The organism is Phyllobacterium sp. P30BS-XVII, assembly GCF_014138335.1.
Taxonomy (GTDB): domain Bacteria; phylum Pseudomonadota; class Alphaproteobacteria; order Rhizobiales; family Rhizobiaceae; genus Phyllobacterium; species Phyllobacterium meliloti.
This window is the reverse complement of the sequence record NZ_JACGXO010000003.1, coordinates 112,229-339,401: the sequence shown is the minus strand read 5'-3', so window position 1 is coordinate 339,401 and position 227,173 is coordinate 112,229. Positions and strand designations below refer to the sequence as shown.

Here is a 227,173-nt window from a genome sequence, read left to right as displayed (position 1 = left end):
GATATTGCCGATCTCTATGCTTATCTGAAAACCCTGCCGCCATCGGACAATGTGGCGGCGGATCACCGTTTGAGTTTCCCGTTCACGGTTCGCCGGGGTCTGGGATTATGGAAGCGGCTTTATCTGTCGCCAGAGCCGGTTCTCACCATTGCCGATGCGACGGATGCGATCAAACGCGGCCAATATCTGGTGGAAGGCCCCGGTCATTGCGGTGAATGCCATACACCGCGCAATGCCATTGGCGGGCTCGACAAGACACGCTGGCTTGCGGGTGCAAAAGCGCCCGAGGGCAAGGGTGTCGTTCCCAACATAACCGGCGGCGAGGGCGGTATCGACAACTGGTCGCAAAAAGACATCGCCTATGCACTGGAAAGCGGCTTTACGCCGGATTTCGACTCGCTTGGCGGTTCCATGACCGATGTCGTACTCAATATGGCACATCTGGACGCCGCTGACCGTGACGCGATTGCTGCCTATCTCAAGGCGATTCCTGCCCATCCCAATGGTTTTCCGAAACCCTGAACATCCAGGGCTGGGATAATGTCTTCGGCTAAATGATTTCATATTGCCCGGGTTGTCGGGGAATGATTTTCCCGGTGTGATCGATTGTTCAATATTTATGACGTCGATCCTGTCAGCCGTTTGCATCATCCTTTGATCAATGGTGTGACACGGAAAGGATGGCATCGATGTTGACCCGCAGACAGACACTCGCCCTGCTTGGCGCTGGTGCCGTAACAGTGCTCATACCGTTGACGAGCCGCGCAAATGCCGAGCCGCTGAAAACCCTGCGCATTGGCTGGCAGAAGGGCGGCGTTCTCGCACTGGCCAAAGGCACTGGCGCGCTGGAGAAACGTCTTGAAGCGCGCGGCATAGCTGTCAGCTGGGCCGAATTCTCGTCCGGGCCGCCGTTGCTGGAAGCTCTTGGCGCGGGTGCGGTTGATTTCGGGCCAACCGGTGATGTGCCGCCGCTCTTTGCGCAGGCCGCCGGTGGTAATCTTGTTTATGCGGGCACCTATAAGGGCTCACCCGACGGATCAGCCATTCTGGTGCAAAAAGATTCGCCGATTCAAAGTCTTGCTGATCTCAAGGGCAAACGGGTCGCTTTCAAGCGCGGATCAAGCGCCCATAATTTCACGGTCAAGGCTCTGCGCACGGTCGGCCTGTCGGTCAATGACATCAAGGCGTCAGACCTTTCACCATCAGATGCCGCCGCGGCCTTTTCGTCTGGCCAGATCGATGCGTGGTCAATCTGGGACCCCTATCTTGCCGTGGCTGAAAAGCGCCCGGAAACGCGGATTTTGGCGACAGGCAGGGGCATCGTTGACACCTGGTCCTATTTCCTCAGCAATGGTGATTTCACCGCCGCCCATGGCGATGTATTGACCGAAGTGCTGGACGAATTGGCAAAAGTAGGCCGCGCGGCGCAGGACAATCTTGACCAGACGGTTGCTGCTCTATCGAAAATCACCGGTGTGCCAGAGGATATCCAGAGGATCACCCTGACGCGCGAAGGCCTGCGGCTCGGCGATGTAACAGGTGTAACGCCAGAAGCGGTTGCCTATCAGCAGGCACTGGCAGACGAGTTCTATGATCTTAAAATCATTCCGAAGAAACTTGATATCAGTAGTATCGTCTGGAAGGGCCAGCCTTCCTGAGTGGTCTCAGACATCGCTGCGAAGATTGATCTGGATACGGTTGAGGAACGCCACGAATTGCGCTTCTTCATCAGGGGTAAAATCCGTCATGGCGAGAATATTGCCCTCGTTGAGAGCCGCATAGGCCTGCGGCAAGCGCTCGACAGCGAGCGCTGTTAACTCGATGATCTGGCTTCGCCTGTTGCTGGGATCGACCTTGCGCCGAATAAACCCATCGCGCTCCATCCGCCCCAGCAGCTGCGCCATGGACGGCTGCTCCACCCGCAAAAGCCGTGCAAGGTCGGCCTGCGTTGCCGCATCTCCATTTTTCACCGCCACCATAATCGGAAGATAGGCCGTTCCAAGCCCGAGAGGCCGTAGCCGTTCCTCGCCCCGGCGTATCAGTTCCCGCGCCACCTGTTTGATCAGGAAGGACGGGGCTTGTCTGGTATCCGGACTGGACATGGCGATTCTCCTTGCATAGGACCCTATGTTATATTAAATAGGACCCTATGCAATCTATCAAAGAGAATATGGAAATGTCAAAGAATTCAAATATTGCTATCATAGGTGGTGGCCCCGGCGGTCTGCTGCTCGCGCGCATGCTGCATCTGAAGGGCGTTGCCTTCACGGTTTTCGAGAGCGATGAATCGCCTGTGCATCGCGGGCAGGGCGGTATGCTCGACCTGCATGCGGAAACCGGCCAGTACGCGATGAAACGTGCAGGGCTTTTCACGGAGTTTCAAAGCTTTGCCCGTTACGAAGATCAGGGCATACGGCTTTATGACAAGTACGGGACACTGGTATTCAAGGACGACTCTGCCGATGGCGACAGGCCCGAAATTGATCGCAGCCAGCTTCGCACCCTGCTGTTGCGCTCGTTTCCGCAGGAATCTGTTCTCTGGGGATACCGGTTGAGCGAGGCCGTGCAGCTTGCCGATGGCGCTGTTGAGCTTCGTTTCTCCAATGGTGTCGTCAGGCAGTTTGATTTTGTCGTCGGGGCTGATGGCGCATGGTCAAAGGTCCGCCCGCTCGTATCAACGTCAAAACCTCAGCATACCGGCCTCAGCTATTTCGAATTGTCGATTGCTGATGTTGACAGGCGTTACCCTGACGTTGCGGCGCTTGTTGGCCAGGGTACGTCCATTGCCAAGGGCGATGGCAAATCGATTTTCGCCCAGCGCAATTCCAACGCGCTTATCCGTGTCTATGCCGCCCTGCCGCGCGCCGATGAGCTGGGCATCGTGGAGACAAAAGAGAGTATTCTCGCGCATTTCGCAGACTGGGATGCCAGCTTGCTCCAGCTGTTTCATGCGGCCAACGAGGATGTGCGGCCATGGCCGGTTTACACGCTGCCTGCCGGGCACCGCTGGGTACACCATGCCGGCATCACGCTCATCGGGGATGCAGCGCATCTCATGCCGCCAGCCGGGGAAGGCGCTAACCTCGCACTGCGGGATGCCGCTGATCTGGCCGATGCCTTGACACAAGGCGGCGACCGGAGCGTAGCGGTTCAGGCCTATGAGAACGTCATGTTCGCAAGCGCAAAAACAGCCGCCGATGATGCGATGCATGTCCTCGCCGCGGGCTCGTCAGAGGATGGCTTGGAATTGTTCAGAAAGCTGATGAGCGGTGAGGCGTGAACCGCCCCGCCTGTTCTAGCGCCTTTCGCAGCCGATCAGCACTGAGTTTCCATCCGTATACTTGCTGCGCATCGTATAGAGCCAGCCACGGCATTCTTCCATCGAACGGAAGCAGCGATAGTCTGATACGGGCACATTGTCGCCGCCCATGGAGATAATCGGATTGTCCGTCGTGCCTGAATAGCGCCCGACGACGACGCCCGAACCGCGCGGCGGCGTATCGCAGCGTTGGCCAGCATATTCGCTGACGTTCTTGCGAACTGCGGCCTGTACTTCAGCCATGTCCACGAGGGAGATTACCGGCTGGGCGGCGAAAGCAAGACCGAGCATCAGGGTAAGTGCGCTTCGTTTCATCATGACAACCTCCTGCAGTGAACCAGTCCAATGTTGCTTCCCCACGAGCGCCTCATGCCTTTATAGCGGAAACAGCGATCTCTGTAACTGCGACCCGGCGCAATATCTTACACATCTGCGCTACCACCATCCGCGGGTTTTCGCGGATGGTTTGATTACAGCCGTGGATGACTAAACCGCTGCCTTGCCAACCAGCTTGAGGGCATAGGCGTAGACATAGGCGACCTCTTCCAGCCGCGAGAACCGGCCAGACGCACCGGCATGGCCTGCATCCATGTTGATGCGGAAGAGCACGGGATTGTCGTCGGTCTTCAGCTCCCGCAGTTTCGCCACCCATTTTGCCGGTTCCCAATATGTCACGCGCGGATCGGTCAGCCCGGCCACCGCGAGAACAGGCGGATAGGCCTGCGCATGGACATTGTCATAGGGCGAGTAGGAAGCCATGTAGGCGTAATCTGTTGGCGAGGTGATCGGATTGCCCCATTCGGTCCATTCCGGCGGGGTAAGCGGTAGCGTATCGTCAAGCATCGTGTTGATGACGTCAACGAAGGGCACTTCGGCGATGATGCCGCCAAAAGCTTCCGGCGCCATATTGGCCACCGCGCCCATCAGCATACCGCCAGCCGAGCCGCCCTGTGCGACGATGCGATCATGGCTGGTAAAGCCTTCCGCAACCAGATGGCGGGCCGAGGCGATGAAATCCGTAAACGTGTTCTTCTTGTGCAGGCGTTTGCCATTGTCATACCAGGCATAGCCCTTATCCTTGCCACCGCGAATGTGGGCGATGGCATAAATGAAGCCGCGATCAACAAGGGAAAGAAGACTGGTGCTGAAACTGGGCGCCCTTGTGGCACCATAAGAACCATAGCCGTAGAGCAGGCAGGGCGCCGAGCCATCGAGCTTCGTATCGCGATGATAGACGATGGAAACCGGCACAGTTTCGCCGTCAGCAGCCGGAGCCAGCAAACGCCGGGTGATGTAATCATCCGGGTTGTGGCCGGAGGGCACTTCCTGTGTTTTCAGCAGCGTCCGCTCACGCGTGCGCATATTGTAATCATAAAGCTGCGAAGGCGTGGTCATCGATGAATAGGAAAAGCGGATGATCTCGCTGTCATATTCAGGACTGCCCTGCAGGCCGAGCGAGAAAGCCTCTTCGTCAAAGGCAATGGCATGTTCTTCACCCGAATGTCGATTGCGGATCATGATACGGGGCAGGCTGTTCTCACGCTCCAGCCAAACCAGATGATCCTTGTAAGCACCATGACCGAGCAGCAGGCGGCCCGCTTTGTGGGCAACCACTTCGGTCCAGTTTTCCGGCTCCGGCGCTGTGACCGGCGTGCTCATGATTTTGAAATCCTTGGCACCATCGGCATTGGTCAGGATGTAGAAAACATCGCCGCCTTCGGTCAGGCTGTATTCCACGCCGGTCTGACGTGCAGCAACAAGCTTTGGTTCCGAAGCGGCATTTCTGGCATCAAGCAGCCAGACCTCGGAAGTTTCATGATCATGGCAATCGATGAAGATAAAATCATCAAGCGAACTCCCGCCGACGCCCATGAAGAAACCGGGGTCTTTCTCTTCGTGGATCAGGCGGTCGGTGCTCTCGGGCTGGCCAAGTTCATGATAGAAAAGACGTGAAGGGCGATGATTGGCATCCACTCTTGTGTAGTAAAAGCCGTTGGAGTGGGCGTTCCATACACCGCCGCCAGATGTATCGCTGACAAGATCATCCGCATCGGCAAGCGTTGTCAGATCGCGCACTTTGAGCGTGTAGAATTCAGAACCCTTATCGTCAAAGCCCCAGATCATTTTTGAATGGTCAGGGGAATGGTCGGCGGAGCCGAGACTGAAATAGGCCTTGTCATCGCCTTCCAGATCGCCGTCCAGCAGCATGGTCTGCTCACCACCATCGCGTGGTGTGCGGAAAAAACGTGGATGCTGCCCGCCCGTTTTGTAGGAAGTGCCATAGGCATAAGGTCCGTCCTTTGACGGAACCGAGGAGTCATCCTCCTTGATGCGGCCTTTCATCTCTTCAAAAAGTTTGCTCTGCAATGCCTTGGTATCGGCCATCAATGCCGATTGATAGGCGTTCTCCGCTTCCAGATGACTGCGGATCGCAGGATCGAGCGTCGATGGGTCCTTGAAAACCTCCTGCCAGTTCTCAGCACGCATCCACGCATAGTCATCCACGCGCGTAATACCGTGGCGTGTATCGGAAACCGGGTGCTTGGCGGATTGGGGAGCGGGAAGGGTGACGAAACGGGATGTGTTGGTCATAAAATGCTTTCAGGTGCAGTGGATAGGACGGGCAGTGGATAGGACGGGCAGTGGATAGGACGGGCAGTGGATAGGATGGGCAGGATGGGCTGACGCCGATCGCGCCAGCATATCAGACTCTTGCCAAGGCATACGATGACCACATCTGCAAAGGATTCGTCAATCCTGCTTAAGAAGCAGAGCGGAGGCACAGAACTACAACCATTACGTGCAATACCGTACCTTTGCCTTTTTCTATTCCAGATTGTTTTACCAGTGGAGCGAACATCTTCATAAATAAAATGTTGCACATAATTTCTTGCAACAATACTGCCGTTATTTATGCAAATGCGTTGATATGGGCTGGTGAAAGGGCAGTTTCGGCTGATTTAGCGAGATATTTTGGCCGGTTGACGTGGTTTTGTGGTTTTTTTGTTCATGTTGCGCGTAAATTGTCTATTTGGTCAAAAACAGAACTCGAAGAATATTGTCATGAGTTATTCTATCGTAGGTTTCGCAACCGCACTCAGCAATATCCGTTATTATAGAATGCTTGTGAAATGAGGATTGGTTCCTCATTTTCGCCATTTTTGGTCTTAGTGGTGTTGTATGGATGTTCACGTGTGAACATTTATGTTATCACATGTTTAATCGGATTTTGGCTTTCTTGCCTTAATCACCGTGAAGGCCCAAGTAAATTCTATATCAAGGAAAAATTACAAATATTTCTTTTTTTGGTGAAGTATTGATTTGACAATTTGTGCTCTATCCTGAATACAGTGTGGCCATCAGTGTCAGGATTTCTGATATTTGCAGATTTATACTGCTTGCTTTCCCGAGTAATACCCACTTTTCAAATTAGATGAAGGATTTGGACTTTGATGACAACATTCGACAATTCAAACACAGCTGCCGGTGATGTTCTTCTGGAGCTGACCGCTGAATTGGTTGCTGCTTATGTAAGCAATAATTCAGTGCCATCTGGCGATCTTCCGGCGCTTATTGCTGATGTTCACGCTGCTCTTGGTCGGGTCGGTAGTGGTGCAGAAGCAGTCGTCACGATTCAGGAAAAGCCAAAGCCTGCAATCAACCCAAAGAAATCCGTAGCGGACGATTACATCGTATGCCTCGAAGACGGCAAGAAGTTCAAGTCTTTGAAGCGTCACCTGATGACCCATTATGGCCTTACCCCTGAACAGTACCGCGAAAAGTGGGATCTGGATGCATCCTATCCAATGGTTGCACCGAACTACGCCGCTGCTCGTTCGCGTCTGGCCAAGAACATGGGCCTCGGCCGCAAGCGCAAGAAGGCCGCTTAATAAGCTGCTCACGAATGATTTGCAAAGACGGCGCCCTTGGGCGCCGTTTTTGTTTGTGCCTCAATCCGCACGGACGGAAACCTGCATGGACTTCTGCAATGTATCCAGAGCCTGTTTGAGGCCGATATGGCGGTTAAGATCATAGCTCCAGTGTCCCTTGCCGCCCTTTATCCTTTCTCTCTCGATCAGTCGCTTTAATCGCCTGCAATAGTTCAACCTGTCTGCAGCGCTGAAGGTGATTATGGTGTCGAGGTCCTCGCCGCAGAAAATTTGCAATGCGAGGCGTTGCCGCGCGCTCGCACGCTCGGCTTCTCTGGTGGCCAGAAAAGCCTGCCGTTCTTTTATCCAGTCGATATGCGCCATGGTTCCATCCTTGATGTGGGATGGGGCATTATGGAGTGTTGCAACGAGCGTAGGACAAAAGTCCTATAAAATGACGCAGATGCAAGAAATATATATTACAAAACAATGCATTAACGCTTTTGTCAGGCAAAACTTATCCACGGTCTTGATGGGAATATTATAAGAAGATATTCCTATAAATGAAGTGGAGCGAGAATGTCCGAGAATTTCCCTCATTTGATCAGCTCTGTCACCGAAGCGCGGGCGATGATCGATATTCTTCGTCAGCGTCGCTCAAGGCAGCGGGCAATCAAGCCATTCATTCCCGATAATAATGAGCCGCTGGATGAGCGTCTTTTTCAGGTCTGCGACAGTGTTATCGATATTCTTTCGGGCTTTTTCAATGTCAGCGGCCGCGATCTTCGCTCGCACTCCCGGTGTGAGCGTTCGGTGGCGCGGGTCCGGCAGATCGGCATGTATGTGGCTCATGTCACATTGTCGCTGAGCATGTCAGAGGTCGGGCGCGCTTTTGGACGTGACCGCAGCACGGTCAATCATGCCTGCCATCTCATTGAGGATATGCGCGACGAGCCGGAGTTTGACCGCATCATCAATACCATCGAGAATATTCTGAGGGCCGCCTTCCTGCGCAGCGGCATGGTACGCCGATGAGTGAGGTCAGCAACGGGCGATTGGTGCGCAGATTATTGTGTTTCCTCCTCAAGGCACCGGCGGAGGTCGTTGCATCAGGCAATGCAAAGCGCACGCTCGAGAGTGCGGCAGGCGGTGCAATTTCCGTCGCGCGGTCGACGATTGATCATGCTGTTCGCGAAGAATTGGCCCATTCACGCGGCGGCAAGCTTATAATCACCGGCACGGGCAGGGCGTTCCTGCGCCGCTTGGACGGTGGAGCAGATGCTTATGCCGCCCAGCATCGCAGCGATGCAGTCATTGTGCTTGATGACAACAATGGTTCGGTGCATGTGCGCCGTAACGAAGCGGAATCTCCGCTTGGCCTGTTGCACAAGCGTAAGGATGCATCCGGCAAGCCTTTGATCAGCGACGCAGCATTTAAGGCTGGCGAGCGGCTGCGGAGTGACTACACGCTGGGCAATCTGATGCCGTCGCTCGGCGTCAACTGGAATGTTGCCGGTTCAGGCGTCAGCCATCGCAGTGGCAATGGTGTGCTTGAAATCACCGATGCCGCACTGGCGGCGCGGCTACGGGTGGAGCGGGCGCTGGAAGCAGTCGGGCCTGAACTGTCAGGCGTATTGATCGATGTCTGCTGCTTCCTGAAAGGGCTGGAGGTTATCGAGCGCGAACGTCAATGGCCCGTTCGTTCGGCGAAGCTGATCCTGAAAACAGCGCTGGCGGTACTGGATCGGCATTACTATCCGCCATCACCGGCACGGCGATCTCAGCGCATTATTCACTGGGGAACCGAGGATTATCGCCCTTCGATGCAGTAGGGTGTGGGGATTGTTCTACGAGCGCTCCGGCGTTGGGATGAGATATGCACCCCCCTCTGCCCTGTCGGGCATCTCCCCCACAAGGGGGGAGATCACATTCGCATGAACGCCTTTGCACAACCGGAACTGTTTCAGATTGTGCAAAGACGGTAACACAGCTGATCTCCCCCCTTGTGGGGGAGATGTCCGACAGGACAGAGGGGGGTGGAAACTTGCAGAAAAATCAGGCGTGGTGGTGCGCTCTCACGAACCATATCACCAGTCTTGTATCTTCAATGCTGTGTGGCGTGGGCTGACCCGAGGGAAGCCTGCGCCTCGCTGCGGATACGGCCAATCATGGAGCGTAATCCGTTGGAACGCTGGGGCGTGAGGTTTTCATTCAGGCCCAGTTTCTTCAGGATCGCTTCCGGATCGACGGCCAGGATTTCCGATGCCTTCTTGCCGGAATAGAGCACCATCATAATCGCCACGAGACCGCGCACGATATGCGCATCGGAATCACCGACAAATTCGATCACCGGGTCCGTGCCTTCGCTCAATGTGCTTTTCAGCCAGACCTGACTGACACAGCCATTGACCTTATGCTCCGCATCGCGGGCGGTGTCGGGATAAGGTTTCAGTTCGCGGCCAAGGTCAATGACATAGCGGTAGCGGTCTTCCCAATCGTCAAGAAAGTCAAAATCCGCGATAATGTCGTCAATTGTCTGTGCCATAAAACAAGTCTCTGCTGTGATTAGGCACATATAGTGACGGGAAGCCTCCACGTCACCGTTTTTCCTGTCGCAGGGCTTACTTCTTTACAATGGTGCCGGTGGTTTTGTTGTCGACGGCACCCGACTGTTCGCGCTGACGAATGGCGACGTCGAGAATTTCGCGCAGCGCCATCTCGCGCAGTTTTGCTTTGATCAGATCACTCTGGCTCGTCGAGGCTGCGATAGGTTTGGCTTCGGCGTCTCCATGTGCGGCAGCTACCGCCGCGTCAGCCTTGTTTGTCTTGCTGCCAAGCTGTGTGTCGAGATACTGATAGCCGACTTTGGCAACCTCGCCGGCACGAACGCCTGCATTGTTGAGCGCGGCCTTGCCCGTTTCGCAGGCATCTGGATTGCGTGTGCAGAACTGGCTGAGATCGCTGATCGTGGCGCGCGCAGCAAAGAAAGCCTCAAGCGGGCCGGGCTGTGGCGTCCCTTGCGGATTGTCTCTCGGCCCGCCGGGAATGAACAGCGAGATCAGCATCATCCAGAAGCAGAACTTGATCGCAAACCTGATCAGGAAGAACATTTCAAAATCCTCTGTCGATACCCAATTTGCTTTCGACATTGCCACACAGACGGCAAAAACCCGTTGCGACGCGGTTTTGCATTTGAGTGATCATAGAAACCAAGGATTAAGAAATCTTGGCGGCGAAATTGCCGCTTTCCCGATTCGACGGGCAAATGGGCGGCAACCCGAAACTCTTCATTTACCATGCATTGAAAAGCCCTCCCACATTCGCCCGAAACCGGTTGTGAGAGGCATCTGGTGCCCCGGTTTTATCCTTTCCTTAAAGCCTCGTCTGCGAAGGTTAACGGCGACATTGAAATGACCGTCAAGCATTTGGCCCCGGCTGGATCTTACGGATAGCAGGAAAAAACTGGTGCCGATTCATTCCGTCACACTGCCCAAGATTGCTGATGCCTTCAGGCGCCACTGCAAGCGCTGGGTGAGCACATCTGTTGCCGGCGCCGCCGAACGCGACAGGGACGCCCGCATGGCCGGTGCATTTCTGGTTATGCCTGTGTTGCTGGCGATTGCTCTTCTCACCAGCCATACATTGTTTAGTGAAGCCGGTGGCATGCTGAGCCTTGGCGTCGGGGTTTTTGCCCTGCCGATGATTTTCTGCGGCGCGCTTTCGCTTGTGCGCAACAGCACAATACTGGCTCTGGCTGCACTTGCATCCTATGGCGCTGCGATTGGTGTGATCGGTGGCACCGGACCATCAGCCAATCTTCTGCTCTGGATCATGGCTGCTGCTATCCCGCTTGAAGCCTGGTTTGTTTATCGCTCGCAGAAATCCCTTGTTACATCGGCAGCTATCGCCGCCACCGTGCTTGCGATCCTCTTCGGTGTGTCGATGTGGATGGGCGGCAATGTCACCCTGACAGCGTTTTCGCTGCTCGCTTCGCTTGGTTACGGCGCTTCATTGCTCGCCCGCACAGCCAGCGCGCTGGTTGCGCGTGGCCATGCAGCCCGCCGCGATGATCGGGTGGCCGATCTTGAAAATGCCATTGAAGGTGTAGTGATCGGCCTTGGCCGTGACGGCATGATCAATTCGCTTTCCTGCAAGGCGCAGGCGCATTTCGGCATGGCCCGCAGCCTTTTGATCGGCACGGCCTTGCTCGACCGTGTGCATATATCCGATCGCGTGCATTTCCTTTCCTTCCTGTCGGATTTGCGCGCCGGCGTGGCCGGAGCTTCCACGGAAGTAAAGTTGCGCTGTGTGGCTGCAAGCGCAGCGCATACGGTTCGCTTTGCCACTTACCGCCTGTCCGCCGTGCCGCACAGTCAGAGTGATGGTTTCGTGGTTGTGGCGTCGGATATTTCGAGCACCGTTGCTGACCGCTTCGCGCTGGAAGCAGCCCGCACGCAGGTAGAAACGGTCGAGATCACCAAGGGCCGCTTCCTTGCTTCTGTCAGCCATGAATTGCGCACGCCGCTGAATTCCATCATCGGTTTCTCCGACGTGCTGCTGCAGGAGATTTGCGGCAAGCTGCCGGATGCCCGCCAGCGCGAATATGTTGAGCTTGTACACCAATCAGGTACGCATCTGCTTTCCGTGGTCAATGCAATCCTCGACGTGTCGAAGATTGAGGCTGGAACCTATCCGATCATGGCCGAAAGCTTTGCCTTCAAGGATGCCGTGACCATGGTGCATGACATGATGGCGCATCAGGCCTCGCAGAAGAATGTCACCCTGTGTGATCGTGTGGGCAGGCATATCGGCGCCGTCGTTGCCGACCAGCGCGCCATTCAGCAGGTGCTGATCAATCTGGTGTCCAATGCGGTCAAGTTCACCGAAAGCGGTGGTGTAGTCACCATTGATGCGGGCATCCATGATGACATGCTGGCCTTTTCCGTCAGCGATACCGGTATCGGCATTGCCGAAGCCGATCTGCAGACGCTGGGCCAGCCATTCCGTCAGGTGCAGAATGACTATACCCGCAAGCACGAAGGCACCGGCCTCGGTCTTGCAACCGTCAAGGGCCTGATCGGCCTGCATGGCGGCCAGATGGATATTCGCAGCCGTCCCGGACAGGGCACGGTGGTCAATGTTCTCATTCCACTCGCCGGTCCGCGCATCGAGCCGGTTCCGTTTGAACCGGTCAATATTGTTGAGTTCAGAGCGGACAGCGACAGTGAGGGAGGTTCCCATGCGGAAGCCCGTAAATCGGCCTGACAGCAAAAAGCGCCGCGCCCCCAAGCGCGGCCGTATGGCCGCTATTGCCATTGGAATCGGCGGGCTGATTGCCCGCAATCCGACTATCACAGGGGGTGCAACAGCCTTTCTTGTAACCCTTGGTTTCATATCGGCCAATGCGCTGTGGTATCAGCCGCAGGGCCATGACGGAGTGTTCTTCCGCACCCGTCCGGAACTGGTGTTCAAGCCGATCAAGCATGACGGCACTGTATTCGGTACCCCGCAAAAGCAGAGTTCTGTTGACGCGCCCATACGAAAAGTCAATTCGGTGCCTGTGCCGCAGGCCAATCCTGATCCTGTAGCTGCGGCCATTAATGGCGACCCTGTTTTGGGACCCGGCGGTGATCCGGAAGTGGCGAAGATGCAGCAGAAATTGCTGGCGCTCGGCTTCTACAACGGTGCCGTGGACGGCCTTGCGGGCAAGGGAACCCGCGCCGCCATCGAGGCCTACCGCAAGGCATCGGCGGAAATGGGGATCGAGACCCAGCCCGCTGTCGGCAATGCCAGCGACACCACTGCCAGCATCGCCATACCGGCGGCCAAGCCTGATCATGGTCAGGAGAAGGCAACCGTTCAGACCGTCTCAGCCAGATCTGACGACAAGATGCCGGCAAATACGGCCGAGCAACCTGCAAGCAATCTTGCTCCGGCGGAGATCGTCCGTATTCAGGCTGGCCTGCGCGCCTTCGGCAATGACAAGGTGGAGATCAGCGGCAAGGTTGGTGCCAATACGAAGAACGCCATCAAGGAGTTCCAGACCCTGTTCAAGCTGCCGGTTACTGGCCAGCCGGATGCGAAACTATTTGCCAAAATGCAGGAAATCGGCCTGATCAACTGATCGGGGTGGTTACTGGAGAAGTGCAATGCGTCTGACATCGGAGTTCTGGGTTTCCGCACTGGTGCGCCGTATCAATGGCACGGGTGCTTTTGCCGCCCTCAGCAATAAAGGCGCGAGTGAAGCTGGCGCGATCTTCATCAAATTCCGAAATCCTGACGGCACCTATGACCTGTTCGGTCCGGCGCCGCAAATGGTCTATGACGAGGCAAAGCCGGATGAGCGACAGTTCACCCCGTTGAAATCATCCACTGCCGAAAGCGATGTCGACGCCGATCTGGAAAAGCAAAAGCGCTGGGATCGGGATTTGTGGATTATCGAGATTGAGGATTATCGCGGCGAGCGTAGCGAACTGTTTCCGCTCGCCAAGGACTGATTGCGATCAGGATACTTTGCGCGTTGATGACCCGGTGCCGCCACGCTCGAAATCCGCCGCCATTTCCCGCAATTTCTGCCGCAGCTTTTGCGAGTTTTCCTCGGTCTTCCAGCGATTGATGGTCGCCTGCGCCTTGTCCTGATCGATCTGCCGGTAGGATTGGACGAAGAGGCGCAGCGAGTGCAGATCCTTGTGTACGAGGCCGAAAAGCCCTGTCAGCACCAGATGCGCCGCTTCCGCTGATAGGCCCAGCGAGGCCAGCGCAATTGTCAGCTCCGCATTCAGGCTATGGCCGATGATACGCTCAGCCGTTTCATTGTCGAGATCGAGCGCCTTGGCGAATTCGCCACGGAAGAAGTGTGTTTGGTCGAGAAGTGCAGCATCAATCAAATGGTCCGCCAGCGCCTGATCCGTGGAAAGCCCGGCATCCGTATCGCGCATCAGGGCGCGCAGTGCCTCACGGGTTTCGCGCAGGCGCGGCGATTCTGTTTCCACACGGTCCAAAGGCTCTTCCTCTTGGCTGACGGGCAATCCGGTCTGCAGCGCCAGGGCGCGGTCAATGGCCGGGTCGTGAAAATGACGCAGGGTTTGCAGAAGCGCAGCATCCTCGATCTGCCGCCGCGCAATGGCGCGGGCATGGCCGATGCCTTTTTGCTGGATAAGGCCGATGAGATCAGCCGGTTTCAAAACCGGCGAGCGCAGCAGCAATGGCGCGGAAATATCCACATCATCCGCGGCAAGCGCGAGAATCAGACGTTTCGGCGCGTGGGGGATTTCGGAAAGGGCGGCGGCCGCATGACGGCGCACGCGCGGCGAGGCGAGGGCGAGAAGCGGAACGGCAAGATCCTCAAGCTGACGGGCATCGCTCTTTGCCGGTCTTGCGACGCAGCAGAAGGCGGTGATGGACGCGGTCAGGAGATCGTCAGCCTTGCTGCCGCCATTGCGGTCTTCAAGTGCCCGAAACTCAGGATACTTCACGAACACACTCCACTCGAACACTCAAGGACGCTATCAAACCATGGCTAAAATTAGCCACGAAGCGTTAGCAACCCGTTAACCATCGGGGTGTCTAATGAAATTATGCGCGAAATAAACGCGCGCGAGCTGATCGGGATTGATCAGCACCCCAAAGGGGTGGCGGGGCTGCCGCGTTATCAGCGCCCTGGCCAGATGGCAGCAGCATGAAGCGTTGCGTATCAAGGAGATCAACAGAGCAGACGGATGGATGAAATGGGTTTTGTCATCAGTTTTCCAAGCAGCGCCATGCGCCAGCGCATGGCAACCAAATCCGAACCGCGGACCGCACCCGCGCAGATCATGATTTTTCCGGGCGTGCGCTATGAGCGCGTTGCGAAGGACAATCGCACCCGTGACAAGGACAAGCCGGGCAGCCGGTTTTTTGATCCGACACCGCAACCAAGCTGAATGAGGTTCGCCCGCGCGATAGGGTTCGTCGGGGCGAAATTCCGACCAGATTTGCTTGCGCTATCCCGCCCGGTGATGACAGGCCCCGGTCATTTGATCTCGTTTGAATAGTACCGAGCGCTTTAAAAGCCCCGGTATTGCGCCAATCCTATACAGCGCATTGTCCCAATAATATTTCTAAGCATCTGTAAATAAACGAGAACCTCTCACAATCTTCTCGCGGCAACCATGACCGCAGGTTGTACTAGGTAGATTCACCGATTGCGCATTCACGGCAATTATCGTCTCTTTGAACTATAGTAGTACGCACGAATACCGATTGGCCTGTCGCCATCTTTTTTGAACAGCAACGAATATTAGGGACGATATTTCAATGTATTTTCACGCCAAAAGTGCGGGTGTATCCGCACGTCACAGCCTTACCGCAACCTTACGCAATCAGTTGTTGAAAAGCGCCTGCGCCGCATTGATCGTGACTGCGGGTTTCAGCGCCGCAAAGGCGCAGGAAATCCCATCATCGGATGCGGCAAATACGGGCAACGATGCGGAGCTGCAATCAATAGAAGTCGTTGAGCAAAATATGCTCATCGGGTCTCAACGTTCTGATGACACGGACGGCCCGGTGGCTCCCGGGGAAATGAAAATGTTTGAGAATGTCAGGTTCAGCGGCGGGCTCAAACTATTGGACGCCCCAAGTGGCAACATCACCGTGGAGGGCAACGGCCATGTGCTGGTAGACAATGGGGATATGCACGGTGATCTGACGCCGAACAATGGAGCTGCCTGGGTCGACGGGGAGACCGGCAATGTTGCGGTTGGGAAAGGCGCAATTTTGACTGTCGGCGAACAGGGCGAAACGCATGATCTGCTCGTGGATGGCGGCCATGCTTACATTTACGGTCTAAGCGGCGATACATTTGTCAACACTGGCGGGCTTTTGCATGTCAAGGATGAGGGCGAGATCGGCGCTCTGACCGTGAATAGCGGCGATGCCTTTGTCGATGGAAAGGCCGGGCACGTCTCAATCAGCGGCGGGCAGATGCGTGTTGGTGCCAAAGGGACGGTTGAAGATGTGGTGCTGCATCGCGGAAGCGCGCTCATTTATGGCACCAGCGGCGACATTCAGGTCCATGACGACACTCTATTGAGCGTTCATTCCAGCGGTGTGAGCGGCAATGTTACCGTTAATGGCGGCACAGCCTTCATTGGCGGAAACAGCCAGGATGTTACTGTCCACGCCGGCGGTTTGCTTCTGGGCAATGGCACGGTACACGATCTGACAGCGCATACCGGTGCCACGGTTGCTCCGGGAGATCCGGTCGGCACGCTGCATGTGACGGGTAATGCGACGTTTGACCGGGGCAGTCTTTTCGATGTCGAAATTGCTCCGGATAAAAGCCTTTCGGATCGTTTGGCCGTTGCGGGCGATGTCACACTTTCGGGCGGCCGCGTAAATCTGCGGTTTGCCGGTCAGGAAGCGCCCATGAGCGAGCAGCAGATGCAGGATTTGTTTCTCGGACACTATACGATTTTGACGTCGGACAAGCGCATCAACGGCGCTTTTGAAACCATCACCCCACAATATAATTATATCTCTCCATCCCTGACCTATGCCGCCGATGGCAGTGCCGTGGCTGTTGGCTTTGATTTGATTGATCCGGACACCGGCAAGCCATTGGAAGGGACGACGGATCAACAGCCGCAACCCGGCGGTCATCCGGATGGCGGCACAAAGCCTGAAACAGATCAGTCGAAAATGCAGCGTATTGAGGCAAAGGTTAAAAATATTGTTCTCGCAGATGCAACCTCACCCAACCAGAAGAGTGTAGGCGAAGCCATAAAGCAGCTTGACCTTGGCAATCCTCTGCTGGGCGCTGTGCTCTTTTCCAGCAAAAATGAGGTTTTGAACTATGATGCGCCGTCGGGTGATATTTATGCCTCGGTGCGCAGCGTTCTGGCCGAAGATGGCCGCTTTATCCGCGATGCGGCCAATAGCCGGATCAGGGCGGCATTCACCGATGCCTCAGGTTATCACGCCGCGCTGACGGAACGCACGGTCAAAGGCCCGGCGGTTGGGTTCAATTCGGCTGTTCCCACCACGGATATATGGGGCCATGCCTATGGTTCATGGGGCCATGCGCAGAGCGATGGCAATGCCGCTGCCTATAGCCGCAATATTGGTGGCATTGTCACCGGCGTGGATGGCAGGATTGGGGAAAAATGGCGGCTGGGTGTGCTGGCTGCCTATGGCAACACATCGCTGCATGGTGCCGGTTCGTCCGCCTCCGCCGATAGTTATCAGCTGGGTGTCTATGGCGGCACGAAAATGGACGCGCTGACCTTGAGCTTTGGCACCAGCTTTGCCCATCATGCCATCGATACCAACCGCAAACTCCGCTTTGGCCGCATGGCTGAAACCGACAGCGCATCCTACGCCGCCAATGCGCTGCAGGTCTTTGGCGAGGCCGCCTATCGCATTGATACACCTTATGTGATGTTCGAGCCTTTTGCTGGCGTGGCCTATACCCACCTGAAAGCCGATGATTTCAGGGAAACCGGTGGGGTTGCTGCCCTGTCAGGCGCGTCGGCCGCGACAGATCTGACCACGACCACCCTTGGGCTGCGCACCTCCTACAGCGTCGCTTTAAGCGAAAAGACCATGGTCACTGCCCGTGGCATGGCGGGCTGGAAACATGCTTTTGGCGATACGGCGCCCGATGCATCCATGGCCTTTGCAAGCGGCCGCGCCTTCTCGATCAAGGGGCTGGGCACGGCCCGCGATGCAGCGCTTATCGAAGCTGGCCTCGACTTTGACATCGGCAACGCCACCAGCATCGGTGTCAGCTATGCCGGCCAGTTTTCCGACCGGAACCACGACAATGCCCTCAAGGCTGATCTGACAGTCCGGTTCTAGGACCCATACTGAAATGCCGCCCGCCGGGGGAAACTCCGGCGGGTTTTTATGCGTGAAACAGGTTTTACCACCAGTTTACCGGGCAGTGTCCTCAGCCGGATATTCAGGGTCAAGAGGCGTTAGCCTTATGTCTTGTACGACTAAAATCCTATGCGGATATTCAATAAGTCATTGACGCATAACAATATATTTGATTTTAACGGTGGTATTAAAAATCATATTGATTCGTATTTCAACGGCCTTTGTTTTTCATCTGTCACCTATGTTGGGAACCATATTTTATGTCTTTTCACGCCAAAGCTGCGGCTGCTCCTGTGCGCCCAAATTCCCGTTGCCATTCCAGATTTCGCAACCATCTCCTGCGCGGCGTCTGTGTAGCGCTGCTGCTCACGGCTGCCTATTCCAGTGAGGGGGGAGAACCGGCGAAGGGCAAGATGTCGAGCTATCATGGGAATACATTCGCTAATATTAATGCAACCAAGCTAACCCCTAACAAGGTGGTACCGTCATTGATCGCTGACGACACAGCGAAAACCGCAAACGGAACCCACGACACTGGCAAAGTTAAGGGGGTTGCCGGAAGCGCGTTAATCGCCCGCAACAAGAAGGGCGTCATCACCAGTGCCGCGCCGCTGACAATCATCACTGGCGGTGACGACGCCACCGCGGTATGGGGTGAGAAGGGTGGAAAGATCACATTGTTCGAAGGCACCACGGTCAACACATCGGGAAAGGGTGCAAGGGCGCTTCTCTCATCGGGCGCCCTGTCGCACATTTCGGGGAAGAAGCTCACCATTTTAACCAAGGGAGACGAAGCAGCCGGGGCTACGGCGCAAGATGGAGGCTCGGTTGAGCTGACCGGCGGAAAGCTGACCACAAAAGGCAAGGGTGCTTTCGGTCTGATGTCCTTGGGTAAAGACAGCACGGTGACGGCTAATAATGTCGAGCTGTCAACAAGCGGTGCCGAAGCACATGGTGCAATAGTATCGGATGGCAGCAAGCTAACGATCACCGGCGGTTCAGTCACTGCGTTAGGCGACAAGGCTGCGGCGTTGCATGCGCTATCTTCTAGCAAGGTGATGAATACCAGCACTGCCACCATCACCAATGCGACGCTGCGATCAGACAAAGGCGTCGGCATTACTGTAACGGACGCTAGTGTAATCTTGAAGGCGGATCTCAGCGGATCAACGATCAGTGGGGCGAGCGGGCTGTTGAGTGTTAAAGATGGCGGCACTCTCAATCTGACGGCCGACGCTGCCTCCAAGCTAACAGGCACAGCGGTGGTGGATGCCAAATCCTTCGCCAATCTCACTCTGCAAAACAATGCGGTGTGGAACATAACAGGCGATTCCAGCCTGACGTCATTCACCTTGGATGGCGGAACGCTGCGATATGAGGCGGCCTCGGCATTGCAGACAGCCAAGCCGCTTGACCTCAAGGAGCGCGGTGCCACCATCGACACCCAAAATCTTGATGTCCTTCTCTCGACAAAACTCTCAGGCGCTGGCGGGCTGACCAAAACAGGAGACGGAAAACTGATCCTTGATGCGCAAAGCGGTGATTATAAAGGACAGACAAAAGTGGCGGCCGGAACATTGGCGGTCAATGGTCAGCTGGGTGGTGTTGTAACCGTTCAGGACAAAGCAAAACTCGGCGGCTCCGGCAGGGTTGGCAGTCTGATCGTCGAGAAGGGCGGTACAGCAGCGCCGGGCAATGCCGTTGGTACGCTGCAAGCAGGTGATGCAACTTTTAAACAGGGCAGTATCTTTGACGTGGAAATCACGAAAGATAAATCCCGTACGGACCAAATCGCCGTGGACGGAGAGGCGCATCTTTTGGGCGGTATCGTGAATGTCCGTCTGGAAGGCGACAAGGCACTCCTGACAAAGGAAACGGTCGAGAGCCTGTTCAAGAAGAACTATGTCATTCTGACAGCAGGCAAGATGACCGGGAAATTCGACGACGTTTTTCCTCACTATAACTATATCAGCCCGTCGCTTGCCTATACGGATAAGGCAGTGGTTCTGGGCTTTGATCTGACACCTGCTGCCAAGACCGAAGCAGAACAAAAATTGGTCAAAGAGCAGCAAGAATTGGCTGCTAAGCAAAAGCTGGACAGCGACAAAATCAAGGCTAGTGACAACCCTGTCAAGACCGGTGAGAACCCGATCAAAACCAGTGAGAATTCGGTGAAGACGGGCGAAGGCCAGCAGCCGCAACCGGCTAGCGATAAGCAGCCGAAACCGGTCGTGGATAAGGATCAGCAGCCGAAACCGGCTAGCGATAAGCAGCCGCCGTCGGTCGTGGATAAGGATCAGCAGCCGCAACCGGCTAGCGATAAGCAGCCGAAACCGGTCGTGGATAAGGATCAGCAGCCGAAACCGGCTAGCGATAAGCAGCCGCCGTCGATTGTGGCTAACGGTCAGCAGCCGCAACCGGCTAGCGATAAGTAGCCGAAACCGGTCGTGGATAAGGATCAGCAGCCGAAACCGGCTAGCGATAAGCAGCCACCATCGGTCGTGGATAAGGATCAGCAGCCGAAACCGGCTAGCGATAAGCAGCCGCCGTCGGTTGTGGCTAACGGTCAGCAGCCGCAACCGGCTAGCGATAAGCAGCCGAAACCGGTCGTGGATAAGGATCAGCAGCCGAAACCGGCTAGCGATAAGCAGCCACCATCGGTTGTGGCTAACGGTCAGCAGCCGCAACCGGCTAACGATAAGCAGCCGAAACCGGTCGTGGATAAGGTCCAACTCCCGTCAGTCAACGTGATTGCCGACGGCAAGACGCAAATCGCAAGCGGAACCTACAACACTGGCAAAACCGATGGGGGAGCGGGAAGCGCGTTGATTGCCAGCAACAAGGAGGGTGTCATCACCAGTGCCGCGCCGCTGAAGATCATCACTGGCGGCAACGACGCCACCGCGGTATGGGCTGCGAAGGGTGGAAGGATCACATTATCCGAAGGCACCACGGTCAATACATCGGGAAACAATGCAAGAGCGCTTCTTTCATGGGATCCCCGGTCGAGCATTTCGGGGGAAAATCTTACAATTTTAACCAAGGGAGAGACCGCAGATGGCGCTAAGGCCAGTGGTGAAGGGTTGGTTAAGCTGACCGGAGGAACTGTAACGACAACAGGCAGGCAAGCTGACGGTCTTGTTTCCTTTGAGAAAGGCAGCCAAATAACGGCCGAGGGTGCCGAGATTTTCACCAAGGGAGACGAAGCAGTCGGGGTTATGGCGGAGAAGGGTGGCTCGATTACACTGACAGGCGGAAAGGTCGTGACGTCAGGCAAGCAGGCTGACGGGGTGCTGGCTCTGGACGGTGGAACGATCAATTTACTCGAAGGCACCACGGTGGAAGCATCGGGACCTTACGCAAGAGCGCTTTCCTCATTTGGTTCCCAATCGCACATTTCGGGGAAGAATCTCAGCCTTTCAACCAAAGGAGACCAAGTAAACGGCGCTCAGGCGCAAGAGGGGGGGGTGGTTGAGCTGACTGGCGGAAAGGTCACGACAACAGGCCGTTATGCTCACGGTCTGCTTTCCTCTGGTAAAGACAGCCGGTTAACCGCCAATGGTGTCGAGACTTCAACCAGCGGTGTCGATACATATGGTGTGGCAGTGAGTGAATGCGGCGAGCTAACAATAATCGGCGGCTCAATCACTGTATCAGGCGACCGGTCTGCGGCATTGTTTTCGCAATCTTTTGCCGACATGAGCAATCCCAATATTGCCACGATCACCAATGCAAAGCTGCGGTCGGACAAAGGCGTCGGTATTGTCGTAAAGGACATTGGTACAACCCTGACGGCACATCTCACCGGATCAACGGTCAGCGGCGCGAGCGGGCTGTTGAGTGTTAAAGATGGCGGCATTCTCGATCTGACGGCCGACGCTGCCTCCAAGCTAACAGGCACAGCGGTGGTGGATGCCAAATCCTTCGCCAATCTCATTCTGAAAAACAATGCGGTGTGGAACATAACAGGCGATTCCAACCTGACGTCACTCACTTTTGATGGCGGAACGCTGCGATATGAGGCGGCCTCGGCATTGCAGATAACCGATCCGCTTGACCTCAAGGAGCGCGGTGCCACCATCGACACCCAAAATCTTGATGTCCTTCTCTCGACAAAACTCTCAGGCGCTGGCGGGCTGACCAAAACAGGAGACGGAAAACTGATCCTTGATGCGCAAAGCGGTGATTATAAAGGACAGACAAAAGTGGCGGCCGGAACACTGGCGGTCAATGGTCAGCTGGGCGGTGTCGTAACCGTTCAGGACAAAGCAAAACTGGGTGGCTCCGGCAGGGTTGGCAGTCTGATCGTCGAGAAGGGCGGTACAGCAGCGCCGGGCAATTCCGTTGGTACGCTGCAAGCAGGCGATGCAATTTTTAAACAGGGCAGTATCTTTGACGTGGAAATCACGAAAGATAAATCCCGTACGGACCAAATCGCCGTGGACGGAGAGGCGCATCTTTTGGGCGGTATCGTGAATGTCCGTCTGGAAGGCGACAAGGCACTCCTGACAAAGGAAACGGTCGAGAGCCTGTTCAAGAAGAACTATGTCATTCTGACAGCAGGCAAGATGACCGGGAAATTCGACGACGTTTTTCCTCACTATAACTATATCAGCCCGTCGCTTGCCTATACGGATAAGGCAGTGGTTCTGGGCTTTGATCTGGTGCCGCCAGTGTCAAAACCAGTTGATGAAGCAAAGCCACCCGTGGCCAACGTGCCTGCTCAGCCAGTACAAGCACCTGCCGAGCAACCAAAGCCAACGGTCGTGGTTACGCCAAAGCCAGTTGATGCACCAAAGCCACCCGTGGCAAACGTACCTGTTCAGCCAGTACCGGCATTTGCCGAGCAACCAAAGCCACCGGTCGTGGTTGCGCCAAAGCCAGTTGATGCACCAAAGCCACCCGTGGCCAACGTGCCTGCTCAGCCAGTACCGGCACCTGCCGAGCAGCCAAAGCCACCGGTGGTGGTTGCGTCAACGCCAGTTGATGCACCAAAGCCACCCGTGGCAAACGTACCTGCTCAGCCAGTACAAGCACCGGTCGAACAGCCGAAGGTTGTGGCACCGGTCGCAACCGCGGTGCAGCCAGTAGATCAGCGCAAAGCCGAGGAAGAGGCCGACCGCCTGAAAACAGCACTTTTGAAAGAACGGGTGAAAAATCTCGCTCTCGTCGATACCGTGACGAATAACCAGAAGAGTGTGGGGGCTGCAATCAAGACGTTTGATCTCGGCAACCCGCTTCTGAACACGGTTCTCTTCTCAAAAGTTGGCGAGAAGATAGATTATGATGCTCTGGGCGGCGATATTCACGCCTCGCTCAGAGGGGCTTTGGCCAAGGACAGCCAGTTTGTGCGTGATGCGGCAAGCGACCGTATCCGTGCCGCCTTTGGTGATGCCACAGGCAGCAAGGCAGCGCCAACTCTGCCATATGGTCCTGAAACAAAACGGGGCAATGCGGTCGCAGGTGAAGCCTTTGCCGCCGTTGAACCTGCCGCGTCAACCACTGCGCTCTGGGGCACAGCCTATGGTTCGCGGAACCATGCGGGCAGTGATGGCAATGCCGCTGGTTTCAGCCGCAACACTGGCGGGCTCATCACCGGTCTTGATGGCGTTCTTGCCGAAACATGGCGCTTTGGTCTGCTTGCGGGCTATGGCAATACATCGCTGAATGCAGATCGCAGTCACGCTTCTGTCGATACCTATCAGGTCGGTGTCTATGGCGGCACGAAAGTGGATGCGCTGACATTGAGCTTCGGTACCAGCTTTGCCCATCATGAGATCAGCACGCGGCGCAAGGTTGCTTTCGGTTCCATCGCCGAGACGGACAAAGCCGAGTACGCCGCCAACACGGTGCAGGTCTTTGGCGAGGCTGCCTATCGCATTGATACACCCTATGCGGCACTCGAACCCTTTGCCGCTGCCGCCTATACCCACCTCAAAGCCAATGATTTTGCCGAACTTGGCGGTATCACGGCTCTGTCTGGCCTATCCGGCACAACGGACCTCACAACAACGACCTTGGGTGTCAGGGCCTCGCACAGCTTCGTCTTGAGCGGGACGACTGTGCTCACCGCCCGGGGCATGGCGGGTTGGCGCCACGCCTATGGTGATCGGGCTCCCGATGTTTCGGTGGCACTTGCCGGTGCTGATGGCATGTTGGTTGCGGGTCTGCCATTGGCACAGGACACAGCGCTTGCCGAAGCTGGCCTTTCCTTTGATATCGGCAAAGCCACAACCATCGGTGTCACCTATACGGGTCAGTTCTCGCAACAAGCTCACGACAATGCCCTCAAGGCTGATCTGACAGTCCGGTTCTAAGGACAGGCACAAAACAAACCCGCCGGGGGAAACTCCGGCGGGTATCCTTCAAACAGTCAGGCATTTTTCCATGTTTGCGGAATTTATTGCTGCAGACCGGGATAGGCCCAAAGCCCCGAGACGCGCATCAGATCGCGATAGATCACCAGCCGCTCATCCGCTGAAACCTTTGCCGCTTCCTCCAGTGTCGGTGCATCAAGCGCCACGACAGGCGTAACATTGGCGCCAATATCATATTGCTTCAGCACATCTTCCAGCAGCGTGCGGGCGCGGCGCATATGGCTGGAACTCGTCACCAGAATAACGCTGTCAGCCGTATGACGCTTCAGGAGATTGGCGACATTGAGCACATTACCGACCGTATCCTTGGATTTGTCCTCAATGAGAATGCGATCGCGGTCAACACCCTTTTCCACCAGCCATTTGGTCATGAGATCGCCCTCGGTGACACCGGCCTGCGGCTGGCCGCCTGTGACCATGATGCGGGCCGTCGGGTTCGCCTGCGCGGCTTTCAGCGTTACATCCAAACGGTCAAGCAACGGCTTTTCCATTGTGCCGTCCTTGGCCAGTGCATAGCCAAGCGCCACGATCATAACCTTGCCCTTGAGTGCAGGAATATCCGCATTGGGTTTTTCCGCAATGATCTGTTCGGCGCGCACAAAACGCTGGCGGTAGGCTTCCGCCTTGTCACGGTCGAGCCCTGAAAGCGCCTGATGGGCGAGGGCCGCTCCCGTCTCGTCATTGCCAATACGGGCGAGTGCTTCGATCCACGCCTGCGCATCGAAGGAGGTGGGGTCCTTTGCCAGAATGTCCTCATAGGTGGCTCGGGCTTCGGTGACTTTCTTTTGCAGGATTTGCGAGGAGGCCACGGCAAAACGGAAATTCATCTGTTCGGGCGCAAGTTTCGAAGCTTCGGCGAAGGATTGCTCCACCACATCATAGCGGCCATGCAGGGTGATACCCTTGAAAATCTCCGCTTCCGCCTTTTTGACGTCGCCGCCACTCCAGTAATATTGCATGCCAGTATCGACCAAAGTCTTGATACGCTCGGCATTTTGCGGATCAAAGGCGAGGGCAGGCAGTGCGACCGTAAGGGCGAGAAGGACGGCAGTTCCGGCAATGATCAGACGTTTCATGAGAGCTTTCTTTGCAGCGTTGAATGTTTTTTCTACGGATAGGTTAACCGGCGAAATGGTTTTTGCAATCGGCGAAAATCGGATGTTTTTTGAAATTGTGCTGTTCTGTTCATCCTCTAGCACCCCTATATGAAATCCGTACTACAATCCCCCGGAGTCCTCCCCATGTACGTTGTCTCGCTGAATTACGTCGCCCCGCTTGAAGAGCTTGATGCGGTTATCGATGGGCATATCGCCTTTCTCGACCGTCACTATGCATCAGGGACATTTCTGGCATCGGGCCGCAAAGTGCCGCGCACCGGGGGCGTCATCCTCGCCAGAAGCGAGAGCGAAGAAGCCTTACGCGCGATTCTTGCCGAAGATCCGTTCTGGCAGAAGAAACTGGCGACCTATGATATCCAGCAATTCGTGGCGACCAAAGTGCAGAAGGGGCTGGAAGGTCTGCTCGACTGATCAGAGCAGCGGCGAACAGTTGGCGCTTTTCAGAAAAGCGTCAACCTGCGCTTTCCACGACTGATCAGGCACAAAGCCGCGCACCACGACAAAACCCTCATCCATATCCGCTTCGATCAGCACCGAATTGGCTGCTGAAACGGGCTTGGTTTTGTTAAGCTCGATCATCTGCAAGGGTCGTGCGACCACAAGATCGAGCTGATCGGCAATGGCGGTGCGGTCGTTGATTGAATAAATATTCTCGCCCTGCCGGTTATAAACCGAAATCGACCAGTAAGGCGCCGTGCCAACACCGGTGATATGGGCGGGAAGATCGGTGATGTCGAAGCGGCAGGCCACCGCCTCAAACAGCGGATCGAGCGCGAGCGGCACTGTTTCCTGCGTGGCTTGCCGCACCACCGGGTGAAATGCCCAGTCCTCGCCATAATCAGATATGCGTGACCACGCATTCCGATCGGAATAATAGGGCACGAGCAGCACCACGGCGACATGGACAAGACCGGCGCCAACGAGGCCAAACAGCAGGGCGCGGAGGAATTTACCCATCACAGCCTACCTTTTTGACCATTGGGAAGGTCATATCGACCAGACCGGAATTGCTGCCGACGGGGGTATCGTAAAGCGTCATAACCAGCACCATGCGGCCGTCGCCTGTGGTGGCAAGCCAATTGCCTGTTTGTGCCTTCGGCGAGACGTTGACGACGAACTTGCCGCTTTCACTGCGGAAAATCTGGCGCGAGTGCAGGGCTGGCAACCGGTCCGCACCCGGATCAAGCGGGATAAGCGCCAGATCGGCAGTATAGAGCGTCCAGAAACGAGAATTGGGGCTGTTGCCATCAATAATGTAGGTGCATCGGCGGTTGAGAGCCTGACCCTGATCATCACGATAGGCATAAAAGGCAAGCCCTTCCGCACTGCCCAGCGGAAATGCCCCCTCGCGCGCTGCCCGCGCCTTGGCGTAGGGGTCAGACTGCGGTGTACCCGCATCGGGATAGCCGGTCCATTGGCCAACGGTCAGCGTGCCGAAGCCGTCGAAGCGGTTGACGGCATACCACGCGCTCAGCGTTCCGCCGCCAACGGCAATCACAAGGGCAATGAGGACGAGGAGCACATTTCGAAGCATGGAGTCAGGACTACACGGGAGCGCTGGTCATAAGCAAGCACTGCGCGATCAAAGCGCAGAGACTTTCGCTGGCAGGACGGGCAGTTTCAGTTCGGGTGCTTCCTTCAGGGCCTGACCGATTTCACGTAAGGAGGTAACGGTCGCATTGGACAAAACCCGCGGACGCTCCTGCGCTTTGAGGGCATCAACATCGTCACCCGTTGCCGGTTTGGCTGCGGCCACCTTCTCCTGTTTCGGCATGGTGGGATCGATACCCGGAATGGCCTTCAGATCAATATTCTGATGTGCATAATTCATGAAGCGCTGCCATGTCATGGCGGGCAGGATGCCGCCGGTCAATTCCTTGGTCGGCGTGAAATTATCATTGCCGAACCAGACGGCGGCGGTGTAGTTGCCGGTAAAGCCGACGAACCAGGCATCGCGATAGCTCTGCGTGGTGCCGGTCTTGCCCGCCACGCGCGTCATTGGCAGGGCCGCGCGCCGTCCGGTGCCCCATTCGGGCACCTGCGACAGCATGATGTTCATATTGAATGCAGCCTTTTCCGTAAGGGCGCGATGCGGCGCATCACCATCAGTCTTCCAGTCCCAGAGAACCTTGCCGTTCTGGTCGCTCATCTGGGTGAAGGCATGGCGCATACCGGCAATGCCGCCGGTGGCAAACACATTATAGCCCGTTGCCTGATCCATGACGGTCATGCCTGACGTGCCGAGCACCATGGTCTTGTGCGAACTGATCACCGATTCCACGCCCATGGCCTTGGCCAGCGCTACGATCGGCGCGGTTGTCAGATAATCCTTGGCGAGACGTACTGGAACCGTGTTGATCGATTTGACCAGTGCGGTCGTCAGATCGATCTGCCCGAGATATTGACGGGAATAGTTTTGTGGCGACCAGTTGCCCCACGAAACAGCACCGCCTGAAATCATGGTCTTGGGCGTCATGCCCTTTTCCATGGCCGCAGCATAGACGTAGGGCTTGAATGAGGAACCCGCCTGACGCAACGCTGCCGTGGCGCGGTTGAACTGGCTTTCGCCATAGTCGCGGCCACCAACGATTGCCCGCACCGCGCCGTTGTTCTCCAGCACCACGACGGCCGCCTGCGTGACTTTATATTCCTTGCCGAACTGGCGCAGATGATATTCAGCCGATTCCTCGGCGGCTTTCTGGATGCCCGTATCAAGCGTCGTGCGCACCACCAGAGTATGGGAGGGCAGTTTCTGGCCAACGCGGCGCACTTCATCAAACGCCCAGTCGAGGAAATAATCGGGGCTTTCGGACCGGCCGCGATCCACAACCGTTGCGGGATTTCGCCGGGCACCGACAACCTGTCCTTCGGTCATCAGTCCGCCCTGCACAAGATTGCTCAGCACCACATTGGCGCGCGCGCGGGCAGCAGGCAGGTTGACGTGCGGTGCATATTTCGCCGGCGCCTTGAACAGGCCTGCGAGCATGGCGGCTTCAGCCAGATTCACATCCTTGATGCTCTTGCCGAAATAGAATTCCGAGGCCGCCGCAATGCCGAACGTTCCGCCGCCCATATAGGCGCGATCGAGATAGGTCTGCAGGATTTCCTTTTTGGAAAGGTTGGATTCCAGCCACAGCGCCAGAAAAGCTTCCTTGATCTTGCGATCAATGCTGCGCTCATTGGTCAGGAACAGGTTTTTCGCCAGCTGCTGCGTGATGGTGGAACCACCCTGAACCACGGAATTGGCACGCAGATTTTCCGTCATGGCGCGGGAAAGGCCAAGAAAATCAATGCCAAAATGGTCAAAGAAGCGGCGGTCTTCCGTCGCAAGAACAGCCTTGATGACATGATCAGGCAATTCATCGATGGGCACGGCGCTGCGATGCAGGATGCCGCGCTGGCCGATTTCGTTGCCGTAGCGATCAAGAAAGGTAATGGCAAAATCGTCGCGCGTGCGCCAGTTCTTTTCGGTGTCGTGGAAGGCAGGAATGGCAAGCGTCAGCATCACCACGGAACCGGCGGTGCCCCAGGTAAAACCTTCGCTGAGAACCTCCACGACCGCGCGCCGCCAGCCTGAGACGTGGAAGCGGCGGAAGAAGATGGTTGTATCTTCCCAGAATTCGGCAAGGCGGAAACGCAACTCGTAGAGCGACGAATCAATCCACGCATCAAGTCCAAGCAGTGGCGAGACCTTGAATCGCTTGCGTTTGTTCTTGGCCAGAGTGTCTTTGGCCTGAGGCTCGTTCATCATGCCAATCTCTTGTCTGCCTGTCGTCAGCCACGTCTTCCCGCGAAGATATGGTGTAGCCGATTACGCTTAACAGCTTCTTATGATGACCGTTATAACGCAGGGCAGTCCGTTTCATTCCTTCCCATCATCAGGAAAAATCTAACTCTTTTTATTGGCATGCCACAAGGGGTAGGGGGATTCGCACCAAGATTTGATGGGTTTCGGGCTTTCGAAAATTCCGCCGAAAATTCCACTTGCAATTGTTTCGCGGCGATGGATTGCTGTGTTTTTAGGTTGGGAGAAAACAAGCATGTCTATTGAACATTGGCTGGCATTCGTCGCGGCATCGGCAATCCTTCTGGCGATTCCCGGACCAACCATTCTGCTTGTTATTTCCTATGCGCTTGGCCATGGCCGTCGCTTTGCCGCTGCAACCGTTGCGGGTGTGGCGCTGGGCGATTTTACTGCTATGACCGCCTCCATGCTCGGCCTTGGTGCGCTGCTTGCTACCTCTGCGGCCATCTTCACTGTACTCAAATGGATCGGTGCAGCCTATTTGATTTATCTCGGTATCAAACTCTGGCGTGCTCCAGTTACCGATACCGCTACGAGTGATACTCCGGAGAGGAACGAAAGTGCGCTGCGTATTTTTCTGCATACCTATGTGGTGACAGCGCTGAACCCGAAAAGCATCATCTTCTTCGTGGCCTTCCTGCCGCAGTTTCTCGACACGACACGTCCGGTTTTTACCCAGATGGCGATCTTTGAAACGACATTCCTTGTGCTCGCTACACTCAATGCTGGTACCTACGCGCTGATGGCATCCATGGCGCGTCAGACGATCCGCAAGCCAAAGGTCCAGCGCATCGTCAATCGCACCGGCGGTTCACTGATGATTGGGGCGGGTCTGCTGGCACTGGGCTGGAAGAAAGCCGCCTGACCATTCAAAGTACAAAAGAAAATAATCATATTTAGGAAAATAGTCCTTGACTGCGTAACGGGACTCCTGTAGGTTCTGGTTATCGTCAGAAATGTGTCCGGAAAATTCAACCCGAGAACGAACTGACATCCTCAAGGATTATCCATGACAATGATGACGCGCGGGGAGCAATCGCTCTGTCGACGGCATGCCTATGATCTCTGCCGGCATTACGGAATATCAGCTGATGAAATGGCACCGGTCTTTGGGGTTAGTAAAACGGCGCTTGAGCAACTGGTCGTCGACGATGGGCTGACGCTGCAATATCTCGAAAGTCAAAATAGTGAATTTGCCCTTATTCGCGATCTCATGGAGCTTTTGCGCAAGGAGTTGGACCAGTTGCAACTGGGGGATGAAACGGCCTCAGCCAAAACGCGACTGGATGCCTTGGCGCAACTGGCACGGACCATGGACCGGCTCAGTGAAATGCAGCAGAAGCGGACCGAACAGCAACGCTCTATCGTAATGTTCGGTCCGGATGAACTGCGGGAAGCGCTGGTTCGCATTGATGGAAGAATCCATGAACTTGCCCTATGCCGAGCGGATGAACTGGTGTGCCAACAATCTCAGCCCCGTGCAGATACAGGCCTTGACCAATGAATGGATATTTCAGGGGCGGGCGAGCCAACAGCCACCATATCATGACTGGCGTACCTGGCTGATCCTTGGCGGGCGCGGTTCCGGCAAGACACGTGCCGGAGCCGAGTGGGTGAACAGCATTGTGCATGGATTTCCGCCGTTTAAACCGCCAGCCGCGCTCAACATCGCACTGGTTGGTGAAACCCTTGCGGATGTGCGCGAAGTCATGATTGACGGACCGTCCGGCATCATGGCGGTGTCTAGGACTGACCGCCCGCGCTTTGAGGCAACGCGCCGACGGCTTGTCTGGGCCAATGGCGCAACGGCGGCAATGTTTTCATCCGAAGATCCGGATAGTTTGCGCGGACCGCAATTTGGTGCGGCTTGGTGTGATGAGTTGGGCAAGTGGAAACATGCGCAGGAAACCTGGGACATGCTGCAATTTGGTTTGCGGCTGGGCGAAAATCCGAAGCAGATTGTAACAACAACACCAAAGCCGATCGCCTTGCTAAAGGCTTTGATGAACGACAGTGCTGTTTTGGTGAGCCGGATGCGCACCGCCGAGAATAATGCCAATCTGGCCCAGAGCTTTCTTGCACATATGGGCAAGCTCTATGGTGGAACGCGGCTGGGACGACAGGAGCTTGATGGCGAACTGATTGAGGAGCGCCGTGATGCCCTGTGGTCGCGGTCAATGATGGAAGAGATTTATCGTGCCGACGTCCCGGAAATGCAGAGGATTGTCGTCACTATCGATCCGCCAGCCAGCGCAACGCGAAAGTCCGACGCTTGCGGGATCGTTGCTGCAGGGGTTGATGCGGAAGGTATAGGCTGGATACTCGCCGATGAGAGTTTCGCTCCCGCCAAACCTATTCAATGGGCCAAACGTTCCATCCAGCTGTTCTACAGGCTGGAGGCCGATCTGATCGTGGCTGAGATAAACCAGGGCGGCGATATGGTTGCCGCTGTAATCGCTGCTGAGGATAACACTGTGCCAGTTCGCGGCGTGCGTGCTAATCGCGGCAAAGCGCTGCGGGCTGAACCCATCGCCGCATTGTATGAACAGGATAGGATCAGGCACGCTGGCCGCTTTCCGGCACTGGAGGATGAGATGTGCGATTTCACCCATGCAGGGTTATCAAACGGGCGTTCGCCGGATCGTGTGGATGCATTGGTCTGGGCTCTGAGCGAACTGATGCTGAAAAAAGACATCAGTCCGCGTATTCGCGTGATGGACTAAACCTCGGGTTGCTTGGAAAAGTGGAGAGATTATTGTATGGTCTTGGAGTGGGATGCGAGCTTTCGCCCGCACCCCTTTTCCTAGTGTATGAAATTGACCCGGATTACGAGGTACCAGCTCGTCCGGTCTTTTTCATTTCCAGGGTGATGCTAAGTGGTAGATACCACATCATTCACCTCCAAGTGTGAGAGCAAGGCCATTGCTGTGGTCGGGAGGCCTATCGTCCCGATACACCGGCTGGCTCGACGTGTACTGCTTTCGCTCTCAAAACTCGTTCTGGTTCACCATTTTGCCGGGTTTTTCGAACAGGACCACGAATGCAGAGTTGCAATTGCGTTCGTTCTGGCGGAACTGGGTTGTCTCGAGATCGGGGAATTCAACCCGTTGAATGGAGCGTCCACTCTGGGTTGCTTGGAAAGACCGGGAAATTATTGTAAGGTCTTGGAGTGGGACGCGAGCTTTCGCCCGCGCCCCGTTTCTTAGATGATGAATTGAACCCGGATTGACAGTGTCCAGCTGCTCCGGGTTCTTTTCATTTCTAAGGTAATGCTAAGTGGCAGATACCACATCATTTACCTCCAAGTTTGAGAGCAAGGCCATTGCTGTGGTCGGGAGGCCCATCGTCCCGATACACCGGCTGGCTCGGTGTGTACTGCTTCGCTCTCAAAACTCGTTCCGGTTCAACACATTGCCGGGTTTTGCGCGAAATTCCACGAATGCAGGGTTGAAACGACAGCGCGATTTTCCTCACGCGGTTGTCCTCGTGATCTGACCTATCTCAACAATCAGAGAGAATATTTTCCATGGCACTTCATTGGCCGTGGCGCTGGCGCGCCGCGAATGAACATCCGCGTCTTAACACCAAGGCAGCGCAAGGATTTGTAGCGCTGCAATTTGACCGGGAGGCACGCTGGTCGCAGAGTGGATATACGGGTCTGTCGCGGCAAGGATTTATGCGCAACCCGATTGTCTACCGGTGTGTGCGTCTTCTGGCGGAAGCCGCCGCCGCCACACCTTGGCTACTCTACGAAGGGCGGACGGAACATACGCAGCATCCATTGCTTGACCTGCTGTCAAATCCGCATCGCGGCGCCGACGGAGCAAGCCTGTTGGAAACGCTGTACGGTCATCTTCTGCTTTCCGGCAACGCCTACATAGAGCGGGTTAGCGCCGGGAATGGTGCAGCCGAATTGCATCTGCTGCGCCCGGATCGCGTGCGCATCATCACCGGTGATAATGGATGGCCGGTGGCTTTGGGCTACGGCGTTGGTGCCAGTAAGCGCACCATTGCACTTGATGACGGGCAGGCGCTGCATCTCAAACTGTTTCATCCGCTTGATGATCATTATGGCTTTGCGCCGCTTGAAGCGGCCCTGATGGCGCTCGACATTCACAACGCGTCTGGCGTCTGGAACAAGGCGCTGCTCGATAATTCCGCGCGTCCATCAGGCGCGCTGGTTTATGCGCCTGCGGACACGGCACGTTTGACCGAAGCTCAGTTCGACAGGCTGAAGACAGAACTGGAAGAGGGGTATACCGGCGCAGCCAAGGCGGGACGCCCTTTACTGCTCGAAGGCGGGCTTGACTGGAAATCCATGGGCCTGTCGCCGCGCGATATGGACTTCATTGCTGCTAAAAATGCTGCCAGCCGCGACATCGCTTTGGCCTTCGGTATTCCGCCGATGCTGCTCGGCATTCCCGGTGACAATACCTATGCCAATTATGCCGAAGCCAATCGCGCATTCTATCGTCTGGCGGTGATTCCGCTGATCACTCGAACGGCCAAGGCAATCGGAAACTGGCTCGGCCCTGTTTATGGCGAACGGTTGCGGCTGGAACCGGATTTCGATCGCATTGATGGGCTGTCCATGGAGCGGGATGCGCTGTGGCAGCGTATATCTGCAGCGCCATTCCTGAGCGATGACGAGAAGAGAGAGGCTGTGGGATATGCCCGTAAGCCTGACTGAATTTTCGGGAGAAAGAATATGACAAACTGGTCCGATGCCGCCTGGATTCTGGCGGCAAAGGCGGCTGGTGCCATTGCAGGTTCCGCCGTCTCACTTGCCTATATGCTGCCGAAGGACAAGAGCGAGGCAGCCATCCGCTTTATCGTTGGGATTGTCTGCGGGCTCGCCTTTGGCGGACTGGCCGGCGTGAAGATTGCATCCGAACTTGATATTGGCGGCCAGCTTGGCGATGGCGAATTGATGCTGATGGGCGCTGCCGCTGCCAGTCTGGCGGCGTGGACGGCACTTGGCATTTTTGCCCGTATCACAGCGCGCATGGGTGAATCAAAATCTCCGCTGGATGGCCCAAGCTCTTCAACAAAAAGGGATATCGCCAATGCTGGAAAATGAGCGAATTGAGAAGAAGTTTGCCGGACTGGCAATAGAACGGGTCGAACTGGACGGAAGCTTCTCCGGCTATGCCAGCCTGTTTGGCGAAGTCGATCTTGGCAAGGATGTGATTGCTCCGGGTGCGTTTGCAGCGTCCATTCGCAAGCGCGGCGTCTCCGGCATCCGGATGCTTTGGCAGCACGATGCCAATGAACCCATCGGCATCTGGACACGTATCAATGAGGACAGACGCGGCCTTTATGTCGAGGGGCGTTTGACAACAGGCGTTACGCGTGGCCGCGAGGTGCTGGAACTGATGCGGGCAGGGGCAATTGATGGGCTCTCCATTGGCTTTCGCACCGTAAAGGCAAGGGCTGACGGCGCTGGCGTCAGGCGCATTCTCGAGGCCGATCTGTGGGAGATCTCTGTCGTGACATTTCCGATGCTGCCTTCCGCGCGGGTGGGGCAGGTCAAGGCACTGCATCCGATTGATGCGGTGCTGGCGGTAAGCCTGCGGGCCGCCGCCCGGCGTATCCGCGCTTGAATCATTCTATTCACTTCACACACAAAGGATTTGAAATGACCGAACAATTTTCGACACCAACATCAACACTGGCACCCGAAACCAAGAGCGCAGGTACACAAAACGTCGCCGAGGCATTCGACGACTTCATGCATGCCTTTGAAGAGTTCCGCCACAGCAATGACGAGCGCATCAAACAGATCGAAAAAAGCGCCAGCGCCGATGTTCTGACGCATGACAAGGTCGAGCGTATCAATCACGCACTTGATGAGCAGAAACGTGTCATCGATCATATGCTGCTGAAGAAAGCCCGCCCGGCTCTGGAAACGGGGTTTAGTCCCTTGCTTTCACTGGAACACAAAAACGCCTTCGAGGGTTATATCAGGCGCGGCGACGAGCAGGGCGTCCGCTCGATTGAAGCCAAGGCCCTATCCATCGGCTCTTCGCCCGATGGTGGCTACCTTGTCCCGCCGGAGCTGGAACGCGATATTGGAACGCGGCTGGCAGTACTGTCGCCCATCCGCGCACTGGCAACTGTACGGCAGGTATCGGGCTCCGTGTTGAAGAAGCCATTTGCGGTCAAAGGCCCGGTGGTTGGCTGGGTTGGCGAAACCGATGCCCGGCCACAGACCGAAGCCTCAAAACTGGCGGAACTTCAGTTTCCCACCATGGAACTGTACGCTATGCCGGCCGCCTCGTCATCATTGCTGGATGATGCGGCAGTTGACGTGGAACAGTGGATTTCCGCCGAGGTAGAGACCGCGTTCGCCGAGCAGGAGGGACAGGCTTTCATCAATGGCAACGGCACCACCCAGCCCAAAGGTTTCCTGACTTATGAAAGCGTCGCCGACGCAAACTGGAGCTGGGGCAAGCTTGGCAATCTTTCAACCGGCATTGCCGGTGGCTTTTCTGCTTTGGGCGCATCGGACATTCTGTTTGATACGGTCTATACGCTGAAGGCCGGCTATCGGCAGAATGCCAGTTGGGTGATGAACCGCAAGACCCAGGCAGCTGTGCGCAAACTCAAGGACAATGATGGGCACTATCTCTGGTCCCCACCTGCCGCTCCGGGCCAACAGGCATCACTGCTCGGTTTCCGGCTGAGCGAGGCCGAAGGCATGCCCGCCATGACGACAGGCACGGCAGCCATTGCTTTTGGAGATTTTGCCCGTGGCTATCTGGTGGTCGATCGCACAGGTGTTCGGGTCCTGCGCGATCCCTATTCAGCCAAACCCTATGTGCTGTTCTACACAACCAAGCGCGTGGGTGGCGGTGTGCAGGACTTCGATGCGATCAAGCTGCTGAAATTCGCTGCTTGATCCTTAGCGCTGCATGAACATTGTGCGCCCTTCGACAAGCTCAGGATGAGGAAAATGGGTGACTGCAAAGCCAATTGCAAAGGTTGCAGAACTTGGCTCCCTTTCATCACCCATCTCCCTCATGGTGAGCCTGTCGAACCACGAGGGCGCATGTTGATTATGCAATCGCCTCATTAATTCAGGAAATTCCATGACCATAACTGTAGTGAAGCCACCGGCTGTGGAGCCGGTGGCGCTGGCGGATCTGCGCCAGTTTTTGCGATTGAGCGGGACAGGCGAAGATATGTTGCTCTCCGGTCTGCTAAAGGCGGCACGGGAAACGCTGGAAGCCCAGACCGGGCTTGCGTTGATCAAGCAGACCCAGAGGCTTTATGTCGATCAATGGCCAAAAGATGGTCTGGTCAAAATTGACCGCCATCCGGTGCGGTCAATTGTTTGCGTCACGGCTTACGAGCCGGATGGCGTGCCGGTCATTCTCCCCATCGCTCAGATGCATCTGGAAACAGCTACGCGTCCGGCCCGGCTTCACCTGCACCATGAGGCTGACGGGTTGGGCGGACTGGAGATTGATTTCATCGCAGGGTTCGGGGAAACGGCGCTTGACGTGCCGGATGCGCTCAAGCACGCGCTCATGACCCTGGTTGCCCATTGGTACGAGTTTCGTGGTGCCGTTGGCCCCGCCGATCATCCTGTCTCTCTGACACCGGCATTCGAGCGCGCTGTAAGCCTGTGGCGAAGGATATCCCTGTGATGCCGACGCTGTTTATCGATCCGGGTAAACTGGCGCATGAGCTGCAGCTGGAACGCGCCGTTCTCGTCGATGACGATGTGAATGGCAGCGTCGAAGAGTGGCGTGAAATCGCAACCCTTTGGGTCCATATCGAACCGGTAGGGGCGGCAACGGTTCTCTTTGGCGAACAAAGCCTGCCAGAAGTTACCCATCGCATCACCATGCGGTCACGCGATGACCTGCAAAGCGGCATGCGCTTGCGCAGGGGTAGCCGCTTCTTCCAGCTCATCACCATTCATGATCCCGATGAAACCGGCCGTTATCTCATCTGCCGCGCACGGGAGGAGGGACTATGAAACTCAGCATGCAGATGACGATCACGGATCTCATCCGGACATTGCGCTGGCGCAAAATTGAGCTGTGTGAAGAGGTAGCAGACGCGTCGCGACCGATCCGGGACGAGCCGAAAGCCGGCGGCAAGCGAAAGCCAGAACGATGACCAGCGCCGGGCTTCAATTGCAAAAAGCGCTGCTCAAGGTGCTGACAACCGATATTGCTCTGAATGAATGGGTACATAGACGCATCTATGACCATGTGCCGGAGCAGGCTGTGTTTCCTTATATCACCTTCGGGACGACGAGCACCTATGACTGGAGCACGTTTACCGAGCGCGGCAGCGAGCATTTTCTGACGCTGCATATCTGGAATCGTGGCACCGGCAGGAAAACAGTGTTTGAGATCATGGGCAGGCTGGACAGCTTGGCCCTATTGCTCGCCTTAAAGCTGGAAGGGCACAGACTTGTCAGTTTCACCCTCGAACAATCGCAGACTTTTTCCGCCGAAAGCCGCGGCGGTTATGCGGGTATCATGCGGTACCGTGCGATGACCGAAGAGCTTTAACCCTGATATATCGAGTGAAACAAGGCGCCCATTGAGGTGCCTTTTTGCATTGAAGGAGGTTCAAAAATGGGCGCTCAGAGAGGCAAGGATATCTTGCTCAAAGTGCAGGATTCGGGCGGTAAATTCGTCACCTGCGCGGGGCTACGGTCCAACCGTATCGCTTTCAACACGGAAACGGTTGACGTTACTGACGCGGATGCAGCGGGACGCTGGCGTGAGTTGCTGGGTGGCAGCGGTGTGCAACGCGCTTCGATCAGCGGTTCGGGGCTGTTCAAGGATGCGCAGTCCGATGCGGTGATCCGGCGAACATTCTTCGCGGGCAATATCCTGACATGGCAGATCATCCTGCCGGATTTCGGTTCCCTGCAGGGGTCGTTCCAGATCACGGCGCTTGAATATTCAGGCAAACACGATTCCGAAGTCACCTTTGACATCGCCCTGGAGTCAGCCGGTCTGATCGGTTTCACGGAGCTTGTCTGATGGCGAACCGGCATCGCGGTGAAATCAATGCGATCTTGGATGGTAGCGAATGGACACTGTGTCTGACGCTTGGCGCACTGGCGGAACTGGAAGACGCATTTGCCGCAAGTGATATGGGCGCTTTGCTCAAGCGTTTTTCAACTAGTCCGCTTTCCGCACGGGATGCAGCCAAAATCATTGCGGCAGGGCTGAAAGGTGGTGGCAATAACCTATCGCTGGAAGAGGTCGCGCAGATGCAGGTCGAGGGTGGTGCGGCAGGTTTTGCGCATATCGTCAGTCAATTGCTGGCGGCGACATTCGGTGAATCAAAACCGGAGCAATCCACCGCAAACCCTTGAATGCCGCAGCAGATTCCACCGCTGCTTTTCCATGGGCGACCATCATGGCAGCAGGATTCGGGCTGCTGCGGCTTTCCACACGCGATTTCTGGGCAATGACACCACGGGAAATCTGTTCGGCGTTCGGGCCGCCGCCAAGGGACGCCGGACCCTCGCGGCCCGTTCTCGAGCTGATGATGCAGCAATTTCCCGATGGGCCAACTATGAATAAGGAACAGGAATGACCGAGAAAACGATGGTGCAGATTGATGCCGATACATCAGGCTTCGAAAAGGCCTTGTCGGACTTGCAGGTCCATTCCGATCAGTTCGGTCGCGCTCTATCCGGATCTCTGAAAAGCGCTGCCCTCAGCGGCAAAGATCTCGGGGATGTACTGCGTCAGCTGGGCAAGAGCATGCTGGACATGGCTTTGACGGAAGGCATGAAACCTCTTCAGGGGTTGGGTTCATCCATGTTCTCAGACCTCATCGGGGCGCTGGGCGGCGCAAAGCCCTTTGCCAAGGGCGGCGTGGTTTCCGGACCAACCTATTTCGGTGGAGGCGGATCGCTCGGACTGATGGGCGAGGCCGGTGCAGAGGCTGTCATGCCATTGACTCGCGGTGCCGATGGCAGGCTGGGCGTTGCCGCACAAGGCGGTGCCTCGCCCATGCAGGTGGTCATGCATGTGAACACACCGGATGCCAATTCCTTCCGCAAATCCGAAGCGCAATTGACCGGCATGCTGGCGCGTGCCGTGCGTCGCGGCGCGCGCACTTTGTAGGAACAATGAGATGCAGGCTTTTCATGATATCCGGTTTCCGCTCGGCGTATCCTTTGGCGCAACGGGTGGTCCGGAATGGAAGAACGAAATCGTGTCACTGACCTCAGGGCACGAACAGCGCAATGCGCGCTGGGCCGCCTCGCGCCACCACTACGATGCGGGAACGGGCGTGCGGTCGCTGGCCGATCTGGAAACGGTACTCACATTCTTTGAAGCGCGGCGCGGTTCGCTGCATGCGTTCCGGTTTCGCGATCCGTTTGATCATCAATCCTCTACGGCAGGAAAGCCGATTGCCGCTACAGATCAGGCGCTGGGACAAGGCGATGGAAAACAGGCGATCTTCCAGCTGCGCAAGCATTATGGCGATCATATCCGCCCGATCACCAAGCCGCAGGTCGGCTCGGTACGGGTTGCGGTCGCAGGCGCGGAGAAGCGGGAGCCCACCGACTTTGTTGTTGATGTCTTGACGGGAAGGATCGTGTTTCAGCCGGGACGATTACCGCCTGCCGGGTCTGTTGTGACCGCAGGCTTCGCCTTTGATGTTCCCGTTCGCTTCGATGTGGACAGGCTGACCCTCAGTATCAAATCCTTTCAGGCGGGTGAAATCCCGACCATTCCCATCATCGAGGTAAAGGCATGAACCGCCTTCCTGCCGCGCTTGAATCACATCTTTCGGCAGATGTAACAACCCATTGTTTTTGCTGGGTCATTCGCCGGGCGGACGGCATTATCCATGGTTTCACCGATCATGATCAGGTGCTCACGATAGATGGCGTGGCATGTGAGCCGCAAACTGGCCTGACCGCCAGCGAAGCAACAAGTGCTCTGGGATTGGCTGTGGACAGCGCCGAGGTTGAAGGCGCCCTGTCGTCGCTCAGTATCACCGAACGAGATGTGGAGGCTGGCGCCTTCGACAATGCCAGCGTTGAAACATTTCTGGTCAATTGGACTGCTCCGGATCAGCGCATATTGTTGCGGCGATCAAGGATAGGCACAGTCACCCGGTCAGGCAGCCGTTTTGTTGCGGAACTGAAAAGCAGCGCTGTCGATCTGGACAAGGTGAAGGGGCGGCGGATAACGCGGCTCTGCGATGCGCAGCTTGGGGACGCACGCTGCACCTATCGGGGCGGTGCGCAGAAAGGAACCATTGTTCGCGTGATATCGGATAGAGCATTGGTTGTCAGCGGGTTGCAGGCGCATGATGCGAACTGGTTTCGCAACGGCTTGCTGACCTGGCAATCTGGCCGTTCCACGGTGGTGATCGGCCAGAAACAGTCAGCGGAAGGCATGCGCCTCGACCTGCGCGACGGTCCCATTCCTGATATGCAAGTTGGTGACGTATTCTCGCTTCTGCCGGGCTGCGACAAGAGCTTTGCCACCTGCAAGGCCAAGTTTGCCAATGCAACCAATTTCCGCGGCTTCCCGCATCTTCCCGGCAATGACGCCGCCTACAACTATGCTGACGGCACAGGCAATTTTGACGGTGGGGCACTGGTGTCATGACCATTGCTGATGAAGTGGTCGCCGAGGCACGGCGCTGGATAGGCACGCCATACCGGCATGGTGGCTCCACATGGCAGGTGGGCTGCGATTGTCTGGGGTTGGTGCGTGGCATCTGGCGCACGCTCTATAGCTGCGAGCCGGAATGCGTTCCTGTTTATTCCGCCGACTGGGCGGAGGCCGGGCAGGGTGATCCGCTCATTGAGGCGGCCAGCCGGCATATGCCCGCCAAGACTATTGGCGAGATGGCGGAGGGCGACCTTATCATCTTCCGCTGGCGCGATGGGATGGCCGCCAAACATCTTGGCATTGTCACCGGTGCGGATCGTTTCATCCATGCTTATGAGAGCCACCGGGTCATGGAATCCGCTCTCGTACCGCAATGGCGCAACCGCATTGCGGCAGTATTCGCCTTTCCCGATCACCAATAGGATTCATCCGAATGGCAACGCTTATTCTTCAGGGGATCGGTGCATATATTGGCGGGGCGCTGCTTTCGGCGGGCGGTTATCTGATCGACCGTGCTCTTTCCAGCACCAAGCATATCGAGGGCGCACGATTATCATCAATGCGGCCTATGACCGCCGAGGAAGGCGCTGCGCTGCCGAAAGTCTATGGCGCTGTGCGGCTGGCAGGCACTCTCATCTGGGCGACGCGGTTTGAAGAGGTGAAATCCAGCCATAGAAGCGGCGCCAAGGGCGGGCCGAAGGTGACGAACTATTCCTATGTAGCCAATTTTGCGATTGCCCTTGCGGAAGGGGAAATCAGCTTTGTCAGGCGTATCTGGGCCGATGGAAAGGAAGTGGACCAGAGCGCGATTAATATGCGTGTCTACAAGGGTACAGCATCGCAACTGCCCGATCCGCTCATCGAAGCCAAGCAGGGAACGGGCAATGCGCCCGCCTATCGCAACACAGCCTATGTGGTTTTTGAGCGCTTTCCGCTTGAAGTCCATGGCAATCGTGTTCCGCAGTTTCAGTTTGAAGTGGTGCGCGCCGTCGGAGCGCTGGCGCAGAACCTCAAAGCAGTCGCGCTCATTCCGGGAGCGACCGAGTTCGGTCTGTCGCCTTCACTCGTCACCTGCGAACCGTCACATGGTGAAACGCGCGGTCTGAACCGCAATTGCCTGCAGAGTGCGACTGACTGGCAGGCTTCATTGGATGAACTCCAATCGCTTTGCCCTCGTCTTGAGCATGTGGCCATTGTTGTGCCGTGGTTCGGCACGGACCTGCGCGCGGCGCACTGCGCCGTCCGGCCGGGTGTGATGGACAGAAAAGGCTATGGCGAGAGCGAGGAGTGGCGGGCTGGCGATATCAAGCGCCATGAGGCGCATCTGCTTTCACGTGTTAATGATTGCGCCGCCTATGGCGGTACGCCGTCGGACCGCAGCGTCGTCGAGGCGATCCGTTCGGCCAAGGCGAGGGGGCTGAAAGTCACGCTCTATCCCTTTGTCATGCTTGACATAAAGGCTGACAATAGCCTGCCAGATCCCTATGGCGGGGTAAGGCAGGCGGCCTATCCGTGGCGCGGTCGCATCACCTGTCATCCCGCACCCTATCATCAGGGTAGTGTAAACGGTACGGCTGCTGCTGCGCGGGAAGTGGCCGCATTTTTGGGTACAGTCGACGCCGGCGCGTTCCGGGTGAAGGGCGAGAATGTCGGCTATCACGGCAAGGCTGATGACTGGGGCTATCGCCGCTTCATCCTGCATCTGGCTCATCTTGCCGTTTGCGCCGGTGGTGTCGACGCGTTTTTGCTTGGTTCGGAGCTGTGCAGTCTGACGATTATCAGGGACGAGGATAACCGCTTTCCCTTTGTCGCGGGGCTTTGCGCTTTGGCTGGTGATGTACGCGCGGTACTCGGCAGCAGCTGCACCCTAACCTATGGCGCTGACTGGACCGAGTATTTCGGCCACCATCCGCAGGATCGTTCCGGAGATGTCTATTTCCATCTTGATCCGCTCTGGGCACATCCGGCCATCGGGGCTGTTGGCATCGACAATTACATGCCACTCAGCGACTGGCGCGACGAGGATTACAGTATTTCGGGGCCGGACGGTTTTGCCGCTCCCTGTGATCTCGATGCATTGCAGGGCCAGATTGCGGGCGGCGAGGGTTTTAACTGGTACTACGCGTCGGATGCGGATCGAACGTCGCGCCGCCGCACACCCATCACGGATGGTTCCGGCAAGCCATGGGTCTATCGCTATAAGGATATAGCGAGCTGGTGGAAGAACGCTCATTTCAACCGCAAGGCTGGAATCGAGAGCGCCAAGCCAACCGAATGGCGTCCAATGGGAAAACCATTATGGTTCACCGAGATTGGCTGTCCCGCAGTCGACAAAGGGCCAAACCAGCCCAATGTCTTTCCCGATGCCAAGTCGTCAGAGGGTGCGTTTCCCTATTTCTCCGATCGCGGGCGCAGTGATATTGCACAGAACCGCTTTTTGCGCGCGCATCTCGAATATTGGCGCAGCCATGGCGGCGCAATGCTGGATACAAGCCGTATTTACGTCTGGGCTTGGGATACCAGACCATTTCCCGCCTTTCCGCTCAACCGTAAACTCTGGTCTGACGGCGATCACTGGATGACAGGGCATTGGTTGAACGGCAGGCTGTCAGGTGTCGCACTCGATGAACTGATCGGTGCGGTTCTTGCCGATTTCGGCGTCACACGGGTGGATGCTGAAGGGGCCGATGGTTTTGTCAGCGGTTTCATCGTCGAAGAACCGACCAGCGCACGAGCCGTTCTTGAACCACTGCTGGCGGTTTTCGGTGTCAATGCCTTCGAAGAGGGAGCGACGCTGGTTTTCCAGAGCGCATCGCGGATGCATAAGCAAAAGCCGTTGATTGATGGATTTGTCGAACCTGAGGACGCGGGACCGGTCAGCCGGAAACTGCACGAAATAATGGAGCAGCCCGCGCGGGTCGAAATCAGCTATCGCGATCCGATGCTGGACTATCAGGCAGCAATGGTATCGGCGGAGCGGCTGGACGGCAAGGGAACGGAAAACATGGCTCTTCCCGGCATGCTCGATGCGGGGCAGGCAAAATCTCTTGCGGAAAACTGGATGCAGGGCCGCCGTGCGGCGCGGCGTACCGCAAATTTCGAACTGCCGTGGAAATATGCAGCGCTCAAAGCGGGTGACCGTATCCGGCTTGATACCACTGCGCCGGTAAAGGACTACATCATTACGTCAATCGAAGATGGGGCGACACGGCGGATCGAGGCGAAGGGGTTGCCCCGGCATGTCAGCTATCCGAACAATGCGCCATTGCCAGCTTCGACCGAAGCGGGAGCATCGGCGGTGTTCGGGCGCCCCAGCTTCCATCTGTGCGACCTGCCAATGTGGCCGGGCGCTGAAACGCCCGTCGCTCAGTTGCGTGTTGCCGCCTTTGCCCGGCCATGGACAGGCGCCAGTATCTACGCTTCTCCGGAGGACACCGGCTTTGAGCCACGGACGGTGGTGGCAGATCGTGCAGCGATTGGCAGGCTGGTGGACATTCTGCCCGGCGGTGTTAGTGGCCGCTTACTGAACAGCGCCAGCCTTGAGGTCGAACTCCACTTTGGCGAATTGCGATCCACCACATTGGCGCAACTGTTCAACGGAGCAAATTCGGCACTCCTCGCAGCGCCGGATGGCCACTGGGAAATCCTGCAATTCCTCAATGCGCAGGAAATTGCGCCCGATCACTGGCGGTTGACGGGGCTATTGCGCGGGCAATGCGGAACAGAGCGGGAGGCTCTTCAATCAAGAGAAAAAGGTGCGGTGTTCATTCTGCTGGATGGAGCGGTATTGCCAGCCGGATTGAAGGCGCGCGAAACCGGATTGGCTTTGCATTGGCGTGTCGGTGCATCGGGTCAGGATTTGTCAGACCGTTATTTCAGCACCGTAACAGCAACAGGCGGCGTCAGGGCACTTGAACCGCTCGAACCAGTCCATATCAGGAGCAGGCTGCACGATAATGGTGACTTGCATGTTTCATGGATTCGCCGTGGCCGAATTGATGCGGATAGCTGGCTGGCGGTGGATATCCCCTTGGGCGAAGACCGCGAAATTTATCGGATTGAAATACGCAACAGCGGCAAATTGATCCGGTCTGTCGAGGTCGCGCAGCCGGAGTGGACTTATCCGGTGGCAGAACGTTTGCCTGATTTCGCCAGTCTTTCGGCGCCTGTCGATTTTCGTGTGGCCATGATTTCCGGCACCATTGGTACGGGCAGATTCGCCCGGATGATTTTGAGTTGATAGATAAAAACCCTTTAGAATCAAACTGTTTCAGAAAGGAATTGATTATGACCAATGAAAAGCCCTGGTATTTGTCGAAGACCATCTGGGCCTCGATTGTCACTGTTGTTTTGTCCTGTTCGAGCTTCTTCAATGTCTCGCTCGACCATGACGTCGAGGCTCATCTTGCCGATACGATTATGCAGTTTCTGACCGCGCTCAGCGGAATCGCCGCATTTTTTGGTCGATTGAGTGCAACGACGCTCATTTCACGTAAAGAAATATGATGTTAAAAGACGTGACCTGTGGCACCAATGGTTCGTGCCACGTCCAACTGTTCATGCATCGTTCAGACAGCAATTGATAATAATGACGCCATGATGAAAAACACACGTTTCTCTTTGCCCCTAGCGGCCCTGATTTCAGCATCCGGCGTGTTTCATGCCGGGGCGGTTCCGATTGCGCCTGATGCGTCGCAGAACAGTGCGTTGCTTCAGCTGGCGGCGGCTGACTGTTCTGCAGTCGGCCAGCAGGTGGCGGAGTCACAGGGTGGAACCCTTGCCCGCGCCACGTCCCAGACGCAGAATGGTCGCGAGGTTTGCGTGATCGTGGTCCTCATTCCCGGCAAGGACGGTGAACGTCCGCGCCGTGTCGAGGTTGCGGTGCCAGCAAACTGAACCGGATGTTGCCTGATCCGTTTTTCAGCTTATCCGGCGGGGGAAAGTGCGCATGAGAATACTCATCGTTGAAGATGATCGTGATCTGAATCGTCAGCTTGTCGAAGCGACGACCGAGGCGGGCTATGTGGTCGATCACGCGTTTGATGGCGAAGAGGGGCATTTCCTCGGCGATACGGAACCCTATGACGCGGTGATTCTCGATATTGGCCTGCCGCAGATGGACGGGTTGACGGTGCTGGAAAAATGGCGCCGTGATGGTCGCATCATGCCGGTACTGCTGCTGACTGCGCGTGACCGCTGGAGCGATAAGGTTGCCGGGATTGATGCCGGTGCCGATGATTATGTGGCCAAGCCTTTCCATATTGAGGAGGTGCTGGCGCGCCTGCGTGCCTTGATTCGCCGCGCGGCGGGTCATGCGTCGTCAGAAATCAGCTGTGGACCGCTACGGCTCGATACCAAGACGTCGAAAGCCACTGTCAGCGGCACAACGCTGAAGCTCACCTCACACGAATTTCGTCTGCTATCCTACCTCATGCACCATATGGACGAGGTCGTTTCACGCACGGAACTGGTGGAGCATCTTTATGATCAGGATTTCGACCGTGATTCGAACACGATCGAAGTCTTCGTCGGACGTTTGCGCAAGAAAATGGGTATCGATCTGATCGAAACGATCCGCGGCATGGGCTACCGCATCAAATCGCAGGACAGCAAAGCCTGAGTGGCGGGAGCAGGGCAAACGCGTGAATATACGATTTACCCGTTATCTTCCCAATTTCCGTTCGCTTTCCCTGCGCGTTATTCTCTTTTCGACGCTCTGGACCATTGTTTCCTTCGTTGCCATCGCCACGATCATCTCGGCACTCTATGGCGAAGCACGCCAGCACAGCTTTCAGCAGCTGCTTTCCGCGCATCTGTTCAGTGTTATCGCCTCGGTCAGTGTTAATGATGGTACGCTTGTCGGGCGGCCCGATCCGGGCGAAGTGCGCTATTCAAGCCCATTTTCCGGCTGGTACTGGTCTGTTGACCCCGTTGCGGACAATCTGAAGGGGTCGCTGCGCTCGATCTCGCTCGGCGGCAAAACCGTCGATTCGCCTTCCACCCTGATGGTTCCATTCGATACATCGTTCCAGCGTTCCTATACGGAGCCGGGTCTCAAGGGCGAAGAACTTTCCATTGTCGAGACGGAAGTTGTGCTGGATGCGGAAAACCGCGTCGCACGGTTTCGCGTCATGGGCAATTTGAGCGAACTGGAAGGGGAGATCGCTGATTTCCGCAATACGCTTTACTTCTATCTCGGCTTTTTCGGTGTAGGCGGAACACTCATCAATGCGGCCGTGATTCTGTTCGGTCTGCGACCGCTGGATCGTGTGCGTCAGTCGCTTGCCGATATCCGGGAGGGCAAGGTGTCTCGCCTCGACGAGGATCTGCCTATCGAGATCGCACCGTTGGCGCGGGAAATGAATGCGCTCATCGAAAATAACCGCCGCATTATGGACCGTTCGCGCACGCAGGTCGGTAATCTCGCTCATTCCCTGAAAACACCTCTGTCGGTTCTTGCCAATGAAAGCCGCACGATTGGTGGGGCAAAAGGCAAGATTGTTGCCGAACAAAGTGCCGCCATGCAGGTGCAGATCCAGCACTATCTGCAACGGGCGCGAGTGGCGGCACAACGCGACAGCGTGGTTTTCCGCGCGCCTGTGACGCCCATTCTCGCCCGTTTGGTGCGCGTTACCGCCAAGCTCAATCCGGGCATGGACCTGAGTTTTGTCAACGAGATGCCCGAAGCTGTTTTTGCCGGCGAACAGGAAGATCTTGAGGAAATTGTCGGCAATCTCCTGGAAAATGCCGGTAAATGGGGCCGCAGCGCAATTCGGCTTACCCTGTCCGTGGCCAATCCGGAGACGATGGAAAACGCCTTCGACATCAGCGTTGAGGACGATGGTCCGGGTCTGGCGCCGGGGCAGATCAAGGATGCCTTGACGCGCGGCAAGCGGCTTGATGAAAGCAAACCGGGAACAGGGCTCGGCCTTTCCATTGTCCACGACACGGTGCGCGAATATGGCGGCTCCTTGCGTCTCGAGCGAAGCGAAGCACTTGGCGGCCTGTGCGCTCGCATTGTGCTTCCGGTTGCCGGCGACTGAATCGCGCTTGCAACTATGCATCCAATCAGGTCATAAGTAATTGCTAGCTATTGCCTATATGACAAGGCCCCGTAAAAACGGACCCATGATGAAATCCCAGATTGCTCTTTCGCTTGTTGCCGTCCTTCTTCTGTCTGCCTGTTCGACCACGTCAGGTCCCAAGGCTGGCGGAGGCACATTCGCCCGCCTGACCGGCAAATCATCTGAGCCCGCCACATCGGATGTGCTGGCCGCTCTGGGCCGAGGACTGATCGGCAATGCGTCACTTGAACCTGCTGATCGTAAACGCGCATTACAGGCGGAATATCAGGCGCTGGAATATTCCCCTGCGGGCAAGGCTATCGAGTGGAAAAACAGCGCGGGGAGCCGCAGCGGTGAAGTGGTTGCAGCGCAGCCCTATCAGGTCGGTTCGCAGAACTGCCGGCAGTACACCCATACGATCCGCATCGATGGAACGCCGCAGACAGCGCGCGGAACAGCCTGCCGCAATGAGGACGGCAGCTGGACGCCCCTCAACTAAGTCTTAGCCTAATCATTCAATCGCTTTGCGGCGAATTGCCCTATCTGCGAAATCCATTTGGATTTTGCAGCGCTTGGAGACTATGTCTCAGCTCATGATTTTCTGGATTTCCGCTGCACTCTTGACAGTTGTCGCAACGCTTGTCGTGCTCTTACCCCTCACGCGACGCGTCAAGACAAGCGTCTCGGACGATACATATGATGTCGAAGTATACCGCGATCAGTTGCGGGAACTGGAGGCGGACGAAAAGCGCGGCCTCATCGATGCGGTAAGCGCCGAACAGGCGCGTGCAGAAATAAGCCGGCGTTTGCTGAAATCCGCCGCTGCAGCGGAAGCTGACAAATCAGTTTTCCGTCCGCAAAAGAGCGCGACCCGCGAGTGGGCAACGCTCGCAACAGTATTGGCCATTCCGCTGATTTCCTGGAGTATTTATGCCAAGACTGGTTCACCTGATCTGCCCGCGCAGCCTTTGGCTGAACGTCTCGCACGCCCAGCGGATCAGGCAACCCCTGCCGAGCTGATCGCCCGCGCCGAAGCGCATCTCACGCTCAATCCTGATGATGGTCAGGGCTGGGAAGTGCTGGCGCCCATCTATCTGCGCACCGGCCGTCCGGCTGATGCGGTAACTGCCTATCGCAACGCCATACGGTTGAACGGTGACAGTGGTCCCCGGCAGATTGGTCTTGGCGAAGCCTTGTCTGCGGTTGCCGGGGGTACGATGACGCCGGAAGCCGAAGCCAGTTTTAACCGTGCGCTGGCTCTCAATCCCGGTGATATGCGCCCGCAATTCTTCATTATCAATGGCTGGATGCAGCAGGGCAAACTCGTTGAATCCCGTGATTTGATCCGCAAATTGCTTGCTGATGCACCGAGTGACGTGCCATGGCGTGACGAAGCGCAGGCAGCGCTGACACGTCTCGACAAGGAAATCGCCGGCGACGCACCCGATGTCAGCGATATCGACCGGGCAACAGGTCCCGATGCCGCGCAGGTGGATGCTGCCGCGTCCATGAATGTGCAGGATCGTGCTGCCATGATCGAAGGCATGGTTGCCAGTCTTGCCGAAAAGCTCAAGCAATCGCCTGATGATGTGGAAGGCTGGGAAAAGCTCGTCCGCTCCTATGTGGTTCTCAACCGGCCCAATGATGCGCTGGAAGCCTTGGCCAGTGCTCGCAAAGTGTTGAGCGGCGACAAGCTTGCGCGTCTTGATGCGGTCGCAGATGATCTCGGTCTGGCGGAGCAGCCTGGGGATACCAGGCCGGAGAAGAAGTGATGACACGCAAACAGAAACGGCTTTCAGTGATTGGCGGCGCCCTGGTGGTGCTGGCCTGCGCTGCTGGACTGGTGCTGTTTGCGCTTCAACAGCGCATCGCGTTTTTCCGTATGCCATCCGACATTGCCGCTGCCGACCTGCAATCGGAATCGCGCTTTCGACTCGGCGGACTGGTGGAAAAAGGCAGTGTGGTACGCGGCGAGGGAACAAAAATCACCTTTGCGGTCACTGACCATATCAAAAGCGTTCCCGTAACCTATGATGGAATTCTGCCCGATCTTTTCCGCGAAGATCAGGGTGTGGTGATCGAAGGCAAGTTTGCGCCAGGTGGGGCTTTTACAGCTGATAGCGTTCTTGCCAAGCACGATGAAAACTATATGCCGAAGGAAGTTGCCGACAGTCTGAAGGCCAAGGGTGTGTGGCAAGGGGAGAACAAGCAGCAATGACGGAACTCGGACATTTCGCTTTGGTTCTGGCGCTTGCCCTGTCCATTATACAGGCTGTCGTGCCGGTCTGGGGCGCACGGCGCAATGACGACCGCATGATGGCCGTTGCCGTTCCGGCTGCCTTCACCGTCTTTGCAGTGATTGCGCTGGCCTTTGTGGCGTTGACCTCAGCCTATGTCGCTTCGGACTTCTCGCTGCAGAATGTCTGGGAAAACTCCCATTCGCAAAAGCCGCTGCTTTATAAAATCACCGGTGTCTGGGGCAACCACGAAGGCTCAATGCTGCTGTGGGTGCTGATACTCGCATTCTTCAGCGCGCTGGTTGCTTTCTTCGGTAACAATCTGCCGCCGTCTCTCAAAGCCAATGTGCTCGGTGTGCAGGCATGGATCGGCTCTGCCTTCCTGCTGTTCATCGTTGCCACCTCCAATCCGTTCACCCGCATCACACCTGCACCGATTGAGGGACAGGATCTCAACCCGATCCTACAGGACATCGGCCTCGCGATCCATCCGCCGCTGCTTTATCTCGGCTATGTCGGTTTTTCCGTATGCTTTTCGTTTGCCGTTGCAGCGCTCATCGATGGGCGTATCGATGCGGCTTGGGCGCGCTGGGTACGTCCGTGGACGCTGACTGCATGGATGTTTCTGACCGGTGGCATCGCCATGGGCTCCTACTGGGCTTATTATGAGCTTGGCTGGGGAGGCTGGTGGTTCTGGGACCCGGTTGAAAATGCCTCTTTCATGCCATGGCTCGCCGGAACGGCGCTGCTGCACTCGGCTCTGGTCATGGAGAAGCGCTCGGCGCTGAAAATCTGGACAGTGCTGCTGGCCATTCTCACCTTCTCCCTGTCGCTGCTCGGCACATTTCTGGTGCGTTCGGGCGTGCTCACCTCGGTCCATACATTCGCGACCGATCCGGGGCGCGGCCTCTTCATTCTCGCCATTCTCGTGTTCTTCATCGGCGGTTCGCTGGCGCTGTTTGCCCGCCGCGCGCAGACACTTGCACCCGGCGGCCTGTTCCAGCCGATCTCACGCGAAGGGGCGCTGGTGTTCAACAATCTCTTCCTCACGACAGCGGCTGCGACCGTGCTGATCGGCACGCTCTATCCGTTGCTCCTGGAAACATTAACAGGCGAAAAGATTTCCGTCGGCCCGCCCTTCTTCAATATGACCTTCGGCCCGCTGATGATCCCGCTGCTTGCCGCTGTGCCATTTGGCCCGCTTTTGGCCTGGAAGCGCGGCGATATTCTCGGCGTTGCCCAGCGTCTGATGGTGGCGTTCTTCGTTGCGCTGCTTGTCGTGGCCGTGGTTCTCTACAAGACATCAGGCACGGCAATCTTCTCCGCGTTCGGTATTGGGCTCGCTTTCTGGCTGATGCTTGGCGCATTGACCGATCTTTCCTTGAAGGCCGGTATTGGCAAGGCTCCCTTCGCCGTCATGCTGCGCCGTTTGACCGGGTTGCCCAAATCCGTATTCGGTACGGCATTCGCGCATTTCGGCCTTGGTGTAACCCTGCTGGGTATTGTCTCTGTCTCAACCTTTGCCACGGAAGACGTGACGGTGATGAAGCCGGGCGAAACATTGCGGGTTGCCAGCTATACGCTGCGCTTTGATCGCATCGACCCGGTGAAAGATTCGAATTTCACCGAAGATCAGGGCAAGTTCACCATTCTCGACAGTGCAGCGCGCGACGTTGATACGCTGATGTCGTCAAAGCGTTTCTATCCCGTGCGCAAGATGCAGACGACGGAAGCGGGTATCAGGACATTCCTGTTCAGCCAGCTTTACGTTTCGCTCGGTGATGCCACCAAGGATGGTGGCATTGTCGTGCGCGTCTGGTGGAAACCCTACGTGACACTGATCTGGCTCGGTGCGCTGGTCATGATGGCGGGCGGTGCCATGTCACTGGCAGACCGGCGGTTGCGGGTTGGTGCGCCGGGCAAGGCCAAAGCCGCAAAGACGGGCCGGGCGAAAGGTGCCATGGCATGAGGCGCGTATCTGCAGTCTTTTTTGTGCTGCTAACCGCCCTTTATCTCGGCGCAACGGCTGCACAGGCGGTTTCGCCCGATGAAGTACTACCCAATCCGGCGCTGGAGACGCGCGCGCGCACCATTTCCACCGAACTGCGTTGCATGGTGTGCCAGAACCAGTCGATTGACGATTCCAATGCTGATCTTGCCAGGGATTTACGGGTTCTGGTGCGCGAGCGGCTGACGGCGGGTGATACGGACGAGCAGGTGCTGGATTTCGTCGTTGCCCGTTATGGCGAATTCGTTCTTTTAAAACCACGGCTGATGCTGAGCACAATCCTGCTCTGGGGATTTCCCATTGCCGCTCTCCTGGCAGGTGCCATCGCGATTGGCGTTTCAATTCTACGCCGTCGTCGTTCGCCAATCGAAACCACCCCGCTATCGGATAGCGAAAAGAAGCAGCTGAAGAAACTTCTGGCTGCTCCCAACGACTAGAACTATTTGCCGGATGCCCTGAGTATCGATTCCACATTCTGCATGTGGACAGGTTCATAAGGCGCGTAATAGGTCAGTACATCCGAACGAAAATCTTCCGCGATGAAGGTGAGCAAATCCTCATCTGCCAGCTCCGGCTCGTCGCGCAGGCGCATAAGCTTGCTGACATAGCGTTCCGTTGCGGCGATCAGTTTCGGCCCGTAGCCACCGGCAATAATCACATCCTCGGCACCATGATTGGGTAGAATTTTTTCGATACCCCAGGTCGACATGCGCTTCAGATCGAGCAAATGGTTTTCCAGCCGCTCGGGTTCGGCCACATAGGTGATTGGTTCTTCCAGTGTATCACCTGCAAACAGCAGCTTGAGCTGCGGTATGATCATCACGGTGCCGTCATGGCTGTGAATATCCACATGGCGCAATTGCACCTCGATCTCTCCAATCTTCAGATCGCGCTGATCTTTGAAGATACTGTTTGGCATGACGAGCGGGCGGACAGGCGGTGTGCGATTCTCCAATGTGTTCTTGTTGTCGCTGAGTGCCTTTGCCGTGAGGTCATTGGCAATGATCTCGCAATCGGCAAAAACCGCGTTCCCTGCCACGTGATCCACATGCCAGTGGCTGAGCACGACGCGGATGTGCCGGGCACCGGCCTGAACAAGCGTGTCGCGGATGAGCGCGGCATGCGCATTGGAAATGCTGGTGTCATAAACGAGTGCTTCCTCACCGGAAACGATGGCATAGGAGCAGACGCCAAGTGCATAGGCGCCATCGTCAAGCCAGTTTGGTTCGGCGGAATAGGCGCGAACTCCATCTAATCTGCCATCATAAAATGCGTAGACACCTTCATAGGGCTGGTGAACCCGCATTGTGGAACCGAGCGGCGGCATGGATGCCATTTGAACTATCTCCAGTGATCAACGAATCGTGGCGCCAAAGAGTTATCTTACAAATTTGTCATGTTGCGGAAATGGCGGCGTAACGTTCTTATCTGTATCACTGTTGGTTATTAAGCGGTCGGATTTCCGATCGGGCGTCCAAGGAGAAAGTTTTATGTCTAACAATCGTACGTCCTCCACTTACCGCAAGGGCATTGCTGCCGCGCTGCTCGCCTCGGCGCTCGCCGGGGGACTGCTGGCAACCGGCCCGCTTGCAGCCATTGCGCCAGCGCAGGCTGAAGCGGTGCGTGTTGATGGTGCGCAGCAGCCCGGCTTTGCCGATGTTGTTGAAAAGGTCAGCCCCGCCGTCGTCAGCGTTCGCGTCAAGAGCGCAGTTCAGCAGACCTCCGATGATGGTTCGGGCATTCCGGGATTTGATCAGCTCCCCGACGATCATCCGCTCAAGCGTTTCTTCCGTGATTTCGGCGGGCCAAACGGTCAGGGCGGTATGCAGCAACGCAGAGGCGGTCAGCGCGACCACCAGAACCGTCCGGACCGTGTACGTCCGACAGCGCAGGGTTCCGGCTTCTTCATTTCTGAAGATGGCTATCTCGTCACCAATGATCACGTCGTGGAAGACGGCAGCGCCTATACCGTTGTCCTCAATGACGGCACGGAACTTGATGCCAAGCTGATCGGTAAGGACAAGCGTACCGATCTCGCCGTCCTCAAGGTCGATGACAAGCGCAAGTTCACCTATGTGTCCTTCGGCGATGATAACAAGATGCGCGTTGGCCAGTGGGTCGTTGCAGTCGGCAATCCGTTTGGTCTCGGCGGCACCGTGACAGCTGGTATTATCTCGGCGCGTGGCCGCGATATCGGTGCTGGTCCCTATGATGACTTCCTGCAGATCGATGCGGCCGTCAACAAAGGCAATTCCGGTGGTCCCGCTTTCAATCTGAACGGTGAAGTTGTCGGCATCAACACAGCAATCTACTCCCCATCCGGTGGCAGTGTGGGTATCGCCTTTGCCATTCCGTCAACGACGGCCAAGATGGTCGTTGATCAGCTCATCAAGACAGGCACCGTATCCCGTGGCTGGATTGGCGTGCAGATACAGCCGGTCAGCAAGGAAATCGCCGAATCGCTCGGTCTTTCCGAGGAAAAGGGTGCGCTGGTTGCCGAACCGCAGTCCGATGGACCAGCCGCCAAGGCCGGTATCCAGTCTGGCGACGTCATCACCGCTGTTAATGGCGAGACGGTTTCCGATCCGCGTGATCTGGCCAAGAAGATCGCTGCGATCAATCCCGGCCAGAGTGCCGAACTGAGCGTCTGGCGCAAGGGCGAGGCCAAGGCCGTCAAGGTATCGATCAACTCCATGCCCGGCGATGAAAAGCAGGCATCCAAGAGCGACAACAACAGCAAGACGCAGGATCAGGCTTCGGTGCTGGATGATTATGGCTTGACCGTTGTTCCATCCGATGATGGCAAGGGCGTTGTGGTCACAGATGTCGATCGCTCCGGCGATGCTGCCGACAAGGGCATCACAACCGGCGATATCATTGTCTCGGTCAACAACAAGCCTGTTAAGAGCGGCTCTGATATCGATGCGGCTATCGTTGAAGCATCAAAGAGTGGCCGCAAGGCAGTCCTGTTGCAGGTTCAGACCAACGACCAGTCGCGGTTCGTGGCTCTGCCCATCAATCAGGGCTAAGGCCGGCACCAACGAAAACGGGCAGCGGATATTCCCTATCTGCTGCCCGCCTGCCATCCAGAGCATCATTCATATGGTGCTTACCTCTGTCTCGAAACCGGCTTAGTATGAACGCCATGAAGATTCTCGTTATTGAAGATGACCGCGAAGCGGCCCGTTATCTGGAGAAGGCTTTTGCCGAGGCTGGCCATTCGGCTGATGTCGCCGGTGATGGCGAAACCGGTTACACGCTGGCGGAGCAGGGCAGCTATGACGCCCTGATCGTCGATCGCATGTTGCCGCGCCGTGACGGTCTTTCTGTCGTGGCCGCGCTGCGCGCTCAGGGCATTGATACACCGGCCCTTATCCTTTCTGCACTGGGTCAGGTGGATGACCGGGTAACTGGCCTGCGCGCTGGTGGCGATGATTATCTCACCAAACCCTATGCATTTTCGGAATTGCTGGCGCGGGTTGAAGTCCTGCAACGCCGGTCCAGTCCGAAAGAAGCGGAAACGGTATACCGGGTCGGTGATCTGGAACTTGATCGCCTGTCGCACACCGCCAAGCGGGCCGGGCAGGGCATTATCCTGCAACCACGCGAATTCCGCTTGCTTGAATATCTGATGCGCCATTCCGGACAGGTCGTTACCCGCACGATGCTGCTTGAGCATGTCTGGGACTATCACTTCGACCCCCAGACCAATGTGATCGACGTGCATGTCTCGCGCCTGCGCGGCAAGATCGAAAAGGGTTTTGAAACGCCCCTGCTGCACACGGTGCGCGGCGCTGGCTATATGCTCAAGGCCGGCGGAATCGATGCATGAGCCGCTTTCTTGCCATGATGAAAATGACAGCCGTCCGGCTGTCAGCGCTTTACCTGCTTCTTTTTACTGTCTGCGCCATTGTTCTGGTCTTTTACATGACCAGCCTTTCGGTCAATCTGCTCACATCCCAGACGGAAGCCGCCGTTAACGAGGAAATCGAAAGCGTCGGCCAATCCTATCAACGTGCTGGCATAGCCGGGCTTGTCCGCTCCATCGACCGTCGCAGCCGGCAGCCGGGTGCCTATCTCTATCTCGTTACCGACCCCGCTGGCCGGATCGTTGCTGGCAATGTGCAGAGCATCGAGCCGGGCGTGTTGCAGACGGATGGCTGGATAAAGCGTCCGATTGCCTATGAGCGCTACGGCGAGAACAATGACCCGCAGGTCCATACGGCCATTGCGCGGATCATTGTCATGCCCAATGGTATTCGCGTCATGGTTGGCCGTGATCTGGGCGAGCCGGAAAAGATACGGCTTGTGGTTCGCCGCTCGCTGGGTGCGGCGCTCGGGATTATGGGTATCGGCGCATTTCTCATCTGGTTCTTTGTTGGTCGCCGTGCTTTGCACCGGATCGACGAGGTTTCCGTGGCTTCGCAGCGCATCATGGGCGGTGATCTTGCCGGGCGTCTGCCGGTCAGCGGGTCCGGCGATGAGTTTGATCGTCTCGCCGCCAATCTGAACGGCATGCTGGCCCGCATTCAGGAACTGAACGAGGGCGTGCGCCACGTCTCTGACAATATTGCCCATGATCTGAAAACGCCGTTGACCCGTATGCACAATCGGGCGGAATCCGCCCTTGCCAATGCCAGGACCACGAAAGCCTACCGCGCAGCACTGGACGGTATGATTGCCGACTCCGATCAGCTTATCCGCACGTTCAACGCCATTTTGATGATCTCACGGCTTGAATCAGGATACTCGTCGGAGACAATGGAACTTCTGCCGCTGTCGACAGTGGTGCAGGATGTTTACGAATTATATGAACCGACGGCGGAGGAGGCAGGTATCGCCTTCACGCTTGGAGCCGAGGACGCAACACCAGTGCGGATCAACCGCGAACTGGTGGGCCAAACCATCTCCAATCTCGTCGACAACGCCATTAAATATGCCGGCGGCGGTGAAAAGCCGGTGGAAGTTTCCCTTGCTGTGGAAAAGCAGGATCACACGGTCCGCGTCATTGTCACGGACAATGGCCCGGGCATCCCGCCGGATCAGGTGGATCGGGCAACGGAGCGTTTTGTCCGTCTTGAGGAAAGCCGTTCGCAACCGGGGTCAGGACTGGGTCTCAGTCTTGCCAAGGCGGTGATGAAATTGCACGGTGGCACTCTGGAATTGCAAGACAATGCTCCGGGGTTGCGTGCTGTGCTCGCTTTCCCGGTGGGGGAGGAGACTAAATGAATGAAGATGCGGCTTTTTTTGCCCGCGATCTGCGCTCGCTGACGCCACTCGACAAGAAAACAGCAGCGGCCTTTCTCGGCGAACTCATCGAGAGTGCTGTCGAGAAAGAATGTCCTGAGACCGCTGATGTGAAAAACAATGCGAAAGCCGCCGGTTTTCTCTCCGCGGTTCTCGATCTCTCTCCCTATCTGCGCAATGTGCTGATCCGCCGTCCCGCTATACTGGAGCCGCTGTTTGCCATGCCGCTGGCCAAGCGCCTGGAAGCGCTGATGCGGGATGTAGCGGCGAGTTCGGAAAGCGAGAATATTACTGAAACCGGCATCATGGCTGTTTTGCGCCAGTTAAAGCTGGAAGGGCATGTTCTGATTGCCCTTGGTGATCTCTCCGGCGTGTTCGACACGGCGGGCACAACCCGCTGGCTGTCACAGCTGGCGGAAGAAAGTGTCCGCGCTGCGGTGCGGTTCCTGCTGCGCGATGCGCATGAATCCGGGAAGCTCAAACTCCCCGACCCAGAACATCCGGAAAAACAATCCGGCTGGATTATCCTTGCCATGGGGAAGTTCGGCGCATTCGAGTTGAACTATTCCTCGGATATCGATCTGATTGTCTTTATTGACGAGCATAGCCCCGCCATTCCTGCCCCCTACGAATGTGTCGAGACCTTCTCGCGGCTGACCCGCCGTCTGGTGCGTATCCTGCAGGATCGCACGGCGGATGGTTATGTCTTCCGCACCGATCTGCGCCTGCGCCCGGACCCCGGCTCAACGCCTCTGGCAATTCCCGTCGGTGCGGCGCTCAACTATTATGAAGGGCGCGGCCAGAACTGGGAGCGCGCCGCCATGATCAAGGCACGCCCGGTCGCTGGTGATATCGCAGCGGGAAAACAGGTGCTGGCCGAACTTGCACCCTATGTCTGGCGCAAATATCTCGATTATGCGGCGATTGCCGACGTGCATTCGATCAAACGGCAAATCCACGCCCATAAGGGCCACGGCGAAATTGCCGTGCGCGGTCATAATGTCAAACTCGGTCGCGGTGGCATTCGCGAAATTGAGTTCTTCGTGCAGACCCAGCAATTGATCGCCGGTGGACGGTTTCCGCAACTGCGCGGTTCACGCACGGTTGATATGCTGGCCGCACTCACCGGCCTTGGCTGGATCAGCGAAGAGGCGCGCGACACTCTTGTCGAAAAATACGGCTTTCTGCGTGATGTGGAACACCGCATCCAGATGATCGCCGACGAACAGACCCACATGCTGCCTGAAGATGATGAGAATTTTCTGCGGGTGGCGCATATGATGGGCTATCGCGACGGCGAGGCCTTTGCCGCGGATTTCCGGCAATCGCTGAAAACAGTCGAAACGCATTATGCGGCGCTGTTCGAACAGGCGCAGGATTTGGCGGGTGAGGCCGGAAATCTTGTCTTTACCGGCGATGTGGATGATCCCGATACGCTGGAGACTCTGGCAAAATTCGGTTTCGAACGGCCAAGCGACATTTGCCGTGTGATCCGCACCTGGCATTTTGGCCGCTATCGCGCAACGCAATCGGCGGAATCGCGTGAACGTCTGACCGAACTCACGCCCGTGCTGCTCAAGGCCTTCGGAGCGACAAGCCGGGCCGATGAAGCGCTGATGCGCTTTGATGAGATGATCAAGGGCCTGCCTGCGGGTATCCAGCTTTTCAGCCTGTTGCAGTCCAATCCGCGCCTGCTCGACCTGCTTGTACTGATCATGGGCGCCGCGCCGCGCCTTGCCGATATCATAACCCGCAAGCCGCATGTTTTCGATGGCATGCTGGACCCGGCAATTTTCGCCGATATTCCCACCCGTGCCTATCTGGCGGAGCGCTTGGAAAACTTTCTCGCACCCGCCAAGGTCTATGAGGATATTCTCGACCGCCTGCGGATTTTCGCAGCGGAACATCGCTTTCTCATCGGCATAAGGCTTCTGACCGGCGCTATCGATGGTATCAGGGCAGGCAAGGCTTTTTCCGATCTTGCCGATCTGGTCATCGACCGGGCATTGCAGGCGGTGATCGATGAATTTGCCAGCAAGCACGGCGTGGTATCAGGCGGACGTATTGCCATTCTTGGCATGGGTAAACTCGGCAGCCGTGAACTAACTGCTGGTTCTGACATTGATCTCATTCTCCTTTATGATCACGACGCGGATGCGGAAGAGTCCGATGGCGAAAAGCAGCTGGCGCCGTCGCAATATTACATGCGGTTGACCCAGCGCCTGATTGCGGCGCTCTCTGCCCCAACGGCGGAAGGCGTACTCTACGAGGTGGATTTCCGCCTGCGCCCTTCGGGTAATAAGGGACCGGTCGCCACCCATATCGACTCGTTTCGCAAATATCAGCGCACGGAAGCCTGGACGTGGGAGCATATGGCCTTGACCCGCGCCCGGCCGGTGGCTGGCGACAATGCCTTTTTCGGCGAGATCGAGACAGAAATCGCTGAAATCCTCGCTCTGCCACGCGATCCGGCAAAAATCGCCAAGGACGTGGCTGAAATGCGTGCCTTGCTGGAAACGGAAAAGCCACCACACGACAGCTGGGACATGAAGCTGGTACCCGGCGGCATTATTGATCTGGAATTTATTGCCCAGTTTGCGGTGCTGACAGGCAATGTCGAAGGGCCAGTCATTGCCCATTCCACGGCGGAAGTTTTGACTAGATTGAAGACCGGTTTCGTTGAGCCGGTTGTGACCGATGAACTGGTAGCCGCTGCCAATCTTTATACGGAGCTGACGCAGATCATCCGCCTTTGCCTCAACAGCGATACAAGGCGCGAGGATTTCCCGCCCGGCCTTGGCGATCTTCTCTGCCGAGCCTGCGATCTGCCTGACCTTGCCCGCGTCGAGACCCATCTGGAAGACACGGCAAAATCCGTTCGCAAGACGTTCAATGCGGTGTTACGCGGAGCAAAGAGCAGTAAGTCCAATGGCAAGTAGAGTACTTTAAACCCGCCATTCCTCTCGCACCGGACCAACGGTCCGGGTGGGAATGCGCACCGAGACAATGGTGCCGACGCCTTCCGTGGAGCGGATTTTCAATGCGCCGCCATGCAGCTCCGTCAGCGAGCGGGAAATGGCAAGGCCAAGGCCTGAGCCCGTATGGGTCTTGGTGAACTGATTCTCCACCTGCTCAAAGGGTTGGCCGATTTTTTTGAGCGCCGATTTCGGGATGCCGCAGCCGGTGTCTTCAATGGTAAAAACCAGCGCGCCTGACACTTTGCGGGCGCGCACCGAGATGCGCCCGCCCGTATCGGTGAACTTCACCGCATTGGATAGAAGGTTTATCAGGATCTGCTTGATGGCGCGCCGGTCGGCATTGAGCGTGACGCAGTCAGCAATCTTCGTCTCCACCTTCACATTCTTGTTCAATGCCTGCAACGAGACAACGCGCACGGTCTCATTGATCAGCGGACAAAGATCAATCTCCTCACGGTCCAGCGAGAAATGCCCGGCTTCGATTTTTGACATGTCGAGAATGTCATTGATGACGTTTAGCAGGTAATTGCCGCTGGTGTGGATGTCCTGCACATATTCCTCATAGCGGTCCGAACCAAGCGGCCCGAATGTGCCGGAATGCATGATTTCCGAGAAGCCGATAATGGCGTTGAGCGGCGTGCGCAACTCGTGCGACATGTTGGCGAGAAATTCGGATTTGGCCCGGTTGGCAGCTTCGGCGCGTTCCTTTTCGACCGCATATTTGCTGTTGAGTTCCGTCAGCTCGAGCGTGCGTTCCACTTCCGATTTGCGGGCAAGGCTGAGGTCATGAATGGTCGCCATCAGGCGGCGCTCGCTGTCCACAAGCCGCTCCTCATGCACCTTGAGCTGGGTAATGTCAGTACCGACGGATACCAGCCCGCCATCCTGGGTGCGGCGTTCATTGACCTGCAACCAGCGACCATCTGCCAGTTGCCGCTCAAAGGTGAGGGCGCCAGCGCGGCCATGCTCATTGGCCATGCGCTTTTCAAAGGCGACGGCGCGGATGCGCGGCTCCAGTTCCTCACGGCTGATACCGGGAAGCAGGCATTCATTGGCAAGGCCGGAATATTGGTTGAACTTGCTGTTGGACATGACGAGGCGATTATCCGCATCCCACAGAACGAAGGTCTCGGAAATACTTTCAATGGCTTCGCGGATGCGCTGGTCGGCCTGTGCGGTCTGCTGAGCAAAGCGGTGCTGTTCGCTGACATCCACGGCAACGCCGACGAGATGCGTGTCACCAACCGTTGCATCAGCAACCTGGGCGCGCACCCGCATCCAGACCCAATGGCCCTCGGCGTGGCGCATGCGGAACACGCGATCGATCTGGGTAATCTCTCCCGCCGCCACCTGCGCTGCCAGACTGTAAAGCTTATCGTCATCCTCGTGAATGATGGAGGAGATGTCACCGAGCGATAGGATCGCGTCATAGGCCTCATAGCCAAGCATTTCGTACATCGACCGCGACCAGTAGACCCTGCCGCGCGCCATGTCCCAATCCCACAATCCGCAGCGCCCGCGTGCCAGCGCCGTATCGACCCGTGCCTGTGTGTGTTGATAGAGCGCGTCCGCATCCTGCGCCCGGGCCGACTGGCTGAAATAGGCGTAGAGGACAACCAGCATGATGGCGGCCGTTCCGGCAAATAGGGTGACATTGACCGAGATCATCCGTCGCCATTCAGCAAAGATCGCGTCAACCGGATGCATCACGAACACCGAATAGCCGCCGTTGCCGGTACGGCTGAACGCGGCGAGGCCTGCGGTGCCATTCATGCGCACTTCCATCACCCCGGCGCGCTCGCCGAAGAGGAAAAGCGGCTGGCCATTGGTAACGAAGCTTTCGAGGTTCTTGTCGCGCCAGCGATCGCCACCCTCCGAAGAGGCGACGATCTTCGATTCACCCGATGCAATGGCGATCCACATGCCTTGCGGGATGAGATCGTTGGAACGCATCTCGGCAATAATGTTCTGCAACTCGCCGCTGTCGAGTTTCTGACCAGCCTTCATGCGGTTGTCGATAATGCTGGCCATGTGGCTGGCGGCCAGCGACAGCGTGGCACGGGCCGTGCGTTCCGTATCGTCGCGCCACGACAGCAGCGACATCGCACGGGCACTGGCCAGGATGATGAGGAAAATAATGATCAGCGGCGGGATGGCCCGGCGCAGGTAGGGTTCGGCAGCGAGCAGCTTGCCATAGGCAGGGTCCGCGAGAAGTTTGATATGTCCGGAAAGACGGGTGCGCCCCCGCGCAGTCTCCCGCTTTCCGGCATAAGTCTTCCCCGTCGGCGCGCGATACGCGTCCGCATTTGCCATCGAATGGCCCCCTCAATTGCCTTTATAATCAGTGATTTGCTTCGCCACGCCGCACATCCGAAGCACCTGTAGTGAATCAAAACTGATTCGCTGTGTCCAGTCCTTTTGTTAAATATTTAGCAATCATTGTGGCAGCCGTGAATCAGTTCACGAGCCGATTCCGCTAAGCCTTTGAAAAGACTCCAAGACCGGAAAATCGCCTGCGGGGGTAAAATTATGCCCCAGCCGGTGGATAACTGGTTGGAGCATTGAAATGCGGAAACGGCAGCCGAATCTTTGCGCAAAGGCGGGCCGTGCCAGGCTCGACGTGGCTCCATGTTGGGGGGATGAGAGGGCTCTCTATCGCATCTTTTTCGCGTCAGATGTCTGCAGCAGCATGGTGCGTGGTTCGCCGTTCGACAAGCTTGGGAAGCTCACCATGAGGGAGACGGGTGCTGCGGCGCCAATGACCAATGGTGTAGGATTTTGGCACCGGCTCCCAATCTCCGTCATCCTCGGGCTTGACCCGAGGACCCACCATTTAGATACGCCGAGCACTCGGGTTCGCTTGATCTCTTTAGCCGTGGATCCTCGGGTCAAGCCCGAGGATGACGAAGATGGGGATTGTTCTTTCATCACCTCTCTCCCTCATGGTGAGCCTGTCGAACCACGCGGTATGGCTTTGCAGACACTTGAAGCGAAGAGATGCAAGAGACACCGTGCTTACCCTCCCCGATATGGGGAGGGTGGGGAAGCACCGGGGAGAAACCTAGGCGAGTGTTCTTTCAACGATATCGCGCACATCGGCGGACAAGCCTTCAACCATCGCAATGGAAGCCAGCGCTTCCCGCGCATGCTCGCGCCTGATTGCTTCGAACGAACGCCACGAGCGCATGGCGGTCAGCAGCCGTGCCGCAAGCTGCGGGTTCTTCTTGTCGATGATGAGGATCGTTTCGGCAAAAAAGCGATAACCCTCGCCATCGGCACGGTTGAAACCAGTCTGGTTGCCGCTGGAGAAGGCACCGATCAAAGCGCGTGTCCGGTTTGGATTGTCGAGCGAGAAGAGCCTGTGTGCCATCAAAGCGCGCACGCGTGTCAGGGCATCGGCACCCGGCTGGGTGGCCTGCACGATGAACCACTTGTCCATAACGAGCGGGTCATTGCCGAAACGCTCTTCAAATGCCTTGAGCGCCGCCTTGGTCGCCTCGCTGTCACCAAAACGCTGGACGAGGACACCAAGGGCCGCCACGCGGTCCGTCATATTATCAGCGTGGGTGAATTGGGCCGCAGCGCGCTTTGGATTGCCCTCGGCTACACTCAGATAATCAAGCAGCACATTGCGCAATGCGCGCCGTCCGGCACTGGCCGCATCGGGCTTGAACGGGCCGCTATGGTCAAGATCATCATAGAGCTGGTCGAACTTGTGCGCATGTGCTTCGGCAACAGCACGCATAAATGCCTCGCGGCTGCCCAGAATGGCATCGGGGTCGATATTGCTGCCAAGTTCCCGCGCTATATCGCTTTCCGACGGCAGGCTCAGGCAGAGAGCCCGGAACGCTTCGTCGAGATTGCCATTGAACGCGATTTCGCCGAGCAGCTTGATCGATGAGCTTTCAATTGTCGCCGGTTTGCCGCCGCGCACACGCTTTGAATTGCTGGTGAGCTTTGCAGCCAGAAGCTGTGTCAGCGCCTGCCAGCGATTGACCGCATCGCCATCATGGCGGGCGAGAAAAGCGAGGTCAGAACGGGTCAGTTCGCTGGTCAAGGTAACAGGTGCGGAAAAGCCACGCAGCAGCGAGGGCACCGGGCGCTCGGTAATGCCGGAGAAGCTTAGCCGTTCCTTGCGCTTGAACAGATGGATGACATCGCCCTTGACTGTGCCGCCCTTGACCGATTTCGGCTTCAGCTCGCGCCCTTTGGCACCCAGCAGGGCAAACTGCACGGGGATGTGCATCGGCTTCTTTGACGACTGTCCCGGTGTGGCTTTCAGTGACTGCTCGATTTCGATTTCGAACGTCTGCGTTGCCTGATCATAATCATAGGTAATGGCGAGGTTCGGCGTACCGGCCTGTTCATACCAGAGCGAAAACTGGCTCAGATCCTCGCCGGAGGCATCCTCGAATACCTTGATGAAGTCTTCGATAGTGGCTGCATCGCCGTCATGGCGCTCGAAATAGAGGTCCATGCCCTTGCGGAACAATTCGGCACCCAGAATGGTATGGATCATGCGCACCACTTCCGAACCTTTTTCATAGACGGTGGCGGTGTAGAAATTGTTGATCTCGCGGAACTGGCGCGGGCGCACGGGGTGGGCGAGCGGCCCGGCATCTTCAGGAAACTGATGTGCCTTCAGACCCTTGACCTCGGCAATGCGCTTGACGGCGCGCGAGCGCATGTCAGCCGAAAACTCATGATCGCGGTAAACGGTCAGCCCTTCCTTGAGACAAAGCTGGAACCAGTCGCGGCAGGTGATGCGATTGCCGGTCCAATTGTGGAAATATTCATGGGCGATAACGGCTTCGATGCCGGCATAGTCCGTATCGGTCGCGGTCTCGTGGTCAGCCAGAACATATTTGTCGTTAAAGACGTTGAGGCCCTTGTTCTCCATCGCGCCCATGTTGAAGTCGGAAACGGCCACAATGTTGAAGACGTCGAGATCATATTCGCGGCCAAAGACATCCTCATCCCATTTCATCGAACGCTTGAGCGCATCCATGGCATAGAGCGCGCGCGGCTCCTTGCCGTGCTCAACATAGATGCCGAGATCGACATGGCGGCCCGAAGCCGTGGTGAAACTGTCGGTGATGACACCGAGATCACCCGCAACAAGCGCGAAGAGATAGGCGGGTTTGGGATGCGGATCGTGCCAGACGGCAAAATGCCTGCCATCGGCAAGCGCACCTTGCTCGCCCGGATTACCATTGGCCAGAAGCAGCGGCGCTTCCTTGATGCCAGCTTCAACCCGCACCGTATAGACGGACAACAGGTCAGGGCGATCATAGAAATAGGTGATGTGGCGGAAACCTTCCGCTTCGCACTGGGTGCAGTAAACACCACTGGAGCGGTAAAGCCCCGTCAACTGGCGATTGGTGGTCGGATTGATTTCCGTGGTGATCTGCAATTTGAACGTGCCGCTCTCGGGCAGGGCGCTGATTTCAAGGCGATCAGGCGTCGCCACATAGGCATTGTCGCCCAGCGCCACGCCATCGATGCTGATATCGACAAGCTTCAGTTCGTCACCATCAAGGATAAGTGATGCACCAGCGGAAACGCCCGGCCGGCGTTCAATGTGCAATGTCGACTTGACAATGGTGCGCTCGGGATGAAGCGAGAATTCGAGATGGGTTTCGGGAATAAGAAAATCTGTTGGCTTGTAATCTTCGAGATGAAAGACCTGGCCGGTATCGGTACGCATCGGGGAACTGTCCTTTTTGTGGTGCCGGACCCTAACCGTGTTTTCTCCCATGCACAACAAAAGCGATTAGTTTTTCGGCGTATGCCGTTGCTTTTGTTCACTTCCGTATGTGCTCGATACATGCAACGTGATCGTTCTGCCATCTGGTGCCAAACGGCAAAGCAGCCTATACAGATATATCAATTATCGTTTTCTCCGTCGCTCCCTCAAGGAATACCAGTCGTGGCACCTATTGTTCACCAGAAAGATGGTGGACCACCCCTCGTGGATACCGTGCGCAGCACCAATGTCATGCTCGGAATTGGCCTCAAGGTCGCTTCGGTCTGTGTGTTCGTCTGCATGTCCAGCCTGCTCAAAGCCTCGGACGGAATACCGGCGGGACAGCTGGTATTTTTCCGCTCCTTCTTCGCCATTTTTCCGGTCATCATCTTTATCGCCTGGCAAGGCCAGCTCAACGTGGCGTTCAAGACAAGCGAGCCTTTCAGCCATTTCTGGCGCGGGTTCGTCGGGGTCAGCGCCATGAGCGCAAGCTTTTATGGCCTCACCAAGCTGCCATTGCCCGAAGCGATTGCCATCAGCTATGCCACGCCGTTGCTGACTGTGCTGTGCAGCGCGGTGTTCCTGCGTGAGACTGTGCGGCTTTATCGCTGGACTGCGGTTTTTATCGGTTTGGCCGGCGTGCTGATTATCCTATGGCCGCGCATGTCATTCTTCACGGGGGATAGCGAGTTTGGCGGTGATCAGGCTATTGGCGCATTGGCAACGCTGTGCGGCGCAGGACTTGCCGCCATCGCCATGCTGCTGGTGCGACGGCTGGTGCAAACAGAGCGGACGCCGACCATCGTTGTCTATTTCTCTATCGCATCCAGCATCATCGCGCTGGTCAGCCTGCCATTCGGCTGGGTCTGGCCAAGCCCGGCGCAGGCGACGTTCCTTGTCATGGCAGGTATTGCCGGCGGTGTGGCGCAAATCCTTTTGACGGAAAGTTACCGCCATGCGGATATGTCGACCATCGCGCCATTCGAATATACGTCCATGCTGCTTGGCCTTGCCATCGGCTATCTGCTGTTTGGTGATATCCCGTCAAACGAGATGATGACGGGCGCTGTCATTGTGATCAGCGCAGGCATTTTCATCATCTATCGCGAACATCGGCTCGGTCTTGCCCGGGCGAGGGCCCGCAAAGTCTCGACGCCACAGGGCTGATCAATCCTCTTTCGCTGTACCGAGTGCCGGATTGAGCTGAAGTGTTTCGGGTGTCTGCGGCCGATCATGCGGGTGATAGACGAAATCCGGACGCTCCGACGGCACCTGCCGCGCCCGCCGCAGACTGCGCCAGAAGGCATAGGAAGCATAGGCCGCATAACAGCCTGCCATGGTCATGAAGAACCCGGACGGACCGCTCACATCCATCAAACGTCCGGCAATCTGCGGGCCGATCATGCTGCCAATACCATAGACGATCAGCAGTCCGCTTGACACTTTGACGAACTCGCTCGGCTCGGCAAAATCATTGGCATGGGCGACATTCAGAGAATAGATCGGAAACAGCACCGTGCCGAAGGCAAACATCAGTGAATAGATGACCCACGGCGTAACAGGCTGGACAATGATCATTGTCACTGACAGGAACACGCCGATAATCCCCGCCACCACCATCACATAGCGCCGGTCAACAAAGTCGGAAATGCGCCCGATAGGATACTGGAAGATCGCGCCGCCGATCATGGCGCTGGCGATCATCGTGGCAATGTCAAAAGTGGAAAGACCGATTTCGCGGCCATAGATCGCCGAGAGGAAATTCCATGCGCCTGCAATGATGCCCGCAATCAGCGAGCCGATCATCGCGGCGGGTGATTTGCGGTAAAGGCCGGGCAGATCAAGCGAAACCTGTGTCAGCGGGCGGGGTGACTGGGCATTGGAAAGCCCGGTTGGAATGAGAGCGGCGGCATAGATCAGCGCGCCGATCATGAACAGCGCCTGCGTCGCCGGATTGCCGAACGGCAGAATATATTGCCCGACCAGAAGCCCGATCATCGAAACGATCATGTAGATCGAAAACACCATGCCGCGCGTCGCATTGGTGACACGCTCATTGAGCCAGCTTTCGATGACCATGTAGCTGCCTGCCAGCGAGAACCCGGCCAGCGCACGAAACAGGGTCCACGCCCAAGGATCGATGATGAGCCCATGCATCAGCATCGACATGGAGAGCAGGGTGAGAAGAACGGCAAAGACGCGGACATGGCCGACCCGGCGCACGAGGCGGGGGACGACAATACAGCCGCCGGTGAAGGCGAGGGCGTAGCCGGTACCGAGCCAACCCACCGTAGTTGGCGACCAGCCTTCAATTCCCGCGCGCAGGGGCAGGAGAATTCCCGCCAAACCTCCGGCGGTCAGCATCAGGAAGGTGCTGGTCAAAAGCGCCGTGATCGGCAAGAGCTGACGAAACATATGGGTACCCTGCGTTTCCATACCGAAAGTACAGGGTTCACCGGGCTCCAGAGCCGGAAATTACGACACCGTCATTCCAGTTTTGCGCCATGGCATATGGATTATTGCGTCAATGTGCGCAACTGCATTTTGACGGCGATGAAATCCCGCCAGGCAAAGCGCTTTTGCGCTGCATTGCGCAGGAGATAGGCCGGGTGCAGGGTCGGCATGACGGGGATGTCGATGCCTGCGGCAGTCCTGTGGGTTTTCCAGTTGCCGCGCAGCCGCAAAATACCCTCTGGCGCATGGGTCAAAGCCTTGGCGGCGGGACCACCAAGGGCAACGAGCAGTTTGGGATTGGCAAGCTCGATCTGCCTTTCAAAAAACGGGCGGCAAATCTCGGTTTCCAGCGGCGTCGGGGTCCGGTTGCCCGGCGGGCGCCATGGAATGGTGTTGGCGATATAGACGCCGGTGCGATCAAGGCCAATGGCCGCCAACATCCGATCCAGCAACTGCCCCGAACGCCCGATAAACGGCACGCCTTCCAGATCCTCCTCGCGTCCGGGTGCCTCGCCAATAAACATGATGGGCGCATTCGGATTGCCATCGGCAAAGACCAGATTCTTGGCGGTGAATTTAAGATTGCAACCATCGAACGCGGCGAGCTGCTCGCGCAACTGCTCCAGTGTCGTGGCGCTGGAAGCAAGCTGGCGCGCCAGTGCAATCTTGGTGTCGTCGGGTACGGACGTCTTGTTCAGCACAGGGGCAGCCGCGGCCTGTGGCTCTGGCCTTGATCGTTCTGGCTGAGGTGCTGTTCGCGCCGGCGGTGCCTGAACAGGTGCCCGCACCGGCTCCACTGCCGCAAAGCGATCGACCTGTTCATCCCCAAGCGGTGTGTCGACACCGGCTTCAGCATAAAAGTGCAAGAGTTCACGCAGGTCAGGCAATGGACAATCCTTTAGCCCGGATTTGAGTGGGCTTGTCTTTCAAGTCGCAAATTGCGCGCTGGATTGCAAGGTCAGGTGGAGGGAATGCGCGGCTCCTGCACCAGATAAAATGTCCGCTTGGGGGTAAAGTCACCAACGGGAAAATCGAAACTGGCATTGGCGTTGGGATCAACCTTGCCATCCCGGAAGATCATGCGGTCATAGGGTTCGAAATTATCGTCATAGGTGGCAAAAAGATTGGAATGGATCATCCCTGTCTTGTCGCCAGGCTGGTAAAAGGACAGCCCGTCACCATAGTCGCTCGGTTTGCCGAGGATTTCCTGCAATTCAAAGACGAATTCCACCCATGGATGGCCGCTCCCATTGATTGTTCTGACTTGCAAATGGAACAGAATGCCTCCTTCTTCCGTGGTGGGATTGAGCTGCTCCAGCTTCTCCGTCCGAATGACCAAAGTGACCGGTGCGATAGCATTCAGTTCTTCGGTAATGACAATCGGATCGTCGGCAGAGCCGGTTCCGCTGATCGAGCGTATGGTGAAACCGCCAAGTTCGTCGGAAAAATTATACTGCCCGGCAGTCCAGATCTTTTGCTCCTGAGCAGATGAATGGCTGAAAATCATACTGACGGCCAGAAAGCCGCCCAATATCCAGATCATCCGAAGCGATCTCATCCCGTCTCCGCTTGTTGGTTATCCCCAGTCCACCAGCAGTTTATTATTCGAGACATTTCAATTGGAGCGAGTATGAACGAAATGTGTAAAGTCGCAACTGGGCATGATTGCCGGTTGCAGTTCTCTCTATGACGGTTGTGTAATAGCGGTAGATCTACTGGTTTTTGCAGAACCCTCAGCAATCACGCGAGGTTCGTGGTTCGACATAACAACCATGAGGGAGAGAGATGGGTTACAGGTGGGGGTGAGGTGCGTGGAGAGGGGTGAGTTGCAATATATAATCAGGGGCGCAGAACTTGCTCACTTGCCGTACCCATCTCCGTCATCCTCGGGCTTGACCCGAGGACCCATGGCTAAGGAAATCAGACGAACTTGGCTGTTGGCGCTTTTAGACTGTGGGTCCTCGGGTCAAGCCCGAGGATGACGGAGATGGGAAGGGCGATGGGAGTATCTCCCTCGTGGTTGTTATGTCGAACCACTCACCACCAACCTTGTCCCTCTTCCCCACTCGGATAATCTGTCGCACTGGGCCTCATAATATTGACGTTTACGTTAAGGTAAATTAAAAAACCAATGTATGGTCGTTGGATGAGGGCAATTGGCCGCATCTTGAATGGATGCTAGCCTCTGTCATACGGCTATTGTTGCGCTACAACTGGGAAAAACACAGGCGAAGTGTTTGCGGGGCAGAGCATTCAGGAGGGTTTTATGAGCGAGACAACCGAACTTCCAGAGCGGGAGAGCATGGAGTTTGATGTCGTGATTGTCGGCGGCGGTCCATCGGGCCTGTCTGCGGCCATCAGGCTCAAGCAGATCAACCCTGAGCTTTCGGTCGTTGTGCTGGAAAAGGGCGGCGAGGTCGGTGCCCATATTCTGTCAGGCGCCGTGGTTGACCCCGTTGGTGTCGACAAGCTGCTGCCTGGCTGGCGCGAAGAGGAGGGGCATCCCTTCAAGACGCCTGTTACTGCGGATCATTTCCTCGTTCTCGGACCTGCTGGCTCGGTTCGCCTGCCGAATTTTGCCATGCCGCCACTGATGAACAATCATGGCAATTTCATTGTGTCGCTCGGCAATGTCTGCCGCTGGCTTGGCACCAAGGCGGAAGAACTGGGCGTCGAGATTTATCCGGGATTTGCCGGTTCTGAAGTTCTTTATGATGATAATGGCGCGGTGATCGGTGTTGCTACCGGTGATATGGGCATCGAGAAAGATGGATCGCATGGCCCAGCCTATACGCGGGGCATGGCGCTTCTCGGCAAATATACGCTCATTGCCGAAGGCGCACGCGGGTCGCTCGCCAAGCAGCTCATCACCAAGTTCAAGCTCGATGAAGGCAAGGAACCGGCCAAATTCGGTATCGGCCTGAAAGAGCTATGGCAGATCGATCCGGCAAAACACAAGCTTGGGCTGGTACAGCATTCATTCGGTTGGCCGCTTGACCTGAAGACAGGTGGCGGCTCGTTCCTCTATCACCTTGAGGACAATACGGTTGCCGTCGGCTTCGTCATGCACCTCAACTACAAGAACCCCTATCTGTCGCCATTCGAGGAATTCCAGCGTTTCAAGACCCATCCGGCCATTCGCGGTACGTTCGAAGGGGGCAAGCGGATTGGCTATGGTGCGCGCGCGATTACCGAAGGCGGCTGGCAGTCCGTGCCAAAACTGTCATTCCCCGGCGGCGTGCTGATTGGCTGCTCTGCCGGTTTCGTCAACGTCCCGCGCATCAAGGGTTCGCACAATGCCATGCTCTCCGGCATGCTGGCTGCCGAACATGCAGCGGAAGCGCTGGCCGCCGGCCGCACCAATGACGAGCTTATTTCTTACGAGAATGCCTGGCGCACCAGCGAGATCGGCAAGGATCTGAAGCGCGTGCGCAACGTCAAACCGATGTGGTCCAAGCTTGGCACCGTCGGCGGTGTGGTGCTCGGCGGTCTTGATATGTGGTTGAACACGATTTTCGGTGGTTGGTCGCCTTTTGGAACGTGGAAACACGGCAAGTCCGATGCGGCAGCATTGGAACCGGCAGCCAAGCACAAGCCGATTGCCTATCCGAAACCCGATGGTGTACTGACCTTTGACCGTCTGTCCTCCGTGTTCCTGTCCAACACGAACCATGAGGAGAACGAACCTGTTCACCTGATCGTCAAGGATGCAGCACTGCAAAAGTCATCCGAGCATGATGTCTATGCGGGACCGTCCACGCGCTATTGCCCGGCAGGTGTCTATGAATGGGTCGAGGAAAGCACCGGTCCAAAATTCGTGATCAATGCGCAGAACTGTGTTCACTGCAAGACCTGCGATATCAAGGACCCGAACCAGAATATCAACTGGGTGCCACCGCAGGGCGGCGAGGGACCTGTCTATACCAGCATGTGATTGGAGTTCAGTTCCCGCGTGAAATCAGAAGCCGCCTGCATCATTGCGGGCGGTTTTTTCATGGGAGCGGCAAAGCATAGGTCTGTTTGACCGTCTGGCTTGGAACATCTGTCTTCACGTTCTGAATGCCGTTTTTACGGGTGAGATGCGCAGATTGAAAGCGCCTGTAGTCATCTAGATCAGCCACGACAACACGCAGCAACGCATCGCTTTCACCAAGCATAATGTAACACTCCACCACTTGCGGCAGTTGCTTCATTGCTTCGATAAAGTGGTCGATCGTTTCCGCATCCTGTGCGGTCAGCCACACCCGCGCGAACATCGACAGGCCGAGGTCCACTTTTACCGCATTGAGAACAGCCACATAACGATCAATAACACCAGCCTCTTCAAGCAGCTTCACCCGCCGCAGGCAGGGAGAGGGTGACAGGCCCACCTCTTTGGCCAGCTCAGTATTTTGTATCCGGCCGTCGCGTTGCAACGCGCGGAGAATGCGTCTGTCTATATCATCAAGCTGCATTGGCATCCTGTATCAAGATAATCATGTTTTTACGCTGATAATGCTAATATTATAGAACTATATGGCATCTTAGCAATCCAATTGCTGGCGGTCTGGTCTATGATTTCAATCATGGAAACCACGACAATCATCTTATTCGCCGCGACAGTCCTGCCGCTGATTTGCACGCCCGGCCCCGATATGCTTTTCGTGGCATCGCAATCGCTGTCAGAAGGCCCAGCCGCGGGCCTGCAGGCAACCGCGGGAATCTGCCTTGGCTATGTGGTACACTCGATTCTGGTGGCGCTGGGTGTCGCGGCTGTTATTGCAGCTTCGCCTGTGCTGTTCGAAGCATTGCGATGGCTGGGCGTGGCCTATCTCATCTATCTGGCGTTCCAGCTCATACGGTCAGCGACAATGACCGGAAAGCTTACTTTGTCACCGGAACCGGGCCGTGCCATCCTGCAGCGTGGTTTTCTCACAGCCGTTCTCAACCCCAAGGGCATGATGATCTACTTCGCCATCCTGCCCCAGTTCATGAGCCATACGGGCAGCATTGCTCTACAGGCGGGCTTGCTGTCTGCAATCTTCGTTGCGCTGTGCGGGATCGTCTATACAATCCTGAGCACGGTCATTGGCGGGGCCGGTCGGCGGGGTAATTTTAGTGATCGCAGCCGGAGAATGGTCGAAGGTGGCGCGGGCGGTCTGTTGATCGTTGCTGCCGGTTTTATGGCTTTGAGGTGATGGCTTGGTCTGTCAGCATAACAGTCTGCAGATCATGGCTGTCCTCGTCGGTTCCATCGACGGTAAACCGCAGAAGCAGTGGCAAATGATCTGATCCAACGGGCCGAAGCGTTTCGACATGCATGCCCGATATGCGATCCGAGACAAGGATATGATCGAGCGGCATGCCAATCCAGCGCGCCGCCTTGGCCAAAGTGCCATTGACGAGCCAGCTTGGACGCAAGCCATCCACCGAGCGGGTCTTGCTGGCGTCTGCAATCTGGCGAACAGTCTGGCTCCATGGCACGGCGTTGAAATCCCCGGCGACAATCATTGGCCCCTGCAACCGCTCGAAGTAGGGCCGCAACTCCTCGACATTTTCTGCCTGCGTGAACGGCCACGGCCACTCAAGATGCAATGCTGCGATCAATGCACTGCGTCCGCCGAAATCGATACGCGCCATGCCTGCGAGCGCATTGCCAATGCATTGCGGCGTGGTGCCAAGAGCAAAGGGGCGGCGCGAGAGGATGGCAACGCCGCCGATGCGCTTCGTGCTGGGGCAATAGATATTATAGGGATAGCGCGCTTCAATTGCCGCAAACTTCGGTCGCCAATTATCCGAGACCTCTTGCAAGGTGATAACGTCAGGGGCCAGCTGCGCGATCAATCGGATCACGTCAGTCTGTTCGACATTGTCAAAGCGAAGATTCAGCTGCAACAGCTTGTATTCAGGCTGACCAGATGGTTCCACCGCACGCGATGTTCCGGCAGATGCAGGTGACGGCGTAGGCGCAAGGACGGTCGAGAGGGCCATGACGGCAAGGACAATGGCCATCAGGCCCTCGCGCCAAAGACCCATGAACAGGGCTGGCAAAGCCGTGATGATCATCAGCGCAGCAAGATGCATGCGAAAATGCGCAACAGCATCAAAAGCCGGATGAACGGAACCAAAAAAACCGAGAACCAAAGGCACCGATAGAAGAACCGGCACCAGAACCGCGGCAAGCTTCACCCAGGACGATTTTGTCGTTGTTACCATGGTCACGCATTAAACGTTCAATTGCGACGCAATCAAGATGGATGAGAAAACAACTCTCAACTGTAGAACCCGTTGAATATTCAACTCTGCATTCGTTGTCGTGCGCCGGAAATTTGCCAAGACTGGTCATCTCGAATTTGAGAGCGAAGCAGCGCGCATCAAGCCAGCCGATGTATCAGGAAGATGGGCCTCCTGACCGGAAGCAACGGCCTTGCTCTCAAAACTGGAGGTGACACGATGTGGCGTAAACCACTGAGTATCACCCTAGAAATGAAAAGAACCCGGACTGGCTGGCAAGTCACGCTCCGGGTTCGATTCAACTTCTAGGAAAGGGGGTGGGCGAAAGCCCGCCTCCACTCCAGAATAATAGTGCATTTCTCCCGCATTTCCAAGTCGAATTTCCCCAAATGACAGGCTCTCAGCATTGAAAACATATGCTGAAACAACCGCAAAATGCGGTCGCTGACGCCTTTTCAACCCTGCATTTGTTGTCGTTCGCGCGGAATTTGCCAAGACTGGTCATCTCGAATTTGAGAGCGAAGCAGCACACATCGAGCCAGCCGATGTATCGGGGAGATGGGCCTCCCCGACCATGGCAATGGCCTTGCTCTCAAAACTGGAGGTGAAGCAATGTGGTATCTACCGCTATGCATCACACTGGAAATGAAAAGAACCCGGACGAGCTGGCAAGTTACGCTCCGGGTCCAATTCATGTCCTAGCAAACGGAGGTGGGCAAAAGCCCGCCTCCACTCCAGAAGAGTAAGGTATTTTACTCGCTTTTCCAAGTCGAATTTCCCCAAACAACTCGCTTTCGTTGTCAAAAATGCATGCTGAAACAACCGCTAAATGCGGTCGCTGACGCCTTTTCAACCCTGCATTTGTTGTCGTTCGCGCGGAATTTGCCAAGATTGGCCATCTCGCATTTGAGAGCGAAGCAGCACACACCGAGCCATCAGGTGTATTGGGGAGATGGGCCTTCCCGACCATGGCAATGGCCTTGCTCTCAAAACTGGAGGTGACATGATGTGGCGTAAACCACTCAGCATCACCCTTGAAGTAAAAAGAACCCGGACCGGCTGGACGCTGGTGATCCGGGTTCGATTTGCTCTTTGAGGAAACGGGGGCGGGTGAAAGCTCGCTCCCACTCCAGGGACAATATAGCAATTTCTGCCAATATTTCCAAACAACAATTGGTTGAATTGCAGGACCAAACGGGAAAAAATCCCCGTCTTTACTACTGGAAGGCCATTTCGAAGAAGCTACGCAACTTGCGCGAGTGGAGTTTCTCGGGTGGCATTTCCGCCAGCTTCTCCAGCGCGCGAATGCCGATCTGCAAATGCTGGGCGACCTGACGCTTGTAGAACTCGGTTGCCATACCTGGCAATTTCAGTTCGCCGTGCAGAGGCTTGTCGGAAACGCACAGCAGCGTTCCATAGGGCACCCGGAAGCGGAAGCCGTTGGCGGCGATAGTTGCCGACTCCATGTCCAGTGCTATGGCACGCGATTGCGACAGGCGCTTCACCGGACCACGTTGGTCGCGCAGTTCCCAGTTGCGGTTGTCGATTGTAGCGACTGTTCCCGTGCGCATGATGCGTTTGAGATCGTAGCCCTCAAGACCGGTAACTTCAGCAACGGCCTGTTCCAGCGCCACCTGTACTTCCGCAAGTGCCGGGATCGGCACCCAGACGGGCAGATCGTCATCCAGAACATGGTCTTCGCGCACATAGGCATGGGCAAGCACATAGTCACCAAGCGCCTGTGTGTTGCGAAGCCCTGCGCAATGGCCGAGCATCAGCCATGCATGTGGACGCAGCACGGCGATATGGTCGGTGATGGTCTTGGCATTGGATGGACCCACACCAATATTGACCATCGTGATGCCGGCATTGTCTTTCTTTGCCAGATGATAGGCGGGCATTTGCGGCAACCGGCCGATCGGCACGCCAGATGTCGGCGCATCATTGCCCGCTTCTGTAATCAGATTGCCCGGCTCGATGAACCGCTCATAGCCACCGCCGCCATCGGCCATCAATTGCCGGGCGAGGGCACAGAACTCGTCAATATAGAACTGATAGTTGGTGAAAAGGACATAGTTCTGGAAATGCATCGGGCGCGTCGCCGTATAATGCGACAGGCGATGCAGCGAATAGTCGACGCGCTGTGCCGTGAAGGGTGACAGCGGCATGATGCCATCAATATCGTCGCTCTCATATTCGCCATTGACGATCCTGTCGTCAGTGGCATTCAGGTCAGGCACATCGAAGAGATCGCGCAGCGGACGCTGGAAAGCATCGGCAACGGAGGATTCCACATAGGTGCCTTCAAGGAAGGCGAAATGGATGGGGATCGGCGTTGTCGATTCCTGCACGGTAACAGGGCCGCCATGATTGCGGATCAGCAGTCTGATCTGTTCTTCGAGGTAGTTTTCGAAAAGATCGGGCCGGGTGATGTTTGCCGAATATTGGCCGGGTGCCGAGACGTGGCCAAAGGCGAGGCGGGAGTCGATCTGTGCATAGCTTGATGTGGAAAGGCGCACTTCCGGATAGAAGGCGCGAAAATGCGTATTGTTTTCCACTTCACCCTTGGCAACCTTGTCAAAGCCATCCCGCAGAAACTGCGTGTTTCGCTCGTAAAGGACGATCAGTGCCTGCACGGCGGCTTTAGCGTCGGTGAATTCTTCGGGTTCAACATGGGGTGGCATGCTGATGGCGACGGGTTTTTTTGTTCCGATTCGATTGTTCATACTCCCTAATATAGTCAAATCAGATGTCAGTTGGGAGATGGCAAAAAGCCTGAAATTTCAATTCAGTGTCAGCATAGCGCCGAAGACGGTTGGAAATCGGGTTCCGGCTATTGCGATCAGTCGTCAGGAACCTATGTTTGACAAGATGGATTCATTCTCATGGAGACCGATATGACCACCCAGACGAAGCCGATTGAACTTTATTATTGGCCGACGCCGAATGGCTGGAAAATTTCCATCATGCTGGAAGAGCTTGGTGTTCCCTATGACCTCAAGCTCGTCAATATTGGCCGGGGCGAACAATTCGAACCCTCATTCCTCAAAATTGCCCCGAACAATCGCATGCCAGCGATTATCGATCCGGAAGGTCCCGGTGGTGAGCCCATTTCGGTTTTCGAGTCCGGTGCGATCCTGCAATATCTTGGCCGCAAGTTCGGCAAATTCTATTCGCAGGACGAGCGCAAGCGCGTTGCTGTTGAGGAATGGCTGTTCTGGCAGGTGGGCGGTCTCGGGCCAATGGCGGGGCAGGCACACCATTTTCGCCAATATGCGCCGGAGAAAATCGAGTATGGCATCAATCGCTATACCAATGAGGTGAACCGGCTTTATGGTGTGATGAACCGGCGTCTGGAAGGCCGCGACTATCTTGCCGATGAATATTCCATCGCTGATATGGCATCGTTCGGCTGGGTTATTTCCCACGCAAATCAGGGGCAGGACCTCAATGATTTCCCCAATCTGAAGCGCTGGTTTGAAACAGTGGGAGCACGCCCCGCTGTTCAGCGTGGCCGGGAGCTTGGCAAGGAAGCACGCCGTAATCTGGCAGAGGATAAGGAAGCCCAGAAAATCCTGTTTGGCCAAAGGGCGCTTTAACAAGCGGTTTGGGTGTGGTGGGTGGTGGCGTGGTTCGTGGTTCGACAAGCTCACCATGAGGGAGAGGGGTGCTGTAACGCTAATCACAAATGTTGCAGAATATAGCTCCCTTGCATCATCACTCTCCCTCATGGTGAGCTTGTCGAACCACGCACCACGAACTAGTGCAGCTGACTCCAATCCTACAAATGCCGGATTTCCGTCGGGACCTCTCCCCAGTTGTCATGCAACCCGTCCTGATATTGCAAAGGGGCCGCTGCCAGTTCTTCCGGTGAGAGATCATCAAGAACCGAAAGATTGAGGCCGTAGAACACGCCGCCCATTATCTCCAGGTCTCCCCGGCCAAAAGGCTTCACACCGCAGGTCTTGCAGAAGAAATGCGTGATGTTTTTGCCACCGAACTGGTATTCGGTCAGATTGTCGGCGCCCGCGATCATTCGCAGGTCATCGCCGCCAATAAAGGCTTTCCAATAGCGTGTCTTGGCACATAAAGAGCAATTGCACTTGCTCGTACCGGCATCCAGATCAACATCGCATTCGAAACGCACCGTCTTGCAATGGCAACTGCCATGATAGGTCTTTTTCATCGGTTCTCTCTTCTCTTGGCGATCAATGACAGCGATTATCAGTCGATAAAGCTTCGGCCTGTGATAGCCGCATCAGTGGGCGTGGCCCAGTGGCTCGACATAGGCCTCCAGACGCTCCATGCATTCGGTCCAGCCATTTTGATGGGAGTCACGGTCTTCAACTGAATCGAATGGTGCCTGATGGAAAACGAGCCTGGTCTGCTCGCCTTCAGCACTCAAGGTGACGCTCACCAATGTTTGCGGCCCGCGCATGCCATCGGCGTCCTCCCAGGCGAAAGTGAAAACGATCCGCTCGGGCTCGACAATCTCATTGTAATGACCGACCATCCAGGCGTCTTCCCCATCGGGCGAGCGAATGGATGAACGGTAAGCGCCGCCCTCCCGGAAATCCATCTCGCAACTGGGGCAGGTGAAATTCTTCGGCCCCCACCACCGAACGATATGTTCCGGCTGCGACCACACCTTGAATACAAGCCCTACGGGCGCATCGACAACCCGCACGATTGTCAGTTCGCGGTCCTTATCTCGGGCTGCCAGCGCTGCGACCATGTTTCTCTTCCTCCACCTTCAGAACGCATAGTACGTAACAATAAGGTTAAATAACCTATTGGTTTAATACACGGTCATTTTATGAACGTCAACATTCCACGCATTTCCATTTTGCGTCACAAATTTTCCTTGGAAAGCGCCACATCGGACATCAGTTTCCGCGCAGCAGGCAATGCCTTGCGATTCATTATGTCGGAGATGGAGATGAGGGATGTCAGGTCATATTACGCGCCGCGCTGCGCTTGTTGGGTCCATGCTGGTTGTTCCGGCGCTGTCACTGTCGTTGAGATCAGCGGGGGCGGCCACGGCAACTGGACCATCTCTCGAAGCCGCGTTCAAAGAACTGGAGAAAGCAACCGGTGCGCGCCTTGGGGTTTCGGCGCACGATACCGGCAGCGGTAAGCGTATCGACTATCGTGAAAAAGAACTGTTTGCCATGTGCAGCACGTTCAAGTTTTTCGCGGCAGCGGCCATTCTTGCGCGCGTTGACCAGAAGAAGGAACAGCTCGACCGGATAGTCACCTATAAAAAGTCCGATCTCGTTGACTATTCGCCGGTCACGGAAAAACGCGTGGGTGAGGGGATGTCGCTTGCAGCCATTTGTGAGGCGGCGATCACCTACAGCGATAATTTCGCTGGCAACCTGATGCTCGATGCACTGGGCGGATCAAAGGGGCTGACGGACTATGCACGGTCCCTCGGTGACACGATCACCAGACTGGACCGGCGCGAGACCGAACTCAACGAAGCCACACCGGGCGATCCGCGCGATACGACCACTCCGGCTGCCATGCGCGAAAATCTTGAAAAGACTGTGCTGGGCACCGCTCTGTCGGAACAGTCGCGCAAACAGCTCGCCGATTGGCTGATCGGCAACAAGGTTGGTGACAAACGTTTGCGGGCAGGGCTGCCAAAGGACTGGAAGGTGGGCGACAAGACTGGGACAAGCGATAGCGGCATGGCCAATGATGTGGCGGTGATCTGGCCGCCGGATCGCAAGCCGATCGTGCTGACCGTCTATCTCTATGATCCGAAGGGAACGGCTGACAGCCGCAATGCCATCCATCAGAAAGTGGCAAGCCTTATCGCCGAACATATCTGATCAGGATATGCAAAACCCGCGAGATCAGAACCGTCTCGCGGGTTTCATGCAGTCTGAAAACTATTGACGTGTAAGGCTTTCGCTCTTGCAGATCAGTCCGCCGAGCACGCAACCTGACAATGACAGGGTATTGCCGCTGACGCTGGCCTTGCCATTATATGTCTTGCCTTCGTCCAGCTTGTTGACCTGTCCCTTATAGGACCCGCCCTTGCCGGACATCTCGCCGATTGACTTGCCTTTATATTCGCCCGTCAGGACCGTGCCGCAATATTTGTCTGCACCACAGGATACATATTGAATAAGCGTGCCCGTTGGCCGTTTCCACGTGCCGACAATTGGTTCCTCGGCAAGGGCTGGTCCTGCCATGAGTACGACGCCAGCGCATGCCAACAAAAATTTGCGATTCATATTTTCCTCCCGATAAGGGTTGTGCGGCAAATGGGGTCTCTCCTCGTCCATTTGCATGTCCCTTACGTAAACGTAATTCAAAAAATAGGCGAAAGAAAGCCTCAAACACGGGCAGATGGAGGGTTTTTTGCGTGTCTGCAATTTACGGAAATCGCTGATACCTCGGCCGGATCGTGACCATGTCAGACAAAAAGAAGCTGTTCTTTGGTTAGCAAAGGCTTGAAATCGAAGAAATGCATTTTAGGCAAATTTGACCCAAATGCCCGCAATTGCTGGGGCAATATATTTAATGAATTCCGAAGTTTACGAGTTGTTTTAGTTTTGTTTGGGTCCAGTTAATCATGCCTTTTAACAGCAATTTGAGAGCTGTGTGGCATTCTCAAAAGCATCGAAAGAGCACGCCAAAACAAACAAATCAGGCGGTTCTCAGAAGTCTAACAGGGCTTATCGGTTTAAACAGGGACACGGTAAAATGGCACGCTTTGATCTTCAGAATATCGATGCCGGACACGTCGGCGGAACAGCGGAAACGGACATTCTCTTTGAGATGGGCATCATGTACGCCACCGGCCGCGACTGCGAAGTTGATCACGTTGCTGCGCATAAATGGTTCAACATTGCTGCAATCAAGGGCAGCGAACGCGCTGCGGAATTACGGGCCGAACTGGTCAAGACCATGACCAAGGTGGATCTGGCTACGGCAATGCGCGAAGCCCGCGAATGGATGACATCGCACTAACCATTATTGTGACGGCGCTAAAGAGCCGCCGTCCCCATGGGCTGGAAAGCATCGCGGATAACTTTCGCCATGCCTTCGATCGCCGGATTTGTCATCCGTGGATTGCGCCGCAACACCACATTCGATGAATCGATCACCGGAAAGCCTTCCGTCTCGGTCAGTTCGCGGCAGCCCGGCGGAATATTGCTGCGTGCCAGCGGCGCAATCGCAAGGCCCGAAACCGCGGCTATTTTCAAACCGCCGCCCGTATCGCAGCTATAGGCCACGCGATAATTGATCTTGTTTCTGTCCAACGACCCAATGGCGAATTTCTGGCACCAGTCGGATCGTTGATAAACGGCAATCGGGACAGGCGTAATTTCATGCACGCAATGCACTTCCGACGTGACCCAGACAGTTGGGTCGACAAACAGCACTTCGCCCATTGTTGGCGGCTCCCAGTTGAAAATCACGGCCAGATCCAGCTCATCCGCCTCAAGGGCGGCCATCTGTTTTGCCGAATAGTCACATTTGACCGTCACCTGCACCTGCGGATGCTGGCTGGCAAAGGCGGCAAGCGCGCGAGGCAGTACCGTATAGCCATATTCTTCAGGAAGGCCGATCCGCACCGGTCCACCAAGCGGTTTGGCTCTGATTGACGCCATGGTCTCATCCAGCAGACCGACAATGCGGTTGGCATTGACGAGCAGCGTCTGACCCTGGGGTGTCAGGGTGACACCGCGTGAACCGCGTTCGAAAACGCTTTCGCCCAGCACTTCCTCAAGTCGTTTGATCTGGATACTCACCGCCGATTGCGTCCGCCCGATTTTCTCCGCGGCGCGTGTAACATTGCCTGTCGTGGCCACCGCCAGAAATGTGCGGAGCAGATCACTGTCGAGAGGAGGGTTCATAGCTGCACTCGTGATAAAAATTTCGAATGACAGACATAATTTCTATTCGTTTGATATATGTCAACGATTGGATCAAGCATTGTGCCTATTCGTCATGCTGGAAATGCACAATGTCCGTTTTCCCTTTATTTTCAAATCTTTGGAAAGTCTGGAAAGCCGCAGACCGGGACGCTCGCCAATTGCAGACTTTACAGCGCAAACCGGGCGAACATCTGCTGCAAGATGCAGGGATGACGCGGCAGAACGTGGCAGACATCCTGCGCTGCTACCGTTCGAAGCAAATACTGGCATTTCTGACACGCTTTTGGACCCGATGATTGGTCTGCGAAGCTATGCGTTTTACGCATCACTTTCTTCGACATCTCCACATTATTGACGCAATCAGGACGAGATTGTCGTACTGATTGCAACCTCTCCGCTAGTTTGGCCGGTGGCGAAGGAGAGCGAGCATGTCGGGCGAATGGTAAGTCGGTATGCAGGAATTATCGAATCCAAGTCAGGAGGGAGCTTCCAAAAGCGCTATACGGACGAATTGATACTTTCATTGTTCGTAGTAAATATGATTCATATTTGAATTAATTTAAATAACTCAAAGTTTAAATATGAGTGACGCTTTTTGTATAAAGATTTCGCATAATGTACTATTCAATTTTTGAAACGATGTGAACTTTATATTCTAAGTATAACAATTTTTTATGATAAAATTTATCATGAAAAATGTGATCATTGTTTTGAGGTTATATGGTTTTATGTGCAATCTTTCACAACTCTGTGGGGTTGCGAAGGCTGAAATATCAGTTAAGTAAACGGTTTGTGGAATTTTCTGATTCTTGAAAATTACGGGGAAGTTATGCAGGACGAGCTTGGAGAGTTATTATCAAAGTTGAGCGATGCTCAAAAAGAGTTGATAGTCTTGACTGCAAAGACCAATGCATTTCCTGACAATAATACATTGAGGAAAATAGCAACTTTGGCCCTGAATATCTCCGCCGTTGAGGGGCTTATTGCCGATACGCAAAGCCGCGCCAAGCGTGCAAAAATGACCAAGGCCAATGACTGAGACGGCCTGAACTCCAACTGCTTGAGGCGTTGGAGTTCAAACATCCATTCAATAATCAGCTCCCAGAAAAATCAGACACCCGCCGGTCCGGTCCGGGTTGCTTCGAACAGAAACCAATGGCGGCGTTCCGATTCATCGATGTAATTCTCGATGATGCTCGTGGTGGCGCTATCGTGATATTCATCGCAAAGTTCATGCACCTGCCGGAGGTAGCCAATAAAGGTTCTTGTGTCGTCGCGCAGTTCCGCCAGCATATCTTCCGGCGTGACGAAATTCGCGTCATTATCGAGCAGGCGTTGTTGCGCGGAGATTTGCCCGATGGAGCGCAGCGTCGTGCCGCCAATCTTGCGTACCCGTTCCGCCAGAACGTCGGTCATATCGAAGATTTGCGCGGCTTGCTCGTCCAGCATCAGGTGATAATCGCGAAAATGCGGTCCGCTCATGTGCCAGTGGAAGTTCTTTGTTTTCATATAGAGCGCGAATGTATCGGCAAGCAGCGCATTGACAGCCGCCGCGATATCGCGTGTTGCCTCGGTGCCCAGATCGCTGGGCGTTGCCGTGGGGGCTCGCTTGATCGTCTGCAGTGATTTGGTAGCCATGGTCGATCTCCTCTACAATAAACGGGAAACGCTTCCGTCTTGGGCACGCGAACGGTGCTGGTCGCGACATATGACTAGCATGGCTACTTGTCATTTCTGCTTCACTTATTGGTCAACTCGGCGGATTCGAGTTCTTCAAAGCGAACCAACGCGGTCTTTTCCTTCACCTGCGCCCCTTCCTTGACGATTTCAGCGATTTTGCCGTCATGCGGTGCGGTGATGGTATGTTCCATCTTCATGGCTTCCAGAACCAGAAGTATCTGGCCTTTCTTTACCAGATCACCCGCCGCTGCACGGACGGATTTTACCAGACCCGGCATTGGCGCGATCAGCCGGTCGCCCGCACCGCCCGCTTCATCGGCCCGCTGGAGCGGATCGATGAGCGCGAACGTTGCCACCACACCCCGCGCAATCACGGCGACACCTTGCGGTATCGCTGCTGTCTTGGCTGTCAGGTTGATGCCCTTGCCAGTGATATGCCAGCTTTCGCCATTGCGCCGGACGCGCAGTTCAATGGCAGTATCTGGTGTCGCAACTTCAAAGCGATCATCGCCGAGAACGGCAATGTTATAGCGGGTTGTCTGCCCCGGCGCATCAGATGCGCCGGGTTCGCCCAGCGTCACCGGATAGTGGGACGGCGCGTGGTGGCTATAACCGCGCAGCGCCGTCCAAGGGTCATCGGATGCAACCTTTGTCAGAAGGCCGCTGGCATGCAGGACAGCCAGTTCTTTGGCGCCTGCCGGCATTGCCACGGGAACAACGAGGCTATGAAGATCGCGGTCGATAAGCCCGGTATCCACGTCGCCAGCCGCAAAGCCTTCGTGCCGCACCAGTGCCGCCAGAAATGCCGCATTGGTGACTGTACCCGCAATCTCCGTCTGCAACAGGGCATCTTCCATGGCGCGCAGCGCTGCCGGACGATCTTTCGCGTGTACGACAATCTTGGCGATCATCGGATCGTAATAGGGCGAGATCGTATCGTCAGGGCGCACACCGGTTTCGATGCGCACTGTGCCTTCCGCAACAGATGCTGGAAAAGTCAGGTGATGCAGGGTGCCGATCGCAGGCAAAAAGCCCTTGGCCGGGTCTTCCGCATAAAGACGCGCTTCCACCGCATGGCCGTTGAGCGGGATTTGCTTCTGCGTCAGCGGCAAGGGTTCGCCCGCCGCAACCCGCAATTGCCATTCAACCAGATCAAGCCCGGTGATCATTTCCGTTACAGGGTGTTCCACCTGCAAACGCGTGTTCATTTCCATGAACCAGAAGCCATCAGCCCGCAGGCCCTGGCTGGCATCAACGATGAATTCAATGGTTCCAGCGCCTGAATAATTGATGGCCTTGGCCGCTTTCACCGCCGCCGCAGTCATCGCCGCGCGCATTTCGGCGGTAATATCAGGGGCAGGGGCTTCTTCGATCACCTTCTGGTGGCGGCGTTGCAACGAGCAATCACGTTCGTAGAGATGCACAGCATTGCCGTGATTGTCGCCAAACACCTGCACCTCGATATGGCGCGGCTTGGAGACGTATTTTTCAACAAGCACACGGTCATCGCCAAAGGCGCTCTTGGCCTCGCGCCGCGCGCTACCCAGTGCTTCGGCAAAATCCTCGGGGTTATCGACCTTGCGCATGCCTTTGCCGCCGCCACCGGCGCGGGCCTTGATCAATACGGGATAGCCGATCTCGCGTGCCTTGGAGGCCAGAACGACCAGTTCCTGCGCTTCGCCATGATAACCCGGAACAACAGGCACCCCGGCCTTTTCCATCAGTCGTTTGGCCGCATCCTTCAGGCCCATGGCCCGAATCGAATCCGCCGACGGACCGATAAAGACGAGCCCGGCCTTGACCACCGCATCGACAAATCCCGGGTTTTCCGACAGGAATCCGTAGCCCGGATGAATGGCCTCCGCGCCGGTGTCGATGGCTGCCTGAATGATACGGTCGGCGCGCAGATAGCTTTCCGATACGGACGAGCCGCCAATATGGACAGCCTCGTCAGCCATCGCCACATGCAGCGCATTGGCATCCGCATCGGAATAGACGGCAACCGTGCCAACGCCCATCTTCTGCGCGGTACGGATAACCCGGCAGGCAATTTCACCACGATTGGCGATGAGGATTCTGGAGAACATTCTTGTCATGATTTTTGCTCCTCATTCATTGGGTGTACGGTGTGTGTTGGTGCGTGGTTGGTGAGTAGTGAGTGGTGAGTAGTGAGTAGTGGTTCGACAAGCTCACCAAGAGGGAGAGGGGTGATGAAACGATAATCGTCAACATTGCAGACGGCAGCGAACATTGCAGGCAGCAGCGAAGATTGCAGACGGCAGCGAAGATCGCAGACGGTAAAGGCTGCAGAACTTGGCTCCCTTTCATCACCTCTCTCCCTCATGGTGAGCTTGTCGAACCACGAACCACCACTCACTATTCACTATTCACCAACCACTCACCAAACATCTCCCATCACATCCTGAAGACACCGAACTTGGTGTCCTCTACGGGTGCATTCAGGGCTGCGGAAAGCGAAAGGGCGAGCACGTCGCGGGTTTTTGCCGGGTCGATGATCCCATCATCCCAGAGACGCGCTGACGAATAGAGCGGGTGGCCCTCGCGTTCGTATTTCTCAAGGATCGGCGCGCGGAAGGCTGCTTCCTCTTCAGCGGCCCAGTCGCCGCCTTTGCGCTCGATACCATCGCGCTTGACCAGTGCCAGCACCGTTGCCGCCTGTTCACCGCCCATGACGGAAATACGGGCGTTGGGCCACATCCACAGGAAGCGCGGCGAGAAGGCGCGCCCGCACATGCCGTAATTACCGGCGCCAAATGAGCCGCCAAGGATCATCGTCACCTTTGGCACGCGCGCGGTGGCGACCGCCGTGACAAGCTTGGCGCCGTCCTTGGCAATGCCGCCTGCCTCGTAGGACCGACCGACCATGAAGCCGGTGATGTTCTGCAAAAACACGAGCGGAATGCCGCGCTGGGTACACAATTCAATGAAGTGCGTACCCTTCAAGGCACTCTCGGAAAACAGCACGCCATTATTGGCAATGATACCAACTGGCATGCCATAGAGATGGGCAAAACCGGTGATCAGGCTGGTGCCGTAATTCTGCTTGAACTCATCAAATTCGGAACCATCCACCACGCGGGCGATGACTTCGCGCACGTCGTAGGGCTGGCGCAGATCGGTGGGCACAATGCCATAGAGTTCATGTGGATCGTAAAGAGGCGGAATCGACTTGCGAAGGTCGAGGCCTATCTCCTTCTTTCGATTCAGATTTCCAACGATGCGCCGGGCAATGGCCAGTGCATGGGCATCATCCATCGCGTAGTGATCAGCCACGCCTGACTCGCGCGTGTGTACCTCTGCGCCACCCAGATCTTCCGCCGACACATCCTCGCCCGTTGCCGCCTTCACCAACGGTGGCCCGGCGAGGAAGATCGTCGCCTGACCCTTCACCATGATCGTTTCTTCAGACATGGCAGGCACATAGGCGCCGCCAGCCGTGCAGGAACCCATGACCACGGCGATCTGCGGAATGCCTGCGGCAGACATATTTGCCTGATTGTAGAAGATACGGCCGAAATGCTCGCGATCCGGGAAAACTTCGTCCTGATTTGGCAGGTTCGCCCCGCCGGAATCGACAAGATAAATGCAAGGGAGATTGTTCTGCATCGCGATTTCCTGCGCGCGCAGATGCTTCTTCACGGTCAAGGGGTAATAGGTGCCGCCTTTGACGGTGGCATCATTGACGACGATCATGACTTCCTTGCCGGAAACGCGCCCGATCCCCGCGATCAGTCCGGCGGAAGCAATATTGTCGCCATACATGTCCCATGCCGCAAACTGGCCGATTTCCAGAAAGGGCGAACCGGGATCGAGCAGTTGCGCCAGCCGGTCGCGCGGCAGAAGCTTGTTGCGCGACGTATGGCGCTTGCGCGCCTCATCCGTGCCACCCCTTGTCACCAGATCAGCCTTTGCCTTGATATCATCGACAAGCGCACGCATGCGTTGCGCATTGGCGGCGAAGGTCTCCGATGTGGTGGTGATCTGGGACTGAAGTATGGTCATAGGATTCTCGCCATCTTTCTATACATCTTGTGGTTCGGCGTTTGCGGCTGCCATTGGTCGGGGATAATGCCAGCCTTCACGCACTCTCGCCGAACATTTCGCGGCCAATCAGCATACGGCGGATTTCGCTGGTGCCCGCGCCAATTTCATAAAGCTTGGCATCGCGCAGCAGCCGGCCCGTCGGGTAATCATTGATATAGCCATTGCCACCGAGCGCCTGAATGGCTTCGAGCGCACACCATGTGGCTTTTTCCGCCGCATAAAGAATGCAGCCCGCAGCATCTTTGCGTGTCGTCTCACCGCGGTCGCAGGCAGCCGCCACCGCATAGACATAGGCGCGCGAAGCGTTCATCGTCGTATACATATCGGCAAGCTTGCCCTGCATCAGCTGGAATTCGCCAATCGGCTGGCCGAACTGCTTGCGTTCATGCACGTAAGGCACCACCACGTCGAGACAGGCAGCCATGATGCCGATCGGCCCACCGGCAAGCACCACGCGCTCATAATCAAGGCCGGACATCAGAATGCGCACGCCCTGACCTTCTTCGCCGAGTACGTTTTCAAAAGGTATCTCGCAATCCTCAAACACCAGCTCGCAGGTGTTGGAACCGCGCATGCCCAGCTTGTCGAGTTTTTGCGCCGTGCTGAAACCTTTGAACCCTTTTTCGACGAGAAATGCGGTCATGCCGCGCGAACCCGCCGCAGGGTCTGTCTTGGCATAGACCACAAGCGTGCTGGCATCGGGACCATTGGTGATCCACATCTTGTTGCCATTCAGCACATAGCGGTCGTTCTTCTTGTCGGCGCGCAGCTTCATCGACACGACATCGGAACCGGCTCCGGGTTCAGACATGGCCAGTGAACCCACATGCTCGCCCGAACAGAGCTTTGGCAGGTATTTTGCCTTCTGCTCGTCCGTGCCCCAGCGGTTGATCTGATTGACGCAAAGGTTCGAGTGCGCGCCATAGGAAAGCCCGACCGAGGCGGAAGCGCGGGAAATCTCTTCCACCGCAATGGCGTGGGCGAGATAGCCAAGGCCTGAGCCGCCGAAATCCGGGTTCGCCGTCATGCCAAGCAGACCAAGCGCGCCCATCTCCTGCCAGAGATGCGCAGGGAACTGGTTGCTCCGGTCTGTTTCAGCGGCGAGCGGCGCGATTCTTTCCTGCGCAAATCGATGCACTGTCTCCCGCAGAGCTTCGAGATCTTCCGAAAGTCCAAATCTCAGACCTGACTGATACATTGCAATCTCCCATGTCCTTTGTCGCGAATTATTTGGCGCCAACAAGGCGCAATCCCATAGTGACGTATTTTTCCGCAATCTGCGTGACAGTAAGCCTGTCGTCAGGGCGAAACCAGACATTCACGCCCGTGGTCATCGCAATGATGGCCCGGGTTGTCAGTGGAATGTCATCAATATCAAATTGACCGGATTGGCTGCCCGAGTCGAGAATCAGCCTCAGTTCGTTTTCATAGATCGCACGCAGCTCCACCAGAACGGCCAGTTTTTCACCCTGCAGGCTGCGCAGTTCCATATTGGCGATATGCACATCATCCCGCCGTTCAACGTGATAGCGGATGTGGAAGCGGATAAAGGCAGCAAGGCGATCCAGTGGCGCGGCAAGGCTCTGGCTTTCATCCCGCCAGGCAGCGAGGAGCCGGTCCATATGGTCGCGCATCACGGCGAAAAGCAGTTCCTGCTTGGTGGGGTGATAACGGTAGAGCGCGGCGGGCTGTACACCAACCTTTTCCGCAAGCTGGCGCATGGACATGGCCTCATAACCCATCCGCGCAATAAGCCGCCGTGCCGCGATATGAATCGCTGCCTGCGTCTTTTCCCCGTCTGAGCCAATCGTCCTCGCCATGGCGTGTTAATAAAACGAACGTTCAATTCATTCAAGTGGTAAATTCAGCTGGCAGCATCGGCTTTCACAACTTGAGGGCGAGGGGGTGTTAAACGAAGTGATAAGATGCATCCCGTAGCAATCGAAATCAAAACCGGCTAGATTCAAAACATTGCCAATTTTCCCTATGCATTTGATTAAATGATATTTTTCGAGAAATGAGAGCTGAAACTCATGAATGCTTCAGAATTCAAGAAACGAGTGCTTGCGCTGGTCGCTGCAATGGTTTTGCTGGCGTGGGGCATGCCGGCGCAAGCCATTTCCATGAAGGAGTGCAGTGTAAAATATAAGGCCGCGCAGGCAGCGGGAAGTGCGGCAAGCTGGAACGAGTTCCGCAAGCAGCAATGTGCGAAGGACATATCGGCTACGCCCGCGCCGGAGAGTGACGCGGCTGTCAGCGAGATGAAAACGGAAGCTGCTGCGAAAGATGCCCAAGCTGCGGGCGATACGAAATCACTTGTGTTTCCGTCTGCTGTGTCGAGCAAATTTGCTGCGGAGAAACCGGCCAAGGCGCGCATGCACACATGTCTGGAGCAATATCACATCAACAAGGACAACAATGCGCTGGGTGGCACCAAATGGATTCAAAAGGGCGGCGGTTATTACAAGCTTTGCAATGACAAGTTGAAGGGCAAGACCTGATCTGCAAGACCTGATCTATCGGATCAGGTCCGGTGCTGGAGCGGGAGCCTGTGGGACCTTTGAGGAGGTTTACTTCCTGAAATCGAACGCTCGAAGTCCCGTGGCGGCAATGATGAGCCAACCGAGAATAAGGAGCGTGCCGCCGACGGGTGCTGCGCCGGGGAAAAGACGGTCGCCAGCAATATCACGCGAGGCGAGGTCGCCGATGAAGAGCATGAGGCCGAGCAGCAGCACAAGTCCACCAAAATAAGCCGCACGGTTGATTTTGGCGAGGACTGCAAGCGCGAGAAATGCTGGCGCATGGATGAACAGGATGGGCGCGATGGTGCCAAGATGCGGGCTGGCACTGTGGGCAGCGCCCGCATAGGCGGCAATACCCGCTGCGCCGATCAACCCAGCGAGAGCGGCGAATATCCGGTTGATATCGGGGCGGTAAATATCGTGCTGCCGGGTTGCGCGCGGACTGTTGTCACCATCGATTGCCATGTCTGTTTCCATCCTGCGTCAGTATGATCCTGACCTTGTTTCGATATAGGCCACAGCCTATTTCAATGCGGCCAAAGTCTCGGCGAGCGTCTCTTCAAACAGGTCAAGCTCCCCGTCGAGTCCCACACTGACACGAATGCAGCGGTCAAGCACCGGCGCCATGGGCTTGCGGACGAAAATGTCGCGCTCAATGAGGTCGTTGAGAACATTGGCGGCATAGGCGCCATCGCGACCGCAATCAATGGTGACAAAATTGGTGGCGGAGGGAATGGCGGCAAGGCCGTTCTGCGCGGCAATGGCGGCGATACGGTCGCGGCCCGCTATGATGCGCGCCACTACCTCACGGAGGTAATTTTGGTCTTTGAGAGCGGCGATGGCGGCAATCTGCACCATGCGGTTCATGCCGAAATGATTGCGGATTTTATCAAAGGCCGTGATCTGGCTTGCAGCGCCGATGGCATAGCCGCAGCGCATACCCGCCAAACCATAGGCTTTGGAGAATGTCCGCATCCGCAGGACATTGGGCCGCGAAGTGTCGATAGCGGGCAGGGCAGAGGCCGGAGCGGTTTCGCCATAGGCCTCATCGAGAATCAGCATGGTGGTTTCGGGCAAGGCGGCGATGAAGGTTTCGATCTCGGAAGCTTCATGCCATGTCCCCATCGGATTATCGGGGTTGGAGAAATAAACCAGCGGCGCTTTTTCCCGGCGCACTGCGTCGAGCAGTGCATCGAGATCTTCATGGTCGTTCCGGTAGGGTACAGTAACAAGCCGTCCACCAAAGCCCGCCACATGGAAATTGAAGGTCGGATAGGCGCCGAGCGATGTGACAACCGGTGTCCCCTCGCGCACATATTGGCGCACCGTCAGCCCCAGCAACGTATCAACCCCTTCGCCCACCACCACATTGCCAGGTGCTATAGCACCGGGTGCAGCAGCACCCGGTGCTGCTGCACCGGGTGTGGCAGCCAGATGCGCGGCAAGCGCCGCTTTCAGATCGAAATTCTCAGGATCGCAATATTTCCAGACATCAGGCGCGGCATCCCGCATGGCTGTTATGACGGATGGTGCCGGTCCAAAGCCATTCTCATTGGCGCCAAGACGGGCGCGAAATGGCCGGTTGCGTTTGCGCTCCAGGGTCTCAGGGCCGACAAACGGCACGGTGGAGGGGAGCGATTCAATCAGGGGAGTAAGCTGCGGTTCCATGGCCACAGCGATATCATTTTTTCCGGCGGTGAAAAGCAAAACCTGTCTCTTATTTCTGCGCCAGAGGATTGAGTTTGCGGCTTTGTGAATGAGTCGCCGGTTTTATGCCGACCCACAGGGCTGGAAGCAGTGCCGCCATCAATATCCACCACATGGGACGGATTGAATAGGAAAACGACAGGTTGGCGAAGAGCACCCGTGTTGGCGGAATTTTCGTTGCAAGTGCGAACCACAGATATTCGGCAAGCGCGGTCCCAAGTGCCGCCAATACCGCTACAACCAAAAGGGTCCAGATGGAGGAAAGCGAAAAACCCCGCGCATGGGTAAAGCGATAGAGCAGAAGGGCGATGAGAAACCCCGCCATCAGCGTTGCCTGCGTGACATCTGCTTTGGATTGCATGAAGAAGTGCAGGACACCCAGCGCCGCCAGCGGATAGGCGAGGCTGTGCAGCCGGTTCCAGTTTTTGCCCATTCGCCGGATCATGCCGTCGGTGGAGGTAACACCGAGCGCAGTCAGCCCAAGCAGGGTGGTAAAGCCGATCAACAGATAGATACGCAGCCAGATCTCACTGGCGACCCGCAGGAGGTTCCAGTTCTGGTCAACGATATAAAGCGAGAAATGCAGGGCGGCATAGGCAAGCGCCGTAAGGCCGAGAATGCGGCGGATCAGAATAAGCCTGTTCCAGCGGGTGATGTGGCGCAGCGGTGTGACCGCAAGTGAAATGAGAAAGAAACGGATAGCCCAGTCGCCGGTCTGGTGGATGGCTTCGGTGATTGGCCGTGGGCCGAGAATATTGGCCTTGTAGCCCGTGGTGATGAACACAAGCGGAATAAAAGCGGCAATCAGGGCCGCAATTTTTAGGACCGACAATTTGCCTGCCCGGTCATTCCATGGAAATTTCATCACGCCGTTCATTTTCCCTGATTGTTCAGTTCCTTACATCAGCAGAAACGCGCCGTTGACAAAACAACAAGCTGTGAAATTGCGCTGATTTTTCCGCCTTTCTCTCACGCTGCAGGCTTTTGCCCGGCTCTTTTTACGGAACCAAACTCCGTTTTTTGTGGTTTTCCCTATGCTGGGGCGAAGAAAAGCAACAGAGAGAGGCAGAACAATGAACAAGGTTCTTATACTCACCGCATCGGCATTCTTAGCCACAAGCGGTTTCGCATGGGCGCAGGACAAGGTCTATGTCGAGGTTCCGCAGCCCGCCCGTGATTATGTCATTGCGCACCCGTCTGATCCCGTTGTGATCGATGGTGAGCTGTCGCAAGGCTATGTGGTGCCGCAGACTGTTACAGTCAGGCCCATTCCCGATAGTCCGGGCTATGGCTACATCTATGTGGATGGCCGCCCCGTGATCGTTTCGCTGGAGAATCGCGAAGTCGTCTATCTCTCCGATAGCCGCGATGGTCCGGTTCCCGATGATGTCATCACTTATGTCGAGCAGAATCCCGTTGATACGGTCGCCATTGACGATATCACGACAGGCGCAATTGTACCTGATGATGTTGATCTGGCTCCGGTACCTTCCCAGCCGCGCTATGCCTATATCTATGTGGATGGCGGCCCGGCGCTGGTTGATAAGCGCACACGCCGGGTCGTCTGGGTTCGCTAGAGCCTATTCCGCCGGACCGGCGAACTGGATGAGATTGCCGTCGGGGTCAAGCACGATAAAGTTTCGCGCACCCCACGGCTCTTTCTTCAAGGGCTGATGAAACGGCACATCGGCAGCTTGGAAATCGAGAAACAGGTGTTTGATCTCGTCGGTGGTATCAACCGTGATGGAGGCGGAAAGCAAATGTTCGCGCTGCCGAATATTGCCGACAAAGACGGGTTCACACACCAGCCGCAGGGCGAGTTGCGCCCTGTCACGGATCACCTGCCCGTAGAAGGGCGGTTCACCGTAAACAAAATCGACGGTGAAACCGAGTTTTTCAGTGAAAAAGTCGCACGCGGTTTTGATATCGGCGACAAAGAGCTGTGCCGAGGTTGAACTGAGGACCGGGCGTGGTGCGGATTGTTTGCTGTGGCTGCTCATGGTTTGGGCTCCCGATTTGAGCGCCTGCCATCCCTCGAATCCCATCTGCCGTGCGATGAGTTCCTGCGCATCGCTGAGCTTGAAACTTGCGTCCAATATCCCGTTATCATCGAGATGCTGAAAGCGGGGCAGGTTTGCCCGGATTTCAGCGGCGACGGGATAATATCGTTCACGGTGCCAACGCAGATATTGCTTGGCTTGTTTCCTGATGTTCTCGAGATTCGGCATAGGCGCAACCATTGTCATGTGAGACAGGTGGGCATTGCCCTTTCGACCCCAGAAACTTCATCCAGAAAGTTCAAATGCCGATGCGCCCTACGCAGCAGTCGAATAATCCTGCAAACCATGTTCATTTGTCAATATCAGGCACATGATACAGGTCAGCTCACCCGGCGGGGATGAACTGGTAAACAACAATATGGATGCAAAAGCTATTTACTGACGCTGGATAGCCAGCCAGCGATCGGCACTGGCGCGGCCAAAAACCCGGGCGCGGCGATTATATTCGGCGGTCAACTGCCGTCTGCTTTCTTCGCGGGCGTAGGAGCGTTTGGCAGGGCGATTTTTTCTGAGCCTTGCCGATGCGGCATCCTGATTGGACACGCGCGGGAGGGTCTGCGAACTGGCATCGGGTGCAACGGTGTTAACAACCGGCGCCTCTTGCGCCTGGCTGTCAGCAGCCATCAGTCCCGCAACCATTGCCACGGCAAAAAACAGGCTTCGCATGAATAGTGTCCCTCATCAGTCGTCTGTGTTTTTTCGGGTGCCGAAATTTTTCACGCACTTCTCGTGAAGTTTCAAAACCCGTCAAGGGACAGCGTTGTCCCCCAATTGCCCTTTACCAGCGATAATGGCGGCCGCCATAGAAAATAATGGGCGGATTGTTAAAACGCATGTCGTCAAATTGCGCCCGGCTGGTGGCACGGCGGTCAAGTTCGAGGTCAAGCAGGCAGCGCGCAAAAGCTTCTGACTTCGGCTTGAAACCATAGGAAGAGCAGGTCCTGCCATCAATGGCCCGGCGCTCTTCCGGCGTTATCGTCTGGCAGCCGGCAACGAAAAGAACAAGCGCAAGGACAGATCCCGTTGCGAATTTCATTATGACCTCCATGTCGCTACGCCACCCAAAACGGGCTGCGACAAATCACTTCAATGAAGTCGAGATTATCACGAAGCCTTGGCTCGTGTTATCCCAATTGGTTGATAAGAAGAACGATTTTAATGTGGGCGAAAAGCACGACAGCGCTTGGGAAATAAGGTTTGATCAGGCGATGAGGGCACCGGCAATCATAAAAATAATAATCAGCCCTGCCAGCAAAGGCAGGATGGAAACATTGGCTTGGGTGGGTTCCGGTTTCAATACCAATTTGGCAAAGTCAGCAGCACTGTTGCCGCAATTTCTGTAACCACGAGAAACACGACGAGCGGAAAAAATCCGTCGCTGATCTTTCGGTTGTCATTGGCTGGTGCAACGCTTGTCAAAGTCTGCTCCTGATTTAAACGACCCCGCAAAATGCGAAACCCGGTCATGCTCGTCAGTGCCGAAATTCGGCTGGTCACAAGACTGTAACAGTTTGAAACTTTTTGTCACCCCAAAAAGTGATTTTCATCCTGTGGACAGCATTTTTAGCATGTCTTTTGCACTGGAAAGCTGGGGAAAACGATGTGCTTTCAGTGACTTGATTCGCGTGGTGCGCAGGCAAAAAAACCTGCGCACCACGGCGTTTTTTTATTCCGCGGGCGTTGCAGCCGGGATAATCGTGCCCGAATTGTGGCTGGTTTCACCATCGAAATGGCTGCCCTGACTCGCATGTTTGAGCGGGCGATTGCCTGTCATTGCACGCACCAGCATGTAGAAGACCGGCGTCATGAACAGGCCGAACAGGGTCACGCCAATCATGCCAGAGAACACCGCCACACCCATGGCACTGCGCATTTCCGAACCCGCACCCGTCGATGTGACGAGCGGAACAACACCCATGATGAAGGCAAGGGATGTCATCAGGATCGGACGCAGGCGCAGGCGGCTGGCTTCGATCACCGCCTTGAAGGGCGTTGACCCTGCAAATTCCAGCTCTCGTGCAAACTCGACAATCAGGATCGCGTTCTTGGCGGAGAGCCCCACAAGCACGATAAGCCCGATCTGCGTGAACACATTATTGTCACCGGCGGTCAGCCAGACACCGAAGAGGGCGGCCAGCAGTCCGAGCGGAACGATCATGATGATCGACAGCGGCAGGGACAGGCTTTCATACTGTGCCGACAGAACCAGGAACACCAGCAGGATCGACAGCGGGAAGATCAGATAGGCGGAGTTGCCCGCAATGATCTCCTGATAGGTGAGTTCAGTCCATTCATAGCCAATACCGGCGGGGAATGTCTCGGCGGCGATACGTTCCACGGCAGCGCGAGCCTGACCGGAGGAAAAGCCGGGGGCAGCATTGCCGTTCACATCGGCGGCAAGAAAGCCGTTGTAACGCATGGCACGGTCAGGTCCTGCACTGGTCTCCACCTTGAGCAGAGCCGAGAGCGGGATCATGTCACCTGAACCGGAGCGGACTTTCAGATCGCCAATGTCTTCCGCCTTGGCCCTGAAGTTGGAATCTGCCTGCATACGGACAGAATAGGTACGGCCAAATTTGTTGAAGTCATTGACGTAGACGGAGCCGAGATAAATCTGCAGCGTATTGAAGATTTCCGGCAGCGAAACATTGAGCTGGCGTGCCTTGGCACGGTCCACATCGGCGTAAAGCTGGGGAACATTGATCTGATAGCTGGAGAACAGGCCTATCAGTTCGGGAGCGGTGGCAGCCTTGGCAAGGAATGCCTTGGTTGCATCATCAAGCGCCTGATAGCCAAGACCATTGCGGTCTTCGATCTGGAACTTGAAGCCACCAATTGCACCCAGACCCTGAACCGGGGGAGGCGGGAACACTGCACTGAAAGATTCCTTGATGCCGAACAACTGCATGTTCAGCGCCTTGGCAATCGCACCGGCACTCAATTCGGGTGTCTTGCGCTCCTCAAACGGCTTGAGCGAAACGAAGACGATACCGGCATTGGAACTATTGGTGAAACCGTTGATCGACAGGCCGGGGAACGCAATGGTGCTTTGAACGCCCGGAATCTTCAGGGCGATATCACCAATGCGGCGCACGACTGCCTCTGTCCGGTCAAGCGTTGCACCATCCGGCAGCTGGGTGAAGCCAACCAGATACTGCTTGTCCTGCGGCGGCACGAAACCACCGGGAACACTCTTGAACATGAAAGCGGTAGCGCCGATCAGCAGGATATAGATGCCCATCATCACCGTCTTGCGCGAGATGACGGCGGTCACGCCCCGGCTGTAGCCATTGGCGCCGCGTGTGAAAACGGCATTGAAGCCACGGAACAGCCAGCCAAGGGTCTTGTCCATAAACCGCGTCAGCGCATCTTTTGGCTCGTCGTGACCCTTCAGAAGCAGGGCGGCGAGAGCAGGGGAAAGCGTCAGCGAGTTAAAGGCGGAGATAACCGTAGAGATCGCAATGGTCAGCGCGAACTGGCGATAGAACTGGCCGGTCAGGCCGCTGATGAAGGCAAGCGGCACGAACACCGCAACCAGCACCAGGGCAATAGCGATAATCGGGCCCGACACTTCGCGCATGGCCTGAATGGTTGCCTGTCGCGGTGCGAGGCCGTTTTCGATATTACGCTCGACGTTTTCCACCACCACGATCGCATCATCCACCACGATGCCGATGGCAAGCACGAGACCGAAGAGGCTGAGCGCATTCACCGAGAAGCCGAAGAGGTGCATGACGGCGAATGTGCCGACGATGGAGATTGGAACCGCAATCAGAGGAATGATCGAGGCGCGCCATGTCTGCAGGAACAGGATAACCACGAGAACAACGAGTACCACGGCTTCAAGCAGTGTGTGGACCACGGCCTCAATGGAAGCGCGGACGAACTGCGTCGTATCATAGACAATCTCGTAGCTGACACCCTCAGGCATGGTCAGCTTCATCTCGTCCATGACTGCACGCACCTGATCGGCGATCTGGATCGCGTTGGAACCCGGTGCCTGGAAGACGGGAATGGCCACCGCCGGCTTGTTATCGAGCAGCGAGCGCAGCGAATATTGGGCGGCTCCAAGTTCGATACGCGCAATGTCACGCAGATGCGTGATCGCGCCATTGGCGGCTGTCTTGACGATGATCTGACCGAACTCTTCCTCGGTCTGCAAGCGTCCTTGCGCGTTTACTGACAATTGCAGATCAACGCCATTGGGGCTGGGGGACGCACCGATAGTGCCCGCTGCGGCCTGTACGTTCTGAGCGCGGATTTCATTGAGGACATCCGTTGCCGAAAGCCCGAGTTCCGCTGTTTTCTGCGGATCGAGCCACACGCGCATGGAATAGTCACCAGAACCAAACAGCTGAACGTCGCCAACACCATTGATGCGGGCGAGCCGGTCCTTGATGTTGATCAGCGCGTAATTGCGCAGATAGGTGATATCGTAGCGGTTGTTCGGTGAGATCAGGTTGACCACCAGCATCAGATCAGGTGAGCTTTTCACCGTGGTGATGCCAAGGCTGCGCACCTCCTGCGGCAGGCGGGGTTCCGCCTGCGAAACGCGGTTCTGCACCAGCTGTTGTGCCTTATCGGGGTCGGTGCCGATGGCAAAGGTAACGGTCAACGTCATCTGACCATCAGTTGTTGCCTGACTGCCCATATAGAGCATGCCTTCAACGCCGTTGATCTGTTCCTCGATAGGCGTTGCCACGGTTTCGGCAATAACCTTCGGGTTGGCGCCCGGATATTGTGCGCGCACCACGATGGATGGCGGCACAACATCCGGATATTCCGAAACCGGCATGGCCGTGAGGGCGATCAGGCCGCCGAGGAAAATCACGAAAGAAAGAACGCCCGCGAAGACCGGGCGGTCGATGAAGAAGTTGGAAATATTCATATCACTGTCCGCCTGCCCGTTGCGGGGCTTCTATGCGATTACTGTTGTGCCTTGGCCGGATCGGCTGCCGAAGCCTGCAAATTGTGCGCGGCATCACCCATGGCGACCATTTCGGGAACCACGAGCGAACCGGGGCGAATACGCTGCAAGCCATTGACGACAATCTTTTCGTCGGGCTGCAGGCCGCTGGTCACAATGCGCAGTCCTTCTGCCGGGCCGCCAAGTGCGATCTCACGGTATTCAACGATGTTCTTGTCGTTGACCACCATGACGAACTTCTTGTTCTGGTCGGTCCCCACGGCCTTTTCATCGACAAGCAGTTCCTGCTTTTCGTTGGCAGTGCCCATGCGCAGCTTGGCAAACTGGCCCGGCATCAACTTGCCGTCCGTATTGTCAAACACTGCACGCACCTTGACCGTGCCGCTGGCCGTATCAACCGTGTTGTTGATCAGTTGCAGCTTGCCCTTCACGTCGCGCTGGCCATAAACGTCCATCACCACGGGGATGCGGTCGGAGAAATCGCGGCTGTTCAAACCCTGCGGAAGATCCGCAAGCGCCTGTGCAACAACGTTTTCATTGGCTTCGAAGCTGCCATAAATCGGGCTGATCGAAACGATGGTGGTCAGAAGCGGGGAGGTAGGACCAGCGGCAATCAGATTGCCCGAGGTGATCTCGATACGGCCAACACGACCACTGATGGGCGCACGGATTTCCGTGTAGCCAAGGTTGAGCGCGGCAGTCTTGAGACTGGCCTGTGCCGCTTCCAGATCGGCCATGGCGCCACTCTGGACGTTGATGCGCTGGTCATAATCGCTCTGGGATACGGTGCGCGAGTCGATCAGGCGTTTGCCGCGTTCAAGCTCGTTCTTGGCAAAAGCCAGCCGCGACTCGGCAGCACTGACCGCAGCCTTGGCGCGCGCCACTTCGGCTTCATAGGGAGCGGGGTCGATCTTGACGAGAAGGTCGCCCTCTTTGACCAGTGCGCCTTCCTTGAACGCGACAGACTGGATGGCACCGGCGACACGCGAACGCAGTTCAACCTGATCAATCGCTTCAAGCCGTCCGGAGAACTCGCTCCATTGGGTGATGAGCTTGGGCTGGACGACAGCAACGGAAACGGGGGTAGCAGCCGGTGCGGCCTGCTTGGCAGTTTCGGCATGGCTTTTGCCAAGATCGAAGAATTGGGTGGAGCCCGCAGCTGCCAGTGCCACAATAAAGCCGCCGACATAGAGTGATCTTCTATAAGTGCTGATTGACATCGTGGTCATCCTGCTTTGAAAGTTGTCTTGCCATTGGGAGTGGCATAGAGATTCGATCATTGACGATCGATACCGATCGGTATAAAACAGATATAAGGCTGCGATACAGCGGCTGTCAATTAATTTTATACCGTCCGGTATATTTCTTCTAGGGAGTCTTGTCCATGGGACGGCCGAGGGAATTTGATGCCGATGAGGCACTCCAGACTGCGCTCGAACTTTTTTGGCGCAAGGGCTATGAGGGCACATCCATCACTGACCTGACCGATGGCATGGGCATTACCAAGCCAAGTCTCTATGGTGCTTTCGGCAATAAGGAAGAACTGTTTCGTATGGCGCTTGAGCGCTATGAGCAGAATTATATGGCCTTCTTCTGGGCTGCACTGGAAAAATCCGATGCGCGCACCGTGGCGATGGACATTCTGCACGGCTTTGCCGATGCGCAGACCTGCGACTGCAATCCTTCCGGCTGTATGGGCATCAATGCGGCCATGGCTTGCAGCGATGCGGCAGCAGCCATCCAGAAAACCATCATTGAAAAACGCCAGATGGGCCAAAAGGCGCTTGCCCGCCGTTTTGCCCGTGCCAAGCGCGAAGGTGATTTGAAAACCGAGTGCGATCCGGAAGATCTGGCCCGTTTTATTATGACCATATCCCAAGGTACTGCGGTACAGGCATCCAGCGGAACCGAGCGTGACGAGCTTTACAGGCTGATTGATATCGCCATGCGCTCCTGGCCAAGCTGATCAGATTATTGGGGTTGTGGCTGCAATAATAGTGGTTCGTGGTTCGACATAACAACCATGAGGCAGAGTGAAGATGCAACGATAATCGTCAACATTGCAGACGGCAAAGCTTGCAGAATCTGGCTCCCCACAACCCACCTCTCCGTCATCCTCGGGCTTGACCCGAGGACCCACGGCTAAGAAGCTCAAACGAACTTGGAGCTCGGCACTATTTTATTATGGGTCCTCGGGTCAAGCCCGAGGATGACGGAGAGAGGTGGGCTGCAGGGAGCCGCATTCTGCACCCCTTCTGCTGCAATCTCTGCGATTATCGTTACATCCACCCAAGCCCCTCATGGTGAGCCTGTCGAACCACGAACCCCAACGTCCCGAGCATAACCCTCAAACCAACCGATGCCGGAACAGCCATGATGATACTGGCAGTGTCACCGCTGAAATGGCGATGAGCGCCAGCATTTCCGGTAAGAGCTGACCAACTCCCGCACCTTCCAGATAGACCTGATGCGTGATGCTGATGGCATAGCGCAGCGGATTGATCAGCGTGAAATATTGCAAAACATCCGGCATGTTGCCGATAGGCGCTGTCAGGCCCGATAGCAGCATGAACGGCATCAGCAGAACAAACGAGAAAATCATCGCCTGCTGCATGTTTGCGGCAAGGGAGGAGAGAAACAGGCCGATTCCCACCGCTGCGGCCAGAAACAGGATCAGTCCCATATAGAGGATGAGATAGGAGCCGGAGAAGGGAATCTGGAACCAGAGCTGCGCCACAAGCAGGATCATTGTTGACTGCGTCAGCCCCACCATCATCGAGGGCAGGGCCTTGCCCACCATGATTTCCGACGGGCGGAAGGGTGTGACGAGCAGTTGGTCCAGCGTTCCGGCCTCCCGCTCGCGCGCGACGGACATGGCCGTCAGCATCATCGTCATCATCATGGTGATGGTGCCGATCAGTGAGGGGATCATATTCCAGCGCGTTTCAAGGCTTGGATTGTACCAGGCGCGGGTTGTTACCTTGACACCTGCATTGGCAGCCTGACCGTTTTCTTCACGCCAGCGGGTGGTGAAGTCGCCAACAATCGAACTCACATAGCCCTGTGCGGTGCCGGCAGTATTGGAATTGCGCCCGTCGGCGATCATCTGCAATTTGGCCGGCATGCCAGCCATCAGGTTCTTTTCGAAATCCTGATCAATGACGAGCACCAGAAGCACACGCTTATTGTTGATAAAACTGGCAATATCGCTTGTCCGTTGCAGGGTGGCGATGCGGCTAAACGTGCCCGAACCGTCAAGCTTGGCGATGAGCGCAATCGATGCCGCGCTGTGATCATGATCGAGGATCGCATAGGGCACATTGTTGAGATCATAGCTCGCGGCATAGCCGAAGATAAGGCATTGCAAGATCGGCGGCAGCACCAGTGTGATACGGCTTTTGGGATCTTTGAGCATCGCCAGCAATTCCTTGCGGATAAGGGCGATGATACGGAAAAGCGATTGGATCATGGCTGCCTCATCCAAGTTTCTTGCGCGTTGCCCGCACGGACGCGCCCATCAGCACCGTCGCCATCACCGCAAGCACGGCAGCATTGGGCAGGATCACCCCCCAGATGTCGCCAGCGAGAAACAGCGTCTGAAGGACGCTGACAAAGTAGCGGCCGGGGAAAATATAGGTGATGAACTGGATGACCACCGGCATGCTGCGGATATCAAACATGAAGCCGGACAGCATCATCGCAGGAAGAAAGGTTGCAACAAGCGTGATCTGGCTGGCGACAAACTGGCTTTTGGTTACTGATGAGATGAGAAGCCCGATGCCAAGCGCCACAGTCAGATAAAGCATCGAAACGATGATGAGAATCCACAGCGAACCGCGCAAAGGAACGTGGAACAGCAACTGACTGCCCAGCACAGACAAGCCCAGACCGAGCATCCCGAGAATGAAATAGGGGACGACCTTGCCGAGCAGGATTTCCACCGGCCGGACAGGCGTCACAAACAGGGCTTCAAAAGTGCCGCGCTCCCATTCACGCGCCATGACAAGGGCGGTCAGCAACGCACCGATCAGCGTCATGACCAGAACGATCAGGCCCGGCACAAGAAAATAGCTGCTCTCATTGGCCTCGTTGAACCAGAGCCGCGTCTGCATATCCACCGAGGCAGCGCTTGGCGCGATCTTGCCCTCGGCGGCTTCGCGCGCCAGCCAGGTGGCAACAGCCCCTTGCGCATAGGCCAGTGAAATGCGTGCCGTATTGGCATCGGTGCCGTTGACGACGACCTGTATCTCACCATCACCAAGCGAGACATCCCGGGCAAATTGCGGCGGGATGCGCACAATGCCGCTGACGGTCTTGTCCATCAATAGCCGGTCGGCTTCTGCCATGGTTTTCACCGGATAGGTCTTGAAGTATTCGGAAAGCTCAAAGCCTGATATCGCGCCGCGCGCCTCGGCTGAATTTTCCTCCATGACGAGAGCGACAGGCAGGTTTTTCAGATCGAATGACAGCCCGTAGCCAAACAGGATGAGCAGCATCATCGGCATGATGATGCCGACAATAATGCTGCTGGGATCGCGGATCACCTGCCACGATTCCTTGCGCACCAGCGCAAGAATGCGTCGCAGGCTGCCATAATGCTGGGGAGCGGGCGTACTCATGCGGCCTTGCCCTGTGTTTCAGCGTCACGCCGCGATTCCTCGACAATGGCAATGAACGCGTCTTCCATGGTAGGCTCGCGGCCGTCCTTCGGCTTGGCATGGGCGCGAATATCGGCGGGTGTACCCTCCGCCAGATTGCGCCCGGCATCCATGATCATGATCCGGTCGCAATATTCAGCCTCCTCCATGAAATGGGTGGTGACGATAACAGTCACCCCCTGTTCGGAAAGCGCGGTGATCCGGCCCCAGAATTCGCGCCGGGCCAGCGGATCGGCACCGCTGGTTGCCTCGTCGAGAAACAGAATGTCAGGCTCATGCAAAAGCGCTGCGGCCATGGCCAGCCGCTGCTTGAAGCCGCCGGGAAGCTGGCCACTCGGCAGGGTTGCCAGCTCACCCAGTTCGAACTGATCCTTGGACCAGTCGATGCGCTCGCGCTTTTTTGCGCCGCGCAGGCCGTAGGCACTGGCGAAGAAATCCAGATTTTCATCCACGGAAAGATCGCCATAGAGCGAGAATTTCTGTGCGACATAGCCGAGATTCTCGCGTGCCTCCGCCCGTGCCGTGCGCAAATCCGCGCCTGCAACCCGCAATGTGCCGCTTGTTGCTGGAATAAGACCGCACAGCATACGGAATGTCGTGCTTTTTCCCGCGCCATTCGGGCCAAGCAACCCGTAAATCTCGCCGCGTTTCACCTGAAAGCTCACATGGTTCACGGCGGCAAAATCCCCGAACATGCGCACGAGATCATGCACTTCGACGGAAATCTCATCCTTGCGGGCGGTATCAGCACGTTTCAACTCAAGGCTGCTGGAATGGCCTTCACCGGCGACCGCGCTGAACAACACCATGAACCCGTCTTCGAAACGCGGCTGTGTCGCGGTGAGCGCCACAGTCTTGTCGTCAATGCTGAGTTTACCCTTCGAGCCCGGCTGCCGGACAATGCGCACCTTGCCGGCCTCAGGCACCGCATCCACCACGCCTTCATGCCGGAAGAGCCGTGCCTGCAATGAGCGGGCGCTCATGCCATCCTGCGGTGTGGCGATGAATACATTGCCCTTGGCATGATCAGTGATCGCATCGGGCTTGCCCTGCGCCAGCACCTTGCCCAGATGCATGACGACTGCATGGTCGCAAAACTCCGCTTCATCGAGATAGGAGGTGCTGACGATGACGGTCAACCCGTCCTCATGCACCAGTTTGAGAACGATCTCCCAAAGTTCACGCCGCGACAGGGGATCAACACCAACGGTCGGCTCATCCAGCAGCAGAAGCTCCGGCGAGCGAACCAGCGTGCAGGCGAGGCCAAGTTTCTGCTTCATGCCGCCTGAGAGCTTTCCCGCCAGCCGCTCGGTAAAGCGGCCAAGATTGGTCATCTCCATCAACCGGGGGTAAATTTCCTTGCGCTGCTCGTGGGAAATACCGTGCAGATCCGCATAGAGATCAAGATTCTGCTGGACGCTCAAATCCTCGTAGAGGCCGAATTTCTGCGGCATATAGCCGATGCGGTTCTGCACCGCCTGCGGATCGGCAGCGACATCAATGCCTAGCACATCAAGCGCGCCGCTTTCCGCAGCCATCAGCCCGGCAATCAGCCGCAGGATCGTGGTCTTGCCCGCGCCATCTGGCCCGACAAGTGCTGTCACTGTGCCGTGCGCCGCTTCAAAGGAGACATCATCCAGCGCCTTGACCGTCTCGCCGGTATCGCGGTGGAACGTCTTGTGGAGGGACCGCGCCGTGACGGGGGAGGCTGGCGCGGCGGCAATCATGGTTTGGCGTCCGCTTCGGGCGTGGCTGCGTGAGGGGATTCACCCGGCAAAAGCTCAACCGTAGCGGGCATGCCCAACCGCAGCACATCCTTGGTGTCGTCAACAAAAATGCGGACTTCATAAACAAGACTGGTGCGCAAATCCGTTGTCTCCACGGTTTTCGGCGTGAACTCGGCGACAGGCGAGATAAAGCCTACCCAGCCATCAAGCGGCCTGTCCGGGAAACTGTCCGTGGTGATTTTGGCCCGCATGCCCGAGCGCAAATGACCAAGATTGGTTTCCGACACGTAGGTGCGCACCCATTTTACGCCGCGCGTGGCCAGCGAAAACACCGGCTTGCTGGGCGCAGCCATTTCGCCGGGTTCCATCAGCCGCGAGCGCACCACACCATCAAAGGGCGCAAGCAAGGCCGCATCGACCAGTTGCTGATGTACAAGTGCAAGCTGCGCCTCGCTGCCGCGCAACTGCGCCTCGCTCTGGCTGATTTCCTCAACACGCGGCCCGGCAATGGCAAGATCAAGCGCACTTTTTGCCACATCCACCTTGGCGTCGGCGACCGCTGCTGCAGCCTTGGCCGTATCGAGATCCTGCTTGCTTGAGGTGGCATTGGCGGTCAACACGCGTATGCGCTCAAACTGCGCCTTGGCGTTTAGTGCATCGGCCTGTGCCGACTCCAGATTGGCGCGCGACTGGGCGATTTCCTCGGGGCGACTGCCGTTTTTCAACTGGAGCAGGGCGGCTTGCTGGGCTGCAACCGTCGCTTCTGCCTGCTGTACCTGCGGCGCAAGGCGGCTGGTATCGAGCCGGGCCAGCACCTGACCCTTGCGCACCATGTCGCCTTCCTCAACCAGCACTTCGGCGATACGCTCGGCGCCATTGAACGCCAGCGACGCCTGCCGCAGGTCGACATTGCCATAAAGCGTCAGGTCATCCTTGTCCGTGGGGCGATGGAAATACCACCAGGCACCACCGGCAAGGGCTGCGATGATAATAAGTGGAACGAGGATGCGAAGAATTTTGCTCATGTGCCATCATACAATCACACCGTGCGTTAAGTCAAATTTGAATTTCAATTTTAACTTTCAATCATTTCAAAACTGGGCTAGAGTGCTGTTATGATACGCAAAACACCTCGAAAACTTCCCGGACGCCGTGAAGACGGTGCCTCGACCAAGGCGCAGATATTGGAGGCTGCGGGCGCAATCTTTGCCGAAAAAGGCTTTGACCGCGCCACCGGCAAGGAGATCGCCGAGCGGGCAGGCAGCAATTCCGCGGCGGTGAACTATTATTATGGCGGCATTGAAGGGCTTTATGCCGAAGTGCTGGTGGAGGCACACCGGCAGCTCCTGACCTATGACCGGCTGGTGGCGCTGGCCGAAGGGCCGGGGGCTTCCATCGATAAGCTGAAAATCCTCATCGGGCTGGTTGCCGGAGCAGTCACGGCGCCGGGGCCGTCCAGCTGGGTATTACGGGTACTGAGCCGCGAGCTTCTGTCGCCCTCCTCAGCATTTCCGGTTCTGCTGCATCAGGAAATTCTACCGAAAAAGCAGGTGGTAACGGGGCTTGTGGCCGATATTCTCGGCGTGCCTGCCGATCATCCTGCAGTGGGACGCTGCCTGCTCAGCGTCATCTCACCCATTGCCATGCTGCTGGTCGGCAACCGGCAACTGGTTGCACAAGTCCTGCCGGATCTGGCCTCTCCCGCCCCGGAAGCGCAGGCGGCCATCATCGCGCATTTTCAACGCTTTGCATTGGCAGGGCTGGAGGCAACAGCGGCGGAGCTTGGAAGGGGGTAGGGTGGGCCGATTATCGCAGCGGGGAAAGTTTGTATGACTTCATGGGAAGCTCAAACATTGAACCGCCCTTCATGGTGGACGCTGTGGTTTCAATGACGGGCCAAAGCGCGATGAGGCGTTCCGCTTGTTTCAACATTGGTGCTTTGTACAGCCCCTGCGACAGGAACATTCCGATTATGCGTGATGATTGGAAAGCTGACTTTTCGGCTTTGTTGCGGGTAATTCTGCGATCTGCGGATATGAGCACCCATCCGCCTTGCGCACCCAACGCCTTTATCAAGTCAATATCCTTGATATTTGGCTCGAATCTGTCGCGCAATGCGACAATCTTGTATTGTTCTCCCAACAAAATCTGAAGGCCTCTTGCAAGCCGGGGAGGCAGATTGTGATCAAACAAGACCTTCACGCTGCAAGCGAATCCTCAAAGGCAACGGCGTCTCTGACGACAGCAAGAGGCAATTCATATATGTCTGCCACGGCTTTCTCAGAACCCTCAGCTTGAACAGCTTGGGCGAGTGCAATGGTGGGAACGTTGTAAATTGCCGTCGTAGGCTGACCAAATACCAATTCAGGGTCTACAATAATCGACTGTTTACCCTTAAAAGGACGCCATCTGCGCACAGTATCATCATCGATATCAAGGTCCTTAAATGTACGCTCAATGACAACTTTGATGGTGTATTGTTTTTGTTTGAGATCAAGCAAACTGCCATCATCAGCCTTATTGGCGCTGTCCAGAAATATCGTCTTCCCATCCGTTTGAAAGCGGCGTGTTGAAAATGGATGCCCATCCCGGGTGCATTCTTTTGCGTAGTCCAGACAATGCCGGATTGTCTTCAAACCCAGTCCGGCGTCGGTGAAAGCTTTCACAAATCTCAATTCGATAAGATCGCGAAACCCAAGTTCGATATGATCTTCGAATTGAGGCAATTGAGGCTTCCACAATGGCTCCATATGGAAGGTTTCGCCATTTTGCGAATAATTGTAACCGCCAAGCCATCGCCGAATGTTTCGTACAGGCATGTTTAGCAACCGCGCGGCATCATTTGCGGTGTAAAAGCCTATGCCGACAGGTGGCGTTACATATTGGTCCATTGCTTGGATTCTACTCCTTCCAAAGCATTTTTGGCATTATGGCCTCCCCTATGGTGACGTCAATCGGTAAGGCATGCAGTTTGCTTCATTCTTGGCGCAACCTTACCCCCGGACCACCATCCACCATTTCCCCCTCGGCTTCAAATATAACGCCCGCTTGTTCCAGAGCGGTCCGGATAATCAATAGCGTGGCGGGTTTCAGCTTCTCGCCACGCTCCAGTCGGGCGATTGTATCTGATGACACTTGGGCGAGTGCTGCGAGGTCCCGCACCCCAAGTCCGAGGGCCACACGGGCCATTTTGCATTGGACACGGATCATCTTCGTAACACCGTTGCGGCTTTTGCGAGCGCGATCATTTGAACCTCACGCCCGGGCCGCCTTTGACATTTTGCCCCGGGCTGAGAAAGACAATCGATTTCTCTTCAAGCACCGATTGAATGGAGCGCAATGTGGAGGCCTTGGGATCGGTTACGCCCCGTTCGATATTGTTCAGGCCAGTTGTGGAGAGACCGGCCAACTTTGCTAGCTCTGCTTGCGTCAGCCCCAGCATTGCCCGCGCTCCGCGTATTTGTTCTGGTGTAATCATGGAATGCTTGGCTCAAAGTCAATGTTTGCGAGAATTCATTTGATTAATCTGACACCCGGACCGCCGCCTGTTGTCTCGCCGTCCTGTTGGAAGATGACACCTTCTGCTCTGAGAGCATCCGTTACAGCATCCAGAGTGTCGGTGCGCACTTTCACTCTGTTGGCTCCGAAGGCTTCCATATTGCGTATTGTATTGGCGCTGACGCCCGCCTTCTCGGCGAGAGCAATTTGCTCCATGCCTATGAGTGAACGCGCCGCTCTGATCTGATTACCGATAATAGGCATTATGGCCTCATAGTAAATGTTTTTGGTATTATACCTAAGTCTATATGGACAATAAATAAATTCAGCTTGCATGGTTGGGATAATAATATTCCTGGCTGTAATTACTAAAATGCGATGTAACGCTATTTCTCCTTTGTTGTGACAATCGTTCTATTTAAGCCTCACGCCTTGGCCTCCACCGGTCAGTGCGCCATCATCAAGAAAAATAACGCCTTCGGCTGTCAACGCGTCTTTGAGATCATCGAGCGTTCGGTCGTAAGGTAAGCGCTTTCCTGCTTCGAAGGTCGCAATGGTCGCCGGTGCCACTTTTGCTATTTCCGCCAGCTTCGCCTGCGACCATCCAATTAGCGCGCGTGCGGCACGGCATTGAGCTGGTGAGATTATCATATTTCATCAACCTTGAATATTTTATATTGACCAATGCGGTAATCTAAGATTATATAATCCGCATAAGGTTAAGGCAATTATTAGGTCTTTGTGCGCGCTTCCATACGTTCAGGCAGCAGCCAAAAATATGCATAAAATTTAAAGAATCATCCATTTTTATTGAGGCTTATTATGAGCAATGAATCAAGCAAAGTCATTGATGCCTGTAATCTTTTGACCGAAGTCAAATACCTTGTCGAGGTGCTGTTTATGGCGGCTACCGATATCAACAATGAGCGGCAGCAATCGGCAATTCAGTATATCTGCGATATTGCCGATGAGCGGATCGCGTCGGTGAAGACACTGCTGGATGGGGCGGGCAGGGAGCAGGCGGGAGGCGCTGTTTAGTCATTTCCTGTTTGGGGCGGCGTTTAATTTGCCAATTCCTCTTGTAAAGACCGGGTCTAACGGCGCAGGTAACATTAAAGTTCCATGCCGAACTGTTCATACTCTGTTCATCAGTGAAGGCGCACCTATTGCAGGTATGAATCGATAGGAGTGACTCATGAAAAATCTTGTTTCGTTGTTTACCGCAGGACTGTTTGCGGTTCTCGTTGGATTGACTTCGGTCGTTTCTTCGAATGCAGCGCCGGTGTCTTCGCAGACCTCGCCAGTGGTTTCGAATGTGGAAAAGGCGCAGTACATTGAAAAGCGCCGCTACGACAATCGCCGCTGGGATCGTCGTAACGACCGCCGCTGGGATCGCCGCGATGATCGCCGTGGCCCTCGTTTTGACAACCGCCGCGGACGTCCCGGTTACTGGAATGGCCATCGCGGCTACCGTGAATATCGCCGCGGCTATCGCCGTCACAGCGATGGTTACTGGTATCCGCTGGCAATCTTCCGTCTCTAAGACAAAGACCCATCAGATATGAAAAAGGCGGCTCATATGGGCCGCCTTTTTCTTTGAATGTGGGAATATGGGGAGCCTAGTCAGGCTTTGACGGCCCTTTGATCAGCAACTGCATCATTGTCTGAAAGAAACGAAGCATTGGCTTCGCGGGTTTTTGCAGCAGCGTCATCGTAAAGAAATGGCAAAAATGCATAGCGGCGGCCGCGCGTAACTTTTGATACCGCATGCAACAGGGAACAGGAAAAAATAACAGCGCCGCCGACCGGTGCCTTGTAACTTCTGTTGCCATATTCCGGAAAGCTCACTTCGCCCCCGTCAAAATCATTATTGAGATTAATCGACACGGCAAAACGCCTGTGCGCGGTGGCCTTTGTAGTATTGTCGCGATGGGCGTGAAAATGTGCCTCGTCTTCAGCCGCATAGCACCCGACAAGGTAACGCTCCATGCGTGTGACGGTAAACTGATGCACTTTTTCGATCTCTGGTCGAATGCGGCGTTTGATCAAATCCTGCGCCTGCGTGATGATCTGCGGGTCATCAATGGTATAATCCTTGCGGCGCTTGTGGTTATGATCCTGAATTTCCACGGTTTTGCCGCCAACATCACGCATGAAGCCGGATTCAGATCCTCCATCTTTCTCATAGAGATCAATCAATTTCTGACAGAACTCTGGCTCGAAAACGTTTGGAAGGATGATAATGGGTGCCTGCATCTCCATGCCTGTGAAACAGCCCACTGGCGGCAAGCCCTCGACATAAGACAAAACATCGTTGATATCGCTGCGATCCATGGCAAAGGGGATGACTTTGAGAACGCGCATCGTCGGGTCGAGCACCATCCATTGCTGCCGAACCGGTACCGGTCCGCTTCCGGATTTTGCGTCAATCGGAATTGATCCATAGGCCCGGCTTACCGTTCCATCAGAATCCCAGAAGAACCGATAACCCGGATAGCGGTCAGCTACTCTTTTTTCTTTCTCATCCATCAGGTCAACAGACACGCCAAAAAAAGAAGCTCTGTCATCATCAAAGAGATGGCTTTTTGAGAATGCCGCCAGAATTGCCTCCCGGCTGTGTTCATGCGCAGCTGATCCGAAGAAACACAGGACAATGTAGCGACCGCCGGCGGTATTGAATGAGTACCGCGGATTGGTTGAGGTGCGTTGGTAAAACCAGGGAGCGGGGTCACCCGCGAGAATGTTCACGTAACCCTTCATGTATCCCCCCATAAGGCCGAGTATGAATGCTATCCGCAGGTCTATTGGTTTTCATCAAACTCCTGCAAGCGCTAAATTATCTGTGGCAACAATTTTGGCGCAAGGCATCAGCGCAGGAATTCAGATGGATTTGACAAGGTGGCTGTTCACATGCACGGTCTTTTTCCCAAAAATGAAGAGGGGGCGGGCCGAAAAACTAGGCTGTCAAATGCTCAAACAGTATCGATGAGCCCAGTATGATCAGCGCGAAACCTGCGACAGCTTCCGCCGCGCGGCCAAACCGTTCGCCAATCAACCGGCCTATCAGCATACCGCCCGATGACATCAGGAAGGTTGCAATACCAATTGCAAGCGCAATCACCAATATGTTCACGTTGAGGAAGGCGAGGGAGATACCCACCGCCATGGCGTCAAGACTGGTTCCGACAGCGGTTGCAAGCAACATATAGGCGGAGTTTCCAACGCGCTCTTCCGTTTGCGCTTTCCGAGACATGGCCGCATACAGCATACGAAAGCCGACGGCTCCCAAAAGTCCAAACGCAATCCAATGATCAATAGCCTGAACAAAGCCGCTGGCAGCAACGCCTGCCGCCCAGCCGATCACCGGTGTTATTGCTTCAACGATGCCGAACACCGCGCCTGTCCGGATGGATTCGGAAAAGCGCGGTCGCCCCAACGCAGCTCCGCGGCCCACCGAGACCGCAAACGCATCCACAGACATGCTGATTGCCAAGACAATGATCGCAATTGGAGACATGAGATAAGCGCCGGGCGGAGTATTTTGTTCGACGAATCCGCACGTCCGCTGCGCACGAGATCGTCATTGCTTCATCAGTATTTTTCGCAACTGACAACCCGCAAGTAGGGATCATCAGAAAAAAAGTCAAGTAAAATCAAATAGTTAAATGCATTTAGTAGTCATTTGCAAGTGGGGGCGATGACGTGCATCGCATGTCCGCCCATGTCGTTTCATGCACACGGAAATGGTGCTGTTCAGATGGATTTCACAAGAAGTCCGGCAGCCAGTGCATGGAACGCCTCGATGGCCTTTGGCAGCACGTCCTGTGGATGGTCACTGGCAGCAATCCAGAGCGCCGCATTGAGTGCAACGCCGTTGAGCAGCCGCGCCGCAGCTTCCGCGTCAACGGGTTTGAGGATGCCCTGTGCGGTGAGACGCTCCACTATTTGCTTGGTTGCTTGCAGGCAACCGCTCTGGCTCGGCCATTGCGAGGGATCACCCAACACGGCGGGGCCATCGAGCAGGACAATGCGCTGAACCTCCGGATCAAGCGCCATCTCGATGTAGGCAGCGCCTTCGTCAAGCAAACCCTGCCAGTCATCACCGGCACGGGCACCGATCTCTTGCGCGCGGGCCGCCATCTCCGAATCGATCTGATCAACAACTGCCGCAAGAAGCCCCCGCTTATCGCCGAAATTGTGATAGAGCGCCCCTCTGGTAAGACCGGCATCGGCGGTCAGTTCGTCCATCGAGGCGCCCGCGTAACCCTTTTCGGCAAATGCCTTTCGTGCGGCCGCAATCAGCTTGATCCGGTTTTCCTCCATCGTCTCGGCCCGTCGCTTTACCATTCTTTCCTCAATTTCATATACGCTTCGTATATCAACTTGACAGGCAATGCCTGCGCGGTCTATTTCACATACGTATCGTATATCAGATGAAGTGGCCCTGTGTGAAGCTCCGTCGCACCGTGCCCCTAGTTTTTCCATTCAACGGCGAAGAAGCGAGATCAAGAATGACCCAACGTGAAGCAATCTTTCCTGCAAACCGGCATGCCCTTTATGAGGAACATGGCTATTCGGCAGCTATCCGATCCGGTGATCTCCTGTTTGTATCCGGGCAGGTTGGCAGCCGCTCCGATGGAACACCGGAGCCCGATTTCGAACGGCAGGTTCAACTGGCCTTCGAAAATCTCAAAGCGACGCTGGCCGCGGCGGGCTGCACGCTTGACGACATCGTTGACGTAACGACATTTCACACGGACCCCGAGAACCAGTTTGGAACCATCATGGCCGTCAAGCAGGAGATTTTCAGCACGCGGCCTTATCCGAACTGGACAGCGATTGGCGTGAACTGGCTTGCTGGCTTTGACTTTGAGATCAAGGTTATCGCCCGCATCCCCGCGAACGTCTGATTTGTTGGCAACGCGCTGGCGCGCGCGGCACATATCCAACGAAATCGAGCCTGTCCGATTGCAACAGGCCTTGCCGCGAGCAACGCTGTTCAATCAGATAAAATACAAATGAAATCAGGGTGGTGGCGGAGAGGAAGGGATTCGAACCCTCGAGACCGTTTAACGGGCCTACTCCCTTAGCAGGGGAGCGCCTTCGACCACTCGGCCACCTCTCCAAGGACGCTGACTAAAGATGAAACCCTTTGTTGGCAAGGACTTTATGCAGCTTCCTGGAAAAATCTGTGAATGTGAAGTTGATGCCGGAAAACCTGAGCAAACGCCGGAGACAGGTCATTTCCGTAAAGTTTGATCTCTCTTCGTTCTCATCAGTGAAAGCGAACCCAAACTTTGCGGCCAATGCCATAAGGCAAGGCGCGGCAAGTTTCACCTATCTTTGCCGCTTATCTGATTCTCATGCTCTTCCGCTGTTCGCAAGCCGCTCCGCAATGCGCATCCGGTTTATCAGCATTGCTTCGTCAGTCGGGTCCCAATCAGCGCACCATTCCGATGGAAATCCGACAAGCAATTGATCCGTGTTGGCGAACTGCGGCGCATATCCGCGAGCAAGCATCTCGGCAATCAAATGGGACTGTCGTTTGGCAAGAAAACCAAGCCGAGGATAGAAAAACCGAACGTGACCGGTGCCAAGTGTGTAGTGCAACGGATTGCGTCTATCAGTTGGTGTTTCACCCCTGACTATCGCAGCTCTGACGAGCGCGAACACCCGCGGAAGCTCCCGATACTCTGCAACCAGATGTGGACCAGTGAGTTCAACCGGTGGAATGCAATTGATGCGCGTCAAGCGTCGGCCCTTCTTATCATTAGAATCCTGATACTATCTGGAGGATCAATGCTCAAGCGTCTTCCGGCTGCTGCACACCGGCCAATGCAATGCGCATAACGGTTTTCCGCCAGCCGCGTGATATGCCCCGCCGCCAATAACAGGCATGCGGGAACTGGCCAAATCGATACGCGCTGCGCTACATTTACAGCAAGCACGCAGCGCTGCTGCTGGGCCGATGAATATTTGAGCGGGATACGAGATGTCGATTATACTTGCATCATTGGGCGCCATATTCATCTTCGCGGGGATCGGCGGGGCGTTCATCCGCATCATTATGTTGATCGTAAAAGCCCGATCATTTCATCCTGAACTGCCTGATAAGCGCGCGCGATTGGCGCATGATCGATCCGTCATCAGGGCAGGGCTCGGAACAGTCTTCGGACTGCTCGGTCTTGCCATTGCCGGTCTGGTTTTGCTCTTGATCGCCTGATGGACGATCTAATTTGACTGCACGTGTGCGTAGGCGAGCGAAGCCTGCCCGTCCTGCAGGTCTTTCTCCAGAGTTTGCAACATCATGCGAAAGGCCTGCGCCTCAATATCCGATGCATGCACAAATCTGATGGCGCCGATTTTACTGACGGAAACCTTGCCCAGGCGATCAGCCCAGTTTGAAGCCGCAGCCGCTCCTTCGTATTTTACAGCAAGGTAAAGGCTAAGGTGATTCTTCTGCAGTGCCAGCCCAACTATGGGCCACGCGATGGGACGGTCGGATGATTTGACGTTGTAGGCAAAACGGCCATAACCAATCATGGACATCCGCATGCCCGGTTTACCCGGAGGCGTACCGGCGACGAACCATCTGGTCCAATCAGGCACCGCACTGCGTATCATCTCGTCAACGGCCCGAAGATCGCTTTCGCGCGACGGATCAAACTCAAAATATGCGTCAATATTTGATGCGTTTACCTCGAACAATTTGCGCTTCCCCCTTTGTGACCGCAGCCATCATAGAGATCTTCGATCCATTCCGTTTGATCGCAATTGCTATGAGTGCCGGGTTGCGGTCCATTCAATCAGAATATCTATGGATAGCGGCACACAAACAGTTTTATTGCATGGCTTGCTTGAGAAATCGCCCATCCTATCGGATTGCACAGCCATACCAGCCGGCATTGCTTAGTTCTGCTCCAGAACCACCACGCATGAATCGAGATCATTCGTCGCCAGATGGGCGTAGCGCATGGTCATCTGCAATGTCTGATGCCCGAGCCACATCTGCACACGCCTGATATCAATCCCGCCGCGCACCAGCCGTGAGGCGCAGGTGTGCCGCAAAATATGCGGGACGACCTGATCATCCGCGCCCAATCCCACCTCAGCCTTGGCCTCATTCCAGATAGCGCGGAAACGCACCTGATTATGCATGGAGAAGGGGCCTTTCAGGCGTCCACGCGCAATCTGCGTCGCCTCATGCGCGCGTCTCGTCAGTGGAACCGTGCGACTGCGCCCGGATTTGGTCAGCCAGAATGTCGCGCGGCTTTCCTGCAAATCATTCCAGCATAGCCCAATCGCTTCACCCAGCCGGCAACCCGTATCGACAAGAAAGACGCTGAGGCGATAGCTGTCCTCGCATTTGGCCCTGATGGCCGAAAACAGGCGCAATTCCTCCTCCGCTTCCAGAAAGCGAATACGGCCCTGCCGCTCTTTCTGGCGACGGAATTCCGGCAGATTGTAAATATCGCCCATCTTGCACGCTTTCCGGAGCAATTTGCTCAAGGCAGCCATCTTTCGATTGATGGTTGCGTTGCTATTGCCGCGTTCGCGTAGCGTGCCGATCACAGAGTCCAGCATTTCCTGCGTAAAGACGCTGAAACGCTCGCCGACCAAAATCTCACTGATCTCTCCCAGAAAAGACTTCACATTGCCTTTGTGCGAACCTTCATCCCAGAGGATGCTGATATAATGTGCCGTCAATTCGTCGAGGGAATGATCCTTGACCAGCCGTTTGGTTGCGTGATCCGTCGATGCGTAGGTGAGATTATATTGAAACCGCAGCGGGAAATTCACATCCGGCTGCCCGATACCCATAGGTGACACTGTCATAATGATCGCACTCTAAATCTGAAAAATATGCATAAAGAAAATATACAACGAGTTGTAATCGTCTTTCAGAAAAGCGCAATCGGGTGTCTTATACGACCTTAGGCTAATAGAATCCCGTTTGATGAAGCCTTGCACAACCTCATCAACGACCAATGCCCATCGGTATTGTCCAAACATTTCAATATCTCCTCGGCCCGCGACCGGTTCGGATTCCTTCTCTGTTAAATGTCTGTGCGCGCGATAACGAACGCTGAAAAAATGATGTTTGAATAAGTATGTATTGGGAAAATCCAACGCCGGAAAAACCCGGCGTTGGCTGTTCGCGTCTCAGTATTTAGAAATTGCGCTGGAAGCGGATCATACCGCCGAACGCGTCGTCGCTTTTGTTATCCTTCACAAGCGCATCTTTGCGAGCGCCATCGAACTTCGTGTAGTTGATTTCAGGTGTGATCTTGAAACCGGGCACCAGTTCGTATGCAACGTTCAACGCTCCGGCATAAGTGCCTTCGGACTCGTAAGCCAACTGGGCATTGACCTCTGCTTTATCGGACACCTTGGCAGTCAAGCCACCCCAAACAGCCCAATCACCATTCCATGTGCCGTAGTAGGAACCGGTACGCTTCTCTTTGGCGTGATCACCATAACCGGACTGGTATCCACCGAGGACAAAGGCAGAGAGAGTGTCGGTGAGCTTCACATCCAAGCGCACTTTGCCGGCGAACTCTTCAACAACGGAGTCGTAACCGACAACGCCGGAGATACCACCCCAACCCTGCTCGAACTTCGCGCCAGCAACAATATGCGGCGTGTAGTCTGTGATCAGGTGATCCTTGTCGCCCTGTTCGAGACCAATCAAGGCCGAGAAGCCATTGCCACCGGCAAAGGTATAGCTGACCTGATTGTCCTGATCTCCGGCATAGGCGATCACGCCGTCATTGATCACGTTACCGGCGGAGCCGGTCCAGGTATCATAGAGCGAATCTGTGGTGCCGATGCGGAAGCCACCGAGTTCGATATAGCCGTGAGAAATCTCCGCGCCCTTGTTCTCGCCATTCTCGTAGTTGAAGCGTGTTTCGGCATAGGAGCGCAAAGTGCCAAGTTCCGTGTCCGAACGGGCATCAAAGCGAACGGTCGCGCGGGATTTCAACTTCCACGTGTTGAGTTTGCCGCCCTTGGAGACGTCATCGCCACCCTTGGCTTCAAACCGCACATAGCCGCTGACCTTCAGGCAGGTTGCACTGCCTGGGATATAATAGAAGCCTTTGCCGTATGCATCGCAAACGCGAACATATTCGACAGCTTCTGGCTCAGCGACAACAACTGCGTCTGCAGCGCGGGCGCCGGTTACTGCAACGAGAGCTGCAGCGGAGCCGAGTAGAAGGCTCTTGATGTTCATTTCTGACCTCCAGTCAAAGTTTGACGGGAAGCCGGGTTGGTTACAGGAGATCAGACCCGCAATCTGGACGTCAGTTCAGGGTTCAATGCCCAACAGTTCCAGAGAACAAATTGACGATCAGGACGCCCGATATGATGAGGGCGAGGCCAATGATAGCCGGTAGATCAAGCGGTTGTTTAAACCAGAACCAGCCGATAGCCGCGATGAGCACGATTCCTGCGCCGGACCAGATTGCATAGACAATGCCGACGGGCATGGTTTTGACGAGGATGGACAGGAAATAAAACGCTGCCGCATAGCCCGCCAGACAGATGAGAGACGGCCAAAGCTTTGTAAAACCATCAGCTTGTTTGAGCGCAGACGTCGCGGCCACTTCAAAGACTATGGCTATAACAAGATAGAAATAAGTCATGGCAGACCACCTGTCAGAATCAGCATGCAATCGGTTCGATTCGATTCACGCGCACTAAATATGCTGGCAATTCATGCCCGATTCCGCCCCAAAATGCCGTTCTGTTTCCGCCATCGGTAGGGTCGATTTTATGAAAATCCGGTTACCTATATTAATGAGTGGTAAAGATTTCGCTGGCCCCGCGGCGATTTCGTGTCATTTGTGCAACAGGGATAAGGCATAGAGCCCCCTCGGGGTGTGGATGCCGACATTCGTGGTTGAAACCCCGGAGATGGCGAGTATGTTCGGTCGCAGAGGAAGGGCGTTCGCCGCATTTCTTCTTGGACTTAGGGGATGGGGACAAGGTTGTCCTTCAGCCAAATTGGAATGCCCAGACCCATTTTTAACTTTGACTGGAGGTCAGAAATGAACATCAAGAGCCTTCTACTCGGCTCCGCTGCAGCTCTCGTTGCAGTAACCGGCGCCCGCGCTGCAGACGCAGTTGTTGTCGCTGAGCCAGAAGCTGTCGAATACGTTCGCGTTTGCGACGCATACGGCGCAGGCTTCTTCTACATCCCAGGCACCGAGACTTGCTTGAAAATCGGCGGTTACTTGCGTTACGACGCCAAGGGCGGCGACGAAGTTTATGCCGGTGGTGAACGCGGTACTTGGGGTAAGCAGACACGTGCAACTGTTCGTTTCGACGCTCGTTCGGAAACAGAACTCGGCACACTGCAGTCCTTCATCGAAACACGTTTCAACTACACGAACGGTGAAAACAGCGGCGGTCTGATTCCTCAGGCTTACATTCAGCTCGGCGGCTTCCGTATCGGTGTTGCCGACGAAATCTTCGGTTCGTGGACCGATTATGCTGGTGGCAAGATCATCAACGATGACGTGATCAACTACCAGTCCGGCACATCCAACCAGGTTAGCTATACCTTCACTGGCGGCAACGGTTTCTCGGCGATCATCGCCGCTGAACAGGGCCAGCGTATGGATAACAACTACTACAACTACGACTATCGTATTGACGACTACATGCCACACGCTCTGGTCGGTGCGAAGTTCGAACAGGCTTGGGGCAAGATCTCCGGTGTTGCAGCCTATGACTCAGTTGTAGAAGAATTCGCTGGTAAAGTGCGCTTGGATGTGAAGTTCACAGACACCGTGTCGGCTTTCGTCATGGGCGGCTATCAGTCCAACTGGGACGACCTGCATGACTCCGGTCAGCGCAACTGGTTCGGCACCTGGGAAGGTGACTGGGCAGCTTGGGGCGGCATCGAAGCCAAGGTTTCCGAGAAGGCCGTTGTTAGCGCACAGGTTGCTTACGAATCCGAAGGCACATGGGCAGCAACTGCAAACGTTGCATACGAACTGGTTCCTGGCTTCACGATCACTCCTGAAGTTAGCTACACCAAGTTCGACGGCGATCGTAAGACGTTCGCTGAAGGCCTGAAGGGCAACAAGGACGACGCAATCGGCGGTATGATCCGCTTCCAGCGCAACTTCTAATCCTTCTTAGGATTAAGTCGTTCAAGACCCGGCAGCGCAAGCTGCCGGGTTTTTCTTTGTGCCTGCCTTGTTGATGCGCCGGGCGCCGTGTTGATATTCTAGGTGACATGGGGCAAGACAGCATCTTGTCTGATTGCCATAAGGGAACACGCCCCACATGCACATTGTCAAAAGCTGGTTTTGGCCCGGTATCATTACCGTTGCATGTCTGACGACACTCGCCGGCTGGTTTCTCGCCGAACCCGTTGACCGGCAATTGACCGAGGCGGTCAGCACAGCGCTGGAAGTCGACAATGGCTGGGCCAGTATCGAGGTCGAAGGGCGGGATCTGACCTTAAAAGGCGTCGCGCCCTCCGAAGAAGCGCTCGCATCCGCATTGAAAATTGCCAATGAAACCAACGGCATTCGTGTGGTTGAAAACGCGGCAACGCTTTTGCCGCTGATTGATCCTTTCAGCTTTGTGGTGACAAAGTCCGATCAGGGGATTCTTCTTTCTGGAAATGTTCCCTATGGTGATACGCGCGCCAAACTTCTGGCAGCAGCCGAAAGTGCCATGCCCGGCATTGATATCATTGATGAGATGGCGGTCGCGCGCGGTGCGCCGAAGGGATTTATTGAACTTGCCAACTTCGCTTTGCAGCAGGCATCGCAATTGGTAAGCGGGGAGGTCAGCCTCGCCGGAGAGAGCTACAGCATCGATGGAACAGCCGCAAATGCAGCCGATTACGAGTCCATAACCAATGCATTGAAGACACAACTGCCGGGTAATGGTAAGGTCGGTGACGTAAAACTCGCACCTCCCGCCGCCAGCAATGCCGGATGAGAATCACAGGGCAGCCTACTCAACAGGAGCGTGAACAATGATGTATCTCATCACCAAGCTATGGTTTTTTCTGCTGGTGGCTATTCTCGTCGGTTTTTATGTTGGCTGGTCGACCGCAGGCGAGAAGCGCAACTGAACGTCGTTGAAATTGGGGTAAAGAGCTATGGTTATCTTTCTTGTTCAATCCCTTTTGCTCATCGCGGCGGCCTTTCTCATCGGCGCCATTTTAGGGCGCGTTTTCAAACGGTTCTCTCCGAAAACGGATTCCGTGTCTGAAGAGTCAACCCGCGCTGCCGATGTGCGTCTGGCAGCAGCCGTCACCCCCGCCAATGACGATATAAGCAAACCGGCAGCCGCGATGATACCTCCAGCGGAACCGGTTCCTGCACTGGCTTCTTCCGCAGGCACGGCGAGCAGCGCAGCGGCGAAAACGAAGACCAGAGCCCCCGGGAAGACCGCTGCAAAAAGCCTGCAGGCGCGTCCGGTCAGGACGACTGAAGACGACAAACATCGCCCGGCAATTTTGAAGAATGCGCGGCGCGGCAAGCCGGACCAGTTGCTGGACATCGACGGTATCGGCAATGTCATCCAGTCCGAACTTTACGCCCTCGGCGTGTTTCATTTCGACCAGATTGCCGGTTGGGATGCGGATCAGGCGGCATGGGTCAGCCGGGAGATCGGTTTTCCCGGTCGCGCGCATCGCGAAAACTGGATGAAGCAGGCGGCGGGTCTGGTAAAGTCCGCACCTGAGGCCGCAGCCAAATCAAAAGCTCCGGCGAAAGCCAAAGCGAAGGTTCCTGCCAAAAAGCCGGCAAAACCCTGATTATTCGCGCAGGTCGACGCCAGCGGCAAAGGCCGCGATCAGATCAGGGATACGTCCGGTTTCAAGCAATGGCGCGTGGCCCTGACCTGAAACGTTGAACACCTGCAGTGAATTGTGCCGCCGCTGCATTTCCTCAACGATTTCCTGTGCAAGCAGCTTGGTGTTCTCGCCTCGGATAACCAGCAGTGGCAAATCTTTCATCAGATCGAACTGCGCCCACAGATCAGGCAGTTTCTGGGTGTAATCAATGTTTTCCATCGTTTTCAGAAGGTTAGGGTCATAGTCCGAGCGGATAATCCCATTGTCTTCGCGATAGATCGCGCGGGCAAAACGTTGCCAATCTTCACTGGTCAAAGCAGGAAAATATGCGCCATGCACCTGATGCTGCAATTCGGCCGCATCGTTCCAGTTCCTCGGCTGACGCGCGCCGTTGAGGTAGCTGCCGATCTGCTGCAACCCTTCGACTGATATTTCCGGCCCGATATCATTCAGGATGACACCCGCCAGTAATTGCGGGGCAATAGCCGCCAGAATATGGGTAATCAGACCACCTCTGGAGGTGCCCAGAAAGACAGCCTGATGGATTTGCAGATGGGCAAGACCGGCAATGACATCACCGGCTTCGACGCCGATATTATAATGCGACCAGTCCGGATCATAGGCGGAGCGGCCGCGTCCACGGTAATCAAAGGTTATGACAGGGCGCGGCGTTTGCGGATGCTGCGACAGGTAGAGCGCGAGTTCATGAAAATCGCGGCTATTGCGGGTCAGTCCGGGCAAGCAGACAACGGGCAAATTGTCGGTTTTCACCTCCGGTTGATACAGCCTGCCATAGAGTTGCAGGCCGTCGGGGGCGCTAAAATGAATATCACGAACTGAATCGGCCAATCTGCAATCCTGTTGCTGGGAGCTTATCTTAGCGTTGCAGCCTTCCGGCGGTCAGATCGCTCTCGATCTGAGCCTTGCCGTATAGCCGGGATTTGTACACTTCGTAGTTTTCCATCACGCGTTGCACGTAATTGCGTGTCTCGGTGTAAGGAATGCGCTCGATCCAGTCGACCACTTCGTCGACGGATTTGCCGCGCGGATCGCCATAGCGTGAAACCCATTCATTGGCACGGCTGGGTCCGGCATTGTAACCGGCGAATGTCAGGACATAGGAGCCATCGAATTTGGCGATCTGCTCGCCCAGAAAGCGTGCGCCCAGCGTCGCATTATAGGCTGCATCACCGGTGAGACGATCCTTGGAATAGGAGATACCAGCGCGCTTGGCCACCTCTTTTGCGGTGCCCGGCAGCAATTGCAACAGGCCGCGCGCACCGGCGCTGGAAACCGCACCGGCATTGAATTCGCTCTCCTGCCGGGCAATCGCATAGGCGAGGGCGGCACCGGAGCCGGAAATATTGGCATTGGTGGGGATGGCGCCGATAGGGTGCGAGAGTGCGCCGACATCAATACCGCGCTGGGCCGCTGTCTTGCCCACACGCAGCGCAACAAAGTGGTTGCTCTTGCGCTCTGCCATGACAGCCAGCAGCGCCAGTTCGCCGGGACTGTCGAGTTCCTGGCTGAGGCTGGTGTAGAGCATGGCGGCGCGCTGGTCATAACCCGTATCTTCCAGCCGCTGGATAGCACGCACCGCTTCACGCTGGGCAAAGCGGGCGCGATCGGCATCGGAAGGACGCGGATAGGGAAGTTGCAGGCTTGACTGCCCAAGCTTCGCTGCCGCCAACTGGCCGTAGAATGTGGTGCCATAGCGTGCCGCGCGGCTGTAATAATCTTTGGCATTGCCGCCAGCGCCAGCTTCGGCGGAGCGGCCAAGCCAGTAATAGGCGCGTGAGGCGGACATGGGGCGCGACGAAATTTCCGCAATACGGGCAAAATGGCGCTGGGCCGTTTGCGGGTCTTTCAGCGCACGCAGGGCATACCAGCCCGCATGAAACTCGGCTTCCGCAGCGACAGAAGGTGTTTCGGCACTGTGCATGGCTGCGATTGTATAGGCGCGCTTGGCATCCCCAATGTCGAGGAGTTCACGCGAAAGCACGCGCCGCTCCACCCACCAGGCATCCGGATCAATCAACGATGCCGCATCGCGCGGTGCGGTGGCCAATACGTCAGCGGCTTCCTTGAAACGTTCCTGACGGCGCAGATATTGCGCCTTGGCAAAGATATAGGCCGGATTGGACTGCATGGAGCCATTGATATCGGCGAGCTTCTTGGCGGCATCAGGCGACTTCTGCAAAACGGCTGCAAAAGCACTGTAAAGCGGCTCGGCATTGGCAAGCTTGGCAACGCGTCCGGCAGATTTCGCCTTGCCCTCATAAAGCATGGTCAGCATGCGCATCAGATGGTCCTCGCGCGGAATAACCTGCGCGAATTCCTTCAGAATCATCGCTTCCTGTGTGTCATCGAGCTTCTTGGTACGCCAGAAGGGGCCGAGAACCTGCCGGGCGCGGGCAATATTGCCGGTCGCGACAAAGGCACGGGCAAGAATGATGGTGCCTTCAGCCGTTTGTGGCGGGGTGCCGCCAAAGGCGCTGATGACGGTGGCTGGTGCCGGATTCTCCTTATAGAGCGCCCGTTCCGAATTGTTGCGGAAGGTCGCCATTCCCGGCCAGCCCGGCAGTTCAGCGGCTGCGTGGGCAATTTCGGAGCTGGGAATACCCGGTGCATTCGACAGGCCAATGGCCCATGTCAGAATATGCCGGTCCAGCGCATTGACGGGCAGGCCGTTGCGAATGCCCAGCGCCTGCTGCACATCCCCGCTGGAAAGGGCATCCAGACCGGTTTTCAGGCTACCGGCAATGGCCGTGGGGCTTGATGGCTGGGCGATCCCTGCGGTTGTGACCGGATCTGGCTTTGCCAGAATCTGTGCCGCCGGGCTGCTGCGTGTCTGTGTTGGTGCAAAGGGATTGAGTGCTGGTACGGGCGGCGTTGAATTTTGCGCAAGCGAAGCCGTCGTCACAAGCAGCGATGACGCAAGAAGAACATGACGCAAAACAGAAGTTCTCAGCATTCAGACAACCAGTTTATTCGAAAGGGGTCGCAGCACAGCCCCGGACCCGGAACTGTTGGATCAGATAATAATGGCGGACGTGTGAAGGCACTCTTAACGAAAGGTTATCACGATCCGTTGCTTTTGACGAAATCATCAATTGCTTTGCTGTTTTTCATCAAGGAAATCATCTTGCCCGGCGAAGGTTGCACGACTATGGTGCGCCACCTTATGGTCGGTACCGTATCGGTTCTGCCATGAACCTAATCTTGTTTTCTTGGAGTTCACCATGCTGAAAGGCTCAATCACCGCTCTCGTCACGCCATTCGACCAAAACGGCTCGTTTGACGAGAAAGCCTTTCGTGCATTTCTCGGCTGGCAGATTGCTGAAGGCACGAATGGTTTCGTTCCTGTCGGTACGACGGGCGAATCGCCAACACTGTCCCATGCCGAACACAAGCGCGTGGTTGAGGTTTGCATCGAGGAAGCCAAGGGCAAGGTGCCCGTTATTGCCGGTGCAGGGTCCAACAACACCCGTGAAGCGATTGAACTGGCTCAGCACGCGGAAAAGGCGGGTGCCGATGCCATTCTGGTTGTGACGCCCTATTACAACAAGCCGAACCAGCGTGGTCTCTATGCCCATTACAAGGCAGTGGCCGAATCTGTCTCGCTGCCGATCATCATCTATAATATTCCCGGTCGTTCAATCATCGACATGACCCCGGAGACGATGGGCCAGCTGGCGCATGACTTCAAGAATATTGCTGGCGTCAAGGATGCGACCGGCAAGATTGAGCGCGTTTCGGAACAGCGCATCACCTGCGGCCTCGATTTCATTCAACTATCGGGTGAAGACGCGACCGCACTCGGCTTTAACGCCCATGGCGGCGTTGGCTGCATTTCCGTAACCTCGAATATTGCTCCGCGCCTTTGCGCTGAATTCCAGGCTGCGACCCTCCGGGGCGATTACCCGGCAGCACTGGCCATTCAGGATCGCCTGATGCCGCTGCACAAGGCGCTCTTTATCGAGCCAAATCCAACCGGTCCGAAATATGCCCTTGCCAAGCTCGGCAAGATGAACAATTCGCTGCGTTCCCCGCTCGTCCCGATTGAAGCGGCAACCGCCGAACGTATTGATCAGGCGATGAAACATGCGGGGCTGATCAACTGATAATTCAGTTGGAAAGTACTATATAAGCTCCATGAATAAGCCCAAAGCTGCCAAAAAACCCATAACGGTTCGCAAGATCATTGCCGAGAACCGCAGAGCGCGCTTCAATTTCGAGATTCTCGACACGATGGAGGCTGGCATTGTGCTGCAGGGCACCGAGGTGAAATCCCTGCGCAACAATCAGTCGAATATTGCGGAAAGCTATGCCAGTCTTGAGAATGGCGAATTCTGGCTGATCAATTCCTATATCCCGGAATATCTGCAGGCCAATCGCTTCAACCATGCACCGCGCCGCCACCGCAAGCTGCTGGTCAGCAAGCGCGAAATGGCTCGGCTGGCACAGTCGGTTGATCGCGAAGGTATGACGGTCGTGCCATTGAAGCTCTATTTCAATGATCAGGGCAGGGCCAAGCTTGAACTCGCGGTTGCCCGCGGCAAGAAATTGCACGACAAACGCGAGACGGAAAAGCAACGCGACTGGAACCGCGAAAAATCCCGCCTGCTACGCGATCGCGGCTGATTATTCTGGTTGTGAAGTATGTTTGATTTGCAGGGCCGTTGTGGCAGTGCTCACCCCCCTCTGTCCTGTCGGACTACCGGGGTGATTGCATCTCCAATTGCAGTTGCGGAACATCATTTCCCATTACCACGCCCGCTTTTGCGTCTGGCTATTGATGAGGTGGGAAAGACGGGCGATCCAAAGGGAACGCGGGTGTCTTGGTATTGGTAGTGTAGTTGGTGCGTTCCCCGGAGGTTTTCCTGTTTCAACCAAGAAAACTTCAGGATCACCCGTCCCGATGACTGGTTTTACCCTTGTGAGATAAAACCTTTCCCCTGCGGTTGGTTTCTCCCCGCAGACGAAATCACCGATCCTTTCCTGACTTCAGAAAGTTTTCCGGAGCATTCCCGCCGGAAAGGACACCATCAGAATAAACGAGGTGGGATGGTGTTGGATAAGTTGGTGTGATTTTTTTTGAAATGGGTGGTTGCAGAACCATAGCCGCGCCCTTCGACAAGCTCAGGATGAGGGAGAGGGAGGATTGCAGGGAGTCAAGTTCTGCACTCGTTAGCGATTAGCATTGCAGCCAACACCATCCCTCATCCTGAGCCTGTCGAAGGGCGCGACAATGGTTGTGCAACCCACCCATCTCCCTCATGGTGAGCTAGGTCAGAGGGGGAAATCCCTATTCTACGCCACCTCATCCAAATACGTCCGCACGGCGGCAAACACGCTCTTGAACATGGCTTCCGTCAATCGCCCTGTGTTGGTGTTGTAGCGCGAGCAGTGATAGCTGGAAAAAATTCTGATATTGCCGATATCCGACTGCCCGCCATGGCTGAACGGAAACTTGGCAACCGGTTGTTTTAGCGCACGCACGGTGGATTGGTGGGCAATGGTGCCGAGAGTGACGATGGCACGCAGATTTTGGAATTGCTGGATCGATGGCGTCAAGAACCGCCGGCAATTGTTGATCTCGCTGCCAACAGGCTTGTTCTCAGGCGGAACACAGCGCACTGCATTGACGATCGATGTATTGAGCAGTTGCAGGCCATCGTCCGGGCGCGCGGCAAATGTGCCGCGGGAAAAGCCGAATTCGGACAAGGTGCCGTAGAGCAAATCACCGGCATAGTCGCCGGTAAATGGGCGGCCCGTCCGGTTGGCACCGCGCAGACCCGGGGCCAATCCAACGATCAGCAGCTGCACGGATTCAATACCGCCAGCCGGAAGGAACGCTGGAACCGGGGCATTGTGCCAGGTCGGTTCCTTCACACGCCATCCGGCGATGAAATCATGCAGGCGGGGACAGATCGGGCAATCGGGGGAGGGTTCTACGGTCATAGGGCGCTAGAAAGCACAATGCCGCACGGTTTTCCATGCGGCATCTCCACGTCTTTCAGCAAATATCAATAGTCGACTTGTTCTTCTTCGACACGGCGCGGTGCCCGCTCCGACGGCTCGCGGCCGATTTCGGTGCGCAACGATGTCAGGTCGATGAAATGATCAGCCTGACGGCGCAATTCATCCGATATCATTGGCGGCTGGGTCGAAAGGGTCGAGACAACGCTGACCTTGCGGCCCTTGCGCTGCAAGGCTTCCACCAGCGAGCGGAAATCGCCATCGCCAGAGAAGATAACAAAATGGTCGACCGTATCGGTCAACTGCATGGCGTCGACAGCAAGTTCGATGTCCATATTGCCTTTAATCTTACGGCGGCCGGCAGAATCAGTGAATTCTTTCGCAGGCTTGGTAACGACCTTGTACCCGTTATAGTCGAGCCAATCGATCAAAGGACGAATGGAAGAGTATTCCTGATCTTCGACCAGCGCAGTATAATAATACGCACGAAGCAAATAACCTCTTTTCTGAAAAGCTGAAAGAAGCTTGCGATAATCAATATCAAATCCCAGTACCTTTGAGGCTGCGTAGAGATTTGCACCATCGATAAACAAGACGATCTTTTCACGTGGATCAAACATAATAATGTTCCATTTCAAAAAGGTGAGCTTCAATTTCAAATCAGCTTGGCAGTAATACAGCTCGATCTGATCTTATACGTAAGTAGGATATTTACTACGTCGGGTTCAGCTAAAAGCCAATACCTCGCCGGAAAATTTGTCCGAAATTTGGACAGATGTGCTCAATATATGGTGATCATTTTTTGGTCGCTCAACAGATGTTATGCAATAGCTCGACGGCTTTTGCTTGTTTTTTCTGCGCAACCGCGTTATGTCCGGCTTAATCCGTTAATTCAGTTAAAAATGAAAGGGGCAGTTCATGGCCCGCGTCACTGTTGAAGATTGCGTTGACAAGGTCGAAAACCGGTTTGAACTGGTTTTGCTCGCCAGTCACCGCGCGCGCCTGATTTCGCAGGGTGCAGCGATCACCATCGATCGCGACAATGATAAGAACCCGGTTGTTGCGCTGCGTGAAATCGCCGACGAAACCTTGTCGCCCGGCGATCTTAAGGAAGATCTCATCCACTCGCTGCAGAAGCATGTGGAAGTGGACGAGCCGGAAGCCGTTGCCGTTGTTGCGCAGGTCACATCCGGTGACAGCGAAGGCGGCGAAATTATCGAAGCAGATGCAGACGACAATGTTTCCTTCGACAGCATGTCGGAAGAAGAATTGCTGGCCGGTATCGAGGGCTTGGTAGCTCCGGAAAAAAGCGACGACTATTAATCAAATGTCGCGCTGAAGCGCGGCTGATTGCCAGTTTGGGCTATCTTGATGCGTCGCAGTCTTTCTGCGGCGCATTATTTTTGCGTCTTGGTAACGCAATTACCATATATCGCTTGATAATTTAGAGTTTTGAGTTTGGAGGCTACCGTCCATGATGCGTCAGTATGAGCTTGTCGAGCGTGTTCAGCGTTACAAGCCTGACGTTAATGAGGCGCTGCTCAACAAAGCCTATGTTTATGCCATGCAGAAGCATGGGCATCAGAAGCGCGCATCGGGCGATCCTTATTTTTCCCATCCGCTCGAAGTTGCCGCAATCCTTACCGATATGCATCTGGACGAGGCGACGATTGCCATCGCGCTGCTGCATGACACAATCGAGGACACGTCAGCGACGCGGCAGGAAATAGACACGCTGTTCGGGCCCGATATCGGCAAGCTGGTCGAGGGTCTGACCAAGCTGAAAAAGCTTGATCTTGTCTCCAAGAAAGCGGTTCAGGCGGAAAATCTGCGCAAATTGCTTCTGGCCATTTCCGACGATGTACGCGTGTTGCTCGTCAAGCTTGCTGATCGTCTGCACAATATGCGCACGCTGCATCATGTGCCGCCGGACAAGCGCCTGCGCATCTCCGAAGAAACCATGGATATCTATGCACCGCTTGCGGGCCGCATGGGTATGCAGGACATGCGCGAAGAGCTGGAGCAGCTGGCTTTCCGCTATATCAATCCGGAAGCCTTCAATGCTGTAACCAACCGGCTCGCCGAGCTGATGGAGAAGAATCGCAGCACGCTGGCGCAGATCGAGGCCGATCTTTCCAGCCTGTTCGAAAAACACGGCATCAAGGCCGGTGTCAAAAGCCGCCAGAAGAAGGCATGGTCAGTCTTCCGCAAGATGGAAAGCAAGGGGCTGTCCTTCGAACAGCTCTCGGACATTTTCGGCTTCCGCGTCGTCGTTGATACGGTTGGTGATTGCTACAATGCGCTTGGGATCATCCATACGACGTGGTCCATGGTTCCGGGGCGCTTCAAGGATTACATCTCGACGCCCAAGCAGAACGACTACCGGTCAATCCATACGACCATTGTCGGCCCCTCGCGCCAGCGTGTCGAATTGCAAATCCGCACACGTGAAATGAATGATATTGCCGAATATGGTGTGGCTGCCCATTCGATCTATAAGGATCGCGGCAGTGCCCAGAATCCGCATGTGATTTCGACCGAGACCAATGCCTATGCATGGCTGCGCCAGACCATCGAGGCGCTGGCGGAAGGCGACAATCCGGAAGAATTTCTCGAACACACCAAGCTTGAACTGTTTCAGGATCAGGTGTTTTGTTTCACGCCGAAGGGCCGGCTTATCGCCCTGCCGCGTGGGGCCACGCCAATTGATTTTGCCTATGCGGTACATACCAATATCGGCGACAGCTGCGTTGGTGCCAAGGTCAATGGCCGCATCATGCCGCTGATGACCGAATTGCATAATGGCGATGAAGTGGAAATCATCCGTTCCAAGGCGCAGACACCGCCAGCCGCATGGGAATCTGTCGTTGTTACCGGCAAGGCGCGGGCTGCTATCAGGCGTGCAACGCGTATTGCCGTGCGCAAGCAATATTCCGGCCTTGGCACGCAGATTCTTGAACGGGCCTTTGAACGGGCAGGCAAGGTCTATTCACGCGACGAGTTGAAGAAGGGCCTGCCGCGTCTGGCACGCAAGGAAATCGATGATGTTCTGGCAGCCGTTGGTCGCGGTGAATTGCCATCCTCCGATGTCATGAAGGCTGTTTATCCTGAATATCAGGATTCAAAGCCCAAGCCGACACCAACAGAGCGCGAGGAAGGCTGGGTCAATTTCCGCAATACTTCGGGCATGATTTTCAAGATACCCGAAGGCAGTGAGGGCACGACAGGCTGGGAGCCGGGCGGCCCGCACGCCCTGCCGATCCGGGGTGCCAGCCCTGATATGCCCGTGCATTTCTCGCCTGAGGGCGCAGTGCCCGGCGACCGCATTGTCGGTATTCTGCAGCCGGGGTCAGGCATGACGATCTACCCGATCCAGTCATCGGCACTCATGGCCTATGATGATCAGCCGGAGCGCTGGATCGACGTGCGCTGGGATATTGACGAGAGCAGGCGGGACCGGTTCCCGGCACGGATCAATATTTCCGCGATCAATGCACCGGGATCACTGGCGGAGATCGCCGAAATCATTGCGGCGAATGAAACCAATATTCATAATCTCTCCATGGTTCGCACGGCACCTGACTTTACGCAGATGATCGTCGATCTGGAGGTCTGGGATCTGAAACATCTCAATCGGATTCTGTCGAAACTCAAGGAAAGCAAATGCGTCAGTGATGCGCAGCGCGTGAACGGATAGAGGGTACATATGAACACGGATGAAGTTCTTCAGGTATTTCGCGAAGCAGGGGCAGTGCTCGAAGGGCACTTTATCCTGACATCGGGCTTGCGCAGCCCGACATTCCTGCAAAAGGCCCGCGTGTTCATGCATGCCGACAAGACCGAGCGTGTCTGCCGGGCTCTTGCCGACAAGATCAGGGATGCTGGTCTTGGCCATATCGATTATGTGGTCGGGCCGGCTATTGGCGGCATTATTCCGGCTTACGAGACATCACGCCACCTCGGCGTTCCCGCCATCTGGGTCGAACGGGAGAATGGTGTGTTCCGGCTGCGCCGCTTCGAGATTGCCAAAGGTGCCCGCGTTGTTATCGTTGAAGATATTGTCTCGACGGGCTTGTCGATCCGCGAGACTGTCACCACCTTGCAGGAACTGGGGGCCGATGTTCTGGCCGCTGCCTGCATCATCGATCGCTCTGCCGGAAAAACAAATGTCGGCGTGCCGCTGATCGCACTGGCGGAATACGAAGTACCGGCCTATCCTGCGGATCAATTACCACCCGAGCTTGCCGCAATTCCGCCCGTTAAGCCCGGTAGTCGTAATATTTGATTAACCAAGAAGACGTGAGTACCCTGAGTCAGTTGCACACGCGCTGACTCCGGTGTCGAGGAACCTGAATACCAATGCTTTTCAAACGGCGTATCAAACCGGGCTTCCGTGAGCGGATGCGTATTGCGCTGTGGCCACGCCGCTCCGTTGGCCGCTCCTTGCGCTATTTTGGCAAGCGCGTGCTGCGGCTGCGGGCGACGCCCCATGCCATTGCGGCAGGTCTTGCAGCGGGTATTTTTTCCTCATTCATTCCCATTCTTGGCGTGCATATTGCTGTGGCACTGGCCATTGCGTGGATCATCGGCGGCAATATAGCCGCCGCTATTCTCGGCACGACGCTCGGTAATCCGCTCTTTCTGCCTGTCATCTGGGGCGCGACGCTGGAAGTCGGACGTTTTATCCTGAGTGGCGGTCCGAGCGACGAACCTTTCCCGCATCATCTCGGTCATATGCTGCGGCATCTGGATTTCGCCGAATTGTGGGGACCGATTGTTAAACCCATGCTGATCGGCGCTGTGCCTTTGGGGCTGATTGCCGCCCTCATTGTCTATTTCCCGACCCGCTGGATCGTTGCGAGCTTTCAGAATCGCCGCAAGGCCGGGTTTCGTCTGGAAAAGGTCGCTGAACCGTCATGATCATCGGGATCGGCAGTGACCTGATCGATATACGGCGCATTGAAAAGACATTGGAACGGCATGGCGAGCGTTTCATCAACCGGGTTTATACATCGGTCGAGCAAGCCAAATCCGAGCGGCGCAAACTGCGTGCGGCATCCTATGCCAAGCGCTTTGCCGCCAAGGAAGCCTGCGCCAAGGCGCTTGGTACAGGTCTTTCCCACGGTGTTTTCTGGCGCGATATGGGTGTTGTGAACCTGCCAAGCGGTGCGCCGACCATGCGCCTGACCAATGGTGCGGCCAAGCGCCTTGCGGCGATTCTGCCTGCCGGTCACACCGCCCATATCCATGTGACCATCACCGATGATTTTCCACTTGCACAAGCATTCGTGATTATTGAAGCGTTGAAAATCGTGGAATAGCCGTATTCAAAGGTCATTGAGCTTGACCAAGCGGCATTGCCCCTTGCGGATTCAGCCGTTAAGAGGGGGCACGTTACAAATTTGGAGATATGACGAGCGTGAGCGACAAATCTGTTGTGAAAAAATCTGGTGGTCTCGGCGAGACGATCAGCGTTATCGTGCAGGCTCTGCTGCTCGCTCTGGTTATCCGGACTGTGCTGATCCAGCCGTTCAACATTCCGTCCGGCTCGATGCGCCCGACTTTGCTTGAGGGCGATTATCTCTTCGTCTCGAAATTCTCCTATGGCTTCTCGAAATATTCAATTCCGCTGTCGCCCAACCTGTTTTCAGGCCGCATCTGGGGCAGCGAACCGTTGCGCGGTGATGTCGCCGTTTTCCGCACGCCTGCTGATACGTCCATTGACTACATCAAGCGCGTGATCGGCTTGCCCGGCGATAAGGTGCAGGTGCGTGAGGGCGTTGTTTACATCAATGGCGTTGCGGTACCGCGTGTCAAAGTTGGCCAGATCAACAATCCTGATGTGACTGAAAAGCCTTTTCCGATTGATGTTTATCGCGAAACACTGCCAAACGGCGTCACCTATGATACGCTTGATCTGATCCCGAACGGTCTTGGCGACAATACCCGGGAGTTCACTGTTCCGGCAGGTCAGTTTTTCATGATGGGCGACAACCGGGACAATTCCGCCGATAGCCGTTTTGAGCTGGGAACCGTGCCGCTGGAGAATTTCATCGGCCGTGCCAACATCATTTTCTTCTCCATTGCCGACAAGGCAAGCCCGCTGGAAATCTGGCGCTGGCCGACGGAAATGCGCTTCGACCGATTGCTGCGCAGCGTGAATGGAACCTCCTTCACTCCGAAGAGCCAATGAGCTGCCTATGAACCTGTCCGCAGACGCCGTTCGCAGGCTGGAGGAGCAGACGAGCCACACATTTCGCGATCTTAGCCGCCTTGAGCGCGCGCTGACCCATGCCAGTGCCCGCCAGTCGGTTGGATCGGATTATGAACGGCTCGAATTCCTGGGCGACCGCGTCCTTGGGCTGGTTATTGCGGAAATGCTGTTTCGCGCCTATCCGACGGCCAGCGAGGGCGAGCTTTCGCTTCGTTTGAACTCGCTCGTCAATGCCGATACCTGTGCTGCCGTCGCCGATGAAATCGGCCTGCACGAGTTCATCCGCACCGGTTCCGATGTGAAGGGGCTGGCTGACAAAAGGCTGAAAAGCCTGCGTGCCGATGTGGTGGAATCGCTGATTGCAACGATTTATCTGGACGGCGGGCTGGAAGCGGCGCAACCTTTCATCCAGCGTTACTGGGATGCCCGCTCGCGCGAGATCAATTCGGCGCAGCGTGATCCCAAGACAGAACTACAGGAATGGGCGCATCAGCAGGATGGCGCCCAGCCCTTATACAGCGTGGTCGAGCGCACCGGGCCTGACCATGACCCACAATTTACGGTAAAGGTAGAGGTGAAGGGCTTTGCGCCTGCCACCGGCATGGGACGCTCCAAGCGTATTGCCGAGCAGGAAGCTGCCGTTGCCTTGCTTTACCGGGAAGGCGTCCGTCAGAAGACGCAGGAAGAGGAACAGAAATGACCGATCAGGATGCAACACCGGAGGTGGCACAGCCAGAAGGCCCGACACGTTCGGGCTTTATTGCTTTGATTGGCGCACCCAATGCCGGCAAGTCGACGCTGGTTAATCAGTTGGTTGGCAGCAAGGTTTCGATCGTCACCCACAAGGTGCAGACAACGCGGGCGCTGGTGCGCGGCATTGTCATTCACGACCGCACCCAGATGGTGCTGGTCGACACGCCCGGTATCTTCAAACCAAAACGCCGTCTCGACCGCGCCATGGTGACAACCGCCTGGGGCGGTGCCAAGGATGCGGATATTGTTCTGGTGCTGATCGATGTCGAACAGGGCATTGACGAAGAGGCGGAAGCCATTCTTGCCAGCCTGCACGAGAAGAAGCGCAAGGTCATCCTCGTTCTCAACAAGGTCGACCGTATCGAAGCGCCAAAACTTCTGGAACTGGCTCAAAAGGCCAATGAGAAGATCAACTTCGACAAGACATTCATGATTTCGGCGCTCAAAGGCTATGGCTGCAAGGATTTGCTGAAATATCTGGCCGATAATCTGCCAGAAGGTCCTTGGTATTACCCCGAAGACCAGATTTCCGACATGCCAATGCGCATGCTTGCAGCGGAAATCACCCGCGAGAAGCTTTTTCTGCGTCTGCATAACGAATTGCCCTATTCATCGACCATTGAGACTGAAAGCTGGGAGGAAAAGCCTGATGGCTCTGTCCGCATCCAGCAGGTGATCTATGTCGAGCGTGACAGCCAGAAGAAGATCGTGCTCGGCCACGAAGGTCAGGCGATCAAGTCCATCGGTCAGGCGGCCCGCAAGGAACTGATGGAAATCCTCGAACAGAAGGTTCACCTGTTCCTGTTCGTCAAGGTTCGTGACAATTGGGGCAATGACCCGGAACGTTACCGCGAAATGGGCCTTGAATTCCCGCACGGATAGCGCGAGTCTCGCCTGATGGAATGGCGAGATGAGGGAATCATACTCGGGACGAGGCGGCACGGGGAAACCAGTGCGATCCTCGAACTGATGACGCGCGAGCATGGCCGCCATATGGGGTTGGTGCGCGGCGGACGCTCGCGGCGTATGCAACCGCTGCTGCAGGCGGGAAACCGGGTGGATGTGATCTGGCGTGCGCGTATCGACGAACATCTCGGCATGATGCAGATCGAACCCGTATCCTTTGCCGCCGCGCGGTTGATCGAGCAGCCCGTCGGGCTTTATGCGCTGCAACTGGCCGCCGCCCATTTGAGACTTTTGCCGGAACGCGATCCGCATCAGGGCCTTTTTGAAACACTCGCCATTATCCTTGAGCATTGCGACGACCCGCTGATCTCGGGCGAGCTTCTCCTGCGCTTTGAGGTGATGATGCTGGAGGAGTTGGGTTTCGGCCTTGATCTGAAACGCTGTGCTTCGACGGGAAGCGACGAGAACCTTGCCTATGTCTCGCCCAAATCTGGCCGCGCCGTATCGCGCGATGCGGGCGCACCATGGGCCGACAAGCTTCTGGTGATGCCGCCCTTCATGGTCAGTTCAAAGGTGCGGGTCGCATCGCTGACGGAACTTGTCGATGCGTTTCGCCTGACGAGTTTCTTCTTTACCCGGCATGTCTGGGAGCCAAGGGCGCTTAAAGCGCCGGAGTCGCGTGACGGGTTTCTGACCGCTGTTTCAAGATCGATATCAAAGGCGGCAGGGCAGGGTCCCGCCACCGAGGAAAGGTCCGTGCTTCCATGAGTCCAGAGACTATCGCATTTCCCGGCGGCATTGGTACGCTGCCCCTTGCCGATCTGGCCAAACGCAGCGGCCTCGACATCCTGCAAGCCATGCTCCGGGGCGAATATCCTGCACCGCCCATCGCCAAAACGCTGACCTTTAATTTGCATGAGGTGGAGCTGAACCGGGTCGTTTTCAAAGGCATTCCAGCGCGCGAACACCTCAATCCAATGGGCGGCATTCATGGCGGCTGGATTGCAACCTTGATGGATTCGGCGCTCGCCTGCTGCGTCATGACCACGCTGAAACTGGGCGAGGCCTATACGACTGTCGAATTCAAGGTGAACCTCGTGCGCCCTGTCTCGCCCGATACGGGCCCGGTTTTCTGCGAGGGCAAGCTCGTGCATCGCGGCCGCACGCTGGCAACATCGGAAGCCTTCCTGCGTGACGCAAATGGCAAGCTGCTGGCCCACGGCACTGAAACCTGCGCAATTTTCCCGCTTGAAAGTTTTATGCGCGGCGGTTGAATCAGCAGGCGAGATACAATTCGGATTGTTGATTGTCCCGGTACAGTGACTTATTTGAGGCACATTGTATGGGGCTATGGAGAGCGAGTTCGAGAATGACAATTTCCAATGACGACGATCTGATCAAGCTGCAGGAGATTGGAAGAATTGTTGCCGATATTTTGGCGGCCATGGGTGCGGCACTGGAACCGGGAATGACCACAGCCGAGCTTGATGGGCTTGGACGGGAGCTTCTTGATGCAGCCGGGGCGCGATCTGCGCCGGAACTCACCTATGGATTTCCGGGAGCAACATGTATCAGTGTCAACGAAGAAATTGCTCATGGTATTCCAGGCTCCCGCCGCATCGCTGCTGGCGATCTTGTGAATATTGACGTATCCGCTGAGAAGAATGGTTTTTTTGCCGATACCGGAGCGTCGTTTGCTGTGCCACCTGTTTCGCGCGTTATAGAACGCCTTTGCCGTGACGGCCGTCGTGCTATGTGGACCGGCTTGCGGCAGGTCGGTGCAAACAAGCCAATTGCAGGGATTGGCAATGCAATTGGCACATTTGCCCGCAAGAATGGCTATACACTCGTGCGTAATTTGGCTAGCCACGGTGTTGGCCGTTCTCTGCACGAAGAGCCGACTGAAATTTCGACGTGGCCCGATCATTCCGAACGCCGGTTCATGAACGAGGGATTGGTATTCACAGTCGAACCATTTCTGTCATTGGGTGCCGAATTTGCAGAAGGTGGCGACGATGCATGGACATTGTACAGTGAACCGCGCGCCTTGACTGTCCAGTATGAGCATACGGTGGTTGCAACCCGTAACGGTCCTTTGGTTGTCACATTGCCGGTCGGGGCCCACTGACAACACCGCTAAAACGCCTTAACCGGTTAAAGCCCGGCAAGCGAAAGTCCTGTGATGATGAGAACCACCTTGGGCGCATTTTAGCGGGGACAACGGACAAAGCGATCAATGATGTGATCACCAACATCCCGAAGATGATGCGCGGATTGGCGAAGTCCCGTAAGTTGGACCACTTTGTCTGTGAAACGGTAATTTGCACAAAATTGCTGCGTACAAGTGTGAATTCCCGTCAAATAATATGAAAACCGGCTGGTTTTTCCCGCATATCCTGTCAAACATTGGCGCGACGCAGACATAAGCGTTGGGGGAATGTGCGGTCCAACGTGACTGCTGGGAGGTTGGAATGGATAGTTTTCTGGCGGGCCTGAAGGCTGCCGTCGATACAATGGGGCCTACGGTCCTGTTGCCGATTGTCATCTTTATCATTGCTGTGGTGCTTGGCGCCAAGGTGGGGCGCGCGTTCCGTGCCGCTGTGACCATCGGCGTTGCTTTCATCGGTATCAATCTTGTGCTCGGTCTGATGCTCACTTCGATTGGCGATGTGGCCAAGGCGATTGTGACCAATACCGGCATTCAGCGCGATATTGTTGATGTGGGCTGGCCATCGGCTGCCGCCATTGCCTTTGGATCATCTGTCGGCCTCTGGGTCATCCCGATTGGCATCGCTGTCAACATCGTGCTGCTTCTGACACGCCTGACGCGTACGCTTAATGTTGATGTGTGGAATTTCTGGCACTTTGCCTTCATCGGCTCGCTTGCCGTCGCTGCCACGGACAGTCTGGTCTATGGTCTCATCGTTGCGGCGCTGATGGTGGCGCTCTGCCTGCTTTTTGCCGATTGGTCAGCCAAGGCGGTGCAGCAATTCTACGGCATCCCCGGCATTTCCGTGCCGCATCTGGCGTCGGCGCAAATCCTGCCGATTGCCATTGTGCTGAACTGGATCATCGACCGCATTCCCGGCATCAACAAGATCGAAATCAACACCGAGACGTTCGAAAAGCGTTTCGGCGTGTTTGGCGAGCCGGTCATTCTCGGGCTGATCATCGGTCTCGTGCTGGGTGTCATCGCCTATTATAACGCCGGGGATTTCGGCGTGGTTCTGAGCAAGGTCCTGCAAACAGGCATGACACTGGCGGCGGTGATGTTGCTGCTGCCGCGCATGGTCAAGATATTGATGGAGGGGCTCTTGCCGGTTTCCGATGCGGCACAGGCTTTCGTCAAGAAACGGACAGGCGACCGCGAACTGCTGGTGGGCCTCGATTCGGCAATCCTGATCGGCCATCCCGCCGCGATTTCCTCATCGCTGATCCTCGTGCCCATCGCGATCATCCTGTCGATCATCCTGCCGGGTAATCGCGTCATCCTTTTTGCCGATCTTGCGGTTATTCCTTTCATCGTTGCCATGACAGCGCCCTTGTTGAAGGGAAATGTCTTCCGCATGGTCATTGTCGGCACGTTCACGCTGGCTGTCGGCTTCTATGTTGCCAATGCGCTGGCGCCGCTGTTTACCAGCGCTGCCCAGTCATCCGGCTTCAAGATGCCTGCCAATGCGGTGCAGATTACCAGTGTGGTTGATGGGTTCCTGTGGGTTTCCTATGCGGTGATTGCTGCAATCCGCAGCCTCGGCGCGGCAGGTCTCGGGCTTATTGCCATCATTATTGCCGGTGCATTCTGGGCCTATCATCGAAATACCGCCGCGTGGGAACGGGCGGCGGGTGCCGATGAAAACGCAGACAAGACAGCCTGAAATACGCATACTGGAGTGAATTGAATGGCGAAAGCCTTGATGAACTATCTCGATCCGGGGGCAATTATCCTTGGGGTCGAGGCGGGAAATGATCGGGAGATTATCCGGATACTTTCCGACCGTTTGCACAGTCTGGGCTATGTGAAACCAAGCTTTGCCGAGGCGGTGCTTGCCCGCGAGGCGGAGCTGCCGACAGGCTTGCCGCTGGGTTCGGACAATAATGTGGCCATTCCGCATACGGACCCTGAACATGTGTTGAAACCCGGCCTTGCCATGGCAACATTGTGCAAGCCGGTGGCTTTTTCCAACATGGAAGATCCGGATGAAAAGCTGCAGGTCAGTGTGGTTTTCCTCATGGCGCTCAGTGATAAGGACCAGCAGATCGAAATGCTGCAGGAGATCGCGATGACCATTCAGTCCGCCGAGATGATCACCGCCCTGATGCAATCCAACACGGCAGAGGATGTAGCCCGGCTGCTGGCTTAGGCTATTCGGGATGAAGAGGGACCAATGACCAAACAAAAGACTGTACTTTTCGCCTGTGGAACCGGTATCGCCACATCAACCGTCGTCGCCCATGCGGTGGCAGATGCATTGAAGGAACGCGGCATCAGTTTCAACGCGCGGCAATGCAAGGTGGCCGAGGTGGCCGGGCAGATCGATGATGTTGACCTTGTTGTTTCTACGGCGCAACTGCCGAAGGACCTTGGCAAGCCTGTTATCACGACGCTCGCGTTTTTGACCGGTATCGGCAAGGCTGAAGCGCTCGATAAAATCGAGGCGGTTTTACGCGCTTGATATTTCTATCGCCGGAACTGAAATCTCCGCCGCTTGCTCCGTCAGGCGGCGGTTTCTGTTGATAGCCATAGATCCGCGCCAAACGGAACCCATTCTCGCCGCAGTGCTCAAGCAATTGGTCTGACCATACTGATCCGAAAGAGTTCCCATGCGTATTGCGACGACCCTGTTTCTGTCTTTGACCATGACCTGTGCTGCCAATGCAGCCGATCTCATCAGTTTCTGGGATAAGCCGCAGCATGGCGGCAACAGTTTCAACCGGCTGCCACCTGATCAGACCTATTTCGATGCGCTGAAAGATTATGGCGCAAGCTGGGTGCGGCTGTCCTACGACAAGTGGAAACCGGCCAAACGCGACTTTCTGATTGGCGATGCCGATCATTATGAGGGCATCCCGGCCTCCGATCTCGCTACGCTCAAAGCAACGCTGGATCGGGCTGACAAGGCGGGGCTGAAAGTGGTCATTACGCCGCTGTCGCTTCCGGCCATGCGCTGGGCCCAGAACAACAATGGCAGCTTTGATGACCGGCTTTGGCAGGACAAGGCAAAGTGGCAGGAGGCCGCGCAGTTCTGGCACGATCTTGCCGCTGCGCTGAAGGATCACCCCGCTATTGCCGCCTATAATCTGATCAACGAACCCGCACCGGAAAAGATGGGCGGCGTTGCCGAACATGCTTCAGCTGCGGATATGCAGGCTTGGTATGACAAGCAAAAGGGTGGCTCCCGCGATCTGATTGCCTTCTACAATATGGTGATTGCCGAGATCAGGAAGGTCGATCCGGTAACGCCCATCATGGCCGATGCCGGATGGTATGCGGCAGCCGATGCGTTCAGCTATTGGCCGAAACCGCTGGATGACCAGAAAGTCATCTACAGCTTTCACATGTATGAACCCTATGAAGCGACCAGCGCCCCCAATATCAAGCGCAAAAAACCCTATGCCTATCCGGGCGAGGTGCCCTATGCCGGATCGAAGGTTATGTGGAACGCGCAGAAAGTGACCGAGTATCTTGCCAGGCCTGTAGATTGGGCGAAAGCGCATGGCGTGCCGCTGAACCGAATGGTGGCGGGTGAATATGGCTGTATGCGCCAGCTTCCCGGCTGCAAGCCTTATCTGGAGGACGTGCTGACTGCGCTCGACAGCAACAAGCTGCACTGGGCTTTTTACAGTTTTCGCGAGGATAGCTGGGACGGTATGGACTACGAGCTTGGTTCGGAAAAAGTGAACTGGAAATATTGGGACGCTATCGACGCCAATGAGCCTGACCCGGTGAAGCGCAAGGCAACGCCCGAATTCGAGCCCATCCGCAAGCGTCTCCAGCCCTGACGATTATTCGGCCGGTTGCAGGGTAGGGCGATCCGCCTGACGTTCCTCAATCGGCCAATGCACGATAGCGGCTAAAATGCCAAGCACAACGCTCAGCCACCAGACGGGGTTGTAGCTGCCCAAATGGTCGTAAAGATACCCGCCAAGCCAGACGCCGAGGAATGAGCCGACCTGATGCGAGAAGAACACGATGCCGCCCAGCATGGCGAGGTAGCGCGTGCCGAACATGATCGCAACGAGGGCATTTGTCGGCGGTACCGTTGAAAGCCACATCAGTCCCATGACAATTGCGAAAACAACCACCGACGCGCCAGTCTGTGGCAGCAGCAGGAATGCCGCAACCAGCACCGAACGGCCAATGTAGAGATAGGCAAGAAATTTTGGCTTGGAATAGCGCTGACTGATGACACCGGAGGCCAGCGATCCGATTACATTGAAAAAGCCGATAAGCGCCAGCGCCAGCACCGCATATTTGGCATCAATGCCGATATCATTGAGATAAGCCGGGAAATGCGCGGTGATGAAGGCAAGCTGAAAGCCGCAAACGAAAAAGCCCGTTGTCAGCAGCACATAGCTTCTGTGTCCAAGCGCCTCGCGCAAGGCTTCACCCATGGACTGCTTATACTGCGCTTCGCTGATCAGGCCACTGGAGGAATTGCCCCGGAGCGGAATGGCGAGAAGCGGCACGATTGCCATGGCTATACCGAGATAAACCAGTGCATCCGACCAGCCATAATGCTTGATCAATTCAAGGCTGATAGGCGAAAACACGAACATTCCGGCAGAACCTGCAGCTGTGCCGATGCCGAAAACAAAAGTGCGGTTTTCCGCCGAGACATTCCGCGCAAATGCGGACAGGATTGTTCCGAACGATCCTGAAGCAATACCAAGACCGACAAGCAGGCCGCCCCCAATATAGAGCATTCCGGGAGTGGTCGACCATGCCATGAGCACAAGACCAGATGCATAGAGAATCGCCGACATGAGCAGAACGCGCCATGTGCCGTATTTGTCAGCGATGGCGCCGAAAAATGGCTGGCCGATACCCCAAAAGAGGTTTTGCAAGGCGATAGCCATGCTGAAGGTCGTGCGGTCCCAGCCCTTGTCCTGCAGAAGCGGCAACTGGAAAAGACCCATGGCTGAACGCGGGCCAAAAGTCATGACGGCAATGAGCGAACCGGCAATGATGATCAGCCACGGTATACCCGACGGCTTTGCGGCGTTCGATTGAATCGCTGACATGGTCTCTCCCCCTTACAAGCTTGAGAGGATTACCCTATTTAAGATCGCAATCAATTGAATAGATGTGAACTGGCACTTCAGCGTATTTGATGAGTTGCGCGTTTTTCGCGAGCCAGACATGCAGAACAAAGGACTTATCGTATGCGATTTTTATTATCGATTTTGGCTTTGGGCACAGTCACCCTAGCCGGTTGTGCCAATTCGGACCGCATCAGCCCTCTGGTCTTTTGTGATCGCCCGTCGGATATGGATGCGAAGATTTTTACAAACTGTTCGCCGCGTCTGGGCGGTGATAGCCCGGCCAAACGTGATCGGCAGGACCGGGAGTTTTATCGTCGCCGAGGCGGTTACAACGGCGCATAAGTGTGTGAAATCGATCAGGGAAATGGTCTGGCACCATCAGAAATGATCGGTGTCTGACCGGGAAGAGTCTTCCGCCGGAATGGTTTCGGCGTGATTACCCCCAAAGCAACCTTTAGCCGATTGTTGAAAATCTGCCTCTTGAAGCCATCGAAATATTGGCCTATGTATTCCGTGACGGCCTTGCCGTTTTTCTTTTGATCAGAAATATGCTCATATTGAGTATAAATGATCGGCAGCAGGCAACCGGAGGAGGTTGCCTTAGGAGGAAATGACGATGACCAGCATTGCTCGCAACACGAACGGCCATATTTCCGGCCCATCCGCAGCGGAACGTTTTGGCGTTCTCAAAATGCCTGATCTGTCTTTCACCCCGGAGGTGGCTGAAGAAACCGAACACCTCTATCAGCGCGTTGCTCACCATATTCCCCGGATCGAATGGCCTGTCTATGCGCCCTATGTGGCTGCCATTAACCGGGTGAAGAAACAGCGCAACGCGGTCATACTTGCGCATAATTACCAGACGCCGGAGATATTCCATTGTGTGGCCGATATTGTGGGTGACTCGCTGCAACTGGCTCGCGAAGCCACGCGCGTTGATGCCGAGATTATCGTCCAGTGCGGTGTACACTTCATGGCGGAAACGTCAAAGCTGCTGAACCCGCAGAAAACCGTGCTCATTCCGGATATGCGGGCAGGTTGCTCGCTGGCTGAATCCATTACCGGCGCTGATGTGCGCCTGCTGCGGGAAACCTATCCCGGCGTGCCGATTGTCACCTATGTCAACACATCGGCGGAAGTGAAGGCGGAAAGCGATATCTGCTGCACATCGGCCAATGCGGTTCAGGTGGTGGAAAGCTTTGGCGTTGACCGTGTCCTGTGCATTCCCGATGAGTTCCTGGCCCAGAATGTTGCAGCACAGACTGATGTCAAAATCCTGACCTGGAAGGGCCATTGCGAAGTTCATGAGCGTTTCACCGCCGATGAGCTTCTGGCTTACCGGGCCGCCGATCCTGATATTCAGATCATTGCGCATCCGGAATGCCCTCCAGAGGTCGTTGCCATTGCCGATTATACCGGCTCGACCAGCGGCATGATCAACTATGTGAAAGATCAGCGTCCGGCAAAGGTGCTTCTCGTCACCGAGTGCTCGATGGCGTCGAACATCGAGTCCGAAGTGCCTGATGTGAAGTTCATCAAGCCGTGCAACCTGTGCCCGCACATGAAGCGCATCACGCTACCGAACATCCTTGAGAGCCTGCTCTATATGCGCGAGGAGATTCACGTTGATCCGCTGGTTGGAGAACGCGCTCGCCTTGCCGTGGAGCGCATGGTGAACCTGAAGAATTAGAGCAAATCTTGTCTGGCCTTCAACCCAACTGCCCGGCTGGGCAACAGGGGGTAATATCCGATGACTGCACTATTTTCCGATGCTTCAACGCAGGTAGAACCTGTCATCATAATCGGCGGCGGCTTGGCTGGCCTCTTCTGCGCGCTGAAACTGGCGCCGCGTCCCGTCACCATTTTGGCGGCAGCACCGATAGGCCGGGGCGCTTCATCCGCCTGGGCACAGGCAGGCATTGCCGCTGCTGTCTCCGAAGGCGATACGATCGAAAAACATGTGGCCGATACGGTTGCGGCGGGTGATGGCATTGTTGACGAGAACATTGCCCGGTTGATGGCAACGGAAGCCGCGGCCCGTGTGCATGACCTGCTCGGTTATGGCGTGCCGTTTGATCGTGATCTGCAGGGAAAGCTTCAGGTATCACGCGAAGCTGCCCATTCCGAAAGCCGTATTGTCCGCGTGCGCGGCGATATGGCGGGCCGAGCCATCATGCAGGCGCTGGTGCATACCGTCGAAAACACCCCGTCTATCCGCGTGATGGAAGGCTATGTGGTGGAAGACATCACCACGGAAAAAGGCGCTGTGACGGGTGTGATCGCCCGTGCTGATGCGGGACGGGGCGAGAAAGTGCAGCTTGCTTCCCACTCTGTGGTTATTGCTACCGGTGGTATCGGCCATCTCTACGCCGTCACCACCAATCCATCCGAAGCGCGCGGCGAGGGCATTGGCATGGCTGCCCGCGCTGGAGCCATGATGGCGGATATGGAATTCGTGCAGTTTCATCCGACAGCACTCGATGTACACAAGGACCCGGCACCACTGGCTACCGAAGCACTACGCGGCCATGGCGCAACGCTGATCAACCGCGACGGTGAGCGTTTCATGCTGAAAATCGACCCCGAAGGAGAGCTTGCCCCGCGCGATGTGGTGGCGCGCGGTATCTATGCCGAGGTGATGGCTGGGCGAGGTGCCTGGCTTGATTGCACCACGGCTGTCGGTGCGACTTTCCCTGAGGAATTCCCAACCGTTTATCGCTATTGCCGTGATGCGGGCATTGACCCGGTTACGCAGCCTATTCCTGTCGTTCCCGCAGCCCATTACTTCATGGGTGGTATCATGACCGATGCTGAAGGGCGCACCTCGATTGAGGGCCTGTGGGCCTGCGGCGAATGCACATCGACAGGTGCCCATGGTGCAAACCGGCTCGCATCCAATTCGCTGCTGGAAGCGGTGGTCTTTTCGGCTCGTATCGCCGCCAGAATCGGCAAGGATGGCGCAAAGCCAGCCGATAATTGGGCTGCTGGTTCCGTCGACCGGGATGATCTGCAATCGGAAGGTGATACTCCGGTCATGGCGACGCTGCGCAAAACCATGAGCGCCAGCTTCGGCGTCATCCGCAATCGCGAGGACATGATTGCCGGACTGAAAACCATTCTGACACTGGAAAAGAACAATCGCGACCCGGCATTTCGCAATGTTCTTGCCACGGCCAAGCTGGTGGCCGTCAGTGCGTTGCGGCGGGAGGAAAGCCGTGGCGGCCATTTCCGCACGGATTTCCCGAAAAAGCGTGGGGAATGGCAGCACCGCACATTCCTGACGCTGGATGACGCGCGGGCCTATGTCGGCGATATGATGGAACTTAGCCTGACGGCGTAGCCGGAAAACGAAATAATGAGCGTAGTTGGAAGGAAGATGACATGAACGTTTCCCCGCAAACCACTGTCGCGCAGAAGGCTTTTCCGCCTTCATTGCCGGGCTTGCTCGTTGATGATGCCGTGCGTGGCGCTTTGCTTGAAGATTTCGGCAGGGCTGGCGATCTGACCACCAACGCCACACTGCCGGAAGAGGTGACGGCAAGAGCGGTTCTGTCCAGCCGCGAGGCGGGTACCATCTGCGGAATGGAATTTGCCCGCAAGGCGTTCACATTGGTCAATCCATGGGTGGTATTTACGCCGATGGTCAAGGATGGCGCTCGGGTCAAACCGGGAGACAGGATCGCCGTCATTGAAGGCAATGCCCGCGCCCTCCTGTCAGCGGAACGGGTGGCGCTCAACTTTCTGATGCATTTGAGCGGTATTTCTACCTATACCGCGAAGTTTGCCGATTTGATCGCCCATACCAATGCAAGGGTCTGCGATACACGCAAGACCATCCCCGGTATGCGCGGCTTCGCCAAATATGCGGTGAAGTGCGGCGGTGGCATCAACCACCGGTTCGGTCTCGATGATGCGATCCTGATCAAGGACAATCATATCGCTGTTGCGGGCGGCGTGGCCAAGGCCATTCTGGCGGCGCGCGCCTATGCCGGAATTCTCGTCAAGATCGAGGTTGAAGTGGATGGTCTTGAGCAGTTTGATGAGGCACTGTCTGTCAATGCCGATGTGATTCTGCTTGATAATATGGGGCCGGAACTGCTTGAAAAAGCAGTGAAAATCAATGCCGGACGTGCGAAGCTTGAAGCCTCCGGCAATATTTCACTGGATACGATCAAGGCCATCGCTGAAACCGGCGTCGATTACATCTCTACCTCGAAAATCACCATGGCAGCGCCCACGCTGGATATCGGACTGGACATAGAACTGAAATGAAAGTCATCGCCACCATCGCCGAATTGCGAGCTGCCCTGAAAGTCGAACGGCTGAAGGGCAAGAGCATCGGTCTTGTGCCGACCATGGGTTATCTGCACATCGGGCATATGACGCTCGTGCGCCATTCGCGCGCCGCTTGCGACGTGACTGCCGTATCCATCTTTGTCAATCCGACGCAGTTCGGGCCCAATGAGGACCTGTCGAGCTATCCCAGAGACATGGCGGGAGACCTCGCCAAGCTGAAGGCCGAGGGTGTCGATTACGTCTTTACGCCAGAGGTGGCAGAGGTCTACCGGGCCGGTGCCAATACGATTGTCGAGAACCCGGTTCTTTCACGCATTCTGATCGGCAAGATACGGCCCGGACATTTCCGGGGTGTCAGCACGGTGGTCACAAAGCTGTTCAATATCGTGCAGCCCGATCATGCATTCTTCGGCGAGAAGGACTATCAGCAATTAACGATCATCCGCCGTATGGTTGCCGATCTCGACATGCCGATTGTGATTACCGGGGTGGCAACAGTGCGCGAGGAAGACGGCGTCGCCTGTTCGTCGCGCAATGCCATGCTGACGAAGGAAGATCGCAGGGCAGCGGTGATCCTGCCGCGGTCGCTGGAACTTGCCGACGAGATGGTTGTAAGGGGCCAGCGCTCCGTTGCAGCCATTCGCAACGCCGTTCGCTCGCTGCTGGAGAGCGAGAAGCGGGGCGAAGTCGAAGCTGTCGATATTCGCGATGCCCAGACGCTCGATCCAGTATCAGGTAAATTCAGGCAGCCCGTGGTCATTCTGCTCACGGTACGCTTTGGCAAGGTGCGGCTGATCGATCAGCGCGTTATCGGATAGAAAGTGCGGGGGACGCAATGAGCCAGGAAATCATCATTCGCCGGGTCACTGCACCTGAGATACGCGCGCGCAAAGGCGGAGAACCCATCGTTGCGCTGACCTCCTACCACGCCAATACGGCGCGGATTGTCGACAATCATGCGGATATTCTGCTCGTCGGCGATAGTCTTGGCATGGTGCTCTATGCCATGGATTCGACGCTTGGCGTATCGCTCGACATGATGATCATCCATGGCCGGGCGGTGGTGCGTGGGTCCAAACGTGGCATGGTTGTCGTGGACATGCCTTTCGGCAGCTATGAGGAAAGCCCTGCGGTGGCGTTTCGCAATGCGTCAAGGGTGATGCAGGAAACCGGCTGCGGCGCGGTGAAGATCGAAGGCGGCGTGCGCATGGCCGAGACGATACGGTTTCTTGCGGAACGTGGCATTCCCGTCATGGCGCATATCGGCCTGACCCCGCAATCCGTCAACACGCTTGGCGGTTTCAAGACGCAAGGGCGCGATACGGCGCTGTGGCCATTGATCAAGGCGGATGCAAAAGCTGTCAGCGATGCGGGCGCTTTTTCCGTGGTGCTGGAAGGCATTGTCGAGCCGCTGGCTGCCGAAATCTCGCGGGAAATCCTCATTCCAACCATCGGCATTGGCGGATCACGCGAGTGCGACGGCCAGATCCTCGTTTTGGAGGATATGCTGGGCTACAATCCAAAACCGCCCAAATTCGTCAAAGTATATGGTGCAGTCGGCGCCGGCATCGACGCGGCAGTGAAAGCCTATGCCGATGATGTTCGCACGCGGACATTCCCCGGCGACGAGCATGTTTATATGCTGAAATAGTCTTATTTCTTCTTGTTCGTATCGGCGCCCTGCCAATAGTCCATTGTCGCTGATTTGTCGTAGCCTTCACCGGTCAGCCGCACGCTGACGCGGCCGGTTTCCGGATAGACGATCACATCATGCGGGTTCTTTTCGCCGATTATGAGAAAGCGGCAGGGTGCATCGCTGTGATTGTAGAAGGAATGCCCGGCCTTCTGGCCTGCCGGGAAGCAGACATAATCGCCGGTTTTGACGAGATAGGTTTTCTCACCAAGCTTGAGCGTCATTTCGCCCGCGAGGATCAGCGCCTGTTCTTCCTCAAGCATGTGGTAGTGATTGAGGGTCGACTCCATGCCCGGCGCCAGCTCTTCCATGGCAACGCCCACATGGCTCGCACCACCAAACCCCGATAGATAGCGGGAGCGTGAGCCGTAGCGCGTGTTCTCCGACCAGTTTTCCCAAGGCACGTTTTCTACGGAAAATGGCTCGAAAATGCCTTCCGCGTTCACGGAGGTGGGTTTTTTCTTGTCAGTCATTCTATCTCCTATCCCCGTCCGCCGACGCGCAGGCCAGCGACACTACGCTCTTCCAGCACATTGTGCCTGAAACGGTAAAGCGCGGCGGGTCTGCCGCGTGCCTGTGTCTGTTCAGCGCCGGTTGGTTCAACCAGTTCGGTACCTTCCACCAGCCGGCGGAAATTCTGCTTGTGCAGGTGACGGCCGGATATGGCTTCGACGGTCTCCTGCAAGGCGGTGAGTGTGAAGGTCGGCGGCATCAGTTCGAAAACCACCGGCCGGTATTTCAGCTTGGCGCGCAGCCGTGAAATTGCTGTCGCCAGAATGCGCCGGTGATCGAAACTCATGGGCAGGCCGAGATTGCCAGACAGGGCAGGCGGGTCAGCGCGTCCATCGCGCACGGCTTCCCCAACAAGACCTGCCTCGTAGAGCAATTCATAACGCTCCAGCACACGCTCTTCATCCCAGATAATGCCTTCATCGCCAAAGGCCAGCCTGATACGGCTCATGCGCGCATGGGAATTGCCCTGCTCGGCCCATCGGCAAAGTGCTGGACGGATCGTGTCATCAATCATGGTGGGCTTGCCGCCGCGCCAGTCTTCCCATGGCAGGAACGAATACCAGCTGCGCCAGCGCGCACCGGATTTGCGCAAGGCATCCCGGTTTTCGTCGGTGATCCGGGTCAGCGCCAGATAGCCGACAGAGACGATATGCAGGTCGCGATCCTCAGCCGTTTTGTGCCTGCCGCGGTCGCCGAATGTGTAGAGCTGTTCGACATAGCCAAGCCGCAAGGGTGTCTGCTCGGCAACCCATTCGCGCAAGCCGGTCTCGAATGTGCGGTGGGCAAGCGGGTTGAATGGACCAAACGGCAATTCATCCCGCTGGGCATCGTCGCTGGCCGGTGTCGTCAGAATAAGCGGATCATTGTCGGCGACCGCAGCAATGGCAGCGCTCAGATTGATCTCGACAGCATTGGGCGCAGCTGTTGTCATCGCGGCTGGATCACCACAAGCGGCAAGCTAAAGGGCGTGCCCTCAAAAGCTTCTTCGCCCCGGCCAATGGCCTTGATCGCATCGACCATGCGCCCCTTGCGGCCAAGAATATCATCGGCAAGTGCAATCAACCGGCTGTTGGGCGTGGCCGATGGCGCATTCCTGCGCAGGGTTTGCGCCAATAGCGTTTCATCAAGCTCAGGGTTGAGCGCCAGTGCCGTAATATAGGCGCCTGCCGTGGAGCGCGATATGCCGGCATAGCAGTGGACAAGCAGTGGCGTCTGGCGATCCCACTTCTGGCCAAATGCAATAAGGCTATGCACATGGTCAATCCCGGGTGGCGTCATGCCATCTGCCGGTTCGACAATATCGTTGAACCCGAGAAACAGATGCCGTGCTTCAGTGATTTCAACCGGTCGCTCAACGGGCGTGCCCATATTGATCAGTGTCACCATATCGCGCGCGCCCGAACGCGTCGCCGTTTCGGCGAGGCGGGAAAGGGGAGTGACGATGATATGCGGCATGGCCTTCACCTTCTGCTGGCGCGTTGTGATTCCAATACAGCAAAACGCTGCAAAAAGGCATTCTGCGCATTCTGGGTTGCCAAGGCGGTCAAGTCGAGACCCTGCGGGTCGATTCCGCGTGGACGGCCAAAGAAAAGAACCGCTTCCGTCTCGGCAAAACCCGCAAGCCGGGTAGCCTCGAAATAGGCGGCTATGGCATCAGCCCGCTTGATCAGGCTGCGCAGATTTTGAGTGACCGCAGGCGGCAGGGCAAAGCGCAGATGGATGGCCTGCTGCAAACGCAGCTCCACGCTCTTGTAATCGCCGCCCACCACGGCCTTGAAGGGTGAAATCATGTCGCCGATCACATATTCAGGCGCGTCGTGCAAAAGGGCTGCAAGGTGGTGCTCGACCGTTGCATCTGGGACGATCATCCCGAAAATCTGCTCAACCAGCAGGGAATGCTGCGCCACCGAATAGGCATGATCACCGACGGTCTGGCCGTTCCAGCGGGCAACGCGCGCAAGCCCTTGTGCAATGTCTTCGATTTCAATGTCGAGCGGCGAGGGATCAAGCAAATCCAATCTGCGGCCAGATAACATCCGCTGCCATGCCCGCATGTCATTCTTTGATGCTTTAGGTGTTGCCGCTTTGGGCATGGATTCTCCCGATCTGATTTATGCGTGGCTGGTGGTTCGTGGTTCCGTGGTTCGTGGTTCGCCCTTCGAAAAGCTCAGGAGGCTCACCATGAGGGCCTTCGACAAGCTCAGGATGAGGGGAACTCTATTCTGCAAACTTTGCGATTAGCCTTGCATCACCCCTCTCCCTCATGGTGAGCCTCCTGAGCTTTTCGAAGGGCGAACCATGGAACCATGCTCATACAACTCACAGCAAAGCACCAACCTCACCATAGATTCTGAGGTTAAGCCTCATGGGTCGTCACGGGAAATGTAAAACGGTGTTCGGGCGGAATGGCAAGCGTCAGCGTGGTTTCTCCTGACAGGATCGGCGTACCGGCATCCACAGCGTCCTTCACCCGGTCGATGCGCACGAGCGCCAGCCCGGCATTGCCAACCACGCTGCCAAGAGTGCCTATGTCGCGCCCATCGGCGGTGATGGCGGTGCCGGTTTCGGGCAGATTGGCATTTCCCGAGGCGATCAGGATGCGCCGGCGTGCCGTGCCGCGATGCTGCATGCGCGACACCACTTCCTGCCCGATGAAACAGCCCTTCTTGAAGGAAACGCCTGATATCTGATCCAGATTGACGTCATGCGGAAAAGCATCGCCAAGGGCATAATCAAAGGGCGCTTCCGCCACGCCGTGCGCGATGCGCAGCGCCATCCATTGTGTCTCATCGGCGGTGGGTGCGGCCTCGGTGCCATAGTGGCGGCGGACATTCAGGGCATCGGGGAAGCGGCGGTCACGCACGCTTGAATCATTTTCTGAAGCGCCTGACTTATTTCCCCATGAAACCTGGATAACCGATTCAGGCTGCACGATAATTTGCACTTTGGCGCGCAATTTATAGAGGGTGAGCCGTTTGGTTAAATCGCTGACAGAAGTTTCCAGCGTGTCGAGTAGCAGACCATCCGGCGTGCGGGCGACAAGAAACTCAAACAGGATTTTGCCTTGCGGGCTAAGCAGCGCGCCGGGTTTCAGATCACCCTTGTCGAGGCCATCGAGATCGGTTGTAATCAGGTTCTGCAGAAACTTTTCTGCATCATCCCCGGTAACATCAAGAACCACTCTTCCGCTTAAGTTTGCCGATGGCATCGCTTCACCCTTGCCTTTCCTGTCACCGTTACGTAAGCCGCAAGTGAAGGGTTCGCAAGGCAGGAATGGAAAGCAAATGGCTCAGACGTTCGATACGATTTTCAGAAGCGGAATGGTTGTCAATCAGGATGGTGTGGCCTTGCGCGATATCGGCATCACCAATGGCCGTATTGCTGCCATCGGCAATCTCGGCGGTGCTTCCGCCGCAGAGATCATCGATGCGGCGGGCCTGCACATTCTGCCGGGTGTTGTCGACAGTCAGGTGCATTTCCGTGAGCCCGGCCTTGAGCACAAGGAAGATCTGGAAAGCGGCTCGCGCTCAGCGGTTCTAGGCGGCGTCACCGCTGTCTTTGAAATGCCCAATACCAAGCCGCTGACCACATCGGCTGATACACTTGAGGATAAGGTGCGGCGCGGCCATCACCGTATGCATTGCGATTTTGCCTTCTGGGTTGGCGGTACGCGCGACAATGCCAAAGATGTGGCGGAACTTGAACGTCTGCCCGGCGCTGCCGGTATCAAGGTGTTCATGGGTTCGTCCACCGGCGACCTTCTGGTTGAGGATGATGAAGGCGTTGCCTCGATCCTGCGCAATACGCGCCGCCGCGCCGCCTTCCATTCGGAAGACGAATTCCGCCTGCGCGAGCGCGAAAGTTTCCGCATTGCCAATGATCCATCATCGCATCCGGTCTGGCGCGATGAGATTGCCGCGCTTCAGTGTACGCAGCGGCTTGTTCGCATCGCCCGGGAAACCGGCGCACGCATTCACGTTCTGCATATTTCAACAGCAGAAGAGATTGATTTTCTGGCCGATCACAGGGATGTGGCAAGCTGTGAAGCCACGCCGCACCACTTGACCATGGATGCCAGCCAGTACGCCACGCTTGGAACGCTGTTGCAGATGAACCCGCCAGTGCGTGATGCCAGACATCGTGATGGCATCTGGAAGGGTATCGGGCAGGGGATCGTCGATGTGCTCGGCTCTGATCACGCGCCGCACACGCTGGAAGAAAAATCAAAGCCCTATCCGGCATCGCCCTCGGGGATGACCGGCGTGCAGACGCTGGTGCCGATCATGCTTGATCACGTCAATGCCGGGCGCCTGTCTATCGAGCGCTTTGTGGATCTGAGTTCGCACGGCCCCAACCGTCTGTTCGGCATGGCGCGCAAGGGCCGCATCGCCGTTGGCTATGATGCGGACCTCACCATCGTCGATATGAAGCGGCGCGAGACCATCACCAATGCACAGGTCGGCTCAAAGGCGGGCTGGACGCCCTATGACGGCAAGACCGTCACCGGCTGGCCTGTCGGTACCATTGTCCGTGGCATCAAGGTAATGTGGGACGGCGAAATTGTCACGCCATCCCAGGGCGAACCAATCCTGTTCGGCGAGGCTCTCGGTCAGGGCAGATAAATCTGCGCTTTCATGAAGGTGACCGCCTGACCTGTGATCAGCACGCGGTCGCCTTTCAATTCGCACAACAAATGTCCGCCGCGGCTGGAGCGCTGGAAGGCTGACAGCTTTGTCTTGGCGAGCTTCTCCGCCCAGTAGGGCACCAGTGTCGCGTGGGTGGAGCCGGTGACAGGATCTTCGGGAATCCCGGCGAAAGGCGCAAAGTAGCGCGAAACAAAATCATGTTCGTTGCCTTTGGCCGTCACAACAAGCCCTTGCCCTTGCAGTTTCACGATTTCCGCTAGGTCAGGGATAAAGTCGATGACGGCTTGCTCATTGGCCAACTCGACAAACATATTCTCGAAATTGCGAAACGCCTCAATTGGTCCACTACCAAAACTGGCTCTGAGCGGGGCAGGAATATCTGTCACTGTTTCAGGCGGAAAACTTGGAAAATCAAGCTGATAACCGGTATCTTTGGGGTCAACCCGCAAGGTTCCAACGCGCGTTTCGAATACAAGCTGGCCTTTCGTGCCAAGTTCATGAACGAGAACGTGCGATGTTGCCAGCGTAGCATGGCCGCAGAACTCCACCTCATGCACAGGTGTGAACCAGCGCAGGTCAAATCCACAGCCATTGGGCCGCACAAACGCCGTTTCTGCCAGATTGTTCTCGCTGGCAATGTTTTGCATGGTTGCTACAGGCAGCCAGTCCTCCAGCACCAGCACGGCAGCCGGATTGCCCCGGAAAAGCTCTGAGGTAAAGGCATCGACCTGATACATCGTCAGTTCTGGCATGGGGATTCCGTTCTGTGGAAGGTGTCATGATACGCGGGCAAAATGATGTCTTGGTATTTGAACAAAGTATCATAGACGTTCCCTATCGCCTGTGCTTTCCTGTGATGGTGACAAGTTTTTCCCTGATGATGAACACCATGGACATTATGGCCGATGGACAAGCGGTGGTTCTTGCTGCCATGGCTCATCATACGAGGAAAACCACCAGCGTGTTGTCATTGCGCGCGGTAAATTTGTTCAATCGTGAGACAGGAAAATCATAAATGCTGAATCGCCGGGATGCTTTGCTTGGGGCTGTTGTGGCGCTAACCGGGAGTGGATTGGCCATATCCGCAATGGCCGCTGGCGAGGCGATACCTGAACCAGTAGGCAGCGTCGACGTGACCAAGCTCATGCAAGCGGGCCCACTCGAAGATATGGTCATGGGCAAGGCCGATGCTCCCGTAACCATTATCGAATATGCCTCGATGGGATGTTCACATTGTGCCGATTTTACAGCGCACACTCTGCCAGCGATCAAGGCGAAATACATAAATACCGGCAAGGCAAAGTTGATCTTCCGGGAACTCCCGCTGGAGTCACGCTCAACCGGCATCTTCATGCTGGCGCGCTGCGTGACCAAGGAGCGTTATTATCCCTTTATCGAGACGCTGTTTGGTCATCAGGAACAATGGCTTCAGATCGCCGATATAAAGAGCTATTTGCTGCAGACATCAAAACTGGCGGGTCTTACACAGGATCAATTCACAGCCTGTCTGGCCAATCAGGACCTTTTGAACAAGGTGAATGCCGGGCGGGAGCGTGCGCTCAAAGAGTTTGGCATCACCGGCACACCGACATTCTTCATCAACGGCAAAAAATATGTCGGCGCTCTCTCGCTTGCCCAGATGTCGGCAATTATTGAAAACGAATTGGCGTCACCCCGGTAATCCATCGCCGCTACGGACTTATATACCTGGGACAATGAACAGGTGCGATGTCGGGGCTGGAATGATCAGGCCCGGCAGATCAAACACTATAGGTATGATTGCCAATTGGCGTCTTGCCGATGGGAAAATAGATTGAGCGCATTACTCATGGGCACAGCGCCCATCAAATGCGTCAAGGTAAATCATTCATGGTAAAATCAATACCGATTCTGGCGCTGGCCATATCCGTGCTTTCCGCATCGGCTTTGGCAGCGGACAGCACTCCCGCAGTCAAGGAAGAAGTCATATCCGCCTTCGAAACGATCGCGGTGCAAGCGGATGGCCGTTTCGTCAGTGAATGGGAAACAAAACGCCGCCTGCTTGATGCAAGCGGACGGGACAAGCTGGCGACAAAGACGTTTCGCTTTAACGACCAGCTCTCAACTCTCGATGTCATAGAGGCTGAGACGATCAAGGCCGATGGACGGCGCATACAGGTCCAGCCGGATCAGATTCGATTGCAGGAAGATCCGGCCGCCACGGGCATGCCAGTCTTCAGCACGAGCAAGCAGAAATCCATTATTTTCCCCGACATCGAAGTTGGCGACACCATTCATTATCGCGTTCGCAAAACACAGACAGAATCGGACTTTCCCGGAAACTTCACCTATTCCGATTCTTTCAATCCCGATGAACGCGTGCTGGCTTACAAACTCGTGCTCAAAGCACCGCAATCCCTGAATTTACGCAGTGAAGTGAGTGCGATGAAAGAGGTGCGCGAGACCGATGCCAATGGCGACAAGCTGTGGAGCTGGACTTTCGCGCAGCCTGATGTTCGGTCGTTTGATGATGGTAAGACGGATGTTTTTATGAACAGTCCGCATGTAACTGTCACGACATTTGCAAATTGGGAGGCGATTGCCCACGCTTATCAGGCCCGGGCCAATGACAAGGTTGCGGTAACGCCGGATATTCAAACGCTGGCAGACAATTTGACGAGGGGAGTTTCAGACCAACGGGAGCAAACCCGCATACTCTACAATTGGGTGCGGGCCAATGTCCGGTACGTCGCATTATATCTGGCTCAGGGCGGGTATGTTCCTCATGCCGCTGGCGATATTCTGCGAAACAGATACGGAGATTGCAAGGACCATGTTGTTCTGCTGGAGGCCCTTCTGAGGGCCAAGGGCATTGATAGTCATGGTGTTTTGATCGCGTCGGGAAAGCTGTACAAACTGACGCCGGAAGCGATCCCTGATTATTTCGACCACATTATCAGTTACGTACCGGCGCTTGATCTCTATCTCGATTCAACGGCGCAATATCTGCCATTTGGTGGGCAGGCCTATTGGCTGGCCGGCAAATCTGTCCTGCATGTCGACGCATCGACCGGAACCCGGACAACCCCGGCAATGACGGCGACGGATAATAAAATGTCGACATCTTTGACCGTATCCATTGGATTGGATGGCTCGATCAATGGCAAGCTGAACGAACTATCTCATGGCGGCATTGCGTTTGACCGTCGTTCCGTTGTTGCGGGTGTGGACCCCCTCCGGCGTTCCGACCTGATAAAGCAATTGCTGGCGCGCAATGGTTTGAACGGAAAGGGTGAATTTACGGCTGGTGATCCTTCCAGCGATGATATCGGCTATCCAGTCGATATCGGTTTCTCCGTAGAACAGACAGGCCTTGATCTTGCCAATCCCGAAGCTTTGCCGATCGAGATGCCAATGGCGCTCGGATATTCGATTGCTGACATGACGAGTTTCGCCAACGATGCCACAGAACCGCATTATGGCACTGGCTGTGCTGCAAGCGATCTTACGGAGACCTATGACATCACGCTTCCCAAAGAGGTCGCTGTCCAGTTTCTTCCAAAAGACCTGTCCGTTGACGATGGCCCTATTCAATATCGCTCGACATACAAGAAAGACGGTCAGAATATCAGGGTCAACCGCCACTACATTATGTCTATCGATAAGGGCTATTGCAGTCCCGACGAAGTCGAGCACATGAAAAAGGCGGCGATCATCATACGTCAGGATTTGCAGCGAAAGGTGATGCTTGCTCCTTTGAGCAATTGAACTATGGCACGTGCGCAAGACTTCGTGGTTGGTCTTCCGATCACGAAGTCTCACCGCTTATGTCGGTGTTTGTCCGTGTCTCAATTGACAAAGGATACGTGCCCAAGCTTTTCCGGATTGCGCACAATGTAGATTGCCTTGATCTTTCCATCCTCGATTTCAAGCGCCGTGGTCTGCAACAGGCCGTCGGCCTCACGCGTGACATAGCCCGGTAGACCATCAATCAAGCCGCGATGCACAATCGGCGGTTGATGATATTCCTCGCGGCGGGAAACACCGGCGAAGAAGCGTGAAACCTTGTCCAGCGTGTAAACGGGGTTGATGGCCGAGGGACGAATGCCGCCGCCATCGGTGTAGAGTGTCACATCATCGGCAAGCAATGCCTGCAGGGTTTGCGTGTCGCCGCTGCGCGAGGCGTTGAAAAAGGCTGAGGCTATGTCCTTGCCGTGCTCGTGCGAGACTGGAAAGCGTGGCTTTGCCGTCTGCACATGGGTGCGGGCGCGGCTGGCAAGCTGGCGGCACGTCGCAGGATCGCGGCCAATGGCTTCCGAAACCTGATTGAAATCCTGACCGAAAACATCGTGCAGCAGAAAGGCGGCACGTTCCAGCGGCGACAGGCGTTCCAGTGCCATCATCAGGGTGAGGGTGATATCGCTGTCAGCCTCTTCTTCGCTTGGATCGAAAATGGGTTCCGGCAGCCAGCTCCCCACATAGGTTTCCCTGCGGACACGCGCGGATTTCAGATGATCGAGACAAAGCCGCGATATGGTGCGTACAAGGAAAGCCTCCTCGCTGCGCACCTGCGACCGGTCGGCCTGATACCAGCGAATGAAACCTTCCTGCACAATATCCTCCGCCTCCGCGACTGACCCGAGCATGCGATAGGCAATGCGGATCAGCCGAGGGCGCAGACGATTAAACGTTTCCGTAGCGTCAGGCTGGGACACGGGATTTGTCTACCGGATGGACAGAGCGGAACCCGACAGAGATCCGGTTCCATGCGTTGATGGTCACGATCAGCATGGTAAGCTTGACTATCTCCTCCTCGGTGAAATGCGGCTTGAGAGCCTCAAAGTCACTATCAGGTGCGTTGGTCTGGGCGACGAGCGTCAGGGCCTCGGTCCAGCCGAGAGCAGCGCGCTCGCGGTCACTATAAAGCGGCGATTCCCGCCAGGCATCAAGCAGGAACAGGCGCTGGGTGGTCTCGCCATTCTTGATTGCATCCTTGGAATGCATGTCGATGCAGAAGGCGCAATGGTTGATCTGGGAAGCCCGCATCTTGACGAGTTCAATCAGGCTGTGTTCCAGCCCGCTCTTCACAACTGTTTCTTCCATGGCAAGCATCGGCTTCATGACGGGGTAGTTATAAGGGTTCAATCGGGCTTTCATCATCAGTCTCCTTGTTTGGCATTCAGTTGCCTGCACTCAAGACGAGATAGGAAAGCCCGATGTGACATCGTCCTTGAAAATTTTTAAATTCTTTTTCAGCCAAGTGGAAAAGCCTGCGGCACGAGGATGCGCCGCGCGATTTTTCGCGCCGTTTCATCGTCTTTGACAAAGGCGAAGGAAACGCCAAAGGCATTGCCGAAGGCCTGTGCTGCCAGTTTGATCGGCTTGGATATGGGCCCGCCATTCTCGATGACGATGGCCCCGGCGCACCAGCGTTTGAGCTGGTCGCGGAACCGCTTGAGAACCTGCGCGCGTTCCTTGCGCTGTTCATGCGGTTCTTCCTGATGATGTTCAGGCGAATGATCGGCAATCATGACGAAACGCTCGCCGCGGGCAAACAGCGCCTTGATCTGCGCTTCAGGACTTTCGCCGCTGTCCTGATCTGCGCGCATATAAACAAGCGGAAATTCCTTGAGATCAATGAGCATGACGGTCTCCATGATGGAAAACGAGCGGCAGTCCGCCCGTATGGATCAGAGATGGGTGACGACGAGTTCGCTAAGCTGCGGGTTGCGAATGGACATGAATTCGAACACCCCCAGCGCCTGCAGAGCGGGCAGGGCTTCGATAATGTCTTTTTCTGCCGCGTCACGCTCTTCCTGTGGGGCGGCCGGATTGAGCCAGAGCCGGGCGTTGGCGAGGAATGCGCCGACCGTGCCTTTGCGCACGGGTACATCGTTGAAGTGAAGCAGATTGATGTCATCGGGTAAAAGGTCCTGCGCACGCATATTCATCTCCTTTTGGAATGTAATGCGATCAAACTATCCAAACAGGATTGGCGCTGCTATCGTATCAGTGCCATTCAATACGGTGTTGAGGCCAAAATGAGCTATTTCATCACGCCTGATCGTGCCGGGTCTTCCCAAGGGCCAATCATCATCGCGGGTAAGCAGGAGGAGGATATTCCGCGCTTTGTTGGCTTTCATGCCCATGCGCGCGGGCAGTTGCTCGGGGCCAGCACCGGCTTGCTGACGGTTGGAACGGAGCGGGGACAATGGGTCGTCCCCGCCATTCATGCGGTGTGGATACCGCCGCATCATGAGCACTCGCTGCGTTCGCACGGTCCTTATTTTGGTTGGAGTGTCTATGTGGCGGAGCCTGAATGTGCCGCGTTGCCCACATTTCCCTGCACATTGCGCAGTTCCGGGCTGCTGCGCGAGGCAGTCAATCGGGCGGCAAGCTGGAAGGGCGACGAACTCAACCTTGTGCAGGAGCGCATTGCCCGGGTCATTCTTGATGAGATTGCCAGCCTGCCGCACGAGAATCTCGGCCTGCCGCTGCCGAGAGATGCGAGGCTTCTGCGCATTGCGCAAGCCTTCGCCGACAATCTGCTTGATGAGCGAAAGGCGGAAGAATGGGCCGACTGGGCTGGTATCCCCGCCCGCACAATGACGCGAAAATTCGTTGTCGAGACGGGATTTACGTTTACGGAGTGGCGTCAGCGCGCGCGATTGATGCGGGCATTGGAATTGCTGGCCGCCGGAGAGGCGGTCACAACAATTGCACTGGATGTCGGGTACAACAATATAAGCGCGTTTATCGCGATGTTCCGCCGCGTGTTTGGCGTCACGCCCACGCGCTATTTTGAGACTAGCATTCTCTAGTCGCCATTGACGAAGAAGCGCCAGCGGCCTTTCGGCGTGATGCCCAGGCGGTAAAACACATAAGTGCCGAACTGCTTCATCTCGTCATAATCACCAGCGGTGACGATCTGGAAGAGTTCCACACGCTGTTTGGCATCGAGCTTGTCGAGTGGATAGGCGAAGAAATAGGGCCACACGTAAAGCTCATCGGGCGTGCCTGCGTCGAGATGCACATAGCCCGAATTCAGAATATCGACCGCAATGGCAAGGATTTCCTGACCATCCGTGTCGCCAGCAAGGCTTTTCAGATAGGCAATCGGGTCGCCGTCAACATCGGCGAGTGAAAGCTGGGTAACGTCATCGCCAGAGCCGATCAGCGGGCGCAAAGCTTCCAGCGAGCCGGATTTGGCGGCTGTAAGGATCAACTCGCGCATCTTCTGCACAGGGAAGGGCAGCTTGGTGACGTCATATTCCACATGCGGAGGCGCAGAGCCCTCGGGCACATTCGGCAGTGCCAGATTGTCCCGGGTTCCCGCTGCATCGCCTTCCTTGGCGGCAGGTGCCTCCGGCGCTTTTTTGTCAGGCGTTGCGGCTGGGGCTGCGGGTTTTTCCGGTGTTGTCGCAGGCTTGGTGTCGGAAGCGGGCGGAGGGGGCGCAGGCGGCGTTGCTCCAGCGGGCGCTTTGTCATCAGGCTTTGCCGGTGCTGTTTCGGCAGCCTTGGGCAGCTCTTCCTTCTTGATCTCGCTCAGTGCCAGCAGCACAGGTTTATCAAAACCGGCTGCATAGGCAGGAACAGCGCAAGCGCAGAGAGTTGCAGCTAGAAAACCTGTTCTGGCTATCACAGAGACGGAAGCGAGCTTGTCGAGCATACAGGATCACCCCGAGTTAGAGCATTTGTGACAGGAATGCTCTGAATTATTGCAGAATGCGATTCGATGAGAACTCGCCTGCAGAAATACGTTCACGCAGCACCTCAAGCAAGGCCAATGCGGACACTTCCCCGTTATCACGGATCAATTCGGTCAATGCGGTCGCAAAAGCAGCTTCGGCCATAATCTCGGGCTCGATACCTTCAAGCGTGCCATCTGCCCAGACTTCATTCTGATATTCGATCGCAACCAGCTTTTTTTCTTCTGCAACCAGCTTATCAAGGTCTGCCGATGTCATGTTCATGATTATACCATCCTTGGCCGAAACCAATTCTTACACTGCCGCTAAACAATACCATAAGTTTTGCTTAAAATGCGGTCCATTGGCTTCAACAGTTAAAGCCTGGTTAATTTCCATAGCCCGATATGATCTCCGAAGAAAGCCTTTCTCCCTCGGTCTGGTAGCGGTCAATCGCCGCAATCGCCTGGCTCGTACACGTCGTATAGGTCTCGGTAAAAGTCCGGTAGCCTCGGTTGAAACTGGCAATCAGCCGCGCCTTCCGGGTAGGGTCCGGATTCTCCGCCGCCAGCAGCGAATCCATCCGGTCGCGCCATTGGCTGCTCTTTTCGCCGCACAGGTTGCGCAGTGAGTGAATCGAGCCCAGCACCTCAGCCAGACGGATCAGTTTTGTTTCATACAAGGGATCAACCGCATAGGCGGGCACTGCGGTGGCGATTGCCAACAGAAATGCTGATATCAATGCTCTGCAGCGCACGTATTAACCCTATGGTGGTGGATTCCCCGCTGATGGTTGTGACTGGAAAGCAAGGCGTCTTCAAGGCGCAATAGGCGGCAACCCTCAACTTTTAAAGTTTCGGGTTAATGTATCAGCCATTTCAAGCACGCTTGGCGTAACGTCAAAAGCCGCCATTTCCTCGAATTTCAACCAGTGAACCGCGGCGGCATCATCGGCTGCAACCGCTTCACCCACGGGATCGTGGGCCAGAAAGACCGCCAGATGATAGGCTTTTGGTGCAGGAAATTCGGGCGTTGAATAATCAAAGACGACAGTATCGAGATAGGAAACCTCGGTCGCGATTATGCCGGTTTCTTCGAACAGTTCACGAATGGCCGCTGCGTCAGGTGCTTCTCCCTCCTCGCGCCGTCCGCCGGGAAAGGCCAGCCAGCCCTTGGAAGGTTCACGCCCGCGTTCGACCAGAAGGAACGCTTCGTTGCGGATGCAAACCGCCGAAACACCATCAACAGTGGGGGAGAGGGGAATCTGTGCCATGGGTTAGGGGTATGCCGGGAGAGCGTTTTTGACAAGGGTGGGTGGATGGTGTGGTTCGTGGTTCGACAAGCTCACCATGAGGGAGAGGGGTGATGCAATGATAATCGCAAAGATTGCAGAACTTGACTCTCCACCTCCACCTGTTTCCCGCATCACCCCCATCTGTTCCCGTCATCCTCGGGTCAAGCCCGAGGATGACGGAGAGAGGTGGGGGGCAAGGGGAGCCAAGTTCTGCAACCTTTGCAATGCAATCTTTGCAATTGGAATTGCATCCTCACTCTCCCTCATGGTGAGCTTGTCGAACCACGAACTACACATCATATAGATTAATTGTATCCACCTTGACCCGGCATGGAAAAACCGGAAGATCACCATTCCAATTCAAATAGGCTTTCATTGCATGTGTGGACGTTTTGCCCTCCTCGGAACCCCGGAAGAGATTGAAGCCCTGATGGGCACGATGGATGTGGAGGCATTTCCCGCCCGCTATAACATTGCGCCGACACAGCCGGTGCTGATGATTGTTTCCGGCGAAACACCACCGCCCGGCAGCAACAGGCCGGATCGCCGCGCGCTGCTGGTGCGCTGGGGGTTCATTCCGGGCTGGGTCAAGGACACCGCCAATTACCCGCTGATGATCAATGCCCGTTCGGAAACAGCCACTGACAAGGCGTCGTTTCGCGCCGCCATGCGCCATCGCCGCGCGCTGATCCCAGCCTCGGGGTTCTTTGAGTGGCGCCGTGATGGCAACAAGAAATCGCAGGCCTTCTGGATCAGGCCCAAACATGGCGGTGTCATCGCCTTCGCCGGACTTTACGAGCCATGGGCCAATGCGGAAGGTTCGGAAATGGATACGGGCGCAATCCTGACCACCAGCGCCAATGAAACCCTGCGCCCCATCCATGACCGTATGCCTGTTGTCATCGAGCCCAAGGATTTCAGCCGCTGGCTCGATTGCAAGACGCAGGAACCGCGCCACGTTGCCGATCTCATGAAACCTGCGCAGGCGGATTTCTTTGAAGCCATCCCCGTTTCCGATAGAGTGAACAAGGTTGCCAATATGGGGCCGGATATTCTGGAGCGGGCTGTCGAGGGGATGGCGGAGATCAAAAAACCGGCGCGGCAGAAGCCGCCAGAGTCTGATGATCAGATGAAGCTCTTCTGATCCCCCTGTTTCAAGCTTTCTTCAATTTCAGGATTTTCCCAATGTTTTCCGCCGCTCTGTCCGGTTTCCTTCTCGGTGCCTCATTGATTATCGCCATTGGCGCACAGAATGCCTTCATTCTGCGTCAGGGGCTTTTGCAGCAGCATGTTTTCATTCTCAGCCTGATCTGCGCCCTATCCGATGCGCTGCTGATCACCGCTGGCGTGGCCGGACTTGGCACACTTATCGCCCAGTCACCCAAGTTGATCTCGTTTGTCACGCTGGGTGGTGCCGCATTTCTGTTCTGGTATGCATCCGTGGCGTTTCGCCGTGCGCTCAAGCCCGAGGCCATGCAGGCGGCAAAGGCAGGTGAGGGGTCTTTGAAAACCGCGATAGCCACGGTTCTGGCGCTGACATTCCTCAATCCGCACGTTTATCTCGATACGGTGGTGCTGCTTGGCGGCCTGTCGGCGCGTTTCGAGGGTGTCAATCGCGCGGCTTACGGTGGTGGCGCTGCGGTTGCTTCGTTCGTCTGGTTCTTTGGTCTCGGTTATGGCGCGAGGCTGTTGCAGCCGGTTTTTGCAAAGCCGGCCGCATGGCGCGTGCTTGACGTCCTTATCGGCCTTGTGATGGCCGGGATCGCCCTCAGCCTGTTAGTCCGTTTCCTGCACGGTTGAGGCAAGGTTCAACAGTGGCCGCTGGCGTGGCTTGGTCAAAACGGCGGCCTGAACGGCTGCCGGGCCAATCGCACGATATTGTGCGGCCAGATGATCGGCGAATACGGTGTCGCGGGCTTTGGCCGCTACGGAAGTGTTGGTCATGGGTCCGGTCCTGTGTCGCGGGGACAATTCCCCGGTGATCTCGGATGCAGGAATCCCGGTCAATTGGGCCGGAAAAAAGGCACTTTCCGGGAGGATTTTGGGCTTTCCGGTTAATTTGGATTAACCAATTCAAAACTGATAAATTTGTCACAGGTGACTGCCGACAGCTTGCGCTTGACGTCGCGCTTCCGCTCAACCATAAATGCAATCATGAAAACGTCGTCCGTAACGATTATTACCTGTCGGATTATTATCAGCTAGCGCTTCGCTGGCCCCGGCCGTTTTCGTCTCAAAATTTGATCCAAAGATGTGAAACGCACCGGTCGCCAGACCAGCGTAATGATATGCGTATTCACCATTGAAACCTTAAATTTGAGATCAGAGACATGCCGCACAGACTGAGCCTTTACAACACGCTCACCCGCACGAAGGAAGACTTCGTGCCGATCGATCCGAAAAACGTGCGCATGTATGTCTGCGGCCCGACTGTTTATGACTATGCCCATATTGGCAATGCGCGCCCGGTCATCGTGTTTGATGTGCTGTTCCGGTTTTTGCGCCATGTCTATGGCGAGGCGCACGTTACCTATGTGCGCAACATCACTGACGTTGACGACAAGATCAACGCGCGTGCCGCACGGGACTATCCTGATTTGCCTTTGAATGAGGCTATCCGGGTCGTCACCGACAAGACCAATGCGCAATTTCAGGCGGATGTGAAGGCGCTGGGCAATCTTGAACCATCCGACCAGCCACGGGCGACCGATTACATCAAAGAGATGGTTGCGATGATTGACCGTCTGGTGGAGCGGGGCGTCGCCTATGTGGCCGATGGCCATGTGCTGTTCTCGCCGTCGGCGATGAACATGCGCAACGGCCCGCGCTATGGCCTGCTCGCCCGTCGTTCATCCGATGACATGCTGGCCGGGGCTCGGGTTGACGTCGCATCCTACAAGCGCGACGAGATGGATTTCGTTTTATGGAAGCCATCCAAGGTTGATGAGCCGGGCTGGCCTTCGCCTGCGGGGATTGATGGGCTGGGACGTCCGGGCTGGCATATCGAGTGCTCCGCCATGGCCATGGCCAAGCTTCTGGAACCATTCGGCGGCGGGCTTTATTGCGATGATCCGATGAAGAACATCTTTGACATCCATGCGGGTGGCATTGATCTCGTCTTTCCGCACCATGAGAACGAGATCGCACAGTCATGCTGCGCTCTGGGTACCGAGCGCATGGCCAATATCTGGATGCATAATGGCTTTCTGCAGGTCGAAGGCCAGAAGATGGCCAAGAGCGCCGGTAATTTCTTCACGATCAATGAGCTTTTGGAAACCAAAGTCTTTGGCGACCGCAAATGGCCGGGTGAGGTGCTGCGCCTTGCCATGCTGATGACCAATTACCGCGAGCCGATTGATTTTACCGTCAACCGGCTGGAGGAAGCCGAGAACATTCTGGTCAAGGCACGCGAATATGTGGGCGATGCTCCTGTCGGGACGATTCCGGATGATGCGATCACCATTCTGTCGGATGATCTGGCGACACCAAGCCTGATCAACTGGCTGGCGTCCATCCGCAAATCCGGCTCGGTGAGCCCGGAAGATTATTACGCTGCTTTCGCACTGCTCGGTGTTGATGTGGCTGGGCAAACGGCTGCCAATCTGTCCGATGCTTTCAAGGCTGAACTTGATGCAAAGATAAGCGAGCGTCTGGCTCTACTCGGCGCAAAGAGCTTTGCCGAGGCTGACCGCATCCGCGATGAACTGTTGGAAAAGGGCATCCAGCTCAAGGACGGCAAAAATCCCGAAACCGGCGAGCGCATGACAAGCTGGGAGGTGAAAAGGTGAGTTTGACATCGTTACACCCCCCTCTGTCCTGTCGGACTCCGGGGCGAGCCACGGGTCTCGCCCGTCCTTCGGACCCCCCACAAGGGGGGAGATCACATTGGCATCAACGCCTTTGCACAACAGGGAACGTCTCAAATTTCGCGAAGGCCATACTGAAGGCTGATCTCCCCCCTTGTGGGGGAGATGTCCGACAGGACAGAGGGGGGTGAGCACCATGCCATCACATACCCCCGTCTCTCCAAAAATTCGTGGCAATGCCAAGTCAATGCGCAAAGCATTGACCGATGCTGAATTGAAGCTTTGGAATGCGGTTCGCGCACATCGGCTGATGGGAATGGCCTTTAAAAGGCAAATGCCTATTGCCGGGTATATTGTCGACTTTGCCTGCCCTACACGTCGATTGATCGTGGAGGTAGATGGCTCGCAGCATGGTCATGACATTGATCTGAAATACGATCTCAACAGAACCCAACGTTTGGAAGCGGATGGCTGGACAATGCTGCGTTTCTGGAATGATGATGTTTTGCGGGATATTGACGGCGTGTGCCAGCATATCGTCAGCGTTGCGCTGAATGGGAGCCAGCGACATGAGTCTTGATAACAAGCCCGTTTACACCGGGGGCTGTCAGTGCGGCGCCATTCGGTTTCGCATCGAAGGTGCGCTGACGGATACCTCCATCTGCCATTGCCGGATGTGTCAAAAGGCATTTGGCAATTTCTATGCGCCGCTGGTTTCTGTCGGTACAGCACATCTGCAATGGACGCGCGGCGAGCCAAAGCGTTTCCGTTCGTCCAATCACGTCCAGCGTGGTTTCTGCGAAAGCTGCGGCACGCCTTTGACCTATGAGGCACCTGATGGCGTGGCGCTTGCCATTGGTGCTTTCGATCACCCGGAGGAGCTGGCGCCAATCGTGCAATGGGGCATTGAGGACAAGCTGCCCTATGTCGATGATTTGCATCGTCTGCCCGGCCATCGGTCTGATGCCGATCTGGAGTCAGCCGGGTTCCTGAAAACAATGAAGTCCAACCAGCATCCCGATTATGATACGGATGAATGGCCGCTGGGGGAGGCGGGCAAGTGAAAAAAGAACGCGTTTATCTCTTCGACACGACATTGCGCGATGGCCAGCAGACGCCGGGCATCGATTTTTCGGTTGAGGACAAGAAAGTCATTGCCGATCTGCTGGATGAATTCGGCCTTGATTATGTTGAAGGCGGCTATCCCGGCGCCAATCCCACCGATACGGCATTTTTCGCGGAAAAGCGCACCAGGCGGGCAAAGTTTGCCGCATTTGGCATGACCAAACGCGCTGGTGTTTCCGTCTCCAATGATCCGGGCCTTGCGGCGCTGATCGGCTCCTCGGCGGATGTGGTCTGTTTTGTCGGCAAAAGCTGGGACTATCATGTCCGTGTCGCGCTTGGCTGTACCAACGAGGAAAATCTGGAATCCATCGATGCATCCGTGAAAGCAGCCGTTGCGGCAGGCAAGGAAGCCATTGTCGATTGCGAGCATTTTTTCGATGGCTATAAGGCCAACCTTGAATATGCCATGGCCTGCGCCAGAACGGCCTATGAGGCGGGCGCGCGCTGGGTGGTGCTGTGCGACACCAATGGCGGCACGCAGCCCAATGAAGTCAGCGAGATTGTTCGCGCCGTGACCAAAGTCATACCGGGTGATCACCTCGGCATTCATGCGCACAATGATACGGAGCAGGCGGTTGCCAATTCACTCGCAGCAGTGGATGCAGGCGTGCGCCATATTCAAGGCACGCTGAATGGCATTGGTGAGCGCTGCGGCAATGCCAATCTGATCACCATCATCCCGACGCTGGCGCTCAAGCCCGCATGGTCGAGCCGTTTCGAAACCGGTATCAGCCCGGAAAAACTGAAGGGCCTCACACGCCTGTCGCGCAGTTTTGACGAGCTGCTCAACCGTGCTCCCAATGCGCAGGGGGCTTTTGTCGGCACCTCGGCTTTTGCGACCAAGGCTGGCATTCATGCCTCGGCGCTGATCAAGGAGCCCGCGACTTACGAACATGTGCCACCGGAAACAGTCGGCAACCGGCGCAAGGTCATGGTGTCGGATCAGGGCGGCAAGTCCAACTTCATCAATGAGCTGGAGCGGCGTGGTATATCCGTTGCCAAAAACGATCCACGGCTCGATACGCTGATTGCACTGGTCAAGGAGCACGAAGCGGAAGGCTATGCCTATGAGGGTGCTGATGCGAGCTTCGAGCTTCTCGCCCGCCGTACGCTTGGCACAGTGCCTGAGTTCTTCAAGGTGGATTCCTTTCGCTGCATGGTCGAGCGCCGCTTTGATGCCAATGGCAATATCAAGACTGTCTCGGAGGCCGTGGTCCGCGTTGAAATTGATGGCGAGCATCGCATGTCCGTTGCCGAAGGGCATGGCCCTGTGAATGCGCTCGATCTGGCCCTGCGCAAGGACATGGGACGCTACCAGAACGAGATCAATGATCTGGTGCTGGCAGACTTCAAGGTGCGTATCCTCAATGGGGGCACGGAAGCCATTACCCGCGTGCTGATCGAATCGAGTGACTCCAGCAATGTGCGCTGGTGGACGGTGGGTGTTTCCGACAACATTATCGATGCGTCGTTTCAGGCACTTATGGACTCTGTCGTCTATAAATTGATGAAAAATCGCGATCTTGCCGGCAAAATTGCTGCTGAGTAGTCAGGTTTCCATGATTTTCATTCAAATTGGCTCAAAACATCAAGAGCCTTGATGGAATGATCAGTGGAATTCAATGGACGTTGTGGGGCGATAAGCATAGATCATCGCCCCATGAGCGAACAGATTAATCAAAGCAGCCTTGGCGCTGGAACAATAGTGACTGAAGCACAACCGGGAATGTCCGATGGCAGGAAGGGCTTTATCTTTGCGCTTTCTGCCTATCTGCTTTGGGGCATCCTGCCGTTTTATCTGAAGGCTGTTGATTACATGCCAACCCTTGAGGTTGTCTCGCACCGCATTGTCTGGTCGGTGCCAATTGCTGGCGTCGTCCTTTGGTGGCTTGGCCGCTTCGATGATCTGAAAACCGCGTTCAAGACGCCGCGCATGTTGGCCATGGCGACGTTGACGGCAACGCTCATTACCATCAATTGGGGCACCTATGTCTGGGCCATCGGCGCGGGGCACGCGGTTGATACGGCGCTCGGCTATTACATCAATCCGCTGGTGAATGTCGTGCTCGGCAGTGTTTTCCTGTCGGAAAGGCTGACGCGCCCGCAGATGGTTGCCATTGCTCTGGCGGCTGGCGCTGTCCTGCTATTGACGATTTCATCCGGTGGCTTGCCATGGATTTCGTTGGTTCTGGCTTTCAGCTTTGGTTTTTACGGCTTCTTCCGCAAGACGCTGCCCATCGGGCCAACACAGGGTTTCATGCTGGAAGTGCTGATCCTGTCCGTTCCGTCGCTCTGTTTCATTTTCTGGACGATAGCACAGGGAACAAGCCATTTCGTCAATGGCAGCAGCCATGACATCGGGCTGTTGCTGTTTGCCGGTCCCGCCACGGCCATTCCGCTTATTCTTTATGCTTTTGGTGCCAAGCTCCTGCGCTACACCACCATCGGCCTGATGCAATATCTTGCGCCGACCATCGTGTTTTTGTGCGCCATCTTTGTGTTTGGCGAGCCATTCTCCCATGAGCAATTCATTGCCTTCGCGATGATCTGGGCGGCGCTGGTGATCTACACCTGGTCCATGCTGCGTGAATCGCGCAAGGTGAAGGCGCTAGCCGTTTAATCAGTATCATTACTGGTGTGCCCTGGTGCGCGGTTCGTGGTTCGACATAACAACCATGAGGGAGTTGGGTGATGCAACGATAATCGCAAACGTTGCAAATCAAAAAGGTTGCAGAACTTGGCTCCCCACCCTCAACACTCACCTCCGTCATCCTCGGGCTTGACCCGAGGACCCATGGCTAACAAGGTCAAACTAACCTGAATGCTTGGCGCTCTTAATTGTGGGTCCTCGGGTCAAGCCCGAGGATGACGGGAAGAGGTGGGTGGTAAGGGGAGCCAAGTTCTGCAACCTTTGTGATCTGCAACTTCGGCGATTATCATTGCAATCCACACACTCCCTCATCCTGAGCTTATCGAAGGGCGCATATCCGGTGATGCAGCCTGCAAAGCCCATCCAGCTTATCGCCCCGAGCCACCGATCTTGCGCACAAGCAGATAAACCATCCCTGAGATAATGAGCGCAAGCAACCCAACGATCCAGAAGCCATGCGGGTTGTTGGCAAAGGGCAGGCCAGCTGTATTCATGCCAAACAGGCCCGTTATAACAGTGCTTGGCAAGAGAACCGCCGTCATTACGGACAAGACGTAGAGAAACCGGTTGGACTGGTCGGTCAATTTGGCCAGAAGTTCGTCCTGCAACAGTCTCGCGCGTTGTTGCAACTGTTCGCCTTCCGCATGCAGCGTGGCGGCGCGGATTGACAGTCCCTCAATCAGATCGTCAAGATCCTCAGGCAGTGCTCGCCGGTCCGCATGGTCGATGTGGCGGAACAGACTGGTTGCGGCGGTGAGATAGCGATGGAAAACCACAATCTGGCGGCGCACCGGCACCAGCCGCTCACGCTCACCCTGCCAGTTCTCACCAACGATATGATCTTCGATGGAATCGAGCGTTTCGGAAAGCTGGGTGATTTCAGCCTTCAGGAGATCAAGGAAGCGCCGGAAGATGGCACTGAACAGCGCTATGGGCGAGGCGGGCTTGGTCTTGCCGCGATTGATGGATTGGCGCACATCATCGACCGACTGCAGCGGATGGCGGCGGCCACTGATGAAAAGGCTCTTGTTGAAGGCAAAGCGGAAATAGCCAAGTTCACGCGGATCGCCATAATGTTCGTGTTGCAGATCGGGCAATTCACCGAAGAGCCATCCATCCTCATAACTGATCTGGCATTGGTCGCCGGAGGAGAGGAACGCCTCGCGTACACTTTCCGATAGGGCTTTGTCCGTTTCGAGACTGCGACGCGCCCGCGCATCAGCAAGCGCGTAACTTTTCCATGTCCACGCCCTGTCAGCTGTAGCGACCGGCTCAACAAGCAGCGAACCGTCGGCACCAAAACTGAAGGCAATGACAAAATCATCATTGTTGAGACGTTTTGCGTCCGGTTGGGGATCTAAGCTCAATGTTTGAACCATGAAATCCCCGTTCCTTTCAGCTACAGCCGTTCGATGATTGCTTCGTCGCCGTCCCGATCACCCTTTGCTGCCGCATCAAGGATCGCCGGAACAATATCTTCCGCATGGTCTACCACAAGCGGATTGACCAAATGTGACGTATGGACAAAACCTTCGGCCTTCATGTGATCGATAAGCGCCAGCATCGGATTCCAGAAACCGTTAATATTGGCAAAAACCATCGGCTTGCGATGACGTCCAAGCTGCGCCCAGGTCATGACCTCGACAATCTCTTCCACCGTGCCGATGCCGCCGGGCAGGGTGACGAAAGCATCGGAGCGTTCAAACATCCTGTGTTTGCGCTCATGCATATCCTCGGTGATGATCAGCTCTGACAATTGGCCAAGCGCATGTTCGGTGGCTTCCTTGTTCATCAGGAACTTCGGAATGATCCCTGTGACCTTGCCGCCTGCGGACATGACGCCATCTGCCACGGCACCCATAATGCCTTTGGTGCCGCCGCCATAAACCAGTTCAAGCCCGTTTTCGGCGATGGACTTGCCCAGTATCTTGCCGCTCTGTTTGTAAATCGGATCACGGCCCGGAGAGGAGCCGCAGTAAACACAAATCGATCGAATCTTGCTCATTTGGAAAGTGGTGCCTCCTGCCTTGCGAAACGTCAAGCTTCTGCAGATGCGACAAAAGTTTCGAATTGCCATTTCAGTCTAATAATCACAGGGAATAAGGCTGAATTTAAAGGGTTTTCTTGTAGCAAGGTAGAAAAGGCGCTAGACCAAAAACATCAAGAGGGTCGGGGAATAATGATCAAGAACAAGTTTGCACTGCTGGGATTTGGAGTTGTTGTCGCTTTGGGTCTGGTTGCCGCCTATCTGGGGTTTGTTCCGGGTAAGCCCACTCCCGGTGCGCCCGTTGTGACAGCCGATGGAACAGCGCCTGCGCCGGCTGCTCCAAAGCCAGCCGAACCGGCACAAAAACCAGCCGAACAGCCGCAAGTTGCTGCACCTGCCCCGGCGACATCTGCTGATGCGACAACGCCCGCCGCCGGAACGGCGCCAGCACCCGCGGATGTATCTCCCGCAAAGCCAGGTGTGCCCGCTTTTGATGTTCTGCGTGTTGATCCCAAAGGGACGATCGTTATTGCCGGTAAGGCAGCAAATGACGGTAAAGTCGATCTTCTGGCGCGCGGGCAAGTGATCGGCAGCACCAAAGCCTCGCCGTCAGGCGAATTCGTTATCGTTCTCGATGATCCGTTGAAGCCCGGCGATTATCAGCTTGTGCTGCGCTCAACTGCTCCGGATGGCAGTGCAATGACCTCGCTTGAGACAGCGATTGTATCCATTCCGGAAACCAAATCCGGGCAGGTTCTGGCGCTGGTCGAACAATCGGGCCAACCGAGCCGTATGATCACCAAGCCTGAAGTGCCCGCACAGGCCGCTTTGAATGCGCCAGCCACAATGGCGGCACCCACCGGCGATAAGCCGGTCAAGCAGGCAGCTGCCAAGGCCCGCATTGTCGTCGAAGCTGTTGAAATTGAAGGCAGCAAGCTTTTCATCGCTGGCATTGCCGATGCGGGTTCAACGGTCAAGCTCTATGCCAATGACGATCTCATTGGCTCGACCAAGACAGGTGCAGATGGACATTTCCTTGTACAGACCACGCGCGATTTGCCGGTGGGTGACTATATCATTCGCGCCGATATGGTTGAGAAAGATGGGGTAACAGTCATTGCGCGGGCCGCCGTACCGTTCAAGCGCGAAGCCGGTGAACGTGTATCGGCCATTGCGCCTGCACCAGCCACCGAAGCTCCGGCGACAGCGCCGCAGGCTTCAACCGAAACAGCGCCAGCAGCTGGAACCGAACAGGCTCAGAGCAATGACACCGGTGCGGCGCTCAAGAATGTCGATGGTTCCGTCATCATCCGGCGCGGCGACAATCTCTGGACGATATCCCGCCGCACCTATGGTGAGGGAACCCGCTACACGACGATCTATCTTGCCAACAAAGAGCAGATCCAGAACCCGGATGTGATTTTCCCCGGTCAGGTTTTTGCCCTGCCTGAAAAAGACAAGACGGCGCCGCAATAGAATTATCTGCTCGAGGAAGGCCGTCTTTGCGCAAAGGCGGCCTTTCTTTTATCCTTGCATTAGAAAGTTATATCGTTTATCGCCGATGAACGATGAAATGCAGCAATCGATTTCAACAGGCAATGTCTGATGTGGAGACGGCGCGGATACTGACCGCGCTTGCCCATCCGGCCCGCTTGCGCATTATCAGGCAGCTTGCCGGGATGAATACCTCCTGCTGCAAGGATATTGTCGCCACGCTTGATCTGGCGCAGTCGACCGTATCGCAACATCTGAAAATACTGGTTGATGCCGGACTGGTGAATTACCGGCAATCAGGTCAGAGTTCCCATTACAGCATCAATCCGGACGCGTTTGCCGATGTCGCCGCCCTTGTCAGCGATATGGCCAATCTTTGCTGTCCACCCGATATTATTGTGCCGGCAGCGCGGGTAAACGCTGCGGCCATCAAGGAATAACCGTGGCTGAAAAAACCGTCTCTTCCGAGTCTGGCAAAACACTCCAGACCATTCGCAATCTTTGGGACTATATGTGGCCCGATGAGCGACCTGACCTGAAAATGCGGGTCGTCTGGGCATCGTTTTATCTGCTGATTTCCAAAATTGTGCTCATTCTGGTGCCGTACTTCTTCAAATGGGCAACCAATGCGCTGAATGGCAAGTTCGTGGCCTCCGATCTGGTGCCGCTCATTCTGGTGGGCCCGCTCATGCTGGTTGCCGCCTATAACGCGGCGCGGATCATTCAGGCTGGCCTGAACCAGCTGCGCGATGCATTGTTTGCCAGCGTCGGGCAATATGCGGTGCGAAAACTTGCCTATAAGACCTTCGTCCATATGCACAATCTGTCGCTGCGCTTCCATGTGGAACGGCGCACGGGCGGTCTGTCGCGCATTATTGAGCGTGGCACCAAGGGCATTGAAACCATCGTCCGGTTCACCATCCTCAATACGGCACCGACGATCATCGAATTTCTGATGACCGCCGTGATTTTCGCCTTTGCTTACGGCCTGTCCTATCTGGCCGTAGTGGTGGCAACGGTCTGGCTTTATACGTGGTTTACGATCCGTGCCAGCGACTGGCGCATCAACATCCGCCGCGACATGAACGACTCCGATACGGACGCCAACACCAAGGCGATTGACTCGCTGCTGAACTTCGAGACGGTCAAATATTTCGGCAACGAGCAGATGGAAGCCAAGCGTTTCGACGCGGCCATGGCGCGTTATGAAATCTCGGCAACCCGCATCTGGACATCGCTTGGCTGGCTGAATTTTGGTCAGGCCGTCATTTTCGGTATCGGCATGGCTGTGATGATGATCATGTCGGGCAGGGAGGTTCTGGCTGGCACGCAGACCCTTGGCGATTTCGTTTTCATCAATGCCATGCTGATGCAGCTCTCGATCCCGCTCAATTTCATCGGCTTTATCTATCGCGAAGTCCGGCAGGGCCTGACGGATATTGAGCAGATGTTCGACCTTCTCGATGTGGAACAGGAAGTCACTGACAAGCCTGATGCCAAGCCGCTGGTTATCGAGCGGGGTGCGGTGCGCTTTGACAATGTGATGTTTGCCTATGATCCGAAGCGTCCAATCCTGAAAGGGGTGAGCTTCGAGGTACCCGCTGGCAAGACCGTCGCCATTGTCGGCCCGTCCGGCGCTGGCAAATCGACATTGTCGCGCCTGCTCTACCGCTTCTACGATATTCAGGGCGGATCGATCAGCATTGATGGTCAGGATATCCGTGATGTGACGCAGGAGAGCCTGCGCGCGGTGATTGGTATGGTGCCGCAGGATACGGTCCTGTTCAATGATACCATCGCCTATAATGTCCGTTATGGCCGCATCACGGCGAGCGAAGAAGAAGTGCGCAATGCGGCTGATCTTGCCCAGATCGGCAGTTTTATCAAAAGCCTGCCCGAGGGCTATGACGCCATGGTCGGCGAACGCGGGTTAAAACTCTCAGGCGGCGAGAAGCAGCGGGTTGCGATTGCCCGCACCATTCTCAAAGCGCCGCCCATCCTGATCCTCGATGAGGCGACCTCGGCGCTCGACAGCGCCACCGAACATGAAATTCAGGCGGCGCTTGATCTCGTCAGCCGTGACCGCACGACGCTGGTCATCGCCCATCGTCTCTCAACCATTATCGGCGCTGATGAAATCATTGTGCTCAAGGATGGTGTGATTGCCGAGCGGGGAAGGCATACGGCACTTCTGGCAGAGAACGGCCTTTACGCCTCCATGTGGAACCGTCAGCGTGAAGCAACTGAGGCTGAAGAGCGTCTGCGCAAGGTGCGCGAGGAGGACGATCTTGGCGTCGTCGTGCGCGGCAAGCCAGCTTTGGATGTCGCCGTCGAACCTTAAAACGTCGCGCCCAGCAAAACCCGGCCAATGAATAATTCTGCTGATGAATTGTCCAGGCCGGGTTGAAAGGTTTGCTCCCGCTGCCAATCTCCGATAAGTAACGCGCAATTCCGGTGGCGCGTATATGCTGCCGGGCGAGTATTTGGCGCTGTCAGGAACAAACCAATGAGCCTTGTCGATTCCATCCGCAACACGCTGGTACCCATCCACCGGGAGGGTTATCCGTTCATCGCCGGTTTTGCCGGTGTGACCGTGGTTCTCGGCTATTTCTGGGAACCCCTGTTCTGGATCGGCCTCATCCTCACGGCCTGGTGCATCTATTTTTATCGCGATCCGCAGCGCGTGACACCCACGGACGACAAACTGGTGATAAGCCCCGCCGACGGCCTTGTTTCCGCGGTTGGTCCCGCGGTTCCGCCGCGTGAGCTTAATCTTGGCGACCGGGAAATGACCCGCATTTCCGTGTTCATGAATGTGTTTTCGTGCCACATCAACCGCGCGCCAGTGCGCGGCCGCATCACGACAATCGTTCACAAGCCGGGCAAATTCCTCAATGCTGAACTCGACAAGGCCAGCGCCGAGAATGAACGCAACGGCCTTGTGATCGACAGCCCCAACGGGCAGGTCGCGGTTGTGCAGATCGCCGGTCTGGTTGCCCGCCGTATCGTCTGCTGGGCGGATGAAAACAATTCCATTTCGATTGGCGAACGCTTTGGCCTGATCCGCTTCGGCTCGCGCGTTGATGTCTATCTGCCAGAAGGTTTTGCCCCGCGCGTTGCGGTTGGTCAGACAGCCATTGGCGGTGAAAGTGTGCTTGCGGAATTCGGCGGCGAGCCCAGCGCTCTGCTGGTCCGTATCAGCTGAGGCGCGCGGCATGAGCGAAGCTGATACCGATCCGCTGTTTGACGATAAGCCTGAGGTGAAGGAGCCGACAGGCTCGCGCATTCCCATGCGCTATCTCATTCCCAACGTGATCACGGTTCTGGCCATCTGTGCCGGCCTTACCGGTATCCGGCTGGCCTTTGAGAACCGGTTTGAGCTGGCAGTTTCGATGGTTCTGCTCGCCGCTTTCCTTGATGGCATTGACGGGCGCATTGCCCGCATGATGAAGGGCTCGACGAAATTCGGTGCGCAGATGGATTCGCTTGCCGATATTGTCAATTTCGGTGTCGCACCGGCGCTGGTTCTCTATGCTTATATGCTCGATCAGGCCCGGTCCTTTGGCTGGATCGCGGCGCTGCTTTATTGCATTGCCTGCTGCCTGCGCCTTGCCCGTTTCAACGTGATGCTGGATGTGGTCGGCAAGCCGTTGTGGCAGAACAATTTTTTCACCGGCGTTCCGGCCCCTGCGGGCGCGATGCTGGTGATGCTGCCTGTCTATCTCGGCTTTTTAGGGCTTGCTCCAACACGCCCGCTGGCCTTTGCCGGTGCAGCCTATACGGTGGGTGTGGCAATCCTGATGATCAGCCGCCTGCCTGTTTTCAGCGGCAAGGCCGCTGGAACGAAACTGCGCTCTGACTGGGTAATGCCGAGCTTTCTGGCCATTGTTGTCTATGTTGCTTTCCTGATGAGCTATACGTGGGAAACACTGACGCTGACGACCATCGGCTTCTTTATCACCCTGCCATTCAGCGCCCGGGCATGGAAACGCCACGAAGCTGCTGATGCCGCTGCCGTTGCTGTTTCAGAGACGCCAGCAGCTCCCTGAGAGTGGACTGCAAGGTTCTGTGGTTCGCTGGTTGTTCGTGGTCATGGTGAGTGGTTCGTGGTTCGTGGTTCGACAAGCTCACCATGAGGGACATACCTTCCCGTCATCCTCGGGCTTGACCCGAGGACCCACAATCTTAAAACGCAATGCCTGCTGATTTGTTTGAACTCTTTAGTCATGGGTCCTCGGGTCAAGCCCGAGGATGACGAGGAGAGGTTTGCGCCTCATGGTGAGCTTCCTGAGCTTGTCGAAGGGCAAACCACGCACCACGCTGCTGAGGCTTTGCATCCTCACACACCACCTCCCTATTTGCTTGGTTCCTTACCCATCAAATGCGTCTGGAAAAACGCCAGGACATCCGTATTGAACTGCTTATGGAAGGCTGTGCGGTCAAAGCCCGGCGCATCGGTGCAGAGTTCTCCGTCGCCAGAGTCTGCAACGAGTTTGGCAAAGGCCTCGGAGCAGGGTGGCAGGAATGAGAAATGGCCGGAGTTTGCCACGAGGTGATAGTCGGGCTTGACTGGCAAGCGTTCTGCGACGGCGGCTGCATCGGCAGGGGATAGACCGTCGCCGCCATATGCTGAACCCCAGAGTTGTACGGGTACGGTCACACGGCCTAAACTCTCCGGGGTGAACAGGCTGCCGCCCGCCGGATCGGCAATGACAGCGGCACGGATGCGCGGATCGGCGGTCAGTGGGGCAATGGCACCGGCGCGGATTTGTTCGCAGAAGCGATTTCCCGGATAAACAGGGCAGTTGTCGAGCAGTTTCTTCCAGTCGGGATTGCCGCCGATCATGCCAAGCCCGGTAAAGCCGCCTCGGGAAAAACCGAAGAAACCAATATGGGCCATATCGATTCGAAAATGATCCGGCCATGACGCCAGCAGAAAGTCCAGCATATGCGTCATATCAACGGGGCGTTGGGTCATTGAGGCGATATCGCCGGGGTCGCGCGTTTTGGAACGTCCGCCGTCTCTTGGATGATTGATGGCGGCGACAACAAAGCCCGCATCGGCAAGCTTTTCCGCAAGGGTGTGGAAATTGCCGTACCAACCCCCGACGCCATGTGAGATGACGATGAGTGGGAGTTTTTCGCCCGTCAGGGGACAGTCCTTCACGGCTGTTGAATAATCAAAGCCAATATCCACCGGCGCTGGTTCACCGGTACAGGGGTACCACACCGCCGCATCCAGTGCAGGACCACGGCTATCATCTGGCACATCAATGAATTGCAGCCCTGCTGCGGATACCATTTGCAGTGTAGCCATGGTGAAACAGGCTGATAATACGGCAAGCTTGAGCATTTTCATGATGGTGTTCCTTGATTGATGATTGATAGGACTAGCGGATCGTCACGCGGGCATAGTTGCTTTTGATCACGATGGAGGGTTTGGCGCCGGGCGTGCTGTCCCGTTTGCTGTCGATGAACGAAGCCTTGGCATCCACGGTGTAATTGATCGGCACATCACCGCCGAAGGTGAAGGACGCATCGAGCGCATGGGAATCAAGCCGGATCGTCTCGGTGTTGCTGATATGGGCAAAACGCAAGTCGCTGCGCACTGCATCGCCTGAGATATCGACGTTGGAGGCATGGCCATCCAGTGAGAAATCAGCCGCATGGCCTTTTACAAACACATTGCCGTATTCACCGGTAAGCCGGGCGGATAGCGCCGCTTGCTCAATGTTGATGCTGGCATTTGCTGGCAGGTTCGCGCGGATCGAGACTTCGCAATCGGAGAGGCTGAGAAATGGTGCGTTCACCACGTGGATGAGCAAGGTCTGATCCCTGATCTCCATGGTCGTGCGGGTGGCGCATTCATTGGAAAACCAGCTTGAAGACCAACCGGAAAACCAGCCGGAGCGGGTGCTGATAATGCGTGCCTGATAGGGCTCGGTGTTGCTTGTAGCAAATTCGATGCGGCTTGCTTCGCCTGATATGGCGACCCTGTTGATCTGCCCGATATCAAGCAGCGAACCGGCCTGTGCCGCACTTGGCGTTATCGTTCCGAAGAGAAACAGAATGGCGGTGAGAAGGTTTAGCATGGTGCGCTCCTGATGATTGGCGTTGGAGCCACAGGGGGGCCTTTTCACCGTTATCTCGACCTTGATCACAATTCAGGTCGTCCGGGATCGCGTTTCAGGACATAGTGCGGGCAGTCAACTCATGCCGGACATCTTCATGCTGTTTGTTCCATTGCCCTTTGTGGTTGCTGTCCTGCTCGTCGTTCTCCTGATCCAAATGATCAGGCGCAATGATGGCAGCGTTACAAATCCATTCTTTCTGGCTTTGATTTCGGTCTATGCCTTGCAATCGGTCGTGATCGGTGTCCGCTGGGGTTATAATATGCTGGAGATATTGCCACTGCAGGCGGTTCTTGCGGTCATCATTGCAACGCTCGCATGGTTGAGCTTTGAAGGCCTGCGCACCGAACGCCCTCCAACAAAGCGTCCGCTTCTCCTGCTGCATGTCTTGCCAACATTGCTGATCATTGGCCTGATCGCTTTCTGGCCCGCGCCGATATCTCTGACGATCATTGTCATTTTTGCAGGCTATGGAATTGCGCTTTGCCGTCTGGCATGGCGCGGACCCGATGCACTGGGCTCATCCCGATTGGATGGCGTTATCAGTGCCTACAGGGCGCTGCAGATCACAGCTTTTGCCATCGCCAGTTCTGCAATCATCGATGTTGTCATCAGCTGGGATTTTGCCGAGTCAGGCGGCACGCATTCAGGCCGCATCGTTGCTATTGGCAATGTGCTTGCCATGCTGGTTCTGGGTGCGGCGGCGACGGTTGCCGGGACCAGCCGACCGGAGGAGCGCATTGACACTAGCGCGGAAGAGGGCGCTTTGCCGGTGGCTCCGAGCGGTGAGGATACGGATATCGCCACCGCGCTCGACAGCCTGATGCAGTCACGTGAACTCTACCGCGATGTTGATCTTAATCTGAACCGCCTTGCCCGCAAGATGGGCCTGTCAGCCCGGCAGGTTTCCACTGCCGTCAACCGGGTCAAGGCGATGAGCGTCTCGCAATATGTGAATGACTTCAGGGTAAAGGAAGCCTGTCGTCTGCTGGCTGATACGGAGCTATCAGTTACCAACGTCATGTTTGATGCCGGGTTTCAAACCAAATCCAACTTCAACCGCGAGTTCCTGCGCGTTACCGGTCTGAGCCCGAAGGCATGGCGGGCCAATGCTCTGGCGCGGGATAACTCAGGTGGGACGGTTATTCGGTTGGCTGGGTGAGTGGTGAGTAGGGAGTAGGGAGTAGTTCGTGGTTCGACATAACAACCATGAGGGAGAGTGAGGCTGTAAGGGAGCCAAGTTCGGCTATCTTTGTGATCTGCAATCTCGACGATTATCGTTGCATCACCCAAGTCCCTCATGGTGAGCTTGTCGAACCACGAACCACGAACTACTCGCTACTCACTACTATCCACTCACTAACTCGGATTGTTGTAGCCCAGCAGCTTACCGGCGCGCACATCATAGAGCTTGCCCGTATCATCAATCTTCGGATCAAGAATGAGGGCGATCTTGGCGGCAACTTCGGCGGGTGTTGGCAAAGTTTCGGGGTCTTCGCCCGGAACAGCTTGCGCGCGCATCGCGGTGCGGGTTGCGCCGGGGTTGATTGAATTGACGCGCAGCTTTGTCTGGCGGGCTTCATCGGCCCAGCTGCGGCCCATCACCTCGACAGCGGCCTTGGAAGCCGCATAGGGGCCCCAATAGGCGCGGGCCGAATGTGCAGCGCCCGATGACAGCAGAAGCGCGCGGCCCGCGTCAGAGAGCTTCAGCAGCGGGTCTGTGGTGCGGATCAGCCGCCAGACACTGGAAACATTGATATTCATCAGCTTGTCGAAGACTTTTGCTTCCACATGGCCAATCGGAGAAATCGTGCCGAGAACACCCGCATTGGCAACCAGAATGTCGAGTTTGCCCCAGCGCTCATAGATGGAGCCGCCGAGCCGGTCGATGGCGGGCATGTCGGTCAGATCAAGCGGAACCAGTGTCGCCGAGCCGCCGGCGGCGGTGATTTCATCGTCGAGTTCTTCAAGCCCGCCCACCGTGCGGGCAACGGCAATCACATGCGCACCGCGCGCTGCAAGTTCTTTGGAAAGGAAATAGCCAATGCCGCGGGATGCGCCGGTTACAAGCGCAAGCTTGCCGTCCAGCCGAAAACTGCCGTCAGAAATCATGAATGGAAACTCAACCGTTAGCCGTTATTTGCGAGAAGCGCGAACTGGCGCACATTGCTGATACCGTCCCGGTCAACAAGCCGGGTCGGATAATCGCCAGTGAAGTAATGATCGGTGAACAGCGGCGAACTTGCGTCGCGCGGCGCTCCGCTGACCGCCCGGTAAAGCCCGTCAATCGACAGGAACTCGAGCGAGTCTGCACCGATATATTTGCACATGGAGGCAAGCGTCGCATGCTGGTTTGCCAGCAGCTTGTCCGCATCCGGTGTGTCGATGCCGTAAAAGTCAGGATGATAGATCATCGGGCTGGCAACACGGATATGCACTTCGCGTGCGCCCGCATCGCGGATCATCTGGACGATCTTGACCGAAGTGGTGCCGCGCACGATGGAATCATCCACCAGCACAACGCGCTTGCCTTCGATCACTGCCCGATTGGCCGAATGCTTCAACTTGACGCCGAAAGCCCGGATCGACTGGGTTGGTTCGATAAAGGTACGGCCGACATAATGGTTGCGGATGATGCCGAGTTCGAACGGAATGCCGCTCGCCTGCGCAAAGCCGATTGCAGCAGGGGTGCCGCCATCGGGAACCGGAACCACAACATCGGCTTCCAGCGGTGCTTCCTTGGCGAGATTAACGCCCATATTCTTGCGCGCCGTATAGACATTGCGGCCACCAACCACGGAGTCAGGCCGGGCGAAATAGACATACTCGAACAGGCACATACGCTCGGGCTTCGGATTTTGCGGCTTGAAGGCCTCAATGCTGATCGAACCGTCAGCCTGAATTTCGCAGACAACCACTTCGCCGTTTTCAATATCGCGGACAAACTTCGCGCCGATAATATCAAGCGCGCAGGTTTCGGAGGCAAAGATTGGCTTTCCGTCCAGATCACCCATGACGAGCGGACGGATGCCAATGGGGTCACGCGCCGCAATCAGCTTGGTGCGGGTGAGGGCGAGCATCGCATAGCCGCCTTCCATCTGGCGGATCGCATCAATGAAGCGGTCTGACGATGTGGTGCTGCGCGAGCGGGCGATGAGGTGCAGGACAACTTCCGTATCGGAATTGGACTGGCAGATGGCACCATCAGCGATGAGCTTGCGCCGCATGGTCAGGCCGTTGGTGAAGTTGCCGTTATGGGCAATGGCAATGCCGCCGATTTCCAGTTCCGCAAACAGCGGCTGGACATTGCGAAGCGCAGGATCGCCGGTTGTGGAATAACGCACATGGCCGATGGCCCGATCACCCGGCAATTGAGCCAGTGTCGCAGGATTGGTGTAATGGTCGCCGACGAGGCCCATACGGCGTTCCGAGCAGAACTGCTTGCCATCATAGGAGACGATACCTGCCGCTTCCTGCCCGCGATGCTGCAGGGCGTGCAGCCCCAGCGCCGTCAGCGTTGCGGCATCCGGATGCCCCAAAATGCCAAACACACCGCACTCTTCATGCAGTGTGTCGTCGTCAAGGGACATGAGAGGGGTCTCATCACGAAAAATGTCGGTCATTACCGCAAGCCTTTCGCCGCAGATTCAACTGTAAGATCTGTCATTCCATTATGCCACACTATGTGGGGTATTACCACGCAAACGCCAAGTTAACCCTTTGTCGCACCCAAAAAGCTGTTAAGGCTTGGGTGTTGTGCCTTCAGGCGGGATATCTTCCTTGGGTTCAGGCGCTGTTGTCGCGTCCGGAGCCGTCGTCGATCCGGGCTTCAAACGCTTCAAAATGGTTGCTTCCGGGTCCTCAGGCAGCAGGCTCATCAGCTTTGCGCCAAGTGAGTCGATCATTGGCTTGGATTTTGCCTGTGAAACCCATGCAGGCTGGTTCTCGGTCACGAGCCAGTTGAAGAACAGCATCGCGACAACCACAAGCAGAACACCGCGGGCAGCGCCGAAGAGGAAACCGAGTGTGCGATCCAGCGCGCCGATACGGCTGTCGATGATGAAATCGGCAATCTTCATGGTGATAACCGAGACGATAATCAGCGTAACGATGAAGACGATGCCGGCCGCTGCAATCTGGGCAATGGTTTCATTGCTGATATAGGGGGCAAGGAAAGGCACGACGGGCTTGTAAAAGAGATAGGCCGCAGCCGCAGCCGCTGCCCATGAGACAACGGACAGCACTTCGCGCGAAAAACCGCGCACCATGGCCAGTACCGCCGAAACGAGAGTGATGCCCAAAAGAATTCCGTCAAGCAACGTAATAGGCATTTCCATGCATCCCCAATCCAAGTCTGACCCACACAGCCTTTAGATAATGGCGGTATCAGGTCAGTCGTCGCGTTTTGCCTTTCTACTGCGCCACGCATCCTCTCGGACGCGTAAAGGTCGCAGTAGCATTTTTAGCGGCGCATAACCCTTTCCAAAAATCAAACAGGATTTTTGGGTTTATGCGCAGGTCCCGACGCCGCAATCCGGGCCACAAGGTCCGGCAGCGAGGCCGTCTCGGTCAGATGAGCGTTGCGTCCTTTCGGCACGTCATTGCTTCCCTTAGGAAGAACTGCCTGCTTGAACCCAAGCTTCTCTGCTTCCTTCAGCCGCTGCACCGCATGCGCCACCGGGCGAACGGCGCCAGACAAGCTGACTTCGCCGAAATAGACGCAATCGGCCGGAAGGGCAATACCAGCAATGGATGAAACCAGTGCAGATGCAACCGCAAGATCGGCTGCGGGCTCAGAAATCCGGTATCCGCCCGCCACATTGAGGTAAACATCGTGTTGGCCGAACCTGACGCCGCAATGGGCTTCGAGCACCGCCAGAATCATCGAAAGGCGGTTGCCGTCCCAGCCAACGACCGCACGGCGCGGCGTGCCAAGCGATGAGGGTGCGACCAGCGCCTGAATTTCCACCAGTACCGGGCGTGTGCCTTCCATCCCGGCAAAAACCGCGGCTCCCGGCGATTTGTCATTGCGTTCGCCGAGAAAAAGCTCGGACGGATTGGCAACTTCGCGCAAGCCGCGATCGGACATTTCAAACACGCCGATCTCATCAGTCGGGCCGAAACGGTTCTTGACCGTGCGCAGGATGCGATAATGGTGGCCGCCTTCGCCTTCGAAATAAAGCACCGCGTCGACCATATGCTCGACCACGCGCGGTCCGGCAATCTGACCATCTTTGGTGACATGGCCAACCAGAACAACGGCGGCACCGGTCTGTTTGGCAAAACGGATCATCGCCTGCGCCCCGGCGCGCACCTGCGTGACCGTACCGGGTGCCGAATCGGCGGCGTCGGTCCATAGCGTCTGGATCGAATCGATGATGATCAGGTCAGGCCGCTTGGAATCGGAAATGGTGGCGAGAATATCTTCGACATTGGTTTCGGCGGCCAGAAGCACATCCGTGTCGGCGGCGTGCAGGCGCTGTGCCCGCAATCTGATCTGCGCCACCGCCTCTTCACCCGATACATAGATGACCTTGTGGCCCTGCCGCGCCAATGCTGCGGCAGCTTGGGTGAGCAGGGTTGATTTGCCGATACCGGGATCACCGCCCACGAGAATGGCCGAGCCGCGCACGAAACCGCCACCGGTTACACGGTCAAGCTCGCCAATTCCGGACTGGATGCGCGGCGCATCCTCGATCTCGCCTGAAAGAGAGGTGAGGGCGACCGCACGTCCCTTACGGCCCGACAATTTGCCGGGTCCGCTGCCGATTCCGCCCGCTGTGCCTTCCTCGACAAGCGTGTTCCACTCGCCGCAGGCATCGCATTTGCCAGCCCAGCGCGTGTGTACGGCTCCGCAGTTCTGACAGATGAATTGAATTCTTGCCTTGGCCATCAATCGCCTTTTCCGGAATAGAGGTAGCGACGGTGGTAGCGGTTTCCAAGCCCGGTCAACAGTTCAAAGCCGATGGAGCCTGCGGCGCGCGCGGCCTCATCAAGCAGAATGTTGTGGCCAAACAGTTCGATATAGTCGCCGGGTTTGACGGCATCTTCAGGCAGGTCGGTGATGTCAAAGGATGTCATGTCCATCGTCACCCGCCCGATAACGGGCACTTTGTGACCGGCAACAAAACCCTCACCACCCTTGCGTACAGCAATGCGCAGCGGTGTGCCACTGCCCGAGGCTGAGCGCAGATAACCATCCGCATAGCCGGTCGAGCAGATTGCAATGCGCGTGTCGCGCTCAAGCAGCGCTGTTGCACCATATCCTGATGTCTCGCCTTTGAGGCCGGTGCGGATTTGCACAACCCGCGCTTCGACTGTCACAACAGGGCGCATTGGATTGGGTTCGCCCGCAAGCGGTTCGCCGCCATACATGGCGATGCCCGGTCGGCTCAGATCGGAACCGATACCAACTGGGTGGAAAATGCCTGACGAGTTGGACACGCTTGATTCAATGCCTGCAAAAGCAGTACGAAGCTGTTGAAATGACTCAATCTGCCGCTGGGTGAGAAGATGTCCCGGCTCATCGGCGGTTGCCAGATGGGTCATGACCAGAACAGGCATGTCTTTGGCTTGGGTGGCAAAATCAATTGCTTCTGCAACAGTCAGCCCCAGCCGGTTCATGCCGGTATCCACATGCAGTGCGTAGGGCAGATTCAATCCGCTGCTGGCATTGGCATGGGCCCAGAGGTCGATTTCATAGTGCGAGCCAAGAACGGGAACAAGCCCCGACGTTTCAAAGAAAGAACGGGCCTCGGCAAACAGGCCATTGAGAACAAAAACCCGCGCTTCCGGTGCAATTGCTTTAACTCGCAACCCTTCCTCAACAAGCGCCACAAAGAATGTGCGGCATCCGGCGTCCCAAAGCACGGGCACGACATACTCAATGCCAAGCCCATAGGCATTCGCCTTGACGACAGCACTTGTCTGCGCTGGCTTGGATTTTTGGGCAAGAAGCTTCCAGTTCGCGGCAAGTGCATCAAGGTCAATGGTAAGCCGCCCGCCCGCAAGACGGGGGTCAGCGCCTGCGGTGGTGATGTGGGGCTGTGTGCTGGTCAAGTGAATGAGGTCCGGACTGGTTAAACTGGTCAAAATGGTATGAGGCTTTTCATTTGGATACTAGATGGAAGGTAAAGAGCCTTGGTTGTTTTGGATGGTTCGTGGTTCGTGGTTCGACAAGCTCACCATGAGGGAGAGTGTGGATGAAAGGGTGCTAAATTCTGCGACCTTTGTGATCTGCAACGTTGACGATTATCGGTGCATCCACACTCTCCCTCATGGTGAGCTTGTCGAACCACGAACCACGAACCACGAACCACGAACCACAATCACCAACCCTACTCAAACCGCTCCGGCAGGTGCGATTCTTCCGCAAGATCCGTAAAGCGGGTGAATTCCGCCTGGAAAGCGAGCTTTACCGTGCCTGTGGAGCCGTGACGCTGCTTGGCGATAATGACTTCCGCCTTGCCGATGGCTTCCTTGAGGTCTGCCTGCCACTTGAAATGCTCTTCGGTGCCTTCCTTCGGCTCCTTGTTCTTGATGTAGTATTCATCGCGGTAAACGAAGATCACCACGTCGGCGTCCTGCTCGATTGATCCCGATTCACGCAAGTCGGAGAGCTGCGGACGCTTGTCTTCGCGGCTTTCCACCTGACGGGAGAGCTGTGACAGGGCAATGATCGGTGTGTTGAGTTCCTTGCCGAGCGCTTTCAAACCCGTGGTGATTTCGGTGATTTCCTGCACGCGGTTTTCCGAAGCCTTCTTGGAAGACCCCTGCATCAGCTGAATATAGTCGATGACCAGAACGTCAAGGCCGCGCTGGCGCTTGAGGCGCCGGGCACGGGCGGCAAGCTGGGCAATGGAAATACCACCCGTCTGATCGATATAGAGCGGCACTTTCTGCATATGCTGCGAGCAGGCGACCAGCTTTTCAAATTCCGCCTCGTTGATTTCACCGCGCCGGATCTTTGACGAACTGATTTCCGACTGCTCGGAAATAATACGGGTTGCCAGCTGTTCCGACGACATTTCGAGGGAGAAGAAGCCGACAACGCCGCCATTCTTGGCCTTGATCGTGCCATCCGCCAACTGCTCAGACTCGTAAGCCGCAGCGATATTGAAGGCGATATTGGTGGCAAGCGAGGTCTTGCCCATACCGGGACGACCTGCCAGCACGATCAAATCCGACGGCTGCAGACCGCCCATACGGTTATCAAGTGAATGGATGCCGGTAGAGACGCCGGAAAGATGACCATCGCGCATGAAGGCGGCATTCGCCATATCCACGGCGGTTTTCACCGCATCGGTAAAGGTCTGGAAGCCACCATCATAACGGCCTGTTTCTGCCAGTTCGAACAGCCGACGTTCCGCATCTTCGATCTGACCCTGCGGCATTACATCAACAGGCGCGTCATAGGCGATATTCACCATATCCTCGCCAATGGTGATCAGCGCGCGGCGCGTGGCAAGGTCATAGATGGCGCGGCCATAATCCTCGGCATTGATGACCGTAACCGCTTCTGTGACAAGGCGGACGAGGTATTGCATCACCGTCATCTCGCCGACTTTTTCATCCGTCGGCAGGAAGGTTTTCAGCGTGACGGGATTCGCCATCTTGCCCATGCGGATCATGTCCGAGGACACATCGAAAATCTTCCGATGCAATGGCTCGTAAAAATGCACGGCCTTCAGGAAGTCGGAAACACGGTAAAACGCATCATTGTTGATGAGAATGGCACCCAGCAGCGCCTGCTCGGCTTCGATATTGTTCGGCGCTTCGCGGTAGAGCTTATCTCCACTGTCGCGTACCTCAAGGAATTTGCGTGCTGCCTCAGCCATATTAATTTTCGCCCCGATTCCAATACCTGTTCCGCAGTAAGCAGTTAAAAATGGCGTGTAAAGCTGCTCTGGACAACCAATGACGGTCCGAACGAAACGGTACCATGATTCCCGCTATTAACAGCCTTGGGGGATAAAACTTTTATTCCTTGGTCTGGTACTATTGACACATCAGCACTTCCGTCGGCGATGATATGGAGCATCTCCTTCTTCGGTATCTCACCAAGCACTTGCCTCTCCGTCATCCTCGGGCTTGACCCGAGGACCCACAGCAACGGACTGAGGGCTATAAAAGATTACAATAGAAGCGAGTAAGCGGCACGATGCGGCGGCTCAAATCATGGCGAAACACGTTGCGATAACGGCTGGCTCACTTCGACTTGATTTTGGGTCCTCGGGTCAAGCCCGAGGATGACAGTGAGGGAGGTACTCTGTCAGCGAGGGGCGCGTGCGGATGCGCGCCACAGCATCGGAGGCTTGAAGGTTAATGCAACTGGCCCGCCGCGATCATCACGATCATGGCGGGCCAATTTTATTCAAGTGCGCGAACGTTAACGTCCTGCAACCGATTCCCGGTTGTCGACCTGCGTATTGGCGCAGCTGCGCTCGCTTTCCAGTCGCTTGAGGCGCTTTTCTTCTTTCTCGATATAGCTGCGCGTTAGCGGCACAGCTTCCTGCCGGTGGGCCAGCTGTATCTGGAACACCATCAGGTTCTGCCAGCGGAATGCCGATTCCGATGCAGCCAGATAGAATTCCCACATGCGACAGAAGCGTTCATCATAGATCGCCTTTGCCTTATCGCGGTTGGCCATGAAGCGTTCACGCCAGATGCGCAACGTGTCGGCATAATGCAGCCGCAGGATTTCGATATCGGTGATAACGAGGCCAGCCTTTTCAATATGCGGAAGCACTTCCGAAAGGGCAGGGATGTAACCACCCGGAAAAATGTACTTCTGGATAAAGGCATTCGTATAGGACGGGCCATCGGAACGGCCAATCGAATGGAGAAGGAAAACGCCGTCCTTCTTCAAAAGCCGGGCCGTATGCTGGAAATATTCGGCAAAATGCCCGACGCCAACATGTTCGAACATGCCCACGGAGACAATCCGGTCAAAACTGTCATCAATGGTGCGGTAATCGCGCAGGTCAAAGCGAGCCTGTGTCGATAAACCTTCGTCCACTGCCCGCTTGTTGGCGATGCCATGCTGTTCGTGCGACAGGGTAACACCCTGCACATTGGCATCAAGGTGGCGGGCAAGGTAAAGACCCAGACCGCCCCAGCCGCAGCCGATATCGAGGGTCTTGTGACCCTTTTCTACCAGCAGCTTGGCGGCAATGTGCCGTTTCTTTGCCAGCTGTGCCTCTTCCAGCGTTGCATCCGGATGTTCGAAATAGGCGCAGGAATACTGCATGTCCGTGTCGAGAAACAGCCGGTACAGGTCTTCAGACAGATCGTAATGCCTGTGTACATTGCTTGATGAACGGGCAAGCGTATTCATCTGGTGCAGGCGGCGGGTGGCACGGCGAATGCCCTCCAGCGCCAGCATCCATGGCTCGCGGGCAACGGTTGCCCCGGTATTTTCGAAGATGATCTTGAGGACGTCATAGATATCGCCATCGAGAACATCGAGTTCGCCGTTCATATAGGCTTCGGCGAAATGCAGGGATGGATCAAAGGCAATCCGCCGTTCGGCAGCGGCCGTATTGATGCGGAAATGGATGGGTTCTCCGGTTCCATCACCAAAGGTGCGGTTTTGGCCGGAGGAGTCAGTGATAACAAGTGTACCAGTGTGAACAAGCCGCGAGAGGGCGGCCTTAAGGATGGCATTCATGAACAATCTCCATCATTGACGATAGAGCTCGGCCATTATGAGGCTCAAGGGAGAGCCAAGGTCGGGCGTGGGGTAGGATAAATAAATCTACCTGTTTTTTTGATTCTGAAAAGCAAAAAAACACCCGACATCTCTGCCGGGTGTTTTATGGTAAAGCAAACATCACTCGCAAGGAGTGGTTTCTGCTTTAAAATCAGGCGTTTTCTTCGCCTTCTTCGTCTTCGTCGAAGAATTCGTCAGAAAGCGGTGTTTCTTCAATGCCGTAGATGGCTTCAGCAGAGGTGAGGTCTTCACCCTTTACCTGACGCTCGGCTTCATCGGCAGTACGGGCAATGTTGATCGTAACAGTTGCTTCGACTTCTGCATGCAGAGCCAGAACGATCTTGTGCAGGCCAATCGTCTTGATTGGTGTGTTCAGCTCAACCTGGTTGCGGTTGATCGAGAAACCTTCTGCAGTGATCAGGTCAGCAATGTCGCGGGTCGTGACTGAACCGTAGAGCTGACCGGTTTCACCGGCGGAGCGAACAGCAACGAATGTCTTGCCGTTGAGCTTGTCAGCGATTGCCTGAGCTTCGGTCTTGCGCTCAAGGTTACGTGCTTCGAGCTGGGCGCGCTGGCCTTCGAACTTCTTCTTGTTGGCTTCGTTGGCACGAAGAGCCTTGCCCTGCGGCAGAAGGAAGTTACGGGCAAAGCCGTCCTTTACCTTGACTGTTTCACCCATCTGGCCGAGGCGGCTGATGCGTTCGAGAAGAATGACTTCCATTTGAGTTTTCCTTTCAAGTTCAATTGGTCGTTAATTGTCGTTATTGGGTGGTGTTTTAATTTCAGCCTTCGAGACCGGCGCGTTGCGCGATGTGTCAAACAGACCGGCCAGAAGGAAGATGATGAGCGTAAAGCTGAAGATCAAAGCGCAGGTATAGGCAAACCACAGGGCAAATGGCCGCCATGTCGCGCCGCGTGAGCGCGCATGCAGCATGGCGAAACCTGCCATTGAAAATCCGGCTCCAACGGCGCCAGCAACGGTGCTTCCCACATAGCCGGGCGCGCCCGGCAGGAAAGCCATTGCGCAGGCAATGGCAAAAATTACCAGTGCAGGCCGGGGCAACCGCAGTGCGCGGGGCCAATCATCCCGGGGGCGTTGCAGTTTGCCAGCGGCAGCAGTGATACGCAGGGCCACATAAAGGTTGGCGACGATAGACATCACAAACGCTGCCGATGCGATAATGGGCATCAAACGCAGCATAATCCGTACCAGCAACTGACCGACTTCCGGATTTGCAGCCAACTGGGGGTTGGTTTCATTCATCTGTTTGGTCACGGCCTGCACGAGCGCGCTCATCTGTGCTTCGCCGATCAGCGCACCGATAATGATCACACCGACGGCTATGACCAGACAGAGGCGCAGCAATGTGTCAGCCAGGGGGTACCAGACAAAGACGTCTTTGGGCCCGCCGATTTCAGCAGCCGGTCGTGCCAGACCAATGAAATATGCGCCCGTAGCGGCGGGAACAGCCATCAAGAGTATATCTGCCACCGCATCCAGCGATGGCGAAATGACATAAACTGCGATTGTCATTGTGGCCGCGGCGATGAAGCCGGTTATCGTGCCCCAGCCAAGCGCTGCAATGAAAATCGGTAGTGGGGTAAACAGGACGAGGAGAAAGCCAATAATCGACTGATTGGCAAGGCCGATCGAAAGCAGCGCAGCCGCAAGGCCCGCCAACACTCCAACGCCAATATCTGTGCCAGTCAGTTTCATTTCGCTCGCTGTCCTGCTTTGCGCATAACCCCCAAAATCATCTTTGGTTTTTGGATAAGGATTATACGCTATTCATGCAGTTAGAGGTGGTTTTTAAACCGATCCCTCAACTTGGGTTTTTTAATTTGCCTGACCGCGCCCATCGCGGAAGGCTTTATCTGCCCGAAGGCTGAAGGCGGCGGGACGAAATCCTGCCGCCTTCAGATTGTCTTACTTCACAACGTAAGGCAGCAGGCCGAGGAAACGGGCACGCTTGATCGCCTGGGCGAGTTCGCGCTGCTTCTTCTGGCTGACAGCTGTAATACGGGAAGGAACGATCTTGCCACGCTCGGAAATGTAGCGCGACAGGAGCTTGATGTCCTTGTAGTCGATCTTCGGCGCATTGGCACCCGAGAACGGGCAGGTCTTGCGGCGGCGATGGAACGGACGACGGGTCGGGATCTGATTGATATCAACCATTATTCTGCTCCTTCACCGGCTTCGTTGTCACGCGGACGGCGTGGACGGCGCGGACGATCGTCATCACGGCCACCAAACTTGTCGTCGCGTTCGCGGCGATCGTCACGGCGTGCAAGCATGGCCGACTGGCCTTCTTCGTGCTCTTCAACGCGAACAGTCATGAAGCGCAGAACGTCTTCATTGATGCGCTGCTGGCGCTCAACTTCTGCAACGGCAGCTGCCGGAGCATCGATGTTGAGAAGCGAGTAATACGCCTTACGGTTCTTGTTGATGCGATATGTCAGGGCGCGCAGGCCCCAGCTTTCAATACGCCCGACTTTGCCGCCATTGGCCTCGATGATACCCTTGTACTGTTCTACAAGCGCATCGACCTGCTGCTGCGAAATGTCCTGTCGAGCAAGGAACACATGTTCATAAAGAGCCATTGTCTTTGCCTTTCTTCGTTAATATTGCCCGGAATCAACGGTAAACCTCTGCGAATCTCTCTGCCGGAAACCGGCGAAGAAAGGACGCTGATGGAGACGATCGAGAGCGGAGACACGGGAGGCTGAAGCTTTTATGCTTCCACGGATAAAATCCGGCCCTCCGTTCAGCCCCCAGCTGACGCCGAGCAATGAACGGGCGGCTTATACGGGCAAATCTGAAAAGAAGCAACCCGCATGGACCGTTTTATATTGCAACGCAAAACCGGGTGCAGCTGGGGTGGCTGCCCCGCATTCATCTTGATGCATCCATCTCTCCGTTATGCCAAGGCACTTACTCTCCATATTGAGGCGCGTACCCTCCGTATACTAAGGCGCGTACCCTCCGTCATCCTCGGGCTTGACCCGAGGACCCACCGTTGAAGAACAGCAATATCCCCACTTGTATAGTGCGTTGCGTCAATCACGGCTCCAAATCGGCGATGCACCACCTCCCTCGATTCGAGAACCTGAATATCGGTTGCTTCTTTGCTGAGGGTCCTCGGGTCAAGCCCGAGGATGACAGTCAAGTCCAAGGATGACAGTGGAGTGGGGTATGATGGCAATGGGGTGGGGTATTAATGTGCATGCAAGCGGGGAACAACGCATGAAAGCTTGACTTCGGGCTTGCTGATAGGCACATCGCGCGGCACATTATCGAAAATAAAGCAAAAATCTGGAGGCGCCCCGCATGTCCATCGCATTTACCTTCCCGGGTCAGGGCAGTCAGACGGTTGGTATGGGCAAGGCTTTGGCCGACAATTTCGCCGAAGCCAAGGCTGTTTTCGACGAGGTGGATGATGCGCTGGGGGAAAAGCTCTCCTCCATTATTTGGGACGGACCGGAAGAAACCCTGACGCTGACCGCCAATGCACAGCCCGCCCTCATGGCTGTTTCCATTGCGGTTATCCGGGTTCTTGAAGCGCGCGGCATTTCGATCAAGGACAAAGTGGCCTATGTGGCTGGCCATTCGCTCGGTGAATATTCGGCGCTCTGTGCTGCCGGGACATTCTCACTGGCCGATACGGCGCGGCTTTTGCGTATTCGCGGCAATGCCATGCAGCAGGCGGTTCCTGCCGGGGCAGGCGCCATGGCTGCCATCATCGGGCTTGAGCATGATGTGGTGCAAGCTGTCTGCGCCGATGCGGCGCTGGAAGGCCCGGTACAGATTGCCAATGATAATGGCGGTGGCCAGATCGTTATTTCAGGCTCGAAAGCGCCCGTTGAAGCGGCTGCAGCGCTTGCGACGGAAAAAGGTGCCAAGCGCGCCATCATGCTGCCGGTCTCCGCACCCTTCCATTCGACCCTGATGGCGCCAGCCGCTGAAGCCATGCGCGCGGCGCTGGCCAATGTATCCAAACAAGACCCGATTGTTCCGCTCATTGCCAATGTGCGGGCAACCCCGGTCACATCGGCTGATGAGATCGCAGCTTTGCTGGTCGAGCAGGTGACGGGGCAGGTCCGCTGGCGCGAGACAGTCGAGTGGTTCGGTGCCAATGGCGTGACAACGCTTTATGAGATTGGCGCGGGCAAGGTGCTGACCGGTCTCGCACGCCGTATTAATAAAGACATATCAGGTGTCGCGGTTGGCACGCCTGACGATATTGAAGCGGCTGTTGCCGCTCTGAACATTTGAACGGAAGGGATTGAGCAATGTTTGACCTGACAGGCCGCAAGGCTCTCATTACTGGTGCCAGCGGTGGTATTGGCGAATCCATTGCCCGCGCACTGCACGCGCAGGGCGCGATTGTTGGCCTGCATGGCACACGCGTCGAGAAACTCGAGGCATTGGCGAGCGAGCTTGGTGATCGGGTCAAGATTTTCCCGGCAAACCTGTCGAACCGCGACGAAGTGAAGGCGCTGGGCGAAAAGGCGGAGAGCGAACTCGAAGGCGTCGAGATTCTCGTCAACAATGCCGGTATCACCAAGGATGGGCTGTTTGTCCGCATGGCCGATGCTGACTGGGATAGCGTGCTTGAGGTCAATCTGACTGCCGTATTCCGCCTGACGCGCGAACTGACCCACCCGATGATGCGCCGCCGCTATGGCCGCATCATCAACATCACCTCTGTTGTTGGTGTAACGGGTAATCCCGGCCAGACAAACTATGTGGCATCGAAGGCCGGTCTGATCGGCTTCTCGAAGTCGCTGGCACAGGAAATCGCCAGCCGCAACGTTACGGTCAACTGTGTTGCACCGGGTTTCATCGAATCGGCGATGACCGACAAGCTGAACGACAAGCAGAAAGAAACCATTATGTCCGCCATTCCCATGCGCCGCATGGGTACAGGGGCGGAAGTGGCGTCGTCTGTAATCTACCTTGCCAGCAACGAAGCATCCTACGTCACCGGCCAGACGATCCACGTCAATGGCGGCATGGCAATGATCTGATAAAATGCACCCGGACAATACAATTCAGCCGGGTGTAAAGGGTGCAATCACATTTATGAGATTGAGGCCGTCAATAAAGCGTGATAAGTCGCGCACCAAGTCAGGACATCAAATCGATTTGATGCCCTTTCCTTTCCGCAAGGAATAAGCCGCGAGGATGCGTGTTTTAGCTGTTAAACAGGGCTGAAGTGCCATCTTATTGCTTGATTAGAGTCATCCGTGCCGCTAACCAAGGCATAGGGAAAAACAAACAGGTTGAGGTTTCCACATGAGTGATACTGCAGAACGCGTCAAGAAAATCGTTATTGAGCATCTGGGCGTTGATGCCGAGAAAGTCACCGATGGTGCGAGCTTCATCGACGATCTGGGCGCAGACAGCCTTGATACTGTCGAGCTCGTGATGGCTTTCGAAGAAGAATTCGGCGTTGAAATTCCTGATGATGCTGCCGAGACGATTCTGACAGTCGGCGATGCCGTCAAGTTCATCGACAAAGCATCTGCCTGATTTTCATTCGGCCTGGCAGCGCAGGAATCATGACAGGAGGCGAGAAGCCCCTGTCGGGACCTGCGCGGGGCCGTTGGAAAAGATCATGCTGAATATGACATTGAAGGATCGGCCATGAGGCGCGTTGTCATAACCGGCCTTGGGCTGGTTTCTCCTCTTGCATCCGGTGTTGAGCTTACTTGGTCCCGCCTTCTGGCTGGTAAGAGTGCTGCCCGACTGGTGACAGAGTTTGAAGTTGAAGATTTGCCTTGCAAGATTGCCTGCCGGATTCCGGTTGGTGATGGCACCGATGGTACATTCAATCCTGATGATTGGATGGAGCCAAAGGAACAGCGCAAGGTTGATCCCTTTATCATTTACGCCATGGGTGCTGCCGATCAGGCGCTTGCCGATGCCAAGTGGGCACCGGAAAGCGACGAGGATCAGATTCGCACCGGTGTGCTGATCGGTTCGGGTATTGGCGGCCTCGAAGGCATTGTCGAAGCGGGTTATACGCTGCGCGACAAAGGCCCCCGGCGCATTTCGCCTTTCTTTATTCCCGGTCGTCTGATCAATCTGGCTTCAGGCCAGGTATCCATCAAGCATAAGTTGCGCGGCCCGAACCATGCGGTTGTCACCGCCTGCTCGACCGGTGCGCATGCCATTGGTGATGCATCGCGTCTGATCGCTTTTGGCGATGCTGACGTTATGGTTGCCGGTGGTACGGAATCGCCCGTCAGCCGTATTTCGCTGGCCGGTTTTGCGGCTTGCAAGGCGCTGTCCACAGCGCGTAACGATGATCCGACAGCTGCTTCCCGCCCTTACGATGATGACCGCGACGGTTTCGTTATGGGTGAGGGTGCCGGTATTGTTGTGCTTGAAGAGCTGGAACATGCTCTGGCACGCGGTGCAAAGATTTATGCCGAAGTCATCGGCTATGGCCTTTCCGGCGACGCTTATCACATTACAGCTCCGTCCGAGAGCGGTGAGGGTGCGCAGCGCTCCATGGAAATGGCTCTGAAGCGCGCGGGCATCACACCGGATCAGATCGACTACATCAACTCCCATGGTACATCGACCATGGCCGATACGATTGAGCTTGGTGCTGTCGAGCGTGTTCTGGGCGATGCTGCTCCGAAAGTCTCGATGTCGTCCACCAAGTCATCCATTGGCCATCTTCTCGGTGCTGCCGGTTCGACCGAAGCCATTTTCTGTGCGCTTGCCATTCGTGACAATGTCGCCCCGGCTACGCTCAATCTGGACAAACCATCGGTGGAAACCAAAATTGATCTGGTGCCGCACAAGGTACGGCATCGTAAGATTGACGTGGCGCTTTCCAACTCCTTTGGATTTGGTGGCACCAACGCTTCGCTGGTTTTGCGGCGTTTTCAACAGTGATTGCAGCAATGGCGGAAGCGTTTTCGCGCTTTCGCCATAATCACAATCAAATTTACCGGCATTCTTGCCGGAAAAACTTGCTCGAGGTGTTTGCGTGAGCTCAGATCAGCAGTCTGAAGAGACGAACGGTTCGCCCGCCGCCAACGCGCCGGAGCGTAAACCGATTGTTCCGCAGTCGGCATCTGAAGCCTTGCGGCCAGAGCCGGGGACACCCCCGCCAGCACCCGTGCGCCGGTCGCGCCGTGCCCGCAGCCAGATCGTTGTCTTTGCCAATTTCATGCTGTCGCTGGTCGTGCTGGTGGTTCTTGCCGCCGCTGCCGCCGTTTATTTCGGTAAGGTTTCGTTCAACGAGCCCGGTCCGACAGACGTTACGACGGATTATGTCGTCAAGAATGGCACAGGGATTGTTGAAATTGCCGATGGGCTGGAGCGTCGCGGCATCATCACCGATGCGCGGGTTTTCAAATATGGCGTCCAGGCCTATGGCTATCAGCGCGATATGAAGGCGGGTGAGTACGAGATCAAGGCGCATGCCTCGATGCGCGATATCATGGATTTGCTGCGCAGCGGCAAGTCAGTCCTGCATTCGCTGACTGTTCCGGAAGGGCTTACTGTTGATCAGATTCTGCAGCGCGTGAGCGAGGATGACGTGCTGACTGGTGCATTGCCAGCGGTTGTGCCGGACGAAGGTTCGCTCTTTGCCAATACGCAGCGCTTCTCCCGCGGCACAACGCGTGAGGAAATCGTCAAGAAAATGCAGGCTGACCAGAAGAAACTGGTTGACGAGATTTGGGCGCGCCGCGATCCAAGCGTTCCGCTCAAGACCATTGAAGAATTTGTCACGCTTGCCTCGATTGTCGAGAAAGAGACAGGGAAGGCCGATGAGCGCCCGCGCGTTGCTGCCGTGTTCATCAACCGTTTGAACAAGCGCATGCGCCTTCAGTCCGATCCTACGATCATTTATGGCCTGTTTGGTGGCAAGGGCAAACCATCTGACCGCCCAATCCTGAAATCCGATCTGGAAAAGCCGACGCCGTACAACACCTATACGATCAACGGCCTGCCGCCGGGGCCAATTGCCAATCCCGGTCGCGATGCGCTGGAAGCTGTCGCGCATCCCTCGCAGACCAAGGATCTTTATTTTGTCGCCGATGGCACGGGCGGTCACGTATTTGCCGAAACGCTTGATGACCACAATGACAATGTGAAGCGCTGGCGCACGGTCGAGAAGAACCGCATTGACGAGGCAGCAAAGGCGGCAACCGGTGACAAGAATGCCGATCCGTCTGATGCCGCGGATGACAGCGAGCCAACACAACAATAATTCTGCAGGGGCCTGATTGCGATCAGGCCTTCGTTCTTGGGGGGAATAATGTCATTGCAAAGCATGACGGGTTTTGCCCGTCACCTCCGGAACGATGCCGGGGCGCAGATTTCATGGGAAATCAAATCGGTCAATGGCAAGGGCCTTGATGTCAGATTTCGCCTGCCCACCGGCTTTGAAGCTGTGGAGCAAAAGGCGCGCGCGCTATTTGGCCAGCGTTTCAAGCGCGGCAATTTTCAGGCTGCATTGACCGTGACCCGCAATGCCGGTGATGCGAAAGCTCTCATCAACGAGCCTTTGCTGAAGGAACTGGCGAGGATTGCCGCACAGCTGCGCGAGGACTTCAAACTGGCTCCTTCAACACCGGAGGGCCTGATGGCGCTGCGCGGCGTTCTGGAGGCGCCGCAGGACGTGTTATCGCCGGAAGATCAGGCTGAGGTTGAGGAAGCCGTTCTGGCTGTTCTTGACGAAACGCTTTTGCAACTCGAACACAATCGCCAGATTGAAGGCAAGGCGCTCGGCGACATATTGAGCGCACAGATCGATGCGGTGGAACTGCTCACCCAGCAGGCGCGGCGCGATCCAAGCCGCACACTCGATGCAGTTCGCTCGCGGCTTGCCGCGCAGGTGGCGCTGCTGCTGGATGCGTCTCCGGCACTTGATGAAGCCCGCCTGCATATGGAAGCGGCGTTTCTGGCGACAAAAGCCGATATTCAGGAAGAACTTGATCGTCTCGATATGCATGTGGCCGCCGCGCGCACGCTTCTGCGCAACGGAAACGGGGTCGGCCGCAAGCTGGATTTTCTGACACAGGAATTTAACCGCGAGGCAAATACACTCTGCTCCAAGGCCAATGCGGCCTCGATCACGTCGATTGGACTTGACCTGAAAGCGGTTGTGGATCAATTGCGCGAGCAAATACAGAATCTGGAGTAATCATGCTCAACGCATCCAACAGCATCAAACGACGTGGCCTCATGCTGGTGCTGTCCTCGCCATCGGGCGCAGGAAAGTCAACGATCGCCCGGCTGTTGCTCAATGATAAAGAGAAGCTGGAACTGGCATTGTCGGTCAGTGTGACCACGCGTCCGCGCCGGGCCAGCGAGATTGAGGGTGTCCACTATCATTTCATTTCCGTGCGCGAGTTCGAGCGCCTGCGCGACAGCGATGAACTGATCGAATGGGCTGAGGTGCATGGCAATTTCTATGGCACCCCCCGGGAAGCTGCGGAAAATGCCCTTGCCGATGGCCAGGACATGCTTTTTGACATTGACTGGCAGGGCGCGCTGCAATTGCAGGAGAAAATGAAGGGCGACGTCGTCAGCATCTTCATTCTACCGCCGTCGATGGCCGCTTTGAAGCACCGCTTGCATCGCCGTGCCGAAGACACGGAAGAAGTGATCGATGTGCGCCTGCGCAATGCACGCAACGAGATCGAGCGTTGGCGATCCTATGACTATGTCATCGTCAACGAGGATCTCGACCGCGCCTATCATCAGGTCCAGTCAATTGTGACTGCCGAGCGCCTGCGCCGCGACCGTTGCCCCGGCCTGTTTGATTTCGTCAGCACTCTGCTGGATGAAAAGATCGATTAGAGGGCGCTAGGAGCCAGCCGTCAGACCAAAATCGATGGGAAGGCACGCACCAGTTATCGGTGCGGCCGCTGGTGATGCTATGAAAGAGATCAAAGCTGCTATCTCTTCGGGTTTCGCGAATCGAGCCTGCTTATTTTGAGGATAGGCTGATAACAACTGACGCTTGTATCCATCAGGATCGCCTTTCCCAAAAGTGTTGGCCTGATATTCGATCATTGGCGTGTCGACATCACCGGGGCAAATTGCGTTGACGCGTATGCCACGTGGCGCCAGCTCCAAAGCCAAAGATTTGGTGAGTAAATTTACACCACCTTTCGACGCAGAATATATCGCCGCTTCCTTATTGCCCTGAATGCCGGCATCCGAACTGATGTTGATTATATTCCCACCCGTCTTTTCCAGGAATGGTATGGCGTAACGGCACATAAAAAATGTGCCTTTCAGATTGACGTCAACGACACGATCCCACTCGGCTTCAGTCGCTTCGTCAGATGATCCCTCAGTCCACACTCCGGCTGAATTGATCAGCAGGTCGAGCTGTCCTGTCCTGTCAATGACGGTACGAATGGTCCTCTCGCAATCCGCCACCTTCGTTACGTCCATCTGAACAGACCGGTCGAGCCCTATACCCAAACACTTTGTTGTCGTCGCCAGTGCGCCGCTATTGCTGCCGGTGACAACCACATTCGCTCCCTCGTTAACGAATGAACTGGCTATTGCCTGTCCGATACCGCCGGTCCCGCCGGTGACAAGAACCGTTTTATTTTGCCAAATTTTTACTTTCTTACTCATATTCCGCCAGTCAGATTGCCGACTGCGCTTAGACCACCACATTTTGTTCCAATATCGCGTCAGTCCGCGTTTTCACAAATGGGGTGAAAATGCCGATCACAACGCATGTAACAAGCACGATCACGCTCAACAGAATTACAATCGACATATTTCCTGACTGCATGGCCAGAATGTAACCGCCAAGCATTGCGGCCAAAGGAACAGGTACGTAGCTGATTGTTCTGGTGATTGCGACGACGCGGCTTAGATATTGTGTTGGCACCACCCGTTGCCGCTCTGTGAACATCGTCACAACGATGACAGCTTCAGAAGCCATGGTGATTGATCGCGCGCCGACAACACCCCAAAAGCCAAGGTGTTCCGCCAGCAGAAGGGTTGCCGTTCCGATCGCGGACACGAACACACATGCCAGCATAAGCCGACCCGGATGAACGCGCTGCATCAATTTCGGCGCGATCAGAGACCCAATGATTGCGCCAATGGCGGAGAGACCCAAGGCAAGACCTGCCAGCTCCGGACTAAGTCCGATGTCCTGTGTGAGAAAATAAATGATATTTCCAAGGATAAGGTGGGAAGAGAAATTGACCAGAATGAATAGGAATGTGCCCCACTTGACGATCGGGTAATGTATAGTGGTTTTCAGACCCTGACCCAGGCCATGAAGTACTGAGGAAACCGATAGTGTCAGAGTGCCGTCACCAACAGGGTTTTGGGCGCGAATGATCAAGATGAGTGCCATGGAAAGAAAAAACGATGCGGCATTCAGCCAAAGCACGTTGTATGCACCGAGTAAGGCTACAAGCGAGCCTCCAATCGCTGGCGCCACAAGGTTGAGAACACTATCACTTGTCGTGATCAATGAGTTTGCACGTGAAAGATGTTGTGGGGGCACGGTGCTGGGAAGAAATCCCTGAAAGGCCGGGTGAGAAATACTTGATATGGCGCCCAGAACTGCCAGCCCCGGCATGAGCCAATAGGCGTTTGCGCCGGGAAGCGATAGGTAAAGACAGATCGCAAGCGCAATACACCCCGAGACAAAATCCGCGATCCATAACAGGCGTTTGCGGTCTACTGCATCGGCCAGCACGCCGCCGAAAGGCATGACAATGATGAATGGCGCAAAGGTTGCTGCATAGGACAGCGACATCAAAAAGGGCGATTGGGTCAGATCATAGACTACCAATGGTATTGCAAGGCGATAGGCCCAATCACCTACAATTGAGATCGTGTATGCCGCCCAGAGGGCGCGAAAATCGCGTCCGGGGATCATCCGGCCGTCGGCTGCACGATACTGCGCGTAACGCAAGGAATGACTATTTTCAGCTCCTGACAAAGGGCGCTCACCATTAAGCGCCAGCACATCAGTGCATGCCACGGTTTCGCGGACAATTCGTAGGACTACTGACCGTTGGGGTGGGTTGATTCTCTGTGGCCGATATTGGCTTTAAGCCACCGCTCAAAGCGCGTTGGCGAGGGCCACAAACTCTTCAATTGATAGAGTTTCCGCGCGGCGGGTGCCGTCTATGCCTGCCTTGGCCAGCAGCGTTTCGCCGCCAAGCGGTTTGATGCTCTGGCGCAGCATCTTACGGCGCTGGCCGAAAGCGGCCTGTGTCACCCGTCCGAGCATAATTGCGTCGCATGGGAGCGGTGTTGCGCGTGGAACGAGATGGACCACCGATGACGTCACCTTTGGCGGTGGTGTAAAGGCCTGCGGCGGCACGTCGAAGGTGATCTTTGCCTCGGTGCGCCAGCCCGCCAGTACGCCGAGGCGGCCATAGGGATCTGAGGTCGGTTTTGCTACGATACGCTCCGCCACTTCACGCTGGAACATCAGTGTCAGTGAGGCGTAGAAGGGCGGCCATGGCTCGCTGAGCAGCCAGCCGATCAGCAGTTGCGTGCCGATATTATAGGGCAGATTGGCAATGATTTTGACTTTCTCGTCGCCCGCCAATGCCTTGAAATCCGTCTCCATTGCATCGCCGAAGATGACCCTGAGACAGCCGGGGTAATGATCGGCAATTTCCTGCAGAGCCGACAGGCAGCGCTCGTCGCGTTCAATGGCGATGACATTGGCCCCTTGCGCCAAAAGCGCGCGTGTGAGGCCGCCCGGGCCGGGGCCGACTTCAATGACGGTCTGTCCTTGCAGATCACCCGCCTGCCGCGCAACCTTGGCGGTCAGGTTGAGATCGAGCAGAAAATTCTGGCCAAGCGATTTCTTCGCCATAAGTTCATGGCGATCAATCACATCACGCAGAGGAGGGAGGTCGTCAATACTCATGCGATGGCGCGATTCTGGCTGGAGCGGTGGGAGGAGAGTTCGTCGGCAAGACGCAAGGCTGCAATCAGGCTGTCCGGCTTGGCCTTGCCAGATCCCGCAATATCAAATGCGGTGCCATGATCCGGTGAAGTGCGCACAAAGGGCAGGCCGAGCGTCACATTTACACTATCGTCAAATCCAAGTGTCTTGGCCGGAATGAGAGCCTGATCATGATACATGCAGATTGCGGCATCATAGGTGGCGCGCGCAGCGGCGTGGAACATGGTATCCGCAGGCAATGGGCCGCGGGCATCAATCCCCTCGCTTCGCAGGATTTCAATTGCCGGACGCACGATTTCCTCATCTTCCAAGCCCATTGAGCCGCCTTCACCCGCGTGCGGATTAAGCCCGGCAATTGCAAGGCGCGGTTTGGCAATACCAAACTGGCTCCTGAGCGCTTCAGCGGTGATGCGGGATATGGCGAGAATCTTGGCAATATCCAGCACTTCCGGAACGCGGCTGAGCGCAATGTGAATGGTTGCGGGCACAGCGCGCAGCAACGGCCCGGCCAGCATCATGACAGGCGTTACCTCGTGGCCAAGATGCTCTCCGGCCAGATGCGCGAGAAACTCCGTATGGCCGGGAAAGCGAAAACCGGCCTCATAGAGCGGCTTCTTGGCGATGGGACAGGTAACAACGGCGCTCGCCTGACCGGAAAGGGTATATTCAACAGCCCGTTCAATCGCCTCGATTGTTCCGGCGGCATTGTCTGCCAATGGTGTGCCGGGGCGGTCGATTTGCGGATTTCGCAATGGAACAACCGGCAGTGCGCGACCGAAAACCTGGCGGGCATTGTCCGGTGTGGTGATTTCGATAGGACATTCGAGGCCCAATCGCGCCGCGCGTGCAGCAATAAGCGTCGCGTCGCCAAGAAGAAAAAAGGCAGGCAGATGGGCCGATCTGCGCAAAGTCCAAGCTGTAAGCGCGATATCAGGCCCTATGCCGGATGGATCACCAGAACTGACAGCAAGGACGTTGTTCATGAAAGGGCAATACCATCACCGATTGACGATGGATGCCTTCTTCCGGAGATCGTCGAGATACTTTTTGTTAACGGCTTCTGCCGTGGCATCAGGCTTCTGGTTGGCTGCCGCTGCTTCCTGCGAGAAGACGAGACGCGCAACGCGGTCGTCGGAAATCTGGCGGGTTGCGCAGACACCGAGGAATTCCACACCCTTGTCAGTATCCTGCGTCACGGTGGCATGGCCAACAGATGTAGCTGTCACCTGCTTTGACCATTCCGGCGGCAGTTCCTGCTCGACGAAACGGCCGAGGTCACGCACTGTGACATCAAGTGTACCCTTGGCGATATCGCGTGTTGAATCACATCCGCTGAACTTTGCGCGCAGGGCATTGGCCTCATTGCGCCGCTTTGCCAGATTGCCGCGATCAGCGGCAGGCACGACAAAAATCACCTGCTGTAACGTGTATTCGGTCGATACAGGCTTTTTGCCGCCATCTTTCAACATGCGCTGCACGGCGTCCTGTTCGGAAACGCGGCTACCACCCTGCGAGCGGCCGCGGGTGCCAAGGGCACGGCCCCAACCCATCTGCAGACGGATATATTCTTTGAAGTGATCAGCCGTAACGCCTGATTTGTCGAGGACACCGTTGAGCTGGGCGAGCGTCATCTTGTTGTTCGTGGCAAAGCGTTCAAAAGCCTGGGTCACTTCCGTATCTGAAACAACGATATTCAGCCGCCGCATTTCCTGGCGCTTGAGCATATCGTCGGTCAGTTCCTCACGCGCCATCTGCGTGAGGTTGCCCTTCTTGCGCTGCAGCTTCAAAAAGGCCGCGCGACGGGCAATGTCATAATCGGTAATTGGTGATCCATTGACGATGACCTTGACGTCACTTGCCTGTGCAGGCAGCGAAAACCCTGCCGTCAGACCAGAACCCAAAGCGGTCACTATCGCCGCCGCAAGAATGTGCTTCCTCACCATCATCTTCCACGTTATCCGATCATTTATGAATCTCTTTTGGCCATTTTGACAAAAATGATCAGCAAAATCCATTCCTGTGAGTTTAATTCCGTTCCCTAGTGCAATTTTACTAAGGCAAAAGCATGACTGGCCGCAAGTGCGGCCAGTTGAAAAGAAATGATTAAATACCGCCAATATTCACCGGCTTGCCAAATTCCCACAGGGTGCGGAAGGAAATGTTAAAGCCGAATGTCGTTGTCTTGTCGCCCGGAGTGCCGTTGCTGTTGATTGGCCGTTGCTCCGAATAGGACATCTGGTAGGTAAAGCACTCGTCATCATAGGCCAATGCCGCGACCTGCTTCACGAGTGTATCGTGAACAATATCATAGGTGCCAGAACCCAAAACGCGCCAGTTTGGTGTGATTTTGAGGGAACCACCAAGCGTGACTTCCTGTCTGTCCTCGGTGAAGCCATAGGTGGGCTGCGCATCAATGAAAGCATATTTGGTGAAAAGTGTTCCGTATTTACCTGCTGCTGTTGCTGCAACTTCGCCACGGCGCATTTCCAACGTATCCTTGTCGAAGCGACCGCCCGTCGTCAGATTGTATGAACCGTAATTTGCACCGATCATGGCAACGTAGTCGGATCGCGCCGATTCAAGCCCTGATTCTGCACCGGCATTGACAAAGTCCTGCGTTGCAAAAGAGTTCAGGCCACCAAGCTGGAATGATTGACCGGCAATACCATTGAGTGACAGGCCATTGTTGAATGTACCGGAATAACGAATGCCGAGATTGGCACGCGTACCGCCTTCAACCCGGTCGTAACCGGAGAATTTGTCCCGCTCAAACAGGCTCGACGCATCAAAGACAAAGCTCTGTGCGTCCTCGTTCGGCATCTGACCCGCATAGGGTTCATTGTTGCGAACAAAAATCTGGGCTGTCGGCTCAAGAACATGCGTTGAATTGGCTGCCGTAAACAGGATCGGATATTTGGCTTCAAGTCCTGCCGTTGCCAAGCCGCGGAAGGCCTGATCACGATTGACCCCTACCGTATCCGAATCCACATACATGCCATCACCGCGCAATGCGAGGATGGGTGTCAGAACAAGGCCGCTATCCGTAATAAACGTACGCTTCCACTCGACTTCGCCGGTTATGCGCCCGTCATTGCCTTTGATGCCGGACAGATAGCCGGTGCGGCTGAGGCCAGTCGCTGCTGTCCCATCCACCTTGTCACGACTCAACGCCTGCAAGTTGAGGTTGAAATTCAACTCGCCGCCAACAAGTGGCTGCGTGGGAATATAGGCATAGTCGAGGCTTGGCAGAACCCAAGGCTGCTTGGGTTCGTAGGAATTTACACTGGATTCCTTGATGCTTTCTTGAACATGGAATTTATAAAACCTTAAATCGAAATAGTTTCGATCATGCAGTCCAGTTAGGTATATCTGATCGGTCTTATTGTAGTCCGCATAGTTCTCGATGCCATAGCGATAGGCGAACGCCTTATCTGATTGCGCCATCACATCCCAGCCTAAAGTCCAACGAGGATTGATATGAATCGCACCTTTTGAAGCAATCAAACCGCGTGCTCTGTTATTCCAATCCTCATAATGATTATCGTCATTTGGATCAGCACCAGGCGTTGGTTTATAAAACTCCCTAGGATCGCGTTGGCTGATTCCAGCAAGATTGATGCTGTATTCACCATTGGCCAAACGATGGCGCCATTCCGCTTCAGCTAGGAAACCCTGCTTTGTATAGCCGGTGCCGGTTAGCGTCAGGTCATAATTAGGAGCAAGCGCCCAGAAATAGGGGACGCTGACGCCGTAGCCGAGATCCGTCTCATACTTATAGCTTGGCATCAGGAAGCCGCTCTTGCGCTTCACTGTCGGGTCGGCGATTTCGAAGGCTGGCATGAATGCCAGAGGCATACCGAACAACTCAAACCGGCCGCGCTCGAAGCGGATGGTCTTCTTTTTGCCGTTCCAGATGATTTTCTGGGCACGTACCTGCCAAAGCGGAGCTTTGCCGGGTTTGTCGCGGCAGGGCTCGCAGGCGGTATAAATGCCGTTGTTGAACTTTGTAATCTCGCCGCCAATACGCTCGGCGCTTTCAGCAGCAAACCGCGTATTATCGGCTGATTCAACCCGCAAGGTGTTGATGAAGCCTTCCTTGAAGTCATCGGTCACATCGAGATTTTCCGCATAGATGCGGTTGCCGTCTTTTTCGACAATCTCGACCTTGCCCATGGCCTTCAGGCGCCCGGTCTTCTGATCATAGGTGACCTGCCGGGCAACCAGCCGGTTGCCGTCATAATCGATCTGTACACCACCGACGGCCGAAATCGTCTTGGCGTTGATGTCATACACAAGCTCATCCGATTCCAGCAGCATTTGCGCATTTGGATTCGTCTTGAAATTACCTGCAAGGGCATCATTGGTCTGGGCCACGGCTGGGAACGAAATCCCGCCTGCAAGGCATAGCACGGCCGTCCCGCACATAAGCCGTGCGAGCCACGTCGGCAACACCGAGCGCGTTACATTCAATCCCACTCTAACCATCCTCCTTGTGCAGTAGAAAGGAGACCCCAAAAAAAGTCGCAATCAGGACCGGAGTCCAAGCGGCAACGAAAGGCGGGACAAATCCCGCATTTCCGAATGCCTTGACCACGACTGTGACGACATAAAGCACGAAGCCCGCAAGGACGCCACCCAGAATCATTGTCCCGGATTGTCCAAAGCGCACAAATTTTAGCGAAACTGTCGCAGCGATTAGGGTCATCGCCATTAAAAGTGCAGGCAAAGCCAGCAAAGACTGGAAATGCATGTCAAAAGCATTGGCTGGATAGCCAAAAGAACGAGCTGCGGCAATTTTGTTACGCAGCTCAAAAAAAGGAATTGTCTCAGGCCGCGCGAGGCTTTCTTCAACAAATTCAGGGCGAAGATGGGTTGGAATTTGTACATCGCCCGGTGAAACAGGGGTCTCACCAAGCACAAATTTCGTCACATTGGTTAGCTGCCAGTAACCTTCTTTAAGGTCGGCAGTTCCGGCATCGAGTCGCTCGATAATGTCCTTGTTTTTGTCCAGACGGATAAAACTAGCATCGACAAGTCGCAGGCCACGATTGACGATACTCTTGGCACCAATGATCGTCTCGCCTTCATCGGTTTTCTGGCGCAGCCAGGGTACACGATCATCGGTTGTATCGTTGGTTTTTCCGCTCCGCCAGTTCGCTTGCACCGCTTCGCTTTTCTCAAAGCCATAGGCGGCGAGGGGGTTGACCACCAGCACCGCCAGAAGGCCGAACAGAAATGCGCCCGTGCAGGCAGGCAGCAGAAACTGCCAGGCCGACACGCCGACCGAACGGGCCACAACGAGTTCATATTTCCGGTTGAGGGATATCAACGTGGTCATGGCAGAGAACAGGGCAATGAAGGGGAACACCTGCTGCATGATGTAAGGAATACGCATCAGCGACAGGCCGAAAGCCTGAATCGACGAATATTGCGGCAGCGCGGCTAGCTTGCTCGACAGTTCCGTGAAATCCAGAATCAGGGCGAGCGCAAAACTTCCCAGAAGGAAATAGCAGGTGATCGTCACGTAGCGGAGAAAGAAATAACGCCCGAGTGTCCAGCCTATCATTCTTCATTCGCTCCGCGTCTGGAGCGGGGATTTAGCAGCTTTGTCCTTACACCCGCAAGCGCTGCCTGTGGTGTAACAGGTCCATTCTTGAAGAGATTGCTCAGGAAAGCCGGCACGCCGATCTGACGGTTGGTCGCCAGTGCATAAATTGCCAGCAATGAAACCACAATCGGGAAGGCAAAGAGGAATGGGATAACATCCTCATTCTTTTCCGCTGTCTGGCCGCTGGAATAGCTGATCCAGAACACGACGAGACTCAAGGTAATCGCCGTGAACGAAGCCGAAATGCGGGCTTCCCGGTGCGAGCGCGAGTCCGCCGCCGCGGCCAGTGAAATCAACGCGAAGACGATAGGGTACATCCAGTCGGTCAGCCGCTTGGCCAGTTCCGCCGTATAGCGCAAGGGTTTCTGTTGATAAACCGGGTCGTTCGGGTCCGGATTCATCAGATAATCCAGTGGCCTGTCCTTGGCGAAAATCGTTGGATCTTTATCATCATTTGGCAAAAACACAGCCAGATCAAGAGCATAGGTGTTGAACTTGATAATGGATACATTGCCGGTCTTTACGTCGCGGCGGTCGATCTCGCCGTCCTTCATGACGAGCAAGCTCTGGTCGCCCTTGTCAACGACAAGGCCATCTTTGGCATAATACAGCAGATCAGTCACCGGATCGCGCGAATCGGAGACGAACAGACCTTTGATCGAGCCGTTTGAATCGCGGCTTTCAATCTGCAGATAGAGATTTTCGTCCAGCCGCTGGAACGATCCCTGCTGCACAACCAGATTGATGACGTCGGAGCGGGCATCGGCAATCATCTGCCGCATGCTCATCTGCGAATAGGGAGCAATGTAGTTGGCAATGATAAAGGAAAGGGCGGCGACGACAATCGCAAAGAGGATAACCGGACGGATGACCGTAGAACGCGGTGCGCCCGAGGCATTGATGACAACGAGTTCCGAATCCTGGTTCATCGTTGAAAGCGTCTGCGTCACGGCAATAACCAGCGCGAACGGCATGACAACGGGAAATGCTGACGGAAGAAGGTTGGAACTGAACTTGAGGATATAGAAGAAGCTCTGACCGCTTGTGGTCAGGAAGTTGATGCGACCGAGCACCTGAACAATCCATGTAATACCGACTGCCGACAACAGGACAGCCAGGAACATGACGACAATGCGTCGTAAGATATATATCTCGATCAGGCGCATGTCATGTTTCGCAATAGAGTTCCGCCACCTTGTTTGTCGACTTGCCGTTCACGAATGACCGACCATTTCATCTATGCCATACAACTTATGGCATTATTTTGCCGCACTATGGGACGAACCCGGTATATGTTCAATCTAGTCAGGCTTGGCTAAAAATAGGCGAAGAAAGCTGGTTAACAAGGTGTTAGCGCGCGATCCTTATCGTCACCCACTTCATTCATCAACTGTGATGAATAAGGAAGTCACAATTTGTTCAATCTGGAGATATCATGTCCAAACGACCATCCATCAGTTTTGCAAAGTTTGCTGCCGTTGAAAACGGAACCGCAGTTTTGCTTCTGGCCACCGAAGGTAAGGTAGCTGGCGAAGCCGAATCTGTCGTCGGGCAGGCGTTGCTGTCGCGTATCATTGATGTCTCGGATTTCAAGGGAAAACTTGCTGCAAGTCTGAGCACACTTGCGCCAGCCGGGACTGAACTGGATCGTCTGGTGCTGGTTGGAACGGGTGATCCAGCGGAGTTGAAAGCCGACGACTGGCTGAAACTGGGCGGTTCCGCATTCGCAAAGATCGGCAAGGCCAAACACGTTTCCGTGGTTCTTGCTTTGCCTGAAGCAGAGGTCTCGGGCGAAAATGCCGCAGACTTTGCGCTCGGTATTCTGCTGCGCGCCTACAGCTTTGATAAATACAAGACCAAGAAGGGCAAAAGCGACGATGAGGGCAAGGAAGAGAAATCTTCCGCCAAGATCACCATTCTTGTGGCCGACCCTCACGCCGCAAAGAAAGCCTTTGCCAATGCCGAAGCCGTGGCCGAGGGCGTTAACCTTGCACGCGATCTCGTCAATGAACCAGCCAACATTCTGGGGCCGGTCGAATTTGCTGAACGAATCGAGGAACTCAAAAAACTCGATGTGAAGGTGGAAATCCTTGATCCGAAGGACATGAAAAAGCTTGGTATGGGCTCGCTTCTTGGCGTTGCGCAGGGTTCGGTCCGTCCGGCGCGCCTCGCTATCATGGAATGGCAGGGTGGCAAGGGCAAGGAAGCGCCGATCGCTTTCGTCGGCAAGGGCGTCACATTCGATTCCGGCGGTGTCTCCATCAAACCGGCCGCTGGCATGGAAGAGATGAAGGGTGACATGGGCGGCGCAGCTGCCGTGACAGGTCTTCTGCATACGCTCGCAACCCGCAAGGCCAAGGTGAATGTGGTCGGTATTGTCGGTCTTGTGGAAAACATGGTCGACGGCAATGCGCAGCGTCCGGGCGATATCGTCACCTCCATGTCCGGACAGACGATTGAAGTGCTCAACACCGATGCGGAAGGCCGTCTGGTGCTGGCGGATGCGCTCTATTATTGCAATGAGCGGTTTCAACCGAAATTCATGGTCAATCTCGCCACGTTGACCGGTGCCATCATGGTTGCGCTTGGTGTGTCACGCGCCGGGCTTTTCTCCAATGACGACACGCTCGCAGCGCAATTGTTCGAGGCAGGGCAGGCAACGGGTGAAAAATTGTGGCGTATGCCGCTCGGTCCTGATTATGACAAGCTGATCGATACGAAAAATGCCGATATGAAGAATATCGGCACCCGTTTTGGCGGCGCTATCATTGCAGCACAGTTCCTCAAGCGCTTTGTCGGTGATACGGCCTGGGCGCATCTGGATATTGCGGGCACCGCCATGGGCGCGCCGGCAACGGAATACAGCCAGTCCTGGGCTTCCGGCTTTGGCGTGCGCCTTTTGGACCGGCTGGTGCATGATAATTTCGAAGGCTGATAAAGCCAGAAAGTGATAATAATGCGGTTCGTGGTTCGACATAACAACCATGAGGGAGAGTGGGGATGCAATGCTAATCGCCGAGGATGCAGAGTTTAGCTCCCTGCAATCCTCCAATCTCTGTCATCCTCGGGCTTGACCCGAGGACCCACAACTTAAAGGCGCTGAATATACGGATAAATCTGATCTCCTTGGCCGTGGTCCTCGGGTCAAGCCCGAGGATGACAGAAATGGGTGGGGTATGAGGAGTCACGTTCTGCAAATTTGCGATTATCGTTGCATCCTCACTCTCCCTCATGGTTGTTATGTCGAACCACGAACCATTCAACAAAACCCAGTGGCGAATATCCAATCAGATGAGTGAAAATGACCGAAATCCTGTTCTACCATCTGACTGAATCGACACTGGAAAATGCGCTTCCGGGCTTGGTCGAGCGCTCGCTCAGCCGCCAATGGAAGGTCGTTATCCAGACCGGGTCGCAGGAGCGGCGTGACAGTCTGGACAATCATCTGTGGACATGGTCCGACGCGTCGTTTCTCGCCCATGCCACGGATCAGGAACCGCATCCTCAGGAGCAGCCTGTCATATTGACGACGGGTGAGGGCAATCCGAATGGGGCGACAGTGCGCTTTCTGGTGGATGGTGCCGAGCCCAGCAATGTTGAAGCCTATGAACGGCTTGTGCTGATGTTTGACGGGCATGACCAGATGCAGCTTGAACAGGCGCGCGCGCAGTGGAAGCTTTTGAAGGCCGAGGGGCATATGCTGACCTATTGGCAGCAGAATGCCGAGGGCCGCTGGGAAAAGAAGGCCTAACATGCGCAAGCTGCTGCTGTTGCTTTTGATTGCTGGCATCGGGCTTGGCATCGGTTATCCTTGGTATATCTATAATTTTTCCGGTGCCGAGATAGGTTCATGGCGGGTGTTTGACCGACCCGGGCCATATAAGCCAATCACCGTAGCATTGAAGGATAGCGACGGACCTGTCCGCGTTTTTGTGGATATGCAGCCGCTGCGCAATTTTATTCCGGCTGAAGGACGCAGCGCATTGACCTCCGTCGTCACCCGCGATGGCAAGGACGTGCTGGTCAAAACGCTGACCTATGTCAACGCACAGGCAGCCAACCGGGGATCACCGCAGGGGCCGCGTGTTTATCGTGACAGGGCGGGTGATATCGATCCGGTAGGGTCAGGCGACTATACATTCAAGATCGGGCCCGGTGATGTGGATGGTCTTGAAGTGGCGCAGGTTGATCTAGTTCTGCGCAAAGGCGCGGCGACGGTTGACCGGTGGGTCATCCCCGCTGGTCTGACCATGATTGCCGTCGCCCTCTTTGGTTTGATCCGGCTGGGACGCCGCAAAGCACAGCCCACCAGCACACCAGCTGCACCAAAATGGGGACGGTAATGACCCATCAGCTTAATGGTTGTCCGACTTTACTGACACCGCGCCTGCGCTTGCGGCAGTTTGAAAGCCGGGATGAGAAGGGGCTGCATGCCTGCCTCGGGAATGAAAAGCTGACGCAATATTGGGATTTTTCCGCCTGCGAGACGATTGAGGAAACGCGGCGCTGGCTGCGTGTGCTGGCCAAGACCACGTCGCCCTATGAAACGATGGCATGGGCCGTGGCCGACAGAACGACCGACCAATGCATCGGCATGGTCAATTATCATCACCGCGAAGCGCGCAATCACCGGCTTGAAATCGGTTACATCCTGCGAACCGAATGGCAGGGCCGCGGCCTGATGGGGGAAGCGGTGCAGGCGCTCGTCAATCACTGCTCGGAGAATCTCAAAATACACCGTATTTCGGCGATCATTCATCCTGACAATGCAGCCTCGATCAAACTTGTCGAGCGTCTCGGATTCGAATATGAAGGCGGGCCGATGCGTGATTACTGGCGCGTTGGAACCACCTATATGAGCCCGATGCTCTACAGCCTCATCGTCAGCTGACGATTGTCCGTTTGCTTCTGGGTAATCCGATAGGCACAGCGTCTTGCACCTTTCAATATGTGCTCGAACCGCTTGATTTCCACGTCAGGGCCAAGCGCTGCCTGAAACACATCCAGTTCTGACCGGCAGAGCTTTTGGCACGCTTTGGCAGCGACACAGATAGGGCAGTGGTTTTCGACGAGAATCAACGCGCCTGATTCATCGCGGTTTATCTCCGCCATATAGCCTTCGGCAGAGCGTATTTCCGCCAATCGCTCCACGCGCTGCTCCATGGAATCTATATTGGACAGCTCGTTGCGGTAATGATTAAGCGTGGTGGCTTCACGATGGGAAATGAGCTTGTCGAGACCAGCATCGCCGAAAACAGCGGATACAGAAGCCAGAATATCGGCTGTCAGGGCGGCATGGTTGTCTGGAAACTGCCGGTTGCCATCGTCGGTCAAATGCCAGAAGCGTTTTGGCCGACCGACAGTCTCGCGGCTGTCGTCAAAGCCGACAAGCCCGTCCTCCTGCAGCCGCCCCAGCATCTGACGAACAGCAACAGATGTGATGCCAAGACGGTCCGCCAGCGATGCGGCTGTTTGCGCGCCAGCCACCTTCAGGGAATAGAGCATGCGATTTGTGGTACGATCCTGCATCACCAGACGATAACAAGAATATTTTTAAAAAGCTATTGCTTGTTTTATTAAGGAGAATATAAAAACATAAAACTTATTTAATTGAGGTGACGCCATGCAAGAGTCGACAGATCAAACCAGCGATGCACGCTGGTCCGAGCTGATAAGCCCGCAATATTCGGCTGCAACAACAACGCTTTGCCTTGGCGTGGCGTTGTTTGCGTTCAATGGCTTTCTGGTTTCCACGTCCTTGCCGACAGCAGTACGCGAAATCGGCGGTCTGGCGCTCATCTCATGGGCTTTCACGCTCTATCTGGTGCTCTCCATCGTCGGTGGTGCCAGCGGTGCGCTATTGAAAGGCAAATTAGGGCCACGCCGGGCGCTTGTCGGCGCTGCGCTGGTGTTTCTGGTCGGCACACTCATTGCCGCTTTCGCCTCATCAATGACGGAAGTGCTTGTTGGCCGCGCGCTGCAGGGGCTGGGCGAGGGTGTGATTGCCGCCATCTGTTATGCGCTTATTCCTGAACTTTTCCCGTCGCGTCTTGTGGCGAAAGTCTTTGGTGCGGAAGCTGTGGTGTGGGCCATTGCCGCTTTTGGCGGCCCGCTGGTTGCCGGTATTCTCACGGAAACCGTATCGTGGCGCGCTGCTTTCCTCGTCAACGTTCCCATGGCTTTGATCTTCATTACGCTGGTTTTCCGTATCGTCCCGCGCTCCAGCGCTGAGACCGGGAGTTTGTCCGTGCCATTCCTGCGGCTCGCAGCCATCGGTGGCGGCATCATGCTGGTGGCACTCGCTGGCATCATGCAGACTTTGACGATGGAAGTGCTGTTCGTCGCCGGTGCCGCTGCGGTCCTTGCCGCCGTTGTGATTATGGATCGCCGCAGCCGCACGCCGCTGTTTCCATCGGATGCCTTCGCGCTTACATCCACGGTTGGTATCGGCCTTTGGGTTGTGTTGCTTATGCCCATCGCGCAGGCTTCAACATCAGTCTATCTTGTCATGACCTTGCAGAATTTGTGGGGCTATGGCCCAACAATGGCCGGTGCATTCAGTGCAAGTTTTGCCGTCGCATGGAGCACAATCGCCATTCTGGTCGCCAATATTCAGGACCCGCGGCGTCGTTCATGGTTGATCCGTCTTGGGCCAACGCTTTTGGTCACGGGGCTTGCCGTTCTCGTTCTTGGTTTCTCTGCCGATCTGCCGCTGGTGGTTCTGGCCGGTCAGATGAGCATCGGCGCCGGTTTTGGTGTCAGCTGGGGCTTTTTAAGCCAAAGCGTCATGGAAGCGGCGCGTGATGGCGAGCGCGACCGGGCATCGGCCCTGCTGCCGACATTGCAGTCCGCCGGTTATGCTATCGGCGCTGCGGTTGCCGGACTTGTCGCCAATGCTGCCAATTATCCGCAGGCAACCAGCCAGGATGCCTTGCGCGATGCAACAATGACCATCTTTGCAGTCTCAACCATGATTGGCCTGGCTGCCCTGATCGCCGGATTTGCCCTGCCATTCCGCAAGAAAACGGTATTCGCCGCCGATTGCCTCAATTCATAGAAAACCTGCCCTCTATTGGGGCGGGCACCGTTCGGGAATTCACACCGCTGAATTCCCGGAAAATCCAGGAGAGGGGAGGATTTCGACCTGCAAATCCCCTCTCTTGTGATTTTTTAATGTACCAATGATCGGTGCAAAACCTGCCATGCGTGGGTGGTTGTGATCTGTGGTTCGTGGTTCGACATAACAACCATGAGGGAGACTGTGGATACCTCTCTCCGTCATCCTCAGTCCTCGGGTCATCCCCGGGTTAAACCCGAGGACTGAGGATGACGGAGAGATGGGAGCCATAGGATGACGGAGAGGGGTGCGTTGCAGGGAGCTTTATTCTGCACCCTTCATGCTGCAATCTCTACGATTAGCGTTGCATCACCCATCTCCCTCATGGTGAGCTTGTCGAACCACGAACCACGAACCACAACGTGCAACATCACCCAATCAGAGATCAGCCATTGCCGCTTCATATTCGGTTGAAAGCGTGAGCCATTCCTCTTCGGCGCGGGCGAGCGAGGATTTGGCGTAACCGATTTCCTTGCCGATCTGTGTCGCCCTTGCGGGTTCGCGGCTGTAAATAATCGGGTCTGCCAGCTGGTCCTGCAAGGTTTCAACCTTCTTCTGGAAGCGCTGCACCATGGCATCGGCTTCCTGAATCTTTTTCTGCAATGGCTTCAGGGCTTCGCGTTTTTGTGCGGCGAGCTTGCGCTGGTCGGCTTTGCTCAGCTTTTGTCCCTCATCGACAGATATCTTGCTGCCGCCCGATCGCTCGGCCTTGGCATCGGCCAGAACCAGCGAGCGATAGGCATCAAGATCGCCATCGTAAGGTGCAACTGCTCCGTCACGCACCAGCCAGAGCCGGTCCATGGTGGCTTCGATCAGGTGCCGGTCGTGGGCAATCAGGATGACAGCGCCGTCAAAATCATTCAGCGCATGCATCAGGGCTTCGCGGCTGTCGATATCCAGATGGTTGGTCGGTTCGTCGAGGATGAGCAGGTTCGGACCCTGAAACGTCGAAAGACCCATCAAAAGCCGCGCCTTTTCACCGCCGGAAAGATCCTTTGCCGCGGTGTTCATCTTCACCGTGGCCAGCCCCATCTGCGAAACGCGGGCGCGCACCTTGGATTCCGGCGCATCGGGCATCAGCTTGCGCACATGCTCGATGGCATTATCGTCAGGCACCAGATCATCCAGCTGGTGTTGGGCGAAGAAGGAAATCTTCAGGTTGGGCGCCACGGTCATCCGGCCGCTTTGCAGGGGCAGGCGTCCGCTGATCAGCTTGGCGAGCGTCGATTTACCATTGCCGTTTGAACCCAGCAGCGCAATGCGGTCATCCGCATCAATACGCAGGTTGAGGTGTTTCAGAACAGGCTTGCCAGGGGTATAGCCAACTTCACCGCTTTCAATCGCGATGATCGGCGATGCCACGACCTTTTCCGGCTCGGGAAAATGGAAGGGTGCCACATGGTCTTCGATCACGGCAGAGATCGGCTTCAGCTTCTGCAGAGCTTTCAGGCGGGACTGGGCCTGCTTGGCTTTTGACGCCTTGGCGCGGAACCGCTCAACGAAGGCTTCCATATGCTTGCGGTGCGCTTCCTGCTTGGTGCGCTGCTTCTGCTGTAATTCCAGCGCTTCGCTGCGCAGGCGTTCGAACTGGTCGTAATTGCCCTGCCACAGCGTCAGCTTGGTCTGATCCAGATGGATGATCGAGTTGACGGCTGAATTGAGAAGATCGCGGTCGTGGCTGATCAGGATGACCGTGTGCGGATAACGGCGCACATAATCCTCCAGCCACAGCGTGCCTTCCAGATCGAGATAGTTGGTCGGCTCGTCCAGAAGCAGCAGATCAGGCTCGGCAAAAAGCACCGCCGCCAATGCCACACGCATGCGCCAGCCGCCCGAGAATGACGAGGCAGGGCGCTTTTGCGCTTCACTGTCAAAGCCCAAACCCGACAGGATCGCCCCGGCACGCGCTTCGGCGGAATGCGCATCGATGTCAACGAGGCGAATATGGATTTCGGCAATGCGGTTCGGATCGGTCGCCGTCTCGGCTTCAGCCAGCAACGCAGTGCGCTCCAGATCGGCGGCAAGCACGATCTCGATCAGGGAATCTTCGGTTCCCGGCGCTTCCTGCGCCACCTGACCGATGCGGATGTTCTTCGGCAGGAAGAAATCGCCGGTTTCCGCTGGCATTTCGCCCGTGATGACCTTGAACAGCGTTGATTTGCCCGCGCCATTGCGCCCAACCAGACCCGCCTTTGTGCCCGATGGCAGATTAAGGTTGGCGTGATCGATCAGCAGGCGTCCGGCCATACGCACGGATATGTCGTTGAGAATAAGCATGGCCGCGCTTTTGCACGGGAAATGCGTTTTTCGCAAGCCGTGCTAGTGGGAGATTATGGAAATAGGGGCTGCATAGGGGATTTGTGCATGATTGGTTCGTGGTTCGACAGGCTCACCATGAGCCTTTCGACAGGTTCAGGATGAGGGGAACTCAATTCTGCAACGTTGGAGATTATCGTTGCATCCATACTCCCCCTCATGGTGAGCCTGTCGAGCCACGAACCACGGAATCTGAACCACGCTAATGCAATGGTTCAGGCATATGCCCGGCCTTCTTCACTCCTCTGAAACAGCATCAGATCCAGCGCTGGGGCGGAGGTTCCCAATGCGGTCAATATAGTATGCGCCTGTCCGCGATGGTGCGTCTGGTGGTTGAAGAGATGGGCCAAAGCCGGTGCAATGCGTTGGCTGAACGTGCGCATGTCAGTGATCGTCGTATAGGTAAACCGCCCGGCAATATCCTCGCTGCTCAACCCATTGACCCAGCTGATAAGGCGGGCATCCTCCTTGACGCGTGCTGCCTGCAATTCATCGCGGTTCTCAAACAGAATGGCATCAAGGGCCTTGGGTGCTTCGCCTTCACCGGTAAAGCGGTAAAGCCAGACGCGATCCGCTACCATGAGATGATTGAACGTCCCATGCAGTGATTTGAAGAACGCCCCCATATCGCGCCGGTAATCCTCGTCATCAAGTGCTGCGGCGGCGGCATAGAGCCGTTCATTTGCCCAGCGGTTATAGGCCGCAAACATGCGAAAATGCTGTTCCATCAAATTGACTTTCCGCTGAAATGAGTCAGTCTTATTGCCATAATATCCAAAGAAGGGTGGCTTTCCATGGGAATCATTCTGCACGAACTCGTCGGCACGGATCTGAACCGTCCATTCAGCCCGCACTGCTGGAAAACAGTGATGTCACTGGCGCATAAGGGGTTGCCGTTCAACCGCAATCGGGTGTCGTTCAAAGGCATTCCGGATCTGGAAGGCGCGTTTTCGCCGAAAGTTCCCATTCTCCGCGACGGTGACAAGCGGGTGGCGGATTCTTTTGAGATCGCACTCTATCTGGAAGACAATTATCCGGACCGGCCATCGCTGTTCAAAGGCGAGGGTGGCCGGGCCATGGCCCGCTTTGTCGAAGGCTGGTCGCAGATGACCCTGCATCCATACCTGAACGTGGTCATCCTGATGCCGGTGCATGATATTCTCGATGAGCCCAATCAGGCCTATTTTCGTGACAGTCGCGAGAAAATCTTTGGCCGCCCGCTTGAAGATGTGGCCGCCGAGCGCGATGCCAAGCACGAAGCTTTCACCAGAAGTCTCGAACCTATGCGCAAGATGCTGTTGTCGCAGCCGTTTATTGGCGGTGAGGGGCCTTTGTTCAGCGATTATATTGTGTTTGGTGCGTTCCAGTGGGTGCGGGTTCTCACGCCCTTCAAGCTGCTGAATGAAAAAGATCCGGTTTATGACTGGTTCGAGCGCTGTTTGGATCTGCATGGCGGCATCGCGCGCGAGATCACCGCCGCTGAGTAAACCTGTCATGCGTGGTTGGGGGTGGTGGTTCGCGGTTCGTGGTTCGACAAGCTCACCATGAGGCCCTTCGACAAGCTCAGGATGAGGGGTGCTACATTCTGCAACGTTGGAGATTATCGTTGCATCCTCACTCTCCCTCATGGTGAGCTTGTCGAACCACGAACCACCAATCACAGTATGGCGGCTGTTAAATGGTTACTGCCCCTTGGCAAAGGAGTTGCCTGCGGCTATAGAGCCGCCATCCAATTCCCCTAACGACAAGGTTTTATTCCATGGCGATTGAACGCACTTTCTCGATGATCAAGCCCGACGCGACCCGTCGCAACCTTACCGGTGCCATCACACAGAAGCTGGAAGAGGCTGGTCTTCGTGTTGTTGCTTCCAAGCGCGTCTGGATGAGCCGCCGCGAAGCTGAAGGCTTCTACGCTGTTCACAAGGATCGCCCATTCTTCGGCGAACTCGTTGAATTCATGTCCTCCGCACCGACCATCGTGCAGGTTCTGGAAGGTGAAAACGCCATTGCTCGCAACCGCGAAGTCATGGGCGCCACCAATCCAGCCAATGCCGACGAAGGCACGATCCGCAAGACATTCGCTCTGTCGATCGGTGAAAACTCCGTTCACGGTTCCGATGCGCCTGAAACAGCAGCAGAAGAAATCGCTTACTGGTTTTCCGGTACAGAAGTCGTCGGCTGATTGCTTCGAGACTGATAAAAGAAAGCCGGGATTTGTCCTGGCTTTTTTGTTTGTGAAGGGTAGGATCAGTCCTGCCGCGCCAGACGGGCGATGGTTTTTCCCGCTGTGCCACGCAGGGTCAGCTTGCCATCGACCACCAAAAAGGAGCGGATTTGCTCCAGCACCGAAAAGAATTTGTTCTCCTGATTCATCAGGGCAGGCGGGCAGAGTTTTCGGGTTGCCGCGGCTGGCGTGAACGTCAGTTTTAGCCCCCGGAATGTGGCCTTGCTCATGAAACGGTTGCAGCCGCCGGAACCGCTGACATTGCCGTCATGGTCAATCAACAGCGTCGTCTGGGCAAAATCGATGACCCCGCCGCCATCGAGGTCTTCGGCCAGCCAGGTCACATCGGTGATAACTGGTACGCGCTGCTCACTGCGGGCCTTGAATGACAGACCAAACAGCGCGATCACCCCGATAAAGCCGATAATAAGCGACAGGATGGCAAGCCGCCGCATTATTTGGCCTCGTGCCAGCGCTTGAGCGCCGCCGCATCGGTGGATTTGGCCTCGACCCAGATGCTCTCTGCACCGCTGACAAGATGTTCTTTCTTCCAGAAGGGCGCGGCATTCTTTAAATAATCCATCAGGAAAGAGGCCGCATCAAACGCCGCCCGGCGATGGGCGGAAGCCGATACCACAAGCACAATGTTTTCACCCGGCTTGATCATGCCATAGCGATGAATGACCGTAAGCCCGGTCAATGGCCAGCGCGAAAGGGCCTCATCGGCAATTTTGGTGATTTCATTGGCAGCCATGCCGGGATAGTGCTCGATTTCGAGCGCAGTGAGCGTACCCGCTTCGTCGCGGCATAACCCGCTGAAGGTGACGACAGCACCAATATCACGGCGTCCTGACGTCAGGCGGCTAATTTCTGTAGCCGTATCAAAATCGTCGCTCTGGATTTTAACAAGCGGCTTGATTACGCCGGTCATGGCTCAGCCACCGGTCATGGGCGGAAACAGCGCAATCTCATGCGCACCGTTGATGGGCGTCTTGTGATCCACATGCTCCTGATTGATGGCAACGCGGATCACATCCTGATATTCCAGCGCCTGTTCATATTCTTCGCCGCGGGTTTTGAGATGGCTCAGCAAGTCACGCACGGTCACGACAGAGGCGGGGAGTTCGATGTCTTCTTCCCCCTTGCCGATCCGCTCGCGCACCCATGCGAAATAAACGAGTTTGGTCATAAGCTTAGTCTACCACATGTTTCAGACCGGCGCGGAAATAGTCCCAGCCGGTATAAAGCGTAACAAGCGCGGCAACCCAGAGCAGCGCAATGCCGAACTGCGTCGTGTAGGGCAGAATCTTGTCGCCCGCTGGCCCGGCCAGAAGAATGGCAACGGCAAACATCTGGATTGTCGTTTTCCACTTCGCCAACTGGCTGACGGGAACGCTGACTTTCAGCTCCGCCAGATATTCGCGCAGGCCGGAGACAAGAATTTCGCGGCAAAGGATGATGATGGCGGCCCATAGCGTCCAGCCTGCAATGGTTCCGTCCGCCGCAAGCAGCAACAGACAGGCCGAGACGAGCAGTTTGTCGGCAATCGGATCAAGCATACGGCCGATGGTTGATGTCTGTTTCCAGATACGGGCGAGATAGCCGTCAAAGAAATCGGTGATACTGGCGATGGCAAAAATGGCCAATGCACCCCAGCGGGCTGCATCACTCGATTGCAGACTGCCTTCAAGGAAGAAACAGAGAACGACCAGTGGCACCGCAAGAATGCGCCCGTAGGTCAACAGGTTCGGCAATGAGTAAGCGTTGTTCTTGGGCATATTTCCAACCAATCAAATCAGTGCCGATCAAACGGGCTTGTCCGTCAAACGTCAAGCTCATCGTCACGGAGTCGGGCGCAATTATGTCCCGTTTTCAATAAGTAAACGCGCTAACTGCGAAAATGATCGCGAATAGTAATAGCCATTGCTTCCGATATCCCGTCTACCTTCATCAAATCTTCGACAGCAGCCTGTGATATCGCCTTTGCTGTGCCAAATTGATGAAGCAGCGCACGTTTTCGTGAAGGGCCGATGCCGGCGATCTCATCGAGCGGATTCTTGATCATTTCCTTCTTGCGCTTGGCCCGGTGTGTGCCGATGGCAAAACGGTGTGCCTCGTCGCGCAGGCGTTGCAGGAAGTAAAGGACGGGATCGCGTGGCGGCAGGGTGAAGGATTGCTTGCCTTCCATGAAAAACCGTTCGCGTCCGGCATCACGGTCGACACCCTTGGCCACGCCAATGGCCGTTACCTTGTCGGTAAGCCCCATTTCCTGAAGAATGCCGCGCACGGCACTCATCTGCCCCTGACCGCCGTCGATTAGGATAATATCCGGCCATGCGGGGAAGGCGTCGGAATCATCATCGAATTCGTCAATCTCGATATCAGCCGTATCGGGCATATCCTTGTTCTCGGGCGTGCCGTGCTCTTTGACCAGACGGCTGAACCGGCGCTCGATCACTTCCTTCATCATGCCGAAATCGTCGCCGGGGGTGATATCGGTCGAGCGGATGTTGAACTTGCGGTACTGGTTTTTGACAAAGCCCTCTGGTCCGGCAACGATCATGCCGCCAATGGCGTTGGTGCCCATGATGTGGGAGTTATCGTAGACCTCGATGCGGCGTGGTGTTTTCTCCAAGCCGAACGTTTCTGCAACGCCCTTGAGCAAGCGGGATTGCGACGACGTTTCGGCAAGCTGACGGCCAAGCGCTTCGCGTGCATTGCTGAGCGCATGTTCCACAAGGTCCTTCTTCTCGCCGCGCTGCGGCACGGTGATTGTCACCTTGCGGTCTGATTTTGCTGTCAGTGCCACGCCGAGCAGTTCCTGATCTTCAACCGTTTCCGACAGCATGATCAGCGAAGGGCAGGGCTTGTCATCGTAGAATTGCGCCAGAAACGCCCCCAGAACCTCTGCGCTGGAGAGAGATGAGTCTGCCTTCGGATAATAAGCGCGGTTGCCCCAGTTCTGGCCGGTTCTGAAAAAGAACACCTGAATGCAGGTCACACCGCCATCCTGAAAAATGGCGAACACGTCGGCTTCTTCCACCGATTGCGGGTTGATGCCCGAATGCGACTGGACATGGGAAAGGGATGACAGGCGGTCGCGGTAGACGGCAGCCCGTTCAAAATCCAGCGCGGCGGAAGCTTCGCGCATGGCGTCGGAGAGATGGGTTTTGACCGCCTGACTTTTGCCTGACAGAAAAGCCTTGGTCTCGCTGACCAGCTCATCATACTCCGCTTCGCTGATTTCATTGGTGCATGGACCGGAGCAGCGCTTGATCTGGTAGAGCAGACAGGGGCGTGTGCGATTCTCGTAAAAAGAATCGGTGCAGGTTCGCAGCAGAAATGCCCGCTGCAAGGCATTGATCGTGCGCCCGACAGCTCCCGCCGAGGCGAAGGGACCAAAATAGTCGCCCTTCGAGGATCGGGCACCGCGATGCTTGAAAATACCCGGTGCAAGCCGCCGATCCGTCTGTTTCGGCGCTGTCAGCAGGATATAGGGGAAGGATTTGTCATCCCGCATCAGAACATTAAAGCGCGGACGTAAGCGCTTGATGAGGTTCGCTTCCAGAAGCAGCGCTTCGGTCTCGGTGCGGGTGACAACGAACTCCATTTTCATGGTTTCGCGGATCATACGGGCAATGCGGTTATTGTGTCCCTGACCGCGCGCATAGTTCGAAACACGCTTTTTCAGGTTGCGCGCTTTGCCCACATAGAGCACGTCGCCATCCTGATTGAACATGCGATAGACACCAGGCTTGTTTGGCAGCCGCTTGACCAGTTCGCCAATGACATCGGCGCCACTGGTTCCATCGCTTTCAACGCTGGAATCCCACTCGATCGCATTGATCAGCGCCGCAACGTCGCGGATCGGCTCACTGTTCTCCGCAGCAAGCGGGCCTTCATCATCCAGCATCACGCCGATATCCTCCTCGTTCCCGTCAGGGGAAAGCGGTGGTACCGGATCGATGATTGGATGATTGGGTGCTTTGTTCATTCTGCCATTCCTGTGACATCCGGCGTCTCCCACGCCAGATGCTGCCCGCCATCCAATGCAATCATTTGCCCGGTCACGGAGCGAGTCTGCCAGAGATAGCGGATCGTATTGCCAAATTCTGACAGATCGGGCCCGTGTTTCAACAGCAGGCCATCAACTTGTTGTTCAAAATCGATTCTCTCCTGACGTTCTCCCTGCATTGTTGGTCCCGGACCAATGGCATTGACGCGGATATGCGGAGCGAGCGCCTGCGCCATGGTCTGGGTTGCCGTCCATAAGGCGGCCTTTGACAGGGTATAGGAGATGAATTTGGGCGTAAGCTTCCAAACGCGCTGGTCGATAATATTGACAATGAGGCCGCTTTCCCCGTGCGGAAGTGCTGCCTGCATGGCATCCGCCAGCAGAACGGGTGCTTTTACATGCACCGCAAAGTGCCTGTTCCAGCGTTCATCATCGAAATCGCCAAAACCATCGTCCTGAAAAATCGAGGCATTGTTGACGAGAATTTCGACGGGACCAAGCGCATCCTCAGCGCTGCCAATCAAACCGCGTACCGATGCACTGTCCGTCAGGTCTGCCTGAACCACGGCTGCAGTTCCACCCGCCGCCTGAACCGTTTCCAGCAGCGCCTGACCTTCTTCCAGCGAATGATTGCAATGAATAGCCACGGCAAAACCATTGGCGGCCAGATTTTCTACAATCGCCTTGCCAACACGTTTTGCCCCACCCGTTACAAGAACAACGGTCTTATCTGTCTGCAAGTGGCTCTCCTGATGCTGCGATTCACCCCTGAATATAGGGAGGATATAGCGAAAGCGCGAGGGTGTGGCTGCAGCTGCAATGACAAATGAAATATCAAAGTCATTCGTATCCGTCGCGGCATTTTTCCTCTTTCAAAGCACGTATAACGGTGGGAAGTGAGCGGCGGGTTCAAGAGTAATGAAAAGTTTAAGTAACCATTAAGTATACTATATTGAAAACACCGATTTTCAGACTTTGCGATAAATTTTACGCAAATATTTCGCAAATTCTATTTTGTTGGGTTATTTTTATCCATTTGAAATCATTCGTAAATTCGACATGTTGCATAATAAACACATCGCATTTCTGCCATTTTCTCGACAGTTTCTTTTCACAGTCCGGAGCAAGTGCCGCCACAATGCGGAGCGAATGTCCATCTCGTTCAGCGGACGCAAGTTTTGGTTTTTTCCCCCCGACCAAGTGCCCGCTCCGTGTAAAAGAGTTCAAATAAGGAGATTGCCATGCGCACTCTTAAGACAATGATCCTCGCTTCGGCGGCTGTGCTGACGCTCTCCGCCCCAGTTCTGGCTGCTGACATTATTACTGAACAGGCTCCTGCGCCTGAAGCTGCA

General features: G+C 55.9%; 226 protein-coding genes, 1 tRNA gene and 2 pseudogenes (2 of these 229 cut by a window edge). 121 read left to right on the top strand and 108 right to left on the bottom strand.

What is annotated here, in order from left to right; genetic code table 11:
* Together FHW17_RS10865 and FHW17_RS10860 are read left to right on the top strand one after the other, a co-directional pair.
* Window positions 1-522, top strand: the 3' portion of a protein-coding gene (locus tag FHW17_RS10865; protein WP_112527802.1) for a cytochrome c. It extends 402 nt beyond the left edge of the window; 522 of the gene's 924 nt are visible here — the last part of the coding sequence; its start codon lies beyond the left edge, outside the window; the stop codon is at window positions 520-522.
* A 167-nt stretch (window positions 523-689) separates the two neighbouring features.
* Entirely contained in the window at window positions 690-1,658 is a 969-nt protein-coding gene (locus tag FHW17_RS10860) for an aliphatic sulfonate ABC transporter substrate-binding protein (RefSeq protein ID WP_113096641.1), read from the top strand.
* 6 nt (window positions 1,659-1,664) lie between these two features.
* Here the strand turns inward: FHW17_RS10860 and FHW17_RS10855 are convergent, their stop codons facing one another.
* A complete protein-coding gene (locus FHW17_RS10855) occupies window positions 1,665-2,102 on the bottom strand; it encodes a MarR family transcriptional regulator (RefSeq protein WP_113096592.1) in 438 nt (145 codons plus the stop codon).
* Window positions 2,103-2,176: 74 nt separating this feature from the next.
* Between FHW17_RS10855 and FHW17_RS10850 the strand changes: the two genes are divergently transcribed.
* A complete protein-coding gene (locus tag FHW17_RS10850; RefSeq protein ID WP_182509822.1) occupies window positions 2,177-3,280 on the top strand; it encodes an NAD(P)/FAD-dependent oxidoreductase in 1,104 nt (367 codons plus the stop codon).
* Between the two features lie 15 nt (window positions 3,281-3,295).
* Here FHW17_RS10850 and FHW17_RS10845 read toward each other — a convergent pair whose 3' ends face one another.
* Together FHW17_RS10845 and FHW17_RS10840 are read right to left on the bottom strand one after the other, a co-directional pair.
* A complete protein-coding gene (locus FHW17_RS10845; protein ID WP_182509982.1) occupies window positions 3,296-3,634 on the bottom strand; it encodes a metallophosphoesterase in 339 nt (112 codons plus the stop codon).
* A gap of 171 nt (window positions 3,635-3,805) precedes the next feature.
* Complete coding sequence (locus FHW17_RS10840) at window positions 3,806-5,911, bottom strand: S9 family peptidase (protein ID WP_182509821.1); 2,106 nt, start codon at window positions 5,909-5,911, stop codon at window positions 3,806-3,808.
* Between the two features lie 860 nt (window positions 5,912-6,771).
* On the opposite strand from FHW17_RS10840, the gene FHW17_RS10835 reads away from it, so the two are divergent.
* Window positions 6,772-7,209 (top strand): MucR family transcriptional regulator, encoded by a 438-nt coding sequence (locus FHW17_RS10835; protein ID WP_105737291.1) that lies wholly within the window; start codon window positions 6,772-6,774, stop codon window positions 7,207-7,209.
* Window positions 7,210-7,269: 60 nt separating this feature from the next.
* Here FHW17_RS10835 and FHW17_RS10830 read toward each other — a convergent pair whose 3' ends face one another.
* Window positions 7,270-7,572: a cytoplasmic protein gene (locus FHW17_RS10830; protein WP_182509820.1), complete on the bottom strand. Its 303-nt coding sequence runs from the start codon at window positions 7,570-7,572 to the stop codon at window positions 7,270-7,272.
* Between the two features lie 195 nt (window positions 7,573-7,767).
* On the opposite strand from FHW17_RS10830, the gene FHW17_RS10825 reads away from it, so the two are divergent.
* Together FHW17_RS10825 and FHW17_RS10820 are read left to right on the top strand one after the other, a co-directional pair.
* Window positions 7,768-8,223: a helix-turn-helix domain-containing protein gene (locus FHW17_RS10825; protein ID WP_246706792.1), complete on the top strand. Its 456-nt coding sequence runs from the start codon at window positions 7,768-7,770 to the stop codon at window positions 8,221-8,223.
* A complete protein-coding gene (locus tag FHW17_RS10820) occupies window positions 8,220-9,020 on the top strand; it encodes a DUF6456 domain-containing protein (RefSeq protein WP_246706791.1) in 801 nt (266 codons plus the stop codon). The genes FHW17_RS10825 and FHW17_RS10820 overlap by 4 nt, the downstream gene beginning before the upstream one ends.
* A gap of 272 nt (window positions 9,021-9,292) precedes the next feature.
* Here the strand turns inward: FHW17_RS10820 and FHW17_RS10815 are convergent, their stop codons facing one another.
* Together FHW17_RS10815 and FHW17_RS10810 are read right to left on the bottom strand one after the other, a co-directional pair.
* On the bottom strand, window positions 9,293-9,733 hold the full coding sequence (locus FHW17_RS10815) for a SufE family protein (protein ID WP_112527812.1): 441 nt from the start codon (window positions 9,731-9,733) through the stop codon (window positions 9,293-9,295).
* 76 nt (window positions 9,734-9,809) lie between these two features.
* The gene (locus tag FHW17_RS10810; RefSeq protein WP_182509819.1) at window positions 9,810-10,337 is read right to left on the bottom strand and encodes a DUF5330 domain-containing protein; all 528 of its coding nucleotides are present in this window, start codon (window positions 10,335-10,337) and stop codon (window positions 9,810-9,812) included.
* 316 nt (window positions 10,338-10,653) lie between these two features.
* Here FHW17_RS10810 and FHW17_RS25445 point away from each other — a divergent pair, with 316 nt between their 5' ends.
* The 3 genes from FHW17_RS25445 to FHW17_RS10795 are packed head-to-tail and all read left to right on the top strand — an operon-like array spanning window position 10,654 to window position 13,685.
* Entirely contained in the window at window positions 10,654-12,453 is a 1,800-nt protein-coding gene (locus tag FHW17_RS25445) for a PAS domain-containing sensor histidine kinase (protein WP_182509818.1), read from the top strand.
* Window positions 12,428-13,312 (top strand): peptidoglycan-binding protein, encoded by an 885-nt coding sequence (locus FHW17_RS10800; RefSeq protein WP_182509817.1) that lies wholly within the window; start codon window positions 12,428-12,430, stop codon window positions 13,310-13,312. Before FHW17_RS25445 ends, FHW17_RS10800 begins: the two co-directional genes overlap by 26 nt.
* Before the next feature lie 25 nt (window positions 13,313-13,337).
* Window positions 13,338-13,685, top strand: a complete 348-nt coding sequence (locus FHW17_RS10795) for a DUF1491 family protein (protein WP_182509816.1) — start codon at window positions 13,338-13,340, stop codon at window positions 13,683-13,685.
* A gap of 6 nt (window positions 13,686-13,691) precedes the next feature.
* Here the strand turns inward: FHW17_RS10795 and FHW17_RS10790 are convergent, their stop codons facing one another.
* Complete coding sequence (locus FHW17_RS10790; RefSeq protein ID WP_182509815.1) at window positions 13,692-14,663, bottom strand: DUF2336 domain-containing protein; 972 nt, start codon at window positions 14,661-14,663, stop codon at window positions 13,692-13,694.
* 252 nt (window positions 14,664-14,915) lie between these two features.
* Between FHW17_RS10790 and FHW17_RS10785 the strand changes: the two genes are divergently transcribed.
* The 4 genes from FHW17_RS10785 (at window position 14,916) to FHW17_RS10770 (ending at window position 24,362) form a co-directional block, all read left to right on the top strand.
* The gene (locus tag FHW17_RS10785; protein ID WP_113096644.1) at window positions 14,916-15,110 is read left to right on the top strand and encodes a hypothetical protein; all 195 of its coding nucleotides are present in this window, start codon (window positions 14,916-14,918) and stop codon (window positions 15,108-15,110) included.
* Window positions 15,111-15,483: 373 nt separating this feature from the next.
* Window positions 15,484-18,024, top strand: coding sequence for an autotransporter domain-containing protein (locus FHW17_RS10780; RefSeq protein ID WP_182509814.1), 2,541 nt, complete (start codon window positions 15,484-15,486; stop codon window positions 18,022-18,024).
* A gap of 281 nt (window positions 18,025-18,305) precedes the next feature.
* Window positions 18,306-20,480 (top strand): autotransporter-associated beta strand repeat-containing protein, encoded by a 2,175-nt coding sequence (locus FHW17_RS10775; RefSeq protein WP_182509813.1) that lies wholly within the window; start codon window positions 18,306-18,308, stop codon window positions 20,478-20,480.
* Window positions 20,481-20,492: 12 nt separating this feature from the next.
* The gene (locus FHW17_RS10770) at window positions 20,493-24,362 is read left to right on the top strand and encodes an autotransporter domain-containing protein (RefSeq protein WP_182509812.1); all 3,870 of its coding nucleotides are present in this window, start codon (window positions 20,493-20,495) and stop codon (window positions 24,360-24,362) included.
* An 83-nt stretch (window positions 24,363-24,445) separates the two neighbouring features.
* Here FHW17_RS10770 and FHW17_RS10765 read toward each other — a convergent pair whose 3' ends face one another.
* Window positions 24,446-25,498: a YdcF family protein gene (locus tag FHW17_RS10765; RefSeq protein WP_182509811.1), complete on the bottom strand. Its 1,053-nt coding sequence runs from the start codon at window positions 25,496-25,498 to the stop codon at window positions 24,446-24,448.
* A gap of 165 nt (window positions 25,499-25,663) precedes the next feature.
* On the opposite strand from FHW17_RS10765, the gene FHW17_RS10760 reads away from it, so the two are divergent.
* Complete coding sequence (locus FHW17_RS10760) at window positions 25,664-25,951, top strand: YciI family protein (protein WP_112523313.1); 288 nt, start codon at window positions 25,664-25,666, stop codon at window positions 25,949-25,951.
* Here the strand turns inward: FHW17_RS10760 and FHW17_RS10755 are convergent, their stop codons facing one another.
* The 3 genes from FHW17_RS10755 to FHW17_RS10745 are packed head-to-tail and all read right to left on the bottom strand — an operon-like array spanning window position 25,952 to window position 29,291.
* The gene (locus tag FHW17_RS10755; protein WP_112523311.1) at window positions 25,952-26,497 is read right to left on the bottom strand and encodes a DUF1254 domain-containing protein; all 546 of its coding nucleotides are present in this window, start codon (window positions 26,495-26,497) and stop codon (window positions 25,952-25,954) included. It abuts the gene before it with no gap.
* A complete protein-coding gene (locus FHW17_RS10750) occupies window positions 26,490-27,074 on the bottom strand; it encodes a DUF1214 domain-containing protein (protein WP_112523309.1) in 585 nt (194 codons plus the stop codon). Before FHW17_RS10750 ends, FHW17_RS10755 begins: the two co-directional genes overlap by 8 nt.
* A 48-nt stretch (window positions 27,075-27,122) precedes the next feature.
* A complete protein-coding gene (locus tag FHW17_RS10745; protein WP_182509810.1) occupies window positions 27,123-29,291 on the bottom strand; it encodes a penicillin-binding protein 1A in 2,169 nt (722 codons plus the stop codon).
* A gap of 289 nt (window positions 29,292-29,580) precedes the next feature.
* On the opposite strand from FHW17_RS10745, the gene FHW17_RS10740 reads away from it, so the two are divergent.
* The 28 genes from FHW17_RS10740 (at window position 29,581) to FHW17_RS10605 (ending at window position 52,709) form a co-directional block, all read left to right on the top strand.
* Complete coding sequence (locus FHW17_RS10740) at window positions 29,581-30,210, top strand: LysE family translocator (protein WP_112523337.1); 630 nt, start codon at window positions 29,581-29,583, stop codon at window positions 30,208-30,210.
* Window positions 30,211-30,354: 144 nt separating this feature from the next.
* Window positions 30,355-30,849, top strand: a complete 495-nt coding sequence (locus FHW17_RS10735; protein WP_182509809.1) for a hypothetical protein — start codon at window positions 30,355-30,357, stop codon at window positions 30,847-30,849.
* Window positions 30,794-32,068: a terminase family protein gene (locus FHW17_RS10730; RefSeq protein ID WP_182509980.1), complete on the top strand. Its 1,275-nt coding sequence runs from the start codon at window positions 30,794-30,796 to the stop codon at window positions 32,066-32,068. The genes FHW17_RS10735 and FHW17_RS10730 overlap by 56 nt, the downstream gene beginning before the upstream one ends.
* A gap of 803 nt (window positions 32,069-32,871) precedes the next feature.
* A complete protein-coding gene (locus FHW17_RS10725; protein ID WP_182509808.1) occupies window positions 32,872-34,035 on the top strand; it encodes a phage portal protein in 1,164 nt (387 codons plus the stop codon).
* A gap of 18 nt (window positions 34,036-34,053) precedes the next feature.
* A complete protein-coding gene (locus FHW17_RS10720; protein ID WP_091880578.1) occupies window positions 34,054-34,425 on the top strand; it encodes a DUF6107 family protein in 372 nt (123 codons plus the stop codon).
* Window positions 34,412-34,948, top strand: coding sequence for an HK97 family phage prohead protease (locus FHW17_RS10715; protein WP_112523299.1), 537 nt, complete (start codon window positions 34,412-34,414; stop codon window positions 34,946-34,948). Before FHW17_RS10720 ends, FHW17_RS10715 begins: the two co-directional genes overlap by 14 nt.
* A 35-nt stretch (window positions 34,949-34,983) precedes the next feature.
* Window positions 34,984-36,246 carry a phage major capsid protein gene (locus FHW17_RS10710; protein ID WP_182509807.1) on the top strand — a complete coding sequence of 421 codons (1,263 nt, stop codon included), beginning with the start codon at window positions 34,984-34,986 and terminating at the stop codon, window positions 36,244-36,246.
* 190 nt (window positions 36,247-36,436) lie between these two features.
* Window positions 36,437-36,997, top strand: coding sequence for a hypothetical protein (locus FHW17_RS10705; RefSeq protein WP_112523295.1), 561 nt, complete (start codon window positions 36,437-36,439; stop codon window positions 36,995-36,997).
* Window positions 36,994-37,332, top strand: a complete 339-nt coding sequence (locus FHW17_RS10700) for a phage head closure protein (protein ID WP_112523293.1) — start codon at window positions 36,994-36,996, stop codon at window positions 37,330-37,332. Before FHW17_RS10705 ends, FHW17_RS10700 begins: the two co-directional genes overlap by 4 nt.
* The gene (locus FHW17_RS10695; RefSeq protein ID WP_162700239.1) at window positions 37,329-37,475 is read left to right on the top strand and encodes a hypothetical protein; all 147 of its coding nucleotides are present in this window, start codon (window positions 37,329-37,331) and stop codon (window positions 37,473-37,475) included. The genes FHW17_RS10700 and FHW17_RS10695 overlap by 4 nt, the downstream gene beginning before the upstream one ends.
* Window positions 37,472-37,876, top strand: a complete 405-nt coding sequence (locus tag FHW17_RS10690; RefSeq protein ID WP_112523291.1) for a DUF3168 domain-containing protein — start codon at window positions 37,472-37,474, stop codon at window positions 37,874-37,876. The genes FHW17_RS10695 and FHW17_RS10690 overlap by 4 nt, the downstream gene beginning before the upstream one ends.
* Window positions 37,877-37,942: 66 nt before the next feature.
* Window positions 37,943-38,356: a phage major tail protein, TP901-1 family gene (locus FHW17_RS10685; RefSeq protein ID WP_112523289.1), complete on the top strand. Its 414-nt coding sequence runs from the start codon at window positions 37,943-37,945 to the stop codon at window positions 38,354-38,356.
* Entirely contained in the window at window positions 38,356-38,694 is a 339-nt protein-coding gene (locus tag FHW17_RS10680; protein WP_182509806.1) for a gene transfer agent family protein, read from the top strand. Before FHW17_RS10685 ends, FHW17_RS10680 begins: the two co-directional genes overlap by 1 nt.
* On the top strand, window positions 38,691-38,918 hold the full coding sequence (locus FHW17_RS10675) for a phage tail assembly chaperone (protein ID WP_112523285.1): 228 nt from the start codon (window positions 38,691-38,693) through the stop codon (window positions 38,916-38,918). Before FHW17_RS10680 ends, FHW17_RS10675 begins: the two co-directional genes overlap by 4 nt.
* Window positions 38,915-39,454 carry a phage tail tape measure protein gene (locus FHW17_RS10670; protein WP_112523283.1) on the top strand — a complete coding sequence of 180 codons (540 nt, stop codon included), beginning with the start codon at window positions 38,915-38,917 and terminating at the stop codon, window positions 39,452-39,454. Before FHW17_RS10675 ends, FHW17_RS10670 begins: the two co-directional genes overlap by 4 nt.
* 10 nt (window positions 39,455-39,464) lie before the next feature.
* Complete coding sequence (locus FHW17_RS10665; protein ID WP_182509805.1) at window positions 39,465-40,094, top strand: DUF2460 domain-containing protein; 630 nt, start codon at window positions 39,465-39,467, stop codon at window positions 40,092-40,094.
* Entirely contained in the window at window positions 40,091-40,957 is an 867-nt protein-coding gene (locus FHW17_RS10660; protein WP_182509804.1) for a DUF2163 domain-containing protein, read from the top strand. Before FHW17_RS10665 ends, FHW17_RS10660 begins: the two co-directional genes overlap by 4 nt.
* A complete protein-coding gene (locus tag FHW17_RS10655; RefSeq protein WP_182509803.1) occupies window positions 40,954-41,385 on the top strand; it encodes an NlpC/P60 family protein in 432 nt (143 codons plus the stop codon). The genes FHW17_RS10660 and FHW17_RS10655 overlap by 4 nt, the downstream gene beginning before the upstream one ends.
* Before the next feature lie 11 nt (window positions 41,386-41,396).
* Window positions 41,397-45,203, top strand: a complete 3,807-nt coding sequence (locus tag FHW17_RS10650; protein ID WP_182509802.1) for a glycoside hydrolase/phage tail family protein — start codon at window positions 41,397-41,399, stop codon at window positions 45,201-45,203.
* 47 nt (window positions 45,204-45,250) lie between these two features.
* A complete protein-coding gene (locus tag FHW17_RS10645; protein ID WP_091880556.1) occupies window positions 45,251-45,469 on the top strand; it encodes a hypothetical protein in 219 nt (72 codons plus the stop codon).
* Window positions 45,470-45,559: 90 nt separating this feature from the next.
* Window positions 45,560-45,859: a hypothetical protein gene (locus tag FHW17_RS10640; protein WP_091880554.1), complete on the top strand. Its 300-nt coding sequence runs from the start codon at window positions 45,560-45,562 to the stop codon at window positions 45,857-45,859.
* 52 nt (window positions 45,860-45,911) lie between these two features.
* Window positions 45,912-46,583, top strand: a complete 672-nt coding sequence (locus FHW17_RS10635) for a response regulator transcription factor (protein ID WP_091880553.1) — start codon at window positions 45,912-45,914, stop codon at window positions 46,581-46,583.
* Between the two features lie 103 nt (window positions 46,584-46,686).
* The gene (locus FHW17_RS10630; protein WP_182509979.1) at window positions 46,687-48,006 is read left to right on the top strand and encodes an ATP-binding protein; all 1,320 of its coding nucleotides are present in this window, start codon (window positions 46,687-46,689) and stop codon (window positions 48,004-48,006) included.
* An 88-nt stretch (window positions 48,007-48,094) separates the two neighbouring features.
* Window positions 48,095-48,526 (top strand): hypothetical protein, encoded by a 432-nt coding sequence (locus tag FHW17_RS10625; protein WP_112523333.1) that lies wholly within the window; start codon window positions 48,095-48,097, stop codon window positions 48,524-48,526.
* An 82-nt stretch (window positions 48,527-48,608) separates the two neighbouring features.
* A complete protein-coding gene (gene ccmI, locus FHW17_RS10620; protein WP_246706790.1) occupies window positions 48,609-49,799 on the top strand; it encodes a c-type cytochrome biogenesis protein CcmI in 1,191 nt (396 codons plus the stop codon).
* Window positions 49,799-50,245 carry a cytochrome c maturation protein CcmE gene (gene ccmE / locus FHW17_RS10615; RefSeq protein WP_112523271.1) on the top strand — a complete coding sequence of 149 codons (447 nt, stop codon included), beginning with the start codon at window positions 49,799-49,801 and terminating at the stop codon, window positions 50,243-50,245. The genes ccmI and ccmE overlap by 1 nt, the downstream gene beginning before the upstream one ends.
* Window positions 50,242-52,233 carry a heme lyase CcmF/NrfE family subunit gene (locus FHW17_RS10610; RefSeq protein WP_182509801.1) on the top strand — a complete coding sequence of 664 codons (1,992 nt, stop codon included), beginning with the start codon at window positions 50,242-50,244 and terminating at the stop codon, window positions 52,231-52,233. The genes ccmE and FHW17_RS10610 overlap by 4 nt, the downstream gene beginning before the upstream one ends.
* Window positions 52,230-52,709 (top strand): cytochrome c-type biogenesis protein, encoded by a 480-nt coding sequence (locus FHW17_RS10605; RefSeq protein ID WP_182509800.1) that lies wholly within the window; start codon window positions 52,230-52,232, stop codon window positions 52,707-52,709. The genes FHW17_RS10610 and FHW17_RS10605 overlap by 4 nt, the downstream gene beginning before the upstream one ends.
* A 2-nt stretch (window positions 52,710-52,711) precedes the next feature.
* Here FHW17_RS10605 and FHW17_RS10600 read toward each other — a convergent pair whose 3' ends face one another.
* Window positions 52,712-53,608 carry an MBL fold metallo-hydrolase gene (locus FHW17_RS10600; RefSeq protein WP_182509799.1) on the bottom strand — a complete coding sequence of 299 codons (897 nt, stop codon included), beginning with the start codon at window positions 53,606-53,608 and terminating at the stop codon, window positions 52,712-52,714.
* 154 nt (window positions 53,609-53,762) lie between these two features.
* On the opposite strand from FHW17_RS10600, the gene FHW17_RS10595 reads away from it, so the two are divergent.
* From FHW17_RS10595 to FHW17_RS10580, 4 genes are all read left to right on the top strand, one after another.
* Window positions 53,763-55,301, top strand: a complete 1,539-nt coding sequence (locus FHW17_RS10595) for a Do family serine endopeptidase (protein ID WP_112523263.1) — start codon at window positions 53,763-53,765, stop codon at window positions 55,299-55,301.
* Window positions 55,302-55,417: 116 nt separating this feature from the next.
* A complete protein-coding gene (locus tag FHW17_RS10590) occupies window positions 55,418-56,104 on the top strand; it encodes a response regulator transcription factor (RefSeq protein WP_091880542.1) in 687 nt (228 codons plus the stop codon).
* Window positions 56,101-57,501 carry a HAMP domain-containing sensor histidine kinase gene (locus FHW17_RS10585; protein WP_182509798.1) on the top strand — a complete coding sequence of 467 codons (1,401 nt, stop codon included), beginning with the start codon at window positions 56,101-56,103 and terminating at the stop codon, window positions 57,499-57,501. Before FHW17_RS10590 ends, FHW17_RS10585 begins: the two co-directional genes overlap by 4 nt.
* Entirely contained in the window at window positions 57,498-60,458 is a 2,961-nt protein-coding gene (locus FHW17_RS10580; RefSeq protein WP_182509797.1) for a bifunctional [glutamine synthetase] adenylyltransferase/[glutamine synthetase]-adenylyl-L-tyrosine phosphorylase, read from the top strand. The genes FHW17_RS10585 and FHW17_RS10580 overlap by 4 nt, the downstream gene beginning before the upstream one ends.
* A 6-nt stretch (window positions 60,459-60,464) precedes the next feature.
* Here the strand turns inward: FHW17_RS10580 and FHW17_RS10575 are convergent, their stop codons facing one another.
* Window positions 60,465-62,810, bottom strand: coding sequence for a PAS domain-containing sensor histidine kinase (locus FHW17_RS10575; protein ID WP_112523253.1), 2,346 nt, complete (start codon window positions 62,808-62,810; stop codon window positions 60,465-60,467).
* A gap of 748 nt (window positions 62,811-63,558) precedes the next feature.
* On the bottom strand, window positions 63,559-66,204 hold the full coding sequence (pepN, locus tag FHW17_RS10570; protein ID WP_182509796.1) for an aminopeptidase N: 2,646 nt from the start codon (window positions 66,202-66,204) through the stop codon (window positions 63,559-63,561).
* A 291-nt stretch (window positions 66,205-66,495) separates the two neighbouring features.
* Here pepN and FHW17_RS10565 point away from each other — a divergent pair, with 291 nt between their 5' ends.
* Window positions 66,496-67,410, top strand: a complete 915-nt coding sequence (locus FHW17_RS10565; protein WP_112523331.1) for a DMT family transporter — start codon at window positions 66,496-66,498, stop codon at window positions 67,408-67,410.
* On the opposite strand, the gene FHW17_RS10560 is transcribed toward FHW17_RS10565, so the two are convergent.
* The 3 genes from FHW17_RS10560 to FHW17_RS10550 form a co-directional block, all read right to left on the bottom strand.
* Window positions 67,411-68,658 (bottom strand): MFS transporter, encoded by a 1,248-nt coding sequence (locus FHW17_RS10560; protein WP_112523329.1) that lies wholly within the window; start codon window positions 68,656-68,658, stop codon window positions 67,411-67,413. It abuts the gene before it with no gap.
* Window positions 68,659-68,759: 101 nt separating this feature from the next.
* Window positions 68,760-69,584 carry a uracil-DNA glycosylase gene (locus FHW17_RS10555; protein WP_182509795.1) on the bottom strand — a complete coding sequence of 275 codons (825 nt, stop codon included), beginning with the start codon at window positions 69,582-69,584 and terminating at the stop codon, window positions 68,760-68,762.
* A 71-nt stretch (window positions 69,585-69,655) separates the two neighbouring features.
* Window positions 69,656-70,255 (bottom strand): hypothetical protein, encoded by a 600-nt coding sequence (locus FHW17_RS10550; RefSeq protein ID WP_182509794.1) that lies wholly within the window; start codon window positions 70,253-70,255, stop codon window positions 69,656-69,658.
* 708 nt (window positions 70,256-70,963) lie between these two features.
* Between FHW17_RS10550 and FHW17_RS10545 the strand changes: the two genes are divergently transcribed.
* A complete protein-coding gene (locus tag FHW17_RS10545) occupies window positions 70,964-72,631 on the top strand; it encodes an electron transfer flavoprotein-ubiquinone oxidoreductase (RefSeq protein ID WP_112523247.1) in 1,668 nt (555 codons plus the stop codon).
* Window positions 72,632-72,689: 58 nt separating this feature from the next.
* Here FHW17_RS10545 and FHW17_RS10540 read toward each other — a convergent pair whose 3' ends face one another.
* On the bottom strand, window positions 72,690-73,151 hold the full coding sequence (locus FHW17_RS10540; protein ID WP_182509793.1) for an Lrp/AsnC family transcriptional regulator: 462 nt from the start codon (window positions 73,149-73,151) through the stop codon (window positions 72,690-72,692).
* A 111-nt stretch (window positions 73,152-73,262) separates the two neighbouring features.
* Here FHW17_RS10540 and FHW17_RS10535 point away from each other — a divergent pair, with 111 nt between their 5' ends.
* Entirely contained in the window at window positions 73,263-73,874 is a 612-nt protein-coding gene (locus FHW17_RS10535; protein WP_182509792.1) for a LysE family translocator, read from the top strand.
* On the opposite strand, the gene FHW17_RS10530 is transcribed toward FHW17_RS10535, so the two are convergent.
* Together FHW17_RS10530 and FHW17_RS10525 are read right to left on the bottom strand one after the other, a co-directional pair.
* On the bottom strand, window positions 73,858-74,892 hold the full coding sequence (locus FHW17_RS10530; protein WP_182509791.1) for an endonuclease/exonuclease/phosphatase family protein: 1,035 nt from the start codon (window positions 74,890-74,892) through the stop codon (window positions 73,858-73,860). The genes FHW17_RS10535 and FHW17_RS10530 overlap by 17 nt on opposite strands.
* A gap of 1,235 nt (window positions 74,893-76,127) precedes the next feature.
* Window positions 76,128-77,636 carry an AMP nucleosidase gene (locus FHW17_RS10525; protein ID WP_112523237.1) on the bottom strand — a complete coding sequence of 503 codons (1,509 nt, stop codon included), beginning with the start codon at window positions 77,634-77,636 and terminating at the stop codon, window positions 76,128-76,130.
* Window positions 77,637-77,807: 171 nt separating this feature from the next.
* Between FHW17_RS10525 and FHW17_RS10520 the strand changes: the two genes are divergently transcribed.
* Window positions 77,808-78,509: a glutathione S-transferase N-terminal domain-containing protein gene (locus FHW17_RS10520; RefSeq protein ID WP_112523323.1), complete on the top strand. Its 702-nt coding sequence runs from the start codon at window positions 77,808-77,810 to the stop codon at window positions 78,507-78,509.
* Between the two features lie 182 nt (window positions 78,510-78,691).
* On the opposite strand, the gene FHW17_RS10515 is transcribed toward FHW17_RS10520, so the two are convergent.
* On the bottom strand, window positions 78,692-79,096 hold the full coding sequence (locus FHW17_RS10515) for a GFA family protein (RefSeq protein WP_182509790.1): 405 nt from the start codon (window positions 79,094-79,096) through the stop codon (window positions 78,692-78,694).
* Between the two features lie 72 nt (window positions 79,097-79,168).
* A complete protein-coding gene (locus FHW17_RS10510; protein WP_113096626.1) occupies window positions 79,169-79,645 on the bottom strand; it encodes an SRPBCC domain-containing protein in 477 nt (158 codons plus the stop codon).
* 211 nt (window positions 79,646-79,856) lie between these two features.
* Between FHW17_RS10510 and bla the strand changes: the two genes are divergently transcribed.
* A complete protein-coding gene (gene bla, locus FHW17_RS10505) occupies window positions 79,857-80,747 on the top strand; it encodes a class A beta-lactamase (protein ID WP_182509789.1) in 891 nt (296 codons plus the stop codon).
* 60 nt (window positions 80,748-80,807) lie between these two features.
* On the opposite strand, the gene FHW17_RS10500 is transcribed toward bla, so the two are convergent.
* Entirely contained in the window at window positions 80,808-81,155 is a 348-nt protein-coding gene (locus tag FHW17_RS10500; RefSeq protein ID WP_182509788.1) for a DUF2147 domain-containing protein, read from the bottom strand.
* A 472-nt stretch (window positions 81,156-81,627) separates the two neighbouring features.
* Between FHW17_RS10500 and FHW17_RS10495 the strand changes: the two genes are divergently transcribed.
* Entirely contained in the window at window positions 81,628-81,894 is a 267-nt protein-coding gene (locus FHW17_RS10495; RefSeq protein ID WP_112523229.1) for a sel1 repeat family protein, read from the top strand.
* Between the two features lie 17 nt (window positions 81,895-81,911).
* On the opposite strand, the gene FHW17_RS10490 is transcribed toward FHW17_RS10495, so the two are convergent.
* Window positions 81,912-82,784 (bottom strand): LysR family transcriptional regulator, encoded by an 873-nt coding sequence (locus tag FHW17_RS10490; RefSeq protein WP_112523227.1) that lies wholly within the window; start codon window positions 82,782-82,784, stop codon window positions 81,912-81,914.
* An 850-nt stretch (window positions 82,785-83,634) separates the two neighbouring features.
* On the opposite strand from FHW17_RS10490, the gene FHW17_RS10485 reads away from it, so the two are divergent.
* Window positions 83,635-83,844, top strand: a complete 210-nt coding sequence (locus FHW17_RS10485; protein ID WP_091880505.1) for a hypothetical protein — start codon at window positions 83,635-83,637, stop codon at window positions 83,842-83,844.
* A gap of 71 nt (window positions 83,845-83,915) precedes the next feature.
* Here the strand turns inward: FHW17_RS10485 and FHW17_RS10480 are convergent, their stop codons facing one another.
* The 5 genes from FHW17_RS10480 to FHW17_RS10460 form a co-directional block, all read right to left on the bottom strand.
* The gene (locus tag FHW17_RS10480; RefSeq protein WP_113096629.1) at window positions 83,916-84,443 is read right to left on the bottom strand and encodes a DNA starvation/stationary phase protection protein; all 528 of its coding nucleotides are present in this window, start codon (window positions 84,441-84,443) and stop codon (window positions 83,916-83,918) included.
* A gap of 101 nt (window positions 84,444-84,544) precedes the next feature.
* Window positions 84,545-86,572 (bottom strand): acetyl/propionyl/methylcrotonyl-CoA carboxylase subunit alpha, encoded by a 2,028-nt coding sequence (locus tag FHW17_RS10475; protein WP_182509978.1) that lies wholly within the window; start codon window positions 86,570-86,572, stop codon window positions 84,545-84,547.
* A 328-nt stretch (window positions 86,573-86,900) separates the two neighbouring features.
* Window positions 86,901-88,508 carry a carboxyl transferase domain-containing protein gene (locus tag FHW17_RS10470; RefSeq protein WP_112523219.1) on the bottom strand — a complete coding sequence of 536 codons (1,608 nt, stop codon included), beginning with the start codon at window positions 88,506-88,508 and terminating at the stop codon, window positions 86,901-86,903.
* A 76-nt stretch (window positions 88,509-88,584) separates the two neighbouring features.
* Window positions 88,585-89,748, bottom strand: a complete 1,164-nt coding sequence (locus FHW17_RS10465; protein ID WP_182509787.1) for an isovaleryl-CoA dehydrogenase — start codon at window positions 89,746-89,748, stop codon at window positions 88,585-88,587.
* A 28-nt stretch (window positions 89,749-89,776) separates the two neighbouring features.
* On the bottom strand, window positions 89,777-90,370 hold the full coding sequence (locus FHW17_RS10460) for a TetR/AcrR family transcriptional regulator (protein WP_112523215.1): 594 nt from the start codon (window positions 90,368-90,370) through the stop codon (window positions 89,777-89,779).
* A 213-nt stretch (window positions 90,371-90,583) separates the two neighbouring features.
* Here FHW17_RS10460 and FHW17_RS10455 point away from each other — a divergent pair, with 213 nt between their 5' ends.
* Window positions 90,584-91,051 carry a hypothetical protein gene (locus FHW17_RS10455; protein WP_246706789.1) on the top strand — a complete coding sequence of 156 codons (468 nt, stop codon included), beginning with the start codon at window positions 90,584-90,586 and terminating at the stop codon, window positions 91,049-91,051.
* A gap of 69 nt (window positions 91,052-91,120) precedes the next feature.
* On the opposite strand, the gene FHW17_RS10450 is transcribed toward FHW17_RS10455, so the two are convergent.
* From FHW17_RS10450 to FHW17_RS10440, 3 genes are read right to left on the bottom strand one after another with little or no spacing between them, the layout of a single operon-like run.
* A complete protein-coding gene (locus FHW17_RS10450; protein ID WP_112523211.1) occupies window positions 91,121-91,537 on the bottom strand; it encodes a DUF423 domain-containing protein in 417 nt (138 codons plus the stop codon).
* Window positions 91,538-91,594: 57 nt separating this feature from the next.
* Complete coding sequence (locus FHW17_RS10445) at window positions 91,595-92,746, bottom strand: pyridoxal phosphate-dependent aminotransferase (RefSeq protein ID WP_182509976.1); 1,152 nt, start codon at window positions 92,744-92,746, stop codon at window positions 91,595-91,597.
* A gap of 43 nt (window positions 92,747-92,789) precedes the next feature.
* Window positions 92,790-93,644, bottom strand: a complete 855-nt coding sequence (locus FHW17_RS10440; protein WP_210275872.1) for a protein-methionine-sulfoxide reductase heme-binding subunit MsrQ — start codon at window positions 93,642-93,644, stop codon at window positions 92,790-92,792.
* 208 nt (window positions 93,645-93,852) lie between these two features.
* Here FHW17_RS10440 and FHW17_RS10435 point away from each other — a divergent pair, with 208 nt between their 5' ends.
* The gene (locus FHW17_RS10435) at window positions 93,853-94,356 is read left to right on the top strand and encodes a DUF1236 domain-containing protein (RefSeq protein WP_112523207.1); all 504 of its coding nucleotides are present in this window, start codon (window positions 93,853-93,855) and stop codon (window positions 94,354-94,356) included.
* A 3-nt stretch (window positions 94,357-94,359) separates the two neighbouring features.
* On the opposite strand, the gene FHW17_RS10430 is transcribed toward FHW17_RS10435, so the two are convergent.
* The 3 genes from FHW17_RS10430 to FHW17_RS10420 form a co-directional block, all read right to left on the bottom strand.
* Window positions 94,360-95,007, bottom strand: a complete 648-nt coding sequence (locus FHW17_RS10430; RefSeq protein ID WP_112523319.1) for a VOC family protein — start codon at window positions 95,005-95,007, stop codon at window positions 94,360-94,362.
* Between the two features lie 207 nt (window positions 95,008-95,214).
* A complete protein-coding gene (locus FHW17_RS10425) occupies window positions 95,215-95,505 on the bottom strand; it encodes a hypothetical protein (RefSeq protein WP_112523205.1) in 291 nt (96 codons plus the stop codon).
* A 112-nt stretch (window positions 95,506-95,617) separates the two neighbouring features.
* A complete protein-coding gene (locus FHW17_RS10420) occupies window positions 95,618-95,875 on the bottom strand; it encodes a hypothetical protein (protein WP_112523203.1) in 258 nt (85 codons plus the stop codon).
* A gap of 1 nt (window position 95,876) precedes the next feature.
* Here FHW17_RS10420 and FHW17_RS10415 point away from each other — a divergent pair, with 1 nt between their 5' ends.
* Window positions 95,877-96,182 (top strand): hypothetical protein, encoded by a 306-nt coding sequence (locus tag FHW17_RS10415; RefSeq protein ID WP_113096850.1) that lies wholly within the window; start codon window positions 95,877-95,879, stop codon window positions 96,180-96,182.
* Between the two features lie 323 nt (window positions 96,183-96,505).
* Here the strand turns inward: FHW17_RS10415 and FHW17_RS10410 are convergent, their stop codons facing one another.
* Complete coding sequence (locus tag FHW17_RS10410) at window positions 96,506-99,727, bottom strand: efflux RND transporter permease subunit (RefSeq protein ID WP_113096851.1); 3,222 nt, start codon at window positions 99,725-99,727, stop codon at window positions 96,506-96,508.
* 38 nt (window positions 99,728-99,765) lie between these two features.
* A complete protein-coding gene (locus FHW17_RS10405) occupies window positions 99,766-100,986 on the bottom strand; it encodes an efflux RND transporter periplasmic adaptor subunit (protein ID WP_091881128.1) in 1,221 nt (406 codons plus the stop codon).
* Window positions 100,987-101,150: 164 nt separating this feature from the next.
* Between FHW17_RS10405 and FHW17_RS10400 the strand changes: the two genes are divergently transcribed.
* Window positions 101,151-101,732, top strand: a complete 582-nt coding sequence (locus FHW17_RS10400; protein ID WP_112523197.1) for a TetR/AcrR family transcriptional regulator — start codon at window positions 101,151-101,153, stop codon at window positions 101,730-101,732.
* A gap of 381 nt (window positions 101,733-102,113) precedes the next feature.
* Here the strand turns inward: FHW17_RS10400 and FHW17_RS10395 are convergent, their stop codons facing one another.
* Genes FHW17_RS10395 through FHW17_RS10380 form a run of 4 tightly spaced genes read right to left on the bottom strand, consistent with a single transcriptional unit; the run spans window position 102,114 to window position 107,176 of the window.
* Window positions 102,114-103,235 carry an ABC transporter permease gene (locus FHW17_RS10395; protein WP_112523317.1) on the bottom strand — a complete coding sequence of 374 codons (1,122 nt, stop codon included), beginning with the start codon at window positions 103,233-103,235 and terminating at the stop codon, window positions 102,114-102,116.
* Window positions 103,236-103,242: 7 nt separating this feature from the next.
* Entirely contained in the window at window positions 103,243-104,385 is a 1,143-nt protein-coding gene (locus FHW17_RS10390; protein ID WP_182509786.1) for an ABC transporter permease, read from the bottom strand.
* Entirely contained in the window at window positions 104,382-106,151 is a 1,770-nt protein-coding gene (locus tag FHW17_RS10385; protein ID WP_182509785.1) for an ATP-binding cassette domain-containing protein, read from the bottom strand. Before FHW17_RS10385 ends, FHW17_RS10390 begins: the two co-directional genes overlap by 4 nt.
* Window positions 106,148-107,176: an HlyD family efflux transporter periplasmic adaptor subunit gene (locus FHW17_RS10380; protein ID WP_112523191.1), complete on the bottom strand. Its 1,029-nt coding sequence runs from the start codon at window positions 107,174-107,176 to the stop codon at window positions 106,148-106,150. The genes FHW17_RS10385 and FHW17_RS10380 overlap by 4 nt, the downstream gene beginning before the upstream one ends.
* A 90-nt stretch (window positions 107,177-107,266) precedes the next feature.
* On the opposite strand from FHW17_RS10380, the gene FHW17_RS10375 reads away from it, so the two are divergent.
* The gene (locus FHW17_RS10375; RefSeq protein WP_113096854.1) at window positions 107,267-107,947 is read left to right on the top strand and encodes a CerR family C-terminal domain-containing protein; all 681 of its coding nucleotides are present in this window, start codon (window positions 107,267-107,269) and stop codon (window positions 107,945-107,947) included.
* Window positions 107,948-107,957: 10 nt separating this feature from the next.
* Here the strand turns inward: FHW17_RS10375 and FHW17_RS10370 are convergent, their stop codons facing one another.
* From FHW17_RS10370 to FHW17_RS10345, 6 genes are all read right to left on the bottom strand, one after another.
* Window positions 107,958-108,353, bottom strand: a complete 396-nt coding sequence (locus tag FHW17_RS10370; protein WP_182509784.1) for a hypothetical protein — start codon at window positions 108,351-108,353, stop codon at window positions 107,958-107,960.
* Entirely contained in the window at window positions 108,350-109,042 is a 693-nt protein-coding gene (locus FHW17_RS10365) for a hypothetical protein (RefSeq protein WP_182509783.1), read from the bottom strand. Before FHW17_RS10365 ends, FHW17_RS10370 begins: the two co-directional genes overlap by 4 nt.
* 85 nt (window positions 109,043-109,127) lie before the next feature.
* Window positions 109,128-109,361 carry a helix-turn-helix transcriptional regulator gene (locus FHW17_RS10360; protein WP_182509782.1) on the bottom strand — a complete coding sequence of 78 codons (234 nt, stop codon included), beginning with the start codon at window positions 109,359-109,361 and terminating at the stop codon, window positions 109,128-109,130.
* 34 nt (window positions 109,362-109,395) lie between these two features.
* Complete coding sequence (locus tag FHW17_RS10355; protein WP_112523181.1) at window positions 109,396-109,629, bottom strand: helix-turn-helix transcriptional regulator; 234 nt, start codon at window positions 109,627-109,629, stop codon at window positions 109,396-109,398.
* Window positions 109,630-109,664: 35 nt separating this feature from the next.
* On the bottom strand, window positions 109,665-109,913 hold the full coding sequence (locus tag FHW17_RS10350) for a helix-turn-helix transcriptional regulator (RefSeq protein WP_091880472.1): 249 nt from the start codon (window positions 109,911-109,913) through the stop codon (window positions 109,665-109,667).
* 150 nt (window positions 109,914-110,063) lie between these two features.
* On the bottom strand, window positions 110,064-110,300 hold the full coding sequence (locus tag FHW17_RS10345; RefSeq protein ID WP_091880471.1) for a helix-turn-helix transcriptional regulator: 237 nt from the start codon (window positions 110,298-110,300) through the stop codon (window positions 110,064-110,066).
* A gap of 171 nt (window positions 110,301-110,471) precedes the next feature.
* Between FHW17_RS10345 and FHW17_RS10340 the strand changes: the two genes are divergently transcribed.
* Window positions 110,472-110,687, top strand: a complete 216-nt coding sequence (locus tag FHW17_RS10340) for a hypothetical protein (protein WP_182509781.1) — start codon at window positions 110,472-110,474, stop codon at window positions 110,685-110,687.
* Between the two features lie 157 nt (window positions 110,688-110,844).
* Window positions 110,845-111,192 (top strand): hypothetical protein, encoded by a 348-nt coding sequence (locus tag FHW17_RS10335; RefSeq protein ID WP_091880463.1) that lies wholly within the window; start codon window positions 110,845-110,847, stop codon window positions 111,190-111,192.
* 80 nt (window positions 111,193-111,272) lie between these two features.
* On the opposite strand, the gene FHW17_RS10330 is transcribed toward FHW17_RS10335, so the two are convergent.
* The 3 genes from FHW17_RS10330 to FHW17_RS10320 form a co-directional block, all read right to left on the bottom strand.
* Entirely contained in the window at window positions 111,273-112,409 is a 1,137-nt protein-coding gene (locus FHW17_RS10330) for a 2OG-Fe(II) oxygenase (RefSeq protein WP_182509780.1), read from the bottom strand.
* Window positions 112,410-112,605: 196 nt separating this feature from the next.
* Entirely contained in the window at window positions 112,606-113,166 is a 561-nt protein-coding gene (locus FHW17_RS10325) for a manganese efflux pump MntP family protein (RefSeq protein ID WP_113096861.1), read from the bottom strand.
* Window positions 113,167-113,402: 236 nt separating this feature from the next.
* Window positions 113,403-113,996, bottom strand: a complete 594-nt coding sequence (locus tag FHW17_RS10320; RefSeq protein ID WP_113096862.1) for a TetR/AcrR family transcriptional regulator — start codon at window positions 113,994-113,996, stop codon at window positions 113,403-113,405.
* Window positions 113,997-114,160: 164 nt separating this feature from the next.
* On the opposite strand from FHW17_RS10320, the gene FHW17_RS10315 reads away from it, so the two are divergent.
* Window positions 114,161-114,559, top strand: coding sequence for a RidA family protein (locus FHW17_RS10315; RefSeq protein ID WP_112523169.1), 399 nt, complete (start codon window positions 114,161-114,163; stop codon window positions 114,557-114,559).
* 123 nt (window positions 114,560-114,682) lie between these two features.
* On the opposite strand, the gene FHW17_RS10310 is transcribed toward FHW17_RS10315, so the two are convergent.
* A tRNA-Ser gene (locus FHW17_RS10310) sits at window positions 114,683-114,774 on the bottom strand.
* A 236-nt stretch (window positions 114,775-115,010) separates the two neighbouring features.
* Complete coding sequence (locus FHW17_RS10305; RefSeq protein ID WP_182509779.1) at window positions 115,011-115,400, bottom strand: pyrimidine dimer DNA glycosylase/endonuclease V; 390 nt, start codon at window positions 115,398-115,400, stop codon at window positions 115,011-115,013.
* Window positions 115,401-115,641: 241 nt separating this feature from the next.
* Here FHW17_RS10305 and FHW17_RS10300 point away from each other — a divergent pair, with 241 nt between their 5' ends.
* Window positions 115,642-115,872, top strand: a complete 231-nt coding sequence (locus FHW17_RS10300) for a hypothetical protein (protein ID WP_113096863.1) — start codon at window positions 115,642-115,644, stop codon at window positions 115,870-115,872.
* Window positions 115,873-115,880: 8 nt separating this feature from the next.
* Here FHW17_RS10300 and FHW17_RS10295 read toward each other — a convergent pair whose 3' ends face one another.
* From FHW17_RS10295 to FHW17_RS10280, 4 genes and pseudogenes are all read right to left on the bottom strand, one after another.
* Entirely contained in the window at window positions 115,881-116,357 is a 477-nt protein-coding gene (locus FHW17_RS10295; RefSeq protein ID WP_182509778.1) for a DUF1801 domain-containing protein, read from the bottom strand.
* A 201-nt stretch (window positions 116,358-116,558) separates the two neighbouring features.
* Window positions 116,559-117,386, bottom strand: a pseudogene (locus tag FHW17_RS10290) (site-specific integrase); the annotation flags it as partial.
* 433 nt (window positions 117,387-117,819) lie between these two features.
* Window positions 117,820-118,881: a porin gene (locus FHW17_RS10285; RefSeq protein ID WP_182509776.1), complete on the bottom strand. Its 1,062-nt coding sequence runs from the start codon at window positions 118,879-118,881 to the stop codon at window positions 117,820-117,822.
* Between the two features lie 82 nt (window positions 118,882-118,963).
* Window positions 118,964-119,293 carry a multidrug efflux SMR transporter gene (locus FHW17_RS10280; RefSeq protein WP_182509775.1) on the bottom strand — a complete coding sequence of 110 codons (330 nt, stop codon included), beginning with the start codon at window positions 119,291-119,293 and terminating at the stop codon, window positions 118,964-118,966.
* Between the two features lie 405 nt (window positions 119,294-119,698).
* On the opposite strand from FHW17_RS10280, the gene FHW17_RS10275 reads away from it, so the two are divergent.
* The 3 genes from FHW17_RS10275 (at window position 119,699) to FHW17_RS10265 (ending at window position 122,433) form a co-directional block, all read left to right on the top strand.
* The gene (locus tag FHW17_RS10275) at window positions 119,699-120,787 is read left to right on the top strand and encodes a porin (protein WP_112523156.1); all 1,089 of its coding nucleotides are present in this window, start codon (window positions 119,699-119,701) and stop codon (window positions 120,785-120,787) included.
* 157 nt (window positions 120,788-120,944) lie between these two features.
* Window positions 120,945-121,610 carry a BON domain-containing protein gene (locus FHW17_RS10270; RefSeq protein WP_112523154.1) on the top strand — a complete coding sequence of 222 codons (666 nt, stop codon included), beginning with the start codon at window positions 120,945-120,947 and terminating at the stop codon, window positions 121,608-121,610.
* 163 nt (window positions 121,611-121,773) lie between these two features.
* A complete protein-coding gene (locus FHW17_RS10265) occupies window positions 121,774-122,433 on the top strand; it encodes a hypothetical protein (RefSeq protein ID WP_182509774.1) in 660 nt (219 codons plus the stop codon).
* On the opposite strand, the gene FHW17_RS10260 is transcribed toward FHW17_RS10265, so the two are convergent.
* Both FHW17_RS10260 and FHW17_RS10255 read right to left on the bottom strand, forming a co-directional pair.
* Window positions 122,434-123,321 (bottom strand): alpha/beta hydrolase, encoded by an 888-nt coding sequence (locus FHW17_RS10260; protein WP_182509773.1) that lies wholly within the window; start codon window positions 123,319-123,321, stop codon window positions 122,434-122,436.
* Between the two features lie 28 nt (window positions 123,322-123,349).
* Window positions 123,350-125,446 (bottom strand): lytic transglycosylase domain-containing protein, encoded by a 2,097-nt coding sequence (locus tag FHW17_RS10255; protein WP_182509772.1) that lies wholly within the window; start codon window positions 125,444-125,446, stop codon window positions 123,350-123,352.
* A gap of 81 nt (window positions 125,447-125,527) precedes the next feature.
* Between FHW17_RS10255 and FHW17_RS10250 the strand changes: the two genes are divergently transcribed.
* From FHW17_RS10250 to smpB, 3 genes are read left to right on the top strand one after another with little or no spacing between them, the layout of a single operon-like run.
* A complete protein-coding gene (locus FHW17_RS10250) occupies window positions 125,528-125,686 on the top strand; it encodes a hypothetical protein (protein ID WP_162730346.1) in 159 nt (52 codons plus the stop codon).
* A gap of 28 nt (window positions 125,687-125,714) precedes the next feature.
* Complete coding sequence (gene dapA / locus FHW17_RS10245) at window positions 125,715-126,596, top strand: 4-hydroxy-tetrahydrodipicolinate synthase (protein ID WP_112523145.1); 882 nt, start codon at window positions 125,715-125,717, stop codon at window positions 126,594-126,596.
* A gap of 31 nt (window positions 126,597-126,627) precedes the next feature.
* Window positions 126,628-127,116, top strand: coding sequence for an SsrA-binding protein SmpB (smpB, locus tag FHW17_RS10240; protein ID WP_112523143.1), 489 nt, complete (start codon window positions 126,628-126,630; stop codon window positions 127,114-127,116).
* A gap of 669 nt (window positions 127,117-127,785) precedes the next feature.
* On the opposite strand, the gene FHW17_RS10235 is transcribed toward smpB, so the two are convergent.
* Together FHW17_RS10235 and FHW17_RS10230 are read right to left on the bottom strand one after the other, a co-directional pair.
* Window positions 127,786-128,436 carry a uracil-DNA glycosylase gene (locus tag FHW17_RS10235; RefSeq protein WP_113096150.1) on the bottom strand — a complete coding sequence of 217 codons (651 nt, stop codon included), beginning with the start codon at window positions 128,434-128,436 and terminating at the stop codon, window positions 127,786-127,788.
* Between the two features lie 65 nt (window positions 128,437-128,501).
* A complete protein-coding gene (locus FHW17_RS10230) occupies window positions 128,502-129,074 on the bottom strand; it encodes an NYN domain-containing protein (protein WP_112524482.1) in 573 nt (190 codons plus the stop codon).
* A gap of 298 nt (window positions 129,075-129,372) precedes the next feature.
* Here FHW17_RS10230 and rpoZ point away from each other — a divergent pair, with 298 nt between their 5' ends.
* From rpoZ to FHW17_RS10155, 15 genes are all read left to right on the top strand, one after another.
* On the top strand, window positions 129,373-129,777 hold the full coding sequence (rpoZ, locus tag FHW17_RS10225; RefSeq protein ID WP_091880436.1) for a DNA-directed RNA polymerase subunit omega: 405 nt from the start codon (window positions 129,373-129,375) through the stop codon (window positions 129,775-129,777).
* 151 nt (window positions 129,778-129,928) lie between these two features.
* Complete coding sequence (locus FHW17_RS10220; protein ID WP_112524479.1) at window positions 129,929-132,151, top strand: bifunctional (p)ppGpp synthetase/guanosine-3',5'-bis(diphosphate) 3'-pyrophosphohydrolase; 2,223 nt, start codon at window positions 129,929-129,931, stop codon at window positions 132,149-132,151.
* A gap of 9 nt (window positions 132,152-132,160) precedes the next feature.
* Complete coding sequence (gene pyrE, locus FHW17_RS10215; protein ID WP_112524475.1) at window positions 132,161-132,739, top strand: orotate phosphoribosyltransferase; 579 nt, start codon at window positions 132,161-132,163, stop codon at window positions 132,737-132,739.
* A gap of 74 nt (window positions 132,740-132,813) precedes the next feature.
* Window positions 132,814-133,374 (top strand): DUF2062 domain-containing protein, encoded by a 561-nt coding sequence (locus tag FHW17_RS10210; RefSeq protein WP_182509771.1) that lies wholly within the window; start codon window positions 132,814-132,816, stop codon window positions 133,372-133,374.
* Window positions 133,371-133,775 carry a holo-ACP synthase gene (gene acpS / locus FHW17_RS10205; protein ID WP_112524469.1) on the top strand — a complete coding sequence of 135 codons (405 nt, stop codon included), beginning with the start codon at window positions 133,371-133,373 and terminating at the stop codon, window positions 133,773-133,775. Before FHW17_RS10210 ends, acpS begins: the two co-directional genes overlap by 4 nt.
* An 89-nt stretch (window positions 133,776-133,864) precedes the next feature.
* Window positions 133,865-134,647 (top strand): signal peptidase I, encoded by a 783-nt coding sequence (lepB, locus tag FHW17_RS10200; RefSeq protein ID WP_091880429.1) that lies wholly within the window; start codon window positions 133,865-133,867, stop codon window positions 134,645-134,647.
* Window positions 134,648-134,654: 7 nt separating this feature from the next.
* Entirely contained in the window at window positions 134,655-135,368 is a 714-nt protein-coding gene (rnc, locus tag FHW17_RS10195) for a ribonuclease III (protein WP_112524466.1), read from the top strand.
* A complete protein-coding gene (gene era / locus FHW17_RS10190) occupies window positions 135,365-136,303 on the top strand; it encodes a GTPase Era (RefSeq protein WP_112524463.1) in 939 nt (312 codons plus the stop codon). The genes rnc and era overlap by 4 nt, the downstream gene beginning before the upstream one ends.
* Window positions 136,304-136,318: 15 nt before the next feature.
* Window positions 136,319-137,095, top strand: a complete 777-nt coding sequence (gene recO, locus FHW17_RS10185) for a DNA repair protein RecO (protein ID WP_112524459.1) — start codon at window positions 136,319-136,321, stop codon at window positions 137,093-137,095.
* On the top strand, window positions 137,092-137,601 hold the full coding sequence (locus FHW17_RS10180; protein WP_182509770.1) for a PaaI family thioesterase: 510 nt from the start codon (window positions 137,092-137,094) through the stop codon (window positions 137,599-137,601). The genes recO and FHW17_RS10180 overlap by 4 nt, the downstream gene beginning before the upstream one ends.
* 95 nt (window positions 137,602-137,696) lie before the next feature.
* The gene (gene map, locus FHW17_RS10175) at window positions 137,697-138,455 is read left to right on the top strand and encodes a type I methionyl aminopeptidase (RefSeq protein WP_112524454.1); all 759 of its coding nucleotides are present in this window, start codon (window positions 137,697-137,699) and stop codon (window positions 138,453-138,455) included.
* 343 nt (window positions 138,456-138,798) lie between these two features.
* A complete protein-coding gene (locus FHW17_RS10170; protein WP_182509769.1) occupies window positions 138,799-140,202 on the top strand; it encodes a PTS transporter subunit IIC in 1,404 nt (467 codons plus the stop codon).
* A gap of 24 nt (window positions 140,203-140,226) precedes the next feature.
* Window positions 140,227-140,688, top strand: coding sequence for a PTS sugar transporter subunit IIA (locus FHW17_RS10165; RefSeq protein WP_112524448.1), 462 nt, complete (start codon window positions 140,227-140,229; stop codon window positions 140,686-140,688).
* A 24-nt stretch (window positions 140,689-140,712) separates the two neighbouring features.
* On the top strand, window positions 140,713-141,000 hold the full coding sequence (locus FHW17_RS10160) for a PTS sugar transporter subunit IIB (RefSeq protein WP_112524445.1): 288 nt from the start codon (window positions 140,713-140,715) through the stop codon (window positions 140,998-141,000).
* A 148-nt stretch (window positions 141,001-141,148) separates the two neighbouring features.
* Window positions 141,149-142,327, top strand: a complete 1,179-nt coding sequence (locus FHW17_RS10155) for a cellulase family glycosylhydrolase (protein WP_182509768.1) — start codon at window positions 141,149-141,151, stop codon at window positions 142,325-142,327.
* A 3-nt stretch (window positions 142,328-142,330) separates the two neighbouring features.
* Here the strand turns inward: FHW17_RS10155 and FHW17_RS10150 are convergent, their stop codons facing one another.
* Entirely contained in the window at window positions 142,331-143,569 is a 1,239-nt protein-coding gene (locus tag FHW17_RS10150; protein ID WP_113096141.1) for an MFS transporter, read from the bottom strand.
* A gap of 631 nt (window positions 143,570-144,200) precedes the next feature.
* Between FHW17_RS10150 and nadA the strand changes: the two genes are divergently transcribed.
* The 5 genes from nadA to panB are packed head-to-tail and all read left to right on the top strand — an operon-like array spanning window position 144,201 to window position 149,537.
* Window positions 144,201-145,280 carry a quinolinate synthase NadA gene (gene nadA / locus FHW17_RS10145; RefSeq protein ID WP_112524434.1) on the top strand — a complete coding sequence of 360 codons (1,080 nt, stop codon included), beginning with the start codon at window positions 144,201-144,203 and terminating at the stop codon, window positions 145,278-145,280.
* A gap of 60 nt (window positions 145,281-145,340) precedes the next feature.
* Window positions 145,341-146,930, top strand: a complete 1,590-nt coding sequence (locus FHW17_RS10140) for an L-aspartate oxidase (protein ID WP_182509767.1) — start codon at window positions 145,341-145,343, stop codon at window positions 146,928-146,930.
* Window positions 146,931-146,971: 41 nt separating this feature from the next.
* Window positions 146,972-147,862 carry a carboxylating nicotinate-nucleotide diphosphorylase gene (gene nadC, locus FHW17_RS10135; protein WP_182509766.1) on the top strand — a complete coding sequence of 297 codons (891 nt, stop codon included), beginning with the start codon at window positions 146,972-146,974 and terminating at the stop codon, window positions 147,860-147,862.
* Window positions 147,859-148,704, top strand: a complete 846-nt coding sequence (gene panC, locus FHW17_RS10130) for a pantoate--beta-alanine ligase (RefSeq protein ID WP_112524425.1) — start codon at window positions 147,859-147,861, stop codon at window positions 148,702-148,704. The genes nadC and panC overlap by 4 nt, the downstream gene beginning before the upstream one ends.
* Before the next feature lie 17 nt (window positions 148,705-148,721).
* Window positions 148,722-149,537: a 3-methyl-2-oxobutanoate hydroxymethyltransferase gene (gene panB / locus FHW17_RS10125; RefSeq protein ID WP_182509765.1), complete on the top strand. Its 816-nt coding sequence runs from the start codon at window positions 148,722-148,724 to the stop codon at window positions 149,535-149,537.
* A 2-nt stretch (window positions 149,538-149,539) separates the two neighbouring features.
* Here panB and FHW17_RS10120 read toward each other — a convergent pair whose 3' ends face one another.
* The 5 genes from FHW17_RS10120 to FHW17_RS10100 all read right to left on the bottom strand — a co-directional run bounded on the left by FHW17_RS10120 (window position 149,540) and on the right by FHW17_RS10100 (window position 153,300).
* Window positions 149,540-150,052: a cupin domain-containing protein gene (locus tag FHW17_RS10120; RefSeq protein ID WP_182509764.1), complete on the bottom strand. Its 513-nt coding sequence runs from the start codon at window positions 150,050-150,052 to the stop codon at window positions 149,540-149,542.
* Window positions 150,053-150,060: 8 nt separating this feature from the next.
* The gene (locus FHW17_RS10115; protein ID WP_112524415.1) at window positions 150,061-151,023 is read right to left on the bottom strand and encodes an NAD regulator; all 963 of its coding nucleotides are present in this window, start codon (window positions 151,021-151,023) and stop codon (window positions 150,061-150,063) included.
* Window positions 151,020-151,547: a tyrosine phosphatase family protein gene (locus FHW17_RS10110; protein ID WP_112524412.1), complete on the bottom strand. Its 528-nt coding sequence runs from the start codon at window positions 151,545-151,547 to the stop codon at window positions 151,020-151,022. Before FHW17_RS10110 ends, FHW17_RS10115 begins: the two co-directional genes overlap by 4 nt.
* Before the next feature lie 5 nt (window positions 151,548-151,552).
* Entirely contained in the window at window positions 151,553-152,185 is a 633-nt protein-coding gene (locus FHW17_RS10105; protein ID WP_246706787.1) for an HD family hydrolase, read from the bottom strand.
* A gap of 263 nt (window positions 152,186-152,448) precedes the next feature.
* Window positions 152,449-153,300 carry a folate-binding protein YgfZ gene (locus tag FHW17_RS10100; protein ID WP_182509763.1) on the bottom strand — a complete coding sequence of 284 codons (852 nt, stop codon included), beginning with the start codon at window positions 153,298-153,300 and terminating at the stop codon, window positions 152,449-152,451.
* A 76-nt stretch (window positions 153,301-153,376) separates the two neighbouring features.
* On the opposite strand from FHW17_RS10100, the gene FHW17_RS10095 reads away from it, so the two are divergent.
* Complete coding sequence (locus tag FHW17_RS10095) at window positions 153,377-154,714, top strand: dihydroorotase (RefSeq protein WP_182509762.1); 1,338 nt, start codon at window positions 153,377-153,379, stop codon at window positions 154,712-154,714.
* Here the strand turns inward: FHW17_RS10095 and FHW17_RS10090 are convergent.
* Window positions 154,702-155,490, bottom strand: coding sequence for a PhzF family phenazine biosynthesis protein (locus tag FHW17_RS10090; RefSeq protein ID WP_182509761.1), 789 nt, complete (start codon window positions 155,488-155,490; stop codon window positions 154,702-154,704). The genes FHW17_RS10095 and FHW17_RS10090 overlap by 13 nt on opposite strands.
* Window positions 155,491-155,516: 26 nt before the next feature.
* Here FHW17_RS10090 and FHW17_RS10085 point away from each other — a divergent pair, with 26 nt between their 5' ends.
* The 3 genes from FHW17_RS10085 (at window position 155,517) to FHW17_RS10075 (ending at window position 158,485) form a co-directional block, all read left to right on the top strand.
* Window positions 155,517-155,753 (top strand): hypothetical protein, encoded by a 237-nt coding sequence (locus FHW17_RS10085; RefSeq protein ID WP_182509760.1) that lies wholly within the window; start codon window positions 155,517-155,519, stop codon window positions 155,751-155,753.
* Complete coding sequence (locus FHW17_RS10080; protein ID WP_182509759.1) at window positions 155,754-156,419, top strand: DsbA family protein; 666 nt, start codon at window positions 155,754-155,756, stop codon at window positions 156,417-156,419.
* Between the two features lie 188 nt (window positions 156,420-156,607).
* Window positions 156,608-158,485: a DUF3857 and transglutaminase domain-containing protein gene (locus FHW17_RS10075; RefSeq protein ID WP_182509758.1), complete on the top strand. Its 1,878-nt coding sequence runs from the start codon at window positions 156,608-156,610 to the stop codon at window positions 158,483-158,485.
* Window positions 158,486-158,565: 80 nt separating this feature from the next.
* Here FHW17_RS10075 and FHW17_RS10070 read toward each other — a convergent pair whose 3' ends face one another.
* From FHW17_RS10070 to FHW17_RS10055, 4 genes are all read right to left on the bottom strand, one after another.
* Window positions 158,566-159,432, bottom strand: a complete 867-nt coding sequence (locus FHW17_RS10070; RefSeq protein ID WP_182509757.1) for a sigma-70 family RNA polymerase sigma factor — start codon at window positions 159,430-159,432, stop codon at window positions 158,566-158,568.
* Window positions 159,419-159,874, bottom strand: a complete 456-nt coding sequence (locus tag FHW17_RS10065; protein ID WP_112524386.1) for a carboxymuconolactone decarboxylase family protein — start codon at window positions 159,872-159,874, stop codon at window positions 159,419-159,421. Before FHW17_RS10065 ends, FHW17_RS10070 begins: the two co-directional genes overlap by 14 nt.
* A 95-nt stretch (window positions 159,875-159,969) precedes the next feature.
* Window positions 159,970-160,362 (bottom strand): hypothetical protein, encoded by a 393-nt coding sequence (locus tag FHW17_RS10060; protein ID WP_182509756.1) that lies wholly within the window; start codon window positions 160,360-160,362, stop codon window positions 159,970-159,972.
* Between the two features lie 45 nt (window positions 160,363-160,407).
* Window positions 160,408-160,662, bottom strand: coding sequence for a hypothetical protein (locus FHW17_RS10055; RefSeq protein WP_112524381.1), 255 nt, complete (start codon window positions 160,660-160,662; stop codon window positions 160,408-160,410).
* A gap of 96 nt (window positions 160,663-160,758) precedes the next feature.
* Between FHW17_RS10055 and FHW17_RS10050 the strand changes: the two genes are divergently transcribed.
* Window positions 160,759-161,538 carry a helix-turn-helix transcriptional regulator gene (locus FHW17_RS10050; protein ID WP_182509755.1) on the top strand — a complete coding sequence of 260 codons (780 nt, stop codon included), beginning with the start codon at window positions 160,759-160,761 and terminating at the stop codon, window positions 161,536-161,538.
* Here FHW17_RS10050 and FHW17_RS10045 read toward each other — a convergent pair.
* The 4 genes from FHW17_RS10045 to FHW17_RS10030 all read right to left on the bottom strand — a co-directional run bounded on the left by FHW17_RS10045 (window position 161,535) and on the right by FHW17_RS10030 (window position 163,678).
* Complete coding sequence (locus tag FHW17_RS10045) at window positions 161,535-162,386, bottom strand: hypothetical protein (protein WP_182509754.1); 852 nt, start codon at window positions 162,384-162,386, stop codon at window positions 161,535-161,537. The genes FHW17_RS10050 and FHW17_RS10045 overlap by 4 nt on opposite strands.
* Window positions 162,387-162,432: 46 nt before the next feature.
* Window positions 162,433-162,690 carry a hypothetical protein gene (locus FHW17_RS10040; RefSeq protein ID WP_091881120.1) on the bottom strand — a complete coding sequence of 86 codons (258 nt, stop codon included), beginning with the start codon at window positions 162,688-162,690 and terminating at the stop codon, window positions 162,433-162,435.
* A gap of 103 nt (window positions 162,691-162,793) precedes the next feature.
* Complete coding sequence (locus FHW17_RS10035) at window positions 162,794-163,129, bottom strand: TIGR02301 family protein (protein WP_234528013.1); 336 nt, start codon at window positions 163,127-163,129, stop codon at window positions 162,794-162,796.
* Between the two features lie 117 nt (window positions 163,130-163,246).
* Window positions 163,247-163,678, bottom strand: coding sequence for an NUDIX domain-containing protein (locus FHW17_RS10030; RefSeq protein WP_182509753.1), 432 nt, complete (start codon window positions 163,676-163,678; stop codon window positions 163,247-163,249).
* Between the two features lie 400 nt (window positions 163,679-164,078).
* Here FHW17_RS10030 and FHW17_RS10025 point away from each other — a divergent pair, with 400 nt between their 5' ends.
* Together FHW17_RS10025 and FHW17_RS10020 are read left to right on the top strand one after the other, a co-directional pair.
* Complete coding sequence (locus tag FHW17_RS10025; protein WP_113096125.1) at window positions 164,079-164,843, top strand: SOS response-associated peptidase; 765 nt, start codon at window positions 164,079-164,081, stop codon at window positions 164,841-164,843.
* A gap of 41 nt (window positions 164,844-164,884) precedes the next feature.
* Entirely contained in the window at window positions 164,885-165,499 is a 615-nt protein-coding gene (locus tag FHW17_RS10020; protein ID WP_112524366.1) for a LysE/ArgO family amino acid transporter, read from the top strand.
* Here the strand turns inward: FHW17_RS10020 and FHW17_RS10015 are convergent.
* Window positions 165,476-165,643, bottom strand: a complete 168-nt coding sequence (locus tag FHW17_RS10015) for a hypothetical protein (RefSeq protein ID WP_162700235.1) — start codon at window positions 165,641-165,643, stop codon at window positions 165,476-165,478. The two genes, FHW17_RS10020 and FHW17_RS10015, sit on opposite strands and share 24 nt — an antisense overlap.
* Before the next feature lie 386 nt (window positions 165,644-166,029).
* On the opposite strand from FHW17_RS10015, the gene cysS reads away from it, so the two are divergent.
* The 5 genes from cysS to rarD all read left to right on the top strand — a co-directional run bounded on the left by cysS (window position 166,030) and on the right by rarD (window position 171,250).
* Window positions 166,030-167,487: a cysteine--tRNA ligase gene (cysS, locus tag FHW17_RS10010; protein WP_182509752.1), complete on the top strand. Its 1,458-nt coding sequence runs from the start codon at window positions 166,030-166,032 to the stop codon at window positions 167,485-167,487.
* A gap of 214 nt (window positions 167,488-167,701) precedes the next feature.
* Window positions 167,702-168,085: a DUF559 domain-containing protein gene (locus FHW17_RS10005; RefSeq protein ID WP_182509974.1), complete on the top strand. Its 384-nt coding sequence runs from the start codon at window positions 167,702-167,704 to the stop codon at window positions 168,083-168,085.
* A complete protein-coding gene (locus FHW17_RS10000) occupies window positions 168,075-168,569 on the top strand; it encodes a GFA family protein (RefSeq protein ID WP_112524360.1) in 495 nt (164 codons plus the stop codon). The genes FHW17_RS10005 and FHW17_RS10000 overlap by 11 nt, the downstream gene beginning before the upstream one ends.
* Window positions 168,566-170,179, top strand: coding sequence for a citramalate synthase (gene cimA / locus FHW17_RS09995; RefSeq protein WP_348643722.1), 1,614 nt, complete (start codon window positions 168,566-168,568; stop codon window positions 170,177-170,179). The genes FHW17_RS10000 and cimA overlap by 4 nt, the downstream gene beginning before the upstream one ends.
* Window positions 170,180-170,290: 111 nt before the next feature.
* Window positions 170,291-171,250 carry an EamA family transporter RarD gene (rarD, locus tag FHW17_RS09990; protein WP_182509750.1) on the top strand — a complete coding sequence of 320 codons (960 nt, stop codon included), beginning with the start codon at window positions 170,291-170,293 and terminating at the stop codon, window positions 171,248-171,250.
* Between the two features lie 398 nt (window positions 171,251-171,648).
* Here the strand turns inward: rarD and FHW17_RS09985 are convergent, their stop codons facing one another.
* Together FHW17_RS09985 and FHW17_RS09980 are read right to left on the bottom strand one after the other, a co-directional pair.
* Entirely contained in the window at window positions 171,649-172,647 is a 999-nt protein-coding gene (locus FHW17_RS09985) for a CorA family divalent cation transporter (RefSeq protein ID WP_182509749.1), read from the bottom strand.
* Between the two features lie 32 nt (window positions 172,648-172,679).
* Window positions 172,680-173,285, bottom strand: a complete 606-nt coding sequence (locus FHW17_RS09980; protein WP_112524346.1) for a TIGR00730 family Rossman fold protein — start codon at window positions 173,283-173,285, stop codon at window positions 172,680-172,682.
* A 174-nt stretch (window positions 173,286-173,459) separates the two neighbouring features.
* Between FHW17_RS09980 and FHW17_RS25355 the strand changes: the two genes are divergently transcribed.
* The 5 genes and pseudogenes from FHW17_RS25355 to pssA form a co-directional block, all read left to right on the top strand.
* A complete protein-coding gene (locus FHW17_RS25355; RefSeq protein WP_182509748.1) occupies window positions 173,460-174,743 on the top strand; it encodes a LysM peptidoglycan-binding domain-containing protein in 1,284 nt (427 codons plus the stop codon).
* A 122-nt stretch (window positions 174,744-174,865) separates the two neighbouring features.
* Window positions 174,866-175,201, top strand: coding sequence for a metalloregulator ArsR/SmtB family transcription factor (locus FHW17_RS09970; protein ID WP_227986933.1), 336 nt, complete (start codon window positions 174,866-174,868; stop codon window positions 175,199-175,201).
* Window positions 175,202-175,272: 71 nt separating this feature from the next.
* Entirely contained in the window at window positions 175,273-177,102 is a 1,830-nt protein-coding gene (locus FHW17_RS09965) for an ABC transporter ATP-binding protein/permease (protein ID WP_246706802.1), read from the top strand.
* A 93-nt stretch (window positions 177,103-177,195) separates the two neighbouring features.
* Window positions 177,196-177,966: a phosphatidylserine decarboxylase gene (locus tag FHW17_RS09960; protein WP_348643730.1), complete on the top strand. Its 771-nt coding sequence runs from the start codon at window positions 177,196-177,198 to the stop codon at window positions 177,964-177,966.
* A gap of 73 nt (window positions 177,967-178,039) precedes the next feature.
* Window positions 178,040-178,810: pseudogene (gene pssA, locus FHW17_RS09955) on the top strand (CDP-diacylglycerol--serine O-phosphatidyltransferase); the annotation flags it as partial.
* Window positions 178,811-179,115: 305 nt separating this feature from the next.
* On the opposite strand, the gene FHW17_RS09950 reads toward pssA, so the two are convergent.
* A complete protein-coding gene (locus FHW17_RS09950; protein WP_246706786.1) occupies window positions 179,116-180,120 on the bottom strand; it encodes an alpha/beta hydrolase in 1,005 nt (334 codons plus the stop codon).
* 31 nt (window positions 180,121-180,151) lie between these two features.
* Window positions 180,152-180,853 carry a hypothetical protein gene (locus FHW17_RS09945; protein WP_182509743.1) on the bottom strand — a complete coding sequence of 234 codons (702 nt, stop codon included), beginning with the start codon at window positions 180,851-180,853 and terminating at the stop codon, window positions 180,152-180,154.
* Window positions 180,854-180,974: 121 nt separating this feature from the next.
* Here FHW17_RS09945 and FHW17_RS09940 point away from each other — a divergent pair, with 121 nt between their 5' ends.
* The gene (locus FHW17_RS09940; protein WP_246706785.1) at window positions 180,975-182,054 is read left to right on the top strand and encodes an AraC family transcriptional regulator; all 1,080 of its coding nucleotides are present in this window, start codon (window positions 180,975-180,977) and stop codon (window positions 182,052-182,054) included.
* Window positions 182,055-182,251: 197 nt separating this feature from the next.
* On the opposite strand, the gene FHW17_RS09935 is transcribed toward FHW17_RS09940, so the two are convergent.
* The 11 genes from FHW17_RS09935 to rpsF all read right to left on the bottom strand — a co-directional run bounded on the left by FHW17_RS09935 (window position 182,252) and on the right by rpsF (window position 194,204).
* The gene (locus FHW17_RS09935; RefSeq protein WP_182509742.1) at window positions 182,252-183,004 is read right to left on the bottom strand and encodes an SDR family NAD(P)-dependent oxidoreductase; all 753 of its coding nucleotides are present in this window, start codon (window positions 183,002-183,004) and stop codon (window positions 182,252-182,254) included.
* 17 nt (window positions 183,005-183,021) lie between these two features.
* On the bottom strand, window positions 183,022-184,482 hold the full coding sequence (purF, locus tag FHW17_RS09930) for an amidophosphoribosyltransferase (RefSeq protein WP_091881116.1): 1,461 nt from the start codon (window positions 184,480-184,482) through the stop codon (window positions 183,022-183,024).
* Between the two features lie 150 nt (window positions 184,483-184,632).
* Window positions 184,633-185,223 (bottom strand): CvpA family protein, encoded by a 591-nt coding sequence (locus tag FHW17_RS09925; protein WP_112524505.1) that lies wholly within the window; start codon window positions 185,221-185,223, stop codon window positions 184,633-184,635.
* A 158-nt stretch (window positions 185,224-185,381) separates the two neighbouring features.
* Window positions 185,382-186,785 (bottom strand): DNA repair protein RadA, encoded by a 1,404-nt coding sequence (gene radA / locus FHW17_RS09920; protein WP_182509741.1) that lies wholly within the window; start codon window positions 186,783-186,785, stop codon window positions 185,382-185,384.
* Window positions 186,785-187,951, bottom strand: coding sequence for an alanine racemase (alr, locus tag FHW17_RS09915; RefSeq protein WP_182509740.1), 1,167 nt, complete (start codon window positions 187,949-187,951; stop codon window positions 186,785-186,787). The genes radA and alr overlap by 1 nt, the downstream gene beginning before the upstream one ends.
* Before the next feature lie 278 nt (window positions 187,952-188,229).
* A complete protein-coding gene (locus tag FHW17_RS09910) occupies window positions 188,230-189,729 on the bottom strand; it encodes a replicative DNA helicase (protein ID WP_182509739.1) in 1,500 nt (499 codons plus the stop codon).
* Window positions 189,730-190,280: 551 nt separating this feature from the next.
* Window positions 190,281-191,561 carry a cyclopropane-fatty-acyl-phospholipid synthase family protein gene (locus tag FHW17_RS09905; protein WP_182509738.1) on the bottom strand — a complete coding sequence of 427 codons (1,281 nt, stop codon included), beginning with the start codon at window positions 191,559-191,561 and terminating at the stop codon, window positions 190,281-190,283.
* 193 nt (window positions 191,562-191,754) lie between these two features.
* A complete protein-coding gene (rplI, locus tag FHW17_RS09900; protein WP_112524316.1) occupies window positions 191,755-192,324 on the bottom strand; it encodes a 50S ribosomal protein L9 in 570 nt (189 codons plus the stop codon).
* Between the two features lie 30 nt (window positions 192,325-192,354).
* Window positions 192,355-193,320, bottom strand: a complete 966-nt coding sequence (locus tag FHW17_RS09895) for a DUF2232 domain-containing protein (RefSeq protein ID WP_182509737.1) — start codon at window positions 193,318-193,320, stop codon at window positions 192,355-192,357.
* 210 nt (window positions 193,321-193,530) lie between these two features.
* On the bottom strand, window positions 193,531-193,779 hold the full coding sequence (gene rpsR, locus FHW17_RS09890; protein WP_027229803.1) for a 30S ribosomal protein S18: 249 nt from the start codon (window positions 193,777-193,779) through the stop codon (window positions 193,531-193,533).
* Window positions 193,779-194,204 (bottom strand): 30S ribosomal protein S6, encoded by a 426-nt coding sequence (rpsF, locus tag FHW17_RS09885; RefSeq protein ID WP_091880349.1) that lies wholly within the window; start codon window positions 194,202-194,204, stop codon window positions 193,779-193,781. Before rpsF ends, rpsR begins: the two co-directional genes overlap by 1 nt.
* Before the next feature lie 727 nt (window positions 194,205-194,931).
* Here rpsF and fabD point away from each other — a divergent pair.
* From fabD to gmk, 7 genes are all read left to right on the top strand, one after another.
* Window positions 194,932-195,876 (top strand): ACP S-malonyltransferase, encoded by a 945-nt coding sequence (gene fabD / locus FHW17_RS09880; protein WP_182509736.1) that lies wholly within the window; start codon window positions 194,932-194,934, stop codon window positions 195,874-195,876.
* Between the two features lie 17 nt (window positions 195,877-195,893).
* Window positions 195,894-196,631, top strand: coding sequence for a 3-oxoacyl-[acyl-carrier-protein] reductase (gene fabG, locus FHW17_RS09875; protein WP_091880346.1), 738 nt, complete (start codon window positions 195,894-195,896; stop codon window positions 196,629-196,631).
* Between the two features lie 268 nt (window positions 196,632-196,899).
* On the top strand, window positions 196,900-197,136 hold the full coding sequence (locus tag FHW17_RS09870; RefSeq protein WP_091880344.1) for an acyl carrier protein: 237 nt from the start codon (window positions 196,900-196,902) through the stop codon (window positions 197,134-197,136).
* A 114-nt stretch (window positions 197,137-197,250) separates the two neighbouring features.
* Entirely contained in the window at window positions 197,251-198,513 is a 1,263-nt protein-coding gene (gene fabF, locus FHW17_RS09865; RefSeq protein ID WP_112524307.1) for a beta-ketoacyl-ACP synthase II, read from the top strand.
* 94 nt (window positions 198,514-198,607) lie between these two features.
* Window positions 198,608-199,837, top strand: coding sequence for an endolytic transglycosylase MltG (gene mltG / locus FHW17_RS09860; protein ID WP_182509735.1), 1,230 nt, complete (start codon window positions 198,608-198,610; stop codon window positions 199,835-199,837).
* Between the two features lie 48 nt (window positions 199,838-199,885).
* Window positions 199,886-200,773, top strand: a complete 888-nt coding sequence (locus FHW17_RS09855) for a YicC/YloC family endoribonuclease (protein WP_182509734.1) — start codon at window positions 199,886-199,888, stop codon at window positions 200,771-200,773.
* Between the two features lie 2 nt (window positions 200,774-200,775).
* Complete coding sequence (gmk, locus tag FHW17_RS09850; RefSeq protein WP_112524298.1) at window positions 200,776-201,432, top strand: guanylate kinase; 657 nt, start codon at window positions 200,776-200,778, stop codon at window positions 201,430-201,432.
* A gap of 6 nt (window positions 201,433-201,438) precedes the next feature.
* Here the strand turns inward: gmk and FHW17_RS09845 are convergent, their stop codons facing one another.
* The 8 genes from FHW17_RS09845 to lptF all read right to left on the bottom strand — a co-directional run bounded on the left by FHW17_RS09845 (window position 201,439) and on the right by lptF (window position 211,315).
* Window positions 201,439-202,224: an SDR family oxidoreductase gene (locus FHW17_RS09845; RefSeq protein ID WP_182509733.1), complete on the bottom strand. Its 786-nt coding sequence runs from the start codon at window positions 202,222-202,224 to the stop codon at window positions 201,439-201,441.
* Between the two features lie 28 nt (window positions 202,225-202,252).
* Complete coding sequence (locus tag FHW17_RS09840; RefSeq protein ID WP_112524295.1) at window positions 202,253-203,530, bottom strand: MFS transporter; 1,278 nt, start codon at window positions 203,528-203,530, stop codon at window positions 202,253-202,255.
* Window positions 203,531-203,680: 150 nt separating this feature from the next.
* The gene (gene rsmA / locus FHW17_RS09835) at window positions 203,681-204,502 is read right to left on the bottom strand and encodes a 16S rRNA (adenine(1518)-N(6)/adenine(1519)-N(6))-dimethyltransferase RsmA (protein WP_112524292.1); all 822 of its coding nucleotides are present in this window, start codon (window positions 204,500-204,502) and stop codon (window positions 203,681-203,683) included.
* The gene (gene pdxA, locus FHW17_RS09830) at window positions 204,499-205,524 is read right to left on the bottom strand and encodes a 4-hydroxythreonine-4-phosphate dehydrogenase PdxA (RefSeq protein ID WP_112524289.1); all 1,026 of its coding nucleotides are present in this window, start codon (window positions 205,522-205,524) and stop codon (window positions 204,499-204,501) included. Before pdxA ends, rsmA begins: the two co-directional genes overlap by 4 nt.
* Window positions 205,525-205,539: 15 nt before the next feature.
* On the bottom strand, window positions 205,540-206,487 hold the full coding sequence (locus FHW17_RS09825) for a peptidylprolyl isomerase (RefSeq protein ID WP_112524286.1): 948 nt from the start codon (window positions 206,485-206,487) through the stop codon (window positions 205,540-205,542).
* 157 nt (window positions 206,488-206,644) lie between these two features.
* Window positions 206,645-209,017 (bottom strand): LPS-assembly protein LptD, encoded by a 2,373-nt coding sequence (locus FHW17_RS09820; RefSeq protein WP_182509732.1) that lies wholly within the window; start codon window positions 209,015-209,017, stop codon window positions 206,645-206,647.
* Between the two features lies 1 nt (window position 209,018).
* Complete coding sequence (lptG, locus tag FHW17_RS09815; RefSeq protein WP_112524280.1) at window positions 209,019-210,107, bottom strand: LPS export ABC transporter permease LptG; 1,089 nt, start codon at window positions 210,105-210,107, stop codon at window positions 209,019-209,021.
* Window positions 210,104-211,315, bottom strand: a complete 1,212-nt coding sequence (gene lptF, locus FHW17_RS09810) for an LPS export ABC transporter permease LptF (protein ID WP_113096108.1) — start codon at window positions 211,313-211,315, stop codon at window positions 210,104-210,106. Before lptF ends, lptG begins: the two co-directional genes overlap by 4 nt.
* Window positions 211,316-211,584: 269 nt before the next feature.
* Between lptF and FHW17_RS09805 the strand changes: the two genes are divergently transcribed.
* From FHW17_RS09805 to FHW17_RS09790, 4 genes are all read left to right on the top strand, one after another.
* Entirely contained in the window at window positions 211,585-213,084 is a 1,500-nt protein-coding gene (locus FHW17_RS09805) for a leucyl aminopeptidase (protein ID WP_182509731.1), read from the top strand.
* A gap of 366 nt (window positions 213,085-213,450) precedes the next feature.
* Window positions 213,451-213,900 (top strand): DNA polymerase III subunit chi, encoded by a 450-nt coding sequence (locus FHW17_RS09800; RefSeq protein ID WP_112524267.1) that lies wholly within the window; start codon window positions 213,451-213,453, stop codon window positions 213,898-213,900.
* Window position 213,901: 1 nt separating this feature from the next.
* A complete protein-coding gene (locus FHW17_RS09795; protein ID WP_182509730.1) occupies window positions 213,902-214,492 on the top strand; it encodes a hypothetical protein in 591 nt (196 codons plus the stop codon).
* A complete protein-coding gene (locus FHW17_RS09790) occupies window positions 214,492-215,040 on the top strand; it encodes a GNAT family N-acetyltransferase (RefSeq protein WP_182509729.1) in 549 nt (182 codons plus the stop codon). Before FHW17_RS09795 ends, FHW17_RS09790 begins: the two co-directional genes overlap by 1 nt.
* Here FHW17_RS09790 and FHW17_RS09785 read toward each other — a convergent pair.
* Window positions 215,019-215,654, bottom strand: coding sequence for a metalloregulator ArsR/SmtB family transcription factor (locus FHW17_RS09785; protein ID WP_246706784.1), 636 nt, complete (start codon window positions 215,652-215,654; stop codon window positions 215,019-215,021). The two genes, FHW17_RS09790 and FHW17_RS09785, sit on opposite strands and share 22 nt — an antisense overlap.
* A gap of 118 nt (window positions 215,655-215,772) precedes the next feature.
* Between FHW17_RS09785 and FHW17_RS09780 the strand changes: the two genes are divergently transcribed.
* Window positions 215,773-217,206 (top strand): MFS transporter, encoded by a 1,434-nt coding sequence (locus tag FHW17_RS09780; protein WP_182509727.1) that lies wholly within the window; start codon window positions 215,773-215,775, stop codon window positions 217,204-217,206.
* Between the two features lie 438 nt (window positions 217,207-217,644).
* Here FHW17_RS09780 and FHW17_RS09775 read toward each other — a convergent pair whose 3' ends face one another.
* Window positions 217,645-219,543, bottom strand: a complete 1,899-nt coding sequence (locus FHW17_RS09775; RefSeq protein WP_113096101.1) for an ABC-F family ATP-binding cassette domain-containing protein — start codon at window positions 219,541-219,543, stop codon at window positions 217,645-217,647.
* Between the two features lie 254 nt (window positions 219,544-219,797).
* Entirely contained in the window at window positions 219,798-220,310 is a 513-nt protein-coding gene (locus tag FHW17_RS09770; protein ID WP_182509726.1) for a DinB family protein, read from the bottom strand.
* Window positions 220,311-220,376: 66 nt separating this feature from the next.
* On the opposite strand from FHW17_RS09770, the gene FHW17_RS09765 reads away from it, so the two are divergent.
* Complete coding sequence (locus tag FHW17_RS09765) at window positions 220,377-221,069, top strand: glutathione S-transferase family protein (RefSeq protein WP_113096099.1); 693 nt, start codon at window positions 220,377-220,379, stop codon at window positions 221,067-221,069.
* 272 nt (window positions 221,070-221,341) lie between these two features.
* A complete protein-coding gene (gene ndk / locus FHW17_RS09760) occupies window positions 221,342-221,764 on the top strand; it encodes a nucleoside-diphosphate kinase (protein ID WP_091880313.1) in 423 nt (140 codons plus the stop codon).
* Between the two features lie 65 nt (window positions 221,765-221,829).
* Here the strand turns inward: ndk and FHW17_RS09755 are convergent, their stop codons facing one another.
* The 6 genes from FHW17_RS09755 to FHW17_RS09730 form a co-directional block, all read right to left on the bottom strand.
* On the bottom strand, window positions 221,830-222,261 hold the full coding sequence (locus tag FHW17_RS09755) for an META domain-containing protein (protein WP_182509725.1): 432 nt from the start codon (window positions 222,259-222,261) through the stop codon (window positions 221,830-221,832).
* Window positions 222,261-222,737, bottom strand: coding sequence for a molybdenum cofactor biosynthesis protein MoaE (locus tag FHW17_RS09750; RefSeq protein WP_182509724.1), 477 nt, complete (start codon window positions 222,735-222,737; stop codon window positions 222,261-222,263). The genes FHW17_RS09755 and FHW17_RS09750 overlap by 1 nt, the downstream gene beginning before the upstream one ends.
* A 3-nt stretch (window positions 222,738-222,740) precedes the next feature.
* Window positions 222,741-222,995 (bottom strand): molybdopterin converting factor subunit 1, encoded by a 255-nt coding sequence (gene moaD / locus FHW17_RS09745; protein ID WP_112524237.1) that lies wholly within the window; start codon window positions 222,993-222,995, stop codon window positions 222,741-222,743.
* A 4-nt stretch (window positions 222,996-222,999) separates the two neighbouring features.
* On the bottom strand, window positions 223,000-223,584 hold the full coding sequence (gene pgsA, locus FHW17_RS09740; RefSeq protein WP_112524234.1) for a CDP-diacylglycerol--glycerol-3-phosphate 3-phosphatidyltransferase: 585 nt from the start codon (window positions 223,582-223,584) through the stop codon (window positions 223,000-223,002).
* 110 nt (window positions 223,585-223,694) lie between these two features.
* Window positions 223,695-225,719: an excinuclease ABC subunit UvrC gene (uvrC, locus tag FHW17_RS09735; protein WP_227988173.1), complete on the bottom strand. Its 2,025-nt coding sequence runs from the start codon at window positions 225,717-225,719 to the stop codon at window positions 223,695-223,697.
* Between the two features lie 77 nt (window positions 225,720-225,796).
* Entirely contained in the window at window positions 225,797-226,561 is a 765-nt protein-coding gene (locus FHW17_RS09730; RefSeq protein WP_112524228.1) for an SDR family oxidoreductase, read from the bottom strand.
* Window positions 226,562-227,062: 501 nt separating this feature from the next.
* Here FHW17_RS09730 and FHW17_RS09725 point away from each other — a divergent pair.
* On the top strand, window positions 227,063-227,173 hold the beginning of the coding sequence (locus FHW17_RS09725) for an outer membrane protein (RefSeq protein ID WP_112524226.1). Its footprint extends 531 nt past the window's final position; only the first 111 of its 642 coding nucleotides appear in the window; the start codon lies at window positions 227,063-227,065; its stop codon lies off the right edge, out of view.

Excerpts from the sequence above, each read along its gene's own strand:
- FHW17_RS10860 (WP_113096641.1), top strand. The coding sequence starts at position 690 with ATGTTGACCCGCAGACAGACACTCGCCCTGCTTGGCGCTGGTGCCGTA.
- FHW17_RS10855 (WP_113096592.1), bottom strand. The coding sequence starts at position 2,102 with ATGTCCAGTCCGGATACCAGACAAGCCCCGTCCTTCCTGATCAAACAG.
- FHW17_RS10850 (WP_182509822.1), top strand. The coding sequence starts at position 2,177 with ATGTCAAAGAATTCAAATATTGCTATCATAGGTGGTGGCCCCGGCGGT.
- FHW17_RS10845 (WP_182509982.1), bottom strand. The coding sequence starts at position 3,634 with ATGAAACGAAGCGCACTTACCCTGATGCTCGGTCTTGCTTTCGCCGCC.
- FHW17_RS10840 (WP_182509821.1), bottom strand. The coding sequence starts at position 5,911 with ATGACCAACACATCCCGTTTCGTCACCCTTCCCGCTCCCCAATCCGCC.
- FHW17_RS10835 (WP_105737291.1), top strand. The coding sequence starts at position 6,772 with ATGACAACATTCGACAATTCAAACACAGCTGCCGGTGATGTTCTTCTG.
- FHW17_RS10830 (WP_182509820.1), bottom strand. The coding sequence starts at position 7,572 with ATGGCGCATATCGACTGGATAAAAGAACGGCAGGCTTTTCTGGCCACC.
- FHW17_RS10825 (WP_246706792.1), top strand. The coding sequence starts at position 7,768 with ATGTCCGAGAATTTCCCTCATTTGATCAGCTCTGTCACCGAAGCGCGG.
- FHW17_RS10820 (WP_246706791.1), top strand. The coding sequence starts at position 8,220 with ATGAGTGAGGTCAGCAACGGGCGATTGGTGCGCAGATTATTGTGTTTC.
- FHW17_RS10815 (WP_112527812.1), bottom strand. The coding sequence starts at position 9,733 with ATGGCACAGACAATTGACGACATTATCGCGGATTTTGACTTTCTTGAC.
- FHW17_RS10810 (WP_182509819.1), bottom strand. The coding sequence starts at position 10,337 with ATGTCGAAAGCAAATTGGGTATCGACAGAGGATTTTGAAATGTTCTTC.
- FHW17_RS10800 (WP_182509817.1), top strand. The coding sequence starts at position 12,428 with ATGCGGAAGCCCGTAAATCGGCCTGACAGCAAAAAGCGCCGCGCCCCC.
- FHW17_RS10795 (WP_182509816.1), top strand. The coding sequence starts at position 13,338 with ATGCGTCTGACATCGGAGTTCTGGGTTTCCGCACTGGTGCGCCGTATC.
- FHW17_RS10785 (WP_113096644.1), top strand. The coding sequence starts at position 14,916 with ATGGGTTTTGTCATCAGTTTTCCAAGCAGCGCCATGCGCCAGCGCATG.
- FHW17_RS10780 (WP_182509814.1), top strand. The coding sequence starts at position 15,484 with ATGTATTTTCACGCCAAAAGTGCGGGTGTATCCGCACGTCACAGCCTT.
- FHW17_RS10775 (WP_182509813.1), top strand. The coding sequence starts at position 18,306 with ATGTCTTTTCACGCCAAAGCTGCGGCTGCTCCTGTGCGCCCAAATTCC.
- FHW17_RS10765 (WP_182509811.1), bottom strand. The coding sequence starts at position 25,498 with ATGAAACGTCTGATCATTGCCGGAACTGCCGTCCTTCTCGCCCTTACG.
- FHW17_RS10760 (WP_112523313.1), top strand. The coding sequence starts at position 25,664 with ATGTACGTTGTCTCGCTGAATTACGTCGCCCCGCTTGAAGAGCTTGAT.
- FHW17_RS10755 (WP_112523311.1), bottom strand. The coding sequence starts at position 26,497 with ATGGGTAAATTCCTCCGCGCCCTGCTGTTTGGCCTCGTTGGCGCCGGT.
- FHW17_RS10750 (WP_112523309.1), bottom strand. The coding sequence starts at position 27,074 with ATGCTTCGAAATGTGCTCCTCGTCCTCATTGCCCTTGTGATTGCCGTT.
- FHW17_RS10745 (WP_182509810.1), bottom strand. The coding sequence starts at position 29,291 with ATGATGAACGAGCCTCAGGCCAAAGACACTCTGGCCAAGAACAAACGC.
- FHW17_RS10740 (WP_112523337.1), top strand. The coding sequence starts at position 29,581 with ATGTCTATTGAACATTGGCTGGCATTCGTCGCGGCATCGGCAATCCTT.
- FHW17_RS10735 (WP_182509809.1), top strand. The coding sequence starts at position 30,355 with ATGACAATGATGACGCGCGGGGAGCAATCGCTCTGTCGACGGCATGCC.
- FHW17_RS10730 (WP_182509980.1), top strand. The coding sequence starts at position 30,794 with ATGAACTGGTGTGCCAACAATCTCAGCCCCGTGCAGATACAGGCCTTG.
- FHW17_RS10725 (WP_182509808.1), top strand. The coding sequence starts at position 32,872 with ATGGCACTTCATTGGCCGTGGCGCTGGCGCGCCGCGAATGAACATCCG.
- FHW17_RS10720 (WP_091880578.1), top strand. The coding sequence starts at position 34,054 with ATGACAAACTGGTCCGATGCCGCCTGGATTCTGGCGGCAAAGGCGGCT.
- FHW17_RS10715 (WP_112523299.1), top strand. The coding sequence starts at position 34,412 with ATGCTGGAAAATGAGCGAATTGAGAAGAAGTTTGCCGGACTGGCAATA.
- FHW17_RS10710 (WP_182509807.1), top strand. The coding sequence starts at position 34,984 with ATGACCGAACAATTTTCGACACCAACATCAACACTGGCACCCGAAACC.
- FHW17_RS10705 (WP_112523295.1), top strand. The coding sequence starts at position 36,437 with ATGACCATAACTGTAGTGAAGCCACCGGCTGTGGAGCCGGTGGCGCTG.
- FHW17_RS10695 (WP_162700239.1), top strand. The coding sequence starts at position 37,329 with ATGAAACTCAGCATGCAGATGACGATCACGGATCTCATCCGGACATTG.
- FHW17_RS10690 (WP_112523291.1), top strand. The coding sequence starts at position 37,472 with ATGACCAGCGCCGGGCTTCAATTGCAAAAAGCGCTGCTCAAGGTGCTG.
- FHW17_RS10685 (WP_112523289.1), top strand. The coding sequence starts at position 37,943 with ATGGGCGCTCAGAGAGGCAAGGATATCTTGCTCAAAGTGCAGGATTCG.
- FHW17_RS10680 (WP_182509806.1), top strand. The coding sequence starts at position 38,356 with ATGGCGAACCGGCATCGCGGTGAAATCAATGCGATCTTGGATGGTAGC.
- FHW17_RS10670 (WP_112523283.1), top strand. The coding sequence starts at position 38,915 with ATGACCGAGAAAACGATGGTGCAGATTGATGCCGATACATCAGGCTTC.
- FHW17_RS10665 (WP_182509805.1), top strand. The coding sequence starts at position 39,465 with ATGCAGGCTTTTCATGATATCCGGTTTCCGCTCGGCGTATCCTTTGGC.
- FHW17_RS10660 (WP_182509804.1), top strand. The coding sequence starts at position 40,091 with ATGAACCGCCTTCCTGCCGCGCTTGAATCACATCTTTCGGCAGATGTA.
- FHW17_RS10655 (WP_182509803.1), top strand. The coding sequence starts at position 40,954 with ATGACCATTGCTGATGAAGTGGTCGCCGAGGCACGGCGCTGGATAGGC.
- FHW17_RS10650 (WP_182509802.1), top strand. The coding sequence starts at position 41,397 with ATGGCAACGCTTATTCTTCAGGGGATCGGTGCATATATTGGCGGGGCG.
- FHW17_RS10645 (WP_091880556.1), top strand. The coding sequence starts at position 45,251 with ATGACCAATGAAAAGCCCTGGTATTTGTCGAAGACCATCTGGGCCTCG.
- FHW17_RS10640 (WP_091880554.1), top strand. The coding sequence starts at position 45,560 with ATGATGAAAAACACACGTTTCTCTTTGCCCCTAGCGGCCCTGATTTCA.
- FHW17_RS10635 (WP_091880553.1), top strand. The coding sequence starts at position 45,912 with ATGAGAATACTCATCGTTGAAGATGATCGTGATCTGAATCGTCAGCTT.
- FHW17_RS10625 (WP_112523333.1), top strand. The coding sequence starts at position 48,095 with ATGAAATCCCAGATTGCTCTTTCGCTTGTTGCCGTCCTTCTTCTGTCT.
- ccmI (WP_246706790.1), top strand. The coding sequence starts at position 48,609 with ATGTCTCAGCTCATGATTTTCTGGATTTCCGCTGCACTCTTGACAGTT.
- ccmE (WP_112523271.1), top strand. The coding sequence starts at position 49,799 with ATGACACGCAAACAGAAACGGCTTTCAGTGATTGGCGGCGCCCTGGTG.
- FHW17_RS10610 (WP_182509801.1), top strand. The coding sequence starts at position 50,242 with ATGACGGAACTCGGACATTTCGCTTTGGTTCTGGCGCTTGCCCTGTCC.
- FHW17_RS10605 (WP_182509800.1), top strand. The coding sequence starts at position 52,230 with ATGAGGCGCGTATCTGCAGTCTTTTTTGTGCTGCTAACCGCCCTTTAT.
- FHW17_RS10600 (WP_182509799.1), bottom strand. The coding sequence starts at position 53,608 with ATGGCATCCATGCCGCCGCTCGGTTCCACAATGCGGGTTCACCAGCCC.
- FHW17_RS10595 (WP_112523263.1), top strand. The coding sequence starts at position 53,763 with ATGTCTAACAATCGTACGTCCTCCACTTACCGCAAGGGCATTGCTGCC.
- FHW17_RS10590 (WP_091880542.1), top strand. The coding sequence starts at position 55,418 with ATGAAGATTCTCGTTATTGAAGATGACCGCGAAGCGGCCCGTTATCTG.
- FHW17_RS10585 (WP_182509798.1), top strand. The coding sequence starts at position 56,101 with ATGAGCCGCTTTCTTGCCATGATGAAAATGACAGCCGTCCGGCTGTCA.
- FHW17_RS10580 (WP_182509797.1), top strand. The coding sequence starts at position 57,498 with ATGAATGAAGATGCGGCTTTTTTTGCCCGCGATCTGCGCTCGCTGACG.
- FHW17_RS10575 (WP_112523253.1), bottom strand. The coding sequence starts at position 62,810 with ATGGCAAATGCGGACGCGTATCGCGCGCCGACGGGGAAGACTTATGCC.
- pepN (WP_182509796.1), bottom strand. The coding sequence starts at position 66,204 with ATGCGTACCGATACCGGCCAGGTCTTTCATCTCGAAGATTACAAGCCA.
- FHW17_RS10565 (WP_112523331.1), top strand. The coding sequence starts at position 66,496 with ATGCTCGGAATTGGCCTCAAGGTCGCTTCGGTCTGTGTGTTCGTCTGC.
- FHW17_RS10560 (WP_112523329.1), bottom strand. The coding sequence starts at position 68,658 with ATGTTTCGTCAGCTCTTGCCGATCACGGCGCTTTTGACCAGCACCTTC.
- FHW17_RS10550 (WP_182509794.1), bottom strand. The coding sequence starts at position 70,255 with ATGAGATCGCTTCGGATGATCTGGATATTGGGCGGCTTTCTGGCCGTC.
- FHW17_RS10545 (WP_112523247.1), top strand. The coding sequence starts at position 70,964 with ATGAGCGAGACAACCGAACTTCCAGAGCGGGAGAGCATGGAGTTTGAT.
- FHW17_RS10540 (WP_182509793.1), bottom strand. The coding sequence starts at position 73,151 with ATGCAGCTTGATGATATAGACAGACGCATTCTCCGCGCGTTGCAACGC.
- FHW17_RS10535 (WP_182509792.1), top strand. The coding sequence starts at position 73,263 with ATGGAAACCACGACAATCATCTTATTCGCCGCGACAGTCCTGCCGCTG.
- FHW17_RS10530 (WP_182509791.1), bottom strand. The coding sequence starts at position 74,892 with ATGGTAACAACGACAAAATCGTCCTGGGTGAAGCTTGCCGCGGTTCTG.
- FHW17_RS10525 (WP_112523237.1), bottom strand. The coding sequence starts at position 77,636 with ATGAACAATCGAATCGGAACAAAAAAACCCGTCGCCATCAGCATGCCA.
- FHW17_RS10520 (WP_112523323.1), top strand. The coding sequence starts at position 77,808 with ATGACCACCCAGACGAAGCCGATTGAACTTTATTATTGGCCGACGCCG.
- FHW17_RS10515 (WP_182509790.1), bottom strand. The coding sequence starts at position 79,096 with ATGAAAAAGACCTATCATGGCAGTTGCCATTGCAAGACGGTGCGTTTC.
- FHW17_RS10510 (WP_113096626.1), bottom strand. The coding sequence starts at position 79,645 with ATGGTCGCAGCGCTGGCAGCCCGAGATAAGGACCGCGAACTGACAATC.
- bla (WP_182509789.1), top strand. The coding sequence starts at position 79,857 with ATGTCAGGTCATATTACGCGCCGCGCTGCGCTTGTTGGGTCCATGCTG.
- FHW17_RS10500 (WP_182509788.1), bottom strand. The coding sequence starts at position 81,155 with ATGAATCGCAAATTTTTGTTGGCATGCGCTGGCGTCGTACTCATGGCA.
- FHW17_RS10495 (WP_112523229.1), top strand. The coding sequence starts at position 81,628 with ATGGCACGCTTTGATCTTCAGAATATCGATGCCGGACACGTCGGCGGA.
- FHW17_RS10490 (WP_112523227.1), bottom strand. The coding sequence starts at position 82,784 with ATGAACCCTCCTCTCGACAGTGATCTGCTCCGCACATTTCTGGCGGTG.
- FHW17_RS10485 (WP_091880505.1), top strand. The coding sequence starts at position 83,635 with ATGCAGGACGAGCTTGGAGAGTTATTATCAAAGTTGAGCGATGCTCAA.
- FHW17_RS10480 (WP_113096629.1), bottom strand. The coding sequence starts at position 84,443 with ATGGCTACCAAATCACTGCAGACGATCAAGCGAGCCCCCACGGCAACG.
- FHW17_RS10475 (WP_182509978.1), bottom strand. The coding sequence starts at position 86,572 with ATGTTCTCCAGAATCCTCATCGCCAATCGTGGTGAAATTGCCTGCCGG.
- FHW17_RS10470 (WP_112523219.1), bottom strand. The coding sequence starts at position 88,508 with ATGACCATACTTCAGTCCCAGATCACCACCACATCGGAGACCTTCGCC.
- FHW17_RS10465 (WP_182509787.1), bottom strand. The coding sequence starts at position 89,748 with ATGTATCAGTCAGGTCTGAGATTTGGACTTTCGGAAGATCTCGAAGCT.
- FHW17_RS10460 (WP_112523215.1), bottom strand. The coding sequence starts at position 90,370 with ATGGCGAGGACGATTGGCTCAGACGGGGAAAAGACGCAGGCAGCGATT.
- FHW17_RS10455 (WP_246706789.1), top strand. The coding sequence starts at position 90,584 with ATGAATGCTTCAGAATTCAAGAAACGAGTGCTTGCGCTGGTCGCTGCA.
- FHW17_RS10450 (WP_112523211.1), bottom strand. The coding sequence starts at position 91,537 with ATGGCAATCGATGGTGACAACAGTCCGCGCGCAACCCGGCAGCACGAT.
- FHW17_RS10440 (WP_210275872.1), bottom strand. The coding sequence starts at position 93,644 with ATGAAATTTCCATGGAATGACCGGGCAGGCAAATTGTCGGTCCTAAAA.
- FHW17_RS10435 (WP_112523207.1), top strand. The coding sequence starts at position 93,853 with ATGAACAAGGTTCTTATACTCACCGCATCGGCATTCTTAGCCACAAGC.
- FHW17_RS10430 (WP_112523319.1), bottom strand. The coding sequence starts at position 95,007 with ATGCCGAATCTCGAGAACATCAGGAAACAAGCCAAGCAATATCTGCGT.
- FHW17_RS10425 (WP_112523205.1), bottom strand. The coding sequence starts at position 95,505 with ATGCGAAGCCTGTTTTTTGCCGTGGCAATGGTTGCGGGACTGATGGCT.
- FHW17_RS10420 (WP_112523203.1), bottom strand. The coding sequence starts at position 95,875 with ATGAAATTCGCAACGGGATCTGTCCTTGCGCTTGTTCTTTTCGTTGCC.
- FHW17_RS10415 (WP_113096850.1), top strand. The coding sequence starts at position 95,877 with ATGACCTCCATGTCGCTACGCCACCCAAAACGGGCTGCGACAAATCAC.
- FHW17_RS10410 (WP_113096851.1), bottom strand. The coding sequence starts at position 99,727 with ATGAATATTTCCAACTTCTTCATCGACCGCCCGGTCTTCGCGGGCGTT.
- FHW17_RS10405 (WP_091881128.1), bottom strand. The coding sequence starts at position 100,986 with ATGTCAATCAGCACTTATAGAAGATCACTCTATGTCGGCGGCTTTATT.
- FHW17_RS10400 (WP_112523197.1), top strand. The coding sequence starts at position 101,151 with ATGGGACGGCCGAGGGAATTTGATGCCGATGAGGCACTCCAGACTGCG.
- FHW17_RS10395 (WP_112523317.1), bottom strand. The coding sequence starts at position 103,235 with ATGATCCAATCGCTTTTCCGTATCATCGCCCTTATCCGCAAGGAATTG.
- FHW17_RS10390 (WP_182509786.1), bottom strand. The coding sequence starts at position 104,385 with ATGAGTACGCCCGCTCCCCAGCATTATGGCAGCCTGCGACGCATTCTT.
- FHW17_RS10385 (WP_182509785.1), bottom strand. The coding sequence starts at position 106,151 with ATGATTGCCGCCGCGCCAGCCTCCCCCGTCACGGCGCGGTCCCTCCAC.
- FHW17_RS10380 (WP_112523191.1), bottom strand. The coding sequence starts at position 107,176 with ATGAGCAAAATTCTTCGCATCCTCGTTCCACTTATTATCATCGCAGCC.
- FHW17_RS10375 (WP_113096854.1), top strand. The coding sequence starts at position 107,267 with ATGATACGCAAAACACCTCGAAAACTTCCCGGACGCCGTGAAGACGGT.
- FHW17_RS10365 (WP_182509783.1), bottom strand. The coding sequence starts at position 109,042 with ATGGACCAATATGTAACGCCACCTGTCGGCATAGGCTTTTACACCGCA.
- FHW17_RS10360 (WP_182509782.1), bottom strand. The coding sequence starts at position 109,361 with ATGATCCGTGTCCAATGCAAAATGGCCCGTGTGGCCCTCGGACTTGGG.
- FHW17_RS10355 (WP_112523181.1), bottom strand. The coding sequence starts at position 109,629 with ATGATTACACCAGAACAAATACGCGGAGCGCGGGCAATGCTGGGGCTG.
- FHW17_RS10350 (WP_091880472.1), bottom strand. The coding sequence starts at position 109,913 with ATGCCTATTATCGGTAATCAGATCAGAGCGGCGCGTTCACTCATAGGC.
- FHW17_RS10345 (WP_091880471.1), bottom strand. The coding sequence starts at position 110,300 with ATGATAATCTCACCAGCTCAATGCCGTGCCGCACGCGCGCTAATTGGA.
- FHW17_RS10340 (WP_182509781.1), top strand. The coding sequence starts at position 110,472 with ATGAGCAATGAATCAAGCAAAGTCATTGATGCCTGTAATCTTTTGACC.
- FHW17_RS10335 (WP_091880463.1), top strand. The coding sequence starts at position 110,845 with ATGAAAAATCTTGTTTCGTTGTTTACCGCAGGACTGTTTGCGGTTCTC.
- FHW17_RS10330 (WP_182509780.1), bottom strand. The coding sequence starts at position 112,409 with ATGAAGGGTTACGTGAACATTCTCGCGGGTGACCCCGCTCCCTGGTTT.
- FHW17_RS10325 (WP_113096861.1), bottom strand. The coding sequence starts at position 113,166 with ATGTCTCCAATTGCGATCATTGTCTTGGCAATCAGCATGTCTGTGGAT.
- FHW17_RS10320 (WP_113096862.1), bottom strand. The coding sequence starts at position 113,996 with ATGGTAAAGCGACGGGCCGAGACGATGGAGGAAAACCGGATCAAGCTG.
- FHW17_RS10315 (WP_112523169.1), top strand. The coding sequence starts at position 114,161 with ATGACCCAACGTGAAGCAATCTTTCCTGCAAACCGGCATGCCCTTTAT.
- FHW17_RS10300 (WP_113096863.1), top strand. The coding sequence starts at position 115,642 with ATGTCGATTATACTTGCATCATTGGGCGCCATATTCATCTTCGCGGGG.
- FHW17_RS10285 (WP_182509776.1), bottom strand. The coding sequence starts at position 118,881 with ATGAACATCAAGAGCCTTCTACTCGGCTCCGCTGCAGCTCTCGTTGCA.
- FHW17_RS10280 (WP_182509775.1), bottom strand. The coding sequence starts at position 119,293 with ATGACTTATTTCTATCTTGTTATAGCCATAGTCTTTGAAGTGGCCGCG.
- FHW17_RS10275 (WP_112523156.1), top strand. The coding sequence starts at position 119,699 with ATGAACATCAAGAGCCTTCTACTCGGCTCCGCTGCAGCTCTCGTTGCA.
- FHW17_RS10270 (WP_112523154.1), top strand. The coding sequence starts at position 120,945 with ATGCACATTGTCAAAAGCTGGTTTTGGCCCGGTATCATTACCGTTGCA.
- FHW17_RS10265 (WP_182509774.1), top strand. The coding sequence starts at position 121,774 with ATGGTTATCTTTCTTGTTCAATCCCTTTTGCTCATCGCGGCGGCCTTT.
- FHW17_RS10255 (WP_182509772.1), bottom strand. The coding sequence starts at position 125,446 with ATGCTGAGAACTTCTGTTTTGCGTCATGTTCTTCTTGCGTCATCGCTG.
- dapA (WP_112523145.1), top strand. The coding sequence starts at position 125,715 with ATGCTGAAAGGCTCAATCACCGCTCTCGTCACGCCATTCGACCAAAAC.
- smpB (WP_112523143.1), top strand. The coding sequence starts at position 126,628 with ATGAATAAGCCCAAAGCTGCCAAAAAACCCATAACGGTTCGCAAGATC.
- FHW17_RS10235 (WP_113096150.1), bottom strand. The coding sequence starts at position 128,436 with ATGACCGTAGAACCCTCCCCCGATTGCCCGATCTGTCCCCGCCTGCAT.
- FHW17_RS10230 (WP_112524482.1), bottom strand. The coding sequence starts at position 129,074 with ATGTTTGATCCACGTGAAAAGATCGTCTTGTTTATCGATGGTGCAAAT.
- rpoZ (WP_091880436.1), top strand. The coding sequence starts at position 129,373 with ATGGCCCGCGTCACTGTTGAAGATTGCGTTGACAAGGTCGAAAACCGG.
- FHW17_RS10220 (WP_112524479.1), top strand. The coding sequence starts at position 129,929 with ATGATGCGTCAGTATGAGCTTGTCGAGCGTGTTCAGCGTTACAAGCCT.
- pyrE (WP_112524475.1), top strand. The coding sequence starts at position 132,161 with ATGAACACGGATGAAGTTCTTCAGGTATTTCGCGAAGCAGGGGCAGTG.
- FHW17_RS10210 (WP_182509771.1), top strand. The coding sequence starts at position 132,814 with ATGCTTTTCAAACGGCGTATCAAACCGGGCTTCCGTGAGCGGATGCGT.
- acpS (WP_112524469.1), top strand. The coding sequence starts at position 133,371 with ATGATCATCGGGATCGGCAGTGACCTGATCGATATACGGCGCATTGAA.
- lepB (WP_091880429.1), top strand. The coding sequence starts at position 133,865 with ATGACGAGCGTGAGCGACAAATCTGTTGTGAAAAAATCTGGTGGTCTC.
- rnc (WP_112524466.1), top strand. The coding sequence starts at position 134,655 with ATGAACCTGTCCGCAGACGCCGTTCGCAGGCTGGAGGAGCAGACGAGC.
- era (WP_112524463.1), top strand. The coding sequence starts at position 135,365 with ATGACCGATCAGGATGCAACACCGGAGGTGGCACAGCCAGAAGGCCCG.
- recO (WP_112524459.1), top strand. The coding sequence starts at position 136,319 with ATGGAATGGCGAGATGAGGGAATCATACTCGGGACGAGGCGGCACGGG.
- FHW17_RS10180 (WP_182509770.1), top strand. The coding sequence starts at position 137,092 with ATGAGTCCAGAGACTATCGCATTTCCCGGCGGCATTGGTACGCTGCCC.
- map (WP_112524454.1), top strand. The coding sequence starts at position 137,697 with ATGACAATTTCCAATGACGACGATCTGATCAAGCTGCAGGAGATTGGA.
- FHW17_RS10170 (WP_182509769.1), top strand. The coding sequence starts at position 138,799 with ATGGATAGTTTTCTGGCGGGCCTGAAGGCTGCCGTCGATACAATGGGG.
- FHW17_RS10165 (WP_112524448.1), top strand. The coding sequence starts at position 140,227 with ATGGCGAAAGCCTTGATGAACTATCTCGATCCGGGGGCAATTATCCTT.
- FHW17_RS10160 (WP_112524445.1), top strand. The coding sequence starts at position 140,713 with ATGACCAAACAAAAGACTGTACTTTTCGCCTGTGGAACCGGTATCGCC.
- FHW17_RS10155 (WP_182509768.1), top strand. The coding sequence starts at position 141,149 with ATGCGTATTGCGACGACCCTGTTTCTGTCTTTGACCATGACCTGTGCT.
- FHW17_RS10150 (WP_113096141.1), bottom strand. The coding sequence starts at position 143,569 with ATGTCAGCGATTCAATCGAACGCCGCAAAGCCGTCGGGTATACCGTGG.
- nadA (WP_112524434.1), top strand. The coding sequence starts at position 144,201 with ATGACGATGACCAGCATTGCTCGCAACACGAACGGCCATATTTCCGGC.
- FHW17_RS10140 (WP_182509767.1), top strand. The coding sequence starts at position 145,341 with ATGACTGCACTATTTTCCGATGCTTCAACGCAGGTAGAACCTGTCATC.
- nadC (WP_182509766.1), top strand. The coding sequence starts at position 146,972 with ATGAACGTTTCCCCGCAAACCACTGTCGCGCAGAAGGCTTTTCCGCCT.
- panC (WP_112524425.1), top strand. The coding sequence starts at position 147,859 with ATGAAAGTCATCGCCACCATCGCCGAATTGCGAGCTGCCCTGAAAGTC.
- panB (WP_182509765.1), top strand. The coding sequence starts at position 148,722 with ATGAGCCAGGAAATCATCATTCGCCGGGTCACTGCACCTGAGATACGC.
- FHW17_RS10120 (WP_182509764.1), bottom strand. The coding sequence starts at position 150,052 with ATGACTGACAAGAAAAAACCCACCTCCGTGAACGCGGAAGGCATTTTC.
- FHW17_RS10115 (WP_112524415.1), bottom strand. The coding sequence starts at position 151,023 with ATGACAACAGCTGCGCCCAATGCTGTCGAGATCAATCTGAGCGCTGCC.
- FHW17_RS10110 (WP_112524412.1), bottom strand. The coding sequence starts at position 151,547 with ATGCCGCATATCATCGTCACTCCCCTTTCCCGCCTCGCCGAAACGGCG.
- FHW17_RS10105 (WP_246706787.1), bottom strand. The coding sequence starts at position 152,185 with ATGCCCAAAGCGGCAACACCTAAAGCATCAAAGAATGACATGCGGGCA.
- FHW17_RS10100 (WP_182509763.1), bottom strand. The coding sequence starts at position 153,300 with ATGCCATCGGCAAACTTAAGCGGAAGAGTGGTTCTTGATGTTACCGGG.
- FHW17_RS10095 (WP_182509762.1), top strand. The coding sequence starts at position 153,377 with ATGGCTCAGACGTTCGATACGATTTTCAGAAGCGGAATGGTTGTCAAT.
- FHW17_RS10090 (WP_182509761.1), bottom strand. The coding sequence starts at position 155,490 with ATGCCAGAACTGACGATGTATCAGGTCGATGCCTTTACCTCAGAGCTT.
- FHW17_RS10085 (WP_182509760.1), top strand. The coding sequence starts at position 155,517 with ATGATACGCGGGCAAAATGATGTCTTGGTATTTGAACAAAGTATCATA.
- FHW17_RS10080 (WP_182509759.1), top strand. The coding sequence starts at position 155,754 with ATGCTGAATCGCCGGGATGCTTTGCTTGGGGCTGTTGTGGCGCTAACC.
- FHW17_RS10075 (WP_182509758.1), top strand. The coding sequence starts at position 156,608 with ATGGTAAAATCAATACCGATTCTGGCGCTGGCCATATCCGTGCTTTCC.
- FHW17_RS10065 (WP_112524386.1), bottom strand. The coding sequence starts at position 159,874 with ATGAAAGCCCGATTGAACCCTTATAACTACCCCGTCATGAAGCCGATG.
- FHW17_RS10060 (WP_182509756.1), bottom strand. The coding sequence starts at position 160,362 with ATGCTCATTGATCTCAAGGAATTTCCGCTTGTTTATATGCGCGCAGAT.
- FHW17_RS10055 (WP_112524381.1), bottom strand. The coding sequence starts at position 160,662 with ATGCGTGCGCAGGACCTTTTACCCGATGACATCAATCTGCTTCACTTC.
- FHW17_RS10050 (WP_182509755.1), top strand. The coding sequence starts at position 160,759 with ATGAGCTATTTCATCACGCCTGATCGTGCCGGGTCTTCCCAAGGGCCA.
- FHW17_RS10045 (WP_182509754.1), bottom strand. The coding sequence starts at position 162,386 with ATGCTCGACAAGCTCGCTTCCGTCTCTGTGATAGCCAGAACAGGTTTT.
- FHW17_RS10040 (WP_091881120.1), bottom strand. The coding sequence starts at position 162,690 with ATGAACATGACATCGGCAGACCTTGATAAGCTGGTTGCAGAAGAAAAA.
- FHW17_RS10030 (WP_182509753.1), bottom strand. The coding sequence starts at position 163,678 with ATGGCACAGATTCCCCTCTCCCCCACTGTTGATGGTGTTTCGGCGGTT.
- FHW17_RS10025 (WP_113096125.1), top strand. The coding sequence starts at position 164,079 with ATGTGTGGACGTTTTGCCCTCCTCGGAACCCCGGAAGAGATTGAAGCC.
- FHW17_RS10020 (WP_112524366.1), top strand. The coding sequence starts at position 164,885 with ATGTTTTCCGCCGCTCTGTCCGGTTTCCTTCTCGGTGCCTCATTGATT.
- FHW17_RS10015 (WP_162700235.1), bottom strand. The coding sequence starts at position 165,643 with ATGACCAACACTTCCGTAGCGGCCAAAGCCCGCGACACCGTATTCGCC.
- cysS (WP_182509752.1), top strand. The coding sequence starts at position 166,030 with ATGCCGCACAGACTGAGCCTTTACAACACGCTCACCCGCACGAAGGAA.
- FHW17_RS10005 (WP_182509974.1), top strand. The coding sequence starts at position 167,702 with ATGCCATCACATACCCCCGTCTCTCCAAAAATTCGTGGCAATGCCAAG.
- FHW17_RS10000 (WP_112524360.1), top strand. The coding sequence starts at position 168,075 with ATGAGTCTTGATAACAAGCCCGTTTACACCGGGGGCTGTCAGTGCGGC.
- rarD (WP_182509750.1), top strand. The coding sequence starts at position 170,291 with ATGAGCGAACAGATTAATCAAAGCAGCCTTGGCGCTGGAACAATAGTG.
- FHW17_RS09980 (WP_112524346.1), bottom strand. The coding sequence starts at position 173,285 with ATGAGCAAGATTCGATCGATTTGTGTTTACTGCGGCTCCTCTCCGGGC.
- FHW17_RS25355 (WP_182509748.1), top strand. The coding sequence starts at position 173,460 with ATGATCAAGAACAAGTTTGCACTGCTGGGATTTGGAGTTGTTGTCGCT.
- FHW17_RS09970 (WP_227986933.1), top strand. The coding sequence starts at position 174,866 with ATGTCTGATGTGGAGACGGCGCGGATACTGACCGCGCTTGCCCATCCG.
- FHW17_RS09965 (WP_246706802.1), top strand. The coding sequence starts at position 175,273 with ATGTGGCCCGATGAGCGACCTGACCTGAAAATGCGGGTCGTCTGGGCA.
- FHW17_RS09950 (WP_246706786.1), bottom strand. The coding sequence starts at position 180,120 with ATGAAAATGCTCAAGCTTGCCGTATTATCAGCCTGTTTCACCATGGCT.
- FHW17_RS09945 (WP_182509743.1), bottom strand. The coding sequence starts at position 180,853 with ATGCTAAACCTTCTCACCGCCATTCTGTTTCTCTTCGGAACGATAACG.
- FHW17_RS09940 (WP_246706785.1), top strand. The coding sequence starts at position 180,975 with ATGCCGGACATCTTCATGCTGTTTGTTCCATTGCCCTTTGTGGTTGCT.
- FHW17_RS09935 (WP_182509742.1), bottom strand. The coding sequence starts at position 183,004 with ATGATTTCTGACGGCAGTTTTCGGCTGGACGGCAAGCTTGCGCTTGTA.
- purF (WP_091881116.1), bottom strand. The coding sequence starts at position 184,482 with ATGTCCCTTGACGACGACACACTGCATGAAGAGTGCGGTGTGTTTGGC.
- FHW17_RS09925 (WP_112524505.1), bottom strand. The coding sequence starts at position 185,223 with ATGCCTATTACGTTGCTTGACGGAATTCTTTTGGGCATCACTCTCGTT.
- radA (WP_182509741.1), bottom strand. The coding sequence starts at position 186,785 with ATGGCCAAGGCAAGAATTCAATTCATCTGTCAGAACTGCGGAGCCGTA.
- FHW17_RS09910 (WP_182509739.1), bottom strand. The coding sequence starts at position 189,729 with ATGGCTGAGGCAGCACGCAAATTCCTTGAGGTACGCGACAGTGGAGAT.
- FHW17_RS09905 (WP_182509738.1), bottom strand. The coding sequence starts at position 191,561 with ATGAATGCCATCCTTAAGGCCGCCCTCTCGCGGCTTGTTCACACTGGT.
- rplI (WP_112524316.1), bottom strand. The coding sequence starts at position 192,324 with ATGGAAGTCATTCTTCTCGAACGCATCAGCCGCCTCGGCCAGATGGGT.
- FHW17_RS09895 (WP_182509737.1), bottom strand. The coding sequence starts at position 193,320 with ATGAAACTGACTGGCACAGATATTGGCGTTGGAGTGTTGGCGGGCCTT.
- rpsR (WP_027229803.1), bottom strand. The coding sequence starts at position 193,779 with ATGGTTGATATCAATCAGATCCCGACCCGTCGTCCGTTCCATCGCCGC.
- rpsF (WP_091880349.1), bottom strand. The coding sequence starts at position 194,204 with ATGGCTCTTTATGAACATGTGTTCCTTGCTCGACAGGACATTTCGCAG.
- fabD (WP_182509736.1), top strand. The coding sequence starts at position 194,932 with ATGTCCATCGCATTTACCTTCCCGGGTCAGGGCAGTCAGACGGTTGGT.
- fabG (WP_091880346.1), top strand. The coding sequence starts at position 195,894 with ATGTTTGACCTGACAGGCCGCAAGGCTCTCATTACTGGTGCCAGCGGT.
- FHW17_RS09870 (WP_091880344.1), top strand. The coding sequence starts at position 196,900 with ATGAGTGATACTGCAGAACGCGTCAAGAAAATCGTTATTGAGCATCTG.
- fabF (WP_112524307.1), top strand. The coding sequence starts at position 197,251 with ATGAGGCGCGTTGTCATAACCGGCCTTGGGCTGGTTTCTCCTCTTGCA.
- FHW17_RS09855 (WP_182509734.1), top strand. The coding sequence starts at position 199,886 with ATGTCATTGCAAAGCATGACGGGTTTTGCCCGTCACCTCCGGAACGAT.
- gmk (WP_112524298.1), top strand. The coding sequence starts at position 200,776 with ATGCTCAACGCATCCAACAGCATCAAACGACGTGGCCTCATGCTGGTG.
- FHW17_RS09845 (WP_182509733.1), bottom strand. The coding sequence starts at position 202,224 with ATGAGTAAGAAAGTAAAAATTTGGCAAAATAAAACGGTTCTTGTCACC.
- rsmA (WP_112524292.1), bottom strand. The coding sequence starts at position 204,502 with ATGAGTATTGACGACCTCCCTCCTCTGCGTGATGTGATTGATCGCCAT.
- pdxA (WP_112524289.1), bottom strand. The coding sequence starts at position 205,524 with ATGAACAACGTCCTTGCTGTCAGTTCTGGTGATCCATCCGGCATAGGG.
- FHW17_RS09825 (WP_112524286.1), bottom strand. The coding sequence starts at position 206,487 with ATGATGGTGAGGAAGCACATTCTTGCGGCGGCGATAGTGACCGCTTTG.
- lptG (WP_112524280.1), bottom strand. The coding sequence starts at position 210,107 with ATGATAGGCTGGACACTCGGGCGTTATTTCTTTCTCCGCTACGTGACG.
- lptF (WP_113096108.1), bottom strand. The coding sequence starts at position 211,315 with ATGCGCCTGATCGAGATATATATCTTACGACGCATTGTCGTCATGTTC.
- FHW17_RS09805 (WP_182509731.1), top strand. The coding sequence starts at position 211,585 with ATGTCCAAACGACCATCCATCAGTTTTGCAAAGTTTGCTGCCGTTGAA.
- FHW17_RS09800 (WP_112524267.1), top strand. The coding sequence starts at position 213,451 with ATGACCGAAATCCTGTTCTACCATCTGACTGAATCGACACTGGAAAAT.
- FHW17_RS09795 (WP_182509730.1), top strand. The coding sequence starts at position 213,902 with ATGCGCAAGCTGCTGCTGTTGCTTTTGATTGCTGGCATCGGGCTTGGC.
- FHW17_RS09790 (WP_182509729.1), top strand. The coding sequence starts at position 214,492 with ATGACCCATCAGCTTAATGGTTGTCCGACTTTACTGACACCGCGCCTG.
- FHW17_RS09785 (WP_246706784.1), bottom strand. The coding sequence starts at position 215,654 with ATGCTCTATTCCCTGAAGGTGGCTGGCGCGCAAACAGCCGCATCGCTG.
- FHW17_RS09780 (WP_182509727.1), top strand. The coding sequence starts at position 215,773 with ATGCAAGAGTCGACAGATCAAACCAGCGATGCACGCTGGTCCGAGCTG.
- FHW17_RS09775 (WP_113096101.1), bottom strand. The coding sequence starts at position 219,543 with ATGCTTATTCTCAACGACATATCCGTGCGTATGGCCGGACGCCTGCTG.
- FHW17_RS09770 (WP_182509726.1), bottom strand. The coding sequence starts at position 220,310 with ATGGAACAGCATTTTCGCATGTTTGCGGCCTATAACCGCTGGGCAAAT.
- FHW17_RS09765 (WP_113096099.1), top strand. The coding sequence starts at position 220,377 with ATGGGAATCATTCTGCACGAACTCGTCGGCACGGATCTGAACCGTCCA.
- ndk (WP_091880313.1), top strand. The coding sequence starts at position 221,342 with ATGGCGATTGAACGCACTTTCTCGATGATCAAGCCCGACGCGACCCGT.
- FHW17_RS09755 (WP_182509725.1), bottom strand. The coding sequence starts at position 222,261 with ATGCGGCGGCTTGCCATCCTGTCGCTTATTATCGGCTTTATCGGGGTG.
- FHW17_RS09750 (WP_182509724.1), bottom strand. The coding sequence starts at position 222,737 with ATGACCGGCGTAATCAAGCCGCTTGTTAAAATCCAGAGCGACGATTTT.
- moaD (WP_112524237.1), bottom strand. The coding sequence starts at position 222,995 with ATGACCAAACTCGTTTATTTCGCATGGGTGCGCGAGCGGATCGGCAAG.
- pgsA (WP_112524234.1), bottom strand. The coding sequence starts at position 223,584 with ATGCCCAAGAACAACGCTTACTCATTGCCGAACCTGTTGACCTACGGG.
- uvrC (WP_227988173.1), bottom strand. The coding sequence starts at position 225,719 with ATGCTGGATGATGAAGGCCCGCTTGCTGCGGAGAACAGTGAGCCGATC.